Raw genomic sequence first — 226,953 nt, 5'->3', positions numbered from 1 at the left:
CGAAGTCGCTGCCCGTGGACGAGGTTCTCGCGATCCTCGACGCCGCGGGTGCCGACGACCACCCACGTGGTCTGCGCGACCGCGCGCTGTTGGAGTTCCTCTACAGCTGCGGGGCGCGGATCTCCGAGGCCACCTCGCTGGACGTCGACGATCTCGATCTCGACGACATGCGCGCGGTTCGCCTTCGGGGCAAGGGTGGGAAGGAGCGCCTGGTCCCGCTCGGCGGACCCGCCGTCGACGCTCTCGAGGCGTATCTCGTTCGTGGGCGGCCCGCGCTGGTGTCCCGGGCGACGCCCGCACTGTTCCTCAACGCGCGCGGCGGACGGCTGTCCCGGCAGAGCGCCTGGCAGGTGCTCGTCACCGCGGCCGAACGCGCCGGACTCGACAAGGCGGTCTCGCCGCACACGCTGCGGCACAGCTTCGCGACCCACCTCCTCGACGGTGGTGCCGACGTCCGCGTCGTGCAAGAACTCCTGGGACACGCCTCGGTCACCACCACGCAGGTGTACACGCTGGTGACGGTGAACACGATGCGCGAGGTCTATGCCGTCGCACATCCGAGAGCACGCTGAGCCCTCGGATGGCCTCGGGCGCGCCGACGCCGGAATGACCGGGCGGGTGTCCTAGGCTGATACGAGGTTCGGCCGCCGACGGGCGGACCGGCCGCACCACCGAACAGTGGCGACATCGGCAAGACAGCAGCGGCATCGAACAGAAGCGGCATCGAACAGCGAAGGGAGCGGCGGACACGTGACCACTCCGAGCGCACCGCGGTCTGGCGCCCGTCCGGGAGATCAGTACAGCATCCAGGTGTCGCCCGGTAACGACACCGAGGAAGCCGAGCACGACGCCGATGAGATCGGCCCCACCGGTCGGCCGTATCGCGACGTCCCCGAGCCGGCTCTGCTCGACCGTCACGGACCCGCCACGGTGATCGCGGTCTGCAACCAGAAGGGCGGCGTGGGCAAGACGACGTCGACCATCAATCTCGGTGCAGCCCTTGCCGAATATGGTCGTCGGGTGCTGCTCGTCGACCTCGATCCGCAGGGAGCCCTGTCCGCGGGTCTCGGTGTGCCGCATCACGAACTGGAGCAGACCGTCTACAACCTGCTCGTGCCGCCGCAGGTGGCGACCGACGAGGTCCTCATGCGGACCCGCGTCGACGGCCTCGACCTGCTGCCCAGCAACATCGACCTGTCCGCCGCGGAGATCCAGCTGGTCACCGAGGTGGGTCGCGAGCAATCGCTCGGCCGGGCGCTGCATCCCGTGCTCGATCGCTACGACGTGGTCCTCATCGATTGCCAGCCGTCGCTCGGTCTGCTCACCGTCAACGCGTTGGCCTGCGCCGACACCGTGCTCATCCCGATGGAATGTGAGTACTTCAGCCTCCGCGGTCTGGCGCTGCTCACCGACACGATCAACAAGGTGCGCGACCGTCTCAACCCGCGCCTCGACCTCGGCGGCATCCTGGTCACCATGTTCGACGCCCGTACGCTGCACTCGCGCGAGGTGATGGCCCGCGTCGTCGAGGTGTTCGGCGACGCGGTCTACGACACCGTCATCGCTCGAACCGTTCGTTTTCCGGAGACCAGCGTGGCCGGCGAGCCGATCACCTCCTGGGCGCCGAGGTCGGCCGGCGCGAAGGCTTATCGGGCGCTCGCGCGCGAGGTCATCGCCCGCAACGTCAAAGGCGCATGACGCTCGGCACGGATCAGGCGCCGCCCGACGCCGTGACCCCCGACCTCGACGCACCGGCGGGCGAGGACTCGACCGAGGTCGCCCAGGAGGCCGGCTTCCGGGTCAAACTGCGCAACTTCGAGGGTCCGTTCGACCTCTTGCTGAACCTGATCTCGCAACACCGTCTCGATGTGACCGAGGTGGCGCTGCACGAGGTCACCGACGACTTCATCGCCTACACGCGCGAACTCGGTCCGGAGATGGGTCTGGACCAGACGACCGAGTTCCTCGTCGTCGCCGCGACGCTCCTGGATCTCAAGGCGGCCCGCCTGCTGCCGTCCGGAGAGGTCGACGACCCCGAGGATCTGGCTCTGCTCGAGGCGCGGGATCTGTTGTTCGCCCGGCTCCTGCAGTACCGCGCATACAAGCAGGTGGCCGCGCTGTTCGGCGAACTCGAGGCCGCCGCGCTGCAGCGCTACCCACGCGCGGTGTCGCTGGAGAAACGGTTCGAGGATCTGCTGCCCGAGGTGACCCTCGGCGTCGATGCCGACGGCTTCGCCCAGGTCGCCGCGGCGGGGCTGACGCCCCGTCCGGTGCCGACCGTCGGCCTGGACCACCTCCACGACGTGCAGAAGGTGTCCGTCCCGGGCCAGGCGCGTCGGATGGCCTCGCTCCTCAGCGCGGCCTCGGGGACCTGGCTGAGTTTTCGTGAACTGACCGCGGATTGTGCGAACGGGCTGGAGATCGTCGGCAGCTTCCTCGGGCTGCTCGAGCTGTTCCGCGAGCGGGCCGTCGCCTTCGAACAGCCCGTGGCGCTCGAGGAACTCGCGGTGATGTGGACGGGCGAACGCGGCGCCGACGACCTGCGCATCGACAAGTCAGAGGATTACGGATGACAGACCAGGTTCCCGAGGTCGAGGTCCTCGACCCGACCAGGACGGCCGGCGGGGAGGACCCGGGTCCGGACGAGCCCGAGCAGACCGCGCTCCACGGCGACGGGGAGTACCTCGACGACGATCGGTTGCGCTCGGCGCTGGAGGCGGTGCTGCTCGTCGTGGACACCCCGGTGACCACCGACGAACTCGCGAACGCGGTCGACCAGGACCGCACGCGGGTCCGGGAGATGCTCAACGCCATGTCGTCGGAGCTCACCGCGTCGGGGAGCGGTTTCGATCTGCGCTTCGCCGGCGACGGCTGGCGCTACTACACCCGCGCGGAGTACGCCCCCTACGTCGAGCGGTTGCTGCTCGACGGGGCACGGTCGAAGCTCACCCGGGCGGCCCTCGAGACCCTGGCGGTCATCGCCTACCGGCAACCGGTCACCCGAGCCCGCGTGAGCGCCATCCGCGGCGTGAACGTCGACGGCGTGATCCGCACGCTCGTCGCCCGTGGACTGATCAACGAGGTCGGCACCGAACCGACCACGAACGCGACGACCTATGCCACCACCGAGTTGTTCCTGGAACGTCTCGGCCTGGCATCCCTAACCGAACTGCCCGATCTGGCGCCGCTGCTGCCCGACGTCGACCTCATCGACGACCTCGACGAGGAACTGCTGTCGGATCCCCGATTCGCCAAACTGTCCTCTCAACCGTCAGACTCGAAGGAACTGATCATCGACGGTGGCACCACCACCGACTCACAGGACTGAGAGAACATGGCATCCGCTGGCCGAGATGGCTCACCGGGAAAACGCCGCAAGGGCGCGCCCGCACAACAGCCGCGAACCAAGAAGACCCACCGCAAGGGGTCGTCGAAGCCGAACGCCGAAGTGGGCAAGATCCGGCTCAACAATGCACGGCCGGCGCGCCACCAGACGCCCGCCGACGAGAATCAGGGCGCCGGAGCCAACTACGTCGAGGACGGCGTTCGGTTGCAGAAGGTGCTCGCCCAGGCCGGCGTGGCGTCGCGACGCGGTGCCGAAGAGCTGATCGCCGCCGGTCGTGTCGAGGTCGACGGTGAGATCGTCACCGAGCAGGGTCTGCGGATCGATCCGAACACCGCCATCATCCGCGTCGACGGTGCACGCGTGATCATGGACGAGACCCGTCAGTACCTGGCGTTCAACAAGCCCAAGGGCTGGCAGTCGACCATGTCGGACGATCAGGGTCGTCCCTGCGTCGGTGATGTCGTCGCCGAGCGGGTCATGGCGGGGCAGCGACTGTTCCACGTCGGCCGCCTCGACGCCGACACCGAGGGTCTGCTGCTGCTGACCAACGACGGCGAACTCGCGCACCGATTGATGCATCCGTCGTTCGAGGTGCCCAAGACCTATCTGGCGACCCTCAAGGGGGAGGTGCCGCGCGGTATCGCGCGACGCATGCGGGAGGGCGTCGACCTCGAAGACGGTCCGGTCCTGGTAGACAGGTTCACCGTGATCGAGGTCCACGAGGGGCAGTCGCTGGTGCGGATCACGCTGCACGAGGGCCGCAACCGGGTGGTGCGCCGGATGATGGACGAGGTCGGCTACCCCGTCGTCAAACTGGTTCGCACACACGTCGGTTCGGTGGCACTCGGCGAACAGCGCCCGGGCAGTCTGCGTGTTCTGGGCAGCGACGAGGTCGGTGGGTTGTACAAGGCGGTCGGCCTGTGAGCGACGGCACGTCGGGGTCCGCAGGCGGGACCACGCTCGTCGTCGCCATCGACGGCCCGGCGGGCACGGGGAAGTCGTCGGTGTCGAAACTGCTGGCGGCAAAGGTCGGGGCCAGCTACCTCGACACCGGTGCCATGTATCGGGCGGTGACGCTCGCCGTTCTCGATGCCGGTGTGGCGCTGGATGATCCGGCCGGTATCGCCCGTGTGGTGGCCGGCGTCGACATCGAGTTGGTCCCGGACGGAGACGGCGCCAAGGTCTTCCTCGACGGCCGCGACGTGTCCGGTCCGATCCGGACCGACCACGTCACGAGCGCGGTGTCGGCCGTCTCGGCGGTCGCCGAGGTGCGGACGAAACTGGTTGCGCTGCAACAGCAGAATGCACAGGGCCGGTTCGTGGTCGTCGAAGGCCGTGACATCGGCACCGTGGTGTTCCCCGACGCCGACGTCAAGATCTTCTTGACCGCGACGCCCGAGGCGCGCGCCGAGCGGCGGCACAAGCAGAATCTGGCCGGCGGACGCGACAGCGACTACGACGCGGTGCTGGCGAGTGTGAACCGGCGCGACCATCTCGACTCGACGCGCAAGGTCTCGCCGCTGCGCGCGGCCGATGACGCGACCGTCGTCGACACCAGTGACAAGACCCTCGACGAGGTGCTCGAGGAACTGAGCGGCCTCGTGGCGACTCGGATCGGAGCTGTGGAACGGTGAGCGACAACTACTCGGACGATCTCACCGCGCTGCCCGGTGACGGCACGTGGTCGGACGAATCCGACTGGCAGCTGACCGATGTCGGGGGCGCCGACGACGCGTCCGGCGTCGAACACATGCCGGTGGTGGCGATCGTCGGACGACCCAACGTGGGCAAGTCGACGCTCGTCAACCGCATCCTGGGCCGTCGGGAAGCCGTGGTCGAGGACATCCCGGGCGTGACCCGTGACCGTGTGTCCTACGCGGCCTCGTGGTCGGGTCGCCGTTTCACCGTCGTCGACACCGGTGGCTGGGAGCCCGACGCGAAGGGGCTGCAGCAGGCCGTCGCCGCGCAGGCCGAGCTGGCGATGCGGACCGCGGACGCGATCGTCGTCGTGGTCGACGCCACGGTCGGTGCGACCGCGACCGACGAGGCCGTCGCGCGGGTCCTGCGGCGGTCGAAGACCCCGGTCATCCTGTGTGCCAACAAGGTCGACAGCGAACGTCTCGAGTCCGACACCGCGTCCCTGTGGTCGCTCGGGCTCGGCGAGCCGTATCCCGTGTCGGCGGCACACGGCCGCGGGGCCGGCGATCTGCTCGACATCATCCTGGACAAGCTGCCCGAGACCCCGAGGGAGGCACCGACTCTCGGTGGTCCCCGTCGCGTCGCGCTCGTGGGCAAGCCGAACGTCGGCAAGAGTTCGCTGCTGAACAAGCTCACCGGCACCGAGCGGTCGGTGGTCGACAACGTCGCCGGGACGACCGTCGACCCGGTCGACGAGCTCGTCGAACTCGGCGGCAGGACGTGGAACTTCGTCGACACCGCGGGTCTGCGCCGCAAGGTGCGGACCGCGAGCGGACACGAGTACTACGCGTCACTGCGGACGCGGTCGGCGCTCGACGCGGCCGAGGTGGCGATCCTGCTGATCGACGCGTCGGAACCGATCACCGAACAGGACCTGCGGGTGCTGTCGCTCATCATCGAGAGCGGGCGTGCGCTCGTGATCGCGTTCAACAAGTGGGATCTCGTCGACGAGGATCGTCGGTACCAGTTGGACAAGGAGATCGATCGCGAGCTGGCACGCGTGCCGTGGGCGCGCCGGGTCAACATCTCGGCGTCGACCGGCCGGGCCGTCCAGAAGCTGGTGCCCGCGTTGGAATCCGCGCTCGACTCGTGGGACAAGCGCATCTCGACCGGCCCGCTGAACAACTGGCTCAAGGACGTCATCGCCGCCAACCCGCCGCCGCTGCGCGGTGGCCGACAGCCGCGCGTGATGTTCGCGACTCAGGCCTCGGTCCGGCCGCCGACCTTCGTGCTGTTCACCACCGGTTTCCTCGAGGCGGGCTATCGCCGCTTCCTCGAGCGGCGGCTGCGTGAGGAATTCAACTTCGACGGTTCGCCGGTCCGGGTCAACGTCCGTGTCCGCGACAAGCGGGAGCAACGCCGAAAGCGCTGAACTGCTGTCTGTCTGTGGCGCACGACACCCGCTGTGAGATACTGCGTCTCGTGCTCATCCTGGCAATCATCGTATTCGGCATGGTCATCGGCGCCCTCGCGCAGATCCTCCTCGGCGGCAAGAACCTGCGCACCGTCGACTGGGGTCTCGCCCTGGTCGCCGGACTCGTCGGCTCCTTCGTCGGTGGACTGCTCATCAGTCTGCTCTCCGGCGACGGACTCGAACTCCGCCCCAGCGGCATCATCGGCTCCCTCGTGGGCGCGGTCCTGGTGACCGCCGGGTGGATCTGGTTCAAGAAGCGTTCGGCGGTCTAGCAGCCGGTGTCAGATGTAGCGCTTCGTAGCGGTAGAAGCAACGACACACTACATCTGGCCACCGGCCCGAAATGAGGCCTGACCAGGCGATTGGTTCGGGACCGTGCTCGTCGGCTAGGCTTTACCTCGCTCCGCTTCTCCAGGGAGCAACGGGCTGTGGCGCAGTTTGGTAGCGCACTTGACTGGGGGTCAAGTGGTCGCAGGTTCAAATCCTGTCAGCCCGACAACAATAACCGCAGATCAGAGGCCGTTTCCGAAACAACCGGGAGCGGCTTTCTCTGTTGCTGGACCGCACACAGACCGCACAATTCTCAGCGGGGCCGCATTTCGTGCGGTCTGGACCGCACAGACTCACCCCTCGTCCCCGATCGCCACGAGGTCGTCGGGGAACTCGTGCGAGTACACGTCGAGCGTGATTGACGGCTTCGAGTGGCCGAGGATCCGGGACACCTGTACCGGAGTCATGCCCTGGCGGATGGCCGCCGACGCCGCGGAGTGACGGAGGCCGTGCACGGTGATGCCGACCCCTGCGAGCTTCGCGGCCGGACGGAACACCCGCGCCGACCAATTGCGCAACCGCAGCGGCCCGCCGTCGCGCTGAGCGAACACGAACGCCTGGTCGTCGTCGGTGATGCCCTGCGCCACGAGATGCGTGCGCAGGAGCGGCACGAGGGACTTCCGGAACGGCACGCGGCGCACGGACTCGGCTGTCTTCGGTGGGCCGACGTGCATCCGTCCGTCGACTTCGACCGCCGCCTCTGCGATGAACAGCGTTGGCCGCGGGCCGTCGAGATCGAGTCGACCGACGCGGAGTGCTGCTATCTCACCGAACCGCGCTCCCGTGGCGCTCAGGAGCCGAATCAGCAGCCCGTCGGCAGACACCGGGGCCTCGACGCTCTGCCAATCGGCCGCGGGGTCTGACATCTCATCCGCACTGTCCACCAGGTCGGTCCGTCGCCCCGGGGACTTCGGTTGCGCGGCACGATAGTCGGCGGCGCGTGCGATCAGCTCGACTTGCTCAGGACTGGCGAACCTGCGATCACCACTACCGCCGACGGCCGGAGCGGGGGCCACCTTGACGCCGCGCGTCGGGTCCACGGTGATGATCGGGTCCGTCGGGTCCATGGCCACCGAGATGATCTGCCGGAGTAGTTTGAACGTCTGCCGAGCGGTTGCGGTACTGACCGGCGTGCCCTTCTTGGTTGTCAGCCCCCGAAGCCACGTCTCGACGTCGCGCCGAGTGATCGAACGGACCGGGGTGTTCTCCCAGCGGGGGAGTATGTGCCCGTCGACGAGCACTGAGTACGTGGCGATGGTCGACGGTCGGCCGGTGAGCCCGCCGCGCCACCGCGTCGCCACCTGACCAAGCGTCACGCTCTCTTTATCCGGCGCGACGTAACCGCCCGTCGCGATTGCCGCGGTCTGCGCTGTCAGCCATGCGTTCGCGGCCTTCTTGGTGGGGAACGACTTCGACACCGGCTCGCGGTTGGGATTTACGTACGTCGCCTGATAGCGAAGCCCTTTGCCGTAGCGGCTGGTGTGCTCACCGGCTCTCGTCGTCCACCGATCATTGACGGGGTAACGGTGTCCGGGAGTGCGGTTCGGTGCCATGCACTGAAAGATACAGCAAGATGACTACTTAACCTGTGCGGTCTGCCGGTATCGGTTCGGTAACGACCCGCAACGCTCTGACCTGCGTCGTCAGGATTGAACGTCAACTCTTGCAAAATGCCTGACCTGCGCAAACATGGATACATGTTCGGGTTGACGTCGACGAAAACAGTTACTAGGCAACGCATTTCGGGTGCTTCGTGTGCTTTCCTGCATCTATCCATTGCAGAGTCAGGAGTACCGATGAACACCAACACGATCCCGGAACGCTTCACTCCGCGGACACTGGCCGACTACCTCGGCGTCGCGCCACAGACCGTCTATGGCTGGAGCCATCGAGGCCAGGGCCCGATCGGCTACCGCGTCGGCGGCCGAAAGTACTACGACCGCGCCGACGTGGACGCGTGGATCGCTGCGCAGAAGGCCCAGGACATCGCTCGTCGCACGGCCTGACACATCCAAATCCGGGGAGCCCGCCCGCGCGGAACATACACGCGCGCAACGAAATCAGGAGAACATGCCCACCAACGAAAAACGGCACCCGGCCGGGGAGCCGGGTGCCGTCTCCGGTCTCTTCACCAAGATGGAGCAGGAGATTGCCCACCCCGACGATACGTCGGTGATCGGGCAGTTCGCCAGCGCGCCGACCGATCCCGATCAGTTGGCGATTGATCTCGATCCGGAGATCAACGCTCACACTCTGGCCGACCGAGGGTTGCCGGTGTTCCCCGCGGCGGCGAAGAATCAGCCCCTTGTGAAGTGGCGCAGTGCCGCGACGACCGACCATGCCGACATCTCGCGGTGGTGGCGGCATTGGCCCGATGCTCTTGTCGCGGTGGCTCTTCCGCCTGGTCGGCTCGTGATCGACGCCGATATGTATAAACGGGCCGCGCAGGACACCATGACTCGACTCGAATCCAAGTACGGGCCGCTTCCGGCGTGTCCCACAGTCGCGACGCCACGAGGGGGACGGCACTACTACTTCGGCGTGTCGCGCGACATCCGGTTTGCCGATGTCGCGGGTCCGGGGGTCGATTTGCGTGCGGGGGATCGAAATTACGTGTTGGCGCCCCCGAGTCGGGTCGGGGACCGGCGCTATGAGTGGCTGACTGGAGAGTTCGACGACCCACCGGAGTTGCCACTGTCGTGGCTTGCCGGAGTCGAGCATCGGCGCCCGATGTTGCGTACTACCCGTCACCGCATACTGCCCGCGGCGCTGACCAGCATCGGGGACGTGTCGCTGGAGACGGTGACCCTCGACGATCTCGGCGACTACCTCGACGCACTGCCGCGGGGGCGCATGGACCGGCTCATGGCTCGCGCCGTCGATCCGGGCACGCTGGCCGTGTCGATGCGCAAGGCCGCTCACGACACCCTGACACGGGTCTCCTACAGAGTCATCGCCCTCGCGGCCGAGGGCCACCCCGGTGGCCGCGACGCGGTGCAACGCGTCATCGTCGCGTTCGCCGCGGAGATCGAGCGTCGGTTGCATGCCGGTGAGCCCGCGCGCGCCCCCGATGAGATCGCTGGAGAGGTTGTGCGGGCCATCGCCGGAGCCATCGTGAAGGTGAGTGCCGAGTGAGCGGGTTCGATGGTCTCGCCGGTGCTGCTGATATGCCTGCTCGCGCTGGTCACTTCGATCATCGGGGCCGGTGGGTTTCCGCTGACGATGATCGGCCCGTAGTCGACCACATGGAGAGTGCCGACGTGGAGGACGCGGAGGTCACCGAGGACGGCCCGCTGGCCGCTGTCCGCGCGATCCGCGAGCAGTTCGGCCACGACGACGAGGACGACTACGAAGACAGCGACGACGACGAGGACAGCGAGGTCGACGACCATTTCGTCGACGGCGCCGAGTGGCTGTTCGACGAGCCCGACGTCGCGCCCGCGTTGTGGGGCAGCGGGACCCGAGTCCTGTGGTCAGCGGGCGAAGCGCTCACGATCACCGGACCGCCGGGTGTCGGCAAGACTTCGGTTGCCGCGCAGGTGGTTTCGGGGTCTCTGGGATTGCGTGACCGGGTGCTGGGGTTTCCGGTTACCGAGTGTCGCCGCGTGCTGTATCTGGCGATGGACCGCCCCGCGCAGGCCCGTCGCAACATCCGGCGCTTCTTCGAGCCCGAGGACCGCGAGCGGCTGGCCGGACGCCTCGTGATCAAGCAGGGCCCGCCGTGGGTCGACTTCGCGGTCGACTCCGACGCGTTCGTCGAGTTGTGCGAGCGGGCCGGACTTCAGCCGGGAGACCGGGTGATCGTCGATTCGATCAAGGATGCGGCCGTGGGCCTGTCCGAGGACCGCGTTGGCGCTGAGTACAACCGTGCGCGGCAGAAGGTGCTGACGGCGGGGGTTGACGTCCTGGAGCTACACCACATGGTCAAGCGGTCCGGCGACGGCCCGCCCAAGACGTTGGCCGACGTCTACGGGTCGCAGCACATCACTGCCGGTGCCGGGTCGGTAATCCTGCTGCACGGCGTGGCCGGTGATCAGGTGGTGACGCTGTTGCACCTGAAGCAACCCATAGACGACGTCGGCCCGCTGTTCGTCACGCACGACCCGACAGGCCGCAGCAGTGTCGACACCGCGGCCACCGACGTGGTGACGCTCGTGCGGGGCCAAGGCGCCAAAGGTGCGACCGCCACCGACGTCGCAGTTCTGCTGTTCGACACGTCGCGCCCCTCGCGCCCGCAGATCGAGAAGACGCGCAGGCGACTCACCGACGCCGTGAACCGTGGAGCTCTCGTGAAGCGCGACGGCGACCGAGGGGGCAGCGGCGACGACGGCCGGTCGCCAACACGATGGTTTCTGCGCGCGCACGGCGACGAGAACGGTCCCGACAAGTGATCCGAAATGTCAATCACGCGTCAATCACGCCGAAACGCATAACCGCAGGTCAGCCAATCACGGCATCAATCACGCGGAGGTCAATCACGATGCAATCACGCTCAATCACGACGACGCCGTTTGCCCAGGTCAGCCAATCACGCGAGTGCGTGATTGAGGGTCAATCACGGTTTCCGCCCCCCTGGAAGGGGGGCGAAGCCACCGTGACGGCCGGATTTGAGAGAGGAGAAACGCCGAAATGACCGCATCGACAAGCGGCAACGGACCCCGTTCGCACGCCGCCCAACACGCCATCGAGCAACGCCGACAGAGCTTCGCTGACTACTGCGACCGCCAGATGCGAGACCCGACCCCGGGCACGACATGGCACCCGCTCTACCGCTGGCCGTCCGACACCGATGCCGACTACGCCGCGCGAGTCGCCGAGCACGAGCGGACCCAGCACACCATCACCAGGACCACCGGCTGACCGGCCGGAGAGAAGAGGAGACATGACCGAGCAGACCATGAGGCCAACAGTCACCGTCGCACCACACCAGCGGACGCGCGTCGGCGCCACGCAACGGGACGTCGAGCGACTGAACGAGAAGGTGACGCGGGAGGCCGGTGACCGAATCGCCGCGTCGTCGGTCATCCGCCCAGCGCCGACCTCACCCCCAGCACCCCAGCAGCACCCGCCCGCGCCGGGCCTCGATGACGCCGGAGACCTTGGCCAGACGATCACCGATCTCATCCGGTTGTCCAAGCTGGCCGACGCGGGGAGCCGCACCCGCGCCCGCATCCGGGAGGAAGCCGCCACGGTCGCCGAGCAGCAGCGCGACGCCCACCAGCGACACCAGCGCGCTCTGATCGCCGAGGCATGGGAGGCCGCGGCCAAGCGCCAACGGGTGCCCGACGTCGTCGAGCGAGCCATGCGTTTCTACGAACACGAGCGGATCACTGCGTCAGTCGATTACGCGCGCGACGAGATGCTGGCCGCGGTTGATGCCCGCCACGCCGAGCTCGCCCGGGCCGCCGTCGCGGACGTGGCAGACGAGATCGACGCCGAGGTCCTGGACGCTGCGAACGGTGCGCTTCGCGACGCCCTTCAGGCTCACGAGCGGCTGAGGCTGGCCGGGGTGTCGGTGGACGTCACGCTGGATGAGGCTGTGGACGCGGGGGACGCGGGAGTGATCGACGCGTTGCGGCTGTGGCGGGAGTCGTGCACGCGGTGGGGGCACGTCCAGAACGTCCGGCAGTGGGTCGCCGCTGTGCTCGACCGGGGGTTCGTCGTGAAGCGGGGCCAGGTCAGCGTCACACCACCGCCGCGGATTCCGTCGGGTGCGTTCGCCGACACGGCCGCGGTCGCCGCCGCGCACGGCACCGCCGAGCGTAGGACCCAGGGGTCGCAATGGGAGGGGTCCACGGCGCCGAGGTGGCTGGCAGACAAGGGGTCCCACGAGGTGCTGCGTTGGTGGGTTGGCCTGGACGAGGGGTCCCGGCTGAATCCGTCGGGGGTCCGGGTTGGTATCTCATCTGTCGTGCCAATGGACCAGGGGTCTCACAAGGGGGCCGAGCAGCACACACCCGACACCGATCAGGTGCTCAACGAGGACGAGGCGGTGGAGGCGTGGTGAATGACGAACAGGGACATGCACGAGGGTTCGGCCGGTACCTCGACGAGGACATGAAAGGTCGACCGCACACCGCCGACGAGGCCGAGCAGGAGCACGACGAGAGAGGTCAACACGAGGTCGACGAGCATGGCCAACCGACGACGCGGCTCAGCGACCGTCTGAATCGGTCCGGAAGCGACCGCGGGTTCGGCCGCTACCTCCAATAGTTCGGCGCGCTGCGTCGATCTGAGACCCCGATTCCACCTGTGTGGGTCGGGGTCTCGTCGTGTCTAGGGGGCGTGGCCCCTCCAGCACGGGGGTGCTGACCGCCGCCGCGTACTGGCCAACCGGACGGCCGCGCATAGAACGTAGCCGCAGACCCCGGGGGTGGGACCCCTCCCCGGGTCGATCTCGCAGGGGGTCGCCCCGTACTGCGGACGACCATGAGTACGGGTCTGGGTCAAAACGGCCATACCGCCCTGACCAGGGCAAATACGCCCAAGATGGGGCCAGGATCGACTAGAACATTCGCTCTGAGCCGTAAATTATGTTGGCGCGCAGTCGAATTGCTATTGGTGGTCAGTCGAAAGTGACTAAAGGCCCTTCGTCCGCTTTGGGACGTAGTAGCGCGGATCGAGGAACCCTCGAAATTCGGCAAGGCGTTCTGCGTGCCACGCGTCGCTAGCGAGCTTCCCTGGGCTAGGGCTTCCATCCGGCAACGGATCACCGATCTTCGGGGCAGGTGTCACTCTCTGTTGGTCCAGGTGGTGGGCGATGCTGGGTATCTCTCCCGCGCCATTCCAAGTGTCGAGTGTCCACGCGATTTCCGAGAGGATGACCTTATCTGTGCCTATGGCGGTGTGCATGGCGACTAGCACCCGGTCGATCGTGTAGCCCTCGGCTAGACACATCTGCCCGCATAGACCGGCGGCCGTCCAGCGCGAACTCATCGCGGGGAGAAAGTCCGAAATCTGTTCGAGCGCCGTCGAGTTCCCGACGACGTTTCGGGTTGCCGCGATCGCACGTTGAAGCTCGAACCGTATGAAGTGATGACCGCCTACCCAACGGATCGTCTCGTGATTGATGTCCGTCTCGACCGCGGCAGGAGTGAAGAAAAGGTCCATCTCTTCGGTCGCGGCACGGATTCGTTCGGCGAGCTTGGTTGCCGCTGACCGCTTGCGATCCTCCGCAGCCAGCGCGCGTTCCTGATTCAACTGTGACCGAAGTGCGAAGAAAGCAAATGCGAGGGCTGTGAGAGTGGCCGAGACGGGCACCCCGACGTTCGCCACCCAATCCGCAGTACTGACTTCAGTCCAGAAGCTCCCGATCGGGTTGGCCATTCGTCAACACTATGCCCGGCAAGCGCCGTGACTGTGGATCTGTCCGCTGCTGCCGTGTCTGGACCGCACTGGACCGCACACAGACCGCACAGTTTTGAGAAGTTGACGACAGACGCCGAACGGCCCTGAAAGACGAACCTCCCATCAGGGCAGTTCAGAGGCTATAAACTGGAAACCAATGATAAAGGGTAAGAGCCCAGGATAAAGCCATACACATAACTGGGGGTCAAGTGGTCGCAGGTTCAAATCCTGTCAGCCCGACAGAAAACCCTGATGAGCATTGCTCATCAGGGTTTTGTTCTGTTCGCCGACTGCACTGCGATTGCACTCGTCACGGTCAGGCCCGAGTCGGCGGGAGCGGTTGGATGTCGACGACGTCGTCAGCGAGCGCGCCGGCGCGGCTGCGCAGACCGTCGAGAACCTCGGTCAGATTCGTCCCGCGTCGATGCATCGTGTCCATGTGCACGGATTCCCAGACCGGGAACTCGCCGTGAGCGTCGCGCGCCGTGGTGTCCCAGAGAAGTGCGTCGCCGTTCTCGCTCCAGCCGAAGGCTGTCAGCGACGCGACGAGTTCCCAGCTGCCGTCGGGCTCGATCATCCAATCGAAATTCTCATCCTGCCCGTCTCGGTACGCGGCCCGGAAGGCGCGGGTGAGTTGCCCTCCGCGCCCGACGAATCCGTCTGCGTAACCGGGCAGGACCGGCGGGTACACGAGCCACAGACCGAACGTGCGCGCCCATCCCGAGTGGCGGATGAAGTCGCGATAGGACGGCGGGAACCCGCCACCGTCGTCGAAGGAGAAGCCATCGAGTGCGGCGAAGTCGATGTGCATCCGAGTGGGTTCGCCGCCTACACGGAGGACGTCGAGGTTCGCCATGACGATGAGACTAGGACACGCCGTGAACGAGGGGGGCGACCCAATTAGGCTCGTGGCGTGGACGCAGCCGAGTACCGACGCAGCCTGACACGCATCCTTGCGGCGCGATCCGCGGTTGTCGCAGCAACGTTGGAACGCCTCGGCGGCGCGGCGTCCGACGTCGCCGGGGTGATCGACGGGGTGACGATCGACGTGTTCGTCGACCAGGACGCCGAGGGTCCGTTCGATGTGTGGGCGCGATTCGAGGGTGCGGACGCGTTCGAACTGGACCGCCGGTTCGATGACGAGAGACGACTGTTCGGTGTCGAATGGGGCGAACTCGGCTGGGAACCGGCGGTGCCGTCGCGACCGCGGGGGTGGTCGCGCCACGACCTGGAGGAAACGATCGTCGATGTCGTGGCGACGTGGCTCGACACGCTGATCCCCAGTGGGCCACTGGCCTGGGAAATCGGTTCGGGTGCAGGCACACTCGACCCACGGCCGGTGGGGCCGAGCGTCGACGGGAACGGAATCGGCTCCACAATCTGACGCCCGGCGCCCGTGTCACCTCAGATGCCGGACGAAGAATCCGGCGGCGTTCTCACCCGCGTACGCCGGGACGCCGGTGTGTCCGCCCATGTTCGCGTGCAGACTCTTCTCCGCCGAACCGAAGGCGTCGAAGAGATCCAGTGCAGCCTGCCGGTCGTTGTGTTCGTCGTCCCACTGCAGCAACACGTGCAGGGGGATCGTGACGCGCTGGGCCTCGTCGAGAATCGTTCGCGGGATGAAGCTCCCCGCGAACAGCACGGCGGCCGCGATCCGGGGTTCGGTCACGGCCAGTCGGACGCCGACGGAGATGACGCCCCCGGAATAGCCCACCGGCCCATGGATGCCGGGCAACTCGAGGAGCCGGTCCATCGCCGTCCGCCATTCCGGGACCGACTGCTCCACCAGGGGCAGGACGAGCCGGTCGATGATGTCGGCGCTGACCTGATGGCCGGCCTGCAGCGTCCGACGCAGGTCGGCACGGGCGTGCTCGGCGTCCATCGATGTCGGTCGGTCGCCACCGCCGGGCGTCTCGATGGTCGCCGCGGCGAAGCCGTCGGTCACGGCCCGACGCGCCCGGGCTGCAAGTCGTGGATACATCTGTGGAAGGCCGCCGGGGTGTCCGAGCAGGATCAGCGGAACGGGTGACGAGGTCGTCGCGGGAGTCCACAGGATGCCCGGGATGCCGCCGAGGACGAAGTTCCGTTCGACGGCGCCGTCGGCGAGGTGGGTCTCAGAGATGAAATGCATGGTCGTGCCTCTCGGGAGTGCGCTTCTACGGCGCGCCCCGGACGACCTATCGCCCGACCGTGACTCCGTAAGGGAGCGCCCACATCGAATCGTTCATGGGTATCGCCTCCTCGGTCTGTCGCACGGACGGTGAACACAGTAGCAGTGGTCGACCATCTGCCACGCGGGAATCGTCGTCGACGCTAGACGGTCAGCGGCACCGCGACGTCGACGCCGCCCTCTTCGGTGATCCGGGCGCCCATCTGGGTATAGGTCGGGGCCGCGATGAAACCGCCTGCGAAGAGCGCCTCGCCCTGGCGGAATCCGGGGGACTCCGCGAGAAGGTGTTCGGGCACGAAGCCGAAGGTGTCGGCGAGTTCGGCGAGATCTCGCGGCGCGTTCATCCGCATCAGACACAGGTTGTCGCACTGGGACAGGACGTTGGGATGGATCTTGGTCGGTCGTTGCGTCGACAGCAGGAGCCAGAGGCCGAATTTGCGACCCTCGGCGGCGATCTGCACGACGCGATCGATCAGGGTCTGCTCCACCGCATTCGTGGCGAGGGGCGGACAGATGTTGTGGGCCTCGTCGATGACGATGAGGACGGGGCGCCGCTCGTCGCGATGCGCCCACAGGTGTTCGAGCACACTGAGCGCCGCCACCTTCGGTTCTGCCGGGTGGGCGAACCCGCCGAGGTCGAGCACGGTCGCCTGCGGACGGTCGTCGATGATGTCGGTGGCCGCGACGTCGCCCCGCGCCCACAGCGCCCAGTCGAGGACCTGCAGATTCTCGATCCGCTTGGCCAACCGCTGGTGTCCTGGATCCGCCGAACTGCGAAGCGCGTCGAGGTAGGTGGTCTGATCCGACGTCTCGGTGAGGGTGGCGTCGGCGTGCAGCAGAACGTTGTACTCGTCGGCGTCGGCGATCGGATCCAGTTGCAGCACCGCAGCCTTCGCGGTGAGCGGCAGCGAGAGGAACCGCGCCCGCAGTTGCTGTCCGTCGCGCCGCGTGGAGTGGAGTACCCGGATGTCGGTGGCCGCGATCGCATCGGCCGTCGCCGGGTCGGTGGTGCCACGTGTTTCCGGCAACCGAGTGAAGTCCGCGTTCGGATCAAGGATCAGCAGCGGGAGCCGGGTGCGCAGCAGCAGTTGCTCGAGCACCACTCCGAGCGCGTAGGTCTTGCCGGAACCGCTCTGGCCGCACCAGAAGGTGTGGCGGTTGAACTTCTCGGCGGCGAGGAGGACGTCGGTCGTCGCGTTGTCGCGATGGTTTCCCACTGTCAGCTGAACCACGTCCGTACCTTACTGGCACGGGCGGCTTTCCATCGGACTTACGAGCCGGTCAACTCCTTGCGCAACACGAAAGCACGGTCGCCGGTGGCGGGGTCGCGGACCGGGAACCCGTGCCTGCCATAGAAACGATGCGCGTCGACGTCGGGTTCGTCGACCTCGATCTCGAACTCGCCGGCGCCTCGCCGTGCCGCCTCGGCGACGGCCGCGGTGAGGACCGCGCCACCGAGTCCGCGGCTCCGTTCGGCGGGGGTCGTGTACATCTCGTCGAGTAGTGCGATGCCGCCGTCGACCCACACGTTGGTCCGGATGGTGACCAACCCGACCGAGATGACCGGGTCGCCGGCGACGATGGCGAAAGTCGTGGTGCCCGAGAGCAGCTCGCGGAGTCGACGAGCCAGCACCGACGGACCGGGCGACGGCTCGTCGTACTCGCGATTGAACGCATCGAGGAGGTCGGCCATCACCGGCGCATCTGCCGGCGTCGCCAACCGGGCACTGTTGTGGACGTTCGCGGGTCCCACGGTAGCGGTGCCTCCGTAGGTGGGCAGTCGTTCCGGTGGTCGGTCAGCCGTCCCCGCCGAACCGGGTGAGCAGGCGGTCGACCGCGCTGCAGTCCTGCAGGATTCGCCGGCGACCGGGGTCCGCGGCGACATCGCAGAGCATCGCGTCGCCGCCCGGGATCCGCTCGATACCGACGATCGCCGACCACACGGCCCCGTCGGTGGCCGTGAACGCGTCGACACCGTCACGCAGGGCCCGCGCCAAAACAACCCGGTCGTCGGGGTCCAGCCGGTCGTGGACCAGGGCGATCATCTCGCCGGCGACCGAGCCGTGTGCGCGCTCGTCACGGCGGTGCAGGGCGACGGTCGCCTGATGGACCGGCTGCATCGACCGGTCGTCGGCGATCAGGGTCAGATAGTCCCCGATGGACGTCTCGGCGACCGTGGCGAACGCGAGAGTCGTCAGCGCGGCGTCTCGTGTCGACTCCGCCCGCGCGAGCGCTTCCCGATGCCGCCGCACCGTCGTCGACTCCGGCAGTGCGGCGTCCGGCAGCGCCCAGCCGCGCCGTCGCCGGGTCAGTGCAGACGCGTTCAGGTGCATCAGCGTGTGGTACTCCTCGTCGACCATCGACTGCACCACGGCCGCTCGACCAGCATCCGAGAATCCGGTGCCGAACGCGTCTCGGAACAGCAGTCCGAAACCGGGTGTCACCACATCTTGTTCGATGTCGATGACGGTCTTGTTGTACGCGATCCAACTCCAGGCCAGAACTCTCGACCGGACGTCGTCGTCGAGACGATCCCAGCTCGGATGCCCCGCGAACGGGAGCATCGTCTCGGGGAAGTCGGATCGGGTGTCGTCGTAGAGATCGTCCATCGTCGGGCCGTCGAGTTCGGCCTCGGTGCGCCGCACCGTCGCTCGCCGCGGCCAGCTGCGGACGAGCCCGCGGATCACCGCCGACTCCACCGGGTCGGAGGCGTCGTGGTCGGGCAGCCCGCCGGTCACGGCACCAGTCCGTCGAACAACCGGGCACACAGCGCGGCATATCCGTTCGCGCGGGTGCCCAGGGGGGCGCCGGCCCGGGCCAGCAGTGCCGCGAACTCGCCGGCGTCGCCGTGAGTGCCTGTGCCGGTGCCGTCGGCGCAGGCGGCCGACACCCGGGAGACGGCCCGCAACAAGGCCTCTCGAGCCGCCGGCGCACACGGATTCGATTCCTGGATGTCCCGGTACACCTCCGGCGTCCCGCCGGTGATCCGGGCCAGCATCGCCGACATGGCCGTGAACGGGGGAGTGGCCAGCAGCGCGGTGTCGTCGGCGTCGACTCCCAGGTCGGCGAGCGCTGTTCCGAACGACAGGATCGTCGCATGGGTGAGCGCCTGGATCGACGCGCACAGCCGGTCGTGACGCTCCGCGGTGGTGACCTCCGTCCGGGCACCCCACCGGGCCAGGTCGTCTAGCAGACGGTCCGCGCCGGGTCCGTGGTGATGGACGACGACCGCGACCACCCGCCCGGGCAGACCGAGGGACGGCGCGAACATCGGATTCACCCCGACTGTCGGCCCGCCGCGCTCGACGTCGGCCAGCGCCGCCGAGAACCGCGTCTTCACCGACAGCGTCTCCACCAGCAATGCCGTCGGGCGCAGCACGGACCGCACCGTTCCCACCGCGGCGAGCGCCACGTCCTCCGGTACCGCGAGAACCAGGACATCGGCGTCGCGCATCCGCGCGGTCGCCTCCGGACCCGGGGAGCGGATGTCATCGCCTGTGGTGGCGTCCAGGACGTGGACCGTGTCGCCGTCACCGCGCCACCGATCGGCCAACATGGTCCCCACCGCCCCCGCTCCGCCGGCCACGACCACCGACCGCACACCGGGGGCGGTCGACGCGGTCACGGACTGCTCTCGGCGGCGACGGACAGGCAGCGACGCATGGTCAGGGCCTTGACCATCGTCTCCTCGTATTCCTCGTCCGGATCCGACAGCGCGACGATGGCCCCGCCGACCCCGAACGTCACCTCCGACTCGGTCGCGACCATCGTGCGGATCACGATCGACAGGTCGGCGGTACCCGTCAGCGAGAAGTAGCCGATGGCGCCCGAGTAGACACCACGCGGACCCGCCTCGAGTTTGTCGATGATCTCCATCGTGCGGATCTTCGGCGCGCCGGTCATCGAACCGCCGGGGAACGCCGCCCGCACGCAGTCGACCGCCGACAACCCCTCGCGCAACGTCCCGCGCACTGTCGACACCATCTGATGGACCGGCGCGAAGGTCTCGATGTCGAACAGGGACGGCACATGCACCGAGCCCGGCTCGCAGACCCGCGACAGGTCGTTGCGGACGAGGTCGACGATCATCAGGTTCTCCGACCGGTCCTTCTCGCTCGTTCGCAGATCGCACCGCAAGTGCTCGTCCTCCACGGGATCCGCCGACCGGGGCCGGGTGCCCTTGATCGGTTTCGATTCCACCGTGCGGTCCGCGGCCACCTTCAGGAACCGTTCGGGGGACGCGCTGAGCACCGACAACCCCGAGAACTGCAGCAGCGCGCTGTAGGGCATCGGGCTGATCTCGCGCAGACACGAATACCCGGACACGGGGTCGAGCCTGCGATGCACCGTCGCCGAGTTGGTCAGGCACACCTCGTAGGACTCCCCGGACCGGATCTCCGCCAGACAGTCCTCGACGAGTCCCAGATACGTCTGATGGTCGTGCCGGAACACGATCGGCGCCTCCTGCGCCACCGGGACCAGCGGCGGGGTCGACGCCGGGTCGGCCAGTGGCACCGGTGACTCCCGGATGGTCGACGCCGTCGCATGCAACCATGCCGCGGTATCGGGGCCTGACGTGCCGGTTTCCGAGCGGTCGACCGGTTCCAGTGCGAGAACGTACGCGCAGTCGCGCCCGTGGTCGATCACGACCGCGCGGTCGGCGAAGACCAGTGCCGCGTCGGCCTGCTCGGATGCGTGCGCCAACTGTCCACCGGTGTCCGCCTTGAGCTCGTAGCCGAGATAGCCGACGTAGCCGAGACCGAACCCGCCCGGCAGGTCCGACCGCGGTGCCACCGAGCGCTCCCGCAGTCGCGCGCCGAGATAGTCGAAGAATGTGCTGCGGACCACCTCGCCGGAGCCATCCGAATGTTCGACTCGTACGGTCATTTCCGGCACGCGGTAGGTCACGTACTCGGCGAGCGGGCCCGAGCAGTCGCCCATGACCGAGAACCTGCCGTCCTCGTCGTCGGACGCCGAACCGTCGAGCCAGTAACTGTTCGGACCGTCGGCGAACAACCTCTCGTACACCGCTTGCGCGTCCACCGCCCGGTCGACCCGCACCGACCGCACGCGGTAGCGGTGTCCCGGCATGCGTTCTGCCGAGACGCTTGTCGTCGCCGGCGACGTCCTCGATGCTGCCCGTCCCCGCCGGTGCGCCCGCACCGGGGTTGCCGCGGCGAAGTTCGCCAGCAGTTCCCGGCCGTATTCGCTGCAGATCGACTCCGGATGGAACTGCACCCCCCACAACGGCAGATCCCGGTGGCGCACCGCCATCAGGACGCCGTCGTCGGACCAGGCCTGCTCCTCCAAGTCGTCGGGGACGTCCATCACGGCCAGTGAGTGGTATCGCACCGCGTGGAACGGGGACGGCAGCCCCGCGAAGAGGCCCCGGCCGTCGTGGTGCACGGCGCTGACCCGCCCGTGCCGCGGCTCCGGGGCCGCCACCACCGGACTGCCGAACACGTGGCACAGACCTTGGTGCCCCAGACACACCCCGAGCGCGGGTAGCCCACTGTCGGTCAGAGCCCGCGCGCTGATCCCGAAGTCGCGGACATAGTCCGGTCGGCCCGGGCCGGGGGAGACCACCACATTGTCGAAAGCCGTCAGATCCACCGACGCCCACGGCACGTCGTTGGCGACGACAACCGGCTCCCGGCCGTTGACGTCGGTCAGCAGTGCGAACAGGTTGTAGGTGAACGAGTCGTAGTTGTCGATCAGCAGGGTGCGCACCGCGGCCACCTCAGTCCGTGCTCGACCCGGCGGCCGCGCGCCGGACAGGGTGACGATCCGGCTCTGCGTCGGGCACCGGATCGCTGATCGCCCGCCGCGGATCGGTTGCCACGATCAGGTCCTCGACGCGGCATGTCTCGGCGATCAACAGGTCGTAGAGGGCGTGCAGGAAGTCGGGGGAGAGGTCGTGTTCGACGGCGAACCGGTGGGCGTGTTCGTGCACGACCCCGACACGACCCGGCTGCATCACCGCGATGGCATGCCGGCGTTTGAGTCGCGCGATGCGGGTGCACACCTCGATCCGGGCACGAACGGTGTCGAGCAGTCGATCGTCGATCCCGTCCAATTCCGTTCGCAATGCTTCGAGTCCGCGTGCACCGAGGTCGTTCTCACCCAGCGCTCGCCCGTCGATGTTCGTCGTCTGGTTCACGGCGCGACCACCTAGAAGTGTCCGAATGTGCGGCCCGCCGGCTTGAACCGCCCCGAGATGCGGCGCCGCCCCGTGGGTCCTGCGCCCGGGCTCGCGTCGACGAACCCACACCCCGACTCGGTCCATGGTCGCACCGACTGCGAGATCTCGAAGGCGTTGACGTCACCAGCTGATCACGATTCATCATCGACCGGGACGTCACCGTGGCGAGATGCGTTGTCCGGGCGGCAGTTCGATTGCGGCAAGTCCGACCTTCCGGGCGGTGCTCCCGCCGAATCCTTTGCCGCCCTCATTTTCCCGCGTGCCGCAGGTGTCCGTACAGTGCGGCGCGATAACCGCGGGTGTAACTGGGTTCCTCGTCATCGGGGTGGGGTGGACAGGCGAGCGTCGACGACGCGAGTTGTCGAGCCCACGGCGCCGGCAGGGCGTCGAGATCGGCGGCGGCGTCGAGGAAACCCTGCTGGAACAGATCCGGGTCGAGATGTTCGTCGAGTTCGGCGTCGAAGATCGGGAACGACGTCGGCAGTCGCGTGACGACGCCGTGCTCGGTGACGATGTCGAGCTCGGGAAGATCGGGGTCGGGAGTTTTCAACGGACCGAACGCCTTTCGGCCAGCGTGCGGTACAGGGTCGCCCGACTGACACCGAGTTCCTGCGCGATCTTCGGTACGGCGACACCTCGTGCGCGCATCTGCTCGGCTCGGGCCACCTGCTCGGCGTCGAGCGCTCGTGGTCGACCGATGGTCGAGGTCGATCCGCGCAGCGTTCTCGGTGTCGAGCGGTCAGTCGGTGTGCGCGTGTCCTCGAGTTCGGCCAGCGACGCCAAGACCCCGATGATCATCGCTCCGGCCGGGTCGGCGGTGTCGATGCCCTCGCGTAACGAGCGCAGTCCGATGCGGCGTCCGGTCATCTGGTTCGCGATCTCCATGATCTCGGGCACGGTGCGGCCGAGGCGATCGATACCGACCACCACGGTGACGTCTCCCGCACGCGCGTAGTCGAGGAGCGCGGTGATGCCTGGGCGGTGGCCGGCGGGGATGGACCGGTCTGTTGCGTCGGTGTAGATGCGTGCGGGATCGACACCCGCCTCGGTCAAGGCATCGATCTGCGGCGCGAGTGGATGGGTGCCGACCGTTTCGCGGGCGTAACCGAGGGCCATTCCCGACGGTTGTGTTGGATCTGCTGTCACCGTGGCAGCGTATCTCAAAAGTGTTTCGACATGATTTCGCGACACGCCGAGATTCGAGACTGCTCGTCGCTTGCAACCAGCCATTGGTCGGTCGTGCTGTCGCAAAATAAGAAAGCTCGTCCCGAAACAAATGAGACAATTTGAGACCCCGAGCCCGGCGCGCCGGGTGGTCCACCCCACTTCGGGGGTAGCGCCGAGCGCATCGTCGTCCGTTACATGTGATCTGAACAACTCACCGCCGAGAGAAAGAGGTTCCGCCCAGGTCAGAGTTCGGCGATATCGACGTTCGGATCGAAGACGGTGTTTTCACGATCGAGATAGGACGACTCGATGCGGCGACACACAACGGGCTGTCCCGGGTGTTTCGCGCAGCGCACGAGTCCGATGCCCAGGTCGTGGTGGTGACGGCAAAGACCACACCTTCTTCAGCCCGGACAAGTACGACCCCGACTACATCGTCGCGGCGGGAGCCCGAGACGCGATGCTCACCATGTACAAGGAGGGTGAGGCGATCATTCGTGACTCGATCTCCTGTGAGAAGCCGATGGTGGCGAAGGTCTGGGCGCCGGGCGCGCACAGCCTGGGTGCATCCCTCGCCTTGGCCTGCGATTTCGTCTATGCCGCCGACGATGCGACGTTCAGCGATCCGCACCTCTCCGGCTTCGCGGTCCCGCCCGGCGACGGTGGCGCGCTGCTGTGGCCGGCACGAATCGGACTGACTCGGGCACGTGAGTTCCTGCTCACCGACCGGGTGGCAACTGCCGACGAGGCCGTCGAGATCGGCCTGATCAACAAGTCGGTACCGGCGGAGTCGACGCCGAGGTGGACGCCCTGGTGGCGAAACTCAAGTCCTACGACACGTTCGCCCTGAAGATGAGCAAGAAGTGGCTCAATCAGTATGTGCTGCAGGATCTGAACACCGTCGGACTCGGCATGCTGACCGCCGAGGGGATGCTGTTGGCCGGTGGCGCACTCAGCTCCGCCGGCGACTTCCTCGACACCCAGAAGTAGGCGTCGCAAGGACGACTCGATGGCACCGGCACACCGTGCCGGTGCCATCGGTGGTCGAGGGGCCGTCCGAGACCCGGGGCGGCCTACGGGAGTAGGCCGAGCCTGCGGGCCTGCACCACGGCTTCATGACGACTGTGCACCTCGAGTTTGGCCATGAGGTTGCGCATGTAGGACTTCACGGTCTCCGGGCTCAGGGACATCCGCTCGGCGATCTCCGCGTTGCGGCAGCCGAGCGAGGCGTGAGCGAGTACGTCGGATTCACGCCGGGACAACCGGACCGTCGGTGCCGGATCCGGATCGGCCAGGCGGCGAAGCCGATCCTCGACGGCGTGGATCTCCGCGCTGAGTGAATCGTCACCCAGGCGATCGGCGATGTCGCGGAGCGCCAGGTAACTCTCGGTGATCGCCTCGGACACCCGCAGCTCACGTGTCGGATCGTTGCCGGCTGTCCGTGGTGTTGCTGACAGGATTCGAACGCGGCGGTCGACCTCGTCGCGCATCGCGAACTCGCGCGCGAGCGCGGTCGCCCCGGCGACGACGGGTTCGACCGCTCGATCGCCCAGATCGGAGTCCAGGCGGAGCCCGCCGTAGAGCACGCCGCGGGTTTCTCGCCGGACGACGACGGGCACCGCGAGCAGGGTCTGGATACCCTCCGTGCCGACGTGATGGTCGTACTCGTGTGTGATCGTTCGTGAGTGCGCGTAGTTTCGGACACCGACCGGACGCTGTTCGGCGATCGCCCGCCCGCCCGCGCCGCACTCGGCGTGGATGACCAACCCGCGCAAGATCTGGCTGCGGGTGCCGACCAGTCCGGACAGCTTCAGATCGCCCCGGTGAACCATGCCGCCGAACATGACCGGGAAAGCGGTCCGGCGACCGAGGTCGCGCAACTCGGCATGGATGGCGTCCTGGTCGGAGGGCCGCAGGGCGTCGTTCACGACTGTTCGTCTCCTACTTCTCGGCTGCAATAGTCGAGTGTCCCCCGTCACATCCGATGGGGTCAGCGTAGCAAAGTGTCCACGAACGGATCAGTTCTGCTCTCGCAGAGCGTATTTCACGATCTTGCCGGTCGACGTGCGTGGGAGCTCATCGATGAACACGATGTCATCGGGGACCTTGAACCGGGCGAGGTGGCGGCGTACGTGATCGCGCAGTTCATCCGCGGTCACCGTGGCCGACGGCGCGACGATCACGAAGGCCTTGGGCCGTTCACCCCATTTCTCGTCGGGGACACCGATGACGGCCACATCGAGCACCTCCTCGTGGCTGACGAGAACCTGCTCGATCTCGACGGTCGAGATGTTCTCGCCCCCGGAGATGACGATGTCCTTGGCTCGATCCTTGAGCTGGATGTATCCGTCGGCATGCATCACACCGAGATCGCCGGTGTGAAACCACCCGCCCGCGAAGGCAGCTGCGGTGGCCTCGGGGTCGCGGAAGTACCCGATCATGACATTGTTCCCGCGAAGCACGATCTCGCCCATGGTCTTTCCGTCCGCCGGTACATCGACCATGTCCTCGTCGACCACCCTGGCGGTCTCCGCCTGCACCATGCCGACGCCCTGGCGGGCGAGCAGCGCGGCCCGCTGGTCTGCGGGCAGGTCCGACCACGAATCCTGATGCTCGCAGATCGTGTACGGGCCGTAGACCTCCGTGAGTCCGTAGACGTGCACGATGGTGAACCCGAGCGCTTCGAGCTGACCGATCACGGTCGGAGACGGCGGCGCTCCGGCGGTGGTGATGCGCAGTTCGTCGACACGATGAGCCCCTGGCGCCTGCGCGATGATGGAGCAGACCGCCGGCGCACCGCACAGATGTGTGATGCCGAGGTCGTCGATCGCCTTCCAGATGTCCGCACCCCGCACAGCGCGGAGACACACATGAGTGCCCGCGGCCTGCGTGACCGCCCACGTGGTGCACCATCCGTTGCAATGGAACATCGGCAGCGTCCACAGGTATCGGGTGTGGCCGTCGAACCCGTTGTGAAAAGTCTCGCCGAGGGAGTTGAGGTAGGCGCCGCGGTGGGAGTACAGAACACCCTTCGGGTTACCCGTCGTCCCCGAGGTGTAGTTGATCGAGATCGGCTGGTTCTCGTCGTCGACTCCCCAGTGGATGGGGGCGGTGTCGTCGGCCGCGGCGGAGAGGAAGTCCGCGAAGTCCTCGGTGCCGCGGGTGCCGGCGTGATCGTCAGGAACGGTCGGATCGACGACTCGCACGACGCTGTCGAGGGACGCCACCGAACTCCCGAAACCGTCGACCACCGAGGACAACTCGGCATCGACGAACAACAGGACGGCCCCGGAGTGGTCGAGTATGTACTCGAGTTCCCTCCCGGCCAGTCGAGAGTTCAGTGCGACCAGGACACCGCCGGCCAACGGCACCGCGTAGTGGGCGAACAGCAACTCCGGCGTGTTCGGTGACAGGAACGCCACCCGGTCACCTGGCCGGATGCGAGTCCGGATGGCTCGTGCGAACTGTTCCACGCGGTGCCCGAACTCGCGGTAGGTGAGCTGCCGGTCGCCGTGGATCACCGCGAGGCGGTCCGGGAACACTCGCGCGGAGCGCTCGAGAAACGACAGCGGGCTCAGCGGGGTGTCGTTGGCCGGCAGAGCGTTGTCGGGAGACATGCTGAACCTCCGAATCGTCGGGTACGAGACGTAATCGGTGCCATCGTGCGCGGTCGCCGTGACCCTTCGCTACCCCCGAAAGTGGGTCTGCCCTGCCCCCGGGGCGCGACAGGGGCTTCGCTGTTGGGGGCGAGCGTCATCTCTTTGTTCGGGTTCGTGCGCTTTCGCCGCGAGAGCCCGGATCCGGCGTTACCGTCGCACCACCTGTCGTCGGCGGTGGAGGCATGTTGATGGGACTGGCAGACTCGGGCGCCCACGCGTCCGGACCGCACCTTGTCGATACACCGTTGGGACCGGTCGAATCCGTCGATGTCGGGTCGGGCCCGCCCGTGCTCTTTCTGCACGGGTCGCCGGGCGGTTACGACCAGGGCGTCCTGATGACGCGCTTCTCGCCGGGTCGCATCGGGTCATCGCGATCTCGCGGCCGGGGTACCTGGGCACGCCGCTCACGCACGAGACGAGTGCTCCGGCGGCGCAGGCGGAGCTGGCCGTGGCCGTGTTGGATGCGCTGGAGATCGAGCGGTGTGCACTGATGTGTTGGTCCGGGGGCGGACCCGCCGCCTACTCGCTCGCCGCTGCGGTGCCGGACCGCGTCGCATCGATGGTCGCGGTCGCCGCGGTCAGCACGCGGTTCGACCCGCGGAGCAGTCTGCGCGGCCGACTCGAACTATCCGAGGAGAGGCTTCTGTTCAGCCGCTTCGGCCAGTGGCTCGCGACGACGCTCGCCGCCAAGGCCCCGTCCACGGCCATCTCGACTCTGCTGTCGGGGGAGGGCGATCTGTCGCGCGCCCAGATCCGGGAGCTCACGGCGGGCATCGTCGCCGACGACGACCAGCGCGCGCTGGCGACCGATTTGTTCGCCACCGTGTCGGGGGGCCGAAAAGCAGGTTTCGACAACGACTTCGACCAGTTTCGCGAGCTCGACCTACCACTCGCGGCCATCACCGCGCCGGTGCTGGCGATCCACGCGCGCACCGACGCCGACGTCCCCTTCGACCAGAGTGTCCATGCCGTGGACACCCTGGTCGATGCTCGCCTCGAGGCGATCGACGAAGGCACCCACCTGTCGATGTGGCTCGGCTCCGACGCGTCGCGACTCCAGGCGTTGGTCGGTGAGCACCTGGCCGCGGTGGAGTGAAGGGCTTTCCACTCTCGGTTGCCGGACCCTTCGTGACGCGCCCTCCGCAAGCTCCGGGCGCTCCTCAGGGGGCAGGGCAGGCGCCCTCCGCAAGCTCCGGGCGCTCCTCAGGGGGCAGGGCAGTCGCCCTCCGCAAGCTCCGGGCGCTCCTCAGGGGGCAGAGGGGCGGTCGCGCGTGGTCGCCTGTCGGGCGGCCGTCAGAACAGCGTCGGCGGGAGGGCGCCTTCGAACTCGAGCAACCAGCGCTTGGTCGACAGTCCCTGGCCGGTCACGCCTCCCGAGTAGCCGCCGAGACCGTCACCGGCGACGACGCGGTGGCAGGGGATCAGCAGCGGCACGGGATTGATGCCCATGATGGTCCCGACGCCGCGCGCGGAGACCCGGGTGCCTGTCATCGCGGCGAGTTCTCCGTAGGTGACGGTGTCGCCATGGCCGACCTCCCGGCGCAGCGTGGTCAGAACCGCACGGGCGGCATCCGACATCCCGCCGAGGTCGACCGGGAGGTCGAATTGGGTGAGCTCGCCGGCAAAATAGGCGCGGAGTTGCCGGACGGCTTCGGGGAGAACGGGATCGACGGAGTCGATGCCGGCCGGTGCCTCGATGTCCGCTCGCCAGGCCACGCGCACGATGGCCGAGCCGTCGCTGTCGACGGCCAGGGTGCCGACAGGCGTCGGCACGAGAACACTGTGTGCTGGGGGCATCGCGGGGTCTCACGGTCGGGGTCGGGGTGCGGTCACAGTAGCGCCAGAGTCGCGCCCTTCGATGGAGACAGCTCCGGGAGTATCTGGGAATATTCGGCTGGGCCGTCGTGTTCCGCCCACCATGAGTGCTAATGCAGAGTTGAGTCCTGAAGGCTGGGTCCGCGAGCAGACCGAGAAGATCCTCGAGCAGGGCACCACCGACGGTGTGACCGTGATGGACCGTCCGATCGTGCTGTTCACCACCACCGGCGCGAAGTCGGGCAAGAAGCGCTACGTGCCGCTGATGCGGGTCGAGGAGAACGGCAAGTACCTCATGGTGGCCTCGAAGGGTGGCGCACCGGAGCATCCGGCGTGGTACCACAACGTGAAGGCGAACCCGCAGGTGACCGCGCAGGACGGCGCCGAGGTCAAAGAACTGACCGCTCGCGAGCTGAGCGATGGCGAGGAGCGCGACCACTGGTGGGAGCTCGCCGTCGCCGCTTTCCCGCCGTATGCGGAGTATCAGACGAAGACCGATCGGCAGATCCCGGTGTTCGTGCTCGAGTGAGGGGCGCGCTTCACCGTTGGAGCCCCCGGCCGCGGCCGGGGGCTTTACGCTGTCTCAGGCAGTGAGGCGGAAGGAGCGTCATGGGGAACGTCGTCGATTTCAAGGATGTCTCCACCACGGGACTCGACAGTTCACCGGTCGCCGAGGCGTTGGCCGGCCTCCGGGCCAACGAGGCCCGGTATTTCAAGACGAAGTACGGGCACGATTTCGTCGTCGTCCCGGCATCGGAAGCACCCGACATCCTCGACCGGGTGACCACGATCCTGGCGAACGAGCGCGACATCACCATCGCGTCGCCGGCTCTCGAGGTCAGCGACTTCGAGGTGGGCCCGGACGACGGCAGACTCCACATGTCGTACGTGTTCTACGAGTCGGGCCTGGCCGTCAACGTCATGTACAGCATCGACCCCGCCGGGAAACGTGCTGTCGGGTTCAAGCTGTCCGAGGGTATGGACGTCCCGGCCGAGTTGGAGGCGAAGTTCAAGTTCGCCCGCCAGAAATCGAAACTCGCCGGCGTCATCCGCGGGTCCTACTTCGTCATCAAAGGGGAGTACTGACCCCGACGGTCACTTGAAGCGGATGTTCAGGGTGGCGAGACCGAAGATCTTGCGGCCACCCGACTTCGCCACCACGATGACGACGCCCGTTCGGGTCGCCGGATCGAGCGACTTGATCCGCCCGCTGTACTCGATCTCCCCGCCCTCGGCGCGGGACACGACGGCGGGCTGGGACAGGCGCACCGCGTAACGGGTCACGGCACCCGGATCGCCCGACCACGAGGACACGTACGCCGCCCCAAGGCCCATGGTCAGCATCCCGTGGGCGATCACATCGGGGAGGCCCGCGAGCTTCGCACTCGTCTCGTCCCAGTGGATCGGATTGGCGTCGCCGGCGACACCGCCGTAGTTGACCAGGTCGCCGCGGGACAGTCGGATGGTGTGCGGCGGCAGCTCGTCGCCGACGCTCAGGTCGTCGAAGCTCCGGGCCCCGGAGGTGCGACCCGTGTCATCGGCGGCCGGGACATCGCGCTCGGGACGAACCGATTTCACGTAGCGTTGGGCAGCCTCGTCGTGGCTGAAGATGTTGACGTCGTGCATCATCACCTTGCGAACCGCACTGCTCAGTTCGGGATCGACCTCGTCCGCGGTCACGCCGACGACCGTGGTGTGCATGGTGTGCACTCGTTCGCCCGCGGCGTCGGTCATGGTGTTGGTCACGGTGATCAGGTCTTTGCCCGCGATCCGACGAACGCTGCTCAGCTCGACGTCGGTGGTCAGTTCGTCTCCGGCGACGATCGGCCGGTGCTGTTCGAAGACCTGCTCGGTCTGCACGTAGGTGTCATATCCGACGATGACCTTCTCGAAGAGTTCCCGGTTGGCCGCCATCGCCGGGATCGAGGTGAAGGTGAGCGGCGTGACGAGTCCTGAATAGCCCAGTGCGGCTGCGGCTTCGGGTTCCCAGTGCGCGCCGTGGTAGTCCTGAACCGCGCGGGCGTACTCGCGCACCTTCTCGCGTCCGACCTGATACGAGCCGTCGAGGACGTAGTAGTGCCCGACTCGGGATTCGATCCCGGCGGGATCATCGGCGGTCGTGGCGGTGGTCGTCGGAGTGTGCGTCACCCCGAACACGCTAACGGTGTACCGATCCGAGTCCAACTCCGGAGTAAGTTTGCGGCCGTCGCGCGTCAGCGTCGGAGCCCCTTGCCGTGAGCGTACTCCGCCGGCCGCCCCGAGGTCTGCCAGTCGTGCCAGTTCTCCCGGTGGCGGCACATCCACCGCTCGTGCAGACGGCGGAATCCGGGTGAGATCCGACGGGCGGTCTCGATGGCGATCACGGCGGGGAGACGGAGTGCGATGACGAGTATCCCCGGAACCGGGCTCGGCATCCGGTAGCGCACCCGTGTCATGGGCAGCATGTAGATGCTCGAATATGCCGCGTACATGGCCGCGTTGAATCTGCCGCGCAGTCGCTGCAGTCCGGTCGAGCCGCTCTTCGCGAACGCCGCCGGAAACGACTCGATGAGCTCGGCACCATCGTCCCCGGCGTCGTACGTGCGGGTGGAGGTGACGAAGGCCAGCAGCCGTAAGGAGTCGGCGATCGTCTCGGGGTACCACTGCGTGCGCACACCGAGCAGGTGGCCGAGGTAACGCTGGTAGTGGAGCAGGACGCGGATCTCGCGGGGTGTCGTCTGTACTCCGGTGAGCCACAGCGCCATCGCCGGCACCACGCTGCCGCCCAGCAGAGTCAGCAGTTGATACGACTGACTGATCGGATCCCCCCAGCGTTGCCGATCCCATTCCGGATGCTCGGCGACGGTGCGACGAACCCATACGTGCATGACCCGAACGCGCATCGCCGTCGCACGACCCTGCGACCCCGGTGTGAGCAGCGCCCCAGGCTGTGAGACGTCGATCCAGAAGCGCGAGGTCTCCAGGAACCGGCGCAGCGCGTTGTCGCCTGCATAACCGCCGGCCAGTGAGAGCGGTTTCGCGACAGCGGCCTCGGTGTACATCTCCAGGGTGATCCCGCCGGCGACACTGAACAGGCCGGTGCCCCACCGGCGCCAGATGGCCTCGCCCTCCGCGATCAGTTCGGGGTCGACCCAGTCCGGGACGGTCTCGAACTCCTCGAACAGGTCGACCAGAGCAGGTGGGGGATCGCTGATGCTGTCGAGACCGTCGGTGAGTGCCTGATCGAGGAGCGCCCGCGCGGTCTCACCGCCCAGCGTGCCGTACACCTCGTCGACGAAACGTTCGGCGACCGGGTCGGTGCGGAACATGTCCTCGGCGAAGGTGCGCAGGTGCTCCGGCTCCGGGAAGAGATCCTTGCGGGTCGCTCGCCGGACCAGGGTACGGACACGTCGCAGACGGCGGTTCGACATCGCGGACTCATAGGCGACCGCCGCGGGAAAGGCCGGAGCGTCGGGTGGCGGCGAGAGGGACACAGGAACTCCAGACGTGAGACGGATTCCCTAATGTGTATCACCCGTGCCGACTGTCGTGCACCTGGCACTCATGGACGTTGACTTCAAGCCAACCTGAAGTTGCAGCGTGGAGTGGACATTCCGCACAACCGAAGGAGACACCGATGCGCCGCGTTCTCACCGACTTGTGGGAGACCAGCTCCGACAACCCGTTCCCCGGACTCACCACGCACGCCTACTTGTGGACCTCGAGCCGGAACGTGCTCTTCTACTCGGTCGCCTCCGATTCCGAGTTCGACAGCTTCGCCCGGCTCGGGGGGATCGATGAGCAGTACCTGTCCCACCAGGACGAGGCCGGACCCATGCTCGCCACGATCCAGGCACGCTTCGGTGCGAACCTGCACGCGCCGGCCACCGAAGCGGATCGGATCAGCGGTCACGCGCGGATCGGTGTCGCTCTCGCGGACCGGCACGTCGACGACAACGGGGTCGAGGTGATCCCGTCGCCGGGTCACACTCCGGGCAGCACGAGCTACCTGGTGCACGGCGCCGACGGTGACCGCTATCTGTTCACCGGGGACACCCTCTATCTCAGCGCCTCGGGGCGGTGGACCGCCGGTTACCTCCCCGGCATGAGCGACGCGGATCAGCTCGCCGCGAGCCTGGAACTGTTGGCCACCGTGGCCCCGGACGTTGTCATATCCAGCGCCTATGCCGGGGACTCCGCCGTTCACCGCGTCGACACCTCGGCCTGGCCGGCTCACGTGACCGAGGCGATCGCAGGTCTGTCGACAGCCGCCGGCCCGAGCCGCTAGTCGAACAGACGCCGGAACAGGTTGGTCTCGGCGAGGTCGATGAGTTCGTCGCCGCGCCCGGACAACACGGTGCGCAGGGCGTAGAGGGTGAAACCCTTGGCCTGGGCAGCGGTGATCGCCGGCGGGATGGACAGCTCCTGCCGGGCGGTGACGACGTCGAGCAGCGCCGGACCGTCGTGGGCGAGAAAGTCGTCGACCGCGCCGGCGAGGTCGTCGGGCTGCTCGACGCGCCGGCCCCGGATGCCGAGCGACTCCGCGAGCGCGGCGAAGTCCGGGTTGTCGAGATCGGTTGCGTAGTTCACGAATCCGGCAGCCTTCATCTCGACCTCGACGAAGTTCAGGGACGCGTTGTCGAAGACGACGATCTTCACCGGCAGCTTGTTCTGCGTGATGGTGAGCAGCTCGCCGAGCAACATCGCGAGCCCGCCGTCGCCGGCCAGCGCGATGATCTGGCGGTCGGGGAAGGCGGTTTGTGCGCCGATCGCCTGGGACACGGCGTTGGCCATCGAGCCGTGGGTGAACGAACCGATCAGTCGCCGGGTGCCGTTCATCTCGAGATAACGCGCCGCCCACACCACCGGTGAGCCGACGTCGGGGATGAACACCGCGTCGGCACTGGCCTTCTCGCTGATCAGGCGGGTGAGGTACTGCGGGTGGATCGGTGCCCGGTTGCGGTCGTTGTCGGCGAGATCGTCGAGGCGGCGTCGTGCCGTGGCGTAGTGGGCCAGCGAGGTCGACAGGTGCTCGCTGTCGCGGCCTGCGGTGATCGACGGCAGCAGGGCCCGGACGGTGTCGCCGACATCGCCGACGAGAGGCAGGTCGACGGGACAGCGTCGACCGATCTGTTCACCGCGGATGTCGACCTGGATGATGGTCGCCTTCGACGGGTAGAACTGCTCGTAGGGGAAGTCGGTGCCGAGCATGAGCAGGGTGTCGCATTTCTCGATTGCGCGATACCCGGATGAGAAGCCCAGAAGGCCGGTCATTCCCACGTCATAGGGGTTGTCGTATTCGATGAACTCCTTGCCACGCAAGGCGTGGACGACGGGTGCCTGCAGCGCCCGCGCGAGCTCGACGACCTCGTCATGCGAGCCCTGCACGCCCGCGCCGGCGAGTATGGTCACCCGCTCGGCGGCGTTGAGAGTGTCTGCGGCACGGGCGATCTCGGCATCGGTGGGACGGGTGACGCGTGGGATGTGCCGGATGGGGGCGCCGGCTCGTCGCTTGGGGCAGGGCGCGAGAAACGTCTCGCCCGGGATGACGAGCACCGCGACGTCCCGCTTCTCGACGGCGGTGCGCAGCGCGATGTCGAGCAGGCGCGGCATCTGGTCGGGGGTGCTGACCATTTCGCAGTAGGCGCTGCATTCCCGGAACAGCTGCTCGGGGTGCGTCTCCTGGAAGTAACCGGTGCCGATCTCGGTGGCCGGGATGTGCGCGGCGATCGCGAGGACGGGGACACGGCTGCGGTGGGCGTCGAACAGGCCGTTGATCAGGTGCAGGTTTCCGGGGCCGCAACTTCCGACACACACCGCGAGCTCGCCGGTGAGAGCGGCTTCGGCGGATGCGGCGAACGCTGCCGACTCCTCGTGCCGGACGTGCCGCCACGAGATGGCGTCGTTTCTGCGCAGGGCATCGGTGAAACCGTTGAGCGAATCACCGGGAAGCCCGTGGACGCGCCGGACTCCGGCACGTTCGAGTTCCTCGACGATTCTCTCCGCGACTGTGGTGGACATGGCGATCCGTTCGGTCGGGGTCGGTGTGTCCCGACTATAGACGCGAGCCGGGGGACACCGGCCCCGCCGGACTTCGGCCCACACTGATTTTCCGGCGTCGTCCGGCCGCCCGCGGTGTGAGAATCGACGGCATGCCACGACGCGGTGAACCCCTCCGAAAGCTCGGATTCCTGACCATCGGCCGCTTCGACGGCGACGATCCCCGCCCCGGCCATCTCGAAACCCTGCGGATGATCGAGCTGGCCGAGGAACTCGGCTTCGACAGCGTGTGGGTGCGCAACCGCCATCTCCAGTACGGCATCTCCTCGCCGGTGGCCGTGCTGGCCGCTGCCGCGGTGCGTACCAGCCGCATCGAGCTGGGCACAGCGGTGATCCCGCTCGGCCTGGAGAACCCGCTTCGGCTGGCCGAGGACCTGGCGACCGTCGACATCCTCAGCGCGGGCCGGCTCAATCCGGGTGTCTCCGTGGGCGTACCGATGCGCTACGACGACGTCAAGACCGCCCTGTACCCCGAAACACATGCGCTGGAGAACTTCTCGAAGGATCGGGTGGCGCGGCTCCTGGACAACCTGCGCGGTGAGCCGGTCAGCGACTTCGAGGGGACCGTCGGGATCGAGACGTTCTCCCGCCGTGTACAGCCGCATTCGCCCGGACTGGCCGACCGGGTCTGGTACGGAGGCGGGCTGAGCTCCGCGGTCTGGGCGGGTCGGCAGGGGATCAACTACCTGACCTCGTCGGTGGTGACCGTCGAGGGGACGCGGTCGCGGGACTTCGCGACCGTCCAGGCCGAACACATCGACGCCTACCGCGCCAGTCACGTCGATCCCGACCGAGCGCGGGTGTCTCAGGGGCTGGTGGTGATCCCCACCGACTCGGCGACCCCGGATCAGGTACGGAAGTACCGGGCGTACGCCGAGAGCCGATCGGAACGCACGCGCACCCCGCAGGGGCCCCGCGGCCTGCTGTTCTCGCCCGACTACGTCGGTCCGTCCGCCGAACTCGCCGAAACGCTCTACGAGCACGCGGGATTCCAGCGCGCCACCGAGGTGGCCTTCGCGTTGCCGTTCTCCTTCGACGAACCGGACTATCTGCAGATCGTGGGTGATCTCGCCGAACGGCTCGGGCCTGCGCTCGGTTGGACACCGGCCGGGGCACAGACTGCGGATTCGTAGCGGAAGTGCGTGCCATGTGGCGTCTTTCGTCACACCGTCCCGGTGGTCGTCGCGGATCCGACCGGTTGACGCAGGAGGGTGCGGAGCTTGTCCGGCGCGACCCGACGGAAGTCACTGAAGTAGATCTCGTGGTGCCGGCCGCGCATACGCAGGCCGCTGTCCGGGATGAATCGATCGTGCATCTCGGCCAGCACCGGGCCCTCGTCGTCGAAGGAACCGTGGTGAAGCGTCTGTACGCACAGGCCCTCGTCCAGGGAGGCGATGCGGAGGTCGTCGAGCCGCGGCGGCGACTTCTTCGTGCCCGCCTGCACGACCGCGGCGTCGAGCATGCCAGCGTCGATCCAGTCGGGGACCATCAGCATGAGAGTCCAATTCCAGCGGCCTTTGTCGCGAGACCCGGTGAACGCGCTCATGTCCTCCGCCCACCAGAGACCCTCGAGCGGCGGCACGACGTAGTCGCGGCCGAGTTCGCGGCTGCTCGCGAACTTCAGCGCATAGGCGACCGGGTACAGCGTCTCGATCGTCGCGGCGAACTGCGGCGTGGTGTTCGGGTCGCCCGACCCGTCGATCATGAGGTAGCGCATCACGGGTATTTCGAGAACACGTATCCGGCCGCGGCGGGCCTTGTACGCGTCGAGCGTCTTCTTGAAGTCGACCTTCTCGGGCACGTCGACGACCTTATCCGGGAACACGCCGCCGCTCGTAGGTTCGGAGGGCGAGGGCATACGACGCCCCGCCGATGACGACGCTCCACACGAGTGCCGCGGCAACGCTCCCCACCGGGACCAGGGCGTCGGTGAGGGTTCCGCGCAGCACCTCGATGACGGGGGTGAACGGCTGGTACTCGGCGAACTGCCGAAGTCCGGCGGGCAGGGACTCGGCCGGCACGAACCCCGTGCTGAGAAACGGCAGGATCGTGAGGAACATCGGTGTGTTGCTTGCGGTCTCGACGCTCTTGGCCGCCAGCCCGAGATAGACCGACAGCCAGATCAGCGCGATCGAGAACACGGTGGTCACGCCGAGCGCGCCCAGCCAGTCGAGCAGTCCCGCCGACGGACGGAAACCGATCGCGATGGCGACGGCCAGGACCACGACGATGCTGAACAGCGCCTGCAGAAGGCTGGCGAGCACGTGGCCGGTGAGGACCGCCGAGCGGGCGATGTCCATGGTACGAAAGCGGTTGATGATCCCCGATGTCATGTCCATCGCGACGACGATCGCGGTGCCCTGGACCGCCGAGGCGACGGTGACCAGCACGATCCCGGGCACCACGTAGTCGAGGTAGGCGGTCCGACCGGTGTCGCCGGACTGGGTGGTCATCCCGGCGCCGAGCTGACCGCCGAACACATAGACGAACAGGAGCAGGAAGACGACCGGAATCCCGACCAGCATCACGGTGAGGACGGGGAACTTGATGAGCCGCCGAACGTTGCGGCGGACCATGACCCGCGCGTCCGACACCGTGTGCGCCAGGGCCGTCATGACGTTCCGCCGAACTCATCGGGGTCGGTGATCGCGGGAGAGGGGTTGCCCGTGAGGGCGAAGAACACGTCGTCGAGGGTCGGGGCATGGACTCCGACGTCGGCGACCCGGATCCCGGCGGCGTCGAGTCGGTTCAGCGTGTTCCGGACAGTGGCGACGGTGTCGTCGGTCGCGACGTCGAGGCGACGTGCTTCGAGAACAGGACGCGCATCCGGCAGGAGCGAGGTCGCCGCGTCGAACGAGTCGCGGTCGGGGAAGGTCAGGCGCACCTCGGAATCGTGGACCCGGCTCTTCAACTCGGCGGCGGTACCCTCGGCCACGATGTGCCCATGGTCCAGGACGGCGATCCGGTCGGCGATCCGGTCGGCCTCCTCGAGGTACTGGGTGGTGAGGAAGATGGTGACACCGTCGGCGGCCAGGCGAGAGATGGTGTCCCACAGCATTCGTCGGCTTCTGGGGTCGAGTCCCGTGGTCGGCTCGTCGAGGAAGATGACCCGCGGGATCGACACGAGCGTCATCGCGAGGTCGAGCCGGCGCCGCATTCCGCCCGAATACGTCGACACCGGCCGGTCTGCGGCGTCGACGAGGTCGAACTGCTCGATCAACTCCTGCGCACGTGCGCGTCCACCGCGTCGGCCCAGCCGGCGCAGGTCGGCCATGAGAACGAGATTGTCTCGTCCGCTGAACAACTCGTCGACCGCGACCGACTGACCGGTGACGCCGATGATCGCCCGGACCTCGCGCGCCCGTGCGACCGTGTCGTATCCGCCGATGGTCACCGTCCCCGAGTCGGCGGGGAACAGGGTCGACGCGATGCCGACGGTCGTGGTCGTGCCGGACCCGTTCGGCCCCAACAGGGCGGTCACGCTTCCCGCGGGTACGTGCAGGTCGATGCCGTCGAGAACACGATGCTCACCATAGGTTTTCGTGAGCGCGCTGATCTCGATGTCGGCGGCGGTGGTCAACCGATCGGGCCCGTCGCGCCGCGGGGGTCGATCATCGATCCTGTGCGTCGAGCCGCGCCGCGACGTCGGCGGGGAACCCGCCGGTGGCGATCGGACCCCAACTGGTCGGGGTGATGCGGATCAGCGACTTGCCCTGGGTCCGCATGGCGGCGCGGTATTCGTCCCAGTCCGGATGTTCTCCGGAGATGCTGCGAAAATAGTCGACCAGCGCGTCTTCGGCCTCGGGCATGTCGAGGACCTCGGCATCGCCGTCGACCTGGACCCAGGCACCGTTGAACTCGTCGGACAGGACCACGACCCCGGCGACGGGGGTGCGGCGGAGGTTCGCGGCCTTGGCGCGTCCGGGGTAGGTCGAGATGACGATCCGCCCCTGCTCGTCGACGCCGCCGGTGACCGGCGACATCTGCGGACTGCCATTGGATCGGACGGTGCTGAGGATCATGTGGTGACGCGGCCGGATGAACTCGAGCAGTCCGGCACGGTCGACACCATCGGCTTTCGCGACTGTTCTGGCCATGCGCCGACCTTACGCCCGGACGGGGTGATTCAGGGCAGTGCGGCGATGAGCGCGGACTGCACCGCGGAGACCGGGGGCGTGGACTTGCCGTCGACGGTGACGGCGTCGTCGGTGTTGATCACGATGATGATGGTCGTGTCCGAGTCGTACTCGTGGAACAGCGAGGTGTTGTATCCGGGGAAATCGCCGTCGTGGCCCCACCATCCGTCGCGGTTGCCGATTCCGATGCCGTATCCCGAGGTGGCGGTGTTGGGCGGTGGCGAGGTGAGGATCGAATCCCGTCGCAGCTGCTGGGTGGCCGGATCGAGCACCCCGCGTCCGGTGAACAGCGCCTCGCCCCAGGTCTGCAGGTCGTCGATCGTCGAGATGACGGCGCCCGCGGTGGAGGCGAACGAGGGGTTCCAGCGCGTGGAGTTCACCGTCTGCCCGTCGGGCTGACCCTGGTCGGTCAGTCCGTCCAGGTGCGGATCGGGGATCTCGACCGACCCGCCGGGCCAGGAGGATTCGTCCATCCCCAGGGGTGTGAAGATCCCGTCGGTGAAGACCTCGCCGATGGGCTTCGCGAGCACCTTCTCGATCACTTGTCCGAGCAGGACGTAGTTGGTGTTGGAGTACTCCCAGCCCTGCCCCGGTGGGAAGCTCGGCGGCAGCGCCTTCGCGGTGTCGACCAGTTCGGCGGGCGTCCAGACGGTTTCGGGGTCGGCGAAGAACTTCCGGTCGAAGGCCTCGGACGCGGTGTACGACGGGATGCCGCTGGTCATGTCGGCGACCTGCCGTAACGTCGCGGAGCCGTTGGGTGCGCCCGCGACATACTTGTCGATCGGATCGTCGAGGGAGACCCGACCCTCCTGCACGAGTTGCAACAGGAGTGTCGCGGTCATCGTCTTGGTGAGAGAACCGATACGCGTGTGGTCTCCGGACTCGATGGGTTCGTCCCCGCCTGCCGCCCGCACACCGGATGTTCCCGTCCAGGTTCCGGCCGGCGAGATGACCCGGGCGATGACCCCGGGGAAGTCGCCGGCGGCCCGCGTGTCGTCGATCGCCTTCTGAAACGCCGCCGCGGCGTCGGCGGGCACCGATGTCGGCTGCCCCGTGACCGATGCCGTCGACGATCCCGCACCCGAAGCCGTCTCCGCTGGCGAGCACGCGACCAGGCCGAGTGCGGCTGCCGCGCCGAGCGTCGTCATGCGGAGGAGGAGCGTGGCGCGCACAGGCTTTCGGCTCATCCGCTCACTGTATCGGCAGACCGGCGCGACGAGGCGGTTTGCCGCGAAAGCCGAGTGGCCATGGGGGAGCTCAGATACGGTGTGCCAGCACCGGCGGGACCGGGTAGATGTCGACCGCCGTGGCGAGCTTGGCCGAGACCGCTCGGTCGCGCGCGATCGCGTCGAAGCCGTGACCGTTCGGCCGGTCCGGGACGGTCGTACCGGAATCGACGACGGTCCAGTCGGAGCCGGCATCGATCAGAGACCGGTGCTTGGTGGAGTAGTACCCCGGCATCGCCACGACCGCGACCCCGGGATCGCCCGCGGCCGCGGCCATCAGGTGCGGATGGAACCGAGTGCTGATCCACGTGCTGCGGTGCCCGGCGGGCAACCCGCCGAGCCAGACATCGCGGAAGTTGAGAATGGTCGCCCCGTCCAGGCGCGAGCCGAGCAGGAACGGGACCTCGTTGTCGTGTCCGGGGATTCCCTCGACGACGGTCACCGCCGAACCGGGCACGTCCCACGCGTCGAGCGTCGTACGCACGAAATCGGCCAGCGCCTCGACGCCGGTCGATCGCGGCCCGGCGAATCTCTCGGTGAGATCGGATTGCAGGCAGAGCACGACGCCGTGCTCGGCCGGCGGATCGGTCTCTCGGTACAGCGGAGGCCGGGGCCGGGGCCGGTGCAGAGCCAGCCACGCGTCGTCGCCGGAATGCCGTGCGCCGCCGATGTCGGCGATCTCGTCGTACGACGCGGTGTCACGCACGTCCACGATGTCGAACGCGGCAAAGGCCTCGGTCAGCGCCGCCCAGGCCCGGCCCTGCAGTGTGGGCACGAGTCCTTGACCGGTCGCGGCGAGTCGGGCGCCCGATGACCGAGCCACTGCGGCCGCGGCGACGAACAGCGAGACATGGTGCGGCCATACGGTGTTGAGGTAACCGCCACCGAGTAGATGAATGGAAGTCGCCGAGTGCAGCAGATCGATGCCCGCGGTCAGACGCGGCGCCAGGCCGGCGTCGATGACGGCAGAAGCGACCCAACTCCACGGCGACTGCGATTCGGCCTCCGCCGCGTAGGTGGTCATCTGCCACAGGGTGTCGACGACGAGCAGGTCGGGGTGGGCATCGCGCAACAGCGTCGTAGCCGTGCCGGGGCTGTGGCAGTCGAGCACGACCGTGGCGTTGGGCCGCACCCGTGCCAGGTGCCGCAGCCACGTCCTGGCGATGAGTTCGTCGCCGTAGTTGGGATGACCGGCCGGCGCCACCAGATAGATGACCTCGTCAGCCCCCATCTCGCGGGCGAGACGGGAATCGGCGGTGCGGTGCCGGACCGCGGTGCCGATCCGATCGGCCAGGATGCCCGCGGTCCGGAACAGCGGGCGGGCGGTCGCCGGTCGTCTGGTCACGGTCCCCAAGGTTACGGCGTGCGCGCGAACCCGGTGCCGCCCGCACGGTGGTCGGGCAGGTGGTCTGCGAGAGCTACCGGAACGTGCCCTCGAGGTAGGCGAGCGCGCCCTTGGTGTCGGTGACGGGTCCGCGGTATCCGACGTAGCCGTCGGGGCGGATGACGAACACCGTCGAACCGTCGGGGAGGTAGCCGTCGGCGAACCGGCCGTCGGTGTCGCGCAGCAGCGGCAACTCGGTGCTGCCGACCTGCGCCGTCGGTGCCGCGACCACGTGGATGTCGATGTGGCCGTGGGCGTTCGCGGAGACCTCGTCGGCGAGCGACTCGAGAACGGCGACATCGCCGGTACCGGCGGCGGCGTCCGCATAGAGGATGAGGGAGTGGTCGACGCCACCCAGCACGTCGAACAGACGAAGCGCGTGGTTGACCGACTCGCGACTGAGGCCCGCGGCGTCCGGTGCGCGTTCACCTGCCCGCGGCGCGGCGGGGGCCGACGGAACCGTCGACCCCGCGACGGCGGGACTGTCGGCGTAGGAGATCAGCAACTGCGCCTCGCGCCGCATGACGAAGTCGATGTCGGTGGAATCGGTACCGATGCCCTCGCGGGCGTCCCGGACGGTGCGGCCCACGACCTCTTCGCCGACGGGCCGGCGCTCGAGGTCGTAGCTGTCGAGGAGTGCTGCGGAGGCGTCCCCGGCCACGGCGAGCGCGAGCTTCCACGCGAGGTTGTGTGCGTCCTGCACTCCGGTGTTCATGCCCTGCGCACCCGTCGGCGGATGAATGTGTGCGGCATCGCCGGCGACGAACACGCGTCCGCGGCCGTAGGAGTCGACGATGCGATGACTGATCCGGAACACCGAGGACCATCGCAGGTCCGAGACCGTCGCAGGTTCCGGTGCGAGTCGATCGACCACGGCCTGGATGTGGGACAACTCCGGTGCACGGGTTCCCTCGAACCCGTGCGCCACACCGTCTCCGCCGGTGGTGGGCGCGACGGCCAGCTCGTCGGGGACCAGCATCGACATCCGGTAGCGGCCACGGCCGGGCAGCGGGATGCACACCAGCTGGTCGTCGGTGGTGCCGTCCGCGGTCTGATGCATCGACCGGATGGCGTATCCGCGCGGCATCGACCAGTCCACCACGACGTCACCGAGCATGTACTGCTCGGTGAAGGCAGCACCCTCGAAGGTCAGCCCCAATCCCTTGCGCACCACACTGTGCGCACCGTCGGCGCCGATCAGATAATCCGCTCGGACGGTGGTCTCGCCGTCCGGACCCGTGAGGGTGACGGTCACCCCGTCGGCGTCCTGCTCGAACGCCGATACCGCTGAGCCCCGGTCGATCTCGGTGCCCAGATCGGAAAGGCGCTCGCGCAGGATGCGTTCGGTGGCGTACTGGGGGAGCAGGTGGAAACGGTAGGGGACATCGGGCGGTGTCGTGAGATCGACTCGCGAGACCTGGTTGCCGTTGACGTAGACGAGCTGACCACGCATCTCCAGGCCCGCGTCGAGCACCGATCCCACGATGCCCATGCTCTCGAACACCTCGAGGGTGCGGGGTTGGATGCCCACGGCCTTGGCGTACTGCGGGGGCTCGAGAAGCGGGTCGACGACACGTACTCGCACTCCGCGTCTGCGCAGTTCGACTGCAGCGGTCAAGCCGATGGGTCCGGCACCGGCGATCAGGACATCGACTTCGGTCATGGATTCCTCCCGTTGTCGGCACTCGCCGACGCTGTGAGGATTATCGACCGACCGGACGCCGACGTGGTGCGAGATCGGAGAAATCGGACGCCCGAACAGTCCTCGTCACAGCGGCGGACTACCTCGGGATGGCCCCGGGACCGATTGCCCGGGCGCCCAGTCGCGCGACCCTGGCCCGCAACTCGCGGTCGGCGGTGACCACGATCCGGTCCCGGTGCGGGTCCGCCTCGGCGACGACGTCGACGATCGTGTCGTCGCCCACGGCGGATGCGTCGACGACCCGGACGTGTTCGCTCGCCTCGACACCGCGCGCCCGTCCCTCGACGACGAGCACCACCTCGAGCGGTCCCGGCAGTCCTTCGAGGCCGCCGGCCGCGACGGACTCGAGTCGCGAACGCAACCTCTCGGCGGCTCCGCGACGGTCGCGCCACCACCCGTCGGGCACCGAACCGACGACGTTGGCGCCGTCCACGATCAGCAGGGGTGGGTGTGCCGCGCGGGGGGATCGGTCACCGGACGGGTCGGACATGGAACCATCAGCCCACACCCGCGCGTCGAGGGCAAGCGCGTTCCGGTTGCGACCGTCAGATGTCGCCGTGACAGAAGCGGTTCGCGGGGTCCAGGGCAGCCTTGATCGCGTCGAGCCGTTGCCGGTGGTCGGCGCTGAACGCCTGGGCGGCGCGGGCCACCCGTTCGGTACCCGAGGTGAAGTTCGGATAGGCGGCGCCGGTGACGTACGGCGCCAGCTCGGTGCGGGTCACCCGCAGCGTCGATTCGACCGCCAGCGCGATGTGGGGGTCGGGCACCGCAGCGACGAGTTCGAGGAGGAATCGTCCCGCCCGGCCCCGGTCATTGGGTGCTTGCCGCGCCCCGCGCGCGATCGCCCCACCCGCGTGGCGGATCTCGCCGCACACGATGAGCGGCGCGGATGCGGGGGCCGGCCGGACCCGGCCGGCGACGATGTCGATGGCGGCGTCCGGGAGATCGTCGAACCACTCGGTGGTGACCATCACCGGCATCGGATCGGTCGGGTCCATGCTGACGGCGTCGATCGCGGCGAACGGCAGCACATCCCACGCGTCGACGATCGGCGCGCGCCACGCACGCCACTCGTCGAGGACCGCGCGACCGGCGTCGAGATCCCCGGACCAGCATCCGCGCACGACCGCGAAGCTCCGGCCGCGCAACGGTGCCGGGACGTCGTCGGTGGGTGGCAGGTTGACGATCGCGACGGCGGACGTCAGCTCGTCGGACTGCGCAGGTGCCCAGTCCCGGAAGCGGCGGATGATCTCCTCGGCGTCGGCGACCGGGTAGAACAGGTTGCCCGCGTACACGGTCGACACGTCGACGAGCCCGATCTCCATGGACGTCACGATTCCGAAGCCGCCTGCGCCGGCACCCTTCAGCGCCCAGAAGATGTCCGGGTGGCTGGTGTCGGTGACCCGGATCGGTGTGCCGTCCGGGGTGACCAGGTCGACCGAGCGCACGGTGTCCGACGCGAGACCGAAGCGTCGGCCGAGCCAGCCGAAACCGCCGCCCAGCGTGTAACCGACCGCGCCGACACCGCTCGCCGAACCCATCAGCGGCGCCAATCCGAACGGGGCGGCGGCGTCGACAACGGTCCGCCACGTGGCGCCGGCGCCCACGCGCGCGGTCCGGGTGATCGGGTCGACGCTCACCGAGGACAGTCGGGAGGTGTTGATCAGCAACCCGCCGTCGGCGACCCGCCCGGTGCCGTGGCCGGTGGCCTGCACCGCGACGCGCAGGTCCTCCTCGGTGGCGAACCGGACGGCTTCCACGACGTCGAAGTGATTGGCGGGAACGGCGATCACGGCGGGCCGATGCACGTCGAGCCGGTTGAATCCGGACCGTGCGTCGAGGTAGCCCGCGTCACCGGGACCGTAGACGTCGCCGGCGATCCGGTCGCGGAGTTGTGCGAGCACAGAGGTGCGGGTGCGGACGGTCAGTCGCTCGGTGTGCTCGGGCGAGGAGGCGGGGGTTGCGGTCATCGGCAGGTCCTCGGTTGCGGCCGGAACGGTCCGGCGGGTTCGACGGTCTCCGGGCGGAGCCGGATTCCCGACCAGGGTCGCCGAGGGTCCTTGACAGCGACTTGAGACGGACTTGGTGCGCCTCAGGCGGGCGGGGTGAGTCCCCAGGTCGTCGACAGTGCGTCGATCCTGCGGACCAGCCCCGCCGCCTCCTGCGCGAGTGCGGTGTCGCGCGCGGCGGCCAGGGTAGCGGCCACCACCGAGGCCGGACGGCCGTTGGCGTACTCGTAGCGTGCGCGGACGACGAGGCGGTGGGCGTCGGCGTACCGTTCGCCGGTCCGGTCGGCGACGTTCGCGGCCCGATCGAGGAGTGTCGCGGCGTCGGTGAGCTTGCCGGCGACCACGAGCACCTCGGCATGCAGACCCAGCCAGTAACTCTCACCGGTACGCGGATGGTCCTCCATGGCGGGGTCCTCGGTCCCCAGCCGGTCGATGTGTGCGAGGGCGTCGTCGAGGTCGCCGGTCATGGCCCGCGCCCACCAGTACATGCGTTCGCCGCCGCGGCGGAGGTAGGCGAGCGCGGCGGCGCCGTCGGAGGTGATGGCCGGGCCGGCTTCCAGAACCCACTCCGCGTCACCGAGCATGGACGCCGCCCCGACCGCGAAGATCGCCATGCCGAGCTGCGACCGCGGATCCGGGTGCGCGTCGGTCATCCTCGCGAACACCGCTCGGCCGGCAGCGCTGCCGAGATGCACGGCCGCCGCCCAGGCGCGGAAGCCGCGGGCCATCGCGAGCTGGTCGTCGCGGAGGCCCTCGACATCCACGTCGATCGGCGCGTAGGTCTCCAGGATGCGATGCGCCGCACCGAAGTTCCCCCGGTGGAACTCGTCGATGGCCGCGGCGTGCATGCCCAGGTGGGTGACGACCGGGTCGTCGGACCGTTCGGCGCGACGACGCAGATCGAGCGCGAGGCGGTGCCCGGTGTGCGTGTCCGCGATCTGGATGTGGGCCGCGCAGCGTGCGTAGTCGAGTGTCGCGAGCAGGCGCGTGTCGCCCAGAGTGGATGCGAGCGTCCGGGCACGGTCCTGGAGATCGGGGTCGGCGGCGAAGTAGCCGTGCGCCGCGACCTCGCCGGCCAGCTGTGTGGTGATCGCGACGAGCTCCGCCTGCTGGTCGCCGGTCGCCCGGGCCAGCGTCGCCGCATCTCCGAGATGCCGGCGCGCACCGTCGAAGTCGTAGGTGCGCAAGGCGATGTCGCCTGCGGTGAGAAGGGCGGTGGTGGTGCGTTTCCGGTCGGCCAGCGGACCGGCGGACCACAGATGCCGGGCGACCCTGGTCACCGCATGGGGTGAGGAGTTGCCGGCGAGCGCATCCGCGATCGCGAGATGCAGTCGCCGGGCGCGCATCGCGGCGATACCGTCGGCGATCGCCTCCCGGATGATGTCGTGGCTGAACCCGAAACCGAACGGGTCGTCGGGTCCGAGATCGATGACGCCCGCCTCGCCCGCGGGTTCGAGCAGGTCGAGCGCCTCGTCCACCGGCCGACTCGCGGCGGCCGCCACCAGAACGAGGTCCACGCGGGTGCCGATGAGCGACGCCAGTTCGAGGAGTTCCGTCGTCTCCGATGACAAACCGACCAACCGCTGGCGGATGACGTCACGGACACCGGAGGGGACCGCGCTGCCCGCGATGGACCCGCGATCGGCCAGGATGCGGGCGAGTTCCCGGACGAAGAACGCGTTGCCCCCGGTACGTCGCTCGATCGAGGCGACGGTGGCGACCTCCGGCCACTGGCGGGTCTCGCGCCGGATGAGTTCGGAGATGTCGTCGCCGTCGAGCGGGCCGACGCGGAGGCGCCGGTGCTCCGGAAGCCGGGCGAGCGTGGCCAGCGTGCCGGCGACGACCGGTCGGGTGGACGGCGCGCGCAGCGACGCGAAGAAGGTCACCCCGGCGGTCCGGCGCGCGGCCATGTGTGCGAACAGTTCCAGCGATGCACCATCGGCCCACTGCAGGTCGTCGAGCACGATGATGAGCTTCGACGTCGCGGCCACGCCGTCGAGGAGATCGGCTGCCTGGTCGTAGAACTGGAATCGTGCGGCGGCGTCGGGCATCTGCCGCGGCGGCGGGATCACGTTGACGCCTTCGGTCACCATCCGGCCGAGCGAGCTGTCGAGGAGTCGCTCCCGATCGGCCGGATCGAGTCGGGGCAGCACGGCACCGAGGATCTGGACCCACGGCCACATCGACGGGGCCGCCGGGTCGTCGACACAACGGCCCCACAGCACTCGGAGATCGGCGGCACCCGCGGCACGGCGGCCGGCTTCGTCGATCAGCGCGGTCTTACCCGCGCCCGGCTCACCCTCGACCACGACGACGCCGCCGTGCCCCGACATCGAGGCGAGCACCGCTCGATGCAATGCGGCCAGTTCCTCGGTTCGACCCACGATCGACGGCGCCTCGTCGGGTTCGGGGTCGCGGACGTCAGGGTCGTGAGCGGCGCCCGCCGGGGTCGTCAGGCCGAATTCGGCGACGTCCGACACGGTCGTCGTGATGTCCCGACGGGCGGCGGTGGGGAGATCGAGATGCGGGGCGTGGTCGAGGATGTCGCTTTCGAGGGTCCGCAACCGAGGCCCGGGGTCGACGCCGATCTCGTCGGCCAGGACCCGGCGGGCGGTCGCGATCGCGCCGAGCGCGTCGGATTGGCGACCGAGACGATAGAGCGCGGTCGCGAACAGGACCCACAGTCCCTCGTCGAGAGGTGAACGCTCGACCTCGCTCTCGAGTTCGGTGACGAGCAGACGGTGGTCGCCGTCGGCCATCCGTGCCTCGAACGACAACTCCCGGGCGGCCTGCAGCATGCGGTCGAGTTGGTCGGCGGCCTCGTCCCGGAAGGCCAGGCCCTCGAACTCCGGCAGCAGCGGGCGATAGTCGTCGAGCACCTGCGCCAGCAGCGGGGCGGCCGCCGCGGCCTCGCCCTGCTGCATCAGAGCGCGCGCGGTGACGACGCGGGTCGTCAACCGGCGCACGTCGACCTGCTCGCCGGTCACGGGGAGGCTGTATCCGGTGCCGTGGGTGAGGAGGACCGTGGAGGGAGTCCGTGGCCTGCGGTGTGGTTCGAGGGCCTTGCGCAGACCCGAGATGTAGGACTGGAGTGACACGTCCGCGCGCTCCGGTGGCGAATCGCCCCAGATGCCCTCGATCAGACTGTCGGCACGCACCGGCGCGCCCTCGGCAAGGATCAGCTGGGCGAGCGTCGCCCGCTGCTTGCGCGTGCCGAGTTCGACGGCATCGGAACCGATCTGGGCGCCGAGACCGCCCATGATCGTGTAAGAGAGTTCGGGCATCAGCGTGAGTCTAGGTGCTGCCGGCGACCTTCCGGGCGAGTAGTGGCGAACGTGCCCGGCGATCCGGCCCCCGATCGCTCGGGAGATGTCGGCGGTCGGGAGTAGCTTGACAGCCATGACTCTCGCACTGGGCATGATCACCGTCGACGCGCTTGCACCGGCGCCGCTGGCGAACTGGTGGGCCGACCGGCTCGGCGGCCGCGTCGTCGAGGACAACGACGGGTACTTCGTCGTCGTCGCGGTCGGGGAGGGCGTGCCGCTGTTCGCGTTCCAGAAGGTCGAGGACCCCACACCCGGGAAGAACCGCATCCACCTCGACCTGACGACCGACGATCTCGAGTCGGAGGTGGACCGACTCGTGGCCGCCGGCGCGACCCGGATCGCCGATCGTGAGATGCCCGGGTTCGCGTGGGTGACGCTCGCCGACCCCGACGGCAACCAGTTCTGTGTGTCGGCCAGGCACGACGCGGAGGCGGCATCCTGACACGTCGCAGCCTGCGCCGGGCGTACGCCGGACGGCGCTGATGGGTTTCACCCGAGCCGAACTGCTCGCCTTCCAGGACCGCACCGTCGACGACCTCGTGGGTGCGGACTGCAAGCTGCTGTTCGTCGGGATCAACCCGGGGCTGTGGACGGCGGCCACCGGAGCGCATTTCGCCCGTCCGGGCAATCGGTTCTACCCCGCGCTCGCCCGGGCCGGCATCGTCGACCACGTGATCGACGCCTCCCGGGGGATGTCCGACGCCGATCGGACCCTGCTGCTCGACCGCGGCGTGGGAATCACCAACGTCGTATCGCGGGCCACCGCGACCGCCGCCGAACTGACCGTCGACGAGTTCCGCGACGGCGGACGCCGCCTGCGTGAGCGGGTCCGCGTGATCGGCCCCCGCGTCGTCGCGGTCGCCGGTATCACCTCCTATCGCAGTGCGTTCGGCCGCCGCGACGCCGTGGCGGGACGGCAGGACGAGACGTGGGACGGCGCGCAGTTGTGGGTGGTCCCGAACCCGAGCGGGCTGAACGCCCACGAGACGGTGGACACCCTGGCCGCCGCCTACCGTCGAGCCGCGGTCGCCGCCGGGGTCGTCGACGACCTCAGAAGTCCTCCGAGCTGACGACCCGGCGCCGCACCGACAGCAGTTCCACCTCGGGATGACCCGCCGCCGACCGCTCGACGGCGTCGAGCACGTCGACGACATGTCCGCGGTCGGCGGCCACCGCACTGACCCCGATGACGGTCCGACGATGCACGTCCAGGTGACCGACTTCGGCGGCCGAGACCGTGTACCGCTTACGGAGATCGGCGACGATCGGCCGTACCACCGACCGCTTCTGCTTGAGCGAGTGCACATCGCCGAGCAGATAGTCGAACTCGCAGAACCCGATCCACATCAGTGATCGGTGCGGATCAGCGTCGCCACGTGGTCGGGTACGTACTTGGACAACGAACGCGGTGGGCGGTGATAGTTGCCCGACTCGATCGGATGCTTGGGGAGGGTCACCTTGGGACGCGGGACCTCCGTGTAGTCGATGGTCGACAACAGGTGCGAGATCATGTTCAGCCGCGCATGCTTCTTCACATCGGATTCGACGACGTACCACGGACTCAGGGCGGTGTCGGTGTGGACCATCATCTCGTCCTTGGCGCGCGAGTACTCCTCCCACCGGTACACCGACTCGAGATCCATCGGACTCAGTTTCCATTGCCGCACAGGGTCGTTCATACGGGACCGGAATCGCTTGAGTTGCTCGTCGTCGGATACCGAGAACCAGTACTTGCGCAGCAGGATGCCGTCGTCGATGAGCATCTGCTCGAAGATCGGCGTCTGTCGCAGGAACCGTGAGTGCTCCTCGGGCGTGCAGAAGCCCATCACCTTCTCGACGCCCGCCCGGTTGTACCAGGACCGGTCGAACAGCACGATCTCCCCGGGAGCCGGCAGGTGCGCGACATACCGCTGGTAATACCACTGCCCGCGTTCACGATCCGTCGGGGCGGGCAATGCGGCGACCCGCGCGATCCGTGGGCTGAGGTACTCGGTGATCCGTTTGATCGTTCCGCCCTTGCCCGCGGCGTCGCGCCCCTCGAAGATGACCACGACGCGAGTGCCGCTCTCGCGGACCCACTCCTGGAGCTTCACGAGCTCGGTCTGCAACCGGAACAGTTCCGCCTCGTAGACCTCGTTCCCGACCTTGGGCTGCTTCGCCTTGTCCTTCTTCGACATGAGCAGAAACACTACGGGGTGCGGACGGCCTCGCGCTCGGATTGCAGTTCGGCGACCGACGCGTCGATGCGGGCCCGGGAGAAGTCGTTGATCTCGAGACCCTCCACGATCTGCCACCGGCCGTCGACCGAACGCACCGGGAACGAGCAGACGAGTCCCTCGGGGATTCCGTAGACGCCGGGCGACGGCAACGCCACCGACGTCCAGTCGTCCGGACGGGTGCCGAGAACCCAGTCGTGGACGTGGTCGATCGCGGCGTTCGCCGCCGATGCGGCCGACGACGATCCGCGGGCCTCGATGATCGCGGTGCCGCGCCGGGCGACGGTGGGGATGAAGTCGTCGACCAGCCAGTCACGGTCGGCAGCGATGTCCGAGCCGCTCCGATGGCCGACCCGAGCATGTAAGATGTCCGGGTACTGAGTCGCGGAGTGGTTGCCCCACACGGTGACCCGGCTGATCTCGGCGACGCCGGCGCCGGTGCGTCGGGCGAGCTGCGCGATCGCGCGGTTGTGATCCAGACGGGTCAGGGCCGTGAACCGTTCGGCCGGTACCTCGGGGGCGTGGGCGGCGGCCACCGCGGCGTTCGTGTTGGCGGGGTTGCCCACGACGATCACCCGGATGTCATCCGCGGCAACCTCGTTGATCACCGAGCCCTGGGTGGCGAAGATGTCGGAGTTGGCCGTCAGCAGATCGGCGCGCTCCATGCCCTTGGTGCGCGGTCGGGCCCCGATGAGCAGTCCGAAACTCGCGCCGTCGAACGCCTTGCGCGGATCATCGAGGACGTCCACCGACGTCAGGAGGGGAAAGGCCCCGTCGTCGAGTTCCATGGCGGTGCCCACCGCACCGGAGATCGCCTGCGGCAACTCCAGGAGCCGCAGTGCGACCGGCTGGTCGTGACCGAGCATCGCGCCGGCGGCGATGCGGAACACACTCGCGTATCCGATGCTGCCGGCCGCGCCCGTCACGGTCACCGTCACCGGCATCCGCCGGGTCACGCGGGCTTCTCCGTGAGGAGGACCTGCGCAGCGGGCCCGACGAGGACGAGGGCGTGGCCCACCGAATACCAGGTGAGCGGTTCCTTCGTGAACTCGGTGACCCAGGCGTCGGCGTCGGCGCGCGGGCCGGGGCAGGCCATCATCGTCGAGGCGAGGGAGCCCAGGCGCAGCAGCGAGTTGTCGACGCGGAGGTCGCCGATGTGCCGGTTGCAGCCGGCCGACAGGGCGATCCGATTGGCGGCGGGGAAACTGACCTCCAGCGGCCCGCCACCGGGGATCTGCTCTCCGGTCACCGCCGTCGAGGTGTAGGTCTTGCCGACGAAGCCGGGAACCGGGGGAGCGGCGGATGCGGAGCCGGTGCCGACGATCGTCGTACCGAGGGCGACGATCACCGCGCTGAGCAGCAGCGCCATGCGTAAGCTGATGCGGTGTTCGCGGGCTGGGTGACGGTCGTGTGCGGATCGACGTCCCGATACGGGTTGACGTCTCTGCGCCGGTTGACGGCGTTCGCCGGAACTCACGTGCACAACGGTAGCCGACCGGACAGGGGTATGGATATGACGAATGTGGGTGCTCCATGGTCCCGGTGACCTGCCGGACCGAGTTCCTGACCGGTCGCCACCATCGTTCGGCGACCGCCGCCTGGCTCCTCATGGTCGCCGGCATGGTCGCGCTCGTGGCGCTCAACGTCGCCGGCGTCGACGGCCTGGTCACCTCGGCGGTGGTCGGCGGGGCGCTCGTGGCGTCGCTGCTCGGCGCGGCCTACGGCCGACTCGGCGAACGAGGTGCTGTCCTGCTGACCGTCGACGAGGACGCGGTCTACTTCGGCAACGAGGACCGCACGCTCGTCAGCTATCCGCTCGATTCGCTGGTCACGGTCGCGGTGGGCGGGCCGGCCGATGCCACCTCGGACATGACGGGCGAACGCGCCCGGCACCTGACGGTGTTCGGGCAGAAGTACCTCAAGCTGACCTTCGCGACACAGGACGGGAAGCCGATCCCCGCCGAGGCGACCCGACGTGACCGCGAGAACGCCGCCGACTCCGCGTCGGAGACGGACTTCTGGCGGGTGGCAGTGGTCGAGGGGGACCCCGCGGTGGCGGAGATCCTGGCCCGCCTTCGGCGGCACGCTCCCGAACGGGTCGCCACCAAGAAGAAGGCTGCGACGCCGTCCGGGCCGAAGCCGGGCCCGGAGGCGAGTGGTGCGGCGGACGACCCGGTCGACCTGACGCGGCCGCCGTCGGGCGGTCCACGGATCGCCGACGCGGGATCCGACGAAGCGGCGCAACGGTTGTGGGAGGAAGCGGCGCGTCGCCACGACGAGGTCCTCGGCGCCTACGGCACCTACGAACTCGATCCCGCCATGCTGCTGCGGTACCCGGCCGTCACCGACGTGACCGTCGACCAGACGCAGACCTTCCATCTCGCGCTCGACGAGGCGATGGCCCTGCGCACCGACGAGTACCCGGGGAACCGCTCGCGCGCGGACGCCTATCAGCAATCGGTCGCCAGGCTGCGGCGGGCCTGGATCGCCTGTGAGAAGAACGGCCGGCGGGTGGGCGCGAGCTACCTGGAGCAGAACGATCAGGACGACCTCGATCGCGCGCTCAAGCTGTACAACCACGCCGCCGCCAGCAGCACGCCTGCCGAACAGGCGACCTACTACGGTCGGGTCCGCGACATCGTCAGCACCATGACCGATCGCGGGGTGCTCCACCCACCCGAGGCGGCGGTCGCCGAGCTGCAAGCGGTCACGAGAAGGGCGCTCGAAGCGGGTACGCCGAAGGTGTGAGGGCGCCGACCGTCGTGCCGCGGGGAGAGGTCAGTACAACCCGGGCTTGATGTAGGTGTCGTCCAGCGTGTAGAGGCCCTTGGCGTCTTCGGTGTGTGCGATCTGCATCGCGATGACAAACCGCTGCTCGTCGCTCACTCGACTGCGTTCGACCTTGACACCCACGGCGTCACGGTCGTATTCGGGCACCGACGCCCGCCGCATCAGGTCGGCGCGGACCCGGTCGAACACCTCGGCGGAAGTGCTGTCGAACCGGAAGCCGCCGGCCCCCCGGTACCGGCTGGGGGAGATGCTCGTGACCGGGAAATGTCCGGGCGCGACGGAGATCTCCCCGCCACGGTCGCCGATCCGGTACCGGACCAGGACGCCGCCCGAGTTCTGGATGTCGCTCGCGGTGACCGGTGAGACGCCGTCGGCGATTCCCTGGATGATGAACTGCTCGATCACGGGCGCGTTCAATGGGACTCGAACCGCCGCGAGCTGGTCGCGTGCGAGCTGGAAGGACTTCTGGAAGTCCGCGGGGTCGAAGAACTCGGCGACGGTGCCGTCGGGTCGGGCCTGCACCTCGAAGTCGCGCGACGACGTGTCCTCGCCGCCATCGACGGTGCCGGTGATCATGACGGGTTCGTTCGGGCCGGAACGCTCGACACGCACGGCTGTGAGTTCTGCGTCCGCTGCGTGAGTGCGCACCGCCGACTCCATGGGCGCCTCGATAGAACCCAGGACATCGGCGTCGATCACTGCGGCGTCGAACGATATCTGTCGATCGAAGGCCGACGTTCTGGTCTCGTTCGAGTCCCCATCCCACGCGCTGATGCTGGTCGTTCGGCCGGTGGCCGGGTCGACGACGATCGCCTGGTCAGAGGACGAGCCGACGTTGTACCTGAGACTCACCACATTCCGCTGAGACTGTGGGCCCTCGTGCTCGACGATCGCGTCCATCAACCGCCGGTGTCGTTCGGCGAGGGTCGGACCGGCCTCGTCCTCTTCGTGGACGTCGGAGTCGGCCGCCGAGTCGAAGCCGGACAGCGAGGGCCCCTCCACGTGCCACCCGCCGGCGACGCCGAACAGCAGTGCGCCGGCCACGAGCAGGGTCACCGCCGGGTACGCGAGCGCCCAGCGCCCGGGCTGATCGTCGAACTCGGGGGTGTCGGTCTGATCCCGCGGCGGAAGTGCGTCCGGCGGCAGGGTCGTGAACGGGGTGTCGGTCAGCGACTGGAAGTTGCCCTTGGTCATCGAGGTGATCCAGCGGGCCCGATACGCGGTGTCGTCCGGCGGGTTGATGGTCGCGGTGACCATCGTCGGCTGCACGTCGTCGGCCGTGAGGCTGCTGCGTGTGAGTGCCTCCACCTCGACCTGCGGGGCGTCGGGTGAGGAGGCTCGCCTGAATTCCGGCAGCTCCGACACCCGCGACGCGCGCGGACTGATCGCGATACCGGCGAACACCAGCGGGATCCCGAAGAACAGCGCCACCCACCAGTCGTTGAACGCACCGAGGCCCACACCTACCGCGATCAGTGAGCCGGCGACCACCGCCCGGACGAGGCGGCGTCGAACCCTGTTCCGGCGAGTCCTGGTCATGGGCCGTCCTTAGTCCTCGAGCCGAATCGGTGGACTGATCATAATGTCGGCGTCCTCGGTCGACCAGCGGCCGCGTACCGTTGTTGCTGACCTGGCCGCCGAGAGTGGGCGGGTCGCGACGCAAACCGGGAACGATCAGGAGAAATGTTTCGGTGGGAAAGCTGAGCAACAGCATGTGGCGACTTCTGGGCGCCCAGTCGACTCGCAATCAGTCGAAGTCGTTGGGAGTGATCAAGGACGCCGAAGCCCACACCGACTGGGCCGCCGACCTCGCCGACGACGCGTTCGGCGCGGAGGCCGAGAAACTCGACATCACCGAGAAGCCGGCCGACCGCGCGAAGTTCCTCGCCCTGGTCCGGGAGGCCGCCGACCGCGCCCTCGACCTGCGACCCTTCGACGTCCAGTTGCAGGGTGCCCTGCGCCTTCTCGAGGGCGACATCGTCGAGATGGCCACCGGTGAGGGCAAGACGCTCGCCGGCGCGATCGCCGCGATCGGTCATGTGCTGCAGGGACATCAGGTCCACGTGATCTCGGTCAACGACTACCTGGCGACCCGCGACGCGGAGTGGATGAAGCCGCTCTTCGAGGTCTTCGGCATCACCGTGCACGCGGTGTCGGAGAACTCCGACCGGGAGGAACGTCGCCGCGCGTACGACGCCGACGTCACCTACGGGTCGGTCAACGAGATCGGCTTCGACGTCCTGCGAGATCAGCTCGCGCTGTCCGAATCGGACCTCGTGTCGCCCACACCCGACGTCGCGATCATCGACGAGGCGGACTCGGTTCTGGTCGACGAGGCGCTGGTGCCGCTGGTCCTCGCCGGGTCGACCGAGACCGAGGTGCCCGACGAGGCGATCCACGACGTCGTGTCGCGGATGAAGAACAAGCACTACGAGGTCGACGCGGAGGGTCGCAACGTCACCCTCACCGACGAGGGTGCGGCGTTCGTCGAGGAAGAACTGGGCGGTATCAACCTCTACAGCGAGGAGCACGTCGGCACGACCCTCGTGCACGTCAGCATCGCGATGCACGCGCACTACCTCCTCGAGCGCGACATCCACTACATCGTGCGCGACGGCGGGGTGCACCTCATCAACGCCTCACGCGGCCGGGTCGCACAGCTGCAGCGCTGGCCCGACGGCGTGCAGGCCGCGGTCGAGCTCAAGGAGGGTCTCACCCAAACCGATTCGGGCGAGGTCATCGACACCATCACCGTCCAGGCGCTCGTCGGCCGCTACCCGAAGGTGTGCGGCATGACCGGCACCGCGCTCGCCGCGGGCGAGCAGTTCCGGCAGTTCTACGAACTGCGCGTCTCCCAGATCCCGCCGAACACCCCCAACGTCCGGACCGACCTGCCCGACCGGGTCTACGACACCAAGGCCAACAAGGTCGAGGCGATCGTGGCCTACGTCAAGGAGATCCACGAGACCGGACAGCCGGTCCTCATCGGCACCCACGACGTGGCCGAGTCCGAAGAACTCGCGTACTTCCTCGACAAGGCGGGGGTGCCGTCGGTCGTGCTGAACGCGAAGAACGACGCGGAAGAGGCCAAGATCATCGCCGAGGCCGGTGCGCGGGGGGCCGTGACCGTGTCGACCCAGATGGCCGGCCGCGGCACCGACATCCGCCTGGGCGGCTCCAAGGACGATGCGGACGCCCACGACGAGGTCATCGAACTCGGCGGGCTGTGCGTGGTCGGAACGGGCCGGCACGACACCGAGCGACTCGACAGCCAGCTGCGCGGTCGCGCCGGCCGTCAGGGTGATCCGGGTACGTCGGTGTTCTTCTCGAGTCTCGAGGACCCGGTCGTCACCAAGAACCTCGCGTTCAAACGAGACCCGGTGTCGCCCAACGAAGACGGTTCGATGGGCAGCAAGGGCATCGATCTCATCGAGCAGGCCCAGCGGATCGCCGAGGGCGTGATGCTCGAACTCCACGCGAACACCTGGCGCTACAACAAGCTGGTCAACCAGCAGCGCGACATCATCGTCGAACGCCGGATGCAGATCCTCACCACCGACGTCGCACTCGACGAGCTCGCGGATCTGGAACCGGAACGCTATGCGCAGCTGACCGGCGAGACGACGACCGACACGGCCGACAGCGACAAGTCCGACAGCGACAAGTCCGACGCCGACCCCGGCACGACGGAGCCCGACACGACCGAGCCCGACCCGACGAAGGCCGACCCGACGATGGCCGGCACCGCCCGGGCGGTGTCACCGGTCTCCCGGGAGGTGCTGTCGCAGGTCGCTCGCGAGATCGTGCTCTACCATCTGGACCGCGCCTGGGCCGACCATCTCGCGTTCGTCTCCGACGTGCGCGCGAGCATCCACCTGCGGTCGCTGGGCAAGGAGAGCCCGCTCGACGAGTTCCATCGGCTGATCCTCGCCGAGTTCGCCGACCTCCCCGGCGCGGCGCTCACGAAGGCGCGTGAGACGTTCCGGGAGGCCGACATCACCCCCGACGGCGTCGACCTCGGCTCCGCCGATCTGCACCGCTCGACGACCACGTGGACCTACATGGTCCACGACAATCTGTTCTCCTCGGGCGGAGCGAAAACACTGCAGGGCATCATCGGGATCTTCCGGTGACCGAGCCGGAGGCGGCGACCACGCCGGCTCCGGACCGGATCGTCACGGTCCCGAACGCGCTGAGTGTGCTTCGGCTCGCACTCATCCCGGTGTTCGTGTGGCTGCTGCTCGTCGAGAAGGCGGACGGGTGGGCCTTCGCCGTGCTGATGTTCTCCGGCTTCTCCGACTGGGCCGACGGGAAGATCGCGCGTCTGCTCGATCAGTCGTCGCGGATCGGCGCGCTGCTGGATCCGGCCGCCGACCGGCTCTACATCGTGATCATCCCGATCGCGTTCGGCATCCGGGAGTTCTTGCCGTGGTGGCTGATCGGTGTGATCATCGCGCGGGACGTCCTGCTGTTCGCGTCGGCGCCGCTGTTGCGGTCGCGCGGGGTGCTGGCGCTCCCGGTGCTCTACATCGGCAAGGCCGGGACGTTCGCGCTCATGAGTGCCTTCCCGTGGCTTCTTGCCGGACAACTCGATTCGATCGTGGGAACCATCGCTTACCCGATCGGTTGGGCTTTCATGATCTGGGGTGTCGGACTGTATCTGTGGTCCTTCGTCCTGTACTGGTATCAGACGATCCTGGTGGTGCGGCGCATGCCGCCGCGTCACCCGGCAGGCGCCTCGGCAGACAGCAGGGTCTGACCGAGAACGAAAGGGGTTCGCGTGACCGACAGCAAAGTGCCAGAGACCTTGCGCTACACCGCGGAGCACGAGTGGATCGAGCGACTCGGGCCGACCACGGTGCGCGTCGGGATCACCGACTACGCGCAGGACGCCCTCGGCGACGTGGTGTTCGTGCAGTTGCCGGAGAGCGGCGCCGAGGTGACGGTCGGGGAGTCGTTCGCCGAGGTCGAGTCGACCAAGAGCGTGTCGGACATCTTCGGTCCCCTCGCGGGCACGGTGTCGGCGGTCAACGACGCGCTCGACGCATCGCCGGAACTGGTCAACTCCGACCCGTACGGGGAGGGCTGGCTGGTCGAGATCGAAGCCGCCGACGAGGCGATCCTCGACGAACACCTGGGTGAGGTACTCGACGCCGCGGGGTACCGCGCCGTCATCGAGGGGTGAGTTCCCGGCGGCCGCGAGCGGCCGGTGACCCGATCGACCCGGCTGACGGCTCTCGGAACGATATGATCGTCGTTGCCGGAGTCGACTCGCCCGCCGGTGCGATCGGCATGACCGGTACGGTTACGGCAGTGGGAACGAGGCGCGGCGTGACACCGATGCTCACGATCTCGTGCCGAGAACTACCCGGCCGCACAAGTCATGTAGATTCGACCGGCCGTCGCGGTGACATCGGGCGGGCATCGTCCCGGGCTGTTCCGACGGTTCCGAGGACGCGGTTGACGACTATGCGGTTGGCACTGACGACGACGAAGGAGAAGTGGTGAGCGAAAACGACAGGGACTTCGAGGCGCCGGTGGAGACCACATCGGTGTTCCGGGAGGAGTTCATCAACGAACTCGACGCCGGGACCAGCACCTCGAGTGAGCCGGCCGACACGGGGGTCGAGCGACTCGCTCCCGGGACCGCGCTGCTTGTCGTGAAGCGAGGACCCAACGCCGGGTCGCGGTTCCTCCTCGATCAGCCGACCACCTCGGCCGGTCGACACCCCGACAGCGACATCTTCCTCGACGACGTGACCGTCAGTCGTCGTCACGCCGAGTTCCGTCTCGGCGACAACGAGTTTCAGGTCGTCGACGTGGGCAGCCTGAACGGCACCTATGTCAACCGGGAACCGGTCGACACCGCGTCCCTGAGCAACGGCGACGAGGTCCAGATCGGCAAGTTCCGCCTGGTCTTCCTCAGCGGTCCCCGCGACGAAGCAGACGCCTGACACCCGTGACGGCGTCCACGGCCCCCCGCGGCGAAGGATCGATGTCGATCGGCACGGTCCTCGCCCAGTTGCGTGATGACTTCCCCGACATCACGATCTCGAAGATCCGATTCCTGGAGTCGGAGGGTCTGGTGACCCCGGAACGGGCACCGTCGGGGTATCGGCGGTTCAGCCAGGCCGACTGCGATCGGTTGCGGTTCGTGCTGACCGCCCAGCGGGATCGCTATCTCCCGCTCAAGGTGATCAAGGAACAACTCGACGCGATCGACAACGGGAACGGCGGCTTCGGTCCCGGCGGGACGCGGGTGCTCTCCGCGGCCCGGGGGACCGTGGCGCCGGCCACCGATTTCGGTGCTCGAGCCGGGCGTGTGTCGCGCGAGACGCTGATCGAACGCACCGGCGTCGACTCGGCGTTCGTCACCGAGTTGCAGCGCAACGGTCTGCTGATCGCCGGCCCGGCCGGCTTCTTCGACGAGGACGCGGTGCGGCTCGTCGAGGCGGCGGCCGCATTGGCCAGCTACGGCCTCGAGACCCGCCATCTGCGGGCCTTCAAGGTCTCCGCGGATCGGGAGGCGGGTCTGGTCGCCCAGATCGCCGGCCCGATCGCGAAGGGCAAGGGCACGGGTGCGCGGGATCGCGCCGAGGAACTCGTACGCGAGATCGCCGCGCTGTCGGTGACGCTGCACACGCAGTTGGTCAAGGCTGCGGTCAAGGGCGCGCTGGACTGAATTCCCGGCGCGTCGTCGGCCTCCGGTGCGCGTCGTCGCACCGGACTGAACAGCAACGACCGTCGGAAGACCGCCGCGAGTCGGCCGCCGCTGTTCACTCAGTCGGTGTAGCGTCGAGGTCACTGAATCGAGCGCCGTACAAGGCGTCTGGGAGGTGCGAGATGAGCGAGATGCGTGTGGTGGGCATCAGGGTCGAACCCCCGCAGAGCCAGCCGGTGTTGTTGCTGCGTGAGGTCGACGGCGAACGCTACCTGCCGATCTGGATCGGCCAGAGCGAAGCGGCGTCGATTGCATTGCGACAGAAGGGGATCGAGCCTCCCCGCCCTCTCACACATGACCTGATCGTCAACCTGATCAAAGAGTTCGGGCAGACCCTGCTCGAGGTCCGGATCGTGGACATGCAAGAGGGCACCTTCTATGCCGAGATGATCTTCACCGGCGATCTGCGTGTGTCGGCGCGGCCCTCGGATTCGATCGCGGTCGCCATGCGCGCCGAGGTCCCGATCATCGCCGACGAAGAGGTGCTCGCCGAGGCCGGCCTGCTCATCCCGGACGAGGACTCGGACGAGGCGCCCGAGGCGCAGGCCGACGAGGTCAAAGAGGACGAGGTCGAGAAGTTCAAGGAGTTCCTCGACAACGTCTCGCCCGACGACTTCAAGGCGAGCGGGGCCTGAGCGGTTCGTTCCATAGGTCGGAGCAGACTTGCCGGCTGTGCAGCCGAAAGCCAGATCACAGAATCGACACCGGCCGGTCACCGATTGTCTCGATCTCAAGTTGAGGTTCAGTGTCGTGGCGAGTCGCGTTGATCCCCGGTCATCCGCCGCATAGCGTCATCAGCGACATCGAGCACCGGACACGGGCCGATGAAGATGATCGGCCGACCGGAAACAGCCTGGACCGCGTACTGTGGACGTGGACGTCAGGCACCGTGGTGCGGCGTCCGATCCGAGCTTTGCGAGGGAGTCAGAAGTGGGCGATCGTCCGGTCGACAACGAAACGACGTCGAGCGACCAGTCACCCGATCGTCCGGTGACCGAGCGTGTAGACGCCGTCCCGACCCAGGGCAGTCTCGGAGACATCGCCCCGGGCCTGTTCCCGGACGACACCGTGCCCGACGAGCTCGTCGGCTACCGCGTGCCGAGCGCGTGCCAGATCGCCGGGATCACCTACCGTCAGCTCGACTACTGGGCCCGTACGTCGTTGGTCGTCCCGTCGATCCGCGGAGCCGCGGGATCCGGCAGCCAGCGCCTGTACTCGTTCAAGGACATCCTCGTCCTCAAGATCGTCAAGCGTCTGCTGGACACCGGCATCTCGCTGCAGAACATCAGAGTCGCCGTCGACCACCTGCGCCAGCGCGGTGTCGAGGACCTCGCCAAGATCACCCTCTTCTCGGACGGCACGACGGTGTACGAGTGCACGTCGGCCGAAGAGGTCGTCGACCTGCTCCAAGGCGGGCAGGGCGTGTTCGGGATCGCGGTCAGCGGCGCCATGCGTGAGCTGACCGGCACCATCGCGGATTTCCCCGGCGAACGGGCCGACGGCGGTGTCAGCGAGACCGCGCCCGAGGACGAACTCGCGGCGCGCCGCAAGAACCGCGCCCGTCGCACCGGCTAGTCCGCGTTCCGCGTAGACTGGCCCCGCGTCGCTACGCTGCGGGAGAGCGCCGACGGCAGAGATGCCGGCGGCCGCCGAAGGAGCAACACCTCTCCGTCAAACTCTCAGGCACCCAGGACCGCGGTGGTGACGACGTCTCTGGAAAGTGACGATCCGTCGTCCGCCCACGGTGAAAGGTCGTCGCGCAGCGCTGCGGGGCACCGAATCTCTCAGGCGTCACATCGGCTGCCGCCGACGACATGACAGAGGGGGAGGGCCAGCAGCCGGTGCGCGCACCGGCGCCTGCGAGAGGTGCCCTCCACCCGTGTCCACCACCGATGCGACCCCGTCCGACACCCCGGACCCGTCCACAGCCCCCGCCCCCGGGGTCTCGGCCGCCTTCGTCGACCGCCATGTAGGCCCGGACGCCGACGAGACCCGGCGCATGCTCGAAGCGATCGGCGCCACCTCACTCGACGACCTCGCCCACCGCGTCATCCCGGCGGTCATCGCCGACGAACTCGACTCCGACGTACTCGGCGCACTACCCGAGCCCCTCAGCGAGAGTGCGGTTCTCGCTCAGCTCGGCGACCTGGCCGCACGCAACACCGTCGCTCGGTCGATGATCGGGCTCGGCTACTACGGCACCCACACGCCCGGCGTCATCCTCCGCAACGTGCTCGAGAATCCGGCCTGGTACACCGCGTACACGCCCTATCAGCCCGAGATCAGCCAGGGACGTCTCGAGGCGCTGCTCAACTTCCAGACCATGGTCGCCGACCTCACCGGGATGGAAGTGGCCAACGCCTCGATGCTCGACGAGGCCACCGCGGCCGCCGAGGCGATGACGCTGATGCGCCGTGCGGGCAAGTCCAAGTCTCCGCGCGTGGTCGTCGACGCCGACCTCTTTCCGCAGACGCGTGCGGTGCTCGACACGCGCGCCGAGCCGCTGGGCATCGAGATCGTCGAGGCCTCACTGCATCCCGAGCTCCCCGGATGCGGACTTCCCGACTGCGAGTTCTACGGCGTGATCCTCCAGGTACCGGGTGCGTCGGGTCGCATCGTCGACGCCACCGCGATCATCGACGCGGCGCACGACCGCGGCGCACTCGTCGCGGCCGGTGCCGACCTCCTGGCGATGACCCTGCTGACACCGCCCGGCGAGCAGGGCGCCGACGTCTGTTTCGGCACGACGCAGCGCTTCGGCGTGCCGATGGGCTTCGGCGGGCCGCACGCCGGATACCTCGCCGTGGGCTCGAAGCACGCCCGGCAACTCCCGGGCCGTCTGGTCGGGATCTCCAAGGACGCCGACGGCAACCTGGCCTACCGGCTCGCGCTGCAGACCCGCGAACAGCACATCCGCCGCGAGAAGGCCACGAGCAACATCTGCACCGCGCAGGTACTCCTGGCGGTGATGGCCGCCATGTTCGCCTCCTACCACGGCGCCGAGGGGCTGCGCGCCATCGCGCGCCGCACCCATGCCGCGGCGGCCCGGCTGGCCGACTCGCTCGCGGCCGGCGGATTCTCGGTCGCGCACGCGAACTTCTTCGACACCATCGAGGTGCACGCCCCGGGTCAGGCCGATACCGTCGTTGCCCGGGCTCGCCAGGAGGGTGTCAACCTGCGCCGGGTCGACGCCGACACCATCGGCATCGCCTGCGATGAGACCACGGTCGATGCCGACCTCGATGCGGTGTTGCGTGCCTTCGACGTCGCCGGCGTCACGCCGCGTGCGTTCACGCAGCCGATCGAGAACCGCACCAGCGAGTTCCTCACCCACCCGGCGTTCAACCGGTACCGCACCGAGACCGCGATGCTGCGGTACCTGCGAGCCCTGTCGGACAAGGACATCGCGCTCGACCGCAGCATGATCCCGCTCGGGTCGTGCACGATGAAGCTCAACGCCACCACCGAGATGGAACCCATCACCTGGCCCGGCTTCGCGCAGCTGCACCCGTTCGCTCCGGCCGACGACACCGCGGGGATCCGAGAGCTCATCGCCACCCTCGAGAACTGGCTCGTGGCGGTCACCGGATACGACCGCGTCAGCCTGCAACCGAACGCGGGGTCGCAGGGAGAGTTCGCCGGCCTGCTGGCGATCCGGGGATACCACCTCAGCCGCGGCGACGGCGACCGCGATGTCTGCCTGATCCCGTCGAGCGCCCACGGCACCAATGCCGCCTCGGCGGTCATGGCGGGAATGCGCGTCGTGGTGGTCGGGTGCCGAGACAACGGCGACGTCGACCTCGACGATCTGCGCGCGAAGATCGACGCCAACGAGGGTCGCATCGCGGCGATCATGATCACGTACCCGTCGACGCACGGGGTCTTCGAGCACGACGTGCGTGAGGTCTGCGGCGCCGTCCACGACGCCGGCGGACAGGTCTACGTCGACGGCGCCAACCTCAATGCGCTGGTCGGCGTGGCACGACCGGGTCATTTCGGTGGCGACGTCAGTCACCTGAACCTGCACAAGACCTTCTGCATCCCGCACGGCGGCGGCGGACCGGGCGTCGGACCGGTCGCGGTCCGGGAGCACCTCGCCCCGTTCCTGCCGGGACACCCGCTCGCCGACGAGCTGCCCGGCTCGGCGACCATCGCCGCCGCACCGTACGGCTCGGCGGCGATCCTGCCGATCACCTACGCCTACATCGCGATGATGGGGGCAGACGGGTTGCGCCGGGCGACGCTGACGGCCATCACCGCTGCCAACTACGTCGCCAAGCGGCTCGGTGAGCACTACCCGGTGCTCTACACCGGCGAGGAGGGCTTCGTCGCCCACGAGTGCATCCTGGATCTGCGGGCCATCACCAAGGCGACCGGCGTCACCGTCGACGACGTCGCAAAACGGCTCGCCGACTACGGTTTCCACGCCCCGACCATGAGCTTCCCGGTTGCGGGCACCCTGATGGTCGAGCCGACCGAGAGCGAGAACCTCGACGAGATCGACGCCTTCTGCGACGCGATGATCGCGATCCGCGGCGAGATCGAACTCGTCGGACGAGGGGAGTGGCCCGCCGAGGACAACCCGCTCCGCGGTGCCCCGCACACCGCCGAGTCGCTGGTCGGTGAGTGGGATCATCCGTACTCGCGGGAACTCGCCGTCTACCCGCAGGGGCTGCCATCCGCGGGTGGCCGGGCGAAGGTGTGGCCGGCCGTCCGGCGGATCGACGGGGTGTACGGCGACCGCAACCTGGTGTGCAGCTGCCCGCCCATCGAGGCTTACAGCAGCTGACCCGACGCTCGGGAAGCTCCTCGCCTGCTCGTTGAGTAGGTGAGGAGCGTAGCGACGAGCCGCTTACTGCTCGTTGAGTAGGTGAGGAGCGTAGCGACGAGCCGTATCGAAACGACCCCGGCCGTCGCTTCTAACCGCCCGCGGTTCCCGCCGGCACCGACGCTGCCGTCGAGCTCGCCGGGACGCTGGCCGGCCCGTAGACCAGCCGGTTGATCGCGACGATCGCGCCGTCCTCGGGCGTGGGCATCGGGTTCGGCGTCCGGGGGAAGGTCACCGTCGGCGTGGCCGCGGGCATCGGGGCGTCGCCCCGGAAACCGAGCTCGGTGAGCAACCGGAGCTGCTCGGGTTCCGAGGCGAACTGGATGAACTCGGCGACGGCATCGGTCGCCGATTCGGTCACCTCCGGTCCCGACAGACGGATCACCGGATAGTCGGCGATCGGTGTCGGACCGGACGGGATCAGTTCGGCCAGCCGCGCACGGTCGTCGTCGCGGGTCATCTGGAACAGGCGCTGCTCGGTGATGGGTACGACGTGGATCGGCGCCCGAGCGGCATCGGGGGCGTCGGCGATCGTCGTCGCGGCGCCCTGGGGTGTCCCGTCCGGGGAGAGCGGGGCGCCCTCGAGCATGGCGCGGATGCTGGAGCTCACCCGCGGGGACTCGGCGTCGGTTGTCGTCAGCGGACCGGTGGTCCGGGTGACGCGGGTGGCGACCGCCTGGGCGGCGAGTGCGCTCGCGTCGGACTGTGCCCCGATCGGCATCGCCATCCGCAGCGACCCCCAGCCCTGGAGGCCGAAGTCGGTGAGCGAGTTGTCCCGACGTTGCAGCGTGGGGATCTGGGACCAGTCGAGACGTCCGTCGAGGGCGGTGTCGAGTTCGGGCGATACGGCCAGAACGACCGGTGTCGAGACCAGGGAGCGTGTGTTGCCCTCGATCGCATCGGGTTTCGCCGCCGCGAGATCTGCCGACCACACCGACGACTGGGGGACCCAGGCGGCGGGATGGGCGCCCATCGACTCGGTGTCCCACGACCCCGACAGACTGTCGAGGGTGATCTTGGCGTCGCCCGGGCGGACGTCGACGGTGACGCACTTGTCGCGTACGACCGGATTGGTCGCACCGAAGTTGCGGGCGACCGCGGCGAGCCCCGGCGCGATGTCGGGGTCGGCGATGATCGGGACCGACTCACGGCCTTCGACGCATTGCGCGGCGGCCTGTTCGGCCTGGCGATCGATCCGATCGCCGAGGTCTCGCCAGGTGACGACGACTGCGGCGATGAGCAGGATCGACAAGAGGGCGGCGACGACACCTCGGCTCACGCCGCGGCTACGGATGCTCTCCCCGCCGCTACTCCGATGATGTGCCAACGCCGATGCCCTCCCTGCTCGGTGCGTCCCTCGCCCGGTCGGCCGTGGCGACCCGGTGCGCAGTGCAGGGTACGACGATACGCCGTGCCGATCCTGGGCGGTTCGGCACGGTCGTATCGCCTACGTCGAGGCCGGCGCGATCAGCCCGCCGGGTTCGCCGCCTTGTACTCGCGGCGACGGCGGTGCAGGATCGGCTCGGTGTAGCCGCTGGGCTGTGTGGTGCCCTCCAGGATGAGCTCCTTCGCTGCCTGGAAGGCGATGTTGGAGTCGAAGTCCGGCGCCAGTGGACGGTAGGTCGGGTCGCCGGCGTTCTGACGGTCGACGACCGGGGCCATCCGCTCCAGCGATGCGACGACGTCGGCCTCGGTCACGATGCCGTGCCGCAGCCAGTTGGCGAGCAACTGACTCGAGATACGCAGTGTCGCACGGTCTTCCATCAACGCGACGTCATGGATGTCGGGCACCTTCGAGCAACCGACGCCCTGGTCGATCCAGCGGACGACGTAACCCAGGATCGACTGACAGTTGTTGTCGAGTTCCTGCTGCTTCTCCTCGTCGGACCAATCGGTCTTGGGGGCGAGGGGAATCGTGAGGACGTCGTCGACGGAGGCGGGGTCGCGCTTGGCGATCTCGTCCTGGCGCTCGAACACGTCCACCTGGTGGTAGTGGAGCGCGTGCAGGGTGGCGGCGGTCGGCGACGGAACCCATGCGGTCGTGGCGCCGGCCTTCGGGTGCCCGATCTTCTGCTCGAGCATGTCGGCCATCAGGTCGGGCATGGCCCACATGCCCTTGCCGATCTGCGCCTTGTGCTGCAGACCCGCGTGCAGACCGGTGTCGACGTTGAAGTTCTCGTAGGCACCGATCCAGGTCTGCTGCTTCATCTCGCCCTTGCGCACCATCGCGCCGGCTTCCATCGACGTGTGGATCTCGTCGCCGGTGCGGTCGAGGAACCCGGTGTTGATGAAGACGACGCGCTCGGAAGCCGCGTTGATGCATGCCTTCAGGTTCACCGTGGTGCGGCGCTCCTCATCCATGATCCCGACCTTGAGCGTGTTCTCGGGCAGGCCGAGAACCTTCTCCACGCGGCCGAACAGTTCGACGGTGAAGGCGACCTCGTCGGGCCCGTGCATCTTCGGCTTCACGATGTAGACCGAACCCGTTCGCGAGTTCTGCAGTCCGTCATCGGACATGCCGTGGATGCCGATCAGCGACGTGATCAGGCCGTCGAGGATTCCTTCCGGGACCTCGTTGCCGTCGGCGTCGAGGATGGCGTCGTTGGTCATCAGGTGTCCGACGTTGCGGACGAAGAGCAGCGAGCGGCCGTGTAGGTCGAAGGCGGTGCCGTCGGGCGCGGTGTACTCGCGGTTGCCGTTGAGCACTCGGGTGAAGGTCTTGCCGCCCTTGCTGACCTCTTCGGCGAGATCGCCCTTGTTGAGGCCGAGCCAGTTGCGGTAGCCGATGACCTTGTCCTCGGCGTCGACGGCGGCGACGGAGTCCTCGAAGTCCATGATCGTGGTGATCGCGGACTCGACGACGACGTCCTTGATGCCTGCCGGGTCGGTGGAACCGATCGGCGACGACGGGTCGATCTCGATGTCGAGGTGCAGTCCGTTGTTGCGCAGCAGGATCGACGTCGGCGAGGCGGCGTCGCCCCGGTACCCGACGAAGGCGGTCGGGTCGGCGAGAGTCGACGTCTTGTCGCCGTCGAGCTTGACCTGGAGCGCGTTGTCGACGACGGCGAAGGACCGCACATCGGTGTAGCTGCACTGTTCGAGCGGCACGGCCTTGTCGAGGAAGTTCTTGGCGTAGGCGATGACCTTGTCGCCGCGGACCTTGTTGTACGACTTGCCCTTCTCGGCTCCGTCGGTCTCGGGGATCGCGTCGGTGCCGTAGAGCGCGTCGTAGAGCGAACCCCAGCGTGCGTTGGAGGCGTTGAGCGCGAAGCGCGCGTTGAGGACCGGGACGACGAGCTGCGGCCCGGCGGTGTCGGCGATCTCGCGGTCGACGCCGGCGGTCGTGATCTGGAAGTCCGCGGGCACCTCGACGAGGTAACCGATCTCGGTCAGGTACGACTTGTACGCGTCGAAGTCGGCGGACCCGGGGGTGAGGTCGGCGTCCTTGTGATCCCGATGCCAGGCGTCGAGCTTGCTCTGCAGGTCGTCGCGGACGGCGAGGAGTTCGCGGTTGCGCGGGGCGAGATCGGTGATCACCGATGCCGCACCGGCCCAGAAGGCGTCCGCATCTACACCGGTACCGGGCAACGCCTCGTTGTTGATGAAGTCGTGCAGGACGGTAGCGACCTGCAACCCGTTGACGGTGATCCGGTCAGACATGGCAGCCTTTCTCGAGCGAAATGACAACGCATACATGCTACTCGTCGGTAACGGTGGGCGGCAGGCGCCTCCCGTCACGTGTGGTGAGCGCGCTCCGCGAACTCGGTGCAGAGGGTGAGCAACCGAGACCGCAGAGTCGTCCCGAGCTCGGCGATCGCCGACTGTTCGCGGACGTATTCGGCCCGGCCCGCAGGGGTCTCGATGCGAACCGGCTCGTACCCGAGGCCGCCGAGGTCGTACGGACTGGCTCGCATGTCGAGGTCGCGCGCGCGGAGGGCCAGCGCGAAGCAGTCGAGAGTCAGGTCCGATGGCACGAGCGGCGACAGGGTGAAGCAGTACCGGTAGAGATCCATCGTCGCGTGCAGGCAGCCGGGTTGTTCGTGCTCGATCTGGGACGCCCGGGTGAGCGTGGCGTCGTTGCGCGGCCGCGCCGGGTCGGTGAAGAACCGGAAGGCGTCGAAGTGCGTGCACCGCAGTGGCATGGATTCGACGACGGCATCCGTGCCCGCACCCCCCAAACGCAGCGGGAGATCGTGCCGGGTGTCGTCGGTGCGGTAGACCATCGCCCACTCGTGCAGGCCGAAACAGCCGAGCCGGACGGGCCGCCGGGCGGTGGCACCGAGCATGTCCACGGCCGCGACGAGAGCGTCGGCCCGGTGCCGGAGGTGCGCTGTTCCGACGCGCACCCCGGCGTCGGTCTGTTCGTAGCCGCGCAGGCCGAGGAATTCGTCTGCGTCTTCCAGGACCACGCCGTAGCCGGGATGCCAGCGCAGCACGTGCGCGGGTCGCGAGGAGTAGTAGGTGAACAGGAAGTCGATCACCGGATGTCGGGCACCGCGGCGGCGCGCGTCGAGGTAGGGACCGATCAGTTCGTCGACGGCCCGGCGATGCGCCGCACGCCGCGATCGCCACTGGTCGGCCGTCAGGACGGAGGCGCCGCGAACCGGGGCCGTGGACGGCAGTCGTGAACTCGCCACCGTCGTCACACCCGATGGGTCTCGTCGCGGACGTTGCCGACGAACTCCTCCACCAGATCGGCGAGGGGGACGATGCCGATGGTCCGGCCGCTGTCGTCGACCACGGCGCCGAGATGCGAACTGGACCGACGCAGCACCCCGGTGGCCTCGTCGAGCGGGGTGGTCGAGTCGATGACCGGCAATGGCCGGATCTTGTCGACGCCGATGATGGTGTCCGATCCGATGTGCTCGTCGAGGATCTCGTCCAGCACGTCTTTCAGATGCAGGTAGCCGGTGAACGTGCCGTCGGGCCCGCGCACCGGGAATCGGGAGAATCCGGTCTCGGTGACCGCCTTCTCCACGGCGCCCAGCGTCGGCCCGATGCCACCGGTGCCGGACACCTGCACGCCGACGCTGCGCATCTGTTCGAGCGGGATCATCACCTCCGACACCGTCCGGCCGATGGACTGCAGGGCCCGGGTCAGACGTTCGTGCTCCTCGGCGTCGAGCAGACCCTCCTGCTTGGACTCGCCGACCATCTCGGCCAGTTCGCCGAGCGACACCGTGGATTCGAGTTCGTCCTTCGGCTCCACGCGGAGGAGTCGCAGCGAGATGTTCGCCAGCCAGTTGTAGAAGGCGATCAACGGCCGGACCAGCCGGATGAACAGCAGGTGCGCCGGCACGAGCAGCATCGCCGACGACTCCGGTCCGGCGAGTGCGATGTTCTTCGGCACCATCTCGCCCAACAGGATGTGCAACACGACGACGAGCGACAGTGCGATGGCGAACGAGATCGGGTGCAGCAGGGCGTCGGGAACGTGTGCGAGGTGCAAGGGTGCCTCGATGAGGTGCGCGACCGCGGGCTCGCCGACCCGGCCGAGCAGGATCGAGCAGATCGTGATGCCGAGTTGTGCCCCGGCCAGCATCAACGACAACCGCTCGCCGGCGTGGATCACGGTGCGCGCACGGGACTTCCCGCTCTCGGCGAGCGCTTCGAGGCGGTCGCGACGTGCCGAGATCAGGGAGAACTCGGCGCCCACGAAGAACGCGTTGCCGGCGAGGAGGACGACGGTCAGCCCGACCGCCCAGAGATCACCCATGGGAGTTCCCCTCGTCCCTCGGCACGTCGATGCCCTGGTGGGCGGGCACCGGGAGATCCTGTCCCTCCGGCGCGGGCCGGATGGCGACGACGTCGACCCGGCGTCCGTCCATCTGGGCGACCGTCGCCCGCCAGGTGATGTCCGGCCCGCGGTCCGGCGACTGTGAGGTGTCGTCGTCGGTCTCGCCGACGGGCGACCGGCGCGGGAGGTCCACCGCGTCGTCGACGGCGGGGATGCGCCCGAGGCAGTACATGATGAGCCCACCCAGCGTGTCGTACGGCCCGTCGGGCGCGTGGTAGCCGGTGGCGTCGTACAGCTCGTCGATCCGCAACAACCCGGCGCACAGGTAGCCGTTGCCGTCGACAGCCACGTCGGCTCGTTCGTCGTCGTGTTCGTCGGTCACGTCGCCGAGGATCTCCTCGATGAGGTCCTCGGTGGTGACGATGCCCGCGGTGCCGCCGTATTCGTCGATCACCACGCACAGCTCCATGCCGTCGGCGCGGATCCGCTCCATGAGCGCATCGCCGTCGAGGCTCGCAGGCACCCGCGGGACCGGCCGGGCGATCGAGGTGACCGACGTGGTGGCCTGTCGCTCCGGTGCGACGGTGAAGGCCTGCTTGATGTGGACGACGCCGACGAGATCGTCCAGGTCGCCGTCGATCACGACCGGAAACCGGGAGTGGCCGGTGCGCGACGACGCCATGACGAGGTCGCGGACGGTGTCGGCGCGATCGAGGCAGTCGATCGTGACGCGGGGGGTCATCAGATCCTCGGCGGTGAGCTCGCCGAAACGCAGCGACCGGTCGACGAGGGTCGCGGTCTGCTGATCCAGGGCGCCGCGGCGGGCCGAATTGCGGACGAGCGAGACGAGTTCCTGAGGCGACCGCGCCGAGGCCAGCTCGTCGGTCGGTTCGATGCCGAGACGGCGCACGATCCAGTTCGCGGTGCCGTTGAGTCCGTTGATCGCCCAGCGGAACACCGCCGAGAACACGGTCATCGGACCCGCGGTGGCCCGTGCGACCGCGAGCGGCTTGGCGATCGCCAGGTTCTTCGGGATCAGCTCGCCGAGGACCATCGACAGCGACGTCGCGATCACCAGCGCGAGGATCAGCGACGTCGCCGACGCGACGGAGTCGCCGACCCCCAGCGCGGTCAGTGGTGGTCGCAGTATCCGGGCGAGGACCGGTTCGGCGATGTAACCGGTGATCAGCGTCGTGATGGTGATGCCCAACTGGGCGCCGGAGAGCTGGAACGACAGGGTGGAGTGTGCGCGCTGGACCATCCGCGCTCGCCGGTCCCCGCGATCGGCGACATCGGCGGTGATGGTCGAGCGTTCCAGCGCGGTCAGCGAGAACTCGGCCGCCACGAACAGGGCGGTCCCCAGCGTCAGGGCGATGAATCCGACGAGACTCGCGACCAGGAGGAGGATCTCCACGTCACCACCCGCCCGGCAGGGGTCGTCCTTCGGCGAAGCCGGCGGGCGACTGGATCCCCAGCACCACCTTGTCGTGCAGTTCGCGTAGGTTTCGCGCACCGGTGTAGGTAGCGGTGCTGCGGACACCCGAGCAGATGTGGTCGATCAGGTCCTCGACGCCGGGACGCTCCGGGTCCAGACGGATCCGCGAACTCGAGATGCCCTCTTCGAACAAGCTCTTGCGTGCCCGGTCGTAGGTGCTGTCGCCGCTCGACCGCGCCGCGACCGCCCGCTTCGAGGCCATGCCGAAGCTGACCTTGTACGGGCCCTGCGCATCGACGAGCAGGTCGCCCGGCGACTCGTGGGTGCCGGCGAACCACGAGCCGACCATGACGTTCGACGCCCCCGCGGCCAGGGCCAGGGCCACGTCGCGTGGGTGCCGGACACCGCCGTCGGCCCACACCGACGCACCGTGTCCGGCCGCGACGGCGGCACACTCGGCGACGGCCGAGAACTGGGGGCGTCCGACGCCGGTCATCATCCGGGTCGTGCACATCGCGCCCGGTCCGACACCGACCTTGACGATCGACGCCCCCGCATCGATGAGATCGAGGGTGCCCTCGGCCGAGACCACGTTGCCCGCGGCGATCGGAACGCCCAGGTCCGCGCCGGCGACCGCCGACAGCGCCGTGAGCATCTTCTCCTGGTGACCGTGCGCGGTGTCCATGACAAGCAGGTCGGCGCCCGCGGCGACCAGCGCTCGAGCCTTGCCCACGACATCGCCGTTGATGCCGACGGCCGCCGCGATGCGCAGCGAGCCACCCGCGTCGACATTCGGGGTGTAGATCGCGTGGCGCAGGGCGCCGACCCGATTGAGGACCCCGGCGAGCCGACCGTCGGGTTCGACGAGCACCGCGAGGCCGAGGTGCAGATCGCCGAGCGCGTCGAAGACCTCACGGGGCGGGGTGTCGACGGGCAGCGTCACGATGTCGGGGTCGACGACGTCACGCACTCGCGCGAACCGGTCGACGTCGCGACAGCGCTTCTCGGTGACGACCCCCACCGGGCGGCCGTCCTCGACCACGACGGCCACCCCGTGTGACCGCTTCGGGATCAACGCGACCGCGTCGGTCACCGACGCCCCCGGATCGAGGGTGACCGGGGTGTCGGCGATCAGATGCCGCGACTTCACGTACGCGATGGATGCGGCGGCCGCCTCGATGGGCAGGTCCTGGGGGAGAACCACGAGCCCTCCGCGGCGGGCCACCGTCTCGGCCATCCGCTTGCCCGCGACCGCCGTCATGTTCGCCACGACCAGCGGGATCGTGGTCCCGCTGCCGTCGGACGTCGACAAGTCGACGTCGAAGCGCGAACTGACGTCCGACCTGCCCGGGACGATGAACAGATCGTCGTACGTCAGATCGTGTGTCGGCCGGTGGCCTTCGATGAATCGCACTGGAGTTCGCAGGCTCCTATTCGGTCACTTCCGAGCGGTCACCGCTCCACAGGGTGTGGAACGTGCCCTCCTTGTCGATGCGCTGGTAGGTGTGCGCGCCGAAGTAGTCGCGCAGGCCCTGGGTCAGCGCGGCCGGGAGGCGGTCGGCACGCAGACCGTCGTAGTACGACAGCGACGATGCGAATGCCGGCACCGGGATACCGAGGAGGGTCGCGGTCGAAACCACCCGGCGCCAGCTGTCGATGCCGACCTCGACGGCTTCGCGGAAATACGGGGCGAGCAGCAGGCTCGGGAGGGCGGGGTCGTCGTGGTAGGCCTCGCGGATGCGGTTGAGGAACTGCGCCCGGATGATGCAACCGCCACGCCAGATGGTGGCCAGCGCGCCGCGGTCGACATCCCAGCCGTATTCGGCGCTGCCGGCGGCGATCTGATCGAAGCCCTGCGCGTAGGCGACGACCTTCGAGGCGTAGAGGGCGGTCTTGATGTCGTTGACGAACGTCTCGCGATCGGCGGGGGCCGAGCCGAGGTTGCCCGACGACAGCCCGCGGGCCGCGACGCGCTGATCGGTGGCGCTCGACAGCGCGCGGGCGAAGACGGCCTCGGCGATCCCGGTCGTCGGGATACCGAGATCGAGGGCGGACTTCACGGTCCAGCGACCGGTGCCCTTCTGGCCCGCGGCGTCGACGATGACGTCGACCAGCGGCTTGCCGGTCTCGTCGTCGACCTGGCTGAGGACCTCGGCGGTGATCTCGATCAGGTAGCTCTCGAGTTCGGTGGTGTTCCAGTCGCGGAAGACGTCGGCGATCTCCGAGACCGGCATGTCCAAGGCCTTGCGCATGAGGTCGTAGGCCTCGCCGATGAGCTGCATGTCGGCGTATTCGATGCCGTTGTGCACCATCTTGACGAAGTGGCCGCTGCCGTCGGGGCCGATGTGGGTACAGCACGGCTCGCCGTCGACCTGTGCGGCGATGGATTCGAGGAGCGGTCCGAGCGATTCGTACGACTCGACGGGGCCGCCCGGCATGATCGACGGGCCGTTCAGCGCCCCCTCTTCGCCGCCGGAGATGCCGGCGCCGACGAAGTTGAGTCCTCGAGCCGACATCGCGGCCTCGCGACGGATGGTGTCGGTGTAGAGGGCGTTGCCACCGTCGATGATGATGTCGCCCGGCTCCATCGCGTCGGCGAGTTCTTCGATCACGGCGTCGGTCGGGTCGCCGGCCTTGACCATGATGAGCACCCGGCGCGGACGCTCGAGGGCCGCCACGAACTCGGCCACGGTCTCGGTGCGGATGAATTCACCGTCGCTGCCGTGGTTCTCGAGCAGTGCATCGGTCTTGGCGATGCTCCGGTTGTGCAGCGCGACCGTGTACCCGTGACGGGCGAAGTTGCGTGCGATGTTCGAACCCATGACGGCCAGGCCGGTGACACCGATCTGGGCCTTCGCGGAGGAGGACGAGGAGTCGACGTTGTTCATGCGGACAGCCTATTGCCTCTGTGTCCGAACCGGCGATCTGCCTCCGCGTGTGATGCCGGTCCGACGCAGCCGGGTGCGACGGGCGGTCAGAATGCCGACATGAGGCGGTTGAGCTCGGTGAGCCACGGGATGGCGACCGCGAGGGTCGGGAGCACCAGGATCGCGGCGGCCGCGACGTAGGCGCCGGCGGCGACGACCCGGGCGGGGCGGTCGTCGCGCAGACGGTGGACGCGCGTCAGGGTGGTCGGTCCGCCGACCGCCATCGCACCGCGCGGGGCCACCGCGTCGGCGCAGGCGACCAGGGCTCGGCCCAGCGTGGTCGGTGTGGTCGCGCGAACGGCCTGATCATCGGCCAGCGCCTCGACGAGGAGTTCGGTCGCGCCGAGGGCGGAGCTGCTGCGCACGAATCGGGGGAACGCCTCGTGCAGGGCGATGAAGGCCTCGAGCACGAGGTCGTGCCGGGCACGCAGGTGGGCGCGTTCGTGGGCGATGACGGCGACGAGTTCGTCTCGGGTCAGGCGATGGACGACGCCTTCGCTGACCACGACGCGCTGGCGCAGGCCCGGCAGGCAGTAGGCGAGGGGTTGCTCGACGTCGATCATCCGGACGTCACGAGCGTAGAGCGGGTCGTCGGCGTCGTCGGTCCGATCGCAGCGGTCGAGGATGTCGATGAGCTGGCGGTGTGCCTTGCGTCGGGCGCGGGTGCGCACACCGACGCGGATCACCGTGTAGAACAGGCGCGCGCCGACCAGGAGGGTCAGGACGAAGACGCCGACGCAGAGGAGCCACAGCGGCCAGCCGAGCCGCTCGATCTCGCGGACCGGGTGGGTGGTCGGCGTGCCGTCCGGACCGATCACGAGGATGTTCGCCGCGATCGCCAGGCCACAGCTGAACGCCGACAACACGGCGGCCAGGGCAATGGCCTGCCACAGCGTCATCGCCGCACGTGGCGCTCGGATCGGCCATCGTGCCCGCGACAGTGCCTCGGGTACGGGTCCGGCGAGCACCAGGCTGACGATGCCGAAGAGCAAGGCGGTCATCTGGTGATTCCTAAAAGTGGGCTGCGAGTGGTGGTGTCGCGAATCTAACCGGTGTCGCTCGTTCCGCGTGCGGCTTCGAGCTCATCGAGTGCGGAACGGAGGGCGGCCGCCTCGTCGGCGCCGACGCGGCCGACGAACGACACGAGCGCCGCGTGACGCGACCCGGGTGCATCGGCCTCGCTCAGCGCGTCGACCATCAGACTCGCCACGAGGTCTTCGCGAGGGTGGGTCGGTACGTACTTGTGCGCCCGGTCGTCGCGGATCTGCGTCACGAGATTCTTCTTCGCCAGCCGCTGCAACACGGTCATGACGGTGGTGTAGGCGAGGGAACGGTCACGCGACAGGTCGGCATGCACCTGCCGCACCGTCTGCGGGGCAGAACTCTCCCACAACGAGTCCATCACAGCGCGTTCGAGGTCGCCCAGGCCATTCATCTTTCGCATTTTACTGCTCTGCCTCCGATAGTGGGTCCGCTGGATACCCAGTTGTTGCTCACATGCGTGCCGTGCACGTGTCCGAGGAGCGATCACGCCTCTGACGTGGACATTCCCGCGGCGCTTGACACATTGGTAAGGCTAGCCTACATTAAGTGTCACGTCGGACCGCGTGAGAGTCCTGAGGGCTGCAGAGACCCCCGGTCCACGGCACGGAAGGCCCCGCATCTCCCAGAGGTGCGGGGCCTTTCGGTATCCACAGATGGACAACGGCCCGCCCCCTCCTCGTGTTCCCGCAGGGGCACCGTTCGCGAGCCGGACTGGTGTCGCGACGTCCGAAGGCTCATGCGACTGTTGTTGTCATGACTGCGAACAGTGCGGACGAGGTTCTCCGGGATTCATTCGGCAAGGGACTCGACGGCGTCCTCGGACTCGGGGTCGTCGAGGCGGGGCCCGACCGGATCGTGGCGACGATGGAGATCACCGAGAGTCACCATCAGCCGTTCGGGATCGTGCACGGCGGGGTCTACTGCGCGGTCGGCGAGAGTGTCGCCAGCATGAGCGGCTTCCTGTGGCTGCAGGACTCCGGTATCGGCGGCACCGCCGTCGGGGTGAACAACAACACCGACTTCCTGAGGTCGGTGCGGGCGGGCACGGTCACCGCGACGTCCACCCCGATCCACCGGGGCCGCCGCCAGCAACTCTGGGCCGTCGACATGGTCGACCAGGACGGCGCGCTGCTGGCCCGGTCGCAGGTGCGACTGCAGAACATCGAGGTCAAGTAGGCCGCTGAGGCCCGCGTCACGCCGGCGTCGCTCGGCGCGCCGACCCTGTCCCGGCATGGCAGGATGTCTCCTACTGCCCGGCCGGACCACACCGATCGACCGCCGGCCGAACACCCCCGAGGAGCGCTCCCGGTGCGATTGTCGCCCCATGAACAAGAACGGCTGCTGATCTCGTATGCGGCCGAACTGGCCCGCAGGCGGCAGGCGCGCGGTCTGAAGCTCAACCACCCGGAGTCGGTTGCGCTGATCACCGATCACGTCCTCGAAGGCGCCCGTGACGGCCGCTCGGTGGCCGAGCTGATGACCTCGGGACGCGAGGTCCTGCGGCGCGACGACGTGATGGACGGCGTACCGGAGATGCTGCACGACGTCCAGGTCGAGGCGACCTTCCCCGACGGCACCAAGCTGGTGACCGTGCACGACCCGATCGCCTGAGCCCCGACCGAACGAGACAGGTGGTGGACGGTCCGTTCGCGACCCGTCCCGTCCGCCGAACCGCAGCACTCCAGGAAGGACCGAGATGTCGGGTACGCACTCCACCGGCCCGCGATCGACGATCGTGCCGGGCGAGGTCATCGCCGCCGACGGGACCATCGAACTCAACGCGGGCCTCGACGCCGTCGAGCTCCGCGTCGTGAACTCCGGTGATCGCCCGGTGCAGGTCGGCAGTCATGTGCACTTTCCGCAGTCGAACGAGGCGCTTGTCTTCGACCGTGCGCGGGCCCACGGCCGCAGGCTCGACATCCCCGCCGGCACCGCGGTGCGCTTCGAGCCGGGAATCGAGATGACCGTCGGCCTCGTCCCGCTCGGCGGCACCCGCGAGGTGTACGGGATATCCATCGATCCTCCCGGCGCCTGCGGCCCGGTCGGCGCCGTCCCCAGTGACGAGAGTGAGTGACGCATGGCCATCCTGGGACGCGACCGCTATGCCCAACTGTTCGGCCCGACGACGGGCGACCTGATCCGGCTCGCCGACACCGACCTGCTCATCGAGGTGACCGACGATCTGTCGGGTGGGCCGGGACGCGCCGGCGACGAGGCGGTCTTCGGCGGCGGCAAGGTGATCCGCGAGTCGATGGGCCAGAGCCGGGCCACCCGCGCCGACGGCGCTCCCGACACGATCATCACCGGTGTCGTCGTCCTCGATCACTGGGGAATCATCAAGGCGGATCTGGGTATTCGCGACGGCCGCATCGTCGCGATGGGCAAGGCGGGCAACCCCGACACCATGGACGGGGTGCATCCGGACCTCGTCATCGGACCGTCGACCGAGATCATCGCGGGCAACGGCAAGATCGTCACCGCCGGCGCGATCGACTGCCACGTCCATTTCATCTGTCCGCAGATCATGGACGAGGCGCTGGGCAACGGGATCACCACCGTGGTCGGCGGCGGGACGGGACCGGCCGAGGGCAGCAAGGCGACCACCGTGACGCCCGGCGCGTGGCACCTGGCGTCGATTCTCGCCGCCACCGATCACTGGCCGATGAACATCGCACTCCTCGGCAAGGGCAACACGGTCAGCGCCGAGTCGATGCACGAGCAGATCCGCGCGGGCGCTTCGGGTTTCAAGCTGCATGAGGACTGGGGCAGTACACCCGCGGCCATCGACGCCTGCCTGCGGGTCGCCGACGAGACCGGCGTTCAGGTCGCGTTGCACTCCGACACCCTGAACGAGGCCGGGTTCGTGGAGACCACTCTCGGCGCGATCGCGGGCCGGGGCATCCACGCCTATCACACCGAAGGCGCCGGCGGTGGTCACGCGCCGGACATCATCACGGTCGCGGCATACCCGAATGTGCTTCCGTCGTCGACGAATCCGACTCGTCCGCACACGGTCAACACACTCGACGAACACCTCGACATGCTGATGGTCTGTCACCACCTCAATCCCACGGTCCCCGAGGATCTGGCCTTCGCCGAGAGCCGGATCCGCCCGTCCACGATCGCCGCCGAAGACCTGTTGCACGACCTGGGTGCCATCTCGATGATCGGGTCGGACTCGCAGGCGATGGGCCGGATCGGCGAAGTCGTGCTGCGCACGTGGCAGACCGCCCACGTGATGAAGCGCAAGCGAGGGTCCCTTCCCGGCGACGGGCGTGCCGACAACACGCGCGCACGGCGCTACGTCGCGAAGTACACGATCTGCCCGGCGCGCGCGCACGGCTTCGACGACGAGATCGGCTCGGTCGAGGTCGGCAAGCTCGCCGACCTGGTGCTGTGGGATCCCGCGTTCTTCGGGATCCGGCCGGATCTGGTCATCAAGGGCGGCGCCATCGCCTGGGCGGCGATGGGCGACGCGAACGCCTCGATACCCACGCCGCAACCGGTCTTCCCGCGCCCGATGTTCGGCGCCGCACCGAAACTCGCGGCCGCCACGTCGGTCAGCTTCGTGGCCCCGGGTGCCGACGCCGACCTCGCCGGCCGGATCGGCGTCGACCGCAGGCTCGTTCCCGTCAAGAACACCCGCGGCGTCGGCAAGGCCGACATGATCAACAACGACGCGTGCCCGACGATCGGGGTCGATCCCGACACGTTCACGGTGAGGGTCGACGGTGAGGTGTGGGAATCCGAACCGGTCGCCGAACTCCCGATGGCGCAACGGTATTTCCTGTTCTGATGCGATCCGGCGATACCACCTCCGCGCCCCTGGCGATGATGCTCGCGCTGGCGGATTCGCGACTGCCGGTGGGCGGGCACGTGCACTCCGGCGGGGTCGAACAGGCCATCGCCGACGGATTCATCCGCACTGCAGGCGATCTCGCGTCCTTCCTGTACCGCCGGGTGACCACGAGTGGTCTGGTCGCGGCGTCGGTGGCGGCGGCGGTCGCCGACGGTGCACTCGACGTGTCCCGCGCCCAGCGCGAGACCGACGCGCGCACACCGTCATCCGCAGCGCGGAAGGCGTCGCTCGCGCAGGGCCGTGGCATGGCGCGCCTCGCACGCCGGATGTGGCCGGACACCGACTGGTCGGCTCATCGGCCGGCGACGCATCTCCCGGTCATCAGCGGGTCGATCGGCGCCGTGTCGGCGCTCTCGGGATTCCACACCGCGCTGATCCTCGTGTACACCACGATGAGCGGGTCGGCGACCGCCGGTCAGCGTCTGCTCGCACTCGACCCCGCCGACGTGTCGATCATGATCGCCGAACTCGGCGCCGAGTGCGAACGGGTCGCCGCCGAGGCCGCGGTCGGTCTGGCGGACCTGTCCGACCCGGTCCTCGACATCTTCGCCGAACGTCATGAGCGGCAACCGATGCCGCTCTTCATGTCCTGACCCCGCCCGACCTGACCAGACGATGTCGCGCAACCGGACATCGCCGACCGAGAGGAGTTCCCATGCCCCCGCATCTCATCGACGGGCAGCCGCACACCCACGATCACGACCGGCCGCGCCGTAAGCGGGAACCCGGCGAGGCCCTGCGGATCGGCATCGGTGGCCCCGTCGGGTCCGGCAAGACCGCGCTGGTGGCCGCGCTGTGCCGGCAGCTCCGGGACGAGTTGTCGGTGGCGGTGCTGACCAACGACATCTACACGACCGAGGATGCCGACTTCCTCCGTCGCAACGCCGTTCTGCCCGATGAGCGGATCACCGCGGTCCAGACCGGCGGATGCCCGCACACCGCCATCCGCGACGACATCACCGCCAATCTCGACGCCATCGACGATCTCGTCGAGGCGAACCCGCCGCTCGACCTCATCCTGGTGGAGTCCGGCGGCGACAACCTCACCGCCACCTTCTCGACAGGTCTGATCGATGTGCAGATCTTCGTGATCGACGTGGCCGGCGGGGACAAGGTGCCGCGCAAGGGCGGACCCGGCGTCACGTTCTCGGATCTGTTGGTGATCAACAAGATCGATCTGGCCGAACGTGTCAACGCCGACCTCGACGTCATGCGCCGGGACGCGGCGAAGGTCCGTGACGGCCGGCAGACCGCCATGATCTCGCTGACCGAGGATCCCGCCGCGACCGACGTGCTGGCGTGGGTCCGGACCCAGCTGGATGCCCCGGTCGTCGCCGGGTGACCATGCGCACCGAGGTCGACATCGTCGCCACCGTCGACCGCGGTGTGCGCCACCGGGCGGTCGGGGGCCTCGGCGTACGGGTCACCGCTCCCGGCCATGTGCAGCTCATCGGTACGGCCGCGACACCGTTGGGCGGCGACGAGATCGTGGTCCGTATCGAGGTCGAACCCGGCGCGCACCTACGGGTGAGCAGCGTCGCCGCGACCATCGCACTGCCCGCCCGTGACCGCGCCGACTCGTCGGCCCGGTGGGAGATGGAGGTCGGTGACGGTGGCCGGTTGCGCTTCGACCCGCAACCCACCGTCGTCGCGGGCGGTGCCCGGCATCGGTCCGACGTCACGGTGCGCCTGGCGTCCGGCGCCACCCTCGACCTGCACGAGCACGTGCAGATAGGCCGGGCCGCCACGATGACGGACTCGACGCTGGCCGACCGCGATCGGGCGGGTGCCTGGACCGGGGGACTGCGGGTGGACGTGGACGGCGAGGTGGTGCTGGCGCATCGCCTCACGCTGGGGCACGGCACCCCAGCCGGCGCGGCCGGCCACCGTGCGGCCAGCAGCGTCTTTCGCTACCCGGACGACCGGTCGGGCGAGGTGCATGCGACGGAGTTCGCCGCTCGGCTCCAGCTGGCCGGCGGAGCCAGCCTGACGACGGCGCTCGCACCATCGGTCAGCGATGCGCAGCGGCTGGCCGACGACCTCGAGATCAGATCACTGGTCCCGGTGCAGTAGCGGCCGGTGCCGAAGCGCCTCAGCTCGCCTCGGCCTCGGATTCCTTGCCGTCGGCGTCCTTGCCCTCGGTGGGCACCGAACCCGTGGTCTCGGGGCCGGTCGACGCCGAGTCCACGGTCCCGGAATCGGTCTTGGCCGACTCCGACTCCGAGGAGGTCCCGGCCTTCTCCAGAGCCGACAGCTGACCGATGGCGGTACGCGCATACACCTGCTGCTCGGTCACCGCGAGCTGCGAGCGACCACGCGTGGTGAACGCGAAGAACCAGTTGATCAGCGTGTTCAACCGGTTGCGGAACCCGACCAGATAGACGAGGTGCAGTGCCAGCCAGCCGAGCCACGCGAAGTAACCCTCGGTCTCGAACGTCTTCTTGATGCCCGGGATCGGGACCTGCATCACCGCGGAGTACCGCGAGATGGTCGCCATCGACCCCTTGTCGTAGTAGCTGAACGGCTTGCGCTGGTCGGGAGTCTGCCCCTTGAGCTCGGCCTTGATGGCATCCGCCGCATACCGGCCGCCCTGGATCGCACCCTGCGCGACACCCGGCACCCCGTCGACGGCCATCATGTCGCCCACGACGAACACCTCGGGGTGACCGGGGATGGTGAGGTCGGGGAGCACCTTGACGCGGCCGGCGCGGTCGAGTTCGACACCGGACTGCTCGGCGAGCTGCTGGCCGAGCGGGCTGGCCTGGACACCGGCCGACCACACCTTGCACTGCGATTCGATGCGGCGGGTGGTGCCGTCCTTCTCCTTGACGACCAGGCCGTCGTAGTCGACGTCGACGACCATCGCGTTCAGCTGGATCTCGACACCCATGCGCTCGAGGCGGGCCGCGGCCTTGCCGCCCAGCTTCGGACCGAACGGCGGCAGGACGGCCGGCGCGGCGTCGAGCAGGATCACCCGTGCCTCGGTCGGGTCGATGTTGCGGAACGCGCCCTTGAGCGTCTTGTCGCTCATCTCGGCGATCTGCCCGGCCAACTCGACGCCGGTGGGGCCCGCGCCGACGACCACGAAGGTCAACAGCTTGGCCCGCTCGGCGGGGTCGTGCGACAGCTCGGCCTGCTCGAAGGCGCCGAGGATGCGGCCGCGCAGTTCGAGGGCGTGGTCGATGGTCTTCATACCGGGTGCGTATTCGGCGAAGTGGTCGTTTCCGAAGTACGACTGGTCGGCGCCCGCGGCCACGATCAGATCGTCGTACGGGGTGACCGTGATCCGCTCGAGAAGCCGGGAGGTCACGGTCTTGGCCTCCAGGTTGATGTCGAACACGTCGCCCATGAGGACGGCGGTGTTCTTCTGCTTGCGCAGGACCACGCGGGTGGCCGGCGCGATCTCGCCCTCGGCGACGATGCCGGTCGCGACCTGATAGAGCATCGGCTGGAACAGATGATGCGTGGTCTTCGCGATCAGGGTGACGTCGACGTCGGCCTTGGCCAGTCGCTGGGCGGCGAACAATCCGCCGAAGCCCGAACCGATGATGACCACTTTCCGGCGGGTCGTGGCTGCTCCAGCGGGGGCCTGGACGGCGGGGCTGCTCATCTCCAGACATCTCCTTCTAGGTCGTTGGGCGACGGTCGTGCGGACTTCGGCGGACCCGGTGGGGGCGCTACCCGGGGGAGCCGCGTAGCGCCGGGGCCGGAGTACGACCGTGCATGTTCTCAACGGTAGTCAATGATGATCCGATGGGCGCGGCCAGAGGGGTGTTGAGTTCACGCGGTGAGACCACCGGCCGCCGACCAGCGCTGGGACCGCTCCTGCCAGTCGGCGCGCAACAGCTCGTATTCGACCTCGGACCGGTCCCGGTCCGGGTGGATGGTGAGCAGTTCGGCCGAGTCGGCCGCGTCGTCGCACAGGTGGATCGCGCAGAGGGTCATGCCCAGCTTCTCCATCACACGACGCGAGGAAGCGTTGCGCGCGACGGTGCTCGCGAACACCCGGTCGGTCCCGAGGTGATCGAAGGCGAAGGCGACGAGGGCGAACGCCGCCTCGGTGGCCAGTCCACGACCCCACACCGTGCGGCGGAGGCGATAACTCAGTTCCAGTTCCGCGCGACAACTGTGGCGGGGTGTGCGCAGCGAGATCCAGCCGAGGAAAGCGGTGGTGGCGGGGTCGCACAGCACCCAGGTGCCGGTGCCGTATCTCCGGTGCTCGGTCTCGGCGCGGGGCACCACCCACTCCTCGATGACGGCGCGCGGTGTCGCGGCGCCGCCGCTGACAAAGCGCATGACCTCGGGATCGCTGTCGAGATGGACGAGCTCGTCGACGTCGACCGCGGACACCGGGCGCAGACGAGCCCGTGCCGTGTCGATGTTCACCCGAGCCCCTCACCGCGCGCGGGGGTGCGCGCACCGATTCGCTTGTCGTCCTGCCCCGGCGAGTGAGTCTACGGTCTGGATGACGGTGACTCCTGCAGTTCGTCCCACGCGTGTCCCGCACTAAGATCTGCGCCGTGGCCCTCGACCCAGACGCCCTCGATACCGACGCCCTCGATCCGAACGCGCGCGCAGCCGGTTCCGACTATCACCTCGACATCCCGGTCGCGCTGCGCTGGGGCGACATGGACATCAACAACCACATCAACAACGTGCAGATCTCGCGCATCTTCGAGGAGAGCCGCGTGCGATCGTTCTTCGAGTGGATGCCCGACCGGCCGCGGAAGTTCTCGTTCCTCGTCGCACGCCAGGACATCGAGTTCTCCGCGCCCGTCCACTACTCGCTCGACCCCGTCCACGTCCGCACCTGCATCGGACGCGTCGGCCGGTCGTCGTTCGTCATGGCCCTGCGCCTGTTCGACCAGTCCGGGACGTTGTGCGCCACCGCCGAGACCACGATGGTCGTCGTCGACCCGGACACCGGCAGGCCGACCCCCATCCCCGACGACGCGCGGGGTCTGCTGTCCGCGCGGCTCGGGGAACCGGTGCGGTTCCACACACCTCGGACGAACGCAGCGGGCTGACCGGCCCGCGCCCGACCGGCACACCCACCCGATGCTGATCCTGCACCGCGCCGAACGCACCGACACCCTGGCCGATGCGCTGGCCGAGGTGCTGGCGCGTCCGCTCGGCGATCCCATGCGGCCCGAGATCGTCTCGGTTCCCGCTGCCGGGGTCGAGCGATGGCTCGCCCAGCATCTGGCGCGACGGCTGGGAACCGGGACCGGCGAGGACGGTATCGCCGCGAACATCGACTTCACCGGGCCGTCCCGGCTTGCGGATGCGATCGGCGCCGCGGTGCTCGGCGATACCCGTCTGCACACCGCCGCCTCGCTCACCGCGCCGGACGACCCGTGGCGCGCGGCCGAGCTGACATGGCCGGTCCTGCGTGTCCTCGACGACCGCATCGACGATCCCGCTCTCGACGTCATCGCGCGGCACATCGGTGCCGGCGACGCCTCCTCGCCCCGGATCGGACGCCGCTACGCCACCGCACGGCATCTGGCCGAGCTGTTCGACCGCTACGGGCGGTCGCGACCGTCCCTGATCGCCGACTGGGCCGCCGGTCACGACCTCGACGGCGCCGGTCGACCCCTGCGGGACGATCTCGCCTGGCAACCCGCATTCTGGCGCGCGGTCCGCGACGAGATCGGCCGCCCGCATCCCGCGGAGAATCTCCCCGCCGTCTGCGATCGCCTGCGCACCGACCCCGAAGCCGGGGGACTGCCGGAACGGTTGTCGGTGTTCGGGCCCACCCGGATCACCGAGTCGTTCCGTCGGATCGCCGCCGCCGCGGCCGTCCACCACGATGTCCACCTGTTCGTGCCGCACCCGAGTCCCCGGTTGTGGGAGGAACTCGGCGCCCTCGTCGATGCCGATGCCGGCGAGGGGGTCCCGCCGCGGCGCGGGGAGCGCGAGCTCCCCGAACTAGGAAACCCGTTGCTGGCCGGCCTCTCCCGGGATCTCCAGGAACTGCAGCTGCGTCTGGCCCCGATCGTGGACCGGGATCTGCACCATGCCCCGCGGCAATCGGTTGTGGCGGACACGGCACTGCACGCCGTGCAGTCGGGGATCCGCGACGACCTGGCCCCCGCGGCTGACCTCACCGCCGCCTCGGCGAGCTCGAACACCCCGGATATCACGGGCCCGTCGGTCGAGGTGCATGCCTGTCACGGACCCGAGCGCCAGATCGAGGTGTTGCGGGACCGATTGCTGCATCTGTTCGCGGCCGATCCGGAGCTGCAGCCGCGGGACGTCCTCGTCATGTGCCCGGATGTCGAGACGTTCGCGCCGCTGATCCGTGGCGCGTTCGGCCAGGCGGGTCTGCCGCACCCCGCCTTCGATCTACGGGTTCGCCTGGCCGACCGCGGAATCCGTCACGTCAACCCGATCCTCGACGTCATCGTCGGGGTCGTGGAGCTGGCCGCGGGTCGCGTGACCGCCGGCGAAGTCGTCGACCTCCTCGGCGCCCCGCCGGTACGCACCCGGTTCGCGATGACCGACGACGACCTCGACCTGATCCGGGAATGGTTGGCGCACAGCAACGTCCGCTGGGGCCTGGGTGTCGCCGAACGGGCCCGGTACGGCCTCGAACGATTCCGGCAGGGAACCTTCGATGCCGGTCTGGATCGGATCGCCCTCGGTGTCGTCGCCGAGGAGGCCGACGACGAGTGGCTCGGCACCGCACTGCCGCTGGCCGGCGTCGAGAGCACCGGGATCGACCTCGTCGGCCGGTTCGACGAGTTCCTCGACCGCTTGGGTCGGGTGCTGGCCGAACTGCGGGAAGCAGCTCCCGCGCACCGCTGGGCCGAGACGCTCATCGACGCCGTGTCGTCGCTCACGGCGACCGAGCCCGCCGACGATTGGCAACGCGCCCAGGCCATCCGGATGCTGAGCGAGGCCTTCGGAGACACCCGGCCGGTCGAACCGGAGGAGGTGCTGCGGCTGGCGGACGTGCGAGACCTGTTGGCGGCACTGGTCGCCGGCAGACCGACACGCTCGAACTTCCGCACCGGAGAACTCACCGTCTGCACGATGGTGCCCATGCGCTCGGTGCCGCACCGCGTGATCGTGCTGCTCGGGGTGGACGCGGAGGTCTTCCCACGCGTCCAGCGCATCGACGGCGACGACGTCCTCGGAGTGGATCCGCTGGTGGGCGAACGTAATCCGCGGGACGAGGACAGGCAGTGTTTCCTCGACGCGATCTGCGCCGCACAGGATTCACTTCTCGTCTTCTACAGCGGTGCCGACCCGGTCTCCGGTCGGCGGATCCCGCCCGCCGTCGTCGTCAGCGAGCTCGTCGACACACTGACCGGCCTGACCGGCGCCGACCCGGTCCGTCGACACTCTCTCCACGGATTCGACGCGCGGAACTTCACTCCCGGTGGCGTCCGGGGGATCTCGGGACCCTTCAGCCACGATTCGTCGATGCTCGCCGGCGCCGAGGCGCTGCACGAGCCGCCGCGACGCCCGGTGGTGGCCGCGCGCGAGGTCCTCCCGGCGCCGGAACGCACCCTCGACACCGACGACATCGACCTCGCCACCCTCATCGACTTCCACGTCGATCCGATCGTCGCCTTCATCCGGCAACGGCTCGGTGCCCGCATTCCCGACGACGACCGGCCGCACGACGATCAGCTCGACGTCGAACTCGAACCGCTGGACAAGTGGGGGATCGGCGACCGATTCCTCTCGCGGATGCTGACCGGGGTGCCCATCTCGGACTGCGAGGCCGCCGAGCTCCGGCGCGGCACCCTGCCCCCGTTCGCCTTCGGCACCCGCGAGCTCCGCGCCATCTCCCGGGCGGTGACACGCCTGCACGGTGTCGTCGAGCCGTTGCGGTCGGGAACTCCCCGGACCCTGGACATCCTGGTCCGTCTGCCCGACGGGCGGCGGGTACACGGGACGGTTGGCGAGGTGTTCGGCGACACCGGGCCGGCGGCGGTGGTGCGGGCGACCTATTCCAAGCTCAAGGCCAAACAGCAACTCAGCGGGTGGATCACGCTGCTCGCGGTCGCCGCCGCGGCGACCCAGGGCAACGACGCGGCCGGGTCTGTCGAGTCGGCGGTGCTGGTCGGGCGCGCCGCCCGCGGCGGTGGGACCAGCACCGTGCGATTCCGGCGCCCCGAGGACCCGGTCCCGCTGTTGTACGACCTCGTCCGACTCCGCGACGAGGGTCTTCGTCGTCCGCTGCCGTTGCCCCTCGAACCCGCGTGCACCTTCGTCGAGAACGACGGCCCCGGTCGGCGCAGTACCTTCTCGTTGGCCAACGCGCGCAGGAACTTCGAGGACAGATTCGGTCCCGCGCACGACCCCCATGTGCGGTTGGCGTTCGGCGGAGACGTGCTGGCCGACGTCGAATTCGACGACCTCCTCGCCTGCCCGACACCCGAGGACCGGACGGTCGGCGGTGTGGATTCCGGGCCTCGCACGCTCGGCGGGGTCGAACTGCCGATGGCCGACGGCGAACCGCTGTTCGCCGGCCTCGCGCGCACTGTGTGGGTGCCGCTCAACCAGCACCGGGAGGGCACATGAGACGCCCGGCCACGTTCGACATCACCGCCGACCTGCCGGACCACACCACGGTCCTGGAGGCCAGCGCGGGTACCGGGAAGACCTATGCCATCGTCGGTCTCGCCGCCCGGCACATCGCCGAAGGTGTACCCATCTCGGAGATGCTGCTCGTGACATTCAGTCGGGCCGCGACCGCCGAGCTGCGGGAACGCATGCGAGACCGCGTGCGGGAGTTGCTCGACGGGATGGCTTGCCCGGGCGCGGACACCGGTCACGACGCGCTGCTGCAGATGCTGGCGCAGGGCACACCGGACGAGGTCGCCGCGCGGCGTCGCAATCTGGCCCGGGCCCTGAGTGACTTCGACGCGTCGACGATCGCGACCACCCACACGTTCTGCAATCGCATGCTGGAGGCGCTCGGGTTCCTCGGTGAACGCGAACTGGTCTACTCGATCGTCGAGGAGGTCGACGAGCTCACCGAAGAAGTGGCCCTGGACCTCTACCTGCGGGGTTTCTGGGCAAGCGACACACCCGAGTTCGACTTCTCCGAGGCCCGCGCCATCGCCCGCGACGCGGTGCGTCAGGCGTCGGTCGCGTTGGCGCCGGACGAGTCCGAGGCGGCCGACGGGCCCGCCGCCGACGCGGTCGCCGCCCGCCGGGTGAGTTTCGCCTCCGCGGTCCGCCGCATCGTCGAGACCCGGAAACGCGATGCGCGGGTGCGGACCTATGACGACCTGCAGGCCATCCTGCACCGGATCGTGACCGACCCGGTGGTCGGCGAGCGCGCGTGCCGGCGGATCCGCGACACCTTCACCGTCGTCCTGGTCGACGAGTTCCAGGACACCGACCCGTTGCAGTGGGAGATCGTGCGGCGCTGCTTCCACGGTCACCGTCGCCTCATCCTCGTCGGCGACCCCAAGCAGTCGATCTACGGGTTCCGCGGTGCGGAGGTCCTCAGCTATCTCGCCGCGGTGTCCTCCGCCGACACCCTCCAGGCGCTCGACGTGAACCGCCGGTCCGACGGCGCCCTGGTCGACGCGCTCGGTCACCTGTATGGCGAAGCAGCGCTGGGACATCCGGGCATCGTGGTGCATTCGGTCTCGGCCGCCCATCCGGGGAGCCGTCTGGACGGCCGCCCGCCGTTGCGTATCCGCGCGTTCCTGCGCAACGACTTCTCGTCGCGCAACTCCTACAACCTGCCCTCGGTGAAGGACGTCCGGACCCGGATCGCGATCGATGTCGCCGACGACATCGCACACACACTCGCCCAGGGGACCAGGATCGAGGTCGACGGCGCCCCCCGCCCGGTCGACCCCGGTGACATCGCGATCCTGGTGCGGCTCAACAGCACCATCGAGCCACTCCAACGGGAACTCGCCGAGCGCGGCATCAACTCCGTCATCGGGTCGGGGGTCAACGTGTTCTCCACGACCGCGGCCCAGCACTGGCTGTGGGTGATGCGCGCCGTCGAGCAGCCGTCGCGTGCCGAGCGGGTGCGGCTGGCCGCACTCACGACGCTCCTCGGCTGGTCGACGGAGCGGGTGGCGACCGCGGGCGAACCCGAGATCGCCGAGCTCGGGGCCGAGATGTCGTCGTTGGCTCGGGTGTTCGGGCAGGGCGGGTTCGCGGCCATGGCACAGCGGCTCCTCGATTCGCACGGGGTCGCCGCCCGGGTGCTGGCCACCGAGAACGGCGAACGCGTCCTCACCGATCTCCTGCAGGTGTCCGCGCTGTGCAACAAGCACGTCGTCGAGACCTCGGCCGGACTCAGCGGCCTCGTGGAGTGGCTGGCGGAGCGGATCACGGACACGTCCGCCCGACAGCGGTACGAGGACCAGAGCCGGCGACTCGACCGTGACACCCAGGCGGTCCAGATCATGACCGTGCATGCCAGCAAGGGTCTGCAGTTCCCGATCGTCTATGTGCCCTATGGCTGGGACGGGACGTGGATCGGCGACCGCGGCAACATCACCTACCACGACGAGTCGGGTACGCGGCGGCTCGACGTCGGCGGTGGGCAGGCCCCCGGGCGTGCGGCCCGACGCAAACGGTACGCCGAGGAGACCGCCGGCGAGGATCTCCGACTCCTCTACGTGGCGCTGACGCGGGCGCAGTCGCAGGTCGTGGCGTGGTGGGCGCCGTCGATGAACACCACGAGTGGACCGTTGCACCGGCTGATCTTCGGGCGTGACACCGCGACACGGATCCCGTCCGAGACCGGAGAGTCGGTCTGGGCGGTCGCTTCCGACGTGCCCATCCCGGACGACGACCCCACCTGCGTGAGCGTGCTCCGCACCCTGACCGAACGCGACGCGGCGATCTCGGTCGAGCCCGCCGGCCGCATCGAGGCCGTCGGGGTGACGACGCCGGCGCAGGCCGTCGACGAGGCAGCGTCGCTCGGGGTGGCGCGGTTCCGGCGCGCCATCGATCAGGAATGGCGTCGGACGTCGTACTCGGCCATCGTCGCCGACGTCGCGCACGGCGCGCCGGGAGCGCCCGGTGGCCCGGTCGTCACCACCGGAAGCGAACCCACCGAGGACATCCTGAACGACGAGCCGGCCGTCGACCCGGCCGACATCGACGAGGCCCCGGATGGTGAACGGACCGGTACGCCGTCGCTGATGAACGGGCTGCCCTACGGTGCGGCGTTCGGAACCCTGGTGCACGAGGTCCTGGAGTACGTCGACACCTCGGCACCCGACATCGACGCGCATGTGCGCGAGTTGTGTTCGCGCGCACTCGGGGTCCTGCCGGCCGACATCGACGCCGACACCCTGGTCACCGCGCTCGTCGGCGTTCTCACCACGCCACTCGGGTTCGGGGACCTGTGGGGTGTGGAACCGGGTGATCGCCTCGCCGAACTCGACTTCGAGCTCCCGCTGGGACCGTCGGACCGCACACCCGGCGGTACCGGGGCGACGCCGGGTGGGTTCGCCGAGCTCCTGGACCGACATCTGCCCGACGACGATCCGCTGCGGGACTACGCCGAACACCTCCGCGAACTGCCCGCCCGGGAGCTGCGCGGGTTCCTCACGGGCAGCATCGACTCGGTGCTGCGGACCCCGGATGGGCGTTATGTCATCGTCGACTACAAGACGAACCGGATCCGTCCGGGCGACCTCCTCGTCGAGGACTTCGACACCACGGCGATGGCGGGCGAGATGACCGCCGCGCACTACCCACTGCAGGCGATGCTGTATTCCGTTGCGTTGCATCGCTATCTGCGATGGCGTGTACCGGGTTACGATCCGGTCCGGCACCTCGGTCCGGTGCAGTACCACTTCGTGCGGGGAATGGCCGGTCCGGACACGCCGCCCGGTTGCGGCGTGTTCGAGTGGGCGCTGCCCGCGGAGCTGGTCGTCGACCTGTCCGACGCGCTGGCAGGGGTTTCGCGATGAGCATTTCCGATGTCCAGGTGACGGAATGGGCCACCGGTGTGCTCGCCGAGTGGAACGAGGCCGGGGTGCTGGCGGCCGCGGACGTGCACATCACCGATCGTCTCGTCGCCATGTGCGCCGAGCCGGTGTCCGAGACCGCGCGACTCGGCGCCGCGCTCGCCGTACGTGCCGTGCGCCTGGGTTCGACGTGCCTGGCGCTGGATCGGCTGGATGAGCTCGCCGGCGAGACCATCCCGGATCTCACGGTCCCGTCGTCGGAAGCGGTCCTCGACGCCTTGCTCGAGAGCCCGCTGGTGGCCGGCAGCGAGGCGGGTCCGTTGCGTCCGTTGGTCGTACGGCGCTCCGTCGACGGCCCCCTGGTCTACCTCCAGAAGTACTTCCGGCAGGAGCAGACGATCCGGGACACCCTGGCCCGGCGTGCGCAGACCTCGCCCGTGGTCGACGCGGGCGCGCTGCGCGCCGCGATCGCCGCGGTGTACACCTCGCCCGAGGACGGGTACCTGCAGAAGCTCGCCGCCGCGGTGGCCGCGACCCGCTGGACCACCGTCCTGGCGGGCGGCCCGGGCACGGGCAAGACCTACACCGTCGCACGCATTCTCGCCGTCCTGGACGCGCTGCAGGGACCCGGCCTGCGGATCGGGTTGTGTGCGCCCACCGGCCGCGCGGCGGCTCAGCTGCAGGCCTCGGTGGAGGCGGAGTCGACGGTCCCGGTCACGGCACACGCCGTCACGTTGCATTCGCTGCTCGGATGGCGCCCGGGAGCCAACCCGAGATACGGCCGCGGACGTACGCTCCCACACGACGTGATCGTCGTCGACGAGACCTCGATGCTGTCGATGACGGCGATGAGCCGCCTGCTCGACGCGGTCCGACCCGACGCGCGAGTGCTCTTCGTCGGTGACCCGCATCAGCTCGCCTCGGTGGAGGCGGGGGCGGTGCTCGCCGATCTCGTCGAACGAACCGATGTGACCGGGGCGCAGGAGGATTCGGAAACCGCCATGGCGGTGTCGTGGACCGCGCTCGAGGCGGTGGGCGCGGATGCCGACGACGAACCGGACCCGGCGGACAGGGATCAGCTCGCCGACGGCGTCATCACCCTGCGTCGGCAGTTCCGTTTCGGCGGCGGTATCTCACGAGTGGCCGCCGCCGTGAATTCCGGTGACGCCGACGAGGTCCTGAGGCTCGTGGCGGCAGCGGACGTCCCGAATGTCGAGCTCGTGGCTCCCGACGAGCTCGACGATGTACGCGCCGATCTCGTCGAGTGGGGGAGGACGCTGCGTGTTGCCGCCCGCCGTGCCGATGCCGCAGCTGCGCTCGATGCACTGGACGCCCACCGCGTGCTGTGCGCGCATCGGGAGGGATCGTCCGGAGTCCGAGGGTGGTCGGCCAGGATCACCGAGTGGCTCGGTACCACGGGTGCCGAACTCGCCGGATGGTATCCGGGACAGCCGATCCTGGTCACCGCCAACGACCGGCAGACCTCGACCTTCAACGGCGACACGGGAGTCGTGATCGCCGACCCCGAGGGACGGATGTCCGGAGTCGACGCCGTCCGGGTCGCCTTCCGGCGTGGCGGGACGGTGCGACTGTTGCATCCGACGCAGCTCGCCGACGTCGTGTCGGTCCACGCGATGACCATCCACCGCAGTCAGGGGAGTCAGTTCCGACAGGTGACGGTGATCCTCCCGCCCACGGGTTCGGAGCTGCTCACCCGCGAGTTGCTGTACACCGCGATCACCCGTGCCCGCGAACACGTGCGGATCGTCGGCACGCCGGAGGTGCTCGCCGCAGCGGTCGACCGTCGCGTGCAGCGAGCCAGTGGTCTGCGATCGACGGTCACGCCGTTCGACGACCGGGATGATCGGGTTCGTCGACGTCCTAGATGAGGTCGCAACCACCGGGGACGAGGTCCCGCCGCTGGTAGCACTCGACGCCGAGCAACTTCTCCTGGATGTCGTCGGGCAGCGACATGAACCCCGAGATGGCCCGGCTGCGATCGATCTCGGAACGATGCGCGGTGACCGCGGCTCGCTTGCGGGCCGCCAGGTCGGACACGTCGACGACCACGTCGATCTCGGACTCCGGCGTCCCGGGCAGCTGCGCCCGGGGGATGTCTGCGAAGAGGCTCTCCGCGAGGATGTCCATCATCCATTCCGGAATCGTGGCGAAGTACAGCGAGCGGACTCGCCAAGCAGGCCCGGCGCGGTGGTACAGCTTCGTCGACGCTGCGGCGTCGGCGGCTGCGCATGCGAGTCGATGAGCATGAACGTGGTCGGGGTGACCGTAGATGCCCAGCGGGTCGTAGGTGATCACGATGTCGGGCTGGAGGGCACGGATGTGGTGGGTGAGTGCCCGGACCTGTTCGTCGAACGACGCGGCGCACAGTCGTTGCGCGTCGGGGGCCGATTCGGGTCGCCGGTCGTCGGCGTAGCCGAGCATGATCGGTGGCCGGGGCATGCCGAGGATGGTCGCGGCATCGGTGAGTTCGCGGTGCCGGACCGTGCCGTCGGTCCAGGTGCACATCACGAGGTCCACCTCGCCGCCGGCGTCGGTGTGACGCGCGATGAGGCCGCCGGTCCACAGGGATTCGTCGTCGGGGTGCGCGTGCACCAACAGCAGTCGCGGTGTGCCCATCCACCTGGCTTCCTGATCGTTGCCGCACGGCACGGATGTCGTCCGGGTTAGTCGGTCCCCGACCCAGGGTAGCCACACCACCTCTCGGTAAAGTCGGTGTCCGTCCCCACGTGTCGCACCGGGGCGGGGATCCTCGCCGCACGGTGCACGAGAACAGAACATGGAGGTCTGCGATGAGCGCTCAGCCCGAAGTCCACGAGTTCCAGGCCGAGACCCGGCAGCTGCTGGATCTCATGGTGCACTCGATCTACTCCAACAAGGACAGCTTCCTGCGCGAGTTGATCTCGAACGCATCCGACGCGCTGGACAAGCTGCGGCTCGAGTCCCTGCTCGACAAGGATCTCGACGTCGACACCTCCGACCTCCACATCACGCTCGACCCGGACCCGGAGGCCCGAACGCTGGTCGTCGCCGACAACGGGATCGGCATGACCCGGGACGAGGTCGTCGGACTGATCGGCACGCTGGCCCGGTCGGGCACGGCCGAGCTGCGCCGGTCGCTCGCGGAAGCACGCGCGAACGGGGTGTCCGACGCGGCCGCCGAGGAGCTGATCGGCCAGTTCGGCATCGGCTTCTACTCGACGTTCATGGTCGCCGAGAAGGTCACCCTGGTGACCCGCAAGGCGGGGGAGAGCACCGGTACCCGATGGGAGTCGACCGGCGACGGCACGTACACGATCGACGATGTTCCCGACGCCCCGCAGGGAACCTCGGTCACGTTGGCGCTCAAGCCCGTCGACACCGAGGATCACCTCTACGACTACTCGGATCAGTCAAAACTGCGTCAGCTCGTGAAGCGGTACTCGGACTTCATCGCGTGGCCGATCCGGATGGACGTCGAGAAGACGGTCCCGGTCGAGACCCCCGCCGCCGAGACCGAGACCGACGAGTCGGACGAGTCGAAGACGCCCGAGACCAAGACGGTCGTCGAGTCGGAGACGATCAACTCGATGAAGGCGCTCTGGGCGAAGTCGCGCTCGGAGGTGGCCGACGAGGAGTACCAGGAGTTCTACCGGCATGTCTCCCACGCCTGGGATGCGCCGCTGGAGACCATCACGCTGCAGGCCGAGGGCACCTTCGAGTACCAGGCGCTGCTGTTCATCCCGACGCAGCCGCCGTTCGATCTGTTCATGCGGGACAGCAAGGTCGGCATCCATCTCTACGTCAAGCGCGTGTTCATCATGGACGACTGCGCCGAACTGATGCCGGAGTACCTGCGGTTCGTCAAGGGCGTCGTCGACGCGGCCGACCTGTCGTTGAACGTGTCCCGCGAGATCCTGCAGCAGGACCGGCAGATCCGTGCGATCCGTCGGCGTCTCACCAAGAAGGTGATCTCGACGGTCACCGAGATGCGCGCCGGTCGTCCGGACGACTACCGCACCTTCTGGGATGCCTTCGGCCGGGTGTTCAAGGAAGGTCTCGTCAACGATCCGGACAACCGCGATGCGCTCCTGAAGGCGTCGTCGTTCGCGTCCACCCACTCCGAGGACGAACTCACCACGCTCGCGGACTACATCGGCCGGATGAAGAGCGGTCAGGAGACGATCTACTACATGACGGGCGAGTCCCGTCAGCAGATCGTGAACTCGCCGCACATGGAGGCTTTCCGCGCCAAGGGAATCGAGGTCCTCGTCCTGTCCGATCCGGTCGACGAGATGTGGGTCTCGGCGGGTGCCGAATTCGACGGCAAGACCTTCCAGTCGATCGCCAAGGGCGCGGTCGATCTCGAGGGTGACGACGAGGACACCGACGATTCGGCCAAGGAAGAACAGAACAAGACCTACGCCGATCTGCTGGGCTGGCTCACGACCACCCTGTCCGACGATGTCAGCGAGACGCGGCTGTCCTCTCGGCTCACCGAGTCGCCCGCCTGTCTGGTCGGGGACACGTTCTCGATGTCGCCGCAGTTGGAGAAGCTGTACCGGGCGTCCGGGCAGGAGTTCCCCAAGTCGAAGCGGGCCCTCGAGCTCAACCCCGATCACCCGCTGGTCGCCGCCCTGAACAAGGCCTACGGCGACGGTGATCACGAGCAGTTGGTGCCGACTGCGAAGCTGCTGTACGGCATGGCCGTCATCGCCGAGGGCGGCGAGCTCGACGACCCGGCCGAGTTCGCGAAGATCCTCGCCGGCCGCCTCACCGACTCGTTTGCCGGGAGCGGGTCGTCGGCCGGCTCGGAGTCCTGATCCCGTCCTCCCGACAACGGACGTCACGCCGGTGAGCCGCCGGAGACGAGTGATCGTCTTCGGCGGTTCGGCGGCTGTGCTCACAGTGGTGCTGGTCGCCGCGCTCGTCGTGGGTCTGGCCCGAGAGGACGACCACGCGGCCACACCCGTGGACGCGGTGCGGACCTACCTTCACGCACTTGCCGACGCCGACGCCGACGCCGCCCTGGGGGTCATCGCCCCCCGCCCTGACACTCGGTTCCTGACCGACAATGTCCTGCGCGCACAACGTGCAGCCGCGCAGCTCACCGACATCGAGGTCCGGCCTGCGGCTGAGGGCGAACCGGAATCCGCTGTCCCAGAAATCGATGGCCAAGAAACCGATGTCCCGGTGCGCTACCGGATGGGGACGCGGGTGATCGACACCGAGATCCGGACGACGCAGGTCGCCGACGGATGGGCGGTCGTCGACGGCGCGGTCGCGGTGCGGATCGCATCACTGCATGTCGCGCAACCGACGCTCTTCGGTGCCGAGGTCGAGGAGGGCGACACGGTCCATCTGTTCCCCGGGCCGCAGCGATGGGGTTCGCGCGACACCGATTTCACCGCGCGGGCATCGGACGACGATCATCCGACCGCGCCCCGGGGACCCATGGCGGTGCGGGTCGTCGGCGAACTGAGTGCCACCGGAGCCGGGGCCGTCAGCGATGCGGTGTCGGCCCACCTGGCCGTCTGTGCGGCGTCGACCGATGCCGAGGCGGGGCGGCAGGTCGAGGGCTGCACCCAACGGCTGTACCGCTCCGCGGTCGATGGCAGTGTCCGGTGGACGGCCCCGCGGAATCTGTCCGGGCTGCGCTATCTGCTTCGTGATCCGGAGCCGGGTGCACCCGCGAGCCAGGGCACTGCGGGCGGTCCGGACCCGGGCGTCGTCGACGTCGTCGGGCCCGTACGCTGGCGCGTTTCCTACACCCCGGACTACGACGCCGACGGTCCGCGGGTCGAGACGACCGACGAGCAGTATCTCGTGGGCCATGTCGACCTGACCGAGAGCCGGCCCGAGTTCGTCACCGACGGCTGACCGGCATCAGGTCAGCGAGGCCGCAGACGGAACACCGGGATACGGCGGTCGGTGCGCTGCTCGTACAGATCGAAGTTGGGCCACACCGAGCGCAACGTCTGCCAGGCCGCGTCCCGCTCGGCATCGAACAGCTCCGTGGCCACGGCCACGGACACCTCACCGTGCACGATGATCTCGATCTCGTCGGCAGCACGGACATTGAACACCCACGCCGGCATCGTCGGCCCGCCGAAATAGGAGCCGGCGATCAACCAGTCCGAGCCGTCCGGGACGGCGAGCAGTTGCGTGGTCCGAATCGCGCCACTCTTTCGTCCCGGCACGCGGATCGTGATGTTCGGCAGGTCGCCGATGTCGAGCAGGCTGAGCCGATGGCCCGACACGGATTGGATGACGCTGTCGCACTTCACGATCTGCGGGAGAAAGCGGGGCATCCAGGTGATCGAACCGATCTTCACCGCGAGTCCGCGCCGCACCTTCATCCGCCCAGTGTGCCATGACGTTCCGGCCCCGGCATCGACTCCCCGGACCTCGTGACGGCGTGTCGACGTGCCCGCAGACGGCTCGACCGGTGCCGCCGGACCGACGTGATGCCCTCCGGGCCGGCGGACACCCGGGTAGCGTTGCGCACCGTGACGACCGGTGACAGCGCGACGCGGATCCTGATCGACGGTGGCCAGACCGGGACCCGTGTCCGGGTCGAGTCGGCCGTCGACGCCGCGGACCACGACGCGTCGCCGATCCGTACGGACCGACCGGTCGTGGAACAGATAGCCGCGACCGTGCGGGACATCATCGAGGCGGGGACCGAAGCGCCGGGACACGACGATCCGTCGGGCCGGTGGAGGGTCGCGGCCGGCGTATCCGGACTCACCCCCGGCGCCTCACGCCCAGTCGACCTTCTCGAGGCGCTCGCCGGGGTGGGTGTCGTTTCCGTTGCGCTGGCGCACGATTCGGTGACCGCGTACCTGGCTGCGAATCGGCATGAGTTCGGCGCGGTCACCGCGGTCGGGACCGGCGTGGTCACGCTCGGCGTCGGCCGGGGCGGTGTCTGCCGCGTGGACGGTTGGGGTCACCTGTTCGGTGACGCGGGCAGCGCGTATTGGATCGGACGCGCGGGCATCGCGGCGGCCCTGCGCGCATTCGACGGCCGGGGACCCGACACGGCACTCCGCGCGGCCACCGAGGAGGCATTCGGTCCGCTGCCCGAGTTGTACATGTCGGTGCAGGCCGATCCCGATCGGGTCGCCCGCGTCGCCGGTTTCGCACGGACCGTCGACGCCGCGTCTGAGGACGGGGATGCGGTGGCGCAGCGGATCATCGACGACGCCGCCGACGAGTTGGCCACGTCTGCGGTCACCGCATTGGACCGCAGCGGACGCGAAGCGGGTGATCCCGCACGCGTGAGCTGGGTGGGCGGCGTGCTGTCGGCCAGTGACCGACTCCGAAACCGGTTCGTCGACAACGTGTCTCGTCGTGCCCCCGGGGTGTCCGTGGCGCCGCCGCACGGCCGGCCCTTCGACGGCGTCCGACTCCTGGCCGACCTCGACGCCACGCACCCGCTGTCCGGGGAGGTGTACCGCGCGGGGTGACCTGTCGGCTCAGCGACCCTTGAACTCGGGCTTGCGTTTCTCGAAGACGGCGGTGATTGCCTCGGAGAGGTCTTCGCTGGGCAGGAACGCGGAGTTCCACGCGGCGACGTAGCGGAGGCTGTCGTGGACGGCAGCGCTGCGCGAATGGTCGAGGACGGATTTGATGCCGTGGACGACCAGCGGCGGATTGTCGGCGATCTCGCGGGCGGTCGACCGGGCGAGTTCGAGGGCGGCGTCCTGATCGTCGGCGACGTCGTTGACGAGACCGATCTTCTCGGCGCGGGCCGCGTCGATGTCCTTACCGGTCAGCGCCAGCTCACGCAGGTGGCCGTCGCCGATGATGAACGGAAGACGAGCGAGCGTCCCCACATCGGCGACCATGCCGACCTTGACCTCGCGCACACTGAACTTGGCGTCGGCGCTCGCGTAGCGCACGTCCGCCGCGCAGATCAAGTCGACGCCGCCACCGATGCACCAGCCGGACACGGCCGCGACGACCGGTTTGCGGCAGTCGGCAACCGCGGTGATCCCGGCCTGCAGCTTCCGGAGCGAGTCGAGGAACTCGGTGCGCGGCGCTGCCTTCGCGTCACCGGCGATGACGCCCGACAGCGTTCCGCCCATCGCGACGAGGTCGAGGCCGTAGGAGAAATTCTTGCCCGACCCGGTCAGCACCACCGCGCGCACTCCGGGGTCGGTGTCGAGGTGTCCGAACAGCTCGGGCAGTTCCTGCCAGAAGTCCGGCCCCATGGCATTGCCCTTGCCCGGGCCGATCAGGGTGATCTCGGCGATGTGATCGGAGACGGTGACATCGAATGCGGTCCAGGCGCGGTCGTTCCAGGCGTGGTCTGTCATGCGAGGGAGCCTACTCGGCGGTCAGAACCGCTCGTGGCCGGATCCGACCCGCAGCGCCCCGGTTCGGGCCAGGTCGTCACCGGGCACCGACGGTCACACCGCGCCAACCCTGTTAGATGTGGACATGAGCGGATACATCCAGGAAGACATCGACCCGGAGGAGCTCGCGCACCGGACCGAACTCGCGTCCGCGATCGCGGGCAGCGTCCGAGAACTGATCGATGCGACGGTGCGCACCGAGGTCGGCGAAGCCGATATCGCGGAGGCGAGGCGCCTCATCGCCGCCGCCACCGACATCCTTCGGAAAGATCAGCTGCCGGGGCCGTTCGGCATCCGGTTCAACGCGGACGGGACCAAGCGGTCCTGGGGCAACGCCGTCCTCGGCCGGCGTAACCCGATCGCACCGCCGGTCGAGATCCGTCACGAGACCGACCACAGCTGGCTCGAGGTCGACCTCGGTCCCCAGTACGAGGGGCCGGCCGGACTCGTTCACGGCGGTGTGCTCGCGCTCGTCTTCGACCAGTTGCTGGGTTCGGCCGCGGAGTTCCAGGGTGTGCCCGGTATGACCGGGACCCTCACCGTGCGGTACCGGCGCGGCACGCCGCTCGGCCCGATCCGCGGCGAGGCGAGGGTCGATCGGGTGGAGGGTGTGAAGACCTTCGTCACCGGGACGATCTCGGTCGACGAAGAGGTGACCGCCGAATCCGAGGGCATCTTCATCCTTCCCCGATGGGCCCGCGGCGAGGTGCCCGAGGCCATGCGAAAGTCGGTCGGCGAGGGCTGAACTCGTCGGTCGAGGACCAAGAGCCGCTCGGATCTGTATCCGGTCGGATCCCCGATGCTCAGACCTGGGCGGGTGCCGATCGTGGACCGACGGGCGAGTAGCGCGCGCACAGGAAGGCGCCGTTGCGGGCGAATTCCCGGAGCTCGAAGTCGTACCGCCGCGGGAAGAGTGGCCGTCCCGATCCGAGGGTGACCGGTGCGATCGAGACCACGACGTCGTCGAGCATGCCGGACTCGGCGAACTGCGCGGCCAGGTCGCCACCGCCCACGATCCAGATGTCACGACCGCCCGCGGCGTCGGTGAGACGGTCACGAAGGTCCGCGGGGTCCCCGCCCACCACCGTGATGGTGTCCGACACCGGCGTGAGGGGCCGATGAGTGAAGACGAACGTGGGGATCTCATATGGCCAGGGTTTCCCGTCCGAGACCTCGTGGTCGAGGATCCACTGGTAGGTGGTCGCACCCATGACGGCCACCCCGACATGCCGGAAGAAGTCGTCGTAGTTCATCGGGCCGCCCTCTTCCTGCGGTTGACTCAACAGCCAGTCGAGGCTGTCGTGGTCGTCGGCGAGGAAGCCGTCGAGGGTGGTCGCCGTGTAGTAGCGGAATGCCATCAGAATCCTCCGGAGTGTCTGCGATGCCACATGATCGGGTCGGGGTCGAGGGTCGGCGCGGACACGTCGACGCCGGACTCCCGCAACATCCACCGGGCGATGAGCCGACGGTGTGCGGAGAACGTCAGGACGTGCGCGACGATCTGCGAGAGCAGGAACGATTCGGGTGGATCGCACAACGCATCGATGACCCGGTCCTGCCATGCGCCGCGGCGATCGATGTCGCGGACCAGAGCCAGCCAGCGCGGTGCGATGTCGCGATGGAGGTCGACGAGGTCGGTCAACTCGGTCGGCGCAGCCGGCGGGAGGTCGGCTCCCTCGATCGTCGACAACCAGGGGAGCTTGTCCGCGACCAGATGCGAGATCACTTGAGCGAGATTCTCTTCCGGCCCACTCCAGGACAGCAGCTGGTTCCCGGCCAGGCGCGGTGCGGTCCATGATGCGACGTCGACATTCTTCGCGGCGTCCAGGAGCGCCTCGATGTCGTCGAGATCGTGGCGAACCATGAGCATCACCACGTTGCCGGCGTCCTCGGTCGTGGGTGAGCCGCTGTCGACGTAGAGCGCAGTGGGCGAGTGGAAGTGGATGCCGTTCGGCGCAGGCAGCCAGTGGCTGTGCTCGCCCACCGCGCCCATCCGGCCGGGACTGTGCCCGAAGGCGCGGCTGAACGCGCGTGCGAAGCCGTCCACCGACGAGTACCCGGACTCGAAGGCCACATCGGTCACCGACTGCCCGCGCTGCAGTAACCACGCGGCACGTTCGAGGAGCACCCGGCGGCGCAGGGCCACCGGTGCCTCGCCTGCGCCGCGCCGCACCTGCCGGGTGAAGTGGAACGGCGACGCATAGGCGCCCGCGGCCATGTCGTCGAGCGACGTGTTGTCGTCGGACAGCACCGCATCGAGTAGTTGCCGGAGGCGGTCACGGTCGGCCGGGGTGGAGGTCACCATCTGAGTATGGAACCGCAGGACCCCCGCCCGCCCGACCGAAATTGCTCCACCGGCCTCGGCGGCGGATCAGTCTCTGGTCAGCAGCGGGATCAATCGTTCGGTCTTGGCCTCGGTCCAACCCGGTGGCTGCAGGATCTTGGCCCAGGCGGCGGGGATCGCGGACAGGTAGTTGTGGCCGTGCCCGTCGGGGACACCGACCGAGACGGCCATGTCCGCGCTGACCTGGAGGAACGTCACGAACGGAATCCAGCGCATCGCCGACAGCACGTCGCGGCCGGGATCCTCCTCGAGCCAGTCCGGTTCGCGCAGGATCAACCGCGGATTCCACCAGGAGATCGGATCGGAGGCGTGTTGCAGATACACCGCGCGACCCGACGGTGACACCCATTCGGCGGTCGGCTCGTCGAGGTCCGGGGCGTCGGCGATGAATCGGACCTGCCGGCCGTCGTCGTAGGTGGGCAACACCTCCGGGGTCCCGTCGTCTCGTGCCCCGGTCGTGTCCACCCACAGTTTGTTGTTGAAGGTCGGGCCGCTGAACAGGGCGCCGTCGGTACGCGCGCTCAACGCCGGGATGGTCCCGAACGCGGACTCGGCCGCAAAGGATCCGAGGCTCTCGCCGAAGACGACGAGCTTCGGGCGCTGGGCCTCGGGCACCTCGCTCACCCGTTCCGAGACCGCTTCGAAGAGCGCCTGTCCTGCCTGCCGGGCACGTTCCTTGTCGACGAGGAACGACAGCCAGCTCGGTAGGTACGAATACTGCATGCTGACCGTCGCGGTGTCGCCGTTGTACATGTACTCGAGGGAGTCCACGGTGGCCTGGTTGATCCAGCCCGTTCCGGTGGTGGAGGCGACGGCGATGAGTTTGCGTTGCAACCCACCGGCGCGAACGAGTTCGTCCGCGGCCAGTTCGGCATTGGCTCGCAGGTCGCTGCCCGACCCGAGTCCGACGTAGGCGCGGATCGGTTCCATCGCAGGCGTTCCGTTGAACTCGCTCAGCTCGGCCACCGTCGGCGACACGGATACGAAGATGCGACCTTGACGCCCGAGCGAATCCCAGGTCACCAGCGAGCCCGGTCCGCCCGAACGCAGCGGGGTCGTCGGCGGGTTGGAGTCGGCGGTGGTCTCGTCGTTGACCGCGGCGAACGACGAGTTCAGGGCCTGCATCCCGTAGTTGGCAACCACGCCATTGAGCACCAGGACCGTGACGATGATGGCGATCGTGGCCGCTGCGAATGCCGAGATGCGCGGAGGCGCAACACGGTTGAGCTTCCGGACGAGCCACACGACACCGTCGCCCCACGCCTGTCCGATGGTCATCAGCAGGGCGAAGACCACGACGGCGATGAGTAGGATCTGCGGGTAGGCGGTCCACGACAGGAGATCGACGCCCATCATGGTCCGGACCTGGTCCTGCCATCGCTGGAATGCGACGAGCATGACCACCGTCCCGGCGATCGCCGCCAGGCCCAGCGCCACCCAGAGGCGGCGCATCGGTGCGGGCCACGGATCGTCCCGGGAGATCATGTAGCGGATCAGCCACGAGACGCCGACGCCGAGGCCGTACCCGACGGCCGCCGAGGCCCCGCTCACGATGCCTTGGAACAGCGGACCGCGGGGCAGGAGCGACGGTGTCACCGCCAACCAGAAGAAGAGGAGCGCGACCGTCAGCCCGACACACGAATACCGGTGGAGTCGGCGTCGCCACCAGGACGGCTTCGACTCGTCGGCCGGACCGGTGACGCCGACGCGCTCCGGGACCGGCGATTCATCCGGTTCCGGAGCGGCGGGTGGCTGCGCGGTGGGTGTTGTCGACGACACGGGTTCCTCTTTTCTCGAGAACCCGAAAACCGTAGCACCGGTCGCGGTGTGGCAGCGGCGCTTACGGCGACCGTGACCGTCGTGCCACCGGTCGGCGTCCGTTACTTGACCTCGGACCTCAGGATTCGCAGGACACCGACACCGAGGGGCAATCCGATCCAGATCACGGCGGAGACCAGCATCCTCGCCCATTCGCCCCCGGTTGCCCAGTCGGCTTCCTGGAAGGGCACGTTGGTCAGTCCGGTGTCGACCCACTGCCCCAGGTTGTCGTTGAACCAGGGAACCAGCTGACTCACCACGGTCAGTGCGGTGGGCAACGCGAAGTAGGCGACGATGGCGCCCGGGGTGTTCAGGACAAGAGCGGCGAATCCGAACCCGAGCAGCAAGCCGAAGGTCTGCGACACAAACGAATTGACGAACCCGGCGAGGGTGAGGTCCCAGGCGCCCGCGGGATCGGCGAACGCCAGACCCGCGATTCCGTTGCCGATGACGCCGAGGATGAGCGCGACCGCGACCGCCGCGACCGCGGTGAGGAGCGCCGCCACCAGTTTGGCCCCGATGACGCGCTGGCGTCGCGGCTCGAGTGTGAACGTCGTCAGGGCGGTGCGCTGACTCCACTCGCCGGTCACGAGCAGGATCGCCAGGATCGGCAGGACGATGCCGGTCGGGATGTTCATCATCCCGAAGAACTGTCCGAGGTTGAGGTTCTCGGGGCTGTTGCGGTTCGCGATGAGTATCGCGACCACCACGACGGCCGCGATGACCCCGATGGAGCCGGTCAGCCAGAACCCGGCACGGGTGTCGACGAGCTTGCGGAGTTCGACCCGGACGAGCCGGGAGAACGGGATCCCGGGACGGTTGACGTCGATCGCGTCGGCCGCCGGTACGGGCGTACCGAAATCGGCGAGGGTCATCGGTTTGCTCCTTCGAGAGTGGTGTGTTCGCGCTGGGTCTCGGCGGTCAACTGCAGGAACATGGCCTCGAGTTGGGCGCCGTCGGCCGGACGCAGTTCGGTGAGGACGACCCCGACAGCGGCCGCCGCGCGGCCGACGTCGACCGGATCGGCATCGACGTCGAGTCCACCGGAGGTGTTGCGTTGCACGGTGATACCGGCGGCCACGAGCGCCTCACCGAGAGCGGCGTCGTCGAGCGACCGGACGCGTGTGCCGGCGCCGGCGAGCAACTCGTCCTTGGTGCCCTGCGCCACGATCCGGCCCTGGCCGATCACGACGATGTCGTCGGCGACGATCTCGATCTCGTGGAGGAGATGCGACGACAGCAGCACCGTCCCGCCGCGGTCGGCATAGCCGCGCAGCAGGGTTCGCATCCAGTGGATACCGGCCGGGTCGAGTCCGTTGGCCGGTTCGTCGAGGATGAGGATCTTCGGATCGCCGAGCAGTGCCGCGGCGATGCCGAGCCGCTGACGCATACCGAGGGAGTAGTTGCGCACTCGTCGTCCGGCTTCCTCCGGGGTGAGGCTGACCAGTTCGAGCATCTCGTCGACGCGGTCGCGGCCGATGCCCATCGTCATCGCCGACAAACGCAGCACCTCTGCGCCGGTTCGGCCGGCGTGCTGTGCCGAGGCGTCCAGGAGGATGCCGACCTGCGTCGCCGGATTCGGGATCGTCCGATAGTCGACGCCGTACAGCTGGGCCACTCCGGAGGTCGGTGGCGTCAGTCCGGCGATGATCCGCATCGTCGTCGACTTCCCGGCGCCGTTGGGGCCGAGGAATCCGGTCACCTGCCCGGGGCGGCAGGTGAAGGACACGTCATCGACCGCGACGTAGTCGCCGTAGCGCTTCGTCAGATTCTTCACAGTGATCATGTCGTCCATCGTGTCGTTCCCGCGTGGAGCGCACATCGGGCGTCCGGACACCGTCGTATCGGCCGAAAGTCGTAGGGGTGGGCACCCATCGGTCGGACGCAGACCACGTCGGAGTACGACTACGGTGACGGTGTGCGTCCCGAGCAGTATCAACCCCCGATGACGTGGACCGGCCGACTGTGGCGGCTCGCGGTCATGCTCGTCGTGTCCGGGGTCGCCTTCGGGACCCGTGCCGCCTACTTGTGGGACAACGCACGCTGGTGGTTTGTGATCGATCTCGCGTTCGGGGTGTTGTCCTACATCGTGATCTGGTGGCGGCGTACGCATCCCGTACCGGTGACCACGTTCACCAACATCGTCGGCATGGTGTCGTCGACGACGCTCGGACCGGGCCTTCTCGCGATGGTGTCCCTGTCCTCTCGACGGCGGTGGGTCGAGATCATCCCGCAGGCTGCCCTGTCCTTCGGAGCCGGGATGATCGCACTCACCTTCTTCGCGACCCCAGCCGAACAAAACGGCCCGATCATCGTCCAGTACGCGGTGACGGCGGTCGCGACAGCGGCGATGGTCGCCTGGGGCCTCTACATCGGTTCGCGCCGTGAGCTTCTCGCCAGCTGGCAGGCGCGCGCTCTCGCGTCCGAGGCGGAACAGCAGGCGAAGGTCATGCAGGCGCGTTCGCTGGAGCGGGCGCGGATCGCCCGGGAGATGCACGACATCCTCGCGCATCGCATCTCGGCCATGAGTATGTCGGCAGGTGCGTTGGCCTACCGCTCGGATCTGTCCGGCGAGCAGATCCGCGAGACGGCGCAGACCATCCAGGAGACCTCACATCTGGCGCTGACCGAGCTCCGGGAGGTGCTCGGGGTTCTGCGCGAAGGGCCCGGTGACGCCACTCCGGAAGAACCGCAGGGGGTGCCCGACCTGTCGGCGCTGATCGAGGAGGCCCGCCGGTTGGGCATGCGTCTGGAGAGCCGTTGCGACATCGACGTGAGTTCGTTGAGCCCGGGGATCTCGCGGACGTTGTACCGGTGCGTGCAGGAGGCCCTGACCAACGCGCGCCGCCACTCGCCGAGTGCGCCGGTGACCCTGCACATCCGCGGCGGACCGGAGCACGGGGTGGACCTGCTCGTCGAGAACCCACTACCGCTGTCGATGGGTTCGAATGCTTCCTCACCGGGATTCGGCCTCGTCGGCCTCGCCGAGCGGGTGCAGCTGCACGGCGGCCGGCAGTCGGCGACGGTCAGTGAGGACAAACGCTTCCTGCTGCACGTCTGGCTACCGTGGCAGTCATGACCGCCCGCATCATGATCGTCGACGACGACCCGCTCGTCCGTTCCGGACTCCGGCTTCTCCTCGGGGGCGATCCAGGTCTCGACATCGTCGCCGAGGCCGGCAACGGTCAGGAGGCCCTCGACATCCACGGCGCCGCGCCCGTGGACCTCGTGCTCATGGATCTGCGGATGCCCGTCCTCGACGGGATCGCGGCGACCGGCCGATTCAAGGAGCTGACCTCACCGCCGGCGGTCATCGTCCTGACGACCTTCGACGCCGACGACTATGTGGTCCGCGCACTCGCGATGGGCGCCGACGGCTTTCTCCTCAAAGACACACCGCCCGACGACATCGTCGCCGCCATCCACGAGGTTCTCGACGGTCGGCCCGCGCTCAGTCCCTCGGTGACCGCCGCATTGATCAAGCAGGTCGTGAGCACCGGTGGCAGTCGTGCGTCGTCCGCGTCCGGGCGGGTCGACCAGCTCACGGCACGTGAACGCGACGTGGCCGTCGAACTGGCCCGCGGCGCGTCGAACGCCGAGATCGCCCAACGCCTCTACATGAGTCTCGCGACCGTCAAGGCGCACATCTCGCACATCTTCACCAAGCTCGATGCGACCAACCGAGTCCAGGTCGCGATCCTCATGCACGATGCCGGGATGGTGTGAGCGCGTGGGTCTGCCGAGATCTACCGTCGCTGGCGCTCACCTGCCGGTCGAGCTCCTATCTGCCGGTTGAGCCCTCACCTGCCGGTTGAGCCCCCTATCTGCCGGTTGAGCCGCTTACCTGCCGGTTGAGCCTGTCGAAACCCCTGGTCCCGTCACCAGCGGGAGGTCGAGTGTCGTGCGAAGTCCCGGGGGGCCGTCGACGACCGCGGGGATGGCGTTCACGATCCGGCCCGCGGCGGCGACGATGGCGGCGTGGTTGTGGTCGCCTTTCCGGCTCGTCGGGCAGATGTCGACGGTGTACGACGGTTCACCGGTGATCTCGACCCGATAGCACCCACCCGGCTGGGCGGGTTGGGCCCAGTCCGGCCGGAGGTCGCCCCGGAGCCGCGTCACGTGCTCGATGACGATCACCGGTTCGCCGGCCACCTTGCCGATGATCTCGAAACGGACGGCAGCCCGGGTGCCCGCGGCGATATGACCGGCCGCGATGTCGAAATCCTCTGGGGCGGGCTCGCTTTCGGAGACCTCCTCGATGTCGTCGACGACGACGCCGAGACCGGCGGCCAATTGCCGGATCGTCGTCCCCCACGCAAGTCCGAGCACACCCGGCAGGAACAGCATCGGCGTCTCGTCGATCGGTTTGCCGAAGCCCATGACGTCGAACATCACCGTGGCCCCGTCATACGTGGCGTAGTCCGCGATCTCCATGCAGCGCACCTGCTCGACCCGCTGGCAGGTGCCCGCGAAGACGAGCGGGATGAGGTCATTGGCGAAGCCGGGGTCGACGCCGGTCACGAACAGGCCGGCTCCGCTGGCGGCGGTGGTCTCCTCGATCTTGGCGATTGCCTTCGCGGGCATCACGTCCCAGGGGTACTGCAGGGTGTTGGGGGAGGACCCGACGACATGGACACCGGCGGCGAGGATGCGCACCACATCGTCGAATGCCTCGACGGGACGGGTGTCGCCCATGGCGCAGTAGACGACGCAGTCAGGTTTCGTGGCGATCGCCTCGTCGACGTCGCCCACCGCCAGGACTCCGGTGGGCGTGTCGACTCCGGCCAGCGTCGCGGCGTCGACTCCGACCTTCTCCGGTGTGGACACGGACACCGCCGCGAGTTCGAACCGCGGGTCCTCGATCAGCTGGGTGAGACACAACCGGCCGACGTTGCCGGTTCCGACGAGAGCTACCCGGATGGTCATGGCGTGGGACTCCTTGCACTCGGTTGTCGCCGGTAGGCGCGGTGTACACCTGTCCGGACGTTTGTCTGTTCAGTAGACCATTTCTCGGTGGAACCTGTTCTATTTTCGTTCCGGTCGCGGTAGCGTTGCCGCCCATGGGACGCGTAGACGACAAGGTTGCAGTGATCACCGGCGGTTCACGGGGCATGGGTGCCGAGCACGCCCGCGCCCTCGTCGCCGAGGGCGCGAAGGTGGTGATCGGCGACATCCTCGACGACGAGGGCAAGACCCTGGCCGCCGAACTCGGGGATGCGGCACGTTACGTCCACCTCGACGTCACCTCGCCCGAGGACTGGCAGACCGTGGTCTCGACCGCGGTCGACGAGTTCGGGAAGCTCAACGTCCTGGTGAACAACGCGGGCATCGTGAACGGGTCGACGATCCAGAAGTTCCGGCTCGACAAGTGGAAGCAGATCCTGGACGTGAACCTGACCGGCACGTTCCTCGGCATCCAGGCGGTCGCCGACCTGATGATCGACGCGGGCGGGGGGTCGATCATCAACGTGTCCTCGGTGGAGGGCCTGCGCGGAAGTCCCTGGGCGCACGGTTACGTCGCGAGCAAGTGGGGTGTCCGCGGTCTGGCGAAATCGGTTGCGCTGGAACTCGCCCCGCACAACGTGCGGGTCAACTCGATCCACCCGGGTCTCATCCGCACCCCGATGACCGAGGGGATTCCCGACGACATGGTGACCGTCCCCATGGGCCGGGCCGCGGAGTCACGCGAGGTGTCGACTTTCGTGGTGTTCCTGGCGAGCGATGAGTCGTCGTATGCGACCGGTGCCGAGTTCGTGATGGACGGCGGCCTCAGCGCCGACGTGCCGCACAAGTGAAGGCCCACACCAGGACGACCATCCCGATCAGTTCGACGAGCGTCTGCGTGATGACCGTCGCCGCGGCGAGTTCCGCGCCGACCGGCACGGCCAGTGCCAGCGGGAGGACGACGAGCGAGTTCCGCGTGGCACCGGAGAAGACGACCGCGGTCGCCGGTTCCGGCGCCAGTCGGAACAGACGCGTCACCGCGAATCCGATCGCCACCATGATGACCAGGAATGCGGCGTAGACCGGGATGACGCCGGCGATGTCGGCGAACCGCGAACCGACCAGGGGTACCTGAGAACTCACGGCGACGAACAGCACGGCCACCATCAGAGGAACCATGGATGCGTCAGCCCCGGCCGACATCCGACGGCCGGTTGCAGACCGGTTCGCCCACGCCTGGGTGGTCCACGCCAAGGCCAACGGGCACACGATGAGGAACAGAAACGCCCACAGGAAGGGTTCCGGCTCGATCACCGATCGCCCGTCGCCGAGGAGCACCAGCAGGTAGAGCGGTGTCAACAGCATCTGGGCGAGGAGCAGCAGCGGCGTGGCCGCGAGGAGCCGGCGGGCGTCGCCGCCGCCGAGACCGGCGAACACCACGACGTAGTCGACACACGGGCACAAGAGGACCAGCAGGGCGCCGAGCCGTATCGCATCGTCGGCGGGTAGTCCGAGGGACAGCACGGCGACCACGAGTGGGGCGACGACGAAGTTCACCAGCAGCACGGCGAGCATGAACCTGCGGTCGCGCCACGAAGCGAGCAGGTCGGACAGGCGGATCTGCAAGAAGGTGACGTAGAGCAGAGCGGCGAGCAGCGGCGTGATCGCCGCCTCGAGACCTTCGGCGGCGCCCGGTGCGAGCAGTCCGGCACCCAGTCCGGCGAGGATGGCGGCGAGATACAGCGCGACCTGATGGCGTTCGAGACGATCGACGACGGTCGCAGGATCGGGCACCGCATCATTCTGCGACACCGCACACTCGTTCATCGACACCGCGGTGGCGCGGTACGGCAGACTCGACGGGTGACCACCCCGTCCCGGCGTACCGACGCCGCGCTCCTGGTCGTCGTGGTCGCGCTCCTCGTCGCGGTGAACATCGGCGCGCATGTCGCCGACGGCGTGTTGTCGGTGGCGATCATCCCGGCTGCAGCCGTCGTGGCCGTGGTCATCGCCCGCCTGGCCGGCCTCGGCTGGCGCGACCTCGGCCTGAGCCGCGCCGAACTACGCGCCGGCATCCCGGTCGCGGTTGCTGCGGTCCTGGTGGTCGCCGCCGTGGTCTCGACGGCGGTGGCCATCCCGGCGACGCGCGAGTTCTTCCTGTCCGACCGATACGACGACACCTCCGAGGCACTCCTCGCGGCGTTCGTCATCATTCCGCTGCAGACCGTTCTGCCCGAAGAAGTCCTGTTCCGCGGTGTGCTGCAGGGTGTTCTGGGCCGGTTGTTCGCCCCGTTGACGACGCTGGTCGTCGGCGCGGTCGCGTTCGGCCTGTGGCACATCCTCTCCTCGACGGGCCTCACCGCGGGCAACGAGGGCCTGAGCGGCATCCTCGGCTCCGGGATGCCTGCGCAGATCGCCGGGATCGCGGGTGCCGTCGTGGCGACGGGGGCCGCGGGTTTCGTACTCGGCTGGCTGCGCCGGCGCACCACGAGTCTCCTCGCGCCGATCGCGCTGCACTGGGCCTTGAACGCGACCGGGGCCATCGGCGCCGCGGTGGCGTGGCAGGCGTCCTAGACCGGCAAGCCTCCGCTCCGTCTTCCGGCAGAACCGCAAAACCTCAGGGACCGGCGACCGCCTCACTCGCGTTCGGCACGATCAAGCGGTTCCGAAGATGCGGTCTCCCGCATCACCGAGTCCTGGACGGATGAAGCCGTTGTCGTCGAGTTCCCGATCGACCGCGGCCGTGTAGATGGGCACGTCGGGGTGCGCGCGGTGGAGCACCCCGATGCCCTCCGGGCAGGCGAGCAGACAGACGAACTTGATGGACTTCGGACCGTACTCCTTGATGCGGTCGATCGCGGCGACCGCTGAATGTCCGGTCGCCAGAAGCGGATCGACGATCACGACGTCACGTTCGGACAGCTCCGACGGCATCTTGAAGTAGTACTCGACGACCACCATGGTCTTGGGATCCCGGTAGAGGCCGATGTGTCCGACTCGCGCGCCGGGAACCACGGTCAGCATGCCGTCGGCGATGCCCGCACCGGCACGAAGCACCGCGGCGAACACCAGCTTCTTGCCGTCGATGACCCGCGCGGTGGTGGTCTCGAGCGGTGTGTCGATGGTGATCTCGTGCATCGGGATGTCGCGCAGGACGTCGTAGGCCATGAGGATGGAGATCTCGTCGAGGAGGCGACGGAAGTCGTTGGTCGACGTCTCCTTACGACGCATCAGCGTCAGCTTGTGTTGCACGAGCGGATGGTCGATGACGGCGACGCTGCTCATGGAAACCTCTCGGTCGTCGGTAGATGAGGTGTGCGGATCCGGCCGTGTGCCGATGCTGCGCTCAGAACACGGTGCCGGTACTTCGAATCGACAACGGCGGCAGTCCGTGTCGAAGCCGGCCCGCCAGGATCCGGCCGGCCGACCAGGTTCCGCCCTCGAGCACGCAGGCAAGGGGCATGGTGGTCGTATCCGCGCCGAAACGCGCGCGCACGCGGTCGGCGACCTCGTCGATGAGCGCGACGGTGAGCGCGCGCCATTCGACGACGAGTTCGTCGCCGACCTCCCACTCATGGTCCGCCCAGCTCGCGTCGCGGAGCTCGAGCACACCGGAGTCGAGCAGCAGGCCACCGTTGCGGTACTCGGGGAGACCGGTCAGCTCGTCGAGTCCGGTCACCTGGACACCGGACCACCGAAACGGCTCGAGCAGCGAATACGTCAGCCACTGCGACAGTTTGTGGAACGGCACCCAGCCGGCGGTGAGGCCCGGACCGACGACCGCGTCGTGGTGCCAGCAGTCGCCCAGTGGATGGGCGTCGATCGCGTTGTCCGACGGCCAGATCGCGCCGAGGTGGTCGAGGACCGCGTTCAGGATGTCCACCGCGGACACCTCTGCGCGCCCACCGCGGGTGAGGTGATCGAACAGGCCGCCGGGTCGTGCGTCCGGACCGAATATCTCGGGCCGGCCGGCCAGGACCTCGCCCAGGCGACGCAGGAGGTCGGCCCGTCCGGACAGTCCGGTGAGGGAGTTGTCGGGACCCACCTGGAAGGCGGCGCCGAGAGCATCGGCGCTGATCCGGTTCAGGCCCGCGGCATCGACCCGGAGCGGATCCGCCGGGTCGCTCGAGAACAGTCCGTCACAGAACGCCGCCCAGCTCGCGACCCCGAGTCCTTCCGAACGCGTCAGGACGAGCCCGGTCGACTGTTCGCGAAACGACCACTCGGGTCCGGCTCCGGCATCCAGCAGAACGCTGACGAGCACGACGTCGATGAGGGCCCGGGTCCGCTCGGCCGAACCGGCCGTCGGCAACGCGGCGTCGAGCGCGCCGAGACGGTCGACACCACCGGCCTCGAAGTGTCGCCATCGACTGTGAAAAGGTATGTCCCCATCCGGATACCGTGACCTGGTCGTCTCCGCGACGAGGTCGGCCGCCGCGTCCAGTCCCTTGTCGTGGACCACGAACCACGGGGAGTCACCGGCCCGCGCCCGTTCGAGAAGTTGTCGCGACCGGCTCCGGACGGTGGCGGTCGACCGCAGCAACCGGGCCGCCTGCGACGCCGACAACTCCACCTGTGGCGCGCCGGTCATCACAACCCCCGGCCCTTGACCTGCCGCAACTGCTCGGCGTCGGGGACCGGTCCGGGGGTGAAGTAGCCGGCGGCCATCTTCGCGTCGATCTCGACCCGGGCATCGGCGGGGACCAGTTCGTCGGGGATGTTGACGCGCTCGCCGACCTCGATACCCGAGCCGGTGATGGCGTCGTACTTCATGTTCGACATCGACACCAGGTGATGGATTCTGGTGATGCCGAACCAGTGCAGGACGTCGGGCATGAGCTCCTGGAACCGCATGTCCTGTACGCCCGCAACGCATTCGGTGCGTGCGAAGTACTGGTCTGCGGTGTCACCACCGAGCTGCCGTTTACGTGCGTTGTAGACGAGGAACTTGGTGACCTCGCCGAGGGCACGCCCCTCCTTGCGGGAGTAGGCGACCAGGCCGACGCCACCGCGCTGGGTGCCGCGGATGCACTCCTCGATCGCGTGTGTCAGATAGGGACGGCACGTACAGATGTCCGAGCCGAAGACGTCGGAGCCGTTGCATTCGTCGTGCACCCGTGCGGTCAGTTCCACCGAGGGATCGGCGAGGTCGCGGGCGTCGCCGAAGATGTAGACCGTCTGTCCGCCGATCGGTGGCAGGAAAACCTCCAGGTCCGAGCGCGTGACGAGTTCGGGGTACATGCCCCCGGTCTCCTCGAACAACACCCGACGCAGCTCGGCTTCGGAGCAACCGAAACGATCGGCCACCCCGGGGAGGTGCCACACCGGTTCCACCGCCGCCTTGGTGACCAGGGCGGCGCCGTTGGGCAGCAGGACCTCGCCGTCGGGGACGAGACGGCCCTTCTCGATGGCCTCGGCGATCTCGGGGAGGATGACGTGGGCCTTGGTCACCGCGATGGTCGGCCGGATGTCGTACCCACGGCGGATCTCGTCGGGGAAACTCTCTGCGACCGTTGCTCCCCAGGGATCCAGCGAGACGATGGCGCGCGGGTCACCCCATTGCGGATACGGCCCGATGTGGTCGGTGGGTGAGGTGTTGGTGAGATCGGCCCGGTGTTCTCGTGCGAGGGCCCCGGCGGCGACGGCCAGTGCGCGATAGACGCTGTAGGAGCCGCTGTGGGTGCCGATGACGTTGCGATGCGCTCGCGTGCCCGTCGTCCCGATGACGGGACCGCGTTCGGCCGCGGTGCCGGCCCCCCAGCGGATGGGCGGCGCGTCGATCCCGCCGCTGTGCGAGGTCAGTCGGATGTGGCCCAGGGACCTGTGCTCGCCGGACATCGTCGTCGTCCTCACCTTCTGTCGAGACGGTCACCCGCCACTTCAGGGAAAGCGCCAGCATAGTTCCGGATGCCCGTGTCCGCCGGGTGATGCCGAACGCCGCGGCGGCGGCACCCACCGAGGGTGCCGCCGCCGCGTCCCGGACGTCTCGACCAGATGAGTCGGCTCCCGTCAGACGTCGAACCGGTCGAGGTTCATCACCTTGTCCCAGGCCGCGACGAAGTCGTTCACGAACTTCTCGGCAGCATCGTCGGTTGCGTACACCTCGGCGAGGGCACGCAACTGGGAGTTCGACGAGAACGCCAGATCGGCGCGGGTGCCGGTCCAGATCTGCTGACCGGTGGCGCGATCGCGACCGATGTACACGTTCTCTTGATCCGACGCCGACCAGGCCGTCGACATGTCCAGCAGGTTGACGAAGAAGTCGTTCGTCAGGACGCCGGGGCGATCGGTCAGGACACCGGCGGTCGACCCGCCGAAGTTGTTGCCCAGCACGCGGAGTCCACCCACCAGCACGGTCATCTCGGGAGCGCTGAGGGTCAGCAGCGCCGCCTTGTCGACGAGGGCGAACTCGGCCGGGAGGACGCCGGCCTTGCCGACGTAGTTGCGGAACCCATCTGCCTTCGGTTCGAGGTGCGCCAGGGAATCGACGTCTGTTTCCTCCTGCGAGGCGTCGGTACGCCCCGGTGTGAACGGCACGGTGATGTCGATGCCGGCGTCTCGCGCGGCCTTCTCCACGGCCGCCGCGCCGCCGAGGACCACCAGGTCGGCGAAGGAGATCGTCGCTCCGGACTCCCCGGTGAACGAGTCCCGGATGCCCTCGAGCGTGCGGACCACGGGTGCCAGCTCGTCGGGTTCGTTGACCTCCCACGAGGACTGCGGCTGCAAGCGGATGCGGCCGCCGTTGGCACCACCGCGCTTGTCGCTACCGCGAAAACTCGACGCCGCCGCCCAGGCGGTCTTGACGAGTTGCGCGACAGTCAATCCCGACTCCAGCAGCGTCGCCTTCAGGTTCGCGACGTCGGTCGCGGACACGACCGGTCCCTCATGCGCCGGGACATTGTCCTGCCAGAGGTAGGTCTCGGTCGGGACCAGCGGACCGCGATAGCGGACGGCGGGCCCCATGTCGCGGTGCAGCAGTTTGAACCAGGCCTTGGCGAATTCGTCGGCCAGTTCCTCGGGACGGTCCAACCAGCGGCGGGTGATCCGCTCGAAACCCGGGTCGTACCGCATCGCCAGGTCGGTGGTCAGCATCGACGGGTGGGTGGTGTCCTCGCCGAACGCCTTCGGGACGGTGCCCGCCCCGGCCCCGTCCTTCGGACGCCACTGGTTGGCACCGGCCGGGCTCTTGTAGAGCTCCCACTCGTAACCGTAGAGGGTCTCGAGAAAGGCGTTGTCCCAGGTGGTGGGGGTGGGATTCCAGATCACCTCGAGGCCACTGGTGATCGCGTCGGCGCCCTTGCCCGTCCCGTGTGAGCTGGTCCACCCGAGGCCGGCGTCCGCGACGTCTGCTGCCTCGGGCTCGGGACCCACCAGTCCGGCGTCACCTGCGCCGTGGGTCTTGCCGAAGGTGTGGCCGCCGACGATCAGGGCGGCGGTCTCGACATCGTTCATCGCCATGCGCGCGAACGTCTCCCGGATGTCCACCGCAGACGCGAGAATGTCCGGATTGCCGTTCGGCCCTTCCGGATTGACATAGATGAGACCCATCTGCACCGCGGCAAGCGGATTCTCGAGGTCACGGTTGCCCGAGTACCGCTGGTCGGCGAGCCACTCGAGTTCGGGTCCCCAGTAGACCTCGTCGGGCTCCCACTCGTCCACGCGCCCGAAGGCAAAGCCGGCGGTGGTGAATCCCATCGACTCCAGAGCGACGTTCCCGGCGAAGACCAGCAGGTCGGCCCAGGACAACGCCGTGCCGTACTTCTTCTTGATCGGCCACAGCAGGCGGCGCGCCTTGTCCAGGTTGGCGTTGTCCGGCCAGCTGTTGAGCGGGGCGAATCGCTGCATGCCGGCACCGGCGCCGCCGCGGCCGTCCTCCACCCGGTAGGTGCCCGCGGCGTGCCAGGACATGCGGACGAACAGGCCGCCGTAGTGGCCGAAGTCGGCGGGCCACCAGTCCTGGGAATCGGTCATGAGCGCGGTCAGATCGGCACGCAGGGCCTCGACGTCGAGGTTCTCCAGCGCTGTGTCGTAGTCGAACTCGGCGTCCATCGGATTCGCGACGTCGGGATTGTGCTGCAACACCTTGAGATTCAACTGGTTCGGCCACCAGTCCCGGTTGCCACCGCCCTGGGTGGGGGGCTTGAGCCGACCGTGCGCGACCGGGCATGTGCCCCCGCCGGCGGGCTCGGTGTTCGCCTCGGCGATCGGTGGATGCTCCCGGGCTTCCGGGGAAGGCGGAGCAGAGACGGACGAGGGGTCGTGCGGTGCCATCTGGGTTTCCTTTCGGGCACGATGAGAACTGCGATCGCCGGGGCGGTGATCACAGACCGGGAGCGGAGTGTGTTGTCGGGCTATCGGCCGGAGCCGGGGGTGCAGTCGGGGCAGTAGCCCCAGTAGATGACCTCGGCTTCGTCGATGACGAAACCCCGGTCGTCGGACGGGGTCAGGCACGGGGCTTCGCCGGTTGCGCAGTCGACGTCGCCGATGAATCCGCATGTACGGCATATCACGTGGTGATGGTTGTCCCCGACGCGTGACTCATATCGAGACGCGTGGCCCGATGGTTGGATACGCCGGATCAGCCCGGCTGAGGTCAGCACGCCCAGAACGTCGTACACCGTCTGTTGCGAGACCGCGGGCAGCCGTTCGCGAGCGGCACGGAGTACCTCGTCGGTGTCGGCATGGGGGTGGGCACGTACGGACTGCATCACCACGATGCGTGGACGGGTCACCCGCAAACCCGCCGCCCGGAGATGCCGGGTGCAGTCGTCGTCGGTGAGCATGTCGTTCATCGTGCCCATTTTTCTGGAATCATTCAAGTTTATGGCGAAAGTGAGGTGCCGATCACTGACGCTCGGCGTCGTAAGATCGGGCCATGCCGACTGCGACGCCGACTCGTGCGCGGGTGACCCGGTGAGCCGATTCGACGAGGTCGTCGACGAGCTCTACGGTCTCGCGCCCGACGCGTTCGTGAAGCGCCGGAACGAACTCGCTCGCGAGGCCAAGGCGGACGGTGATCGTGAACTAGCCGGGCGGATCGACAAGCTCCGTCGACCGACGCAAGCGGCTTGGGCCATCAATCAATGGGTGCGCGCGCATCCCGACGACAGTGCGCTCATCGCCGAGTTGGCGTCAGAACTGACCGTGGCACAGCGTCGCTCGGCGGTCGACAAGATGCGCGCGTTGTCCCGACGCCGCCAGGAACTGATCAACTCGTCGGTGACCGCGGTTGCGAGGGCCGCGGCCGACCGTCGGGTGCGGCTGGCAGACAGCGCCATTCGCGAGGTCACGCAGACATTGCGCGCCGCAGTGGCCGACCGCGACGTGCTCGAGCAGGTGTTGCGGGGCAACCTCACCGCATCCGCCGAGTACAGCGGCTTCGGACCCGCCGGGGTGTTCGTGGTTCCGGAGCCGTCGCCGGAACCCGATCGGAGCGAGGCCGAGACGCGCGACGCGTCAAGTGCTGCCGACGATTCGGAACCCTCGTCGTCCGATGACACCGACCGCGAATCCGACCGCGAACGTCGGGAGCTCGAAGCCCGGTTGACCGACGCGGAGGCGGGCGAGCGGGCAGCGCGATCTCACCTCGAGGATGCGTCGGACACGGTGGACGGCGTGTCGTCGGAGGTCGACGAGATCGTCGGCCGAGCCCAGGAACTGCGGGCGGAGCTGGCGCGGTGCGAGGAATCGTTGCGCTTTGCGCGGCAACGTCTCTCGACCGCCGAGCAGGGGCGGTCCGAGGCGCGGATCGCTCTCCGTGAGGCGGTCGCGGCCACCAACGAGATCCGCGCGGCGCTCGCCGAGCTCTGAGGTCGCCGCGGTGCCTCCGCGTCGCCGTCGCCGTAGGTCAGCGCGTCAGATGGAAGCGCAGCAACTCGGTGCTGCCGTTGAGCGCGCGACCCCAGTACCCGCCCCGGCCGTCGGCCCGGAGTTCGTCGCGCACGAATCCGACGGTGGTCCCCGAATAGTCCACGACGATGACGGGCGCGCCGTCCTGCACCGAGCGGCCGCGGTAGACCGCACCGGGGAAGGCCCAGCCGACCGCGGTGTTGTTGACGACACGCGAGCCGGTGAAGTTCTTGCCGAACCACACGGTGTCGGCGATGGGTGCGCTGGTGACGTTGCCGCGGTAGTACCCGCTCGGCATCGGAGGGGCGGCCAGTGCTGTCCCGGGGGCGACCAGGGTGAGTACTCCGGCGATCGCAACCGCGGCCGCCGGTGCGGCGCAGTGCCTGTATCGAGAGTCGAGTGTGGTGCTCATCTGTCCAGTGAACGCCCGTGCCATCTCGATGACCTGGCATCGGCCATGCCGATGCGAAATCGAAAGCGACGGTCAGTGGCCGAGGAGGCGGAGCGAGTCGTCGCGTCGGAGCACGAAGAAGTACGGCTTCGGCGAACCCTTCAGATCCATGGCGCCCAAGACGGCGTCGTCGGAGATCCGGTGGAAGACGTCGTTGATCGGCAACTGGTCATACGACATCGTCGCGGTGTCGGTGCCGCGGTACCGGGTGGTGCGCAACCGGGCGCGTGACCGCCGGGTCTGGCTCAGCAGACGGGTTGCCGCGATCGGAGTCGCGAAGGACATCGAAGTGACCCCCGGTGCCTTCTCGGCGACGCCGAGTCCGCCGAAGGCGATCGCGGGGTTCATCGCCCACAGCGCCGAACCGTCGCGGGTTGGGAAGAGCAGGGGGTGCACGGTCTCGGCATCCACGAACTGTTTTCCCCACCAGCCGCTTGCGGCCAGGAACCCGTCCAGCGGGTGATCGGTCGGGAGCTCGGCACCGCGCCAGGTGCCGATCATGAAGTCGGGTTCGACCGCGGGGGAGGAGTCGAACAGGTCGAGCGCCTCGGCGGTCGTGGTCGGTGTGGTGGGCAGGATCTCGCGCACATGCATGTCGACGATCGTACGTGCAAAGACACAGGATCTGAAGAATGTCGCAACGATGGCCCGGCTGGGCGATCGCGGCATGACGCCCGACGTCCCGGAATAGCCGTTCCGCTCACCGGGTTGCCGCAGGCATGACCCACTCCACGTATGACCCCCGTGATCTCCTCGCCGAAGGTGGTCTCGGTGTCCTCGCCACGATCAAGGCATCGGGACTTCCGCAGCTGTCCCCGGTGACCCCTTTCTACGACCGCGACGCCGAGACCATCTATGTCTCGATGACCGAGGGCCGGGCCAAGACCGCGAATCTCAGGCGCGATCCGCGCGCGGCCCTGGAGATCACCGGGCCCGACCGCTACACCTGGGCGACCGCGGAGGGCACCGTCACGCTGATCGGCCCGGGCACCGAACCGGACGGACCCGAGGTCGAGGCGCTCGTGGACTATTACCGCAAGGCCGCAGGCGAACACCCGGACTGGGACGAATACCGCAGCGTGATGGTCGCCGACCGTCGCGTTCTCATGGTCATGTCGGTGGACCGGGTGTACGGCGAACGTCTTCGCTGAGGTGGCGGCGCCGGAGTCGACGAGATTGCGATGACGAATTAGGACACGGGCTGTCCTCGCGATGTCGCAGAGTGGGTCCCATGGCGACAGACTTTCAGGTGACGTTCGATTGTGGTGACCCGGCTTCGTTGTCGGGGTTCTGGGCCGAGGTGCTCGGCTACCGGCTCCAGGACCCACCGCCCGGCTTCGACAGCTGGGATGCCGCGCTCGAGGCCTTCGGTGTCCCGCCGGAACGCCGGAACGACGCGTCGGGCGTGATCGATCCCGACGGACGCGGGCCCCGGTTGTTCTTCCAGCGCGTCCCCGAGGGGAAGGCGGCGAAAAACCGGGTACACCTCGATGTTCGTGCGGCGCCCGGTCTGCGCGGCGATGATCGGATGGCCGCCTTGGAAGCCGAGGCAGACCGGCTCGTCGCGTTGGGCGCGACCAGGGTCGAACGGCACGACCCCGCACCACCGCTCGGCGAGGGGCACATCGTTCTGCAGGACCCCGAGGGCAACGAGTTCTGCCTGGACTAGGGTTCTCGACGCGACCGAGCGCGCTATGTCCGCTCTGTCGCCACGGAATCCGGTGTCAGGGAGATGTTTCCGGCCCTGCCCAGCGTCCCGTCGAGGTCTGGTTGTTCGAAGGTGACCTCGGCGGAACGCCCCTCCACCGAGAGCGTGGCAATGGTGTTGCCGAACAGTGGGCCGAGAGTGTTGCGCCAGGCGACCGGTAGTTCGGGCGATCCGCCGCGACGGGCCCACCGACGCACAACGGAGGCGAGCCGAGTGGACCACCCCACCCGGAACACCACCTTGATATAGGGCGGGATCGCGTTGTGCACCGGCGAACACACCAACTGGTGCACGTCCGCACTGGTCGCATCCGAAAACGCGGCACGCGCCGCATAGCTGTGGTGGACATCGCCGGACAGCACGCTGATCGTCGCCGGTCCCGGGTCGCGGCTCGCGACCCGGCGGATCATCTCGCTGAGCCGGACGAAGGAGTCGAAGAAGGCCGGCCAGTGCTCGAGGTCGGCCCCCTGCCGGATCGTCTCGGCCAGTCGTCCTCGACGCCCCGACTGCCGGGCGCCGATCTCGTTGAGGGTCTCCGCATCACCGATGACCGGCGGCAGCAACCACGGCAGCGACGAACCGAGCACGAGGTGGTCGAGCCGTTCGAGATCATCCTCGACCTGGTTCTCGACCCACTCGAATTCGACGTCGCTCAACATCTTCCGCGTTCCGCCGGAGAGGATGCGCCCGTTGCGGGAGTCGATCATGATCAGCCGGGTGTTGCCCAGATCCCAGCGGAAACTGAACCGGATGCCCTTCGTCCCGTCGGTCTCGCGATCGGCGCGATCCGCAACGTCGACGAGGTGGGGCCAACAGTCGCCGTCGATGTCGCGGACGCGGCGGTAGTCCTCGGACTCGCGGAGTTCGGCCGGGGAGAGGTTGCCGAGATGCTGATACACCCAGTACGAGGCCAGGCCCGCACGAATCCGGTCCTGCCACCAGGGCTTCTCACTCATCTGTCGACGCCAGGTGTCGGAGGTGTTCCAATCGTCGCGGATGTCGTGATCGTCGAAGATCATGGCCGTCGCCACGGTCGAGAGGATCCACCGGATCTCGGGGTCTCCCCAGGTGTGTCGATACAGGCCTTCGTACTCCTCGAAGTCGACGACCTCGTCCGCCGGTCCGGCGGTCGACGTCCGACTCGATTCGAGCGACTCCTTCACCTGCGGGGTCAGCTCGTCGGCGTACACCTGGTCGCCGAGCAGGATGAGCGTGTCCGGCCATTCTTCGACGGGGAGATGGCGCATGCGGATGGCATAGCAGTCCAGCGCGTCGAGTCCGAGTTTCTCGTCGAGCTTCGGATCCTCGGCCCGGGGGTACCGGCAGGATCCGAACACGAAGCGGTGCCGGTCGGCGGTCTCGGGGCCACGGGTCCGGATGACGCTGGGCGGGAACTCCGTGTCGGGGAGCGGCCACTCGAGGGCACCGTTGACGCGGACCTGGTACTCGGTGGTGGTGTCGGGTACCAGGCCGGTGACCTCGACCAACGCGTAATGGTGACCGGATACCTCGAAGGTCCGGGTGCCGCACCCGAGGACCTCCACCTCGCCCGGTTCGTCGGTCTGCACCCAGACCAGCGCGGAGGTCTCGTCGACGTGCCGGAGGATCGGACCCAGAACCAAAGCCATTCGATCAGAGTAGGCCGTCGCGTCGGCTCGTGCGGCCACGTCGATCGGTGCGATGACTTCGCCCGGGTCGACGAGTCTGTACTCCTGGTGCGTCTGCCTGCAGGGATGCAAGCCGACGCTGGCAGGGCAGATGTATGGCGAATCGAAGGAGGAACAAATGGTGATCGTTGCCGGCTGTCTTCGGGTCGACCCGGGCGGGCGCGCGGACTACCTCGCAGGATGCGAGGGCGTCGTCGCAGCGGCCCGCCGGGCACCGGGATGTCGAGACTTCGCGATCAGCGCGGACTCGACGGACCCGGGCCGGATCAACATCTTCGAGCGGTGGGACTCGCAGTCGGCTGTCGAGGCCTTCCGGGGTGCCGGGGTCGGCGACGACCAGGCGCGGGCCATCCTCTCGGCGACGGTGGCCGAGTACGACGTCGCCGACATGCGGGTCCTGGCGGGTGCGCCGGACTGACGGCCGGCTCAGTCGCCGATCGCCGTCGTAGGCTGTGCACGCGCCACACAAGGGAGGGGCCATGACCAGGAGCACCGACATCGAGCCGACGCTCACCGAGGTTCTCGGCGAGCTGCGAGCACTCGACGATCCGAGAATCCGGGCGGTCAACGAGCGGCACGGTGATGATCACGGCGTCAACCTCACCAAACTGAGGGCGACGGCGAAGCGGCTTCGGACGCAACCCGAGCTCGCGGCGGCGCTCTGGGCGACCGGGGACACCGCGGCGCGGCTGCTCGCGCTGCTGATCTGCCGGCCGAAGGCCTTCGACGCCGTGGCGCTCGACACGATGGTCCGCGAGGCCGATCGGCCGAAGGTGCACGATTGGTTCGTCAACTACGTCGTCAAGAAGAGCGCGCACGTCGAGGAGTTGCGGACGTCGTGGATGAACGACCCCGATCCCGTTGTCGCAGCGGCGGGTTGGGCCCTGACCTCCGATCGGGTGGCCAAACGTCCGGATGATCTCGACCTCACCGCCCTCCTCGACACCATCGAGTCCCAGATGGCGGAAGCTCCGCCACGTCTGCAGTGGGCGATGAACACGTGCCTGGCGACCATCGGCATCGAGAGTCCTGACTCTCGCTCCCGCGCGGTCGACATCGGAAAGCGGTTGCGGGTGCTGGAGGACTATCCGACCTCGCCGGGTTGTACATCACCGTACGCGCCGGTGTGGATCGCCGAGATGGTTCGACGCCGAGCCGTGTGACCCGCGCGCTCGTCATCGAAAGATGTTCGCGTCGTCAGCATGGCGGACCTGTCACCCGGCTCTGCCTTCGGAACCGGACATCCCCGGATGTGATTGTCTGGCAGTCGTGTCCCGGCGCTCGACCGCGGCGTCGATGTCCTTGATCAGCCCTCGAATCATTCTGCCGTACGGACCTTCTGGCAAGTCAGCCGTCGCTCGGGCCGCCGCGGCCAGATGCCGGCGGGCCGAGTCGAAGGACCCCAACCGCCGATGATCATCGGCGAGGTTGAGGTGGAGAGAGGGAAGGAAACCTGCCACGGAGAGTTCGGCGTGGTGAGACCGCACCCGCCCATCGGTCAGTGCGTGCGCCGCGTCGAGCGCGCGCACATCCCACGCGAGCGAGTCCGCCGGGTTCTTGTACAGGTCAGCCAGATGGTGCGCGAGGGTGCACCGATGGAGCGCGTCACCGTCGACACCGATCGTCTCCCACAGGGCGAGGAGTCTCTCTCGAGCCCTTGCCGTCTCGCCTTCCCGTCCGAGGGCCACCGCATCGGTCAGTTCTTGCATCATGGAGTCTGCGTCGGCTTCGGACATCTCACCGGCTTTCGTCGGGGCGAGCGATCGGTGCGGTCGGGTGCCAGACCGGCATGACGATCGTTGTGAGATCGCCGCCGTCGGCGGAACGAATCGTCATCGGCAGGTCGGCGGCCCGCACATCGAGCAACAGCTCGGCGCCGATGGACACACCGACCGCGGGGAAGAGGGTCGAGACCTCGAACCACATCTCGACCGGCGGCCCGTGGATGTCGGCGGGCAGGGTGGTGACCCCCACCGACGCTGCGTCGCTCAACACCAGTGCTGTCGACGTGAAGTCCAGGTGTACTCGCTCGTCGACGCAGCCCTCCAAATACTGCAGCACACCGGATGTGGCGACGCTCGCGCGCGTGGTCACCGGTGGCAGTGCGTCGACCATGGGGTGGTGAGAGGGGAAGGGGTCGTCGAGCAAGCGGCACCACAGATCGTCCCGACCGGTGAGTCGGAACCGTACCGCGCGGGTCCCGGCCTCGATTCCGATAGCGCCACCTCGGGCCAGGTCGGACAGACCATCGCGGAGGTCCCCGGCACACAGCGTTCCCGACCACCGGGTGTCACTCGGTTCGCCGGTCGGCAGTGACCGCGAGGAGATTCGGTAGCGATCGGTCGACGTGAGGGTCACCGCCCCGTCCTTGAAGCGGGAACTCGACGGCATCGAGAACAGGGTGCTCGGCGTCGCGTGCCGTGGCGGTGAGCACCTGGCCGATCGCGGCTGCGAGTACGGGCCCGCGCACGGACGTGAGCACTGTCGTTGCGTCTGCGGCGATGGCCGTCGTGATGGCCGCGGCCTCGCGCCGGGTCCGGGCGGCGTCCGTCATGACCGTTCGCACATGGTCGTCGATGAGTTCGCGGGCGGCGGTCGGCTCGGCGTCGAGGACCGTGCGGATGTCGGCGAGGGACATCCCGATCTCGCGGAGTCGGCGGAGTGTGATGGCCCGGGTTTCCTGCCCCGTGCTGTACAGCCGGTATCCCGTCGACGCGTCGATGCTGGCCGGGGTGAGCACCGCCGAGTCGGCGTAGAACCGCAACGCGGAGGCGGTCAGCCCGGTGCGTTGCGCAAACGCGCCGATCGGGACGAGCTCGCCGTGCTCGGTGTCGGAAGAAGGCATATCGGAGATCATCCGGCTTCGACCTACCTGAAGGTCAAGTGTCGACTGATGTCCGAACCCCGCTGATGTCCGAACTCCGGTGTCGGGTCAGATGAGACCCAGTGCGAGCATCGCGTCGGCGACCTGGGTGAAGGCCGCGATGTTGGCTCCGGCCGCATAATTGCCGGGCGCCCCGTACTCGTCCGCCGTGTGGAGGCAGTGATCGTGGATCGACGTCATGATCTCCGACAGCCGCTCCTCGGTGTGGCTGAACGTCCACGAATCTCGGGAGGCGTTCTGCTGCATCTCGAGTGCGCTCGTGGCCACCCCGCCCGCATTCGCGGCCTTGCCCGGCGCGAAGCTGACGCCCGCCTCGGAGAAGATGCGCACCGCCTCGGGGGTGCTGGGCATGTTCGCGCCCTCGGCCACGATGCGGCAACCGTTCTTCGCCAGTTCGGCGGCGTCGACCCCGTTCAGCTCGTTCTGTGTCGCGCAGGGGATGGCGATGTCGGTGGGCACGTTCCACAACGAGCCGGATGCGATGTGGCGGGCAGTATCGGGGCGGGCGTCGGCATAGTCCGAGATACGTCCGCGCCGAACGTTTTTGATGTCCTTGAGCAGATCCAGGTCGATCCCGGCCTCGTCGACGACGTAACCCCCGGAGTCCGAGCAGGCGATCACACGGCCACCGAGCTGCTGCACCTTCTCGATGGCGTAGATCGCGACATTGCCCGAGCCGGAGACGACCACGGTCTTGCCGTCGAGATCGTCACCGGCTGCGGCGAGCATGTCGCGGACGAAGAACACGACGCCGTACCCGGTCGCCTCGGTACGCACCTGCGACCCACCCCACGCCAGCCCTTTGCCGGTGAGGACGCCGGATTCGTAGCGGTTGGTGATGCGCTTGTATTGACCGAACAGATAACCGATTTCGCGGCCGCCCACGCCGGTGTCGCCGGCGGGTACGTCGGTGTACTCGCCGATGTGGCGGTAGAGCTCGGTCATGAAGGACTGGCAGAAGCGCATCACCTCGCCGTCGGAGCGTCCCTTGGGATCGAAGTCGGCGCCACCCTTGCCGCCGCCGATCGGGAGTCCGGTCAGGGCGTTCTTGAAGATCTGTTCGAATCCGAGGAACTTGACCACGCCCAGGTAGACGCTCGGGTGGAAGCGTAACCCGCCCTTGTACGGGCCGAGAGCGGAGTTGAACTCCACCCGGAACCCGCGGTTGATCTGTACCTGACCCTGGTCGTCGACCCACGGCACCCGGAAGATGATCTGGCGCTCGGGCTCGGTCAGTCTCTTGATGATCCCGGCGTCCGCGTAGTGGGGGTGTTTCGCCAAGACCGGACCCAGACTGTCGAAGACCTCCCGGACGGCCTGATGGAATTCGGCCTCCCCGGGGTTTCGCGCAACAACCTGCGCGTACAGATCGCTGATCTTCTCGTCGAGCACGGCCACGATGGCGACCACTTCCTTCTCCGATACGTGTGGGACGGCGACGTACCCGGATGGGCACGTCGCCACCCGCACCCTATCGAGTGACAGGAATTCGACCGCAGACCGGTCCAACAGACGGTGACAACGGGTGTGTCTGCGGTGACCTGATCGGGGTGAGGTGGTCGGGGGCCGCTCGTTTCCGACACGCAGTCAGGTCGCACCGTGGTGCGCCATCACGAAGGCGCGAGAACAGGTCGTCGCACCTCGAGCGACGGATGGCGGGTCACGATCTCACGTCTGGACCTCGGATCGGCACCGGTGGTGAGAGTCAGAATCCACGGCACGGACTCGGTGTCGTCGGACACCCACGGATCCACTTCGAGGTGGCTCAGGATGTCGCGTGACAGACTCTCGAGTCTCGCGACGGTCAACCGTCCGGACGAGTCCGCGAAACCGAAGCACACATCCCGCCCCTCCGGCACTCCGAACACGTCCACGTCGTTCTCGCGGTGCCATTGGCGTCGCAGGAGCAACGAGTCCGACCCTTCGACGACAATTGAACACCTCGCGGGGTGGGGAAAGGCGTCCCGAGCGCGAATCGACGCTCGATCCACGAATTCCTTCACCCGACCGGGGGAACCGCACACGCGTATCCGACACTCCATCACAACCGCTTTCACGGCCACGCTTCCTTTCGCTGTTTCCGGCCATCTGCGACCGGTGCCATGGACTCTAGCCCAGAAAAAAATAAAAGCCAGTCCGGCGCTTGTCGCGAACCTGTCGGTTACGAAACATGATGTGCGACAACGAATTAGAGCGGATTGGATCGTAGGAATGTGGGTGGGCTGGACTTCTCTGGTTTCTGGGCTATGGTCACGAAGGTGAGCGGGACCGACCCGTTGTAGAAGACAACCCATCGAGGAAAAGTGGCAGAAAAGAATTCGAGTTAGAAAAAGCGTCGACAAGAACTCAAGGAACGCCGGGAGCGAAAGCGGGCACGCGACGATGTCTCGTTGATTCGGAAGAGAAAAAGTGCGCGTTGACGATGACTCGTGTCAGCCCGCGCTGTTCAGCGCCCGGGCGATCGTGGGCCAGGCTCGATGCAGATCCTGATTCCAGTAACCCCACGAGTGGAGACCGGCACGGAAGTCGTAGGTGATGTCGACCCCGGCACGGTCCGCGCGACGCTTGAAGCTCTCGGTGCATCGGGCGACGATGCCTTCGAGGACGCCGCCGACGGGTGACGCCAGCCCGGCCAGTCCGAGTGCCGGGTCGGGCAGGCCGTTGCCGACCGCGACGTATACGGGCTTACCCCGCAGCGCGGACACATGGTCGGCAGGATTGTGGGCATCCCAGGTGTCGTGATCGAGCGGTCCCCACATGTTCTCCGGGTTCCCACCTCTCGTGCTGACCGATGTGGCGGTCGCCTGCCGGAACTCCGGCGAACCCTGATCGAGACACCCGCTGAAGGCGACGACGCCCCGGTAGAGATCCGGATTGCGCACGGCGATGGACATCGCACCCAGCGCCCCCATCGACAGCCCGCCGATCACGTTCCGCCCGTTGCCTCGGAAGCGTCGGTCGACCAGTGGAGGGAGTTCCTCGGTCAGGAAGGTCTCCCACATGTTCCGGCCCAGGACGGGGTCGAGTCGGCGCCAGTCGGTGTAGTACGAACCCGTACCCCCGATGGGCAGGACCACGTTGACCTTCTTGTCGGCGACGAAGCGCGCGAGGTCGGTCTGGAACGTCCACCCACTCTGCGTGTAGTTGGTGTAGACCCCACCATCGATCCCGTCGAGCAGGTAAACGGTGGGCCGGGGCCGGGGCCCGGTCCGGTCGCGGGGGACGAGCACACTCACCCGAACAGGCCGCTTCATGGCCGCGGAGTACACGGTCATCGTCGTCCGCGTCGCGGTCTCCGGGGACACCGCGAGAATCCGCGCCGTGTCGGCGAGCCTCGGTGGAGTCGCCCCCGCCGGTTGCCCCGTCGACAGGCTCGCGACGACCGCGATCAGAAATGCACAACCGAGCCCTACGGCCCGCTGCCAGCGTGACACTCTTCGTTCCCCCTCGGGCACTGCCCGTCACGAGCCGGCGACCCACCCCCAGGTCGACGTCCGGCGTTCATCGTGTGTCGGTCGATCACCGGTCCGAACACGGACCGCGGACCCATTAGAACAGGTCGGCGGCGCTTGTGGGCCCGGAGCGCGCCGACGGCCGGGTTTTGGTCCATGCGATCCGGGTACCCGAACGATTCCGGGCTGTCGACAGTCGGGATTCTCAACGACAGAGGAAGGTAGGTGCTCTGTGAGCACATATGTCACCGCGAATCCGACCACCGGTGTCACCGACCGGGAGTTCTCCGGGCTCGAGGACGCCGAGGTGGCCACGGTTGCCGAACGATCCCTGGCCGCGTATCAGGACTGGCGTTCGACCGAAGCGTCCGAACGTGCCGCGGTGCTCGCGCGGGCTGCTGATCTGTACGAGAAGCGAGCCGGCGAGCTCGCGTCCGTGATCACGACCGAGATGGGAAAGCCCGCCAAGGAGGCGGCCGGGGAGGTGCAGCTCGCCGCCGACATCTACCGCTGGTACGCCGAGCACGGGCCCGATCTCCTCGAAACCGAGGCGCTCGATCCGCAGGGTGCGGAGTCGTCGATCGTGCAGGTCGCTCCGATCGGTCCGCTCGTCGGCGTCATGCCGTGGAACTACCCGTACTATCAGGTCGCGCGATTCGCCGCGCCGAACCTGTTGGCGGGCAACACCGTCATCCTCAAGCACGCGTCGATCTGCGCGGCCTCGTCGGCCCTGATGGCCGAGATCCTGCACGACGCGGGCGTGCCTGGAGACGCGTACATCAACGTGTACGCGAGCAGTGATCAGATCGCAGACCTGCTCGCGCACAATGCGATACGCGGTGTGTCGCTCACCGGAAGCGAGAAAGCCGGTGCAGCCGTGGCCAAGGTGGCGGCGGCGAACCTGAAGAAGTCCGTGCTCGAGCTCGGGGGATCCGACCCGTTCATCCTCCTCGATTCCGCCGACATGGAACGCACGACGAAGATCGCGGCCCGGGCGCGATTGTCGAACGCCGGGCAGGCCTGCAACTCACCGAAGCGGTTCATCGTGCTCGATGCCCTGTACGACGATTTCGTCGACGGGGTCGTGAAACAGTTCGAGTCGATCGCCGTCGGTGATCCGGCAGACGAGTCCACTCAGATGGGACCGCTGTCGTCGCTCTCGGCACGCGACACCGTCGCCGAGCAGGTCGACACGGCCGTGAATCAGGGTGCGACGTTGCGGACGGGTGGCAAGCCGGTGCAGCGCGACGGCGCGTTCTTCGAACCCACCGTTTTGACGGACATCACCCCGGAGATGGACGCATACTCCGAGGAGATCTTCGGTCCCGTCGCGATGATCTACAAGGTCGCCTCCGCGGAGGACGCCGTGGCGCTCGCCAACGACGTCGAGTTCGGCCTGAGCGGGTCGGTGTGGAGCGACGACATCGACAGCGCCGAGAAGGTCGCCGACCGGCTCGAGGTCGGGATGGCCTACGTCAACGAGCACGGCACCACGTTGCCGGGCCTCCCGTTCGGCGGGGTCAAGCGATCCGGTTACGGTCGTGAACTCGGGCGCTGGGGTATGGGCGAGTTCGTCAACACCAAGCTGCGTCGGACAGCCTCGGCATAGACCGAGCCACGCCGGCGATCATCGGTGGGGACGCCACCAAGCCGTGAGGGCGGGGCGACGCGACACGCGTCGGCCCGCCCTCACGTCTGTCTGCGGGGTCAGCCGCTGGTCTCGCGCGCCCGGGCCACCGCGACGTCCACTCCGTGATGCCACGGCACCCCATGACCGGGAAGGAGGGACTTCGCCTCCGTCGCTGCCAGGGCATCGAGCGACGTTCGGTTGCGACCGAGGTCGGCGGTCGCGGACCCGGCGATCATGCGGGGGCCGGTAGCCGCGGTGTAGGGATCGAGAGTCACCAGGGCATCGCCGGCGATCACCGCATCACGTAGCGGGAAGTGAAGTGACACATGGCCGTACGTGTGGCCCGGGGTGGGTATCACCTGCGCGCCGCCGGGGAGTACCGCGGCGTCGCCGAAGCTCGTCACGTCCATGTGATCGACGCCGCGGACTGTGAACGCGCCCGCCACCGCCATCCGCCCGAGTAGGGACAGAGACCGCGGATGACGAAGGGGCACTCCGAATCTGGTGGCGTTCTGATGTGCATAACGGTAGGGGTGCGATGCCAGCCAGGCATCGTCACGGTGAACGTGGACCGGTATCCGCCATTCGCGCGCCAGACGGCGCGCCGTGCCCACGTGGTCGAAGTGGCCATGGGTGATGATCAGATCGGAGACGGCGTCGGTGTCCCGGCCTAGTTCGCGGATGGCCCGGACGAGGGGTTGATACGACCGGGGGAGTCCGCAGTCGACGAGGACCAGCCGGTCTCGGTCCTCGACGATGTACTGATTCGTGTGCGCGTGTTCCAGCCAGTGAATGCCTGGTACGACGTCGCGATGGAAGGTCATGCTCGGGCGCATACCCGCTGGGGGCAGCCGCAAACCGTGGCACGACCGTGGAAGTTTGGACAAGACCGGGGGTTTCTGTAATCACCCCGGCCTCTGGCTCGACATGCGGGTTACAGCACCGCGTGAGCGTGATAACGACACTATCAGTGTTGCCGCACAGAAAGCCAATCGCGGACATCGGTACCGGTGTCAGTCGACGGAGAAGGCCAACCAGCACAGGTCATTCCGGGCACGCTGGTCGTCGAGTACCGGCTCGCGCAGCCGGTCCGGGAGTTGTTCACGCTGCCAAGCGCATTCGAGCTTGCCCGCATCGGTCCCGTGCTCCGCTCGCACCGCCTTGATCGCGTAGGCCGCGGCGCCCAGATCGTGCGATGCGACGTGGGCCGTCACCGCCGCCTGCCCGGCGGCGTATGCGGCGAAGCGCGGTGCGCCACGCAGGTCGCGTGCGGCACCCATGGCATGTCCGCCGGCGGCCCGCGACGCCATCATCGCCAGCTCGCCCCGGGTCCACGCGCGGACGGCGGCAATGGCTTCGCGGGGTCGCGCGTCCTCGGGACGGGCCGACTCGAACAGGGGGAGGACGTGCTCGGCGCATGTCGCTGCCCAGAGCGCAAGGGAGTGATGATCGGCGTCGGTCAGCGTCCCGCCACGACGGATGGTGACCAGGCGAGGATCGAAGATCGTGGGCAGGATCATTCCGACCGCTCCGGTCGGCGCGGGACCGGGCGGGTGCGCCGGGCGACACGCACCTCGACGTCCTCGGGTGAGAGCAGGGCAGTGTGTTCGGGGACGACCCCGACCCGAACGGGGGCCTGCTCCGTGTCGGTCACGGTGAGTGGCGCACCGCCGGGTTGGAGATGGTCGTTACCCCACTGCATCAACGACATCACCACCGGAAAGAGGTCGCGGCCCTTGTCGGTGAGCTGATACTCGAACCGTTCCCGCTGACCGGCTTCGCGGTAGGGCACCTTGGTGAAGATCCCGGCCTCGGTGAGTTCTCGGAGGCGGCTCGACGCGACCGCGTCGGTGATCCCGACACGGCGACTGAACTGATCGAACCGGGTTGCGCCGTAGAAGGCCTCGCGCAAGATGAGGATCGCGGACCGGGTCCCCACCAGGTCGATCGCCTTGGCGATCGAGCAGCCGCTCGCCTCCCAGCTGTCGCGCTCGGCGAGCGGTCCCTTCAGGTGCATCATGACCCCACTCTACCCTGACTTGACAGAACCATAGTCAGAGCGTAGTCCTGACTATGGCAGACAAAAGTCAGCCGGTATCCGGGCCGGCGCCTGTTCCGGCCCGCGCACTGATGGAGGATCAGTCATGAGATCAGCGGTCATCGTCGACGCCGTTCGTACGCCCATCGGGAAGGGCAAGCCCACCGGCGCCTTGCACGACGTCCACCCTGTCGACCTCCTCGCGCACAGCCTGCGCGCGATCGTGGACCGCTCGGGTGTTGAGCCCGGACGCGTGGACGATGTGATCACCGGAGTCGTCAGCCAAGTGGGGGAGCAGAGCTTCAACCTCGCGCGGCGGGCGCTCCTCGCCGCGGGCTATCCCGAATCGGTGCCGGGGGTGTCTGTCGACCGCCAGTGCGGGAGTGGTCAACAGGCCATCGCTTTCGCCGCGCAGGGCATCATCGCGGGCACCTACGACGTCGCGGTCGCGGCGGGGGTCGAATCCATGTCCCGGATACCGATGGGCTCGGCCGCGGCCGGCACCGCCGATCTGAACGGGCGGGCGTTCGAGGAGCGTTACCCGGAGGGGCTCGTCGGGCAGGGCATCTCGGCCGAACTGATCGCAGCCCGATGGAACATCTCGCGACGAGAGATCGACGAATTCTCGCTGCGGTCACACGATCTGGCCGCCACCGCGACCAAAAACGGACTCTTCGACGACGAGCTGGCTGTTCTTGCGGGCCTGACGTCGGACGAGGGAATCCGTCTCGGAGGCAGTCTCGATGATCTGGCGCGGTTGAAGCCCGCCTATTTCGACGAGACGATCGCACGCCGATACCCCGAGATCGGCTGGGAGATCACCGCCGCGAGCGCGAGCCAGATCAGCGACGGATCCTCGGCGGTGCTGCTCATGAGCGACGAGAAGGCCGCCGAACTCGGTGTGCGCCCGCGCGCCCGGGTACACACCATCGCAGTCGCCGGCGACGATCCGCTGCTGATGCTCACCGGTATCATCCCGGCGACCCGAAAGGCGCTGTCGCGCAGTGGACTGCGTTTCGAGGACATAGACCTGTTCGAGGTGAACGAGGCCTTCGCGCCGGTGGTGCTGGCGTGGTCTCGGGAGTTCGGTGTGGACGTCGACAAGGTCAACGTCAACGGTGGTGCGATCGCGCTCGGTCATCCGCTGGGTGCCAGTGGTGCCCGCCTCGCGACCACCGGACTCAACGCCCTCGAACAACGCGGGGGTCGCTACCTCCTGCAGACCATGTGTGAGGCAGGTGGACTCGCCAACGCGACCATCTACGAACGATTGGGCTGACAAGGACTGATGACCCGAACGGGCGTGGCGCGGCGGGCGGCAGTCCGGCGTATCCGGCAGCATCCGCCGCGCCCGTTCGACACCGTTCCCTCGTGCCCGCTGCCCGGAGCGGGCACGAGGACAGCAGGGATGTCATGAATACAGCCACTTCCGACGTCGAAGGGAGGACCCGCGTGGCTGCGCCCACCTCGAATTTCGCCGGTCGTAGGGCCGTCAAGTGTGAGTTCGCACAGAGCAACCGCGACCGTCGCTTTCGGAACGAGCACTACGACCTGGCCGGTGGCTGTCTCCAGACGATCCCGTCCGACGACTCGAAGGTGCCGCTCGAGTTCTTCGTCGAGTACAGCAACGCATGTTGGTTCGAGATCGTCACCGCGGTCGGCCGAGATCAGATACCCAGCCTGCGTTTTGCGGCGTCGATGTCGAAGGCCGTCGGGTCGAACGCAGAACCGGGAGACATTCCCGCCCAGTCGCGCAGTTCGTGATGCCGTGGGTCAGCCTTGTTGTTGACGGCTTCGATGAATTCGCTCCACCCGTGGACTCCGCCGACGTCTTCGAACGGGGCGGTTCCGCTGCCGGCGACAACCGACACCGGTGGTTCGTCGTCACGTGGCGGCTCGAACTGTTCTACGACGACGTTCACTTTCCAGCCATCACCGAAGTCGTACTCGTAGAGCAACTGTTCACCGGCGTCATCCAGGAGATCGTCGAGCGTGACGTCGAGGTCGTGCGTCGTGTAGCTGTCCGCGAGGGGGCCGCTCATCGCGACTTGGGGCATGAATCGGTGGTCACGCTCTTCTCCGAGGAGGGTGAACGCGAAGAGGTGGGCGTTGTTCCAGCCGAAAACCACTTGGAGTATCTCGTGCAGTTCAGCGAGGGACACTTGGGACAGCACCCGGATGCGCCTCCAGACCAGGGGCGTCACATCGGCGAGTTCGACCTTCATGGTGATCATGGTCGCCAAGCGACTCGACTCCGGGTTGTAGACATCCGGAAATCCGTCCCACACCGCGGGTCGCAACCCCTCGGGGACGACGTAGTCGCCGTCATCGTTCACGACGAGCCACCCGTCGTCGATGATGTGCTGGATGCGAGAACGGGCTCCGGGCATCCCAGGTGAGATCACCCCGTCGTCGCGCGGGGAGGCTAAGCGATCGGCGGCAAACGGCATGATCGTCAGGCCGTGGTACACGACGCGAGCGACGATTCCGTCGACTAACTGTGCCATTGCACCGGATTCGGAGCTCAACGCCCTGCTGACGGCCGCAGCCAGCGTGCTGCGTCGCGTCGTCAACGCCTCTGGCCCACGCCAGAACGCGGCCGTCGGGCCCGGGTAGACATGGGATGGAGTGATTGCGATCAGCTGAACGTCCCGGGCCAGTTCCCAGGTCTCGGCGAGAATGCGATGATGCCTCATCGCCTTGAGTGCGACCGTCGGTTGCTCGATCTGGAGGGCACTCAAAAGATTCGGAAGCAGTGCTGGCTTGAGCCATCCACTCGGCGTCACCGGCCGCTTGTGACCGATCCAGTCCATCAACAGATCGAGCCGCTGCAATACCCGAACTGCTGCCAGTGCATCGTGCTCGGCGGGAGTGTCAATCTCGTCGACATCGACCGTCAGCCCGCCCATGGCGTCCAGGAGGTATCGCTGGCAGGCCCCCATCACGACGTCGGCGCTGATGTCTCCTGTCCACCTCGAAGTGGTGACGAGGAAATCGATGAACAGTCGCAGCGCGAAGACCGTGATGGTCGCCGATGGACCGTCTTCGTCTTCGTCCTCTGCATACTCGGCAAAGTCGAAGGCAGCCTCGACGTCCTCCAGTGACCAGCCTGTCGGTCGGTGGTTCGGGAAGGCGAGGCCGATGGCGACGCTCAGACCCGTCATGGCGTCGACGATCGCAGCCAGTTTGTCCGGATCGCTCTCGAAATCCGCGCTCGGCAGCCATCGTTCGAACTCACGCATCAGCACGTCGATCTCCGACGTACCGCGACCGCGGATCGGGACAACGCTACTGTGGCGGCGCGCAGCCCTCTTCTTCGTCTTCTCGGTCCGCTTCGCACCGCGGGATTGCTTCTTCTTCCGGCTCATCGAGTTCGATCGTAGGTGGGAGTGCAGTCGATGGCGAGGGTCTCGATGGGTTCCGATGGTGTCGAACGACCCCGGCTTCGCGAGAAACCGGGGCCGTTCGATCTATCGACATGGGTGTACGTTCACTGCCGGTCTGGTGCCGCCTCGGCGAGCTCGTCGTCGGCCGGCACGTCCTCCTTCTTGGCCAGTGCGCTGGGCCACCACACCGGGCGGCCGATGTCGTAGATGAGTGCCGGCACGAGCAATGTCCGGACGATCAGCGCATCGAGGAGGACGCCGAAGGCGACGATGAAGGCGATCTGCGCCAGGAAGATCAGCGGAATGACCGCCAGCGCGGAGAACGTCGCGGCGAGGACCACGCCGGCGGAGGTGATGACTCCGCCGGTCACGGTCAGTCCGCGGAGAACGCCTCGGCGCGTGCCGATCTGGAGTGCCTCCTCACGAACACGCGTCATCAGGAAGATGTTGTAGTCGATGCCCAGCGCCACGAGGAACACGAACGCGAACAGCGGTACGACCGGATCGGCACCGGGGAACCCGAGGATGTGGTTGAACACGATCGACGAGATTCCCAGTGTCGCCGCGAAACTCAAGATGACGGTGGCCATCAGGAGGATCGGCGCGACGATCGCGCGGAGCAGTGCGCACAGGATGAGCAACACCACGATGCTGACAATCGGGATGATCAGATTCCGGTCGTGGATGGCGGTCGTCTTCGTGTCGAGGTCGACGGCTGTCGGTCCGCCGACGAGTGCCTCGGCGCCGTTCACATTCCCGACCGCGTCGCGAAGGCGCTCGATGGTCTCCTCGGCGGCCAGCGAATCCGCCGGGTCGGTCAGGGTTGCCTGCAGCGCGACCCGTCCGTCGACCGTCTTCGGTGCGCCACCTGGTTCGGTGACCGGGACGACCTCGGCGACGCCGTCGACGCCTGTCGCCGTGCTCTGAACCTGCTGGAGCGATGCGCCGTTGGCGATGATGACCGCGGGCGAACCATCTCCGGCGTCGAAGTGGGCGGAGAGAACCTCCTGGCCCTCCTGTGATTCCACCGGCAGAAGGAAGGTGTCGGACTGTGCGACCCCGTCGGCCTTGAACTGGGGGAGGAACAGCGCGAACAAGACGAGCAACAACGTCGTGGCGACCCAGAAGCGGCGGGGGTGTCGCCCGATGCGGTTTGCCAGGGCTCCCCAGAACCGGTGGTTGCTGCTGTCGTCACGCCGCGCGGCCTCGGGTTCGATGACCGGCCGCTTCGGCCAGAAGGCGCTGCGTCCCAACAGGGTCAGAGCTGCGGGGAGGAAGGTCATCGAGGCCAGGAAGGAGGCCGCGATACCGATCGCCGCAACCGGACCGAGTCCGCGGTTCGAGTTCAGGTCCGACAGCAACAGACACAGCACGCCGGCGATCACCGTACCGGCGGAGGCCGCGACCGGTTCGAGGGTCGCGCGCCACGCCGCCCTCATCGCGTCGTACTTGTCGGCCGTGAGTCGTAATTCTTCTCGGTACCGGGACACCAGTAGAAGCGCGTAGTCCGTTGCCGCGCCGAAGACCAAGATGAAGAGGATGCCCTGGCTCTGGCCGTTCAGCGTCAGCACGTCGTTGGATGCGAGCACGTAGACCAGGAGGCTCGCGAGCCCGAGCGCGAAGACGGCGGAGACGATCACGACGAACGGAAGGATCGGACTGCGATACACCACGATGAGGATGAGGATGACGACCGCGCCGGCAACCAGCAGCAGCAGTCCGTCGATGCCGCCGAACGCGGTGGTGAGGTCACCCGCGGTACCCGCCGGTCCGGTCACGTACACCGACAACCCCTCGGGCGGGCCGTTCGCGAGTTCGGTGCGCAGGGCCTCGACGCTCTCCGAGACCTCGCCCGAGGAGTCGACGGGCACGATCATCTGGATCGCCTGGCCGTCCTGAGAGCGGATCGGTGGCGACGTGCGCTCGGAGATGCCGTCGGTGCCGGCCACCTTGCTCACGGCGTCGGACACGTAGGCGAGGTCGGCGTCGGTGATGCCGCTGGTGCGTTCGGCGACGACCACGGCGGGGATCTCGGACGAGTCGACGAAGTCGGCTTCGAGGCGGGAGACCTCGGTGGCCTCCGCAGAGGCGGGCAAGAACGAGGTGTTGTCGTTCGCCTGCACGTCGCCGAGTTTTCCGGCGAACGGCCCGCCGACGGAGCCCAGGGCCAGCCATCCGATGACCAACAGGGCTGGCAGAATCCATCGCAAACGACTGACTCGTCGAGCAGGAGTGGGTGGGTTCACGGAGCTTCCGTTCGTTGGTTGCGGCTGACTCGGGACAGCACCATGATGTTCAGCAGGCTGAACAATTGCAAGTCTGTGGAGTGTGACGTAGAGAATCGGCAGGACGCGGTGAACAACGGGAACGACGGGATGGACGGCTGGCCGACGGGTCGGCTGCTGTCGGCGGCGGCGAGAATGGTCGAACACGCGTGGGAGGCGGTACTGCGGGAGTACGACATCTCCAGCGCCGGACTCGTCGTTCTGCATGTGGTGAGTACGGGGCCTGCCACTCAGCGGGAGATCGCCAGGAAGGCGCGGGTGACGGATCAGACGGCGAGCCGCACCATCGAACGACTCGAACGCATGGGTTATGTACGCAGGCAGGTCGACCCCGACGACGAGCGGCGTAAACACGTGAGCTCGACTCCGGCCGGGACCGAGGTCTATCACGCACTCCTCGAGCGAGAGCGAACCGATCCGGCGCTGATCGCGTCCATCGGTGAGTCGGAATCACAACTTCGTCGGTTGCTGCTCGAACTGATTCGAGCGCAACAGGATCGGACCGCAGGACCACCATGACGGGCGCGGCCGGACTCAGCCCGCGTCGCGTGCGGCTTCGAGGCCGGCCACGAGAGCGTCGACCTTCGCCCGGTTCTCCGCCGATGTCATCAGCCCGACGAACGGCGGACGCGAGAAGGTGAGGGTCACCTGGAGGAGTTGTTCCCGTTCGCCGCCGAACAACTTTTTCCGCCGATCGGTCTCCGTGACCTCGGCAGATACGAACGACGCCGCCGGCAACCGTGTCGTGGAGGTGCCGCCCCGGAGCTTCTCGAACCACTCCCCGTCGAGCACGACCGTTTCATTCGACAGACCATGGATCTCGAGCACGTGATACCCCTTGTCCCTGCGGATGTGTCGTGATCACGATATCCGCCGGGGACGTCGACGCCGGGGTTTGTGCGAGATCGAAATACCCTTGTCCATCGGGACCCGTGCCTACTACTGTGCCGGGCGTGCATTCACCGACCCGTGGACCGAGATCCCCCTTGATGACGTATGGCTGAGGTGAGGCTCCGACAGGCCGACGGCGCGGACACGGACCGACTGGTGGCCGTGTGGCGCTCTGCGGTCGAGGCAACGCACCACTTTCTGACTCCCGCTGACATCGACGGCTTTGCCAGTCGACTCGCGCGGGATTTCTTCCCCGCGGTGGAATTGGTCGTCGCTGAGGTCGGTGGAGTCATCGTCGGCTTCAGCGGGACAGCCGACAACCGGCTCGAGATGCTGTTCGTCGATTCTGCCGCCCACGGCCGGGGCATCGGCACGGTGCTGCTCGATCATGCGGTGGAACGCGTGGGCATCGACGAACTCGACGTCAACGAGCAGAATCCGGGTGCCGTGGAATTCTATCGGCGCAGAGGTTTCGACCAGGTGGGGCGTTCGCCGGTCGACTCGGATGGCCGGCCGTTCCCGCTTCTACACCTGCGCCGCCGCGCGGTTCCATAGCGACACTGCGCGCTGTTTCCGATGTGTTCGACCATCTGGTCGAGACTGCGTCCGTCCGCGGGCACATGGGTCGCGAATCGGTCCTCGCTGAGCGCTGCCACGGGCCGGGCCGACGTTTGCCGCCGGGGTCAGGAGTCGTGTCGGCGGTCCTTCTTGGTCTGGCGGCGTGCGCCGGCCGCGATGGTCGACGCCTCGTACTTCTTGCGGCCTGGCGAGTCGCGGGTGTCGTCGGTACGGATTCGTCCCGACGAGGCGACCTTGCCCTTGCTGTCGTTCTTGTTCTTGCGGGGCTTGCCGCCGTCCGTGGATGGTGCCGGGTTCTCGGTCCGTGCGCGTGCCAATCGCTCGGCCTTCAGCTCGAGGGCCGCGTCGCGGGAAACCCGGGCCAATCGCCTACTCACCCGGCTCAGGGCGTCCTCGAACACCTCCGCTTTGGCGGCGTTCCGGACATTCGCTGCCTTGGCGCTCCCGCGCCCGCCTTTGGCCTTGACCTTCTCGGCCCCAGCTCGTCGGTACAAGGTGACGTGTTTGTTCCGAGCGCGCCGGATGCGGGAGTGGAGGTCGATCAAACCGTCCTCGTCGAGCCCGGCCATCTGCGACTTCTTGGTCTCCCGGACGAGGAGATATTCGCTCTCTGACAGAGAATTCAGAGTCTTTTTCATGCCGGTCCTCTTTCACCACATCGTCCGGTTGGTGCACCTGATGGTAGATGTCGGCGTCCGTTTCGAGCTCGGTTTCCGCCTGATTCTCGCGACACGAGGAGCGGTTCAGGTACCCGAGGTTGCCGGTGGCGCCCCCATCGGCCGGTCGTAGGCCTTCTCGACCTCTGGGCGGAGCCGGGCGTCCTCGGTCGCCTTGCGGGCTGCAGTGGTCCACATCTGGGTGACCATCGGCAGATAGTAGGTGGCCGGAGACCCGAGGATGTACGTGGCATTGCCCTCGACGAAGGTCTTGTTGGCCGGATCGTGGAGTCCGATCATGCTGTAGTCGTTGTGCACGGGACGGCCTTCACCCTGTCCGCCAACAGAATTCGACGCGCTGTGGTTTCGACGAGCGGCGTCGGTCATCAGATCGCGGTTGGGTGCGTCGGCCCAGTAGTCGTACTGCCTCGCAACGATCTTGACGGTGTATCGGGTGTTGTCGGGAAAGTTGTTTCCGCCATAGTCTGCTCGGCAGCCGCCTTGATTGGCGCATCCGTTGTATTTGGATTCGAGATCACCGGTGAGTACGAACATCACTGTCGCGGGGTCGATGTCGCTCGTGGGCCCATAGGTGCGCAGCCAATCGTCTTGAACCTGCGCACCCTGACTGTGACCCACTACGATCTTCCGGCCCGGGATCTCGTGCAGCATCTCGTTGAGCTTGTCCCGCCCGCGGTGGGTGTTCGTCGCGCCGGGGAAGTTGTTGTAGGGCACCTTCACGACGCGATTCGGTGATGCGAACAACTCGCCGCGCAGCCAATTCATCGGCAGGGAACGGAACGCAGGGTCGAGCGTCAGGACGGTCGCGCCGCCCGGATCCGGGACTGCACCGGCGACCGGTGACCATTGTCCGATCCCGGCCGCCAGAATGAGCACTAGAATGGTCCGCAGATATCGCCTCGTCATCGATTCGCCGCCTCACGGTCTCGACACTGTCTATCACATGGATAAATGGCCGCAGGACGATCAGAAATAGGGACGGCGGTCCGTATGTGAACGAATCTCCGATACGTGGAGCACCCGTGAACCGTTGACGACGGGCCGTCAGGTGAGCGATGCAATCGCCCTGTCGGCGGCCGTCGGTGCGAGATAGTCGATGACAGGCAGCAGCGTGCGTACAGCTGCCGGCGCCACCGAGGTCGGACGATGGGTGATCGCGCGGACGATCCACCGCCCGGCTTCCTCGACGGTGAGTGCCGGGGTGTTGTCGTAAGCGGCTGTGGGAGCGATCATCTCGGTTCGCACGAGGGGGAAGTAGACGTTCGTGGCCCGAATCTGTGGATGGGGATTCTCTGCGTTGAGGCTACGGCCGAAGATGGCCAGCGCACTCTTCGACGCGGCGTATGCAGAGAACCTGGGAAAGGTGTTCGCCATGATGCCCCACGTGCACACGTTGACGATATGTCCTGACCGACGGTCGACCATGTCCGGCAACAGGCCGAGCGACAGTTGAACGGGGGCGAGGTAGTTGAGACGCATGGTGCGCTGGTAGTCGTGGAGCCGGTCGGTGGAGTCGAGGATCGTCCGACGGATCGAATGGCCTGCGTTGTTGACCAGCACGTCGATCGGTTCACTGCGAAGTTCGTCGATCAACGCCGCGGTCGACACCTCGTCGGAGAGGTCGCAGAGTGTGTGGTCACAACCTGTCTCCTCGGACAGTTCGATCAGTTCCTGCCGGCGTCGTGCGACGGCTATCACGTGCGCACCGCGGGCGGTGAGCTGCCGCACCGATTCCCGCCCGATCCCTGCCGATGCGCCGGTCACCACCACCGTCAGCCCCTCGACATCGCGCCCGTCACCGGCGATCGCCTCGGAGACCACGCGGGGCAGCAGCGTGCGACGTTGTAGCGCCATCCCGACGCTCCGGCCGAGAACTGCTTGCAGCTCGGTGCCGATCCTGCTCATCGGATCTCCTTCTCTGTTCACGGTGCCGAGTCGACCATCGCGCACCCGTGCCGACGACGTGACAGCGGCGTTGACTCTACGGTAATTTACTCTCAAGTCAACGAGGGTGCGGCAGCTCATCGTCACGTCGCGGGAGGAGAAGCGATTGACGCTCGCGGGAACAAAAGGCGTGCCCCGTGCGGTGCGCGAGCAACAGATCATCGATGTCGCGACGGCGGAGTTCGCCGAACGCGGTTACGCAAACGCCTCCCTGGTCGACATAGCGGCGACGGCAGGTATCTCGAAGCCGTTGATCTACACCTACTTCGGGTCGCGCGATGGTCTGCACGCGGCGTGCGTTCAGCGGGCGGGGGAGCAACTCGTCGAGGCGGTGACCGCTGCGCAACAGGTGCAGGGGGCCCACCTGCGCGCTCTGGCGACATTGACAGCGATCGTCGAGGCGCTCGACGGCGGTACCGAGAAATGGCGGGTGCTCTACGATTTCACCCCGCCCAAGCCGAGTGCCGCACATGACCGAACGCGCCACTACCAGCAGGCGCTCAACGCCCTGGGTTCACAAGGGGTGGCCGAGGTCCTGTCGGTGCGGGCTGGTCCGATGTCGTCAGAGACACATTCGCTGTTGCTCGCATGCTGGTTCAGCGTCGTGTCCGCGGTGATCGACTGGTGGACAGAGCATCATGACGTGACCGCCGCCGAGGTCACCCGTCACTGCCGGCAGTTGGTCGAGGCGATCCAGCACCCTCGCTGAAGTACTTCGGTCCCCGACACCTCACCGGCCATCAGCGAACTCGACGTCGTGCTGAATCTGACTCACCGTCAGTCACTCGCCGCCACTCGAGCTGCCGCCCGCTGAGTCGGAACCGCCGTCACCCGACCACCCGCCGTCGAAGCCGAACCAACTCGAGGACGAATCGGAACCCTGGACACTCCGGCGTTGGTGCGCCGGAGTCGGACGGGGACTCTCGGAATCCTCGAAATCTGGCCGGTCGGCAGCGCGCTGCGGATCCGGCCTGAATTCTCGGATCGCCGTGGGAAGCACAAGGGCGGACACGCAGAGTCCGGTGAGTACGACGACGATCAACCAGTCGGGTGCCCCGAGCAGGGCGACGATCATCGTGCTTCCGATCGCGACCAGAACGAGAATCGCACCAAGGGTTATGCGCGGCACCTTGTCCTCCTCACGGTGTAGCGCACCGAGTTGACGGGCGCTTCGATGTCGACAGGGTATGGGGTTTGACGATCGACACGCGCCGGGTCTCCACAGGCATGAGGCGACGTCGGCGGACCGAGGAGGACGATCACCGATCCCGCCGCGTCTTGCGGAGCGCTCGTCGAGTTGACGCGTTCGGGATCATGGAGTCATGGAAACCCAATACGAGGCCTGGCCCGCGCTACCGGTTGATTCGTGGAGCGACACCAGGGACACGGTGCAGTTGTGGACCCAGATCGTCGGTAAGACGCGTCTCGCTCTCGGTCCCGAGATCAATCACTGGTGGGGCGTACCGCTGTATGTCGACGGGCGTGGACTCACCACCTCGCTGATGGCCGTCGGAACTCGCGGGCTCGAGATCCGCTTCGATTTCGTGGACCACGAGTTGGTCTTCCTGGTCACCGACGGATCCACTCGTCGGATGAAGCTCGAACCGCAGACGGTGGCCGACTTCTACGCCGAATACACCGGCCACCTGACCGACCTCGGTTTCGACATCGACATCGTCGGGACCCCCGTCGAACTGCCTGACGCCACCCCGTTCGCAGAGGACACAGTCCACTCGTCCTACGACCCGCAAGCCATGACGAGGTTCTGGTGGTCGCTCGTCAGCGCTCAGCGGGTGTTGTCGACGTTCCGTGGTGAGTTCAGAGGTAAGTCGTCGCCTGTGCATTTCTTCTGGGGCGCTTTCGATCTGGCGGTCACTCGTTTCTCGGGGCGGAGCGCGCCGCAGCATCCCGGCGGGGTTCCGAACTGTCCTGACTGGGTCATGCACGAGGCCTACAGCGACGAGGTGTCGAGCGCGGGATACTGGCCGGGAGGCGCCGAGGAAGGTGCCTTCTACGCCTACGCGTATCCGCATCCCGAGGGATACGACACCCACCCCGCGGTGGAGGCCCCGGCCCACTGGGATGCCGCGCTGGGGGAGTACGTCCTGCCGTATCACCTCGTTCGCCAAGCGCCGGATCCGGACGCCGTGGTGCTGAAATTCCTTCGCCAAACCCACCAGGCGGCGGCCGAGACCGCCGGCTGGGAGTGAGCGCGACCGGTCGCGGAGGAGCTAGGACCTCGGCGTCGCCGACCGAGTCCTGACGGCGCCCGGTTACTCGCCCAGCAATGCGTCCAGCGTCTCGAACGCCGCGCGCCATCCGGCGGCGGCGTACTCGTACTGCTCGTCCGTGAGGTTCCCGCCCGTCTGACCGAATCGGACCTCGGTGCCGGCGTCGACGGCGAGAAAGTCGGCGGTGAGGCGTTCACGCGCGTCCCCGGGTTCGTCGGTCATCGTCAGGACGAGCCTGGTCGGTCGATGAACCTCGATGTACTCGCCGCGCCAGTGGAATTCGGGCATGTCGTCGCTGACGATCATCGTTGCCGTCCAGGTGCCTCCGGGGCGGGCGTCGAGCGTGACCGAGTCGACGGGCACCTCGTTCGCTTGCCTCCGAACCAGGTCGCAAAGAGCTGGGGTGTCGTCCACGCGTCGAAGACGGCGTCGGGTGAAGCGGCGAAAGTGTAGGTGAGGGTAGCCCCGGTGGTGTCGGTCATCGTGAACCTTCCTTCTGGTCGTCGACGTCCGCGGACATCGGTGCCTCGGTGCGGACGACATTGTCCGCACCGAGGCAGACCCTCGGGATGGTCAGAACTCATCGGCACCCGCCGCCGCGGAGGTGCGCAAGCGGTCACACCGAGACCGTTGCAGGCCGTAGCTGTCGGGTCCGCGTCTCAGTGCTGAGCCATGGATGGCTCGGGTTCCTGTGGAACAGTTTCCGAGCCAGTCGTGTTCGCGGGTGTCGCTCGACCGCGTAGACGATCGAGCACAGGCTGCACAGCCAGCTTTCCGGGCCCGATCACGACCAGGATCAGGAGCGCCCAGCAGAAGAGCGCCGAGGACTCGCCGTCGTTTTGAACCGGCAGCAGGCCATCGCCCTGGTGCTTCCAGAAATATGCGACTGCCATGCTTCCCGCGCTGACGAAGGCGGCAACCCGGGTTCCCACGCCGAACATGATCAGCAAACCGCCGACCACTTGGATCGCGGCGGCCCACCAGGATGGCCAAGCGCCGAATTCCGCAGTCGCGCCACCGTACGGTTCGATCGGCCACGCCCACAGCGTTGTCGTCCCATGACAGAAGAAGAGGAACCCGATGACCATGCGATAGGCGCCGATCAACCACGGACCGGCACTCTCAGTTAAGGCAAGCATTGCCTAACTATTGCACGGGCGTGCCGCTTTACGATCTGGGTAGCGACTCACATCACAGGGGCTGCAGTCGTGGTCCGGTGGGATGACCGGGCGAACCGTCGATTCACCGGGGAGCTCGCTCCGACGGAGGGGAGTGATGGACAATCGACTCGCTGACGATCGAACTGAGAGTGGTTGCCGTGAACGACAACAAGCGCGCCCGAGGCGCAGCGCCGACGATGAGTCCGTCGGCGGTACCGATCGGGGAAGCACTCGACCGGGCGGTTGGTCCGCGTCGAGGTGAGGCCGACGAACTGCTCTCGTTGTTGTCGCAGGTCACCGGGAGGGAGCCCGTGGTGTGGGCCGGCCGGATGGTCGGCTTCGGCGAATACGAGTACCGGTACGCCAAAGCGGACACTGCGGCCGGGCACCCGAACTCGCCTTCGCAGCAGGGCCCAAGAATCACACCATCTACCTGGTGAGCGATTTCGCGACCCGGTGGCCAGATCTCGTCGAGACGCTCGGAAGGAACCGAGTAGGAAAGTCGTGCCTGCATCTGACCCGCCTCGACGACGTGGATCGTGCGGTGTTGCGAACGCTTCTCGAGCGATCTCTGGCGGAGACGCGTGCAACCCACGAGGGTTGAGGCGTACACCGACTTGCGGGTGAGCAGATGACACGGTGCCGAAATACGTTCGTCGATACCTTTCGTCGGCTTCGTGCTGACGAACGGGTTCACGATCTGGCTGCTGTGGCGGACCTGGGCGCGGGGCCGCACGGTTTTCGCGGGCCGATGACGTGGTGGTCGAACGTCGGTGCGCCGAAGTCGAACTCGTGTCGAACGAAGCTCGTCGGTGATCAGTGGCCGGGGCGATGGCCTTGTTCGATGGTCATGCGAGGCCAAGGCGGTTGCCGCAGGACCGCGGCTGATCCCAGTGCTGCTGCGACGAGGCCGGTGATCACCCCGATGAGGGCTACCCGGCCGCCGTCGACTGCCGGGGTCCAGGTCGTCGCGCCATCGGTCACCGTATAGGCGCCGATCGCAACCGGTCGACCGCGGAACCCGCTGCGCGACACGGGGATCATCGTGGTGCGCTCATCGATCGATATCGGGTCGCCGAAGAATGTACCGCGGCCAGCCGCGGGCTCGCTGATCGACATCGGTTCTCCTCGCGTTCGGTGAAGGTGATCTGGACGGGATCAGTATCGGTCGGCCGGGACCCACGGTGGGCGTGATCTGGTCGGCATGGGACACATGGGCACAGAATCGCAGCATCTCGACGCCACCACGGCGGACGTTTCCGGATCGATCGTCGGCTCCTGAGAGTTGCCGATACACTCACCGCCAACCGGCGCCTGATCCGCGGCCGCCGAACGACGACGATCGTGGAGGCTGGCGGATGGCGCAAGCCGGTGAGCACAAGGCGTGGGTCAAGGGTCTGGCGATCGTTGTCGGTCTGTTGATTCTGTACGTCGCCGTTCTGGCGGTCTATGCCGCCGGCGATTCCGGCGATGATTCGGACACACGGAAACCCGCGGCGAACGGGGTGCTCGTGTACGTCGACGTCGACGCCGTGAACGGTGGCGCCTTCGAAATCGGCGGTCACATCACGGTCTATGCCGGGGACGATCTGCTCGATGCGCGTGGTGACCTCGACGAGGATGTGACGATCGACGTCTCACCGCTGACCTCGTCGACCGAACTCAAGTTCTCTGCGGGTACGCGGCCGGGCACCCTCCCGGTGACGATGTACAGCGATGGTGACATCCGACTGTGGCCATTCGACAGCTACGTGTCGGATTCGGTCACCGTCCAGGCGTACGGCCCGGGTGACGTGGAATTGCCGACGGAGGTCGCTGTCACCGACTCACTGATCGGCTGGTACGTCGGAGCGGCCGACAGCGACTACGCCGGTGGGCAGGCGTTCACGATCACGTCGTCGAGGACGGCCGGATCCCTGACGTTCGATCTCGCGTTGTGCGTGATGCTGGTCGTCTTACCGATCTGCACTCTCTTCGTCTCCATTCAAACCGTGCGGCGTCGCAAGGCATTTCAACCCCCGATGGTCACCTGGTTCGCGGTGATGCTGTTCGCCGTGCTCCCGCTGCGCAACATCTTTCCCGGATCGCCTCCGTTCGGGTCGTGGGTCGACTACTCGGTGGTGCTCTGGGTCCTCGGCGGTCTCGTCGCATCGCTCGCGCTGTATGTCATCGCATGGTGGAAGCAGGCTCCGTGAGCAGGAACCACCCGAATCATCGGGCCGATGTCGTCCGGATTCCGGCGGCTCGGGCTAGCCCCTGGTAGGTCCTGCACCGACGGGAGGCTGGCCGCCGCCGGGACCGCCCGAACCCATTCCGGTGGCGGCCTGCTGGGTGACGCTGCCGGCGTAGTCGCCAATCGGGTCACGGTAGATCGTGTGGACGTGTCCCCAGCCCGACGTCGTGACACCGTCGACATCGGCGCCGGCCGAACCTTGCTGCGCGGCGAACTCGATGTATACATCGGGGCCGGAGATCTGGAAGTAGATTCCGTCACCCTGGGTCATGTCGTAGGTGGTGGCTCCGGACCAATTGACGTAGGTCTCGTCGAGAGATGCCGCGATCTGTTGAACCTCGGTGCCGTCGCCGGCGGTGTACTCGTCGCCGCCCATGATTCCGGTGACTGTGGCGTACCCCTCGTCGCTGAGCAGTGCATCGAGAACTCTCAGTGCGGCGGTCCGCTGTTCATCGCTCAGATCGGCGAGATTCGTCGCCCGCGTGGTCGACGAAGGTGACCGGAATTTCGACCATGACGTCGTCTTGGTTTCGTCGTCGTAGTCGTAGGTGACCTGCTCACGCTATTCGTCGGTCAGGGTGGTCAGGAACGCCTGAGCCGCTTGAACGGACGACGTGATCGTCGCAGCGGTCGTGGCCGCGTCCTGGGTGGTGGCCGCAGACGACGCAGAGGTCGATGTCGCGGTCGACGGCTGTCACATTCCCGATGCCGTCGGTGTCTTGAGGGTGAGAGCACTTCGAACATCGACGAAAGGCAGGATCATGAACACCACCGGCATCACACGGATCGACGACGAGCGGGTCGACGCGCAACGGCCACGCGTGGTCGTCCTCGGCGCGGGCTACGCCGGCGCGATGGCGGCCAACAGGCTTCGGCGCAACCCCTCCGTTGACGTCACGATCGTGAACCCGCAGCCGTTCTTCGTGCAGCGCATCCGGCTTCACCAGTTCGCATCGGGGACCGGCGATCCCCAGGTCGGACTCGACGACATGCTGGCCGACGACATTCGCGTTGTCGTCGACACCGCCACGCTCATCGACACCGGCGGGCGTCGGGTTCATCTGGCGTCGGGCGCACACCTCGACTACGACTACCTGATCTACGCGATCGGGAGCCGCCACCGCACCCCGGACATCGCAGGTGCAGCGGAACATGCTCTGTTCATCGCCGATTGGGCGAGTGCACAACGCATCCGGGAACGCGTCGGGAGTCTGGGGGCGCACGAGACGGTCACTGTCATCGGTGGGGGGCTCACCGGGATCGAAGTCGCAGCAGAACTCGCCGAGAGCGGACACGACGTCCGGCTGGTCGGCGGCGGAGGGATCGCGACCTCGGTGGGCGGCCGGGCCCGGCGCGCCACGGAGAAGCAGCTGCACCGACTCGGTGTCGATGTCGTGGATCAGGGACGCGTGGTCGAGATAGGGGAGCGGACCGTCACCGTCGATCTCGACGGCGAACACACCGTACTTCCCAGCACAGCAACGATTCTCGCCACCGGCTTCGAGGCTTCGGAACTCGCAGCCGCCAGCGGCCTGGCGACCGACGAGATCGGCCGTCTCCGCGCCGACGTAACGCTGGGCAGCATCGACGACGATCGGGTGGTCGGCGCCGGTGATGCGGTTGCGGTCGAGGGGATCCCGTTGCGGATGAGCTGCCAGGCCGCCGAGCCGCTGGGCGCTCAGGCTGCTGACGCGGTGCTTGCGAGGATCGACGGTGAGCAGCCGAACGTCGTCGACCAGGGCTTCGTCGCGCAGTGTGCCAGCATCGGCCGACACGCGGCCACCCTGCAGTTCACGCGCCGTGACGATGCGCCGACGCGTGCCGTGGTGACAGGTCGCCTCGCGGCCTGGACCAAGGAGTTGGTCTGCCGCCAGACCGTGGCGAACATCCGGCGTGAGGCCGCGCGACCCGGTAAGTTCAGCTGGTTCAGCGGCGCGAAGGCAACGGCCGTCGAGCCTGAACCGGCAGGGCGATGACCAGCGAACGGACGGAGAAGGGGGTGTCCATGGCACACGGCGAATCCGACCGTCGCGCAGCTCGGTTCGCCGACCTCCGGCCGCTGCTGTTCACCGTCGCGTACGAGATCGTCGGGTCCGCGGCCGACGCGGACGACGTCCTGCAGGAGAGCTACCTGAGGTGGGCGGAGGTCAATTACGCTGATGTGGTCGATCCGAAGGCCTACCTCGCGAAGATCGTCACACGCCAGGCGCTCAATGCGCTGCGGTCTCGCTCGCGGCGTCGCGAGGAGTACGTCGGCCCGTGGCTTCCGGAGCCGATCCTGCTCGACGATCGTGACCTCGCCGACGACGTCGTACTCGCCGAGTCGGTGTCCACGGCGATGCTGGTGGTGCTGGAGTCGCTGAGTCCCGACGAGCGTGCGGTGTTCGTGCTGCGCGAGGTCTTCGGCTTCTCCTACATCGAGATCGGGTCGATGGTCTCGAAACCTCCGGCCACGGTGCGCCAGATCGCGCACCGCGCCCGGTCGCATGTCGAGTCACGGCGGCCCCGTTTCGACCCGGTCGACGCGCAACGGGCCAGAGCGGTTGTCGAGGAGTTCCTCGACGCCGCGCAGTCGGGGCAGATCGAGTCGCTCATCGCGCTGCTCTCACCCGACGTCGTGTTCACCGCCGACAGCGACGGAAAGGCGACGGCGGTGAAGCGGCCCATCCAGGGCTCGTTGCCGGTGGCACGCCTGCTCGCCGGCTTCGCGCGGTTGGGGACGACGATTGACGACTATCGTGCCGAGGTGGCCCTGTTCAATCACGAACCGGGCATGATCGTGTACTTCGACGGAAAGCTGCAGGGCGTCTTCACGTTTCACATTGTCGACGGCGTGATCGAACAGATCTACGCAATGCGCAATCCGGACAAGCTCGTTGGGGTCGAGGAGCCGCGAACCATCGCACGGTGAGTTCCGGCCGGGGCATGTCCATTCTCACCTGCACGGTTCGACACAGCTGGACCACGGCGGGCTCGACTGCTGTATCCACCGATGGTGTGCTGTCGCGGGATCAGGTCCATGGGTGCCGGGCCGGGATCCTTCTGCGACGATGGGTCGATGATGCGAAACGCGTTCGGCCACGGTATTCCGGATCAACCGGGATGGGTGGGAATGCCACGAGCTGATGAGCGGACCTGGGAGTGCCTCTCCGAGGGGTCGGACGTTCGGTGACTCACACCCCGCTGCGGTCGGCGCTGAGAGTTCGAGCTGGGTTGCGGCGTGGCATGCCCACCACCGACTTGCGGACGAACCTGCCCCCGGAGGCGGTGTGGGCCACGATGACCGATGTGCAGGCCTGGCCGTCATGGGGGCCCACGGTCGTCGGCGCACGTGTGGATGGTGACGTCGAGTTGGCGTCGGGGACACGCGGCACGATCACGACCATCGCGGGGGTGCCCCTGCCCTTTGAGATCACCGAGTTCGTCGATGGACGGTCGTGGGCCTGGAAGGTGGCCGGCGTGAACGCGACACGGCATGAGGTGATCCCGGTGGCGGGTGGCTGCGTTCTCAGCTTCGGCGCGCCAGCCTGGGCGGTGGCCTATCTGCCGGTACTGGCAATCGCATTGCCACGGATCGAACGGATCGCTTCAGGACTGGGGGACTGACGTTTCCGGTCGGTGATCACTGCTCTTCCCGGCACTGTTGGTCGCCGCGCTCTGACCACGCGCAGACGGGGCGGGTTCGTCGACCCGATAGTGTTAGTATCATAAGCACCATCAGTAACTTGAGTAACTCGAGCACCATGATCCGGAGCTATCGAATGCCTTTGTCGTACGGCCGCAGCCATCGCCGACGCCTCGGCATCCGAACCGTGCTGGCCGCGGTGGCCACCGCCGTCGCCCTCGTCGGCGGACTCGCTCAGGCCGGCGGGGCTCATGCAGCGGACGGGTACCCGTACGTGAATCTCGGTGACAGCTACAGCGCGGGCGCAGCAGTGTTCCCTCAGGCGACGCGGGCGGCAACCTTCTGCTCGAACTCGTTGGTCAACTACTCCAGCCTGGTCGCCAAGCGGCGCGGGACCCCGGTCGCCGACGTCAGTTGCGCGGGTGCGACGACCGAGCACCTGACCCAATCGCAGTACCGATGGCAGGGACCGCAGATCAACGCGGTGGGACCGGCCACCCGTTTGGTCACTCTGACGATCGGTGCGAACAACAACGGTCTGTTCAACGACTCGACTTCGGCCTGCCAGCAGGCCTGGATGTCCGCGCCGCTGTCGGCCGCCCCGTGCCGCGATGAGTTCGGTACCTCGTTGGTGGACAAGATCAATCAGTCGACCTACCCCGCCCTGGTGAACGTTTTGCGTGACATCGACCGCGCCGCGCCGCGCGCCCGCGTCATGCTCGTCGGGTATCCGCAGATCTTCCCGGCCGCCGGGAGTGTGCTCTGCTCGGCGTCGCTGCTCACGGCACCCGGAGACACCGCATATCTACACCGGGCCTTTGCCGCCCTCAACGAGGCCATGCGCCGAGCTGCCGCGACCACTCACGCGACTTTTGTCGACATGACCAAGGTCTCCGCCGGTCACGATGCCTGCGCGGGCGATCGGCGGTGGGTGGAGCCGACGTTGGGAGCTGTCAGCTTCCCGGCGATGCACGCCAACGTTCGTGGCCAGCAGGCGATGGCCGATCAGGTCGTGGCCGCGCTGCGCTGAGGACCTGACCGCTGCGAGTCAAGGTGATCATCGCTGCATTCAACACCGACCGTTTCTGCGGTGGACGCTGCTCATTGACCAGCCCGCACCGGATGACCGCCAACTGCGTCACCTCTGCCAACGTATCGGCACCCTGATCAACGCCAACCTGCGATACACCTACGGCCAGTAGTGCCAGCCGGGTCAGTTGTCGATGTCTGACAGCGCGTCGGCGTAGGAGCGGTAGTCACGGCAGGGGATATTCATCCGAGACCAAACCGGTAGGGGAGACACAACACCTGAGTAACCGGCCCAGATCGCGGAATTGCACTTCTCGGAGCTGTCGGTCGCCCAGGGGCCTTGAAAGATTGTGACGCGATCGGTTCGCCGCTGCGGCTCACGCCCGCTGGTTCCGACGACTCATCCTCAGATCGCTGCAAGGGCTGCGATTACCGAGTCCCGGTCAACCAAGCTCGCACCGGCGAGAGTACGTCCCCATCCGAATCGACCTCTGTCACCAGATCGGCAATGGTGATCTCACGCAGCGATGCACGCCAGGCGCTGTCGGCCGCGTACATCGCCCGCGCGATCGGGCAGGGGCGGGTGCAGTCGCTCGGCGAGGCTGCCAACGGGCCGCGCTGTCGGATCTCTGTGCATGTGAATGAGGACTGGGAACCGTCGATCGCCTCAACGACATCAAGAAGCGTGATCTCCGCCGGCGCCCGGGTCAGCACGTAACCGCCGGCTTTACCCTGCACCGACTGCACGAGCCCGGCGCGAGAGAGGCTCTGAAGTTGTTTGGCTAAGTAGGTTCCCGACACATCATGAAACTCAGCCAGTCGCGCAGCGGGCACCGGGGCGGTGACGCCGGAGAGCACCACGCAGCAGTGCACCGCCCATTCGATGCCTCCAGACAACTTCATGTCTCTACGCTACTTGACCCAGACAGGTGGTATCCGAGTATCCTGATCTCGGACACAAACTGTCCGAGATAACCACAGTGAGCCGTCGGCTCGCTTGAGCCACGCCCGAGGTGGGCTAGGAAGGGAACTTCGCATGTTGCCGCACGTGAATATCAGTAAGCAGTTCAGTGCCCCGTACGAAGCTTTTCTGGCGTTCGACAAGAGCGCCGAAGAGGCAGGAGAGGCGGCAGGACTCTCAGCCACGCTGGTCGAGCTGATCAAGATTCGAGTGTCTCAGCTCAATGGATGCGGTTTCTGTCTACGGATGCACACCAGAGACGCGATCCAGAAGGGGGAGACCGCCGATAGGCTCGCGGTCTTGCCTGCATGGTGGGAGTCTCAGTACTTCACCAGCGAAGAGCAGGCGGCTCTCACGCTGGCAGAGCAAGTCACCCGCATTGGTGACGAGCACGCTGCCGCCCCGCCGGCAATAGACGTCGAGCAAGCGTTGTCGGCACAGCAGGTGGCTGCCGTCACATGGCTTGCCGTGGCGATCAACGGGTGGAACCGGATAGCCATCGCGAGCCACTATCCCGTGGCGCCCTAGGTGGCATGGGAACCGTCCAACGGCCCAGCTCCTCGCGGGCTGGTTTCTGAACACAGGCCGATGCGCGTCTGACGTACTGGCCGCGGGCGACGCGATCGTGTTTACGGTTGCGATCGAGGCAGGGCAGCTATGAGGTCACCTCGTAGCGTCGGCCGGGCTCAGACGGTCGTCGAGCTGACAGAACCGTCGCCGCGCCATAGTCGAATCAGCCATCGCGACCGGCTCAACCGCCACGTGGCCGCGCCGACGATCGGAACGATCCACACGACGCCAAGCCATGTCACGCTGCGTCGCAGGCCGAGATGACGACTGATGACGTCGACTGTCGCAAACATCGCCAGAGTGCTCCAGACGGAAAACAGGACGAGCATCGCGAAGGCGAAGTAGAACGGCCGGTTGAAGTCCGCGCTGCACGCAGCATCGCGCGCACATTCGGACAGTCCGGCCTCAGCTAGCAGCACAGCCCACAATCTATCCGTCGCCAGCGACTGGGCGGAAGTATTGACCGTCCCGGCCGTCGCGAACAGGCCGTGGTGGGGTGACCTCGTACCGCTGGCGGGCTCCCTCTAACGGTAGTTGGCATGAGGGGATGATTGGCACCTCGATGAGGCTGGGGGAGAACGGTTCTCGGCGATGTCTGACGTAAGGCTTGTTGGTCGCGATCCAAGGATTCGACTGTCGGACCTTCATGAGTCGGGGATCGATCAGTCGGAGTAGCGGGGCACGACGGCGAACACCTCGATGTCGCGCGGTACCCCCTTGGCGCGGAATCGCCGGCGACGAGTGGCATACCGATCGGCGCCGGCGGCCTCCACGGTCGCTCCGCTGGCCAACAGCTCACCGGCTCCCGCGGCTGCCGCGACCCGAGCGGCGACGTTCACATCGACACCGAGGAAATCGTCACCGACCGCCCGCGGTTCGCCGGTGTGGAGACCGGCTCGCAGCTGTGGCCGGTAGCCCCCGACCGTCAGGGCACTCACGGCGACGATCACCTCGTGACCGGCCTCGATCGCCTCGACACCGTCGACGAACACGGCCATCGTCCCGTCGCCGAGATGTTTGACGATGCGTCCGCCGCGGCTGCGCACGATGTTCTCGGTGACGTCGTTGACGTCGCGCAGGAGTCGGAGGACCTGGTCGTCTCCGGCATGCAGGGCCCACGTCGAGAATCCGACGAGATCGGTGAACAAGATGGTGGCGGGGACTGGGGTGCGATCGGATCGACGACGTCGTGTGGTCACCAACGCCTGCCACACCTGGACCGATGCGAGGCCGAGCTCTCGGATGGCACTGGGTTTCTCGGGCCGGGACTCGCTGATGAGGCGTGCCACGCGGTCGGATGCACGCGGCCCGGTGATCGGGTTCTCGTTGTGCGGGATCAGATCTCGTGCGGCGCGAGCCGCCTTGACGACCCCGGCGCTGGAGTCGGTGCGGGCCAGCAGGTCGGCCATCCGGCGCCCGGGTCCGGGACGGTCGGGATCGTCGCGTCGGGCGGGAAGCCGGTCGCCCCGACGACGGGTCGACCCACCGGTCCTATCGTTCGCTGCGGAGGGTTCGTCCGGGCCGTCCGCGGCGGATGTCGCATCGTCGTCGGTCGGGCCGGGATCATCCGGGAGACCGTCGCGGTCGCGGCCGCGGTCACGTGTCGAGTCGTCGGCTCCGGTCACGCCTTGAGTCTAGTGGCCCCGCTCATCGCGAGACCGACACCGCCGCGTCATTGGTGACACCGGCTGGCCTGATGCATCTGATGCAACGTGCACCCCGGTTGACTTGACATAATGTATCTTATCGGCACAGAAGGAAGCTGGGTCGAAGCAGGCACGAGACTCGGCTCTGCGCCGCGGGTAACGATGCAGGCTCATCGCCAGCGGTTCCGTCGCCATGGCAGCCCAGCGTTCGGCTCCCGTCACTTCTCCGGGGTCGGCGTTAGGCGGCGGCGACAGCGACGAACCTGTCACCATCACCATCGGCACCCGTTGCGCGTGGCTGCCTCCCAGGCAGCACACTGTGGAACCCATCCCGCCTCGAGGCGTCCCCGTTGCCAATGCGCAATGGCGTCAGTACATTTCGTCACCCGTGACGAAATGTAGGGAACGGAGTCGCGCGGTTGGGCTACGCCCCGGTCGCCTCATCGAATCGTGTAGACCAGTCCCAGGCCATCGTCCGCGAGGGCGACCATGAAGTCTTGTGCCTCGCGGAGAAACGAGTTGGCGTAGTCGGCGTTCGAGTACGGCACTGCCTCGATGATGTCGGTCTCCACGATCGGCTCAACCATGACGATGTCTTCCGCAACCTCTTTGACCACATCGGGAGACAACACGTGCACGAACCCGACATGACCGCCGTACGGCCCCACCGGGGTCACGTTTCCTTTGACGAGCTCCAAGGAGATCCGCGGTTGCAACCGGCCGTCGGTCACGGCGAAGACGTGCTGGAGCTCTCGCCACGCCTTGTCGAGATACAGCATCCGGGGGCGGTCTTCCTCAGGTCCCCATGCATCGATGAGCGGGTCCGGCGAGAGGAACGGATACGGATTGCGTCGAGCCTCGTTCACATCGCCTGGCTGCAACGGGTAGGCGTAGTAGCGAATTCCCATGTGCGGAATACTGACAGGGGAACCGGCTCGTGCCCGGAGGTCGGACGCCTGTGTGGAGAACTCCCGTTGTGGCCGGTGCCCTGTGGAGTGTCACCTGGGGTGACCGTCCTCGTACATTTCCGGGCTATTTGCCACCGGACACACAGGAAGAGTAGTTCCCATGCCTCACAACGAATCACACTCCGACCGGTCGCCGATAGCGGACAGGGTCACGCAGGCCACCGATCACGCCCTCCATGCTGCGCGCGCCCACGAGTCGGAAGCGTTCGGTGCCGCGGCTGATTCTCTTGCGCTGCAGCCCGAGTCGCGTGAGGTCCATTCGCTCATGCTGCGTGAGTTACTCGAGACCGTCTTCCCGGATGGGCTGACCGGCGACGATGTGTCCGAGGTGATCACCTCCACGAGCCGTGCTGCCGCCTCGTGGAACCCTGCTGTCAGTCCCGCAGGCATAGCGCTGGTGCTGACCGGTGCCCTGGGGGTGGGCGACACCGCCGACTCCGATGCGATCTCGTCCGACGGCCCACTGGACACCGAGACCACCGCTGCTGCACTGGTGGTCATCACCGACCTCGCCGCACGTGCCGGGGTCGACCCGACGGCGTACTTGACCCGAGCTGTGCAGGAGATCCGTCGCGCCCAGACGATGGAGATGCCCTGATCGGTGGTCACCAGGGGTCACCCGCCTGTCAGTCGGTCGCGACGCGTACGACGATTTTGCCGCGTACGTGACCGGACTCGCTGCGTTCGTGGGCGCCGGCGGCGTCGGCCAGTTCGAACACCTCGGCGATCTCGGGCGTGAGGCTGCCGGCCTCGCCGAGCCGGGCCAGCTCGGCGAGATCCGCTGAATCGGGCCGTACCCATACATAGGTGGCCACCGAACTCGTCTCGGGCCCGTGCGTCGGTGATGGAGGCGACGGTGCCGCCGTCGCGCAGCACTTCGCCGACCGAGTCGAGCGCGTCACCACCGACGTAGTCGAGGACCACGTCGACCCCCTCGGGTTCGAGTGCGCGGACACGGTCGGCCAGACCGTCGCCGTAGGTGATGGGTTCGGCGCCCAGCGTTCGAAGGAACTCGTGGTTGGACTCGGAGGCGGTGCCGATCACCCGTGCGCCGAGCGACCGTGCGATCTGCACCGCGAACGATCCGACGCCGCCGGATGCGGCATGTACCAAGACGGTATGGCCTGATTGCACGCCCGCGCGGCGGATCGTCTGGTAGGCGGTCAGGCCGGCGAGCGGAACCGCCGCGGCCTCCTCGAACGACCAGCCAGACGGCTTGTGCGCGAGCGTCCGTACCGGAGCGGCGACCAGCTCGGCGAACGTACCACCCGCCACTTCCCCACCGACGACGTCTTTGCGCACATAACCGAACACCTCGTCGCCGACCTCGAACTCGGGCGTGTCCAAGCCGACCTGCTCTACCACACCGGCGACATCCCAGCCCGGGACGACCGGGAACACGGTATCCATGATCTCGGCGAGGTAGCCTTCGCGCACCTTCCAGTCCACCGGGTTCACGCTCGAGGCGCGCACGCGCACCAGCACGGAGTCGGGACCGACCTTGGGTGTGGGGAGATCGGTCAGTTCCAGGACATCGGGACCGCCGAAGCGGTCGTAAGTGATTGCTCGCATGCTGGCACCAACGGGTGGCTCGACGGAATGATTCCGACAACCCTCCGGCGTCTGCCGACGCCACACATCGTGGCGATCGGCCCGCGCGACCGAACGTGCCCGCCTTCGGCGGGAGTGAAAATGTGGTCCGACGTGGGAACTACCAGTGCAAGCCCGATCCGGAGCCGTGGGACGAAGCCCGGTTTCAGTGTGAAAGACATTGTGCCGTAGTGTATTCACCCGTGAATCTCGCTGCTGCTGACGCCCTCGTGACCGATCCCACTGTCCGTGCCTGTGAGTGGTGCTCATCCAGCGACGACATCGCAGAACTCCGCGGCGAACCGCGGTGCGGGCGCTGTCGCGAAGCAGAACAGACCATCGCGGCGGCTCGCGAGTTCGTCGGCTTCTATGGTCTGCGACCCCTGGGCGCGTCCCTGACGTCCGACGACGACGAAGAACGCGACCACCGGGTGGCCGCCCGTGATGCCTGGGCAGTGCTGAATGGGACCCGCACACAGCCCCCACGGCGCGCCCGGTCCGGGCAGCGGGGCGTCGCACGACCTGCATCCACCACCACGAAGGCGAGCGGAAACCCGACGTCGTCCAGCGCCAAGAACGTCGGGGCCGGAAGCGCCCGGACGGCGGGGGTCTCCCGACCCGACCGTGAGGAGCTGATGAGCCGCGCCCAGTCCTTGCTGGTGCAGCTCACCGAGATCGAGGAACGGCTGGCCGTCGCCCAGGCGGACTCCGGCCTGAGCGGGAAGGCCAAGGTGTCCGACTTGACCGCCAAGCGCGATTCGGTGTTGCGTACGCTCGCCGCACTGGAGAAGGCCAAGCGGGCCTTGGAGCCGGCCTGAGGGTCTACGTGCCCGGACCGTTGCGATCCGAAAAGCGGTGAGCAGTAGGTGAATCCCCCGATTCGCGCCCTCACCGCCACAGCGACACGATCACGACGAGAATGAGCAGCTTGATGGCCCAGTCCCCCAGGTGTACCGCCGCCGCCGACACCGCTGTTCCCTCGTGGAAAACGGCACCCGCGAGCAGCACGAGCGGGACGAGGAACAGTCCCGCGGCGAGCAGCAGTGCGCCGGTGAAACCCGGATCGAGGCGCGAGACCAGGCCGGCGACGAGCACGACGAGCAACGCGTTACGCGCCAACTCCACAATCGGTGTCGCCCAAGCCGGTCGCCGAACCTCCGTGGCAGCAGGTGCGCCGAGAATGCCGTAGTACACGGCGCTCGCCGCGAATGCCGCGACAACTGCCACCGCACAAGCCCATACGTTCACGTTGCTCATGTCTCATCCGATCGTGTGTCTGTGCGAAGTGTGACCACACCACGGGACGAAAGTCATCGCCGACGCCGACTCCCCGAGGGGTGACGAACAGGCAGACACCGGACGAAATCAGTCGGCAGAGACTCCGGAGAAGAACGTCCGGATGGCGACATCGGCGGCGCGACGCCGTGACATCCCCTCGGTCGCGATCGAGACCGCACCCACGAAGCACAGCGAATAGAACACCCCGACCAACCATCGCGTCTCGAAGTCGTCGGCAATGGCTCCCTCCTTCTGTGCCCGGGTGAGGATCTCGGGGAGCATCTGGTCCTCTTCCTCAGACCATTCCGGGTTGCCCTCGAATCGGTTCGGGTCGGAGAACAGGAACATGATGATGTCGCCGATGCCGAGGATGACGCGCATCAACGACTCCAGTTCTGCGCGAGCTGATTCGCAGCCGTCCACTGCTTCCTTCGACTGTCGATCGAGGATGGTGCTCGCTTCCACCAGGGCGGCATCGACCAATGACTGGCGGTCGGGAAAATGCCGGTGCAGAGTGCTCCGGCTGACATCGGCCCGGTCGGCGATGTCGCCGAGCGACGTCGAGAAATCACTTGCCCATGCCGCGACGGCGGCTGACACTATGGCCTGTCGGGTGCGCAGGCGCACGCCCGAGACGGCGGCCGGCTCCGGCGCATCGTTCACATGGCCGAGACTATCCACCGCGCGGTGACCACAGCAACATCATGCGTTGAAAATGAGACATTGATGTGTCATTATAGATCTTGAATGTTCCGCTCGGGAGGGCTGACTCGATGACGACTTCGGTATCCACGGCCGACCCCGGGCAGACCCCGGACATGCCGATGCGCACCAAATTGGCGATTCTGTGGGGGTACATGCGCCCGTACCGGGGACTCCTCGCCCTGGGTGTCTTCCTCGGTTTACTCGGCACCGCCGCCGAACTCGCCACTCCTCTGGTCACGAAGTGGGTACTCGACGGTCTCGCGGTGTCCGAGTCCCTCACGGCGCCGATCACGGTTCTGGCCGTGCTGCTCGTCGCCGGATCCGTGATCGGTCTGATCCAGACGATCATGTTGGGCACGCTGGCCGAACGCATCATCCTGGCCACCCGAACCGGGCTGATCGGCCACCTGCTCCGCGTCGAGGTCCCCGAACTCGCTCGCAGACCGAGCGGCGAGATGGTCGCCCGCGTCACCTCCGACACCCTGCTGATCCGGGAAGCGACGACATCGAGCATCGTCAACGGTGTCAACGGCTTCGTGGGGATGGCCGGCGCGCTGGTACTCATGGCGGTTCTGGACCTCCCGCTCTTCGCGACCACGATGGTCGTCATCATCATGGTCGGTGTCGCCGCGGCAGTCCTGATGCCCGGTCTCGCCAAGGCACAGCAAGACGCGCAGGCCGAGATCGGTTACCTGGGTGGACGATTGGAAGGGATTCTCCGATCGATCCGCACCGTCAAGGCGAGTCGCGCCGAGGCACGTGAGTCCGACCGGATCGGCGAGTTCGCGCATCGGTCGGCGAGGAAAGGCATCCGGGCCGTCCGCATCGAGGCGTGGGCCTGGACGATCACCGGTGCGGGGATCAACCTCGCGGTGATGATCGTGCTGGCGTTCGGGGCCTGGCGCGTCGCGGACGGCTCGATGACCGTCAGTACCCTGATCGCCTTCCTGCTCTACGGGTTCCAGCTGATGATGCCGGTCTCGCTGCTCACCATGAGTGTCACCGCACTGCAGTCCGGACTTGCCGCTGCCGCTCGGATCAACGAGATCTCGGATCTCAGGACGGAATCGGACGACGCGGTGACCGAGCCCGCGCCGGCCCGTGTCGACCGGAAGGCTGCCGCGCTCGAACTTCGCGATGTGGTGTACCGCTACGCGCCCGATGCTCCCGCCGCGCTCGACGGAATCGACCTGACGATTCCACGCCGAGGGCACACCGCCATCGTCGGACCGTCGGGTGCCGGGAAGACGACGATCTTCTCCCTCTTCCTGAAGTTCCTGCGGCCGGATCGCGGCGAGATCGTGCTCGACGGCCGACCGTTGGATCAGTGGACACTCCACGATCTACGAGCCCGGATCGCCTACGTCGAACAGGACACCCCGCTCGTTCCCGGAACCGTGCGCGACAACCTCGTCTATGCGGCACCCGATGCCTCGGACGACGAGGTCTGGCGCGCACTCGCGGCTGTTCGGATGGATGACCGGGTCCGTGCGATGCCGGACGGTCTCCTCACCGACGTCACCACGTCCACCCTGTCCGGCGGGGAACGGCAGCGGATCGCACTCGCCCGGGCGCTGGTCGTGGACCCGGAACTCCTCCTGCTCGACGAGGTGACCGCCCAGCTCGACGGGCTCACCGAGGCCTCGGTGGCCGAGGGGATCCGACGACAGGCGACCCGCGGAGCCGTCGTCACGATCGCCCACCGGCTCTCGACCATCATGGACGCCGACCAGATCGTCGTCCTCGAGGCCGGTCGGGTGCGCGCTGTCGGCAACCATCGAAGCCTGCTCGCCACCGACGAGCTCTATCGCGAGCTGGTGGCCGCCATGCGTATCGACACCGATCTCGAACCCGCAGATCGCACGTAGTCCGGCACTCGCCCACCCGGTCGAGCCCGGGTGGGCGCTGTCGGGTGGGCGCTGTCGGGTCAGAACCTGCCGACCACCACGTTGGTGGTCTGGACGCGCGCCCGGCAGTCACCGTCGGTGAACCGGACCCGTACGAACACCTCGTCGGCACCGTCCCGGTCCTCATCGAGCACCGAACTGGGAACCACAAATTGGCGAAGATATTCGAGTCCACGGTCCGATGCACGCAGGAATCCGTCGGTGCCCACCGAGGTGCCCGGGAAGTTGCGATCGTAGAGGTACTGCTCCTTCCCGTCGTCTCCCAGCACGATGTAGTGCATGCCACCACAGCCCCGATCGTTGATGTGGGTGACGAACCCGACGGCGTCCGCACGGGTCATCGGATACAGACCCTGGATGATGATGCGGTTCTTGCCGGCGCCGGTGATGTTCTGATCGACGATCGTCAGAGTCGCGCCCGGCGTGCGGGCGGGCGCTGCCGATGCCGTCGTCGCCAGCGGTGCCGCCACCCCGACGGCAGAGGCGATCGCCACCGCCGAAGCCAGGCGGGTGATGACCTTGCGGTGTCTGCGAGAAGCGTTCACGACCGCACCGCCTCGACCACGCTGTACTCCCAGTCGATCGAGATCCCGCCGGGGACCGGCTGCTCGTGGGACTCTGCGAGTGCGATGAGATCGGCTCGCAGTGCCTGCTCACCGTCGTCGTCGAGCTTCGACGCGGCGGTGAACGTCGGCCCGTAATGGCGCAGGAACAAGTCCGCGAACGCGGACGCGTCGACGAACCTCACGGTCAGCGCGGCAGTGTGCGAGTCCAGCGACTGCACACGGTCACCGAGCAGCGAGGCCACGTACTCCTGGTCGCCCCAACGAGTGGCGGGACGAGCTCCGGGAGGCGGCGTCACGTGGCGGCCGACGGCGGCGAGCATCCCGCCGACGAAACCGTCCGCAGTCCAGCTCGTGACGACGATCCGCCCACCCGGTCGGACGACGCGGGTCAGCTCGCGGGCCGCCTGTTCGTGATCGGCGGCGAACATGATGCCGATCGTCGAGATGCCGGTGTCGAAGGCCCCGTTGCCGAACGGCAGAACCTCGGCGGGGGCCTCGATGAAGTCGACGTCGAGATGCTCTGCGGCTGCACGACTGCGGGCGATGTCGAGAAGCGCGGGCACATAGTCGATCGCGGTGACGTCGCCGCCCTGCCGGGCTGCGGCGAGTGCCGAGTGGCCGGTGCCGGTCGCGACGTCGAGAACACGGTCGCCGGGGATGACCGACGCCGCGGCGACGGTCGCTTCGTTGACCGGCACGGTCAGCGCGGCGATACGGTTGTAATCGCCGCTGCTCCAGACCTTCTGCTGCTTGTCGCGCAACGAGACGAGGTCCGGAGAGAGGGATGTCGTCATTGGATTGTCCATTCTGTGTGGTGGGACGACTGGCCGTCGGTGACCGATGTCGGTACCGGCGCACCACAACGGTCGGTCACCGGGCATGCGGGCCACATCGGTGAGGACCTCCCATCTTTCGTCGAGCGTCCTGCCCTTGAATGGGTAGACCCACCTATTCGGCCGTCTCGCGGCCTACACTCGGACGGTGCGTCTGTTGGAGAGAACCGAGCAGTTGTCGCAGATCAGCGCGGCATTTGCCCGGTTCCCGACCGGCTCGGCGTTCTCGATCACGGGCGAGAGCGGCGCGGGCAAGACGACGCTGGTCGCGCAGATCTGTGCGACCGCTGCAGATGTGCGCGTCCTGCGGGTGGCCTGCGATCCGCTCGACACCCCGCGACCACTGGGACCGGTGAAGGATCTCGGGATCGGCCGCGAGCCGATGATGCTGGCCGACGTCTGCGAGGCCGCCTTCGCCCATCTCGGCGCCGAGCCGACGCTGCTGGTGGTGGAAGATCTGCACTGGGTCGACGCCGCCTCGACCGATGTGCTGCGGTTCCTGTGTCGCCGGATCGAGTCGGTGCCGCTGCTCTTGCTGCTGACTCATCGAGATCTCGAACCGCAGGCGGCGGCGCGTGCACTTCTGGCCGAAGACATCTGTCGGATCGAACTGCCGCCGCTCAGCGTCGCGGCGATCGCAGAGCTGGTCGAGGGCACAGGTCTCGATCCCGCGCGTGTGCATGCCGCGACCGGCGGCAACCCCTATTTCGCGACCGAGGTCTCTCGTGAACCCGATCTGCCGATCCCGTCGTCGGTGCGTGACGCGGTGCTGGCACGGACGACGAAGGTCAGTGCGACAGATTTCGAGGCGCTCCAGCTGATAGCTGCTTCGCCGGAACGCGTCGCCGACAGCGCGTTGCCCGCCTTGCGCATCGACTACCCCACACTCCAGCGGCTCGCCGACACCGGGCTGCTGGAGTGGCGACCCGATGGCATCGTCTTTCGACATGAGTTGGCCCGGCGGGCAATCGAATCCACGATCCCACCGGGTGGGGTCGCACATCTGCACGCGCAGCTCCTGGACGCGCTGGAACAGTTGGACACCGTGCACCCGTCGGTGCTGACCCATCACGCCGTCGCGGCCCGAGACTCCGGCCGAGCCATCCGTCATGCGTTCGCGGCGGCCGAGGACGCCATCCGCGGTGGCGCACACACGGAGGCCGTCGCCTACTACGAGATCGCGAAGCAGCATCAGCGCAACGCTTCTGCGCGCGAGCGTGCGGAGTTGCTGCTTGCACTGGCCAACGAGCAGTACATGGTCAGCCGACTGCGCGATGCGATAGCCAGCGTCGACGAGACGTTCCCGTTGTGGGCCGAGCTCGGCGACGACGCCGGTTTGGCGACAGCGCATGTGGCCGTCGGGGTCTACGAGTACTACAGCGCCAACCGGCAGCGTGCCGAGTCGCACCTGACCCGTGCGGCGGAGATCGCGTATGGCACGGGCGCCACAACGGTGTACAGCCAGGCCCAGATCCAGCGCGCGTTCCTGGCGTTCATGCGCGGCGACGTGACGGGTACCGCATCCCTACTGGCCGACACCGCCTCGGCTCCCGATGAGGAACTCCAGCTGTGGACTCGGGTCGTCTCGGAATCGGCCGCGCTGTCCGGTGGTGAGGAGGATTCGCGCCGCAAACTTCTCGCGCACATGGAGACCGCGCGCGCACGCGGCTTCGACGAACTGGCGTCGACCGTCTATTCACAAGTGGCCAGCCTCGACGTCGAACAGGGCAGATACCGTGCTGCCGACCGGATTCTCGACGTCGGACTCCCGTTCACGGTCGAACGGGACATCCAGATCTGTCGCCACTGGCAGACGGCGGTCCGGAGTCGGCTGCAGTTGACGCGTGGCCACTGGAACGGTGCCCTCGAGGACGCCGGTGCGGTCATCGAGGCCGACGGGATGCCGATCGCCACGCTGTGGCCGCTCCTGGTCACGGTGTTGGTGCCACTTCGCCGTGGTGCCCCGTTCGATGCCGCCGAGATCGAGAACGCGTGGACGCTGGCCAGCCAGATCGACGAACCCCTACGGCGACTCGCGGTTCTGACCGCGCTCGCGGAGATCAGCTGGATGACCGGCGCCGAGGATGCGCGGGTCGCCGCGTCGGACACCCTCGACGACGACGGAACCGAGTGGGGGTCGGGAAGTCTCGCCGTCTGGCGGTCCCGGTTGGGTCTGCCGACGCAGACCGGCCGGATCGCGGAACCGTATCGGCTGTCGCTCGACGGCCGGCACGCCGACGCCGCGCGATGGTGGTCGGACGCGGGTGATCCGTTCTCATCTGCGCTGTGTTGGTTGGACTCTGACGATCCCGGACGCGGTGTGACGATGCTCGACGGACTCAGCGCCGTGGGTACCGCGGATCGAGCACGCGCGATGCTGCGCGAACGGGGTTGCGCCTCTGTCCCCCAGCGACCCAGGCCGGCGACGCGGGTGAATCCCGGCGGCCTGACGAACCGGCAATTGGAAGTCGCACGTCTGGTGGCCGAGGGGTTGTCGAACACCGAGATCGCCGGGCGCCTGTACATCTCGTCGAAGACCGCGGACCACCACGTCTCGGCGGTGCTGTCCAAGCTGGGGATGACCTCGCGTCGTGAGATCCTGGCGCAGGGCGTCGAGTTGGGGCTGAGATAGTGCCGGGTGCGCGTGCCTCGTCGGAAAAAGAAGTGGCGGGCCCTTTCGGCCGGTGCTAGCGTGAGCCGCGCTGTTCGATGATGGACAGCGCGAGACCTGGAGGTGAGTCGATGGTTGCCGTCGAGATCGCTGTCGCCCACAGCATCCGAACCATCCCCATTCCTCCAGCCCGTCTCTGACCCTCGAAAGCTGTTCCCGTGCATGCGACTGAGTCGCGGATCGGCTGCGCTTCCGGGGCGGCGGGCACATCCGAAGGTCTCAACAGTGAATTCTCCAGATCATTCGTCCTGCCGTATCGAGCTGACCACGCTCGGCTGGGACGACTATTTTTCGACTCTGTTCGCCGATCACGCCCGTGACGGCGACGTGCCCGCGCGCGTCGCGCGGGTGGATCGCGGCGGGTGCGACACCCTGACCGCAACGGGTCCGGTTCGCGCGGTCCGCGGCTCCGGACTCGGCACCGACCGCGAGCGGACGGTCTGCACCGGCGACTGGGTCGTGCTGCGCCGCGACGACGAGCCGGCCCACATCGTGGACGTGTTGCCGCGCCGGACGGCGATCACGCGGGCGAGTTCGGATCGGACGTCCGAACGGCAGGTGCTCGCTGCCAACGTCGACACCGTGATCATCGCGGTGTCGGTGGCGAACCGGGTGAACCTCGGCCGGATCGAACGCCTGCTGACGCTGGCCTACGACGCCGGCACGCGACCGGTGATCGCGTTGACCAAGTCGGACCTGGTCGACGACATCGTCGCCGGCGAAGGCGCGGTCACCGCGGTGGCCCCGGGCGCCGAGATGGTGGTGACGAGCACGGTCAGCGGTGTCGGTGTCGACGCGCTCGCGGCCACCATGACCGGCACCGCCGTTCTGCTGGGCTCGTCTGGTGCCGGCAAGTCGAGCCTGGCCAACGCGCTGCTGGGACGTGATCACATGGCGGCCAACGAGATCCGTTCCGTCGACGGCAAGGGACGACACACCACGGCGCACCGTGAGCTGTTGATTCTTCCCGGAGGCAAGGCTCTCATCGACACTCCTGGTCTGCGCGGGATCGGGGTCCAGGATGTTGCGGACGCGGCCGGTCAGACCTTCGCCGAGATCGAGGAGCTGGCACACGACTGCGCATTCCGCGACTGTGAGCACCGTAGCGAGCCCAGATGTGCGGTGCAGGAAGCGATTCGAGACGGTCGGATTGATGAGGGTCGATTGGAGCGCTACCGCAAACTGCTTCGCGAAAGCGAATGGTCGGCGGCCCGGGGCGATGCCCGCCAGGCGAGCAAGCGAAGCAAGCGGGACAAGGCCATCACGCGGGACATACGCGCGATGTATCGGTTTCGGGACCGACAGGGCTGAGCGGACTCAGCCCACTGGTCAGTCGTCGCCGACGGGACCGTCCAGGTGCGCCAGGGCGGCCCGCGCGGCTTCGAGCTCCTGACTGAGTTCCTCGATGCGACGCTGAGCGGCCGAGCGTGCCGACTCGATGACGGTGTCGACCGCGGTGATCGCGGTCTCGTCGCCCAGTTCGCGCATGGCCCTGGCCACTCGGTCGGCGGTCACCTCGGTGGGTCTCCCTTGCTTCCTGGTGCCGTGTGACACTGCCACCGTCCAGGTGCTCTCTCCGGCCGCGGTGATGGTCACGGTCGTCGGAGCGGTCGGCGCCTTCGTCTTTCGCGGCGGTTTGCTCGTGGCGGGCGAGGGCGCCGGCTCCCCGGCTCTGGACTGAGTGTCGGCGACGGGTTGCGCCCTCTTGGGTGTCTGGCGCGGACTCGATTCGGTGGTGGCGGGCTTGGCGACCGGGACGGGAACGTCCTGCGCGGGCTGGCGTTTCGAGGTTCGTCCGCCGGCGGACGACGCGGGCGCCGGCGCCGTTCGATTCCGCCGCAACTCGTCGGCCTCGAACGGCAACTGATCGTCGACGCCCCTCGGGCTCACTGTCACTGTCGAACCATCGATCGACACGACCCGTGCCGAGGCGCCGGCCTCCAGATTCAACGACGGCATCGCGTCTCGCAGGTACACGGTGACCCGCTTTCCGGAAGCGAGTGCAGCGGACAGCGACTCGAGGTCGCCGGGAGTCAGTCCGGCCTTTGTCTGTGAACTCACGGCGCCATTGTCGCACATGCGTGCGAACCGTCATCCGCAGCGCGGCAGAGCCCGGAATGGGGGTGAGGCGCTTCGACGCGGTTCAAACCCTTGAGAAACCGACCGTTACTTTTTCGTGACCTAAAGCATCGGACTGGCCTCGATGGTGAATGGCGGGACGATCGAGACCGTTCGCGGCCCTAATGTTCTGAGCGACGGTAACGGGCCTTCGGAGGGAAAACCAGTGACTCAGGCGAACACCCCGGCACACACGTCGACCGCCGCGCGTGAGGTGCCGATCGCCGACCACGCGTACGCCGGGATGACGATCGCCGCGCTGCTGTGCGTGACCTCGGCCGCCACATTCCTCACACTCTTCCCCTGACCCATGCGCCGCCAGACTTCGAGTGGAAAGCACCACAAGTGCTCCTTGCCGGTGTGTCACCTGCGTCGACTTCGGTCCGCAGGTGGCACACACCACTGAATCGGCCGGCTCGGCAGCCGATGTCTGACGGTCAGCCCGCTCGCACCCCGGTCAGCTGCTCGGACACATCCCAGAGACGTTCTGCCGCTTCGCGGTCGCGGAACGGTCTCCACGGTGTCTGCGCGCCGGGCGGTCCGCCCGCATTGCCAGGCCACTGAGGCCCATAGAACGCGCCGTCGACCGCACCCGGCGTCGTGGCAGCCATCAGTGCGGGGAGAGACGCCGTCTCGACGGTGCCCACACCGACACCATGTCTCGACAACCACTCGATCACCCGGCGGCCACCGGTCGGCACCGTCCTGCCGACCTCCGGTCGCGCCGCAAGGAGATTCGTCGGAGCGACGCCAGGGTGCGAGATCGTACTCGTCACCTCCCAGCCGGCCGCGCGACTTCGGCGTCCCAGCTCGAGCCCGAACAGGGCGCAAGCGATCTTCGACTGGCGGTATGCGCTCATCCCGTCGTAGTCGCGCTCCCAGTTGAGGTCGTTCCACCGCACTGCGCCGCGTCTCGCCGCGATGCTGGTCTGCGAGGTGACCCGCGCCTTCCCTGCCCGGAGCAGTGGGAGGACGGCGATGGTGAGAGCGAAATGCCCAAGGTGATTGGTGCCGAACTGGAGCTCGAATCCGTCGGCAGTGGTCATGCGCTCCGGCGGGGTCATGACGCCGGCGTTGTTGACGAGGATGCTGATCGGTGTGCCGTCGGTCCGGAGCCGCGCGCCCAATGCCTCCACGGAAGACAAGACAGCCAGGTCGACTTCTTCGACAGCGAGCGTGGCCGCGGGATGACGTTCCCGGATACGCTCGGCAGCCGCCGCACCTTTGCCGGGATTGCGCACCGGCATGACCACTTCCGCGCCGGCGCCGGCCAGAGCTGCCGCGATCTCCCACCCGACACCGTCGCTCGCGCCGGTCACCACCGTTCGTCGACCGGTGAGATCTGGGATGGTCAGGTCATACCTGCTGCTTCGTGACATCGGAGCTCCTCGTCGGGTCGGGTTCGTTCCCACGTGTTCCGAGTGTCGCGTGGTGTCGCACCTTTAACCACGACCTGTCGATCCGTGGCTGCGCGCCACCCGTCCACGGAAGAATGACCCGCATGATCGATCGTGCCGGCCTCGCCGACTTCCTCCGGGTGCGGCGTGGCGCCCTGCAGCCAGAGGACGTGGGGCTGCCGCGCGGGCAACGCCGTCGCACGGGCGGACTCCGGCGCGAGGAGGTCGCCGCGTTGAGCCACATGTCCACCGACTACTACTCCCGGTTGGAGCGCGAGCGCGGCCCGCAGCCGTCGCCGCAGATGATCGCGGCCATCGCGCAAGGACTGCACCTCTCGCGCGAGGAGCGAGATCATCTGTTCCTTCTCGCCGGCCACCAGCCGCCGGTGCGGGGAGCCGAGGGTGAGCACGTCTCTCCGGGCATGATGCGCATCTTCGACCGTCTCACCGACACTCCTGCCGAGATAGTCACCGAACTCGGTGAGACGTTGCGCCAGAACAGACTCGGTGTCGCCCTTGTCGGCGACCTCATGCGCTTCGACGGTCCCGCGCGAAGTATCGGGTACCGGTGGTTCACCGATTCCGGTTCTCGCCGGTTGCATCCTGTCGAGGACCACGAGTTCTACTCGCGCATGTACGTTTCGGGCCTGAGAGGTGTGCTGGCGCTCCGTGGCCCGGAATCCCACGCGGCCTCGCTGGCGGAACGACTTCGCGGGGAGAGTCCGGAATTCCGCGACATCTGGGCCCGGCACGAGGTGGGAATCGCCCCGCGAGACCTCAAGAGGTACGTGCATCCGGAAGTCGGGTTCTTGGAGTTGAATTGCCAGATCCTGGTCGACCCGCGGTGTTCGCACTCGCTGCTCGTCTACACCGCGACCCCGGGCAGCGCGAGTTCGGAGAAACTCCGACTGCTTTCTGTCGTCGCAGCGCCGTCGGCGCTCTGATCGAGTCCGTGGGCTGCACGGGGTGAGTTCGGGGAACGGTCAGAAGTCGAACCCGCCGCCGAAATCGCCGCCACCGCCGAAATCGCCGCCACCGCCGAAGTCTCCCGAATCGCCGCCGCCGAAGTCCCCGGAGTCCCCGCCGTCGAGCGCGCCGGTGTCGGAGCCGTCACCGGCGCCGCTCTCGAATCCCTGCGCGTCGTAGGGCACGCCTGCCATGCCGGAGAACATCGCCGAGAACAGGAACATCGAACCGAGTCCCCACGCGCCGGCGACCAATGCCGGCTTCCACCACGGCTCCGAGTACCAGCCCGCCGGCACCGGTCGCCCTGCGACACGACCGCCCGGGTAGTAGTTCGGGGTCTGCTCGGACGGGTTCGGCGAGGCTGCGACCTGCCGTCCTTCGAACTCCACGGTGCGGTCTTCGGTGACCGCGCCGGCGCTCTTCTGTCCATCGAGTTCGGGAATCGCCGGTCCGGGGTCGAGGTTCATCGCGGCGCGGGCCGCCCGGATGTAGTACAGACCTTCGATGGCGGTCTGCTTCGCCAGTCGGGCCTGCGTCGGGGAGTTGGCCTGCTCGATCTGCGAGCCGGCCGCGGTGTACCGCTCCCCCGCGTCGGCCAGCGCCTGCTTCGACGCCGGTCCGTCGCCGACCAGCATGAACACCTGTCCCCCGAGTCGTTCGATGGCTTGTCGCGCATCGGCCTTCGCGTCGTCGAGGGTGCGGGCCGCGTTGGCGCCGGAACGCTGCTGGGCAAAGACCACCACCCCGACGACGACCACGACGATGACGGCGATCAAGATCAGTGCTTCCATGCTTCCCTCCGGTTTCGCGTGTCCGCGGCATGCCGGTCGTCACCAACCGACATTTCGGACACCACCGAGCGTACCGATGACGATCGGTCCGCTGCCCGGTCGACGAGCGGCGCCGACGCGCTGACCATTCTCGTCGAGGACCTGGATCCGCGTTGCGTGTTCGACCCGGTGACGAATGCGGGTGACCATCACGAACGATGCCGCGCTGCACGGCCGACGCAGCCATCGGTCACCCTTGTGAGGTGACCGATGGCAGCGGAATCCGGGTACTGGGCAGTCACAGCGGGACGCGCGTGGCCGAGCTCCGCTGCGAATGGGCGCGTGAGGCCGATCCCGGCGTCGGGCCGTGGCGGGCCGATGGTGCGTTCATCGCAGCGGTCACGGCCTGGCTCGACGACGATCGCCGAACGGTCTGGACCGCCGGTGCCGGTGATCTCGCTGTCGGAATGGTGTGCTTGACCGAACACGTCCGGATGCCCAGTCCTCGCCGCGCCGCCGGTGGCCGTTGGGGCTATCTCGGCCACCTCTACGTGCGCCCCGCGTTCCGCGGGTCCGGAATCGGACGGGACCTGATCCGGCACGCCACCGGGACCGCCGACGATCGCGGATACGCCAAGACGGTCCTTTCACCAACCGAACGGTCAGTGGGCCTTTACGAGCGATGCGGTTTCGTTATGAACAACGACCTCATGATCCGACGCCGGTGACCGCGACGCACGTTGCCGGGCGGTCCGCCGTGCCGGGATCTCTACCATGGCGGCGTGTTCTTCTTGTTCGGTTATGGCCGTAGGCAGAAGCATCTCGGGGCGGGTCAGACCCGCGCGTGTCCCCGCTGCCACAACACCACCCAGTGGGCGCGGATGCGCGAGTACTCGCAGTTCTCCGTCTTCTTCATCCCGATCGCGCGGTGGAACCGGCGCAACTTCGAGGCCTGCGGGATCTGCGGCGCGGCAGTGGCTGTCTGAGCGGCGTCCGGGGTGACTCGGGGAGGCTCGGTCTCATGCCGGACGCGGACCCGGTTTGCCGAGTGCGAAACTGGTTACCCTCGGAAGGGTGTCCGCCTCCCCCGATTCCCCCGCACGCACCAGTGCCGCGATCACCGGCTTCGAACGCACCTTCGTCGATGCGCTGACGGCCCTGACGGTGCCGTGGCAGGGGGCCGACGCGCCCGCCCCGCGGCTGCTCGTCGTCAACGGGTCACTCGCCGCCGACCTGCAGCTCGACGTCGAGGCGCTCCGAACCGACGACGGCGTCGCGCTCCTGTCGGGTGCGGCCGCCCCGGCCGACGCGGTTCCCGTCGCAACCGCCTACTCCGGTCATCAGTTCGGCGGCTACTCCCCACTTCTCGGCGATGGCCGGGCATTGTTGCTCGGCGAGCTCATCGACCGCGATGGCGGGCGAGTCGATCTGCAACTCAAGGGATCCGGGCGCACGCCGTTCTCCCGGGGCGGCGACGGGTTCGCAGTCGTCGGGCCGATGTTGCGTGAGTATCTGGTCAGCGAGGCCATGCACGCGCTCGGGATTCCGACGACGCGTTCGCTGTCGGTCGTGGCGACCGGCCGTGACATCCAGCGGACCGGTGCCGAGCCGGGCGCGGTGCTCGCCCGGATAGCCGCGAGCCATCTCCGCGTCGGAACCTTCGAGTACGCGGTGCGCAACACCGATCTGACCCAGCAGCTCGCCGATTATGCGATCGATCGTCACTATCCGGAGCTCGCGCGGGACTCGGAGTCCGGTCGCAACCGCTACCTCGAGTTCTTCGAAGCCGTCCTCGAACGTCAGGCCGCTCTGGTGGCCCAGTGGATGCTGGTTGGCTTCGTGCACGGGGTGATGAACACCGACAACACCACGATCTCGGGTGAGACCATCGACTACGGGCCCTGCGCCTTCCTCGACGCGTTCGACCCGTCGGCAGTGTTCAGTTCGATCGACCACGCGGGTCGGTACGCCTACGGAAATCAGCCGGCCGTCCTCAAGTGGAATCTGGCCCGGTTCGCCGAGACCCTCCTCAGGTTCATGGCCGAGACGCCCGATGAGGCGATCACTGCGGCGACCGAGGCGCTGGACTCCTACGAGGCGCGGTACGAGCGCCACTTCGCGACCGGCATGGCGTCGAAGATCGGTCTGGAAGATGCGTCCGCCGACCCCGACCTGATCGCCGACCTCCTGACCCTGATGCGCGAGCATCGCGCCGACTGGACGGGTACCTTCCGCGCGCTCGCGGATGAGCTCCGCGGGGATCAGGTCCCGATCACCAGTCTCCTACCGCGCGAGTACATCGGTCCGTGGCTCGACCGGTGGCGAGCCGCGCTGGCCGCAGCCGGCCGCGAACCCGCGGCGGTCGCCTCGACGATGGATCGGGTCAATCCCGTGTACATCCCGCGCAATCACCAGGTCGACGCAGCCCTGCGCGCCGCGACCGAGGGAGATCTGGAACCCTTCGGTCGGCTGCTGGCGGCCGTCACGCATCCGTTCGAACGTCGCATCCAGTGGGCGCACTACGCGGCGCCGGCCCCGCAGGCCTTCAGCGATTCCTTCCAGACCTTCTGCGGCACCTAGCGAGACCGTCGGATGAGGACTCGTGAACCCCGGTGAGGACGTCGACTCCCGCGAGGCACTGCTCGCCGAGAGGGAACGCACCGCCGCACTGATCGAGTCCTTGTCGAGCCGCCTGGCCGCTGTCGTCGAGGCGACGAGTGACGCCGCGGCCGACGACGAGCACGACCCGGAGGGGTCGACTCTGGCGGTCGAACGCGGACATCTGGTCGCCCAGCTGGAACGCTCACGGGTCCGGCTCGACGAGATCGGTGCCGCCCTGGATCGAGTCGGTTCCGGCTCGTACGGCCGGTGCGAAACCTGCGGTGCGCCAATCGGTGCGGAGCGACTCGAAGTGCTACCGGCCGCCCGGCAGTGCGTGCGATGCGCGGCGCGGAGTCCGTCGAGACGGTGGTGAGGAGGGACCAGGAATTCGTGTCCGGTTCGCCTCCGACATATGCGCGTGTGGCCATACGCGGGTAGACCGGAGGGCGGTAGAGCACGCAACGACTCGAACCGAGAGGTGTCCGGCATGAAAGCCATCCAGATCGTCAAGCCAGGAAATCCGCCCGAACTCCGCGAGGTCGACAAGCCGACACCCGGACCGGGGCAGGTGCTGCTGAAGGTGACCGCCGCCGGTGCGTGCCACTCCGACGATTTCGTGCTCAACATGCCCGCCGAAGGCTTTCCCTATCCGCTGCCGATGACGCTCGGGCACGAGGGCGCAGGCGTGGTCGCCGAGATCGGTAGCGGCGTCACATCACTCACCGAGGGAACCGCGGTCGCGGTCTACGGCCCGTGGGGCTGTGGCGTCTGCCATTTCTGCTCGCGTGGCCTCGAGAACTACTGCACCCGCGCCGCCGAACTCGGCATCGCCCCGCCCGGACTCGGCAACGAGGGCGCGATGGCCGAGTACATGATCGTCGACGATGCTCGGCATCTCGTGCCGCTCGGTGATCTCGACCCGGTTGCGGCAGTACCGCTCACCGATGCCGGCCTCACTCCTTACCATGCGATCAAACCGTCGCTGCCGAAGCTCGTCGGCGGCACCACCGCGGTCGTGATCGGCGCGGGTGGTCTCGGGCACATCGGGATTCAGCTGCTGAGGCACCTGACCCCGGCGCGGATCATCGCCCTCGATGTCAGCGAGGACAAGCTCGCGTTCGCGCGCGAAGTGGGCGCCCACGAGACTGTCCTCAGCGATGCCGACGCCGTCGCGAATGTTCGGAAGATCACCGGAAATGACGGGGCCACAGCCGTATTCGACTTCGTCGGACTGCAGCCGACGATCGACACCGCGATGGGAGTCGTCGGCACCATGGGCGATGTCGTGATCGTCGGCATCGGTGACGGGGTCGCGGCCGCCAAGGTCGGGTTCTTCTCGCAGCCGTACGAGGTGTCGGTACGCGCACCGTACTGGGGTGCCCGGGACGAACTCATCGAGGTCCTCGACCTCGCCCGCGACGGCGTCCTGGAGGTCGCCGTCGAGAAGTTCTCCCTCGACGACGGGCTCGAAGCGTATCGCCGGCTCGCTGCGAACGAGCTGCGCGGACGGGCGGTCGTGATTCCCGACTGACGTCCGCAGGACACACATCGAGCCGGCGGCGAGAATTCCCCAACCGTCCCGCGCCCACCTAACCTACGGTACCGTAACTTAGGTGAAGGTCGACCTGTCCGAATCCCAGGCTGTGTACGAGCACTACCTGACGCATCAGCAGGATCGAACCCGGGCGCGGCTGATGTACGGAGTGCTCGCCGCCCGGATTCGACCGGTCGTGCGCTTCCGTTCCCGGGACCGTCTCACGCGCGTTGTTCGCAGCGGTGCACCGTTGCTGATCGCGGCCAACCACGTCTCCGAACGGGATCCGCTGGTGCTCGCCGCGGCCGGATTCCGGTCGCCGCTCCGGAGGCGGATCGGCAATCTGCGGGTCCTCGCGAAGGACGAGCTGTTTGCCGATGCCGAGCAACGCAGGAAGATCGACACCCTCGGGGGGATCCCGGTCTTCCGCGGGAAAGACCACGGGGTGCGCGCCGCCGCGGATGCGGGTCGTCAGATGATCGGCGTGTGCGTCGAACGGATGGCACGCGGTGACAGCATCGCCGTGTTTCCGGAAGGCACGTGCAACGAGGGCGACCCCACGCAGGTGCAACGACTCGGCACCGGAATCGGCCACATCGCCCATCGGGCGCTGCGCGACGACGTCGGGGTGTGGTTGATCTCGGCGGGGATCGCCTACCCGGACGGAGGCGGGCGCCCCGTCGTCGCGTTGGGTGATCCGGTAGACCTCGCTGCGCGGCGGGACGACACGCCTGCGGCGGTCACCCGATGGATCCAGCGAGATCTGCAAGGGGTGGTCGACGACGCGTGCAGCCAGGTCCGTTGACTCAGGGTCCGCCCGGGTGACGACGCCGATCGGGTTTGGCTTGCGCGCCCCAGGGTTAAGCGCAGGAGATGCAACGAGATGACGCCGCCGATCCAGATGAACGAGACACGGCCGTATCTGACCGGGACGTCCGCGACGATCCGGATTCCGCCGATCCCGACGACCCGAGGAAGCCGGACTCGCCGACGGATCTGACCAAGCCGTCGATCGTCTTCGTCCTGAAGAAGACGGCGCGCGAGTTCTCGCGGGACCAGTGCACGGACCTGGCTGCCGCGTTGACCTATTACTCGGTGCTGTCGCTGTTCCCGGCCCTCCTCGCGCTGGTGTCGCTGCTCGGCGTGTTCGGCCAGGGCGAGAAGACGACCGACGCCGTCCTGCAAATGGTCGACGACCTCGGACCGTCCTCGGCAGTGGACACCCTGCGGGGCCCCGTCGAACAGCTGGTGTCCGCCCCCAGCGCCGGTTTCGCGCTCGTCCTCGGTCTGGTCGGCGCCCTGTGGTCGGCGTCCGGTTACGTCGGAGCATTCGGCCGTGCGATGAACCGGATGTATGAGATCGACGAGGGCCGACCCATCTGGAAGCTCCGACCCATCATGCTGCTGGTGACACTGGTCGCTCTCGTCCTCGCGGCGGCAGTGGCACTGATGCTCGCGATCAGTGGGCCGATCGCGAAGTCCATCGGTGACGTCGTCGGATTCGGTGACACCGCACTCACCGTGTGGAACATCGTCCGCTGGCCGATCCTGCTGCTGTTCGTCGTCCTGATCGTCGCGATCCTGTACTGGGCAACGCCGAACGTGCAGCAGCCGAAGTTCCGCTGGATCAGCGCCGGTGCGGTCCTCGCCATCATCACCTGGATCGTCGCGTCGGCAGCGTTTGCGTTGTACGTCTCGAACTTCGGCAGTTACAACAAGACCTACGGAGCCCTCGCCGGGGTCATCGTCTTCCTGCTCTGGCTGTGGCTGACCAACCTCGCACTGCTCTTCGGCGCCGAATTCGATTCGGAACTCGAACGCGGCCGGCAACTCCAGGCGGGCATGCCCGCCGAGGAGCACCTGCAGCTGCCGCCGCGGGACACCACCGCGTCGGACAAGAACGACGAGAAGGATCAGAGGTTCATCGAACAGGCGCGCGCGCTTCGCGAGTCGCAAGGGAACTGAGCTGCGGGGCGGTACCCCGTAACGTCAGTACAACCGACCTGGCACGAGCTCGGTCGATCGGCGGAAGGAACGTGGCACGATGAGCCGCAATCAAGTGACCGGCGCGGTGGACCGCGCCACCGACAGCCCATGGTTCGAGCGTCTTGCGCGTGCCGGACACGGGGTCAGCGGTCTGCTCCATCTGCTGATCGCCTATATCATTCTGCGCCTCGCGTTCGGCGGGGGTGGAAACGCCGATCAATCGGGGGCGCTGGGTATCTTCGCCGACTCAGCAGGCGGCCGGTTCGTGCTGTGGGTCGCCGCGGTCGCGTTCGCCGCTCTCGCACTGTGGCGACTCGCCGAGGCCATCGTGGGCCCTCATGCCACCGAGCCGGGTGAGGACAGTGACGGCGCCGAGCAGTGGTTCGACCGCGGAAAAGCGCTGTCGCTGGCCGTCGTCTACGTCGGTTTCGCGTGGTCGGCAATCCGTTTCGCCACCGGCCAGGGAAAGTCGAGTGGTCAGGAGAACGCGGGTCTGACGGCGCGGCTTCTGCAGTCCGGTGGCGGCAAGTTCGTTCTCGTGGCAGCCGGTCTGATCATCATCGGAGTCGGGATCTATCACGTGTACAAGGGCGCCAGCCGTTCGTTCCTCGACGATCTCAAGATCTCCGACGACAAGGCTGCGACAATCGCGGGTGTGATCGGTTATTGCGGCAAGGGTGTCGTCCTGGCCGGCACCGGCATCCTGGTCATCATTGCGGTCGCGACTGCCGATCCGTCGAAGGCCACGGGGATCGACGGCGCGGTCAAGACACTCGCCGGCCTTCCCGCCGGGCAGGTGCTGATGATCCTGGCCGCGGTGGGTATCGCCGCCTACGGCGTGTACTGCTACTGGCTGGTGCGGTTCGCACGAATGTGAGTCCCCGCGAACCGCGCCGCCGATCACTCACGCGCCGAACGCGTTTAGTCCCTCGATCGCCGAGTTCACTAGGTTGTCCCGGTCCAGCCCGGTGCCGGAGGTGATGGCCTCGATCCACGCCTCGGTCGTGGCCACCGCGGCGGAATTCGAGTTCAGCAGTGCCATGAGGGTGTTGTGGACGTCTTCGGCAGATGCCTTCCCGGCAGCGTTCGCGAGGTGGATGGCACCGGTGGCGTCGGAGATGATCTCCACGCCGAAGCCGAGTTCGTCCGCGCCGGGGGTGCGACGATCGTCGGGTTGTGCCTGGGCGCGGTCGCCGTCGCGGACTCCGGTCTGCTCGCCGGACGGCCCGCGGTGACGCATTGTGTGGCCATGGACGCCGTCAGGGCGCGGCACGCCGACATCGAGGTCGACTCGCTGGTTCTCTACGTGGATCACGGTGACGTGATGATGTCGGCCGGCACGGTCTCCGCAGTCGATGCCTGTTTGCATCTGGTGCGGAACCGGCTGGGCGCCGACATCGCCAACGACGTCGCGCGGCGCCTGGTCGTCGCCCCGCACCGCGACGGTGGCCAGGCCCAGTACACGCGCCGTCCCGTTCCGGAGACGCACACGGGCAACCCGATCGCGATGTGATCGATTGGGCGCTGGAGCATCTCGACGAGACGCTGACCGTCGACCGACTCGCGGCGCAGGCCTGTATGAGTACGCGCGGCTTCGTCCGCAAGTTCAAGGTCGCAACCGGAACGACCCCCGCGCAGTGGGTGCTGTCCCAACGCCTCGATGCGGCCCGTGTCCTCCTGGAGACGACTGATCTCGCGGTCGACACGGTCGCTCGCCGTTGCGGTTTCGGCAGCGCGGTCACGATGCGCCAGAACTTCGCCGCCGCGTTCGCGACGTCACCGGCCAACTATCGGCGGCAGTTCCGGGGTGTGTGACTCGTGGTGCGTCCGGCCGACTCCTCGATTCCCGGCCTCGCCCGATCTCCGGCCCGTGCGAAACGCAGTCTGTCGTCGTCGACCTCGCCCCGGAACAACCGGCGGTCGGCGTAGTAACTCATCGACATGACCCACGGTTCCTCGGGGCCCTGCTTGGGCAGGGTGTCCAACGCCCGTTGCACATATCCGGCCCCGAAGTCGAGCAGCGGCCGCGTCGGCATCTCCGGGTCGGCCACCGCCCACACGCTGTCGTATCCCTGGGAGTCCATGTGTGCGAGCAGCTTGCAGAAGTACTCGCACAGCAGGCCGATCTTGAGGGTCCACGACGCATTGGTGTAGCCGATCGCCAGCGCGAAGTTCGGGACCCCGGACAGCATCATCCCGCGATAGACGACGGTGTCGGGAATCGACACCGGTTGACCGTCGACCGTCAGCTCGATGCCGCCGATGATCTTGATGTTCAATCCTGTTGCGGTGACGACGATGTCGGCCTCGAGTTCTTCGCCGCCGGCGGTCCGGATGCCGGCCTCGGTGAAGGTGTCGACCCGATCGGTGACGATCGAGGCCCTCCCCGCACGGATGGTCCGGAAGAGGTCGGCGTCGGGCACCACACACAACCGCTGATCCCATGGGTTGTAGGGCGGATTGAAATGGGTGTCCACCGGATAACCGTCGGGCAGTTGTGATTCGTTGATCTTGCGGATCATCCGGCGGGCGACAGTTGGGAATCGTTGGCACAGTTCGAACAACACCCGTTGCTGCGCGACATTCTTGTGCCGGGTCAGTGCGTAACCGCGTTCGGTGCCGAAGACCTTCTTCAGGGCGTTGGCGATCGCGTCTTCGCGCGGCAGCGGGATGATGTAGGTCGGGGTTCGCTGCAGCATGGTGACGTGTGCCGCCTGATCGGCCATCGCGGGCAGCAGCGTGACCGCCGTGGCGCCGCTGCCGATGACCACGACTCTCTTGTCCGTGTAGTCGAGATCCTCGGGCCAGTGCTGCGGATGAACGATTTCGCCGCGAAACCGCTCGGTCCCGGCGAACTCCGGCGAGAATCCCTCGTCATAGTCGTAATAGCCCGAGCCGCAGAAGATCCACCGGGCACTGATCTGCACCCGTTCGGCGGTGCCGGCGCGTTCGATGTCGACGAGCCACCGAGCCGCATCGGACGACCACGCGGCGGACACGACTCGATGTCCGTACCGGACCAGAGATCCCAGATCGTTCTCGTCGATCGTCTCGTGGAGGTAGTCGAGAATGCGCGGTGCGTCGGCGATGGCCTGTCGATCAGTCCAGGGCTTGAAGTCGTAACCGAAGGTGTGCAAGTCCGAGTCAGACCGAATACCCGGATAGCGGAACAGGTCCCACGTGCCGCCGGCCGTTTCCCGGGCCTCCAGGACGACGATCGACTTGCCGGGATGCTCGGTCCGCACCCAGCGCGCCGCGCCGATGCCCGAGATTCCGGCCCCGACGATGAGGACATCGACTTCGTCTGGGATCTGTGTCATCCGGCACTCCTTCGGTCGGTCTCGTGGTGATCGGCATCCAGGATGCCTCGCCGGTCGTTGCCGGCGCCACAGCGGGTGGCGACGCTACCCGTCGACGCGTCGCCCGGTGCTCTCGGTTTCCGGTCGCGCAGCTGCTGCGTCGTTCGCGACCGCTGCACCGAGCAGTTGTCCACCGCTGGTCAGCAGCGCACGGCGCCACGGCGCCACGCCCTCGATCTCGATCTGGATGGACATCGACAGCACGGTTCGGATGAGGACGATGAGCCCGAGGATGAGCGCATCCTCGATCGACGGTTTGGAGGTGATGGTGCGGATGAGATCCGCCGCGACCAAGACTTCCAGCCCGAGGAGAATGGCCGCCCCGAGTGTGTTGCGCAGTACCGAGAAGGCGGTACCGCCACCCTCTCCGCGGCGGAGCGAGCGTGCGCCGAGCACACACGCGATGACCGCTCCCACGATCATCGCGAAGGCGCCGACCGCCTCGAATCCGACCGCTACCGCTGTGAAGAGTTCCTCACCGCTCATGCGGTGGAGAGTACGGGAACCGGGGCGCAGCCGGTGTCCCGTGTAGGTCAGTTGTCTTCGGATTGCCGCCCGGGTAGGAACTGGCGGATTCCCTGTTTGGCTGCGTTCTTGGCGACGGCCCATGCATCGTCGTCACCCTTGACCAGCGCCTCGCCGAGGGCGAGGACCTGCTCGCGGGTCGCGTGCGGCGGGACGGGAGGAACCGTCGGGTCGCAACGCACGTCGAGCAGTGCCGGCCGATCGGCGGCCAGGGCGGTGTCCCATGCGGCACCGAGATCGTCCGGGTCGTCGACGTTGATCCCGACGAGTCCGATCCCCCGCGCGAAAGCCGCATAGTCGACATCGGGGAGTTCTTGTGAGGCAGCGAATTTCGGTGACCCCGACATCGCGCGCTGTTCCCACGTGACCTGGTTCAGGTCGTTGTTGTGCACCACCACGACCACGAGCCGAGGATCCGTCCACTGCTGCCAGTAGTGCGCCACGGTGATCATCTCGGCCAGGCCGTTCATCTGCATCGCACCGTCGCCCTCGAAAGCGACCGCGGGCCGGTCCGGGTGCGCCCACTTGGCGCCGATCGCATAGGGCACCGCCGGCCCCATCGTGGCCAGCGTCCCGGACAGCGATCCCCTCATCTCGTCGCGAAAGACGATGTGCCGTGCGTACCAGTTGGCGGCACTGCCCGAATCCGCGGTGATGATGCAATTCGACGGGGCGCGTGGCGAGAACTCGTGGAAGATGCGCATCGGATTGACCGGATCCGCGTCGGTCATCGCCTGGGCGGCCGCGTTCGTCCACCAGCGCTCGACGTCGGCTTCGACCTTGTCGCGCCACGAGCGGTCGGTCTTGGGTTCGAGCAGTGGGATGAGAGCTTGCAGCGTGGCGCGCGCATCGCCGACGACATTGAGCTCATTCGGGTAGCGCATGCCGATCATCTCGGGTGCATGGTCGATCTGCACTCCCCTGGCCTGTCCGAACGACGGGAGAAACTGGGAGTACGGGAAATTCGATCCGACGGTCAGGAAGGTGTCACAACCGGTCATCAGCCGATGGCTGGCCGTCGTGCCGAGCAGGCCGATGGAACCGGTGACCCACGGCAGCGTGTCGGGGAGGACATCCCGCCCGAGAAGTGCCTTCGCGCAGCCGGCGCCGAGGACGTCGGCGACCGTGATGAGCTCGGACGCACAACCACGAGCGCCCTGGCCGACCAGCATCGCGACCCGCTCCCCGGAGTTGAGGATCTCGGCTGCTCGCGCGACCGCATCTGGGTCCGGCGCGGGGGTCGCCAAGGTGACCCCGAGGCTGGACGGGACCTGCTTGAAGGCCTGCTGTGGTGGCTCGTAGGTCAGGTCGAGAACATCCGAGGGAAAGATCAGAGCGGTCGGCGCGCGTTCGGCGAGCGCGATCCGTATCGCCCGGTCGATGAGATTCGGAAGCTGTTCGGGCACCATGCACACCTGCACGAAGTCGCTGCAGACATCTTTGTACAGCGCCAACATGTCGATCTCCTGCTGGTACGCACCACCCATCGCGGATCGCTCGGTCTGTCCGACCAGCGCGACGACGGGCACGTGGTCGAGTTTGGCGTCGTACAGCCCGTTGAGCAGATGGATGCCGCCCGGGCCGCTCGTCGCGGCGCACACCCCGACCTCACCGGAGAACTTCGCGTACCCGACGGCCTGGAAGGCGCTCATCTCCTCGTGTCGCGATTGAACGAATTGCGGATCGTTCTCCGCGCGAACCCACGCCGACAGCAGGCCGTTGATGCCGTCGCCGGGGTAGCCGAACACCTGCCGGACCCCCCACTCCCGAAGGCGTTGCAGCACGATGTCGGCGACGGTCTCGGACATGGAATCTCCTCGGGACGACGTCCCGGACGGTGACGGTGACCGCCGGGCTGTCGCTCGACTACCCGGGGAGAAGCCCGCTGACACCCGTCGGGCTGCGCCGACCCAGCACTCGCCCGCGGGTCACCTCGAGCCGTGCCACACGGCGTCGAACGGCGCGCGCGAGGCGAGACGACCGACGATGCCGTCGTGGGTGAACTGCTTGGCGGTCCGGATCGCGTCGAGAACCTCGACGCCCTTGGTGAGTTCGGCGGTCGTGGCGGCGGCGAACACGCAACCGGCACCGGAGACGCGCTCGTTGCCCACCTTTGGGGCGCGGAGGACGGTTACCTCGGTGCCGTCGAAGACGACATCGACCGCCTCGTCCCCGGGCAGCCCGACCCCGCCCTTGACGACGACCACCCGAGGCCCGAGGTCGTGGATCCGACGCGCCGCTTCGGCGAGGTCATCGATCGACGCCAGCTCGTCCATGCCGGCCAGGGTTGCTGCCTCGAACAGATTGGGGGTCACCACGGTGGCCAACGGCAGGATCTCCGAACGCAGCGCGTTGTCGGTGTCGAGGGCCGCCCCGGGCTCCTGGCCTTTGCAGATCAGCACCGGGTCGACGACGACGTCACGCCACTCACGCGAGGCCAAGGCCTTCGCGACGGTCGAGATGGTGGTCGGCGTGCCCAGCATGCCGATCTTCACGACGTCGGGTTCCTGCGCGACGGTGGCCACCTCGATCTGATCGGCGATCACCGCGGACTCGACGGGTACGAATCGATGTGCCCAGCCGTTGTCCGGGTCGAAGGACACGATGCAGGTGATGGTCCCCACCCCGTAGGTGCCGAGCTGCGCGAACGTGCGCAGGTCGGCTTGGATGCCCGCTCCCCCGCTGGCCTCCGACCCGGCGATCACATAAGACACCACTGACATCGACGATCTCCTCCCGCGGCCTGTCTCGGATTCGGGTTTCTTTTCTACACCCCCACGCGTGACCCCAGTCTGCGCGCACCGCGCCGCCGCCGCGGTTAGTACGGCAATCGTGGGGTATCCGGTCGGGCATGAGTCCAGACACGATGCGTGCGATGGTCTACCGCGGTCCCTACAAAGTCCGTGTGGAATCCAGACCCGTCCCCGCCCTCGAACATCCCAACGATGCCATCGTCCGGGTGACGCACGCGGCGATTTGCGGGTCGGATCTGCACCTGTACCACGGGATGATGCCCGACACCCGGCCCGGGATGACCTTCGGTCACGAGTTCATCGGGGTCGTCGAGGCGGTCGGCGGCTCGGTTCAGAACTTGTCTGTCGGCGACCGGGTCATGGTCCCCTTCAACGTCTACTGCGGGACGTGTTACTTCTGCGCGCGGGGCCTGTACTCCAACTGCCACAACGTGAATCCGAACGCCACCGCCGTCGGCGGAATCTACGGCTATTCGCACACCTGCGGCGGATACGACGGCGGCCAGGCCGAATTCGTGCGCGTCCCGTTCGCCGACGTCGGCCCCAGCGTCATCCCCGACTGGATGGACCCGGAGGACGCACTCCTGCTGACCGACGCCCTCTCGACCGGCTATTTCGGAGCCCAGCTGGCCGACATCCGTCAGGGCGAGACCGTCATCGTGTTCGGCGCAGGACCGGTCGGACTGTACGCCGCGCGATCGGCCTGGTTCATGGGCGCCGGTCGCGTCATCGTCATCGATCACCTGCAGTATCGCCTGGACAAGGCGGCGCAGTTCGCTCACGCCGAGACCTACAACTTCGCCGAGTACGACGACATCATCGTTCACTTGAAGAACATCACCGACAACATCGGTGCGGATCGCGTGATCGACGCCGTCGGCGCGGAAGCAGACGGTAATTTTCTCCAGCACGTGACCGCGGCCAAGTTCAAGCTGCAGGGTGGGTCGCCGATCGCCCTCAACTGGGCGATCGATGCGGTCCGCAAAGGCGGCACCGTGTCGGTCATGGGCGCGTACGGGCCCATGTTCAGCGCGGTGAAGTTCGGTGACGCCATGAACAAGGGACTCACGCTGAACATGAACCAGTGTCCGGTGAAACGGCAGTGGCCCAGGTTGTTCGATCACATTCGCAACGGTTACTTCAAGCCGAACGACATTGTCACGCATCGCATACCGCTCGAGCACATCGCGGAGGGATATCACATCTTCTCGGCGAAACTCGACGACTGCATCAAACCCATCATCGTCGCCGACGCCGGCTGAGGAGGATCCATGCCCGCTTACCCCGCTGACCGTCCGAACGACCCCGACACCTCTGCCCTCGTCGACCGGATACCCGGCTGGGGCGTCGATGTGGACACCGCGAATCGTCCCGCGGTTCCCCGCGAACTCCCCGTCGCACCGGCCCCGGGCGTGCACTGGACCGTCCTGGACGACCAACCCGAGCGCCGACCCCGCGAACGGTCGAACGAACATGCCTTCCTCACACCGGTTTTCGGTACGTCGACGCCGCCGCGCGGTCTCTCCGGCGCGATTCGGCGTTCTGCCTACCGCTACAGCGAAGGCCGCGCGGCGCACTGGCTGATCCTCCTCGGTGCCGACCGCGTGGCGTCGATCGAAGCGCACCTCGCGTCGTTCGCGACCGCGCGACCGGACAATCCGCTGACGGAAACCGGCGTCACCTCCGAGTTCAGCCACCACGGCTGGTCGTCCCGTCGTGGCCGTAGACGCGTCGACGGCAACCACGCCTGGATCGACCCGTTGCTCGTGGGCGGTCCGTGGGTGATCACCGGCGCCGTGGCCGGAGTCGCCGTGCGGCGGGCGGTCCGGTCGGCTCGACGATCTCGTCGATGACAAGGACTGGGGGGCATCGTGACTCCCGGGGCTGAGACCGGGCATGCGGGGGCGGCAGCGTTCGTTCCCGACTCGCGCGATCTCGACGATCTGTCCTCGGCGGCGCGAGACTGCCGGGGATGTGACCTCTACCGCGACGCCGATCAGACCGTCTTCGGCGCGGGTAGGCCCGGATCGGCGATCATGTTCGTCGGCGAGCAACCCGGTGACCAGGAAGATCGCGCCGGCGAACCGTTCGTCGGTCCGGCCGGCCGGCTCTTCGACCGCGCTCTCGAGGCCGCCGGCATCGACCGCGAGACCACCTACGTCACCAACGCGGTGAAACACTTCAAATTCACTCGAGCGGCGGGTCAGAAGAGGCGGATTCACGAGAAGCCGAACCGCGGCGAGGTAGTGGCGTGCCGGCCGTGGCTTCTGGCCGAGCTCGACGTGGTCTCACCCAGCATCGTCGTGTGTCTGGGAGCGACAGCCGCGCAGGCATTGTTGGGCACCAGCTTTCGGCTTACCAGGCACCGTGGCGAACGCTTCGGTCTCGGCGCCGACGGGGACGTCGGTCCCGACCACGCCGAGTCCGTCGTGGCCACCGTTCATCCCTCGTCGATCCTGCGCGGACCCGCAGAACGGCGCGAACAGGCCTTCGACGCCTTCGTCGCTGACCTTCGCGTCGTTCGGGACCTCGCCAGCGCGACCTGACATCGCGCAGTCCCGAAATCCCTGACACTCGTCTGGACCGGTGTCTATAGTCGGCGACGAGGCGGATCGCGGCCATGGGACGCTGCGTCACGGCCGCCCCGGACCGCAGATCGACGGACTGGAGAACGATGGACCTGCAGGAGATCAGCGACCGGTTCGGCATCGCGGACACGCTGTACCGGTACTCACGCGCCGTCGACACCAAGGACTGGGAATTGTGGCGCTCGGTGTTCACCCCGGAGGCGGTGGTCGACTACTCGTCGACGCCGTTCGGTCAGGCGGGCACGCGCGACGAGATCGCGGCCTGGCTCGAGGAGAGTTTCGCATTCGTGTCGGTGAGCCAGCACTTCATCACCAACATCGAGTGCACCTTCGACCACGACGGCACGGGTGACCGTGCCGACGTGCGGGCGATGTTCTACAACCCGATGCGTTTCGTGGGGATGCCCGAACTCAGCACCTGCGGTGGCAACTACCACCACACGATGGTCCGAACACCCGACGGCTGGAAGAGCTCCGGGCTCGTGGAAGAGTGCCTGTGGTTCGAGAACTCCCCCGCGGGCACAGAAGGCAGCTGACGCGCGGCCGAGTCGCGGTGCCGAGGGCGTTGGGTCGCCGATCTCCGGGACTTAAAACCTGCAGAGGTTTTTCTTTCGCGGGCCTTGACGATGTCGGCAACGGGCCTCCGGCCGCGTGTCACATGCGTGCCTCACTTGTGTTGTCCCAGTTCACTGATCAGTCGATCGGTGCGCCCTCATCCCGCGCGCGGGTTCTCGTCCTCGGTTCGGAGGGAGACCGTCGTCACCCGCATCGCGCAACGATCTGGGCATGTCTCGCGCTGGGTAACTTGTGCCGACGACCCCCATCGGCACAGTGCCACATCTCGACAAGGATCTTCGATGACCCAGACTTCTCGAGCGATTCCGCTCGGCGCCTTCGGACCCGACGCCCGTAGCGTCGACACCCCGGTCCTGGATTCCCACATCCACCATGTCGAGCACGGTGACGGCGACCCCATCGTGTTCCTCCACGGCAGCCCGACGAGCTCGTACCTGTGGCGTCACGTCTTCACCCGCCTCACCGGACGCGGACGTCTGATCGCCGCCGACCTCATCGGCTTCGGTGATTCCGGCCGACCGGACATCGCCTACGAGCTCGACGACCACGTTCGATACCTCGACGCCTGGTTCGAGGCCCTGGACCTGAGCCGGGTGACGCTCGTTCTGCAGGACTACGGCGCCGCATTCGGGATCAATTGGGCGGCAAGGCATCCTGCTCGTGTGAAGGCGGTGCTTCTCGCCGAGCCGGTGCTTCGTGACATCGCTTCGGCCGATCTGCCCCAGCCCTTCGTGCAGGCGCAGCAACTCATCCGGACCCCGGGTGACGGGGAGAAGTTCGTGGTCGAGGACAACCAGTTCCTCACCCAGGTCTTCCCCGGCGCGTTCCTGGAACGGCCTGCCCAGGAAGATCTCGACGTGTACCTCGCTCCGTTCCCCACCGTGGAGGGCCGCGCGCACCTCATCCGCTTCCCCCGGAATCTGCCGATCGACGGGAACCCTGTCGGGACCGTCGAGTTCCTCGACCGCAGTGTCGAATGGCTGGAGAGCAGCTCCGGAGTTCCCAAGCTGTTGTTGACCTTCGAGCCGGGATTCCTTCTGACGCCGGACATCCTGTCCTGGGCGACCGCACATATCGCCGATCTCGAGGTCCGGGCCGCCGGCCAGGGTGTGCACTTCGTCCAGGAGGAACAGCCACAGGCCATCGCGGACGGCGTGGTCGACCTCCTGGCGCGGGCGGGAGACGTCCGATGACCATCTCCGCGGATCCCACCCAGGTCCCGGTCCGCCCGGGCTCGATCGAACTCGACGCCCTGCTGGACCGGATCGCGGACGGCAGTTTCGAGCGCGAGCACACCGGGACCGCACCCCACGAACAGGTGCGGTGGCTGAAGGCAGCAAGACTGGGCGCCTATCGGCTCACGCCCGCCGACGGCGGCGGGGGTGCCACCGTCCGCGAACTCTTCGATCTCGTCATCCGGCTAAGCCGCGCGGACTCCAACCTCGGCCATCTGCTCCGGGCGCACTACGGCACCGTCGAGGACATCTTGCTGTGGCCGCATTCTCCGCGCCGTGAGCTGTGGTTACAGCGGGTCGCGACCGGCGAGCTGATCGGCAACGGGAACAACGAACTGAGCAGCAGGCATGCCGGGGATTTCGCCAAGTCGACCACGTTCACGCCCGACGGCGACGGCTATCGGCTGGACGGCGTCAAGTACTACTCGACGGGCACGCTGTACTCCGAGCACACCTTCGTCACCGGTGTCACCCCGGGCGGCGTGCCCGTGCAGGCACTGATACCGCTCGATCGGCCCGGGATCATCGTCGAGGACGATTGGGACGGCTTCGGCCAGTCCCTGACCGGTACCGGCACAACCCGTTTCGAGGGAGTCAGCGTTCTCGCCGACGAGGTGACCCTCCCTCCGGAGGACCTGAGCACGATCCCACGCTGGCACCTCGGTCCCTTCTACCAGCACTACCTCAACGCCGTCGTCGCCGGGAACGCCCTTGCGGTCGTTGATGACGCGGTGAACCTCCTCAGAGGTCGCACACGCAGCTTCACCCACGGGTCCGCAGATGTACCGAGAGAGGATCCGGTGCTGCTCGAGGTCGTCGGTGAGATCTCGTCGCTGGCACAGGCCACGCGTTCGGTTGTCCTCGACGTCGCCGATGATCTCGCTCGGATCCCCGGCACGGTTGTCGACGGTCGAACCGACGATGCCGTGGTGCACGAAGCAGCGCTGCGCGCCTCACAGGCCCAGGTCGTCGTCGACGACCTGGCCCTTCGCGCCGCGACGTTGCTGTTCGACGTGGGCGGTGCGTCGGCCGTCAAACGATCGGTCAATCTCGACCGCCACTGGCGCAACATCCGGACAGTCGCGTCGCACAACCCCACTCGATTCAAGAACCGCGCGATCGGTGACCTGCTGGTCAACGACACGACCCTGCCCGACAACACGTACTTCTGACCAAGTCATCACTTCCGAAAAGGAACACCGCGTCCCCCATGGCTGATCGTCGCCAACTCCATCTCAATCTGTTCATCCTGTCCTCCGGGCATCACGAGGCGGCCTGGCGTCACCCCAGTTCGACGCCGGAGCGGATGTTCGACCCCGCTTTCTACACCGAGTTGGCTCGATCGGCCGAGGCAGCAGCCTTCGACGCGGTGTTCCTCGCCGACATCCCGAAACTCGACGCGAACATCGAGTTCAACGCTGCCGGCCGACTCGACCCGTTGCTGACGTTGGCCACGATCGCCGGTGCCACCGAGCGCATCGGCCTCATCGCCACCGCGTCGACCACGTACTCCTACGCGTGGCACCTCGCCCGCGCGCTCTCGAGCCTCGACCACCTGTCCCGGGGGCGCGCGGCGTGGAACATCGTCACCACCGACTCCCCGGACGCGGCCCGCAATTTCGGACTACCCGGTAATCCGGATGCCGGCACGCGGTACGAACGAGCGGATGCGTTCGTCGAAGCAGTTCTCGCGCTGTGGGATTCGTGGGACGACGATGCAGTCCGGATCGATCGGGAGGCAGGACAGTACGCCGATCCCACCCGCATCACGGCGCCTCGCATCAGCGGTCCACACGTCAACGTGGCCGGGCCGTTGACCACTCCGCGTCCGCCGCAGGGACACCCGGTGTTGGTGCAAGCCGGCTCCTCCGATCACGGCCGGGAGTTCGCGGCGCGTCATGCCGAGGCGATCTTCACCGCCCAGCAGCGCATCGACGACGCGCAGGCGTTCTACGCCGACGTCAAGGGCAAGGCGGCCGCGCTCGGTCGCGACCCCGAGCACATCAAGATCCTGCCCGGTCTCAGTCCGTTCATCGGCGGAACCGAAGCCGAAGCACGCAGACTCGAGACCGAATTCAACGAGCTGACCATCCCGGCCTTCGGACTGATGCAGCTGAAGGACTTCGCCTACGTCGACCTCGATGACCTCGAACTCGACGCACCGGTGCCGATCGAGGCCTTCGGCGATGCGGGGGACGTCACGAACAACAAGAAATCGCGCACCCAGGTCTACGCCGACATCGTCCGCCGTGAACGCCCCACCTTGCGGCAGTTGTTGCACCGCCTCGCCGGGGCGCGCGGACACCGGGTCGTGGCGGGCACGCCCGAACAGATCGCCGACACGATGGTCGAGTGGCTCGATGCCGGTGCCGCGGACGGCTTCAACGTCATGCCTCCATACCTCCCCGGTGGGTTCGACACGTTCGCCGAGACCGTGGTGCCGATCCTGCGCACACGGGGCCTGTTCCGCGAGGGCTACGAAGGAACCACCTTGCGCGACCATCTCGGTCTGCCTCGTCCGAACCGGGTTCGGGAGTCGACGAGCAGCGCCGATCGAGCGCGGTGAGCTGCGCCGGTCCGGCTTGTCGTTACTGAATCGTGGCCGCAGAGAACGATCGTGCACCGACCGCTCCGACCGGACGACATGACACGAACGCGCTCCTAGCCTGGGGGACACACCCCGAGCAGAGGAGTCAGGTGGACGAGTCGCGAACCTGTCTGGTCACCGGAGCAACCGGCTACGTCGGAGGTCGGTTGGCGCCGCGGTTGCTGGCACGCGGACACAACGTCCGCGCCCTGGCGCGGACGCCGGAGAAGCTGTCCGGTGCACCGTGGCTGTCCGATCCGGGTGCCGAGGTGGTCGAAGGCGACCTCTCCGACCGTGACTCACTGGTGAAGGCGTTCGCCGGAGTCGACGTCGTCTACCACCTGGTGCATTCGATGAGCACCGACGCCGACTTCGCCGCGGAGGAGCGGCGCGCTGCGGAGAACGTGGTCGCGGCGGCACAGCAGAACGGGGTCGCCCGGATCGTGTACCTGGGTGGCCTGCACCCCACCGGCACCGATCTCTCCGAACATCTCGCGTCGCGAGCCGAGGTCGGTGACATCCTGATCGACTCGCCGATCGAGACCGTCGCATTGCAGGCAGGCACGCTGATCGGCTCGGGATCGGCGTCGTTCGAACTCATCCGGCACCTCACCGAGCGCTTGCCCGCGATGACCACTCCTCGATGGGTCCACAACAAGATCCAGCCGATCGCGGTCGACGATGCGCTGCACTACCTCGTCGAGGCGGCCACCGCGATGGTCCCGTCGTCACGAACGTGGGACATCGGTGGACCCGACGTCCTGGAGTACGGCGACATGATGCAGGTGTACGCCGAGGTCGCCGGCCTCCGTCCCCGCATCATGGTGGTGCTTCCCTATCTCACTCCGGCACTGGCCAGTCGATGGGTCCGGTTCGTCACCCCCATTCGCGGCAAGATCGCTCGGCCGCTGATCGAATCTCTCGAATGCGACGCCGTGTGTCGCGACCGGGCGGTCGACGCGATCATCGATCGGCCGGAGGGCGGCCTGACCCCCTACTCGGAGGCGGTGGCCCGCACCCTCGAGCGGTCTGCACGCGGTGACGGCCGGGCCTCGTGGGCCAATGCCTCTGCCGACGTGTCTCCGGCCGAACCCCTTCCCACCGACCCGGACTGGGCCGGTGAGGAGATCTTCGAGCGGGTCACCCGCACCAGCGAGCGCGCGAGCATCACGACGGTCTGGGATCGGCTCGAACGGGAGGCGCGGCACGGAGGCGAGATCGCGCTCGCCCGACGTCCCGATCTCCTTCGAGTACGACTGCGCGACAATCGATTCGGCAGATCGTATCGGGAGCATCAGATCGATGATGCGGCTGGGACGGCCGGCGTCGTGGAGATCGCGACCACGGAGCGGTTCTTTCCGCGCGGTCTCGCCGGCCTCGCGTTCTGGCGTCTCGGCCGACCTTTCCGGGCACTCGGCATCCCCGGCGCTGATCCACTTCGGTGAACCGCCGATCCGATGACGTATCGATGGATTCGTCAGCCCCCGGGTTAGAGTCGGCAGCACCGTGGTAATCCCCGGTGAGTGACTCGTTCGACGGAGCGGGTGACGAATGATGATCCGTCGAGGAAGGGGATGATCGGGTGTCGTTGACCGAGCGGGTCGACCGGTTCCAGCGGCGTCATCCCGCGACGGGCTTTCCGCTCGCGGTCATCTACAAGTTCGTCGATGATCAGGGTGCGTATCTCGCTGCGCTGTGCGCCTATTACGCGTTCATCTCGCTGTTTCCGCTACTCCTGCTGTTCGCGACCGTGCTGGGGATCGTCCTGGCCGACAACCCCGACCTGCAGGAACGAATCCTGGACTCGGCGATGAGTCAGATCCCGGTCATCGGCGGGCAACTCGAGGAACCCGAGAAGCTCAGTGGCGGGGTCACTGCGATCGTCATCGGGATCGTGGTGTCGCTGTACGGCGGCCTCGGTGTCGCCGTCGCCGCCCAGAACGCGATGAACACGATCTGGGCGGTCCCGCGCAATGAGCGCCCTGATCCGATCTTCGCCCGTCTGCGTGGGCTGTTGTTGCTGTCCACCATCGGCGTCGCGGTGATCGGCCTGACCATCGTCAACGGCGTATCGGCGGCATTCGAGCTGGGGATCGTGGGGCGTTGGCTTGCCATCCTGGCGTCGGTGGCGCTGAGTACGTTGGTGTTCACGATCGCGTTCCGGATCGGCACCGCCCGTGACGTGTCGGTACGGGACGTTCTGCCAGGAGCTTTCGGCGCAGCGGTCTGCTGGCAGATCATCCAGACTTTCGGCGCGGTCTACGTGCAGCACGTCATCGGGAACGCGAGTTCGACCAACGGGGTCTTCGCGATCGTGCTCGGTCTGCTGGCATTTCTGTACGTGTCGTCGATCGTGATCGTGTTCTGTCTCGAGACCAATGCGGTCCGTGTCGATCGCCTCTACCCGCGGTCGCTGCTGACCCCCTTCACCGACAACGTCAGCTTGACGAAGGGTGATGAGGCGGCATACGCGGCACAGGTTCTCGCGCAGCGCAACAAGGGCTTCCAGGAGATCGATGTCTCCTTCGACAATCCGCGCGACGTCGACTCCGACGCCGAATCGGAGGACCCGCGGACGCGTGAGTGAGACGACCGCTCACGCGTCACGTGCGCGCCCACCCGCTGATCGAGCCGACACCGAGCGCAGCCGCCGGGCCGAGCGAGCGACGAAGGAGCGTGTCGAGGTCGAGGCGTCGAGTCGAAGCCACTCGGTGACCTGGCCTCGTGAGCGAAGCCCGGATGTCAGTGCAGCGCACCCAACTCGATGAGAAGCACACCCACGATGATCACGCCGATTCCGGTGACCATCCGGCGGTTGAGGCGTTCGCGGAACAGGAAGTGTGCGGCGACCGCCGTGGCCGCGACCCCGGCGGCCGCCCAGATGCCATAGGCGACACCAAGGGGCACACCGTGTCTCAGTCCGAGTGTCAATGCGACGAACGCGGTCAGGTACCCGGCCACGACCAGTCCGTAGAAACGCCGACTCCCGGTGGCTGCGGCGCGTAGTGCGAGAGTGCCGGTGACCTCGGCGATGATGGCCGCCACGATGAAGAGATAGCCCACGGTCAGGCCTCCGGTGCGCCGGCGTCGACAGGTCGCCGGTGACCGGTCTCGACCAGCACCACCCCGACCATGATGCACACGATGCCGATCCCCATCACGATCCCGAAGGGTTCGTCGAAGATCCAGGTCGCCAGAATCGCGGTGAGGGCCACCCCCGACGCCGACCAGATCCCGTAGGCGACGCCGATCCCCATGCCGCGCTTGAGGACTCCGGCGAGGAGTGCAAACGCGATCGTGTAGCCCAGGGCGACGACCGCATACAGCGCCGGTTCGGTCTCTGAACCCTTCAGCGACAACGTCGCCGCCACCTCCGAGGCGATCGCCGCGATCAGCATCAGCCAGGTCATGTCTCTCGTTCCGCTCGGGGTCTATGGCGACTCTAGGCGAACGACGCCACGCCCTGGCCGATGGACCAGGGCGTGGCGTCATGCGGGCGTCAGCGAGAGGTGCCGGCGAGCTCAGACGAGCGGGAATCGTCGGTGGCGAGCCAACTCACCTTCGAGCTCAGCGCGGCGTCGACGCTGAACCGTCCGGCGCCGACGACCGCCAGCAGCAGCGAACCGGCCGCGAGTGCGAGGACGAACTCGTATCCGCCGTCGGAGACCCAGATCCCGCTGTCGACGTGGGCGATGAACAGCGCGCCGACCATGTCGATGACGAACAGCGCGGCGATGATCGGGGTCAGCACGCCGACGATCAGGGCGATGCCGCCGAGGACCTCGAGCCACGTGACCACGAACGCCGAGAACGACGCGGCCGGCACACCCATCATGTCGAACCCGGTCTGCGGTCCCGTCCAGCCGTTCTGCTGGAACTTCTGCAGGCCGTGAGCCAGGAAGATCACGCCGAGAGCGACGCGTCCGATGAGGATGCCCGCGCTGCGGACGATGGGGTTGGTCATGACTGAGCCGCCTTACTAGGTGGGTTTGACTTGAAGTATCAAGTGAAGGCTAGGTGGTCACACTTGATGCGTCAACCTGATCGCGGGCGTGTTCACTTCGTATACACTGCGCAGATGTCCACTGCCCCCGAGCCGAACTGGCTCGACGACGAGGAGATGGACGCCTGGATTCAGGTGGCAACGGCGCTCGCCCACCTGCCCCACGCGCTCGACGCCCAGCTCCTCCGCGACGCCCAGATCACCCATTTCGAGTACGAGGTGATGTCTGCGCTGTCCGAAGCTCCCGAGCGCACTCTGCGGATGAGCCAGCTCGCGGAGCTGTCCTATGGCTCGTTGTCGCGGCTGTCACACGTGGTTTCCAGGCTCGAGAAGCGGGGTTGGGTTCGACGTCACCCGTGCCCGGAGAACGGACGGTTCACGAATGCCGTTCTCACCGAGTCGGGTTGGGAGAAGGTGGTCGCCACCGCTCCCGGATATCTCGCCAATGTGCGCGAACTCGTCGTCGATCGGCTGACGCGTGCGCAGCTCCGGCAGGTGTCGGCGATCGGGCGTCGGATCAACACCCGGCCCGCCGGGACGGCGTAGTCCGGGTCTGCCGGACTGTCAGCGCGGGCCGAGTCCGAGCTGCTGTGTTCCGAGCACGTTGAGCAACTCGATCTTGCCGGCCGCATCGGTCCGTGGTGCCGCCGTCAGCACGAGCAGCACCTGGGTCTCGTCCTCGGTGAACAAGGCCTGACAATCGACCTCGATCGCGCCGACCTCGGGGTGGAGCAGGATCTTGTGGTCCTCGAAGCGTCGACTCACCATGTGGGTGTCCCAGAGCACGGCGAATTCGCTGCTCCGGCGGAGGAGTTCGGCGACCATCGCCCCGGCACGCGATTGTGCGCCCATCACGCCGTATGCGGCCCGCAGTGAGGCGACCTGTGCCCGACTCTGCCGCTCGTGGTCGTCGGCCGGATAGCGGCTGCGCTCGTCGTCGGGGTGCACGAACCACCGGTAGATGGCGCTGCGATCCATTCCGGTGAGATGGCCGCTGTCGCCGAACAGCGCTCGCGCGCAGTCGTTCTGGATCAAAGTCTCGCCGAGGGCGGAGAGGATGAGGGCAGGCGTCCCGGCCAAGCGGTCCAGAACGCGCAGAAGCCCGGGAGCGATGTGGTCCGACGCAACCATCCGATCCGGTGCGCTGTGCCCGGCGACGCGGAACAGGTAGTCGCGCTCATCGGCGGTGAGCCGCAGGGCGCGGGCCAGCGACGCGAGCATCTGGGTACTGGGCTGGGGTCCACGCCGCTGCTCGAGCCGGGTGTAGTAATCGGTCGACATCATTGCGAGCTGTGCCACCTCTTCGCGACGAAGACCGGTTGTGCGCCGGCGGGCGCCTGCCGGGATACCCACATCCGACGGTTGCAGCCCGTTGCGTCGGCTCACGAGGAAACCGGCCAGCGCATCACGATCCATCTGGCCAGTATCGCGGCACGGAAACCGCGTTGCCAGGGATCGGCGATCCCCCGATGACCGCACTCTGGATCGGCTGGCCAACAGATCGGAGACTCGAAGACATGAACCTCACCGGAAACACCATTTTCATCCCCGGCGCGACCAGCGGGATCGGCCTGGCGCTCGCCACCCGCCTGCACGACAAGGGCAACACCGTCATCGTCGGCGGACGGCGCACCGAACTCCTCGACCGGATTCGAGAGGACCACCCCGGTCTGCACACCGTCGCGATCGACATCGCCGACCCGGCCGGTGTCGACGCGGCGGCCCGACAGGTCATCGCCGAGCATCCGGACCTCGACGTCCTCATCGCGATGGCGGGGATCATGCGCGTCGAGGACTGGTCGTCCCCGGCAGGGTTTCTCGACACCGCCGAAGCGACCATCACGACCAACCTTCTCGGTCCCATCCGTCTCATCGCCGCATTCATCGACCATCTGCAGACGCGACCAGCCGCCACGATCATGACCGTGTCCTCGGGCCTGGCGTTCGCCCCGCTGCGCGTGACACCGACCTACAACGCCACCAAGGCCGCCATCCACATGCTGAGCGAGTCATTGCGCCTGCAGTTCGCCGGTACCTCGGTCGAGGTCATCGAACTCGTGCCGCCGGCGGTACGCACCGATCTGATGCCGGGACAGCGCGACAGCGACTTCGCCATGCCGCTCGACGAATTCGCCGACGAGGTGATCGACCTCATCGGCACGCAACCCGACGCCACCGAGCTACTCGTCGAGCGGGTGAAGTTCCTGCGCTGGGGCGAGGCGCGCGGCGACTACGCCGGCGTCGTGGCCACGCTGAACGACCATGACCCGCACTGAGGTGCGAGGAGCGCGACCACTCTGCTCCCTGAGGTGCGAGGAGCGTGACCCCTCTGCTCCCTAATCCGAAAGAAGCGCCCCCCTATGCTTCCTGAGGTGCGAGGAGCGCTAGCGACGAGCCACGAAGGGTGCCGTCAACCGAGCCTGTGGATGGTCTCCACCGCGGATTCTTCCACCGCGTCGCCGTATCCGCTTCCGGCCCAGAGATTGATGCCGTCGGGATCGTTGGCGGCGGCGCGTCGGATGCCGCCCGTCAGCGTGTTGACGGCGGGGTACTCGGCCACCGCCGCTGCGGAGAACCTGTCGGTGAACAGATTGCGCAGCGCTCGTGCCGGCCGCCCGCTGAATGCCCGCGTGACCACTGTCTCGGTTCGGTCCGGATCGGCGAGAGCCGCCGCGTGCGCGGGTTTGGTACCGGCCTCGTCGGTCCGCAGGAGCACGGTACCCACTTGCACTGCAACGGGTCCCAGCGAGCGGACCTCCTCGGCACGGGCCGGGGTCGAGATCCCGCCCGCGGCGACGACCGGCAGCGGCACCCGCTCGACGACCTCGCCGATCAGCTCGTCGAGCGGAAGCGTGGGAGGGCTGGTCCGGCGGTCGAAGACGGAGCGGTGTCCGCCGGCGTCCGGGCCCTGCACGCAGAGCCAGTCGGCGCCGGCCTGCTGTGCGATGTCGGCGTCGGCGGCAGTGGTCACCGTGACCCCGACACTGCACCCGTGCCGGTGCAGCTCGTCGAAGACATCGGCCGCCGGACACCCGAAGGCGAAGGAGACGAGCGGGATTCGCTCGTCGCACATCAGCCGTATCTTGGCGTCGAAGTGGTCGTCGTCCTCCCCCAGGTCGTCCACTTCCGGGAGGGTCACCCCGAGACCACGGGCGTACGGCACGAGTTCGGCGCGGTAGCGGGCGACGGCGTCTCGATCGATCGGCTCGGACTCCGGGACGAAGATGTTGACGCCGAAGGCCTCGGTGCCCGACGCCCGCACGGCCGCGATGTCGGCGCGCACCTTGTCGGGCGTCAGGTACCCGGCGGCGAGCTGGCCGACACCGCCGGCCGACGCCGCCGCCACCACGAGTTCCGGGGTGGTCGGACCACCGGCCATGGGAGCGGCGACGACGCGGCGGGACAGTTCACGGAGATCGAACATTCAGGCCTTGTCCTTCGCCGCGCGGACCGCGGTGAACTGCGAAAGTCTCGCCTCTGCCACCGAGTCCATCTGCTCGAGCTCCATTCCCTTCGTCTCCTCCACCTTGCGGAGCACGTAGAAGAACGACGCCGCGGCGCAGAAGGCGAAGAAGCCGTAGATGATCCCCAGTCCCACGGCCTCCGTCATCGGCGGGAACAGCATCGAGATGGTGAAATTGGCGACCCAGTTCACCGCGGTACAGACGCCCAGCGCGACACCGCGGATTCGGTTGGGGAACATCTCACCGAGCATCACCCACATCACCGGGCCCCAGGTCGCGGCGAACGCGACCACGAACAGGTTGGCGCCGATCAGCGCCACCACGCCCCAGGGGTCGGGAAGCGTGATGTTCTCGCCCTCACCGATCTGCTGGGTGAACGCGATACACGCCATGAGCAGGCCGATGAACATGCCCACCGATCCGCCGAGCAACAGCTTCCGGCGTCCGATGCGGTCGACGAACAGGATGGCCACGAAGGTCATCGCGACGTTGATGACGGCGGTGATCACCGACGTCTTGAAGGAGTCGGCCTCGGAGAAACCGACCGACTGCCAGAGCGTCGTCGAATAGTAGAAGATCGCGTTGATGCCGACGAATTGCTGGAAGATGGCCAGCCAGATACCCACCCAGACGAGCGGGTGGAGGCCGAACGAGGGCCCGGTGATGTCCTTGATCGACGACTTCGCCTCACGCTTGACCGTCAGCTTGATCTCTTTGACCCGTTCGAGCGGGTTCTCCTCGCCGGTGACCTCCTGCAGGATCCGCGCCGCCTCGGCGTCGCGGTTGCGGCCCACCAGGTATCGCGGCGACTCAGGGATCAGCAGGGCCAGCACGCCGTAGACGATCGCGGGCACGACGCCGACGAGGAACATCCACCGCCACGCCTCCAGTCCCCACCAGAAGTCGCTCGAGGCGCTGCCGGCACTGTCGGCGAGCAGGGCGTCGGAGAGCAGTGCCGCGAAGATGCCGAGTGTGATGGCCAGCTGCTGCATCGAGGCGAGCGCCCCGCGGTACCGGGCCGGGGCGATCTCGGAGATGTAGGCGGGTGCGATGACGGACGCGATGCCGATGCCGATGCCGCCGAGGACGCGCCACAGGAGCAAGTCGGGGATCGTCTGGGTGAAGCCGGTCCCGATCGCGGAGATGATGAAAAGCGCCGAGCCGAGCAACATCACGCGCTTGCGGCCCCAGACGTCGGCCAACCGGCCGGCAAACCACGCGCCGAGCGCGCAGCCCAGCAACGCGATCGCGACGGCGAAGCCGGTCATGAGCTTGCCGAGTCCGAAGTCCGCCTCGATCGAGTCGACCGCGCCGTTGACGACCGAACTGTCGAAACCGAACAGGAATCCGCCGACCGCGGCGGCGACCGTGACCCCGATGACCTTTGCCGTGTGCTGTTCGGCGACTTCGCGCTGCGCGTCGGTCATGGCGTCGTCCTGACCGTCGGAGGAGTCCACCGCAGAATGTGTGTCATGTCCGTGACCTCGCTGTCCGGTTGCATGGACGCCGGGTAATCGACGTGGCGCTCAATCTACTCGCGTGAGCCGCCGAGCCTGACGCTATCGGACACAGCCGAGCTGGGATCGCAGGCACGCGCCGGGAGGCGTCGTGTCGGGTGGCCGCGGCGGTCGACGGATCCGGGCACCGGTCAGGCGGTCTCCCAGACACCGGGATTCGCCTGGATCCGGACTCCGGACGCGATCACCTCCGCCAGCGGGGCGGGGCGGCCGTAGTGATACCCCTGCGCGAGGTCGCACCCCACCTCGGCGACGATGGCGGCCTGCGACTCGGTCTCGACTCCCTCGGCGACCACCCGCATCCCGGCGGCGTGGGCCATCGTCACGATGCCGGCGAGGATCGACTTCGCACTGGGGTGTTCCTCGAGGGCGTCGACGAAGGATTTGGCGGTCTTCAGCACGCTCACCGGAAGGCGGTAGAACTCACTGAGAGACGACGCACCGGTGCCGAAATCGTCGAGTGACACCTGTGTTCCGAGCTCGCGCACGTTGCCCAAGAGGGTCAGCAGGTCCCCGTCGAGCGGGTCGAGCGCGCTTTCGGTGATCTCCAGGCAGAACGCGGCGGGGTCCATCCCGGACCGGGTCATCGTGTCCCGGAGCCGTTCGGGGAACTGACCGTTGGTGAGTTCTCGCCGGGAGACGTTGATGCACAACATCACCCGACGCAGTTCGGGAATGGCGGCCACCTCGGCGGTGGCGGTCTCCAGGACGTGGTTTCCCACCCGGTCGATGAGATTGGATCCTTCCGCGAGCGGGATGAACTCGGTCGGTGAGATGGATCCCAACTCCGGGTGACGCCAGCGCAACAGGCTCTCCAGGCCCACAAGCGTGCCGTCGCCGGTCGACACGATGGGTTGGTAGTGGATCTCCAGCTGCTCGGTGTCGGTGTCGAGGACGCGTCGGAGCTCTTCCTCGATGCGTTGGCGGCGCTGGAGTTCTTCGCGGTGCTGCGTCTGGAACCGGACGTAGCGTGCGCGAGAAGCCTTGCGGGCCTGGTAGAGGGCGATGTCGGCGTCGCGCAGCAGGTCGGTGGCGGTGTACTCGTCACCGGCTTTCACCGTGGCGACACCGATACTCGCCTCGACCTTGAGCGGTTCGCTGCGGGTGCTGACCGTGATCGGCTCGTAGACCGTGCCGCGGATACCGTCGATCTGCTGCTCGATCTCCTCGGCCGAACAGGCGATACCGAGGGTCGCGACGAGGACGAACTCGTCGCCGCCGATCCGGCCCACCGCCGCCTCGTCGGGCGTCGCCGCGGCCAATCGTTGTGCGACGGCGTGCAACACCTCGTCACCCACGGCATGGCCGAGCGAGTCGTTGACGAGCTTGAAGTTGTCGAGGTCGATGTAGAAGATCGCGACGCAGCAGGCGTCGTGCTCCGCCTCGAGCCGGGCCATGTGGGATTCGAGCTCGCGGATGATGCCGGATCGGTTGTACAGACCGGTCAACGGGTCGTGCACGGCCTCCCACGCGAGCTGGGTGCGCTCTCGGTATCGGTCGGTGATGTCGACGAAGGACACCAGGACGACCACGTCGGTGCCGTCGTCGTCGATCGGGCGGCAACTGCACGACAGCCAGCGTTCGCCGGTCGGCGTGGTGATCGTCGCGGTCGTGTCGGTGACCGCTTCACGGGTGCGCAGACAGCGCGCGATCGGTGATTCGTCACCGACGAAGTCGAGCGGCAGCTGGTGGACACTGGCGCCGGGGATCGCCTCGGGACCGAGCATGGTTCCGGCTGCCGGGTTGGCGAGTTCGATGTCGCCGTCCTCCCGAACGACGATCACCGCCTGATGGAGTGCAGCGAGGATCGTTCCCAGCCGTTCGATCAGGGGGCGACGGGTCGGCTCGGCGACGACGAGAAAGCCGTCGTCCATGGTCGTCACCGACGTGTGCGCCAGAAATGATCGTCCGTTGTCGGAACGGCGGTGGAGCTGATCGACGGTGCCGCCCAGCGAGACCGCCGCATGCGGGTCGACGTGCGCTCCGACGACCTCGTCGAGATTCCGTCCGATCGCGTCGGCCGCTCCCCTGCCGTACATCTGTTCCGCGGCCGGATTCCACGAGCGCACCGTCATCTGGTCGTCGACCGCGATCACCGCGTTGCTCACGTGATCCAACAGCGCCGCCTGTCGACGCAGAGCGGATTCGACGGCTTTCTGTGCGGTGATGTCGCGCAGGATCACCTGATAAGCGGGCAGGTCGTGCCAGACCGTGCGGACCGAGGTCACCTCCATGGGGCGGGCGACGCCCTGCGCGTCGACCATCACGACCTCTTCGGGTGTGGTCGAGGCACCGGCCTCGTCGCCCATCCCGATGATCCGCTCGATCATCTGCGGCAGTTCGTCGGGATGGACGAATTCGGCGATCGAACGACCGAGCATCGCGTTGCGGTCCTCGACGCGCGCGAATGCGAGCGCGGCGGAGTTCACATAGACGATCAGACCGTCCTGGTGGACCGCGATGGCGTCCGGGCTCAGCTCGAGGAGAAGGCGATAGCGTTCGGCGACCGCGGCGTCGCTGGGACGGGCCATCGGCTCGGCGTCCGGTGCCACGAGTCCGGGGCGGTCGTCGCCGTCGTCCTTCGGTCGTCCCACTGCGTCACCCCCTCGAACCGTCATCCCCCACCGTTCATCCTCCCCTACGAGTCATCGAAAAGGGCGCGCTGCGAGATGCAAGAGTGCGCCAAAACGGATATTGCACCCGACGAATACCCGCGTGAACTGGCCGAATGTCGGGTTTGCGCGGGATCCTGAGGACGGACCACCCACCTGGGTGGCCGCGATGACCCCTCTGTCATCGCATATCCCACAGAAAGTTCACGATCATGACTATTCAGCGTTCGACCATCTCCGGCCTGGGAGCTGTCACCGGTTACGGCTGGGGCCGAGAGGCCTTGTGGAACGGTCTGGCGTCCGGCAAGTCCGCAGCCGCGCTGCACCACGGCTTCGGCTTCGGCGGCGGCCGGCCGTCGGTCGGCCAGGATGCCGCCGGGGCCGGACAGCCCGCGTCGGACGGACCCGGGTGGATCGTGCGGGTACCCGAGGGCGGCGAACAGTCCGACGGACGCACACGCTTCTCGCGGGCGATGCGTGCCGCGGCACGGGAGGCCATCGAAGACGCGATGGCACGGGGCTGGACACCGGGCGCACGGGTGGGCCTCGTACACGCCTGCGTCCTCGGTGACCTCGACATGTATCCGATGGTGACGTCGGGGGTCGGACGGTACAGCGGACGGCAGTACCTCTCGGTGACCCCGTCGACCCCGGTGTCGCTGCTCATGCAGGAATACGGATTCCACGGGCCCGCGATCAACGTGTCGGCGATGTGCACCTCGGGATCGGCGGCCATCGTCACCGCGAAATCGTGGCTCGACTCCGACCTCGTCGACGACGTCGTGGTGGTGGCGACAGATCTCTCGGCGAAACCGGAAGTGGTCACGATGTTCGTTCAACTCGGAGTCGCCATCACCGACACCGATGCGCTCAATGCGTGCAGACCGTTCCAGGAGGGCAGCCGCGGATTCACCTTCGGCGAGGCGGCGATCGCGTTCACGATGACCAACCGTCGCGCCGACGGGTACGCGGATGTGCTGGGCGGGGCGATGTCTCATGACGCCTTTCACGTCACGTCGATCGATCCGGAACTGACAAGCGTGCGGTCGTGTGTGGAGCAGGCGCTCACGATGTCCGGCGTCAGCGGCGAGCGCATCCGGTATCTCAACGCGCACGGCCCGGGAACCCGGCAGTGCGACCGCGCCGAGGCGGCGATCGCCGACACCATGCTGCCCAATGCCGAGGTGTTCTCGGTGAAGCCGCTCGCCGGGCACTGCCAGGGCGCTGCCGGGGCCGTGGAACTCGCGGCGTCGCTGCTCGGTTACGAACGCGGCGAGGTCACCGCGACACCGCGGGTCGCCGACGCGGTCATCCCACAATTGCTCGACGGGCGCACCCATCTCGAGCACGGGCTGACGTTGAAGACCTCACTGGGAATGGGCGGACACAACGCGGCGGTCGTTCTCGCGCCCCATGCGTGAGGGTCTTGACGACCTGGTGAGGCGATGCGGCCTCGGCCGACCCGCCGGGGCCGCATCGCGCCGGGTACGCACCTGCCGACCATCTCCGGCACGCACCGCCCGGTTGCCCGAGATCGTCCGGATTGGCGCAGTCCGCTGCGGAATGCCGCCGCGCGCCTCACAATTCAGCCATGAGCGATGACCCGAATCCGCCGGTGGCCGACTCGACGCGGACCGACCCACCACCGACGTCGGGCGCACGGCACGCACTGACGCTGTTCCTCAACTCTCCGTTCGCGGGCATGTCCCCGTGGATCCTGATGGCGCTCCTCGCGGGGCCCGGCAGATTCGAAGAGGCCGCGGCGTCGGCGTTCGCGCTGTCACTCCTGCTGGTGATCGGCGGTCACAAGCGGGGCACGAGCGTCAAACTCCTCGAAGTCTTCGACGTCACCTACTTCGGCACGATGGCGATCATCGCCCTGTTCGCCTCCGACGGCGTCATCGACTGGCTGGAGCGCTGGGGCGGGGAGATGACCAACATCGCGCTGGTCGCCTTCGCGCTCGGGTCGATCCTCGTGCGCCAGCCGTTCACCCTCCAGTACGCGCGGGAGACCACCGAGAAGGAATTCTGGGACAGCCCGCTGTTCATCCACATCAACTACGTCATCACCTGGGCGTGGGTCGCCGGATTCGGCGTCGCCGCGATCTCCGGCGCGTTCGGCGATCTGGTGCTCGACGACCCGAACAACTTCTGGACCGGATGGATCATCCAGATCGGCGGCACGATCTTCGCGATCGCGTTCACCGAGTTCTATCCCGACTACGCCACCTATCGGGCTGCGGTTCGAGAGGGCTGGGCCACCGACGAGAAGCCCGAGAGCATCCTGCACCTGTTCGGGTGGGTGCCGATCTACGTTCTCGCGATCGGCATCTCCGGACTGGTCACCGACTCCCTCGGTTCGGTCGCCGGAGTCGCTTTGATCGTCGCGGGCGTGGTCGCGATCACTGTGTTCAAGCGCATGACGGCCGCCATGGACGCGCGGTTGGAGGCCCAGTCGGGCCGACCGGCAAACGACTGAGCGGACCCGGCAGTCGGCGCGGCCCGATCGCTCGATCGGTAGTGTCGACGACATGAAACTCGATGGCGTAGGAATCTGGAGTTCACCGCTACGGTACGGAGACACCGGGGAGGCCGCCGAAGCCGCGGCCGAGCTGGACGAATTGGGTTACACGGCACTGTGGATCCCCGACGTGGGTGGTCCGGTCCTCGACTCGGTCGAGAACCTGCTCGGCGCGACTCAGAACGCCGTCGTCGCCACCGGGATTCTCAACATGTGGATGCACGAGCCGCACGACGTCGCGGCGGCACACGCCCGCCTCACCGAGCAGCACGGTGCACGTTTCCTCCTCGGCCTCGGCATCAGCCACGCGCCGCTGATCGACGCCCAGGAAGCGGGACGCTACAAGAAGCCGCTGGCGACCACCAAGGCGTTCCTCGACGGACTGGACGACGCCCCGCAACCGGTGCCGAGCGATGCTCGAGTGCTGGCCGCGCTGGGACCGAAGATGCTCCAGTTGTCGGCCGACCGGACCGCAGGCGCCCATCCCTACCTGGTGACCCCGGACCACACCAAGATCGCGCGCGAAACCCTCGGCGATGGGCCGCTCCTCGCGCCCGAGCAGACCGCGATCATCGCCGCCGACCGCGACGAAGCACGGGCGGTCGGCACGAAGTGGCTCACGGGCTACCTCGCAATGCCCAACTACGCCAACAATCTCCGCCGCCTCGGGTTTTCCGAGGACGACCTGACGTCGGTGAGCGATCGACTCTTCGACGCCCTGATCGTCTGGGGTGACGAGACCGCGATCCTGAAGCGGATCGACGAGCATCGAGCCGCCGGCGCCAACCATGTGTGCGTGCAGGTCCTGCAGGCGGACCACCGGGGCTTCCCGCGCGAGCAGTGGCGCCGCCTCGCGGCAGCCCTGGGCTGAGTTTCTGCTCCCTGGGGTGCGGCCCACCCTCCTGCTCTCAGATCCGAAAGAACCACGTACCCACTGTTCCCTGAGGTGCGAGGAGCGATAGCGACGAGCCACGAAGGGCCTGGTGAGACACGTTTCGAGGCCCTTCGTGGCTCGCTTCGCTCGCACCTCAGGGAGCAGGAAAGGGCTCGCTTCGCTCGCACCTCAGGGAGCAGGAAAGGGCTCGCTTCGCTCGCACCTCAGGGAGCAGGAAAGGGCTCGCTTCTCAGGGAGCGGGGGGTCGGGCTCGCAAGCTCACTTCTCCGGGCGCGATGTGCCTACGGGATGTCTCGTCTGCGGAACCCGGCGAATCCGAGTGCGATGAGCACCACCACGACCACCCCCACTCCGCCGAGTCCCCACCAATCGGGCTGCGCGGCAGACACATCGGGCACGTGGTGGAACGGACTGAATCCCAGCGCCCACTCCGGGAGTTTGAAGCTGGGGCCGAGGATCGTCAGCACGAACGACACGAGGACACCCAGCCAGATCGCGGGCCGCACGCGGGGTCGGGCGCCGATGACGGCGACGGCGATCCCGACGACGGCCCACACCGCGGGGATGGTGGCGATCGACTGGAGGACGACGTCGCCGAAGCCGAGGCCGAGATCGGCCGTCGTGGCGAAAATGCCGATGACCAGCCCGGCAACGGCGACGAGCGCCGCAGGGACGACGAGGGCGACTGCGGTGACGGCACCGAAATAACTCGGACGGCTGACCGCGGTGGCGAGCACCGCTTCCGCGCGATCCTCCAGTTCCTCGGTGCGGATACGGTTGACGATCTGCACCCCGGCGACAGACGCGATGATCCCCACCAGGCCGAGGATCGTCGTGACGAAGGCCGACACCAGGTCTGCAGGTGACGCCGCACCGGAGGCGAAGATCTGGGCCATCGCCGGATTCGCGGTCAGCAGGCCGCGAACCGACCTGGTGAAGTAGCCGAAGATGATGCCGAGTCCGACGAACGCGAGTACCCACGAGCCGATCGGAGCCCGGTTGAGGCGGATGGCCAGGGCCAGCGGCGAGCCGATGCCACCCCGTGCCGGCCCCGGACGTGCCGGCACGAGACCCTGACCGAAGTCCCGCGCGCGCTGCAACACGAAGGCGGCCGCTCCGACGACGACCGTGAAGGTGAGCCCGAGAAGCAGAGGCCACCAGTGATCGCCGGTTGCCGGTCTGGTCTCCTGAACCCACCCGAGTGGGTTGATCCACGTGGTCCACGCGGGCGCCTCCACCGAGAACAGGAAGCCGCGCAACACGAACAGCACACCGAGAAGCGACACGGCCATCGTCGTGGCGGCCCGTGCGTCGGAACCCACCTGGGCACTCACCGCCGCGACGGCGCCGAACATCCAGCCGGTGACCGTGAACCCGGCTCCCAGCAGAAACGACGATTCCCACTCCCCACCGCACAGGGATGTCGCCAGGCCCGCCACGAGTCCGATCGCGATCGCGCACAGTCCGGCCATGATCAGCGCGGTCGACAACCGTGCGGCGCGTCCGAGTACCCCGGCGGCGAGGAGTTCGGCCTGGCCGGAATCCTCCTGACCACGAGCGGCTTTGACCACGATGAAGATCGCGCCGAGGGCAGCGATGAATCCACCGAGCGCAAGGCTGCGCCAGGCGACGAACCCGTCGACGGTGGACAGGTCGTAGGCGGGTCCGAAGATCAACCCGAGCGCCGGGTTCGAGCCGATCGTCGCGGCGAAGGCGGCGCGCTCCGCGGCGTCGGGGAACAGGAGCGGATAGGCGATGACCGACGACACGGTGAGCGCGGTCGGCAATACGATCCACGGGGCGAAGCCGCGACCTTCGTGGCGGAGGGAGGCCCGTACCAGCGGGGCGGTGCCGATCGTCGACGCCGTCATGACCTCACCGTTCTCCCGCGGGCTGGTCGGCCCCCTCGTACAGCGAGAGAAAGAGACTCTCCAGCGATGGTGGTTCGACCGTGAGTGAGCGTAGGCCACAGGAGGACAGCACCGACATCACCGGACCGATCCGAGCCGAATCGACCGTCGCGCTCAGGCGATGACCACCGGAACCGGTGTCGTGCACGTCGAGGCCCTGGACGTCGACGTCGTGCAACTGCGCCAGCAGATCCGAACCCGGCAGCGAATCCAGTTCGGCGCGAACAGAAGTGCGGGTGTGGCCGCGCAGTTCCGCCAACGTCCCGGTCGCCACGACGGCCCCGTCGCGGATGATGCTGAGCCGGTTGGCGAGGGTCTCGGCCTCGGCGAGGATGTGACTCGACAACAGCACGGTGGTACCGCGGGCGGTCGCCTCGCCCACGACCTCTTGGAAGACGTTCTCCATCAACGGGTCCAGGCCCGACGTCGGCTCGTCGAGGATGAGCAACTCGACATCCGATGCCAGGGCTGCCACGATCGCGACCTTCTGCCGGTTGCCCTTGGAGTACTGCCGGCCACGCTTGGTGGTGTCGAGTTCGAATCGGGCCACGAGATCGGCGCGTCTCGCGTCGTCGAGTCCGCCCCGCATCGAGCCGAGCAGGTCGATCATCTCGCCGCCGGTCATCGTCGGCCACAGCGCCACGTCACCGGGCACATACGCCAGTCGACGGTGCAGTTCCACGACATCACGCCAGGGATCGCCGCCCAGGAGCCGGACCTCTCCCCCGTCCGCCTTCAGTAGACCCAGGAGGACCCGGATCGTCGTCGACTTGCCCGCGCCGTTGGGTCCGAGGAAGCCGTGGACCTCGCCGCGGGCGACCTCGAGGTCGAGTCCGCGGAGTGCTTCGAACTTGCCGAAGGACTTTCGCAGGCCCCGGACATCGATGGCCGGATCGGCCCCCCGACGACTGTCGGAACGTTCGACGCTCATGACGTACCTCCGGCTCGACACGACGTGCTGATCGTTCCACAGCGACCGATGGGGCGGAGGAGGTTTGACCGTCGACATCGGCGGGGCACACTGCCGACATGGCGATCAAGAAGAACGACACCGTGCGCTGGAACACCTCTCAGGGCGAGACCGAAGGGACCGCTGAGGAGAAGCGGACGAAGGAATTCACCTTCGAGGGGCAGAAGTTCAAGGCGAGTGAGGACGAGCCGTATTGGATCGTCAAGTCGTCGAAGACGGGCTCGAAGGCCGCCCACAAGGAGTCGTCCCTCTCGAAGAAGTAGCTCTCCCCTGGCTCGACCACCTCTATACCTAGAACTGCTATGCTACTAGCAGCTCTAGGTATAGGGGTTCTATGTATATCGAGAAAGACCTGGTGGCCGCTTCTGCCACCCCGCTGGTGCTCGGGATTCTCGCCGAGGGCGAGTCGTACGGCTACGCGATCCTGAAGCGCGTCCGGGAGATGTCCGGCGGTCGGATGGAGTGGACCGACGGGATGCTCTATCCACTTCTTCATCGTCTCGAACGCGCCGGCCACGTCGAGGCGTCGTGGGGCAGGGCCGACACCGGACGGCGTCGCAAGCACTACACGATCACCGCCGCGGGGCTGGCCGCGCTCGCCGAGCGGAGGTCGCAGTGGGAGGTCGTGGCCGACGCGCTCGATCAGGTGTGGCGGACGGTCGCCCTGCCGCCGGCTGCGGAGGGCCTGACGTGAACGCGGGCACCGAACTCGAGAACCAGATCGACCGGTGGCGCGGTTATGTGCTGCGCCATCAGGCCATCGCCACCACCGATGCCGACGAGATGGAAGATCACCTGCGCGGTCAGATCGCGGACCTCGCCGCCGGCGGTCTCGACGACGACGAGGCGTTCCTGGTCGCCGTCAAGCGGATGGGACGGGTCGATGCGCTCTCGCGCGAGTTCGCCCGCGAGCATTCCGACAGGTTGTGGAAACAGCTGGTCCTGACCGCGGAGCCGGCCGACGGCCTGGGCCGGCGGCGTCACGAACTCGGTGTGGTGATCGGTCTCGTCGTCGCAGCGGCCGCGACGGTCCGCATCGCGCTGGAGGTCATGCCCGAATGGGTCCTCGTCCGCAACGCGACGATTCTCGTGTTGCCGTTCCTGGCGGTGTATTTCGGATGGAAGCGTGGGATCACGCCACGCATCGCGGTCGCGGTGGCCACCGCGTTCGTCGGGACCGCAGTGATCGTCAACATCTACCCGTTCGTCGCCGACGGGCCCACCCAGGCCATCGTCGCGATCCACGCGCCGATCGTGCTGTGGTTCCTGGTGGGCGTGACGTACGTCGGCGGTCGGTGGCGGTCGGGACCCAGACGCATGGACTTCATCCGTTTCACCGGTGAGTGGGTCGTGTACGCAACGCTTCTCGGTCTCGGCGCGGCGGTGCTCACGGGGCTGACCGCCGGCGCCTTCAGTGCCCTCGACATCAACGTGGACACCGTGATCAGTCAGTGGCTGGCGCCGATCGCAGCGACCGGCATCGTGCTGCTCGCCGCGTGGCTGGTCGAGGCGAAGCAGAGCGTGGTCGAGAACATCGCGCCGGTGCTGACCAAGGTGTTCACCCCGGTCACCGCGGTGATGCTCGTCGTGTTGCTGGTCGCCATGGTGACCAGTGGCGACGTCGTGGACGTCGATCGTGAGCTGTTGATCCTGATCGACCTGATCCTTGTCGTCGTCCTCGGCCTGCTGTTGTACGCGATCTCGGCGCGCGATCCGCATCTGCGACCGGAACTCTTCGACCGGCTGCAGCTGGTGCTGGTGGTCACCGCGCTCGCGGTCGACGCGGTCATGCTGACGATCATGGCCTCGCGGATCGCCGAGTTCGGATTCACCGCCAACAAGACAGTGGCCCTGGGTCTCAACCTCGTTCTGCTGGTGAACTTGTCGTGGGCTGCGTATCTGCTCTTCGGCTTCGTGCGTCGGCGCCGCGGGTTCGACGCAACGGAGCGTTGGCAGACGGATTACCTGCCGGTGTTCGGACTCTGGGCGGCCGCGGTCGTCGTCGCGGTGCCGCCGCTGTTCGACTTCGCCTGACCGGCGCCGGGAGCGGAGCGAGCGGGCCGAATAGTGTGCTGCCGCGTAGACTCCGCGATCATGGCGATCGTCAACCGAGGGTTCGTGGGACGCCGCGATCGGGACGCCCGGCGTCTCCCGCCCGGGCAGTACACGACCCTCGATTTCCCCGTACTCTCGTCGGAGCCGACGCCCGCGGTCGCCCCGGCCGGTTGGATGCTGGCCGTGCAGTCGGCAGACCACAAGGCGGCCACGTTCACGTGGGAGCAGTTCCAGGACCTCCCTCACGAGGACGTCACCACCGACATCCATTGCGTCACACGGTGGTCGAAGTTCGACACCCGGTGGCGTGGGGTCTCCTTCGACACGCTGCTGCGTGCGTTGCCGTGGGAGCCGGCGCCGTTCGTGATGGCGCACTGCCACGGCGGGTACACCGCCAATGTGCCGCTCGCCGATCTCGTCGACGGCCGCGGCTGGATCGCCGACACCTACGACGGCGAGCCGCTCGCCGCCGAGCACGGCGGCCCCGCCCGACTCCTGGTGCCGCACCTGTACTTCTGGAAGAGCGCGAAATGGGTTCGGCGACTGCGCTTCATGACCGAGGACGCGCCTGGGTTCTGGGAGGAACGCGGATACCACATGTACGGCGATCCCTGGCGCGAGCAGCGCTACTCGTGACGACCTGGCATCTCACGACGGTCACCTCGGTCGTCGACATCACCCCGACCGCGCGTACGTTGCGTCTCGCTCTCCCCGAGGCCGTCCACGCGCTACCCGGTCAGCACGTCGACATCCGGCTGACCGCGGAGGACGGGTACTCCACCGCACGCGCCTACTCGCTGTCCGATGTCCGCGAGACGCGTTCGGTCGAGGTCACCGTCGAACGCCTGGAGGACGGTGAGGTGTCGCCGTACCTCGTCGACGTCGTCGAGGTGGGCGACCCGCTGGAGATCAGCGATCCGCACGGATACTGGTTCACCTGGCCGTCCGGAGACGACCGGCCCGTGCAGCTGATCGGCGGCGGCTCCGGCATCGCGCCGCTCATGTCGATGATCCGCGGCCGCGAGGTCGAGGCCCCGCAGACGCCGTTCTCCCTCGTGTACTCGGTCCGGAGCCCCGACCGCGTCTACTACCGGGACGAGCTGCGGCAGTTGATCGAACACCGGCGCATGGACGTCCACCTGATCCACACCCGAGTGGCGCCCGATGATGCGACACGACCTGCGGGACGTCTCACCGCCGAGGAGCTCGCCGGATTGACACTCGATCCCGCGACGTCGCCGACCGTGTTCATCTGCGGTCCCAATCGGTTCGTCGAGAGCTGCGCTCAATGGATGGTCGACGCCGGACACGATCGCACCCGCATCCGGACGGAGCGGTTCGGGGAGTGATCGGCGGATCCTTCGCCGATTCTCCCGAGCAAGTGCTTGATTGGGAAGTAGCGTAGCGGCATGACCTCCGCGTACGACTTCACCGCCACCGGCATCGACGGCACACCCGTCGAACTCTCGGACTTCCAGGGCAGTCCCCTGCTCATCGTGAACACCGCCTCGCAGTGCGGATTCACCCCGCAGTACCGCGGTCTGGAAGCCCTGCACCGGGACTACGCCGACAAGGGGCTGCGTGTACTCGGCTTCCCGTGCGATCAGTTCGGACATCAGGAACCGGGCGACGAGGAGGAGATCAAGAACTTCTGTTCGCTGACCTACGACGTGACGTTCCCGATGTTCGCGAAGGTCGACGTGAACGGACCCGAGGCGCACCCGCTGTTCGCCTGGTTGCGGGACCAGAAATCCGGCGTGCTGGGCGGCCGCATCAAGTGGAACTTCACCAAGTTCCTGATCGGGCGGGACGGTTCGGTGGTCGCGCGGTATGCGCCGACCACGAAGCCGGAGAAGCTCGCCGGGTCCATCGAAGAACAGCTGTGACGAGATGGGTGACCCTGTGAACACCGAGCGCACCTACAGTCGGACCGGTTCATTCGCCCGGATCACGATCGCCTACCTGGTGGCCTTCGCAGTCGCTGCCGCCTGGCTGATCTGGGGTCCGACCACCGCGTACCTGTGGTTGGACACCCTCATCGCCGACCTGCTGGCCACGTTGGTCATCTTCGGGTTCAGCCGGTACTACGGCAATTCCAGCTTCTACGACGCCTATTGGAGTGTGGTACCGCCGGCACTCTTCCTCTACTGGTGGGCGGCCGGTGACGTCGGCATCGACGCGGTGCACTGTTGGGTCATCGCCGTCGTCATCGGCGCCTGGGCGATCCGACTCACCGCGAACTGGGCGATCGGCTGGCCGGGACTGCAGCACGAGGACTGGCGCTACCCGATGCTGAAGTCCGGTGCCGGGCGCGCCGAACTGCCCGTCGATCTGATGGCCATCCACGTCTTCCCCACCTTCCAGGTGTTCCTCGGCATGATCCCGATCTACGTCGCCGTCACCCACACCGGCGCGGTGGCATGGTTGACGGCGGTCGCTGCTGTTGTGGGACTGGCCGCCACGGCGCTCGAGTACATCGCCGACGGACAGTTGCGTCGGTTCGCCGCACACCGAACGCCGGGCGCCGTGCTCGACACCGGCGTCTGGGCGTGGTCGCGTCACCCCAACTACTTCGGCGAGGTCATGTTCTGGGTGTCGATGGCCCTGTTCGGCCTCGCCGCCTCGCCCGGTGACTGGTGGTGGTTGTTCGTGGGCGCGGTGCTGATGCTCGCCATGTTCCTCGGCGCCAGCATCCCCATGATGGAGAAGCGAAGCCTCGAGCGACGTCCCGGCTACCAGGACGTCATCGACCGGGTGCCGCGGTTCATCCCCCGGCCGCCGCGTTCGGCCGCCCATCCACCGGATCAGGTCACTGCGTGAGCCGACCCCGCGTCGTCGTCGCCGGTCTCGGTGATTCCGGATTGCTGACCGCGATCCACCTCGCTCCGCATGCCGATGTCGTCGGCATCTCGTCGAAGCCGGGACTCGTCAGCGGTCAGGAGCTCGGCCTCCGGATCAGCCGGCCCGATGAGTGGGCCCGGGACTATCGGATCCCGTTCGGGCGCTTCCGCAAACTCGACGGCATCCGGACCGTCCACGGCACGCTGACGGCCGCCGATCTCGACAACCGCACCGTCTCCGTTGTCGATGCCGCCGGCGCCGCGACCGTCGAGGGCTTCGACGCGCTGGTCATCTCCACCGGGGTACGGAACGGCTTCTGGCGACAACCCGGGTTACAGTCCGCGGCCGACATCGACGCCGACTTACGTTCTGCGCATCGGCGATTCGCCGACGCCGACTCCATTGCCGTGATCGGTGGCGGTGCGGCGGCGGTGAGCGCCGCCGCCAACCTGGCCGCCACCTGGCGGGACAAGCAGATCGACCTCTACCACCCGGGCGATCGCGCCCTGCCGCAGCATCATCCGCGTACCTGGGCCACGGTCCGCGCCCGACTGCGTCGGCTCGGGGTCGGTGTCCACGGCGGCCATCGCGCTGTCGTGCCCGACGGATTCAGCTGCGACGAGATCACGCCCGGTCCGGTGAGTTTCTCGACCGGCCAGTCGGCGGTCGGGGCGGACGCCGTGCTGTGGGCCATCGGCCGGGTCGCGCCGAACACGGACTGGCTGCCTGCGGACGTGCTCGACGCGTCGGGTTTCGTCCGTGTGTCTGCTGAACTACGGGTGCCCGGGGTCGATTCCGTGTACGCCATCGGCGACGTCGCGGCGACCGACGATCTGCGCAGTTCGGCTCGCAATCGTGCCGATCGTCTGCTCGCACACAACATCCGCGCCGACCTCGGCGGGCGGCCCGACCGGGCGCGACGCTACGTTCCCCCACGGCGTCGGTGGGGTTCGGTGCTCGGGGTGCAGGCCGACGGACTCCAGGTCTTCGCGCCCAACGGTCGTCCGTTCCGCTTTCCGGCGTGGTCGGTCGACACGATCCTGCAACCGTGGATCGTCCGGCGCGGGATCTACGGCGGCATCCGTAAGCCCCGGTGACCGTGTCGCTCATCCCGGCGGACAGGGTGGCGACCGCGCATAGACTCGGCGCATGAGCAACGAACCGTTCTCTGCGAATCCCTCCGGCCACCCGACGCCGGGCGGGCCGGGACAGACTCCGTCAGGCGCGTTCCCGCCGGGACATACGTCACCCGGGACCACTCCGCCGGCCACCTCGTATCCCGTCGAGACCCCGGGTGCGGTGCCACCCGATGGATCGACGACGGACGCGCCGCCGGCCAGACCGACGGCCGGCGAGCGTGCGAACGCCGTCGTGAAGAAGGTGGTGATCGGTCTCGTCATCGCCGCCCTGCTCGTGGTCACCTACTTCATCCTCGAGGCGTTCCTCCCGCGCTGGTGGGCCGGTCAGATCGGACAGCGCGTCGAGGGATCGTTCAGCCGCGGCATCGGCACCGGGCTGGTGCTGGGGATCGTCTGCACCTTCCTGCCCGTGCTGTTCTTCACCCTGGCGTTCGTCAATCGCAGCCGGATGAAGAACGTCCCGACGATCATGTTCGCCGTACTCGGCGTGATCATCGCGATCCCCAATCTGCTCACCCTCACCGTGGTCGCCGGCGGCGGAAACGGCGCACACGCCGGTGAACGGATCTTCGACGTCGACGCGCCCGGCTTTCGAGCCGCCACCGCGTGGGGCGTGGTCATCGGAATCGTTCTGGCGATCGGGGTCGGCTACTTCATCTGGCGCTACCGACGCCGCGGTCGTCAACTCGACCAGATCAAACACCCTGCAACAGATGGGAAATGACCTCATGACCGAGCAGCGGATCATCGTGAACATCGACGATGCGGGCGTCGCCACCGCGACACTCAACCGGGCCGACAAACACAACGCCCTCGACCCGGCGATGTTCGAAGCCCTCATCGACGTGACGGGCACGCTGGCCGCCGACAAGCGCGTCCGGGCCGTGGTCGTGCACGGTTCGGGCAAGAGCTTCTGCTCCGGACTCGACGTGTCGAGCCTGGGTCAAGGTGGCGGCGTGAACTCGCTGCTGGACCGCGAACCGGGTGTGCTCGGCAACCACGCGCAGCGGGTGTCGCTGGACTGGGGCCGGATCCCCGCGCCGGTGATCGCGGCCATCACCGGAAACTGTTTCGGCGGTGGCCTGCAGATCGCGCTGGGCGCCGACATCCGCTACTCGACCCCGGATGCGCGCCTGTCCATCATGGAGGTCAAGTGGGGTCTGGTGCCCGACATGGGCATCACGCAGACTCTGCCTCGGCTCGTGTCCGCTGATGTGGCAAAGGAACTCACGTTCACCGGCCGCATCATCGACGGCGCGGAGGCCCAGCGCCTCGGCCTGGTCACGCGCGTCGTCGACGATCCGCTCACCGCTGCGCTCGAGCTGGCCCACGAGATCGCGTCGAAGTCGCCGCACGCGGTCCGCGCCGCCAAACGTCTCTACGACGAGTCGTGGGCGGGCACGGAACCGGCTGCGGCGCTGATGCTGGAGAGCGAACTCCAGGTCGGCCTGATGGGCTCGCCCAATCAGATGGAGGCGGTCCACGCCGGGATGGCGCGGCGCGAGCCGAGCTTCGCCGACCCGGAGTGACCGGACCCCGGCCCTGTGTCAATCTAAGCTCCCCAATTCGAAGAAACCGCAAAAGCACTGGTCCCTGATCCGAAGGAACCGTATGACCCCTGGTCCCTGAGGTGCGAGGAGCGCAAGCGACGAGCCACGAAGGGTCGGCGACGCATCTCGCCACGCCCCTTCGTGACGCGCCCTCCGCAAGCTCCGGGCGCTCCTCAGGGAGCAGGGGGGACGCTTCTTTCGGATTCGGGTGCGGAGTCTTTTGTAGCCCGCCCGGGCCGGCATCGGATCAGTTGGACAGGCCGGCGTCCTTGCTGCCGTAGGCTTCTCGAAGTCTCGGCTTCACGACCTTGCCGCCAGCATTGCGGGGCAATTCGTCGATGATCACCAGGTCCTTCGGGTGCTTGAACCGGGCGAGGTTCTCGTTGAGGTGCGGTTCGAGTTCGGCGAGGGTGAGATCATCGACGCCGTCGGCGAGCACCACCACCGCGACCGGTACCTCGCCCCACTTCTCGTCGGCCCGACCGATGATGGCGGCCTCGGCGATGCTCGGGTGTCCGTAGAGCGCATTCTCGACCTCGGCGCAGTAGATGTTCTCGCCACCCGAGATGATCATGTCCTTGGCACGGTCGACGACGTAGAGGAAACCCTCCTCGTCTTGGCGAACGAGGTCGCCCGAGTGAAACCACCCGCCGCGGAAGGCTTCTGCGGTCGCCTCGGGCTTGTTCCAGTAGCCGATCATCATGTTGGGTCCGCGGTAGACGATCTCCCCGACCTCACCGGGCTTGACGTCGTTCATGAGCGGATCGACGATCCGCGCGGTGACCGCCGGCACGACCTTGCCGATGGAACCCAGCTTGCGCAGCGCATCCTTGCCCTCCAGGATCGTCGTCACCGGAGACATCTCGGTCTGCCCGAACGCGGTCATGTTCGCGGCTCCCGGGAAGGACTCGTTCATCGCATTGAGCACGGTGTCCGAGGCCGGCGCCGCGCCCCAGCTCATGGTGCGCAGCTTGAGGTCCCGGGGCCGCGCCTTCTGTGCCGCAGATACCGCCTGCCACTGCGCAGGCACCATGAACACCGAGGTGACGCCTTCGCGTTCGAGGGTGTCGAGCATGGTGTCGGGATCGAAGGCGCCGAGCGGGTGCAGTACCGCGCGCACCCCGCGGTAGAAGATCGGTGCGAAGCCGCCGATCCCCGCGATGTGGAACAGCGGCGGCACGATCGACGCGACGTCATCGGAACCGGACTGTGCCCCGGCCGTGGCGATCGTCGTCACGGCCTGCGCCTGGATGTTCTGGTGGGTGAGCATGGCGCCCTTGGGCTTTCCCGTGGTGCCCGACGTATACATGATGGCGGCGACGGTGTCCTCCGGCACGTCGACCTCCGGCAGGTCCGATGCATCCTCGGCGAGGAGGGTCTCGAAGTCGAGGTGGGCGTCGTTGTCGCTGCCGTCGACGACGATGATGGTGTCGATCTGGCCGGTCGATCCGGCGACTGCGTCGGCTATCGGCGCGAGCAGCGTTTCGGTGACGACGACCTTCGCCCCGCTGTCGGTGACGAGGTACGCGACTTCGGCCGGACTCATGCGGATGTTCACCGGCACCGGGATGGCACCGATGAGGGTGGCCCCGAGGATCGCCTCGATGTACTCGGTGCGATTGAGCAAGGCCATCAGGATCCGATCCCCGAACTGGACGCCACGCCGATGGAGGGCCGCGCCGAAGGCGTGCGACCGGTCGTCGAGTTCTTTCCAGCTGGTGTTCTTGTCGAGGTAGGTGATCGCTGTCTTGTCCGGGGTCATCATGGCGTGCCGGCGCACCTGGTTGTTCCAGTGATTGCGGCGCGAGCGGTACGGCTCCGTCGTCAGATTGCTGGTGACGTCGGCACTTGCAGTCATGACTGCCTCCCATTCGTCGAGCGGACTCGACCCGTTGTGAACTCCCTCGTCGAGGGGTCGGCACTGTTGTGTCTCGCGTCACACATTAGGTCGTCCGTGTTGCCAGATTCAGGCATTCCCGCGGTTTGGGTGAGACCCGCCGGCGACCCGTCGACTGGGGCCCGAGCTCAGCGAGCGGAGAATTCTCCCCTGGTCGGTCGTGACTCCCTCTGCGTCGCCCGACAGCACCCTGCGGCTCACTCGCGACAGTCCTGCGACACCTCGCCCGCACGGCGTCGAAGGTAGTCCTGTGCGCGCTCGTCGCCGGTGAGCACCGCCGCCCGTTCGAAGTGCTCACGCGCCGCGTCGCAGTGCCCGGCCCGTACCAGAAGATCCGCTCTCGCAGCGTGGAACGGTCCGAAATCCGCTGCATCACCGCTCAATTCGTCGAGCAGGGACAGTCCGTCCAGAGCAGAACTCGCACGCCCGACGATCCCGGCGTGAGCAACCCGTGCACCGAGCGTCGGCGACACGGACACCAGCGCGGACGACAGCGACCGCAACGCAGCCCAGTCGACGACACCGGTGCGTGCGCGGTCGGCGTGAACGGACTGCATGGCCGCTTCGAGCTGGAATCGGCCGTGTGGTCGGCCGAACGACGAGGCGCGTCGAAGCATCACCTCGCCATCGCGGATCAGCTCTGCATCCCAGGTCGACGGATTCTGCTCCTCGAGCGGAACGAAAGGCCCGATTCGCGCCGGAGCCCGCGACAACGACAGCGCGATGAGCGCGGCGAGACCCCAGGCCTCCGGGTCGTCGAGCAGCGAGGCCAGCGTGACGGCCAGGTACAGCGACTCCCCCGCCATCGATTCGACGGTGTCGGGGTCGGCGCCGTCCGCATCGTTCCATGTGATCGCGAAACATCCGTAGACGGCCTCGAGGACTGCGGGTAGGCGTCCGGGCATCGACGCGCGGTCGGGAACGACGAACGGTATGCGTGCATCGCGGATACGACGCTTCGCACGAACCAGACGTTGCGACATCGCCGACGGCGCGACTGCGAACGCACCAGCGATGTCGGTCGCTTCGAAGCCGAGCACCGACTGCATCATGAGCGGGGTTCGGGCTGCTGCGTCGATGGCCGGATGCGCACAGGTGAACAGGAGCTCGAGTCGCTTGTCGGGGATGGCGTCCGGGTCCACATCGTCGAAGGGGGTCACGGCCCTGGCTCCTGGAGAAAGAGTGTCGTCGAGAACGGTCGACGTGCGGTGCGCCGCCGACTTCCAGACGTCGCGCTGCTCATTGCGCGCGACCGTGAGTAGCCATCCCTCCGGGTTCGCGGGCACCCCGTCGGCGGACCAGGTGACGAGCGCCCGTTCGAAGGCGGTTGCCAGAGTGTCTTCGGCCAGAGCGAGGTCGCCCGAGGAAGCTGCGAGAAGCGCCACCAACCGCGAATATGACGCTCGGGCGGCATGTTCGGCGGCGGTGTGCGCTTCTCGTCGGATCATGCGTTGGGAGTCCAGGCACCGTCGACGGTGTAGGTGGCGCCGGGCCTGATCTCGACGACTCCCCACTCGATAGGCGGTGCCTGACGCGCCCACTCGATGGCGGAGTCGAGGTTGTCGACATCGATGACGACGGTTCCGCCGAGTTGCTCTTTGGTGTCGGCGAAGGGACCGTCCTGGACCACGAGTTGACCGTCGACCTTGCGCAGTGTCGTGGTGACGTCCGAGTGTTGCAGCACTTCGGCGCTCACGAGCACGCCTGCCTTCTGGAGGGCAGTGGTGTAGGCCGCGAACGCAGCTTCTCCCTGTGCGATGGCCTCGTCACCGAGGGTCGACGCGTCCATCTCCGGGTAGTGCAGGAGCAGTGAGTAATGCATGGTCTGACCTCTCGTTCGTCGGGCCGCTCATCGGTCCGTGTGCAGTGATGACGACCTCGCGGGGCGCCATTCGACATCTCCGGCAGAGATCTTTTCGGTCGTTCTCGCCTGAGGAGGCCCGGAGCTTGCGGGGGGCGGTTGTACTGCTCCCTGAGGAGGCCCGGAGCTTGCGGAGGGCGGTTGTACTGCTCCCTGAGGAGGCCCGGAGCTTGCGGAGGGCCGTCACGAAGGGTCGCCGCCGCGGTCGGCCCGGACAGCGGCGTCGGGCCACATCGCCGGACACGGCAGGCCGGGCACGGTCGCGATCTCGAAGTGCCACCACTCGTTCGCGAACGTCCGGCACAGTCCCCATCGGTACCCGGTGCGTTCCAGCCAGGCGGCCCCTTCCCGCGGTCCGACGTCGATGGCCCGACCGTGCACGTGGCTCGACTGCTCCGGTGGCAGGACCCACCGTCGGGCGGCTTCGGGGCTTCCGTAGGTCGCGATCGCATCCCGCCACATCTGACGTTGCTCGGCGTGAGTTCTCTTGCCGGAGGTGATCCACAACGGAACCCCCTGTGCACGAGCAGCATTCGACGCCTGTTGATAGGCCGTCGCCAGGACCGGGTCGAGGCCCGTTGTCGGCGGTGCGGCGCCGGCCGGCGCGGCGCCGAACGCTGCGACGAGCAGGACGCCGAGGACGGTGGCACAAACGATCGCGACTCGGCTCGGTAGAACGTCCAGAAAGCTCATGACCGCAGTAAACCGTACGACCGACAACTGCTGCACCCGTCTGCGCGAAGCGACTATCGTCATCGTCGGGTGGGCCGCGTGCGAGCCTGTGGAGGGTCGGAAAAATGAAGAAGCGTCTGGTGGTCTGCTGCGACGGTACGTGGAAGTCGTCGAAGGACCCGAGAATTTCGAATGTGGAGAAGATCGCCCGGGCCGTCACCACTGATGCCGACGACGGGACGGTCCAACTCGTTCACTATGTCAACGGAGTCGGAACCGGATCCGGCTGGTCGGACCGGATCATCGGCGGGGCGTTCGGTCGCGGCCTCGATGCCAACCTGGTCGATGCCTACCGATTCCTCGCTCTGAACTACGAGCCCGGCGATGAGATCTTCGTCTTCGGGTTCAGTCGCGGCGCGTACACCGCACGGAGTCTTGGGGGCATGATCTGGCAGGTCGGGCTGGTTTCACCGCTGGAACTCGCGCAGCATCCGACCGAGAACCTCTTCGAAACCGTCCTGCGGTACTACCGGATGAAGCGGGAAGATCGTCCGGCGAAGACCCCAGGCGCCCCGGTGCCGGTCAAGTTCATCGGTGTGTTCGACACCGTCGGTGCCCTCGGCGTTCCCGGCATCACCCGCGTCAAGCACAAGTTCCACGACGTGAAGCTCGGCAAGAACGTCGCAGTGGCCAGACAGGCGCTCGCCATCGACGAACGTCGGCTGACGTTCGATCCCTGCGTCTGGGAAGTCGACAAGGCAGACGAGGGCAAGATCGACGTCAAACAGGTGTGGTTCGAGGGGGTCCACTCCGACATCGGCGGTGGTCTGGCGGTCACTGAACCCTCGGAACTGAGTCTGTCCTGGATGGTGCGCGAGGCGGAGCTTGCCGGCCTGCAGTTCTGCTACAAGCGATTCACGCCCATCAGCTTCCCCATCGACCCGTCGAACGAGAGGTACACGACCAACAAGTCGATGAACGCCGCGTACCGCATCGTCAACATCGTCAAGCTCGCCTTCGGCCCGCTGCGGATGCGCGGAGAAACCGTGCGTCACAAGGGTCAGTCGCGATTGCTCGAGGCGGACAAGAATGATCCTGCAAGGCCGCTGTATATAGCCGCGCCTGCGCTCACTCGGTGGAATGACGATGTCGGGTCCCGCAAGAAGCAGGCGAAGAACATCGGCGCGTGGAAGAAGCTGATCAATGACCTGTCGGTGCGGGCTGTCGAGATACCGCCGTTGGCTGCGCCGGCCACCACGACACCGCCGAACCCGATCCCCCAGCCGGTGGCTACCCCGCGATAGTCACTGCGGGGCCGCGTCTTTCGCAGCGGCGATCTGGATCAGGTTGCCGCACGTGTCGTCGAACACCGCGACGACCGCGGGGCCTATGTCGGTGGGTTCCTGGGTGAACTCGACGCCGAGTCCGCGCAGCCTCTCGTACTCGGCCTGCACATCGTCGACAGCGAACTGCGCCAGCGGGATTCCGTCTTCGATGAGCGCATCCCGGTAGGGTTTCACCGCGGGGTGGCCGGACGGTTCGAGGAGGAGTTCCATCCCCTCTGGGTCTTGAGGGGAGACGACCGTCAGCCACCACGTGTCCTCCCCCATCGGAATGTCGTGCCGCGTGGTGAATCCCAGTATCTCGGTGTAGAACTCGTGCGCCTTGCGCTGGTCGTCGACGAAGACGGACATCAATGTGAGTCTCATGGGAGGTCCTTTCGATGGGCGGGCCACCGGTCGGCGATCTCGTCGAGCGGTGCGGGGTCGAAGTAGTGGAATTTGGAGCGTCCACGTTTCTCGGTGTGGACGAGTCCGGCCGTCTCCAGCACACCCAGATGCTGCGAGATCGCCTGCCGGCTCAGGTTCAACCCACGCCGAGATGTGAGACGTCCGCAGATCTCGAACAGCGTCTGACCGTCACGCTCGACGAGTTCGTCGAGGATTGCCCGCCTCGTCGAGTCATCGAGCGCATGGAACACGTCAGCCACACCTGACGATAGGCAAGTGGCTGCTTGCATGTCAACGATCGGGAGCCTGCCGACTTGACGCGTCGCCAGAAAGCCGAGACAAGGATCGAACGACCTCTTGTCCCTCGATGATCAAAAGCTATACAATTTAGCCATGGCTACGGGTTATAGCTCATCTCGACGGACCCACCGTCGACAGACCACCATCGACGAGGCCATCGGTCACGCCCGCGATATCGTCGCGGAGCAGGGCGCCGGTGCCGTGTCGATATCGGAGATCGCGCGGCGCATGCGAATGCGACCACCATCGCTGTACAAGTACTTCCCGTCGCTGAATGCCCTGTACGACCGTCTATTCGAGACGGGGAATTTGGAACTGATCCGGTATGTGGACGCCGCCCGCGTCGACCGCGACCCCGGCCTCGACCGCCTCCTCGAGCAATCGAGGGCAATCGTCCGCTGGTCGGTGCAGGAACCGGGGCTGGCGGCGCTGCTGTTCTGGCGTCCCATACCGGGATTCGAGCCGAGCGAGGCAGCTTTCGCTCCCGCTCGGGCCATCGTCGACCAAGCCCGTGCGGATTTGGCGACCGCGGTCTCGGCCGGCGAATTGGGCCCGACCGCCGACTCCGAGGACGCCTTCCGCCTCCTCACCGCAGTCGTGTCGGGCATCGGTTCGCAGCAGATGTCGAATGAACCCGACGCGACCTTCGAGTCGGGTGTTTTCTCCCGACTACTCGACGACGCCCTACGAATGTGGGTGCGTCACCACTCGCCCTGAGCCGGCCTCGGGCACCAGGAAAGGAACTGTCATGCGGCAAGAACTCACGAGTGATTCGGTGTCGCGTCACATCGACGCGACACCGGAAGAGCTCTACGACATCGTCGCTGACGTCACGCGGACACCCGAGCTGTCGGCGGAGATCGCGCATGTGGAGTGGCTTGACGGAGCCACGGGTCCAGCAGTGGGAGCGCGGTTCCGTGCCCGGAACTCCGCGGGCCGTGGACCGGACTGGCACAACGAACCCGTTGTCACGGTGGCGGACCGAGGGCGCGAATTCACCTTCGAACGTACGGAGAAGATCGCCGGCACGCTTCGATGGAGGTATCGGTTCGAGCCCGAAGCGGGCGGCACAAGAGTCACCGAATCGTATGAGGTGACCCGGCCGCTGAGCTTGCTCGGATGGTTCGTGATTGGCCCGCTGTATGGGTTGCCGGATCGGAAGTCCGATCTCCGGGCGGGCATGATCGACACCCTCGAACGACTCGCGACCGTGGTCCATCGTCAACGGGTGTGATCGACTGAGGAGCCACTTATGCACGGGCCGACCCGAGGTACGCCTCCTCGATCCGTCCGATGTCTCCCGCGAGGGTCGCCGCAGAATCCGCGAGTGCGATCTCGCCGTGAACGAGGACGACCGCGCGGTCGGCGACATCCAGCGCCAGCCGAACGTGCTGTTCAACCAAAACGACTGCGGCGCCGTCGGTGTCGGCGACCTGACGCAGGACGGGCAGGATCGATTCGACGATGATGGGCGCCAGACCCATGCTCAGTTCGTCGATCAGCAGCACCTTGGGTTGCTGTAACAGGGCGCGCCCGATGGCGAGCATCTGCTGCTCTCCCCCGGACAGTTCCCCGGCTGCGACCTTCCATCGCGCACGCAGGGCGGGGAAATGCTCGAGCACCCGGTCGATGGCTTCGGTCCGAGCCGCCCCGCGTCGTCGAATGGCCAGTTGCAGATTCTGTCGTGTCGTCAGCTGCTTGAACAGCGACCGGTCGTCGGGCACCAGGACGAGACCGGCGCGAACCGCTGCGCGTGCCTCTCCCGCACGAACGGACTGGTCGGCGACGCTGACCTCGCCACCGAGGCGCGGAAGCAGACCGGCGAGCGTCGTGAGCAGTGTCGTCTTTCCGGCACCGTTCGGACCGAGTAACGCGACGATCTCCCCCGCCTCGACGGACAGATCGAGACCGTGGACGCAGGCCTTGCCGCGCGCATACCCGGCGTCGAGCCCGCGACACTCGAGCACAGTCACGGCGTCATCTCCTTGGTCGTCGAATGAGGTTCGGAGCCAGCGCCGTTCGATGGCGAGAGCTCATCGGGCTCGCCGGTTCCCGCAGCCGCCGATGACGGCGTGCCCAGGTAGGCGTTGACGACCGCCGGTGATCGTCGGATCTCGTCGGGGGTGCCTTCGGCGATGACGGCACCGAGGTCGAGGACGATGACCCGATCACAGAGGCTGAGTACGAGATCCATGTCGTGATCGACGAGGACCATCGAGACACCGTGCGCCCGGGCAGCGCGCAACCTGTCCCCCAGCCACCGACTCTCGGTGCTATCGAGCCCGGCGGCCGGCTCGTCGAGCAACGCGACCTCGGGTTGGCCGGCGAGCACCCGCGCGACTGCGACGAGTTGACGCTGTCCCTGCGAGAGGTCAGCCGCGGCAACCTCACTGAGGCGACCGACCTCCAGCATCGCCAGGACGTCGCGGACGTTCTCCGCGGTGTCGCCCGGTGCGCGACGTGCGGCGATCGCCAGATTCTCGGCGACCGACAGCTCGCCGTAGAGCTCGATGTCCTGGAAAGTCCGACCGAGCCCCGCCCGGCTGCGACGATGCGGTGCAAGGCCGTTGAGGGTTGTGCCGCCGAGGGTCACTGTTCCGTCCGCGGTCGCGAAACCGCTGATGGCGTCGATCAGGGTCGTCTTGCCGGCGCCATTCGGGCCGATGAGGCCGACGATCTCGCCGGAACGCAGATCGAAGCTGACG

General features: G+C 67.5%; 223 protein-coding genes, 1 tRNA gene, 4 pseudogenes and 1 riboswitch (2 of these 229 running past the window's edge). Of the genes and pseudogenes, 113 read left to right on the top strand and 115 right to left on the bottom strand.

What is annotated here, in order from left to right; translation table 11 throughout:
• The 9 genes from xerD to MHN80_RS02285 all read left to right on the top strand — a co-directional run.
• A protein-coding gene (gene xerD, locus MHN80_RS02325) for a site-specific tyrosine recombinase XerD (protein ID WP_004022215.1) crosses the window boundary here: on the top strand, positions 1–572 show its 3' portion. The gene continues 349 nt to the left of window position 1, outside the view; the window shows 572 of its 921 coding nt (coding positions 350–921); its start codon lies beyond the left edge, outside the window; it ends in the stop codon at positions 570–572.
• Positions 573–750: 178 nt separating this feature from the next.
• Positions 751–1,698, top strand: a complete 948-nt coding sequence (locus MHN80_RS02320) for a ParA family protein (protein ID WP_101821374.1) — start codon at positions 751–753, stop codon at positions 1,696–1,698.
• Entirely contained in the window at positions 1,695–2,573 is an 879-nt protein-coding gene (locus MHN80_RS02315; protein ID WP_239399236.1) for a ScpA family protein, read from the top strand. The genes MHN80_RS02320 and MHN80_RS02315 overlap by 4 nt, the downstream gene beginning before the upstream one ends.
• Positions 2,570–3,328 carry an SMC-Scp complex subunit ScpB gene (gene scpB / locus MHN80_RS02310; protein ID WP_239399234.1) on the top strand — a complete coding sequence of 253 codons (759 nt, stop codon included), beginning with the start codon at positions 2,570–2,572 and terminating at the stop codon, positions 3,326–3,328. The genes MHN80_RS02315 and scpB overlap by 4 nt, the downstream gene beginning before the upstream one ends.
• Before the next feature lie 6 nt (positions 3,329–3,334).
• Positions 3,335–4,270, top strand: a complete 936-nt coding sequence (locus MHN80_RS02305) for a pseudouridine synthase (protein ID WP_064572061.1) — start codon at positions 3,335–3,337, stop codon at positions 4,268–4,270.
• Complete coding sequence (cmk, locus tag MHN80_RS02300; protein ID WP_239399232.1) at positions 4,267–4,980, top strand: (d)CMP kinase; 714 nt, start codon at positions 4,267–4,269, stop codon at positions 4,978–4,980. Before MHN80_RS02305 ends, cmk begins: the two co-directional genes overlap by 4 nt.
• Positions 4,977–6,416, top strand: coding sequence for a ribosome biogenesis GTPase Der (gene der, locus MHN80_RS02295; RefSeq protein ID WP_004022209.1), 1,440 nt, complete (start codon positions 4,977–4,979; stop codon positions 6,414–6,416). The genes cmk and der overlap by 4 nt, the downstream gene beginning before the upstream one ends.
• Before the next feature lie 50 nt (positions 6,417–6,466).
• On the top strand, positions 6,467–6,730 hold the full coding sequence (locus MHN80_RS02290; RefSeq protein ID WP_033204961.1) for a GlsB/YeaQ/YmgE family stress response membrane protein: 264 nt from the start codon (positions 6,467–6,469) through the stop codon (positions 6,728–6,730).
• A gap of 150 nt (positions 6,731–6,880) precedes the next feature.
• Positions 6,881–6,954: transfer RNA gene (locus MHN80_RS02285), tRNA-Pro, on the top strand.
• 127 nt (positions 6,955–7,081) lie between these two features.
• Here MHN80_RS02285 and MHN80_RS02280 read toward each other — a convergent pair.
• Positions 7,082–8,341 carry a site-specific integrase gene (locus MHN80_RS02280; RefSeq protein WP_239399230.1) on the bottom strand — a complete coding sequence of 420 codons (1,260 nt, stop codon included), beginning with the start codon at positions 8,339–8,341 and terminating at the stop codon, positions 7,082–7,084.
• Positions 8,342–8,584: 243 nt separating this feature from the next.
• Between MHN80_RS02280 and MHN80_RS02275 the strand changes: the two genes are divergently transcribed.
• The 5 genes from MHN80_RS02275 to MHN80_RS02255 all read left to right on the top strand — a co-directional run bounded on the left by MHN80_RS02275 (position 8,585) and on the right by MHN80_RS02255 (position 12,795).
• Positions 8,585–8,794 carry an AlpA family transcriptional regulator gene (locus MHN80_RS02275; protein ID WP_239399228.1) on the top strand — a complete coding sequence of 70 codons (210 nt, stop codon included), beginning with the start codon at positions 8,585–8,587 and terminating at the stop codon, positions 8,792–8,794.
• Between the two features lie 64 nt (positions 8,795–8,858).
• A complete protein-coding gene (locus tag MHN80_RS02270; RefSeq protein WP_239399226.1) occupies positions 8,859–9,923 on the top strand; it encodes a bifunctional DNA primase/polymerase in 1,065 nt (354 codons plus the stop codon).
• Between the two features lie 110 nt (positions 9,924–10,033).
• A complete protein-coding gene (locus MHN80_RS02265; protein ID WP_239399224.1) occupies positions 10,034–11,179 on the top strand; it encodes an AAA family ATPase in 1,146 nt (381 codons plus the stop codon).
• Positions 11,180–11,417: 238 nt separating this feature from the next.
• On the top strand, positions 11,418–11,648 hold the full coding sequence (locus tag MHN80_RS02260) for a hypothetical protein (RefSeq protein ID WP_239399222.1): 231 nt from the start codon (positions 11,418–11,420) through the stop codon (positions 11,646–11,648).
• 22 nt (positions 11,649–11,670) lie between these two features.
• A complete protein-coding gene (locus tag MHN80_RS02255; RefSeq protein ID WP_239399220.1) occupies positions 11,671–12,795 on the top strand; it encodes a hypothetical protein in 1,125 nt (374 codons plus the stop codon).
• Positions 12,796–13,367: 572 nt separating this feature from the next.
• On the opposite strand, the gene MHN80_RS02250 is transcribed toward MHN80_RS02255, so the two are convergent.
• Positions 13,368–14,114, bottom strand: coding sequence for a hypothetical protein (locus MHN80_RS02250; protein ID WP_239399218.1), 747 nt, complete (start codon positions 14,112–14,114; stop codon positions 13,368–13,370).
• 337 nt (positions 14,115–14,451) lie between these two features.
• A complete protein-coding gene (locus MHN80_RS02245; protein ID WP_239399216.1) occupies positions 14,452–14,991 on the bottom strand; it encodes a hypothetical protein in 540 nt (179 codons plus the stop codon).
• 57 nt (positions 14,992–15,048) lie between these two features.
• Here MHN80_RS02245 and MHN80_RS02240 point away from each other — a divergent pair, with 57 nt between their 5' ends.
• Positions 15,049–15,519 (top strand): DUF6389 family protein, encoded by a 471-nt coding sequence (locus tag MHN80_RS02240; RefSeq protein WP_239399214.1) that lies wholly within the window; start codon positions 15,049–15,051, stop codon positions 15,517–15,519.
• Between the two features lie 15 nt (positions 15,520–15,534).
• Here the strand turns inward: MHN80_RS02240 and MHN80_RS02235 are convergent, their stop codons facing one another.
• The 9 genes from MHN80_RS02235 to MHN80_RS02195 form a co-directional block, all read right to left on the bottom strand.
• A complete protein-coding gene (locus tag MHN80_RS02235) occupies positions 15,535–16,266 on the bottom strand; it encodes an alpha/beta hydrolase (RefSeq protein ID WP_239399212.1) in 732 nt (243 codons plus the stop codon).
• Positions 16,267–16,448: 182 nt separating this feature from the next.
• Positions 16,449–17,537 (bottom strand): ATP-binding protein, encoded by a 1,089-nt coding sequence (locus MHN80_RS02230; RefSeq protein ID WP_239399209.1) that lies wholly within the window; start codon positions 17,535–17,537, stop codon positions 16,449–16,451.
• A 38-nt stretch (positions 17,538–17,575) separates the two neighbouring features.
• On the bottom strand, positions 17,576–18,058 hold the full coding sequence (locus MHN80_RS02225) for a GNAT family N-acetyltransferase (protein WP_239399207.1): 483 nt from the start codon (positions 18,056–18,058) through the stop codon (positions 17,576–17,578).
• A 43-nt stretch (positions 18,059–18,101) separates the two neighbouring features.
• Positions 18,102–19,043, bottom strand: coding sequence for a diiron oxygenase (locus MHN80_RS02220; RefSeq protein WP_239399205.1), 942 nt, complete (start codon positions 19,041–19,043; stop codon positions 18,102–18,104).
• Positions 19,040–19,930 (bottom strand): prephenate dehydrogenase dimerization domain-containing protein, encoded by an 891-nt coding sequence (locus tag MHN80_RS02215; RefSeq protein WP_239399203.1) that lies wholly within the window; start codon positions 19,928–19,930, stop codon positions 19,040–19,042. The genes MHN80_RS02220 and MHN80_RS02215 overlap by 4 nt, the downstream gene beginning before the upstream one ends.
• A complete protein-coding gene (pabB, locus tag MHN80_RS02210) occupies positions 19,927–22,044 on the bottom strand; it encodes an aminodeoxychorismate synthase component I (RefSeq protein WP_239399201.1) in 2,118 nt (705 codons plus the stop codon). Before pabB ends, MHN80_RS02215 begins: the two co-directional genes overlap by 4 nt.
• 1 nt (position 22,045) lies before the next feature.
• Entirely contained in the window at positions 22,046–22,465 is a 420-nt protein-coding gene (locus MHN80_RS02205; RefSeq protein ID WP_239399199.1) for a chorismate mutase family protein, read from the bottom strand.
• 289 nt (positions 22,466–22,754) lie between these two features.
• On the bottom strand, positions 22,755–23,057 hold the full coding sequence (locus MHN80_RS02200) for a hypothetical protein (protein WP_239399196.1): 303 nt from the start codon (positions 23,055–23,057) through the stop codon (positions 22,755–22,757).
• Complete coding sequence (locus MHN80_RS02195; protein WP_239399288.1) at positions 23,054–23,623, bottom strand: recombinase family protein; 570 nt, start codon at positions 23,621–23,623, stop codon at positions 23,054–23,056. The genes MHN80_RS02200 and MHN80_RS02195 overlap by 4 nt, the downstream gene beginning before the upstream one ends.
• A 511-nt stretch (positions 23,624–24,134) precedes the next feature.
• Here MHN80_RS02195 and MHN80_RS02190 point away from each other — a divergent pair.
• Both MHN80_RS02190 and MHN80_RS02185 read left to right on the top strand, forming a co-directional pair.
• Positions 24,135–24,524, top strand: coding sequence for an enoyl-CoA hydratase/isomerase family protein (locus MHN80_RS02190; RefSeq protein WP_239399193.1), 390 nt, complete (start codon positions 24,135–24,137; stop codon positions 24,522–24,524).
• The gene (locus tag MHN80_RS02185) at positions 24,488–24,664 is read left to right on the top strand and encodes a hypothetical protein (protein ID WP_239399190.1); all 177 of its coding nucleotides are present in this window, start codon (positions 24,488–24,490) and stop codon (positions 24,662–24,664) included. The genes MHN80_RS02190 and MHN80_RS02185 overlap by 37 nt, the downstream gene beginning before the upstream one ends.
• An 83-nt stretch (positions 24,665–24,747) precedes the next feature.
• On the opposite strand, the gene MHN80_RS02180 is transcribed toward MHN80_RS02185, so the two are convergent.
• Positions 24,748–25,602 carry a response regulator transcription factor gene (locus MHN80_RS02180; protein WP_239399186.1) on the bottom strand — a complete coding sequence of 285 codons (855 nt, stop codon included), beginning with the start codon at positions 25,600–25,602 and terminating at the stop codon, positions 24,748–24,750.
• A 90-nt stretch (positions 25,603–25,692) separates the two neighbouring features.
• A complete protein-coding gene (locus tag MHN80_RS02175; protein ID WP_239399184.1) occupies positions 25,693–27,291 on the bottom strand; it encodes an AMP-binding protein in 1,599 nt (532 codons plus the stop codon).
• Positions 27,292–27,328: 37 nt separating this feature from the next.
• Between MHN80_RS02175 and MHN80_RS25785 the strand changes: the two genes are divergently transcribed.
• The gene (locus MHN80_RS25785; protein WP_308219745.1) at positions 27,329–28,429 is read left to right on the top strand and encodes an alpha/beta hydrolase; all 1,101 of its coding nucleotides are present in this window, start codon (positions 27,329–27,331) and stop codon (positions 28,427–28,429) included.
• A 197-nt stretch (positions 28,430–28,626) separates the two neighbouring features.
• On the opposite strand, the gene MHN80_RS02165 is transcribed toward MHN80_RS25785, so the two are convergent.
• A complete protein-coding gene (locus tag MHN80_RS02165) occupies positions 28,627–29,106 on the bottom strand; it encodes a methylated-DNA--[protein]-cysteine S-methyltransferase (RefSeq protein WP_239399180.1) in 480 nt (159 codons plus the stop codon).
• Between the two features lie 145 nt (positions 29,107–29,251).
• On the opposite strand from MHN80_RS02165, the gene MHN80_RS02160 reads away from it, so the two are divergent.
• Both MHN80_RS02160 and MHN80_RS02155 read left to right on the top strand, forming a co-directional pair.
• Positions 29,252–29,677, top strand: a complete 426-nt coding sequence (locus tag MHN80_RS02160) for a nitroreductase family deazaflavin-dependent oxidoreductase (protein ID WP_004022194.1) — start codon at positions 29,252–29,254, stop codon at positions 29,675–29,677.
• 80 nt (positions 29,678–29,757) lie between these two features.
• Positions 29,758–30,234, top strand: coding sequence for a phage tail protein (locus MHN80_RS02155; RefSeq protein ID WP_239399178.1), 477 nt, complete (start codon positions 29,758–29,760; stop codon positions 30,232–30,234).
• Between the two features lie 9 nt (positions 30,235–30,243).
• Here the strand turns inward: MHN80_RS02155 and MHN80_RS02150 are convergent, their stop codons facing one another.
• Together MHN80_RS02150 and MHN80_RS02145 are read right to left on the bottom strand one after the other, a co-directional pair.
• Positions 30,244–31,296 (bottom strand): fused (3R)-hydroxyacyl-ACP dehydratase subunits HadA/HadB, encoded by a 1,053-nt coding sequence (locus tag MHN80_RS02150; RefSeq protein ID WP_239399176.1) that lies wholly within the window; start codon positions 31,294–31,296, stop codon positions 30,244–30,246.
• 65 nt (positions 31,297–31,361) lie between these two features.
• A complete protein-coding gene (locus MHN80_RS02145) occupies positions 31,362–32,558 on the bottom strand; it encodes an oxygenase MpaB family protein (RefSeq protein WP_275447335.1) in 1,197 nt (398 codons plus the stop codon).
• Between the two features lie 206 nt (positions 32,559–32,764).
• On the opposite strand from MHN80_RS02145, the gene MHN80_RS02140 reads away from it, so the two are divergent.
• Positions 32,765–33,415, top strand: a complete 651-nt coding sequence (locus MHN80_RS02140) for an MBL fold metallo-hydrolase (RefSeq protein ID WP_239399170.1) — start codon at positions 32,765–32,767, stop codon at positions 33,413–33,415.
• Here the strand turns inward: MHN80_RS02140 and poxB are convergent.
• Complete coding sequence (gene poxB, locus MHN80_RS02135) at positions 33,412–35,148, bottom strand: ubiquinone-dependent pyruvate dehydrogenase (protein ID WP_239399166.1); 1,737 nt, start codon at positions 35,146–35,148, stop codon at positions 33,412–33,414. The genes MHN80_RS02140 and poxB overlap by 4 nt on opposite strands.
• Before the next feature lie 131 nt (positions 35,149–35,279).
• Between poxB and MHN80_RS02130 the strand changes: the two genes are divergently transcribed.
• The gene (locus MHN80_RS02130; RefSeq protein ID WP_101821411.1) at positions 35,280–36,320 is read left to right on the top strand and encodes an LLM class flavin-dependent oxidoreductase; all 1,041 of its coding nucleotides are present in this window, start codon (positions 35,280–35,282) and stop codon (positions 36,318–36,320) included.
• Positions 36,321–36,349: 29 nt separating this feature from the next.
• Here MHN80_RS02130 and MHN80_RS02125 read toward each other — a convergent pair whose 3' ends face one another.
• The 10 genes from MHN80_RS02125 to MHN80_RS02080 all read right to left on the bottom strand — a co-directional run bounded on the left by MHN80_RS02125 (position 36,350) and on the right by MHN80_RS02080 (position 48,928).
• A complete protein-coding gene (locus MHN80_RS02125; RefSeq protein ID WP_239399286.1) occupies positions 36,350–36,988 on the bottom strand; it encodes a GyrI-like domain-containing protein in 639 nt (212 codons plus the stop codon).
• A gap of 10 nt (positions 36,989–36,998) precedes the next feature.
• Positions 36,999–37,802 (bottom strand): ABC transporter permease, encoded by an 804-nt coding sequence (locus tag MHN80_RS02120; protein WP_239399163.1) that lies wholly within the window; start codon positions 37,800–37,802, stop codon positions 36,999–37,001.
• Positions 37,799–38,767 carry an ATP-binding cassette domain-containing protein gene (locus MHN80_RS02115; RefSeq protein WP_239399161.1) on the bottom strand — a complete coding sequence of 323 codons (969 nt, stop codon included), beginning with the start codon at positions 38,765–38,767 and terminating at the stop codon, positions 37,799–37,801. Before MHN80_RS02115 ends, MHN80_RS02120 begins: the two co-directional genes overlap by 4 nt.
• A 31-nt stretch (positions 38,768–38,798) precedes the next feature.
• Positions 38,799–39,284 (bottom strand): PPOX class F420-dependent oxidoreductase, encoded by a 486-nt coding sequence (locus MHN80_RS02110; protein WP_064570092.1) that lies wholly within the window; start codon positions 39,282–39,284, stop codon positions 38,799–38,801.
• Between the two features lie 29 nt (positions 39,285–39,313).
• Positions 39,314–40,510: a serine hydrolase gene (locus tag MHN80_RS02105; RefSeq protein WP_239399159.1), complete on the bottom strand. Its 1,197-nt coding sequence runs from the start codon at positions 40,508–40,510 to the stop codon at positions 39,314–39,316.
• A 70-nt stretch (positions 40,511–40,580) separates the two neighbouring features.
• Positions 40,581–41,894, bottom strand: a complete 1,314-nt coding sequence (locus MHN80_RS02100; RefSeq protein ID WP_239399157.1) for a polysaccharide pyruvyl transferase family protein — start codon at positions 41,892–41,894, stop codon at positions 40,581–40,583.
• Between the two features lie 73 nt (positions 41,895–41,967).
• A complete protein-coding gene (locus MHN80_RS02095; RefSeq protein WP_165629989.1) occupies positions 41,968–43,596 on the bottom strand; it encodes an FAD-dependent monooxygenase in 1,629 nt (542 codons plus the stop codon).
• Positions 43,597–43,714: 118 nt separating this feature from the next.
• On the bottom strand, positions 43,715–44,125 hold the full coding sequence (locus tag MHN80_RS02090) for a hypothetical protein (protein WP_101821422.1): 411 nt from the start codon (positions 44,123–44,125) through the stop codon (positions 43,715–43,717).
• A 55-nt stretch (positions 44,126–44,180) separates the two neighbouring features.
• Positions 44,181–45,605, bottom strand: coding sequence for an FAD-binding oxidoreductase (locus tag MHN80_RS02085; protein WP_239399155.1), 1,425 nt, complete (start codon positions 45,603–45,605; stop codon positions 44,181–44,183).
• A 122-nt stretch (positions 45,606–45,727) separates the two neighbouring features.
• Positions 45,728–48,928: an AAA family ATPase gene (locus MHN80_RS02080; protein WP_239399153.1), complete on the bottom strand. Its 3,201-nt coding sequence runs from the start codon at positions 48,926–48,928 to the stop codon at positions 45,728–45,730.
• A gap of 115 nt (positions 48,929–49,043) precedes the next feature.
• On the opposite strand from MHN80_RS02080, the gene MHN80_RS02075 reads away from it, so the two are divergent.
• Positions 49,044–49,412, top strand: coding sequence for a VOC family protein (locus MHN80_RS02075; protein WP_239399150.1), 369 nt, complete (start codon positions 49,044–49,046; stop codon positions 49,410–49,412).
• A 40-nt stretch (positions 49,413–49,452) separates the two neighbouring features.
• Positions 49,453–50,040 (top strand): mismatch-specific DNA-glycosylase, encoded by a 588-nt coding sequence (locus MHN80_RS02070; protein WP_239399147.1) that lies wholly within the window; start codon positions 49,453–49,455, stop codon positions 50,038–50,040.
• On the opposite strand, the gene MHN80_RS02065 is transcribed toward MHN80_RS02070, so the two are convergent.
• Genes MHN80_RS02065 through MHN80_RS02050 form a run of 4 tightly spaced genes read right to left on the bottom strand, consistent with a single transcriptional unit; the run spans position 50,021 to position 52,555 of the window.
• The gene (locus tag MHN80_RS02065; RefSeq protein WP_004022174.1) at positions 50,021–50,317 is read right to left on the bottom strand and encodes a DUF503 domain-containing protein; all 297 of its coding nucleotides are present in this window, start codon (positions 50,315–50,317) and stop codon (positions 50,021–50,023) included. The two genes, MHN80_RS02070 and MHN80_RS02065, sit on opposite strands and share 20 nt — an antisense overlap.
• Positions 50,317–51,147 (bottom strand): polyphosphate kinase 2, encoded by an 831-nt coding sequence (gene ppk2 / locus MHN80_RS02060; protein WP_239399146.1) that lies wholly within the window; start codon positions 51,145–51,147, stop codon positions 50,317–50,319. The genes MHN80_RS02065 and ppk2 overlap by 1 nt, the downstream gene beginning before the upstream one ends.
• A gap of 11 nt (positions 51,148–51,158) precedes the next feature.
• Positions 51,159–52,142 carry a malate dehydrogenase gene (locus tag MHN80_RS02055; protein WP_239399143.1) on the bottom strand — a complete coding sequence of 328 codons (984 nt, stop codon included), beginning with the start codon at positions 52,140–52,142 and terminating at the stop codon, positions 51,159–51,161.
• The gene (locus MHN80_RS02050) at positions 52,139–52,555 is read right to left on the bottom strand and encodes an META domain-containing protein (protein WP_004022171.1); all 417 of its coding nucleotides are present in this window, start codon (positions 52,553–52,555) and stop codon (positions 52,139–52,141) included. Before MHN80_RS02050 ends, MHN80_RS02055 begins: the two co-directional genes overlap by 4 nt.
• A gap of 164 nt (positions 52,556–52,719) precedes the next feature.
• Here MHN80_RS02050 and MHN80_RS02045 point away from each other — a divergent pair, with 164 nt between their 5' ends.
• A complete protein-coding gene (locus MHN80_RS02045) occupies positions 52,720–53,934 on the top strand; it encodes a hypothetical protein (protein WP_239399141.1) in 1,215 nt (404 codons plus the stop codon).
• Positions 53,935–53,964: 30 nt separating this feature from the next.
• On the opposite strand, the gene MHN80_RS02040 is transcribed toward MHN80_RS02045, so the two are convergent.
• On the bottom strand, positions 53,965–55,515 hold the full coding sequence (locus tag MHN80_RS02040) for a hypothetical protein (RefSeq protein ID WP_239399139.1): 1,551 nt from the start codon (positions 55,513–55,515) through the stop codon (positions 53,965–53,967).
• 152 nt (positions 55,516–55,667) lie between these two features.
• Here MHN80_RS02040 and secA2 point away from each other — a divergent pair, with 152 nt between their 5' ends.
• The 8 genes from secA2 (at position 55,668) to gcvP (ending at position 65,486) form a co-directional block, all read left to right on the top strand.
• Positions 55,668–58,109: an accessory Sec system translocase SecA2 gene (gene secA2, locus MHN80_RS02035; protein WP_239399137.1), complete on the top strand. Its 2,442-nt coding sequence runs from the start codon at positions 55,668–55,670 to the stop codon at positions 58,107–58,109.
• The gene (locus MHN80_RS02030) at positions 58,106–58,735 is read left to right on the top strand and encodes a CDP-alcohol phosphatidyltransferase family protein (protein WP_239399135.1); all 630 of its coding nucleotides are present in this window, start codon (positions 58,106–58,108) and stop codon (positions 58,733–58,735) included. Before secA2 ends, MHN80_RS02030 begins: the two co-directional genes overlap by 4 nt.
• A gap of 21 nt (positions 58,736–58,756) precedes the next feature.
• A complete protein-coding gene (gcvH, locus tag MHN80_RS02025) occupies positions 58,757–59,161 on the top strand; it encodes a glycine cleavage system protein GcvH (RefSeq protein WP_004022166.1) in 405 nt (134 codons plus the stop codon).
• A gap of 316 nt (positions 59,162–59,477) precedes the next feature.
• Positions 59,478–59,930: a glycogen accumulation regulator GarA gene (gene garA / locus MHN80_RS02020; protein ID WP_086536550.1), complete on the top strand. Its 453-nt coding sequence runs from the start codon at positions 59,478–59,480 to the stop codon at positions 59,928–59,930.
• 41 nt (positions 59,931–59,971) lie between these two features.
• A complete protein-coding gene (locus MHN80_RS02015; protein WP_004022164.1) occupies positions 59,972–60,658 on the top strand; it encodes a MerR family transcriptional regulator in 687 nt (228 codons plus the stop codon).
• A gap of 161 nt (positions 60,659–60,819) precedes the next feature.
• Positions 60,820–61,332 (top strand): bifunctional nuclease family protein, encoded by a 513-nt coding sequence (locus tag MHN80_RS02010; protein ID WP_004022163.1) that lies wholly within the window; start codon positions 60,820–60,822, stop codon positions 61,330–61,332.
• Between the two features lie 295 nt (positions 61,333–61,627).
• Positions 61,628–62,272, top strand: a complete 645-nt coding sequence (locus MHN80_RS02005; RefSeq protein ID WP_064570103.1) for a MerR family transcriptional regulator — start codon at positions 61,628–61,630, stop codon at positions 62,270–62,272.
• Positions 62,273–62,301: 29 nt separating this feature from the next.
• Positions 62,302–62,403, top strand: a riboswitch (glycine riboswitch).
• 173 nt (positions 62,404–62,576) lie between these two features.
• Complete coding sequence (gene gcvP / locus MHN80_RS02000) at positions 62,577–65,486, top strand: aminomethyl-transferring glycine dehydrogenase (protein WP_239399133.1); 2,910 nt, start codon at positions 62,577–62,579, stop codon at positions 65,484–65,486.
• Positions 65,487–65,616: 130 nt separating this feature from the next.
• Here the strand turns inward: gcvP and MHN80_RS01995 are convergent, their stop codons facing one another.
• From MHN80_RS01995 to MHN80_RS01955, 9 genes are all read right to left on the bottom strand, one after another.
• Complete coding sequence (locus MHN80_RS01995) at positions 65,617–66,852, bottom strand: substrate-binding domain-containing protein (protein ID WP_239399130.1); 1,236 nt, start codon at positions 66,850–66,852, stop codon at positions 65,617–65,619.
• A 140-nt stretch (positions 66,853–66,992) separates the two neighbouring features.
• On the bottom strand, positions 66,993–69,185 hold the full coding sequence (locus MHN80_RS01990) for a malate synthase G (RefSeq protein WP_239399127.1): 2,193 nt from the start codon (positions 69,183–69,185) through the stop codon (positions 66,993–66,995).
• 74 nt (positions 69,186–69,259) lie between these two features.
• Positions 69,260–70,162 (bottom strand): 3-methyladenine DNA glycosylase, encoded by a 903-nt coding sequence (locus MHN80_RS01985; protein WP_374206297.1) that lies wholly within the window; start codon positions 70,160–70,162, stop codon positions 69,260–69,262.
• A gap of 5 nt (positions 70,163–70,167) precedes the next feature.
• Complete coding sequence (locus MHN80_RS01980) at positions 70,168–71,241, bottom strand: hemolysin family protein (RefSeq protein WP_004022157.1); 1,074 nt, start codon at positions 71,239–71,241, stop codon at positions 70,168–70,170.
• The gene (locus MHN80_RS01975) at positions 71,234–72,676 is read right to left on the bottom strand and encodes a hemolysin family protein (RefSeq protein ID WP_239399121.1); all 1,443 of its coding nucleotides are present in this window, start codon (positions 72,674–72,676) and stop codon (positions 71,234–71,236) included. The genes MHN80_RS01980 and MHN80_RS01975 overlap by 8 nt, the downstream gene beginning before the upstream one ends.
• Position 72,677: 1 nt before the next feature.
• Complete coding sequence (locus MHN80_RS01970) at positions 72,678–74,111, bottom strand: GuaB1 family IMP dehydrogenase-related protein (protein WP_239399119.1); 1,434 nt, start codon at positions 74,109–74,111, stop codon at positions 72,678–72,680.
• 16 nt (positions 74,112–74,127) lie between these two features.
• Positions 74,128–75,585, bottom strand: a complete 1,458-nt coding sequence (gene gndA / locus MHN80_RS01965; RefSeq protein WP_004022153.1) for an NADP-dependent phosphogluconate dehydrogenase — start codon at positions 75,583–75,585, stop codon at positions 74,128–74,130.
• 86 nt (positions 75,586–75,671) lie between these two features.
• Positions 75,672–76,625 (bottom strand): M56 family metallopeptidase, encoded by a 954-nt coding sequence (locus tag MHN80_RS01960; RefSeq protein ID WP_004022152.1) that lies wholly within the window; start codon positions 76,623–76,625, stop codon positions 75,672–75,674.
• Between the two features lie 44 nt (positions 76,626–76,669).
• Entirely contained in the window at positions 76,670–77,068 is a 399-nt protein-coding gene (locus MHN80_RS01955; protein ID WP_004022151.1) for a BlaI/MecI/CopY family transcriptional regulator, read from the bottom strand.
• 353 nt (positions 77,069–77,421) lie between these two features.
• Here MHN80_RS01955 and MHN80_RS01950 point away from each other — a divergent pair, with 353 nt between their 5' ends.
• The 7 genes from MHN80_RS01950 (at position 77,422) to MHN80_RS01920 (ending at position 82,600) form a co-directional block, all read left to right on the top strand.
• Entirely contained in the window at positions 77,422–77,844 is a 423-nt protein-coding gene (locus MHN80_RS01950; protein WP_004022150.1) for a PaaI family thioesterase, read from the top strand.
• A gap of 132 nt (positions 77,845–77,976) precedes the next feature.
• Positions 77,977–78,279, top strand: coding sequence for an urease subunit gamma (locus MHN80_RS01945; RefSeq protein WP_004022149.1), 303 nt, complete (start codon positions 77,977–77,979; stop codon positions 78,277–78,279).
• A gap of 85 nt (positions 78,280–78,364) precedes the next feature.
• Positions 78,365–78,742 (top strand): urease subunit beta, encoded by a 378-nt coding sequence (locus tag MHN80_RS01940; protein ID WP_239399117.1) that lies wholly within the window; start codon positions 78,365–78,367, stop codon positions 78,740–78,742.
• Between the two features lie 3 nt (positions 78,743–78,745).
• Positions 78,746–80,464, top strand: coding sequence for an urease subunit alpha (locus tag MHN80_RS01935; RefSeq protein ID WP_239399115.1), 1,719 nt, complete (start codon positions 78,746–78,748; stop codon positions 80,462–80,464).
• On the top strand, positions 80,464–81,120 hold the full coding sequence (locus MHN80_RS01930; RefSeq protein ID WP_239399113.1) for an urease accessory protein UreF: 657 nt from the start codon (positions 80,464–80,466) through the stop codon (positions 81,118–81,120). The genes MHN80_RS01935 and MHN80_RS01930 overlap by 1 nt, the downstream gene beginning before the upstream one ends.
• Positions 81,121–81,182: 62 nt before the next feature.
• Positions 81,183–81,869, top strand: coding sequence for an urease accessory protein UreG (gene ureG / locus MHN80_RS01925; protein WP_239399111.1), 687 nt, complete (start codon positions 81,183–81,185; stop codon positions 81,867–81,869).
• Positions 81,870–81,871: 2 nt separating this feature from the next.
• Complete coding sequence (locus MHN80_RS01920; protein ID WP_239399284.1) at positions 81,872–82,600, top strand: urease accessory protein UreD; 729 nt, start codon at positions 81,872–81,874, stop codon at positions 82,598–82,600.
• A 19-nt stretch (positions 82,601–82,619) separates the two neighbouring features.
• On the opposite strand, the gene MHN80_RS01915 is transcribed toward MHN80_RS01920, so the two are convergent.
• Together MHN80_RS01915 and MHN80_RS01910 are read right to left on the bottom strand one after the other, a co-directional pair.
• Positions 82,620–84,137, bottom strand: a complete 1,518-nt coding sequence (locus MHN80_RS01915) for an NAD(P)/FAD-dependent oxidoreductase (RefSeq protein WP_239399109.1) — start codon at positions 84,135–84,137, stop codon at positions 82,620–82,622.
• A 170-nt stretch (positions 84,138–84,307) separates the two neighbouring features.
• A complete protein-coding gene (locus MHN80_RS01910; protein ID WP_004022142.1) occupies positions 84,308–84,913 on the bottom strand; it encodes a GNAT family N-acetyltransferase in 606 nt (201 codons plus the stop codon).
• Positions 84,914–85,047: 134 nt separating this feature from the next.
• Between MHN80_RS01910 and MHN80_RS01905 the strand changes: the two genes are divergently transcribed.
• The 4 genes from MHN80_RS01905 to recD are packed head-to-tail and all read left to right on the top strand — an operon-like array spanning position 85,048 to position 94,328.
• Entirely contained in the window at positions 85,048–85,554 is a 507-nt protein-coding gene (locus tag MHN80_RS01905; protein WP_239399107.1) for a thioesterase family protein, read from the top strand.
• 31 nt (positions 85,555–85,585) lie between these two features.
• Entirely contained in the window at positions 85,586–89,065 is a 3,480-nt protein-coding gene (gene recC, locus MHN80_RS01900; RefSeq protein WP_239399105.1) for an exodeoxyribonuclease V subunit gamma, read from the top strand.
• Entirely contained in the window at positions 89,062–92,442 is a 3,381-nt protein-coding gene (locus MHN80_RS01895; protein WP_239399103.1) for a UvrD-helicase domain-containing protein, read from the top strand. Before recC ends, MHN80_RS01895 begins: the two co-directional genes overlap by 4 nt.
• Entirely contained in the window at positions 92,439–94,328 is a 1,890-nt protein-coding gene (gene recD, locus MHN80_RS01890) for an exodeoxyribonuclease V subunit alpha (RefSeq protein WP_239399101.1), read from the top strand. Before MHN80_RS01895 ends, recD begins: the two co-directional genes overlap by 4 nt.
• On the opposite strand, the gene MHN80_RS01885 is transcribed toward recD, so the two are convergent.
• A complete protein-coding gene (locus MHN80_RS01885) occupies positions 94,321–95,076 on the bottom strand; it encodes a PIG-L family deacetylase (protein ID WP_004018721.1) in 756 nt (251 codons plus the stop codon). The genes recD and MHN80_RS01885 overlap by 8 nt on opposite strands.
• A 173-nt stretch (positions 95,077–95,249) precedes the next feature.
• On the opposite strand from MHN80_RS01885, the gene htpG reads away from it, so the two are divergent.
• Positions 95,250–97,259, top strand: a complete 2,010-nt coding sequence (gene htpG, locus MHN80_RS01880) for a molecular chaperone HtpG (RefSeq protein WP_239399099.1) — start codon at positions 95,250–95,252, stop codon at positions 97,257–97,259.
• A gap of 31 nt (positions 97,260–97,290) precedes the next feature.
• Positions 97,291–98,316 (top strand): hypothetical protein, encoded by a 1,026-nt coding sequence (locus tag MHN80_RS01875; protein ID WP_239399097.1) that lies wholly within the window; start codon positions 97,291–97,293, stop codon positions 98,314–98,316.
• Between the two features lie 11 nt (positions 98,317–98,327).
• On the opposite strand, the gene MHN80_RS01870 is transcribed toward MHN80_RS01875, so the two are convergent.
• Positions 98,328–98,795, bottom strand: a complete 468-nt coding sequence (locus MHN80_RS01870) for a nitroreductase family deazaflavin-dependent oxidoreductase (RefSeq protein ID WP_101821475.1) — start codon at positions 98,793–98,795, stop codon at positions 98,328–98,330.
• A 108-nt stretch (positions 98,796–98,903) separates the two neighbouring features.
• Between MHN80_RS01870 and MHN80_RS01865 the strand changes: the two genes are divergently transcribed.
• A complete protein-coding gene (locus MHN80_RS01865) occupies positions 98,904–99,905 on the top strand; it encodes an N-acetylglucosamine kinase (RefSeq protein ID WP_374206296.1) in 1,002 nt (333 codons plus the stop codon).
• 9 nt (positions 99,906–99,914) lie between these two features.
• On the opposite strand, the gene MHN80_RS01860 is transcribed toward MHN80_RS01865, so the two are convergent.
• The gene (locus MHN80_RS01860; protein ID WP_239399093.1) at positions 99,915–100,757 is read right to left on the bottom strand and encodes a crotonase/enoyl-CoA hydratase family protein; all 843 of its coding nucleotides are present in this window, start codon (positions 100,755–100,757) and stop codon (positions 99,915–99,917) included.
• Between the two features lie 124 nt (positions 100,758–100,881).
• Here MHN80_RS01860 and MHN80_RS01855 point away from each other — a divergent pair, with 124 nt between their 5' ends.
• Positions 100,882–101,541 carry a PaaI family thioesterase gene (locus MHN80_RS01855; protein ID WP_239399091.1) on the top strand — a complete coding sequence of 220 codons (660 nt, stop codon included), beginning with the start codon at positions 100,882–100,884 and terminating at the stop codon, positions 101,539–101,541.
• A 58-nt stretch (positions 101,542–101,599) separates the two neighbouring features.
• Here MHN80_RS01855 and MHN80_RS01850 read toward each other — a convergent pair whose 3' ends face one another.
• The 5 genes from MHN80_RS01850 to MHN80_RS01830 form a co-directional block, all read right to left on the bottom strand.
• Positions 101,600–102,154: a dihydrofolate reductase family protein gene (locus MHN80_RS01850; RefSeq protein WP_239399089.1), complete on the bottom strand. Its 555-nt coding sequence runs from the start codon at positions 102,152–102,154 to the stop codon at positions 101,600–101,602.
• Positions 102,154–103,101, bottom strand: a complete 948-nt coding sequence (locus tag MHN80_RS01845) for a helix-turn-helix transcriptional regulator (RefSeq protein ID WP_239399087.1) — start codon at positions 103,099–103,101, stop codon at positions 102,154–102,156. The genes MHN80_RS01850 and MHN80_RS01845 overlap by 1 nt, the downstream gene beginning before the upstream one ends.
• 66 nt (positions 103,102–103,167) lie before the next feature.
• Entirely contained in the window at positions 103,168–104,919 is a 1,752-nt protein-coding gene (locus MHN80_RS01840; RefSeq protein WP_239399085.1) for an alpha/beta-hydrolase family protein, read from the bottom strand.
• Between the two features lie 101 nt (positions 104,920–105,020).
• On the bottom strand, positions 105,021–105,833 hold the full coding sequence (locus tag MHN80_RS01835; protein WP_239399083.1) for an ABC transporter permease subunit: 813 nt from the start codon (positions 105,831–105,833) through the stop codon (positions 105,021–105,023).
• Positions 105,830–106,744, bottom strand: a complete 915-nt coding sequence (locus MHN80_RS01830; RefSeq protein ID WP_239399081.1) for an ABC transporter ATP-binding protein — start codon at positions 106,742–106,744, stop codon at positions 105,830–105,832. Before MHN80_RS01830 ends, MHN80_RS01835 begins: the two co-directional genes overlap by 4 nt.
• 159 nt (positions 106,745–106,903) lie before the next feature.
• Between MHN80_RS01830 and MHN80_RS01825 the strand changes: the two genes are divergently transcribed.
• Positions 106,904–108,037, top strand: a complete 1,134-nt coding sequence (locus MHN80_RS01825; protein WP_239399079.1) for a sensor histidine kinase — start codon at positions 106,904–106,906, stop codon at positions 108,035–108,037.
• Positions 108,034–108,684, top strand: coding sequence for a response regulator transcription factor (locus MHN80_RS01820; protein WP_101822661.1), 651 nt, complete (start codon positions 108,034–108,036; stop codon positions 108,682–108,684). The genes MHN80_RS01825 and MHN80_RS01820 overlap by 4 nt, the downstream gene beginning before the upstream one ends.
• Positions 108,685–108,798: 114 nt before the next feature.
• On the opposite strand, the gene MHN80_RS01815 is transcribed toward MHN80_RS01820, so the two are convergent.
• A complete protein-coding gene (locus MHN80_RS01815; protein WP_101822662.1) occupies positions 108,799–109,884 on the bottom strand; it encodes a diacylglycerol kinase in 1,086 nt (361 codons plus the stop codon).
• A 134-nt stretch (positions 109,885–110,018) separates the two neighbouring features.
• Between MHN80_RS01815 and MHN80_RS01810 the strand changes: the two genes are divergently transcribed.
• On the top strand, positions 110,019–110,753 hold the full coding sequence (locus MHN80_RS01810; protein WP_004018701.1) for a glucose 1-dehydrogenase: 735 nt from the start codon (positions 110,019–110,021) through the stop codon (positions 110,751–110,753).
• Here the strand turns inward: MHN80_RS01810 and MHN80_RS01805 are convergent.
• Entirely contained in the window at positions 110,728–111,696 is a 969-nt protein-coding gene (locus MHN80_RS01805; protein WP_374206295.1) for an arsenic resistance protein, read from the bottom strand. The two genes, MHN80_RS01810 and MHN80_RS01805, sit on opposite strands and share 26 nt — an antisense overlap.
• Before the next feature lie 69 nt (positions 111,697–111,765).
• On the opposite strand from MHN80_RS01805, the gene MHN80_RS01800 reads away from it, so the two are divergent.
• Entirely contained in the window at positions 111,766–112,476 is a 711-nt protein-coding gene (locus MHN80_RS01800) for a CPBP family intramembrane glutamic endopeptidase (protein WP_239399075.1), read from the top strand.
• An 81-nt stretch (positions 112,477–112,557) separates the two neighbouring features.
• Here MHN80_RS01800 and upp read toward each other — a convergent pair whose 3' ends face one another.
• The 5 genes from upp to MHN80_RS01775 all read right to left on the bottom strand — a co-directional run bounded on the left by upp (position 112,558) and on the right by MHN80_RS01775 (position 118,685).
• The gene (upp, locus tag MHN80_RS01795; protein ID WP_004018698.1) at positions 112,558–113,187 is read right to left on the bottom strand and encodes a uracil phosphoribosyltransferase; all 630 of its coding nucleotides are present in this window, start codon (positions 113,185–113,187) and stop codon (positions 112,558–112,560) included.
• Between the two features lie 61 nt (positions 113,188–113,248).
• On the bottom strand, positions 113,249–114,493 hold the full coding sequence (locus MHN80_RS01790; protein WP_239399074.1) for a URC4/urg3 family protein: 1,245 nt from the start codon (positions 114,491–114,493) through the stop codon (positions 113,249–113,251).
• Positions 114,493–115,740 (bottom strand): GTP cyclohydrolase II, encoded by a 1,248-nt coding sequence (locus tag MHN80_RS01785; RefSeq protein ID WP_004018696.1) that lies wholly within the window; start codon positions 115,738–115,740, stop codon positions 114,493–114,495. Before MHN80_RS01785 ends, MHN80_RS01790 begins: the two co-directional genes overlap by 1 nt.
• A gap of 171 nt (positions 115,741–115,911) precedes the next feature.
• Positions 115,912–118,173, bottom strand: a complete 2,262-nt coding sequence (gene katG, locus MHN80_RS01780; RefSeq protein WP_239399072.1) for a catalase/peroxidase HPI — start codon at positions 118,171–118,173, stop codon at positions 115,912–115,914.
• Between the two features lie 80 nt (positions 118,174–118,253).
• Positions 118,254–118,685 (bottom strand): Fur family transcriptional regulator, encoded by a 432-nt coding sequence (locus MHN80_RS01775; protein ID WP_239399282.1) that lies wholly within the window; start codon positions 118,683–118,685, stop codon positions 118,254–118,256.
• A 130-nt stretch (positions 118,686–118,815) separates the two neighbouring features.
• On the opposite strand from MHN80_RS01775, the gene MHN80_RS01770 reads away from it, so the two are divergent.
• The gene (locus tag MHN80_RS01770; protein WP_239399070.1) at positions 118,816–119,712 is read left to right on the top strand and encodes a hypothetical protein; all 897 of its coding nucleotides are present in this window, start codon (positions 118,816–118,818) and stop codon (positions 119,710–119,712) included.
• A gap of 37 nt (positions 119,713–119,749) precedes the next feature.
• Here MHN80_RS01770 and MHN80_RS01765 read toward each other — a convergent pair whose 3' ends face one another.
• Complete coding sequence (locus MHN80_RS01765; protein ID WP_239399068.1) at positions 119,750–120,163, bottom strand: hypothetical protein; 414 nt, start codon at positions 120,161–120,163, stop codon at positions 119,750–119,752.
• 72 nt (positions 120,164–120,235) lie between these two features.
• Complete coding sequence (locus MHN80_RS01760; RefSeq protein ID WP_004018690.1) at positions 120,236–120,796, bottom strand: DUF4334 domain-containing protein; 561 nt, start codon at positions 120,794–120,796, stop codon at positions 120,236–120,238.
• A gap of 125 nt (positions 120,797–120,921) precedes the next feature.
• On the opposite strand from MHN80_RS01760, the gene MHN80_RS01755 reads away from it, so the two are divergent.
• Entirely contained in the window at positions 120,922–121,353 is a 432-nt protein-coding gene (locus tag MHN80_RS01755) for a PPOX class F420-dependent oxidoreductase (protein ID WP_064570131.1), read from the top strand.
• 80 nt (positions 121,354–121,433) lie between these two features.
• Positions 121,434–121,871 carry a VOC family protein gene (locus MHN80_RS01750; protein WP_033204893.1) on the top strand — a complete coding sequence of 146 codons (438 nt, stop codon included), beginning with the start codon at positions 121,434–121,436 and terminating at the stop codon, positions 121,869–121,871.
• Positions 121,872–121,894: 23 nt separating this feature from the next.
• On the opposite strand, the gene MHN80_RS01745 is transcribed toward MHN80_RS01750, so the two are convergent.
• Positions 121,895–123,538, bottom strand: coding sequence for an alkaline phosphatase D family protein (locus tag MHN80_RS01745; protein WP_239399066.1), 1,644 nt, complete (start codon positions 123,536–123,538; stop codon positions 121,895–121,897).
• 157 nt (positions 123,539–123,695) lie between these two features.
• Here MHN80_RS01745 and MHN80_RS01740 point away from each other — a divergent pair, with 157 nt between their 5' ends.
• Together MHN80_RS01740 and MHN80_RS01735 are read left to right on the top strand one after the other, a co-directional pair.
• Positions 123,696–123,995: a putative quinol monooxygenase gene (locus MHN80_RS01740; RefSeq protein ID WP_101822672.1), complete on the top strand. Its 300-nt coding sequence runs from the start codon at positions 123,696–123,698 to the stop codon at positions 123,993–123,995.
• 61 nt (positions 123,996–124,056) lie between these two features.
• Positions 124,057–124,740: a DNA alkylation repair protein gene (locus MHN80_RS01735; protein ID WP_239399064.1), complete on the top strand. Its 684-nt coding sequence runs from the start codon at positions 124,057–124,059 to the stop codon at positions 124,738–124,740.
• A gap of 51 nt (positions 124,741–124,791) precedes the next feature.
• On the opposite strand, the gene MHN80_RS01730 is transcribed toward MHN80_RS01735, so the two are convergent.
• From MHN80_RS01730 to MHN80_RS01710, 5 genes are all read right to left on the bottom strand, one after another.
• Positions 124,792–125,289: a hypothetical protein gene (locus tag MHN80_RS01730; protein WP_239399062.1), complete on the bottom strand. Its 498-nt coding sequence runs from the start codon at positions 125,287–125,289 to the stop codon at positions 124,792–124,794.
• Between the two features lie 25 nt (positions 125,290–125,314).
• On the bottom strand, positions 125,315–125,935 hold the full coding sequence (locus MHN80_RS01725) for a hypothetical protein (RefSeq protein WP_239399060.1): 621 nt from the start codon (positions 125,933–125,935) through the stop codon (positions 125,315–125,317).
• Positions 125,868–126,422, bottom strand: a complete 555-nt coding sequence (locus tag MHN80_RS01720; protein ID WP_239399059.1) for a MerR family transcriptional regulator — start codon at positions 126,420–126,422, stop codon at positions 125,868–125,870. The genes MHN80_RS01725 and MHN80_RS01720 overlap by 68 nt, the downstream gene beginning before the upstream one ends.
• A gap of 87 nt (positions 126,423–126,509) precedes the next feature.
• Positions 126,510–127,871: an NADP-specific glutamate dehydrogenase gene (gene gdhA, locus MHN80_RS01715; protein ID WP_082932020.1), complete on the bottom strand. Its 1,362-nt coding sequence runs from the start codon at positions 127,869–127,871 to the stop codon at positions 126,510–126,512.
• Positions 127,872–128,893: 1,022 nt separating this feature from the next.
• A complete protein-coding gene (locus MHN80_RS01710) occupies positions 128,894–129,895 on the bottom strand; it encodes an alpha/beta hydrolase family protein (protein WP_239399057.1) in 1,002 nt (333 codons plus the stop codon).
• 250 nt (positions 129,896–130,145) lie between these two features.
• Between MHN80_RS01710 and MHN80_RS01705 the strand changes: the two genes are divergently transcribed.
• Positions 130,146–131,522 (top strand): NAD-dependent succinate-semialdehyde dehydrogenase, encoded by a 1,377-nt coding sequence (locus MHN80_RS01705; protein WP_239399055.1) that lies wholly within the window; start codon positions 130,146–130,148, stop codon positions 131,520–131,522.
• Positions 131,523–131,620: 98 nt separating this feature from the next.
• Here MHN80_RS01705 and MHN80_RS01700 read toward each other — a convergent pair whose 3' ends face one another.
• From MHN80_RS01700 to MHN80_RS01690, 3 genes are all read right to left on the bottom strand, one after another.
• Positions 131,621–132,367: an MBL fold metallo-hydrolase gene (locus MHN80_RS01700; RefSeq protein WP_004018673.1), complete on the bottom strand. Its 747-nt coding sequence runs from the start codon at positions 132,365–132,367 to the stop codon at positions 131,621–131,623.
• Between the two features lie 189 nt (positions 132,368–132,556).
• Complete coding sequence (locus MHN80_RS01695) at positions 132,557–133,063, bottom strand: putative immunity protein (RefSeq protein ID WP_239399053.1); 507 nt, start codon at positions 133,061–133,063, stop codon at positions 132,557–132,559.
• A complete protein-coding gene (locus tag MHN80_RS01690; protein ID WP_101822682.1) occupies positions 133,060–133,563 on the bottom strand; it encodes a helix-turn-helix domain-containing protein in 504 nt (167 codons plus the stop codon). The genes MHN80_RS01695 and MHN80_RS01690 overlap by 4 nt, the downstream gene beginning before the upstream one ends.
• Positions 133,564–133,687: 124 nt before the next feature.
• Here MHN80_RS01690 and MHN80_RS01685 point away from each other — a divergent pair, with 124 nt between their 5' ends.
• Positions 133,688–134,860 (top strand): acetyl-CoA C-acyltransferase, encoded by a 1,173-nt coding sequence (locus tag MHN80_RS01685; RefSeq protein ID WP_239399051.1) that lies wholly within the window; start codon positions 133,688–133,690, stop codon positions 134,858–134,860.
• Between the two features lie 388 nt (positions 134,861–135,248).
• Here the strand turns inward: MHN80_RS01685 and MHN80_RS01680 are convergent, their stop codons facing one another.
• Both MHN80_RS01680 and MHN80_RS01675 read right to left on the bottom strand, forming a co-directional pair.
• Positions 135,249–136,949 (bottom strand): plasmid pRiA4b ORF-3 family protein, encoded by a 1,701-nt coding sequence (locus MHN80_RS01680; RefSeq protein ID WP_239399049.1) that lies wholly within the window; start codon positions 136,947–136,949, stop codon positions 135,249–135,251.
• A gap of 122 nt (positions 136,950–137,071) precedes the next feature.
• The gene (locus MHN80_RS01675) at positions 137,072–139,213 is read right to left on the bottom strand and encodes an MMPL family transporter (RefSeq protein ID WP_374206294.1); all 2,142 of its coding nucleotides are present in this window, start codon (positions 139,211–139,213) and stop codon (positions 137,072–137,074) included.
• A gap of 42 nt (positions 139,214–139,255) precedes the next feature.
• Here MHN80_RS01675 and MHN80_RS01670 point away from each other — a divergent pair, with 42 nt between their 5' ends.
• Positions 139,256–139,771 carry a MarR family winged helix-turn-helix transcriptional regulator gene (locus tag MHN80_RS01670; protein WP_239399045.1) on the top strand — a complete coding sequence of 172 codons (516 nt, stop codon included), beginning with the start codon at positions 139,256–139,258 and terminating at the stop codon, positions 139,769–139,771.
• A gap of 15 nt (positions 139,772–139,786) precedes the next feature.
• Here MHN80_RS01670 and MHN80_RS01665 read toward each other — a convergent pair whose 3' ends face one another.
• Positions 139,787–140,080 carry a hypothetical protein gene (locus MHN80_RS01665; protein ID WP_239399044.1) on the bottom strand — a complete coding sequence of 98 codons (294 nt, stop codon included), beginning with the start codon at positions 140,078–140,080 and terminating at the stop codon, positions 139,787–139,789.
• Positions 140,081–140,248: 168 nt separating this feature from the next.
• Here MHN80_RS01665 and MHN80_RS01660 point away from each other — a divergent pair, with 168 nt between their 5' ends.
• Positions 140,249–140,698: a GNAT family N-acetyltransferase gene (locus tag MHN80_RS01660; protein WP_239399042.1), complete on the top strand. Its 450-nt coding sequence runs from the start codon at positions 140,249–140,251 to the stop codon at positions 140,696–140,698.
• 128 nt (positions 140,699–140,826) lie between these two features.
• Here MHN80_RS01660 and MHN80_RS01655 read toward each other — a convergent pair whose 3' ends face one another.
• The 3 genes from MHN80_RS01655 to MHN80_RS01645 form a co-directional block, all read right to left on the bottom strand.
• Positions 140,827–141,360, bottom strand: coding sequence for a hypothetical protein (locus MHN80_RS01655; RefSeq protein ID WP_004018664.1), 534 nt, complete (start codon positions 141,358–141,360; stop codon positions 140,827–140,829).
• A 105-nt stretch (positions 141,361–141,465) separates the two neighbouring features.
• Entirely contained in the window at positions 141,466–142,305 is an 840-nt protein-coding gene (locus tag MHN80_RS01650) for a PE-PPE domain-containing protein (protein ID WP_239399040.1), read from the bottom strand.
• 138 nt (positions 142,306–142,443) lie between these two features.
• Entirely contained in the window at positions 142,444–143,304 is an 861-nt protein-coding gene (locus MHN80_RS01645) for an SDR family NAD(P)-dependent oxidoreductase (protein ID WP_239399038.1), read from the bottom strand.
• A 106-nt stretch (positions 143,305–143,410) separates the two neighbouring features.
• Here MHN80_RS01645 and MHN80_RS01640 point away from each other — a divergent pair, with 106 nt between their 5' ends.
• Positions 143,411–144,052 carry a TetR/AcrR family transcriptional regulator gene (locus MHN80_RS01640; protein ID WP_239399036.1) on the top strand — a complete coding sequence of 214 codons (642 nt, stop codon included), beginning with the start codon at positions 143,411–143,413 and terminating at the stop codon, positions 144,050–144,052.
• A gap of 72 nt (positions 144,053–144,124) precedes the next feature.
• On the opposite strand, the gene MHN80_RS01635 is transcribed toward MHN80_RS01640, so the two are convergent.
• Positions 144,125–144,472: a hypothetical protein gene (locus MHN80_RS01635; protein ID WP_143708041.1), complete on the bottom strand. Its 348-nt coding sequence runs from the start codon at positions 144,470–144,472 to the stop codon at positions 144,125–144,127.
• A 193-nt stretch (positions 144,473–144,665) separates the two neighbouring features.
• Between MHN80_RS01635 and MHN80_RS01630 the strand changes: the two genes are divergently transcribed.
• Complete coding sequence (locus MHN80_RS01630; RefSeq protein WP_239399034.1) at positions 144,666–145,553, top strand: DUF5996 family protein; 888 nt, start codon at positions 144,666–144,668, stop codon at positions 145,551–145,553.
• A gap of 63 nt (positions 145,554–145,616) precedes the next feature.
• Here the strand turns inward: MHN80_RS01630 and MHN80_RS01625 are convergent, their stop codons facing one another.
• Positions 145,617–145,937, bottom strand: coding sequence for an SRPBCC domain-containing protein (locus MHN80_RS01625; protein ID WP_239399032.1), 321 nt, complete (start codon positions 145,935–145,937; stop codon positions 145,617–145,619).
• 296 nt (positions 145,938–146,233) lie between these two features.
• Complete coding sequence (locus tag MHN80_RS01620; protein ID WP_239399030.1) at positions 146,234–146,713, bottom strand: DoxX family protein; 480 nt, start codon at positions 146,711–146,713, stop codon at positions 146,234–146,236.
• 179 nt (positions 146,714–146,892) lie between these two features.
• Here MHN80_RS01620 and MHN80_RS01615 point away from each other — a divergent pair, with 179 nt between their 5' ends.
• Positions 146,893–147,174 (top strand): hypothetical protein, encoded by a 282-nt coding sequence (locus tag MHN80_RS01615; protein ID WP_239399028.1) that lies wholly within the window; start codon positions 146,893–146,895, stop codon positions 147,172–147,174.
• Between the two features lie 376 nt (positions 147,175–147,550).
• Here MHN80_RS01615 and MHN80_RS01610 read toward each other — a convergent pair whose 3' ends face one another.
• Positions 147,551–147,853, bottom strand: coding sequence for a hypothetical protein (locus MHN80_RS01610; RefSeq protein ID WP_239399026.1), 303 nt, complete (start codon positions 147,851–147,853; stop codon positions 147,551–147,553).
• A 239-nt stretch (positions 147,854–148,092) separates the two neighbouring features.
• Here MHN80_RS01610 and MHN80_RS01605 point away from each other — a divergent pair, with 239 nt between their 5' ends.
• Positions 148,093–148,929, top strand: coding sequence for a DUF4436 family protein (locus MHN80_RS01605; protein WP_239399024.1), 837 nt, complete (start codon positions 148,093–148,095; stop codon positions 148,927–148,929).
• A 54-nt stretch (positions 148,930–148,983) separates the two neighbouring features.
• On the opposite strand, the pseudogene MHN80_RS01600 reads toward MHN80_RS01605, so the two are convergent.
• A pseudogene (locus tag MHN80_RS01600) lies at positions 148,984–149,517 on the bottom strand (DUF3500 domain-containing protein); the annotation flags it as partial.
• 211 nt (positions 149,518–149,728) lie between these two features.
• Between MHN80_RS01600 and MHN80_RS01590 the strand changes: the two are divergent.
• The 4 genes from MHN80_RS01590 (at position 149,729) to MHN80_RS01575 (ending at position 153,622) form a co-directional block, all read left to right on the top strand.
• On the top strand, positions 149,729–150,943 hold the full coding sequence (locus MHN80_RS01590; RefSeq protein WP_239399021.1) for an NAD(P)/FAD-dependent oxidoreductase: 1,215 nt from the start codon (positions 149,729–149,731) through the stop codon (positions 150,941–150,943).
• Positions 150,944–150,972: 29 nt separating this feature from the next.
• A complete protein-coding gene (gene sigJ, locus MHN80_RS01585; RefSeq protein ID WP_239399019.1) occupies positions 150,973–151,878 on the top strand; it encodes an RNA polymerase sigma factor SigJ in 906 nt (301 codons plus the stop codon).
• Between the two features lie 314 nt (positions 151,879–152,192).
• Positions 152,193–152,573: an SRPBCC family protein gene (locus MHN80_RS01580; protein ID WP_239399017.1), complete on the top strand. Its 381-nt coding sequence runs from the start codon at positions 152,193–152,195 to the stop codon at positions 152,571–152,573.
• 155 nt (positions 152,574–152,728) lie between these two features.
• On the top strand, positions 152,729–153,622 hold the full coding sequence (locus MHN80_RS01575) for an SGNH/GDSL hydrolase family protein (RefSeq protein ID WP_239399015.1): 894 nt from the start codon (positions 152,729–152,731) through the stop codon (positions 153,620–153,622).
• Positions 153,623–154,050: 428 nt separating this feature from the next.
• Here the strand turns inward: MHN80_RS01575 and MHN80_RS01570 are convergent, their stop codons facing one another.
• The gene (locus MHN80_RS01570) at positions 154,051–154,524 is read right to left on the bottom strand and encodes an Rrf2 family transcriptional regulator (RefSeq protein WP_239399013.1); all 474 of its coding nucleotides are present in this window, start codon (positions 154,522–154,524) and stop codon (positions 154,051–154,053) included.
• Between the two features lie 136 nt (positions 154,525–154,660).
• Between MHN80_RS01570 and MHN80_RS01565 the strand changes: the two genes are divergently transcribed.
• Positions 154,661–155,110, top strand: a complete 450-nt coding sequence (locus tag MHN80_RS01565) for a carboxymuconolactone decarboxylase family protein (RefSeq protein WP_374206299.1) — start codon at positions 154,661–154,663, stop codon at positions 155,108–155,110.
• 158 nt (positions 155,111–155,268) lie between these two features.
• Here the strand turns inward: MHN80_RS01565 and MHN80_RS01560 are convergent, their stop codons facing one another.
• The 3 genes from MHN80_RS01560 to MHN80_RS01550 all read right to left on the bottom strand — a co-directional run bounded on the left by MHN80_RS01560 (position 155,269) and on the right by MHN80_RS01550 (position 157,706).
• Positions 155,269–155,580, bottom strand: a complete 312-nt coding sequence (locus MHN80_RS01560; RefSeq protein ID WP_239399009.1) for a hypothetical protein — start codon at positions 155,578–155,580, stop codon at positions 155,269–155,271.
• Between the two features lie 234 nt (positions 155,581–155,814).
• On the bottom strand, positions 155,815–156,777 hold the full coding sequence (locus MHN80_RS01555; RefSeq protein ID WP_239399007.1) for an adenylate/guanylate cyclase domain-containing protein: 963 nt from the start codon (positions 156,775–156,777) through the stop codon (positions 155,815–155,817).
• A gap of 461 nt (positions 156,778–157,238) precedes the next feature.
• Complete coding sequence (locus tag MHN80_RS01550; protein WP_064570179.1) at positions 157,239–157,706, bottom strand: hypothetical protein; 468 nt, start codon at positions 157,704–157,706, stop codon at positions 157,239–157,241.
• 160 nt (positions 157,707–157,866) lie between these two features.
• Between MHN80_RS01550 and MHN80_RS01545 the strand changes: the two genes are divergently transcribed.
• A complete protein-coding gene (locus tag MHN80_RS01545) occupies positions 157,867–158,364 on the top strand; it encodes a hypothetical protein (protein WP_239399005.1) in 498 nt (165 codons plus the stop codon).
• A 28-nt stretch (positions 158,365–158,392) separates the two neighbouring features.
• Here the strand turns inward: MHN80_RS01545 and MHN80_RS01540 are convergent.
• Positions 158,393–159,338, bottom strand: a pseudogene (locus MHN80_RS01540) (NADP-dependent oxidoreductase).
• A 221-nt stretch (positions 159,339–159,559) separates the two neighbouring features.
• Here MHN80_RS01540 and MHN80_RS01535 point away from each other — a divergent pair.
• Positions 159,560–160,174, top strand: coding sequence for a hypothetical protein (locus MHN80_RS01535; RefSeq protein WP_239399003.1), 615 nt, complete (start codon positions 159,560–159,562; stop codon positions 160,172–160,174).
• 70 nt (positions 160,175–160,244) lie between these two features.
• Here MHN80_RS01535 and MHN80_RS01530 read toward each other — a convergent pair whose 3' ends face one another.
• The gene (locus MHN80_RS01530) at positions 160,245–160,613 is read right to left on the bottom strand and encodes a DUF1761 family protein (protein WP_239399001.1); all 369 of its coding nucleotides are present in this window, start codon (positions 160,611–160,613) and stop codon (positions 160,245–160,247) included.
• 108 nt (positions 160,614–160,721) lie between these two features.
• A complete protein-coding gene (locus MHN80_RS01525) occupies positions 160,722–161,297 on the bottom strand; it encodes a TetR/AcrR family transcriptional regulator (protein WP_239398999.1) in 576 nt (191 codons plus the stop codon).
• 110 nt (positions 161,298–161,407) lie between these two features.
• Between MHN80_RS01525 and MHN80_RS01520 the strand changes: the two genes are divergently transcribed.
• A complete protein-coding gene (locus tag MHN80_RS01520; RefSeq protein WP_239398997.1) occupies positions 161,408–163,207 on the top strand; it encodes an ABC transporter ATP-binding protein in 1,800 nt (599 codons plus the stop codon).
• 59 nt (positions 163,208–163,266) lie between these two features.
• On the opposite strand, the gene MHN80_RS01515 is transcribed toward MHN80_RS01520, so the two are convergent.
• Both MHN80_RS01515 and MHN80_RS01510 read right to left on the bottom strand, forming a co-directional pair.
• Positions 163,267–163,791, bottom strand: a complete 525-nt coding sequence (locus MHN80_RS01515) for a hypothetical protein (RefSeq protein WP_239398996.1) — start codon at positions 163,789–163,791, stop codon at positions 163,267–163,269.
• Positions 163,788–164,606, bottom strand: a complete 819-nt coding sequence (locus MHN80_RS01510) for a class I SAM-dependent methyltransferase (RefSeq protein ID WP_239398994.1) — start codon at positions 164,604–164,606, stop codon at positions 163,788–163,790. Before MHN80_RS01510 ends, MHN80_RS01515 begins: the two co-directional genes overlap by 4 nt.
• A gap of 187 nt (positions 164,607–164,793) precedes the next feature.
• Here MHN80_RS01510 and MHN80_RS01505 point away from each other — a divergent pair, with 187 nt between their 5' ends.
• Complete coding sequence (locus MHN80_RS01505) at positions 164,794–167,277, top strand: LuxR family transcriptional regulator (protein ID WP_239398992.1); 2,484 nt, start codon at positions 164,794–164,796, stop codon at positions 167,275–167,277.
• Between the two features lie 264 nt (positions 167,278–167,541).
• Positions 167,542–168,627, top strand: a complete 1,086-nt coding sequence (gene rsgA / locus MHN80_RS01500) for a ribosome small subunit-dependent GTPase A (protein WP_239398990.1) — start codon at positions 167,542–167,544, stop codon at positions 168,625–168,627.
• A gap of 18 nt (positions 168,628–168,645) precedes the next feature.
• Here rsgA and MHN80_RS01495 read toward each other — a convergent pair whose 3' ends face one another.
• The gene (locus tag MHN80_RS01495; RefSeq protein WP_239398988.1) at positions 168,646–169,395 is read right to left on the bottom strand and encodes a DUF6319 family protein; all 750 of its coding nucleotides are present in this window, start codon (positions 169,393–169,395) and stop codon (positions 168,646–168,648) included.
• Positions 169,396–169,600: 205 nt separating this feature from the next.
• Here MHN80_RS01495 and MHN80_RS01490 point away from each other — a divergent pair, with 205 nt between their 5' ends.
• Positions 169,601–169,741 (top strand): hypothetical protein, encoded by a 141-nt coding sequence (locus tag MHN80_RS01490; RefSeq protein ID WP_239398987.1) that lies wholly within the window; start codon positions 169,601–169,603, stop codon positions 169,739–169,741.
• Between the two features lie 130 nt (positions 169,742–169,871).
• Here the strand turns inward: MHN80_RS01490 and MHN80_RS01485 are convergent, their stop codons facing one another.
• Positions 169,872–170,813 carry an SDR family oxidoreductase gene (locus tag MHN80_RS01485; RefSeq protein ID WP_239398985.1) on the bottom strand — a complete coding sequence of 314 codons (942 nt, stop codon included), beginning with the start codon at positions 170,811–170,813 and terminating at the stop codon, positions 169,872–169,874.
• A gap of 122 nt (positions 170,814–170,935) precedes the next feature.
• Here MHN80_RS01485 and MHN80_RS01480 point away from each other — a divergent pair, with 122 nt between their 5' ends.
• Positions 170,936–171,775 (top strand): helix-turn-helix transcriptional regulator, encoded by an 840-nt coding sequence (locus MHN80_RS01480; protein WP_239398983.1) that lies wholly within the window; start codon positions 170,936–170,938, stop codon positions 171,773–171,775.
• A gap of 39 nt (positions 171,776–171,814) precedes the next feature.
• On the opposite strand, the gene MHN80_RS01475 is transcribed toward MHN80_RS01480, so the two are convergent.
• Positions 171,815–172,588, bottom strand: coding sequence for a DUF1542 domain-containing protein (locus MHN80_RS01475; protein WP_239398982.1), 774 nt, complete (start codon positions 172,586–172,588; stop codon positions 171,815–171,817).
• 242 nt (positions 172,589–172,830) lie between these two features.
• Between MHN80_RS01475 and MHN80_RS01470 the strand changes: the two genes are divergently transcribed.
• The 8 genes from MHN80_RS01470 (at position 172,831) to MHN80_RS01435 (ending at position 179,565) form a co-directional block, all read left to right on the top strand.
• Positions 172,831–173,295 carry a GNAT family N-acetyltransferase gene (locus MHN80_RS01470; protein WP_308219742.1) on the top strand — a complete coding sequence of 155 codons (465 nt, stop codon included), beginning with the start codon at positions 172,831–172,833 and terminating at the stop codon, positions 173,293–173,295.
• A 54-nt stretch (positions 173,296–173,349) separates the two neighbouring features.
• Positions 173,350–173,553 carry a zinc-ribbon domain-containing protein gene (locus MHN80_RS01465; RefSeq protein ID WP_033205967.1) on the top strand — a complete coding sequence of 68 codons (204 nt, stop codon included), beginning with the start codon at positions 173,350–173,352 and terminating at the stop codon, positions 173,551–173,553.
• Between the two features lie 88 nt (positions 173,554–173,641).
• Positions 173,642–175,147 carry a YdiU family protein gene (locus MHN80_RS01460; RefSeq protein ID WP_239398978.1) on the top strand — a complete coding sequence of 502 codons (1,506 nt, stop codon included), beginning with the start codon at positions 173,642–173,644 and terminating at the stop codon, positions 175,145–175,147.
• 22 nt (positions 175,148–175,169) lie between these two features.
• Positions 175,170–175,541: a TraR/DksA C4-type zinc finger protein gene (locus tag MHN80_RS01455; RefSeq protein ID WP_239398977.1), complete on the top strand. Its 372-nt coding sequence runs from the start codon at positions 175,170–175,172 to the stop codon at positions 175,539–175,541.
• Between the two features lie 114 nt (positions 175,542–175,655).
• Entirely contained in the window at positions 175,656–176,699 is a 1,044-nt protein-coding gene (locus MHN80_RS01450) for an NAD(P)-dependent alcohol dehydrogenase (RefSeq protein ID WP_101822444.1), read from the top strand.
• An 82-nt stretch (positions 176,700–176,781) separates the two neighbouring features.
• Entirely contained in the window at positions 176,782–177,507 is a 726-nt protein-coding gene (locus tag MHN80_RS01445) for a 1-acyl-sn-glycerol-3-phosphate acyltransferase (protein WP_239398975.1), read from the top strand.
• A 68-nt stretch (positions 177,508–177,575) separates the two neighbouring features.
• Positions 177,576–178,667, top strand: a complete 1,092-nt coding sequence (locus MHN80_RS01440) for a YihY/virulence factor BrkB family protein (protein WP_239398973.1) — start codon at positions 177,576–177,578, stop codon at positions 178,665–178,667.
• A gap of 79 nt (positions 178,668–178,746) precedes the next feature.
• Entirely contained in the window at positions 178,747–179,565 is an 819-nt protein-coding gene (locus MHN80_RS01435; protein WP_239398972.1) for a DUF1206 domain-containing protein, read from the top strand.
• Between the two features lie 27 nt (positions 179,566–179,592).
• On the opposite strand, the pseudogene MHN80_RS01430 reads toward MHN80_RS01435, so the two are convergent.
• A pseudogene (locus MHN80_RS01430) lies at positions 179,593–179,841 on the bottom strand (cysteine hydrolase); the annotation flags it as partial.
• Between MHN80_RS01430 and MHN80_RS01425 the strand changes: the two are divergent.
• Positions 179,839–180,503 (top strand): annotated as a pseudogene (locus tag MHN80_RS01425) (GlxA family transcriptional regulator); the annotation flags it as partial. The pseudogenes MHN80_RS01430 and MHN80_RS01425 sit on opposite strands and share 3 nt — an antisense overlap.
• Here the strand turns inward: MHN80_RS01425 and MHN80_RS01420 are convergent.
• From MHN80_RS01420 to MHN80_RS01405, 4 genes are all read right to left on the bottom strand, one after another.
• The gene (locus tag MHN80_RS01420; protein ID WP_239398970.1) at positions 180,476–182,008 is read right to left on the bottom strand and encodes an NAD(P)/FAD-dependent oxidoreductase; all 1,533 of its coding nucleotides are present in this window, start codon (positions 182,006–182,008) and stop codon (positions 180,476–180,478) included. The pseudogene MHN80_RS01425 and the gene MHN80_RS01420 sit on opposite strands and share 28 nt — an antisense overlap.
• Positions 182,009–182,092: 84 nt before the next feature.
• A complete protein-coding gene (locus MHN80_RS01415; protein ID WP_239398968.1) occupies positions 182,093–182,533 on the bottom strand; it encodes a DUF1622 domain-containing protein in 441 nt (146 codons plus the stop codon).
• 47 nt (positions 182,534–182,580) lie between these two features.
• A complete protein-coding gene (locus tag MHN80_RS01410) occupies positions 182,581–184,380 on the bottom strand; it encodes a thiamine pyrophosphate-requiring protein (protein WP_239398966.1) in 1,800 nt (599 codons plus the stop codon).
• Between the two features lie 120 nt (positions 184,381–184,500).
• Positions 184,501–185,295, bottom strand: a complete 795-nt coding sequence (locus tag MHN80_RS01405) for a PfkB family carbohydrate kinase (RefSeq protein WP_239398964.1) — start codon at positions 185,293–185,295, stop codon at positions 184,501–184,503.
• A 143-nt stretch (positions 185,296–185,438) separates the two neighbouring features.
• Here MHN80_RS01405 and MHN80_RS01400 point away from each other — a divergent pair, with 143 nt between their 5' ends.
• The 9 genes from MHN80_RS01400 to MHN80_RS01360 all read left to right on the top strand — a co-directional run bounded on the left by MHN80_RS01400 (position 185,439) and on the right by MHN80_RS01360 (position 194,898).
• A complete protein-coding gene (locus MHN80_RS01400) occupies positions 185,439–186,587 on the top strand; it encodes a zinc-dependent alcohol dehydrogenase (RefSeq protein ID WP_239399280.1) in 1,149 nt (382 codons plus the stop codon).
• A gap of 9 nt (positions 186,588–186,596) precedes the next feature.
• Entirely contained in the window at positions 186,597–187,178 is a 582-nt protein-coding gene (locus tag MHN80_RS01395; RefSeq protein WP_239398962.1) for a hypothetical protein, read from the top strand.
• Between the two features lie 18 nt (positions 187,179–187,196).
• Positions 187,197–187,871: a UdgX family uracil-DNA binding protein gene (locus MHN80_RS01390; RefSeq protein ID WP_239398960.1), complete on the top strand. Its 675-nt coding sequence runs from the start codon at positions 187,197–187,199 to the stop codon at positions 187,869–187,871.
• Between the two features lie 128 nt (positions 187,872–187,999).
• The gene (locus MHN80_RS01385) at positions 188,000–188,449 is read left to right on the top strand and encodes a nuclear transport factor 2 family protein (protein ID WP_239398959.1); all 450 of its coding nucleotides are present in this window, start codon (positions 188,000–188,002) and stop codon (positions 188,447–188,449) included.
• 321 nt (positions 188,450–188,770) lie between these two features.
• A complete protein-coding gene (locus MHN80_RS01380) occupies positions 188,771–189,682 on the top strand; it encodes a haloalkane dehalogenase (RefSeq protein ID WP_239398957.1) in 912 nt (303 codons plus the stop codon).
• The gene (locus MHN80_RS01375) at positions 189,679–190,896 is read left to right on the top strand and encodes an oxidoreductase (protein WP_239398955.1); all 1,218 of its coding nucleotides are present in this window, start codon (positions 189,679–189,681) and stop codon (positions 190,894–190,896) included. The genes MHN80_RS01380 and MHN80_RS01375 overlap by 4 nt, the downstream gene beginning before the upstream one ends.
• A 38-nt stretch (positions 190,897–190,934) precedes the next feature.
• Entirely contained in the window at positions 190,935–192,290 is a 1,356-nt protein-coding gene (locus MHN80_RS01370) for an LLM class flavin-dependent oxidoreductase (RefSeq protein WP_239398954.1), read from the top strand.
• Between the two features lie 131 nt (positions 192,291–192,421).
• Entirely contained in the window at positions 192,422–193,756 is a 1,335-nt protein-coding gene (locus tag MHN80_RS01365; RefSeq protein ID WP_239398952.1) for an NAD(P)H-binding protein, read from the top strand.
• A gap of 137 nt (positions 193,757–193,893) precedes the next feature.
• Complete coding sequence (locus MHN80_RS01360) at positions 193,894–194,898, top strand: YihY/virulence factor BrkB family protein (RefSeq protein ID WP_101822464.1); 1,005 nt, start codon at positions 193,894–193,896, stop codon at positions 194,896–194,898.
• Between the two features lie 155 nt (positions 194,899–195,053).
• On the opposite strand, the gene MHN80_RS01355 is transcribed toward MHN80_RS01360, so the two are convergent.
• The 3 genes from MHN80_RS01355 to MHN80_RS01345 all read right to left on the bottom strand — a co-directional run bounded on the left by MHN80_RS01355 (position 195,054) and on the right by MHN80_RS01345 (position 196,275).
• On the bottom strand, positions 195,054–195,374 hold the full coding sequence (locus tag MHN80_RS01355; RefSeq protein ID WP_004018584.1) for a multidrug efflux SMR transporter: 321 nt from the start codon (positions 195,372–195,374) through the stop codon (positions 195,054–195,056).
• A gap of 2 nt (positions 195,375–195,376) precedes the next feature.
• Entirely contained in the window at positions 195,377–195,721 is a 345-nt protein-coding gene (locus MHN80_RS01350) for a multidrug efflux SMR transporter (protein WP_064570197.1), read from the bottom strand.
• An 89-nt stretch (positions 195,722–195,810) separates the two neighbouring features.
• Positions 195,811–196,275, bottom strand: a complete 465-nt coding sequence (locus MHN80_RS01345; RefSeq protein WP_239398950.1) for a DoxX family protein — start codon at positions 196,273–196,275, stop codon at positions 195,811–195,813.
• A gap of 114 nt (positions 196,276–196,389) precedes the next feature.
• Here MHN80_RS01345 and MHN80_RS01340 point away from each other — a divergent pair, with 114 nt between their 5' ends.
• The gene (locus MHN80_RS01340; RefSeq protein WP_004018581.1) at positions 196,390–196,860 is read left to right on the top strand and encodes a MarR family winged helix-turn-helix transcriptional regulator; all 471 of its coding nucleotides are present in this window, start codon (positions 196,390–196,392) and stop codon (positions 196,858–196,860) included.
• 18 nt (positions 196,861–196,878) lie between these two features.
• Here MHN80_RS01340 and MHN80_RS01335 read toward each other — a convergent pair whose 3' ends face one another.
• Positions 196,879–197,730, bottom strand: a complete 852-nt coding sequence (locus tag MHN80_RS01335) for a helix-turn-helix transcriptional regulator (RefSeq protein WP_239398948.1) — start codon at positions 197,728–197,730, stop codon at positions 196,879–196,881.
• A gap of 101 nt (positions 197,731–197,831) precedes the next feature.
• On the opposite strand from MHN80_RS01335, the gene MHN80_RS01330 reads away from it, so the two are divergent.
• The gene (locus tag MHN80_RS01330; RefSeq protein ID WP_239398946.1) at positions 197,832–198,590 is read left to right on the top strand and encodes an SDR family oxidoreductase; all 759 of its coding nucleotides are present in this window, start codon (positions 197,832–197,834) and stop codon (positions 198,588–198,590) included.
• Positions 198,591–198,724: 134 nt separating this feature from the next.
• Here the strand turns inward: MHN80_RS01330 and MHN80_RS01325 are convergent, their stop codons facing one another.
• The 3 genes from MHN80_RS01325 to MHN80_RS01315 form a co-directional block, all read right to left on the bottom strand.
• Positions 198,725–199,738 (bottom strand): nitronate monooxygenase family protein, encoded by a 1,014-nt coding sequence (locus tag MHN80_RS01325; RefSeq protein WP_239398944.1) that lies wholly within the window; start codon positions 199,736–199,738, stop codon positions 198,725–198,727.
• The gene (locus tag MHN80_RS01320) at positions 199,739–201,205 is read right to left on the bottom strand and encodes a sugar porter family MFS transporter (protein ID WP_064570301.1); all 1,467 of its coding nucleotides are present in this window, start codon (positions 201,203–201,205) and stop codon (positions 199,739–199,741) included.
• 221 nt (positions 201,206–201,426) lie between these two features.
• Positions 201,427–203,826: an EAL domain-containing protein gene (locus MHN80_RS01315; RefSeq protein WP_239399278.1), complete on the bottom strand. Its 2,400-nt coding sequence runs from the start codon at positions 203,824–203,826 to the stop codon at positions 201,427–201,429.
• A gap of 293 nt (positions 203,827–204,119) precedes the next feature.
• Here MHN80_RS01315 and MHN80_RS01310 point away from each other — a divergent pair, with 293 nt between their 5' ends.
• From MHN80_RS01310 to MHN80_RS01300, 3 genes are all read left to right on the top strand, one after another.
• Positions 204,120–205,328 (top strand): beta-ketoacyl synthase N-terminal-like domain-containing protein, encoded by a 1,209-nt coding sequence (locus MHN80_RS01310; protein ID WP_239398934.1) that lies wholly within the window; start codon positions 204,120–204,122, stop codon positions 205,326–205,328.
• A 170-nt stretch (positions 205,329–205,498) separates the two neighbouring features.
• On the top strand, positions 205,499–206,386 hold the full coding sequence (locus MHN80_RS01305; RefSeq protein WP_239398933.1) for a hypothetical protein: 888 nt from the start codon (positions 205,499–205,501) through the stop codon (positions 206,384–206,386).
• Between the two features lie 52 nt (positions 206,387–206,438).
• Complete coding sequence (locus tag MHN80_RS01300) at positions 206,439–207,299, top strand: LLM class F420-dependent oxidoreductase (protein WP_239398931.1); 861 nt, start codon at positions 206,439–206,441, stop codon at positions 207,297–207,299.
• 305 nt (positions 207,300–207,604) lie between these two features.
• Here the strand turns inward: MHN80_RS01300 and MHN80_RS01295 are convergent, their stop codons facing one another.
• Both MHN80_RS01295 and MHN80_RS01290 read right to left on the bottom strand, forming a co-directional pair.
• Positions 207,605–209,194 carry an ABC transporter permease gene (locus MHN80_RS01295; RefSeq protein ID WP_239398929.1) on the bottom strand — a complete coding sequence of 530 codons (1,590 nt, stop codon included), beginning with the start codon at positions 209,192–209,194 and terminating at the stop codon, positions 207,605–207,607.
• A gap of 4 nt (positions 209,195–209,198) precedes the next feature.
• A complete protein-coding gene (locus tag MHN80_RS01290) occupies positions 209,199–210,164 on the bottom strand; it encodes an ABC transporter ATP-binding protein (protein WP_239398927.1) in 966 nt (321 codons plus the stop codon).
• A gap of 98 nt (positions 210,165–210,262) precedes the next feature.
• On the opposite strand from MHN80_RS01290, the gene MHN80_RS01285 reads away from it, so the two are divergent.
• The 10 genes from MHN80_RS01285 to MHN80_RS01240 all read left to right on the top strand — a co-directional run bounded on the left by MHN80_RS01285 (position 210,263) and on the right by MHN80_RS01240 (position 217,767).
• Entirely contained in the window at positions 210,263–210,466 is a 204-nt protein-coding gene (locus MHN80_RS01285) for a DUF2945 domain-containing protein (protein ID WP_004018570.1), read from the top strand.
• A gap of 71 nt (positions 210,467–210,537) precedes the next feature.
• Entirely contained in the window at positions 210,538–210,897 is a 360-nt protein-coding gene (locus MHN80_RS01280) for a PadR family transcriptional regulator (RefSeq protein ID WP_101823231.1), read from the top strand.
• Positions 210,894–212,237 (top strand): permease prefix domain 1-containing protein, encoded by a 1,344-nt coding sequence (locus MHN80_RS01275; protein ID WP_239398925.1) that lies wholly within the window; start codon positions 210,894–210,896, stop codon positions 212,235–212,237. Before MHN80_RS01280 ends, MHN80_RS01275 begins: the two co-directional genes overlap by 4 nt.
• A gap of 60 nt (positions 212,238–212,297) precedes the next feature.
• Positions 212,298–212,894 carry a sulfite oxidase-like oxidoreductase gene (locus tag MHN80_RS01270; protein WP_239398923.1) on the top strand — a complete coding sequence of 199 codons (597 nt, stop codon included), beginning with the start codon at positions 212,298–212,300 and terminating at the stop codon, positions 212,892–212,894.
• Positions 212,891–213,607 carry a ferredoxin reductase gene (locus tag MHN80_RS01265; RefSeq protein ID WP_239398921.1) on the top strand — a complete coding sequence of 239 codons (717 nt, stop codon included), beginning with the start codon at positions 212,891–212,893 and terminating at the stop codon, positions 213,605–213,607. Before MHN80_RS01270 ends, MHN80_RS01265 begins: the two co-directional genes overlap by 4 nt.
• A gap of 60 nt (positions 213,608–213,667) precedes the next feature.
• Entirely contained in the window at positions 213,668–214,144 is a 477-nt protein-coding gene (locus tag MHN80_RS01260; RefSeq protein ID WP_004018565.1) for a glutathione peroxidase, read from the top strand.
• A gap of 4 nt (positions 214,145–214,148) precedes the next feature.
• Positions 214,149–215,078: a DUF1295 domain-containing protein gene (locus MHN80_RS01255; protein WP_004018564.1), complete on the top strand. Its 930-nt coding sequence runs from the start codon at positions 214,149–214,151 to the stop codon at positions 215,076–215,078.
• Complete coding sequence (locus tag MHN80_RS01250) at positions 215,075–216,196, top strand: FAD-dependent oxidoreductase (RefSeq protein WP_239398911.1); 1,122 nt, start codon at positions 215,075–215,077, stop codon at positions 216,194–216,196. Before MHN80_RS01255 ends, MHN80_RS01250 begins: the two co-directional genes overlap by 4 nt.
• Positions 216,197–216,248: 52 nt before the next feature.
• Positions 216,249–216,962, top strand: coding sequence for a hypothetical protein (locus MHN80_RS01245; protein ID WP_239398909.1), 714 nt, complete (start codon positions 216,249–216,251; stop codon positions 216,960–216,962).
• A 4-nt stretch (positions 216,963–216,966) separates the two neighbouring features.
• A complete protein-coding gene (locus MHN80_RS01240) occupies positions 216,967–217,767 on the top strand; it encodes a crotonase/enoyl-CoA hydratase family protein (RefSeq protein WP_239399276.1) in 801 nt (266 codons plus the stop codon).
• A 268-nt stretch (positions 217,768–218,035) separates the two neighbouring features.
• Here the strand turns inward: MHN80_RS01240 and fadD5 are convergent, their stop codons facing one another.
• From fadD5 to MHN80_RS01220, 4 genes are all read right to left on the bottom strand, one after another.
• A complete protein-coding gene (gene fadD5 / locus MHN80_RS01235; protein WP_239398907.1) occupies positions 218,036–219,646 on the bottom strand; it encodes a fatty-acid--CoA ligase FadD5 in 1,611 nt (536 codons plus the stop codon).
• Positions 219,647–219,882: 236 nt separating this feature from the next.
• Positions 219,883–221,133: an RNA polymerase sigma factor gene (locus MHN80_RS01230; protein ID WP_239398905.1), complete on the bottom strand. Its 1,251-nt coding sequence runs from the start codon at positions 221,131–221,133 to the stop codon at positions 219,883–219,885.
• Complete coding sequence (locus MHN80_RS01225) at positions 221,130–221,507, bottom strand: YciI family protein (protein ID WP_239398903.1); 378 nt, start codon at positions 221,505–221,507, stop codon at positions 221,130–221,132. Before MHN80_RS01225 ends, MHN80_RS01230 begins: the two co-directional genes overlap by 4 nt.
• Positions 221,508–221,729: 222 nt before the next feature.
• The gene (locus tag MHN80_RS01220; protein ID WP_239398901.1) at positions 221,730–222,239 is read right to left on the bottom strand and encodes a M15 family metallopeptidase; all 510 of its coding nucleotides are present in this window, start codon (positions 222,237–222,239) and stop codon (positions 221,730–221,732) included.
• A 104-nt stretch (positions 222,240–222,343) separates the two neighbouring features.
• Here MHN80_RS01220 and MHN80_RS01215 point away from each other — a divergent pair, with 104 nt between their 5' ends.
• Entirely contained in the window at positions 222,344–223,522 is a 1,179-nt protein-coding gene (locus MHN80_RS01215; RefSeq protein ID WP_239398899.1) for a DUF2235 domain-containing protein, read from the top strand.
• Here the strand turns inward: MHN80_RS01215 and MHN80_RS01210 are convergent, their stop codons facing one another.
• Together MHN80_RS01210 and MHN80_RS01205 are read right to left on the bottom strand one after the other, a co-directional pair.
• Complete coding sequence (locus MHN80_RS01210; protein ID WP_239398890.1) at positions 223,523–223,927, bottom strand: VOC family protein; 405 nt, start codon at positions 223,925–223,927, stop codon at positions 223,523–223,525.
• Entirely contained in the window at positions 223,924–224,238 is a 315-nt protein-coding gene (locus MHN80_RS01205; RefSeq protein WP_180819527.1) for a metalloregulator ArsR/SmtB family transcription factor, read from the bottom strand. Before MHN80_RS01205 ends, MHN80_RS01210 begins: the two co-directional genes overlap by 4 nt.
• 103 nt (positions 224,239–224,341) lie before the next feature.
• On the opposite strand from MHN80_RS01205, the gene MHN80_RS01200 reads away from it, so the two are divergent.
• Positions 224,342–224,965 (top strand): TetR/AcrR family transcriptional regulator, encoded by a 624-nt coding sequence (locus MHN80_RS01200; RefSeq protein ID WP_239398888.1) that lies wholly within the window; start codon positions 224,342–224,344, stop codon positions 224,963–224,965.
• A 31-nt stretch (positions 224,966–224,996) separates the two neighbouring features.
• Positions 224,997–225,482 (top strand): SRPBCC family protein, encoded by a 486-nt coding sequence (locus tag MHN80_RS01195; RefSeq protein ID WP_239398886.1) that lies wholly within the window; start codon positions 224,997–224,999, stop codon positions 225,480–225,482.
• A gap of 16 nt (positions 225,483–225,498) precedes the next feature.
• Here the strand turns inward: MHN80_RS01195 and MHN80_RS01190 are convergent, their stop codons facing one another.
• Together MHN80_RS01190 and MHN80_RS01185 are read right to left on the bottom strand one after the other, a co-directional pair.
• Complete coding sequence (locus MHN80_RS01190) at positions 225,499–226,221, bottom strand: ABC transporter ATP-binding protein (protein ID WP_239398884.1); 723 nt, start codon at positions 226,219–226,221, stop codon at positions 225,499–225,501.
• A protein-coding gene (locus tag MHN80_RS01185) for a branched-chain amino acid ABC transporter permease/ATP-binding protein (protein WP_239398882.1) crosses the window boundary here: on the bottom strand, positions 226,218–226,953 show its 3' end. 2,057 nt of this gene lie beyond the right edge of the window; the window shows 736 of its 2,793 coding nt (coding positions 2,058–2,793); the start codon falls outside the window, past its right edge; the stop codon is at positions 226,218–226,220. The genes MHN80_RS01190 and MHN80_RS01185 overlap by 4 nt, the downstream gene beginning before the upstream one ends.

The sequence above is a fragment of the Gordonia sp. McavH-238-E genome (assembly GCF_022348225.1).
Lineage (GTDB): Bacteria > Actinomycetota > Actinomycetes > Mycobacteriales > Mycobacteriaceae > Gordonia > Gordonia terrae.
The sequence above is the reverse complement of the archived record's forward strand: the minus strand, read 5'-3'. Positions and strand labels throughout refer to the sequence as shown.

What these genes read in the sequence shown, in the direction of transcription:
- MHN80_RS01435 (WP_239398972.1), top strand. Translation starts at nt 178,747, where the DNA reads ATGAGCCGCAATCAAGTGACCGGCGCGGTGGACCGCGCCACCGACAGC.
- MHN80_RS01885 (WP_004018721.1), bottom strand. Translation starts at nt 95,076, where the DNA reads ATGGGCACACCGCGACTGCTGTTGGTGCACGCGCACCCCGACGACGAA.
- MHN80_RS01260 (WP_004018565.1), top strand. Translation starts at nt 213,668, where the DNA reads ATGACCTCCGCGTACGACTTCACCGCCACCGGCATCGACGGCACACCC.
- MHN80_RS02280 (WP_239399230.1), bottom strand. Translation starts at nt 8,341, where the DNA reads ATGGCACCGAACCGCACTCCCGGACACCGTTACCCCGTCAATGATCGG.
- MHN80_RS01375 (WP_239398955.1), top strand. Translation starts at nt 189,679, where the DNA reads ATGACCATCTCCGCGGATCCCACCCAGGTCCCGGTCCGCCCGGGCTCG.
- MHN80_RS01295 (WP_239398929.1), bottom strand. Translation starts at nt 209,194, where the DNA reads ATGACGGCGTCGACGATCGGCACCGCCCCGCTGGTACGGGCCTCCCTC.
- MHN80_RS01845 (WP_239399087.1), bottom strand. Translation starts at nt 103,101, where the DNA reads ATGGTGACCTCCACCCCGGCCGACCGTGACCGCCTCCGGCAACTACTC.
- MHN80_RS01820 (WP_101822661.1), top strand. Translation starts at nt 108,034, where the DNA reads ATGACCGCCCGCATCATGATCGTCGACGACGACCCGCTCGTCCGTTCC.
- MHN80_RS01745 (WP_239399066.1), bottom strand. Translation starts at nt 123,538, where the DNA reads ATGGCTTTGGTTCTGGGTCCGATCCTCCGGCACGTCGACGAGACCTCC.
- MHN80_RS02120 (WP_239399163.1), bottom strand. Translation starts at nt 37,802, where the DNA reads ATGACGGCCCTGGCGCACACGGTGTCGGACGCGCGGGTCATGGTCCGC.
- MHN80_RS01755 (WP_064570131.1), top strand. Translation starts at nt 120,922, where the DNA reads ATGACCCACTCCACGTATGACCCCCGTGATCTCCTCGCCGAAGGTGGT.
- MHN80_RS01385 (WP_239398959.1), top strand. Translation starts at nt 188,000, where the DNA reads ATGGACCTGCAGGAGATCAGCGACCGGTTCGGCATCGCGGACACGCTG.
- sigJ (WP_239399019.1), top strand. Translation starts at nt 150,973, where the DNA reads ATGGCACACGGCGAATCCGACCGTCGCGCAGCTCGGTTCGCCGACCTC.
- MHN80_RS01580 (WP_239399017.1), top strand. Translation starts at nt 152,193, where the DNA reads ATGCCCACCACCGACTTGCGGACGAACCTGCCCCCGGAGGCGGTGTGG.
- MHN80_RS01785 (WP_004018696.1), bottom strand. Translation starts at nt 115,740, where the DNA reads ATGTCCGGCGAGCACAGGTCCCTGGGCCACATCCGACTGACCTCGCAC.
- MHN80_RS02275 (WP_239399228.1), top strand. Translation starts at nt 8,585, where the DNA reads ATGAACACCAACACGATCCCGGAACGCTTCACTCCGCGGACACTGGCC.
- MHN80_RS02080 (WP_239399153.1), bottom strand. Translation starts at nt 48,928, where the DNA reads ATGCCCGAACTCTCTTACACGATCATGGGCGGTCTCGGCGCCCAGATC.
- MHN80_RS01420 (WP_239398970.1), bottom strand. Translation starts at nt 182,008, where the DNA reads ATGACACAGATCCCAGACGAAGTCGATGTCCTCATCGTCGGGGCCGGA.
- MHN80_RS01230 (WP_239398905.1), bottom strand. Translation starts at nt 221,133, where the DNA reads ATGATCCGACGAGAAGCGCACACCGCCGCCGAACATGCCGCCCGAGCG.
- MHN80_RS02245 (WP_239399216.1), bottom strand. Translation starts at nt 14,991, where the DNA reads ATGGCGAACCTCGACGTCCTCCGTGTAGGCGGCGAACCCACTCGGATG.
- MHN80_RS01380 (WP_239398957.1), top strand. Translation starts at nt 188,771, where the DNA reads ATGACCCAGACTTCTCGAGCGATTCCGCTCGGCGCCTTCGGACCCGAC.
- MHN80_RS02270 (WP_239399226.1), top strand. Translation starts at nt 8,859, where the DNA reads ATGCCCACCAACGAAAAACGGCACCCGGCCGGGGAGCCGGGTGCCGTC.
- MHN80_RS02110 (WP_064570092.1), bottom strand. Translation starts at nt 39,284, where the DNA reads ATGGCCAGAACAGTCGCGAAAGCCGATGGTGTCGACCGTGCCGGACTG.
- MHN80_RS01935 (WP_239399115.1), top strand. Translation starts at nt 78,746, where the DNA reads ATGGCCATCCTGGGACGCGACCGCTATGCCCAACTGTTCGGCCCGACG.
- recD (WP_239399101.1), top strand. Translation starts at nt 92,439, where the DNA reads ATGAGCATTTCCGATGTCCAGGTGACGGAATGGGCCACCGGTGTGCTC.
- MHN80_RS01740 (WP_101822672.1), top strand. Translation starts at nt 123,696, where the DNA reads ATGGTGATCGTTGCCGGCTGTCTTCGGGTCGACCCGGGCGGGCGCGCG.
- poxB (WP_239399166.1), bottom strand. Translation starts at nt 35,148, where the DNA reads ATGTCCACCACAGTCGCGGAGAGAATCGTCGAGGAACTCGAACGTGCC.
- MHN80_RS01340 (WP_004018581.1), top strand. Translation starts at nt 196,390, where the DNA reads ATGTCCACTGCCCCCGAGCCGAACTGGCTCGACGACGAGGAGATGGAC.
- MHN80_RS02155 (WP_239399178.1), top strand. Translation starts at nt 29,758, where the DNA reads ATGGGGAACGTCGTCGATTTCAAGGATGTCTCCACCACGGGACTCGAC.
- MHN80_RS01815 (WP_101822662.1), bottom strand. Translation starts at nt 109,884, where the DNA reads ATGACCATCCGGGTAGCTCTCGTCGGAACCGGCAACGTCGGCCGGTTG.
- MHN80_RS01300 (WP_239398931.1), top strand. Translation starts at nt 206,439, where the DNA reads ATGAAACTCGATGGCGTAGGAATCTGGAGTTCACCGCTACGGTACGGA.
- MHN80_RS01290 (WP_239398927.1), bottom strand. Translation starts at nt 210,164, where the DNA reads ATGAGCGTCGAACGTTCCGACAGTCGTCGGGGGGCCGATCCGGCCATC.
- MHN80_RS01860 (WP_239399093.1), bottom strand. Translation starts at nt 100,757, where the DNA reads ATGACAGACCACGCCTGGAACGACCGCGCCTGGACCGCATTCGATGTC.
- MHN80_RS01690 (WP_101822682.1), bottom strand. Translation starts at nt 133,563, where the DNA reads ATGATGCACCTGAAGGGACCGCTCGCCGAGCGCGACAGCTGGGAGGCG.
- MHN80_RS01480 (WP_239398983.1), top strand. Translation starts at nt 170,936, where the DNA reads ATGATCGATCGTGCCGGCCTCGCCGACTTCCTCCGGGTGCGGCGTGGC.
- MHN80_RS01810 (WP_004018701.1), top strand. Translation starts at nt 110,019, where the DNA reads ATGGGACGCGTAGACGACAAGGTTGCAGTGATCACCGGCGGTTCACGG.
- MHN80_RS02015 (WP_004022164.1), top strand. Translation starts at nt 59,972, where the DNA reads ATGTCGATCGGCACGGTCCTCGCCCAGTTGCGTGATGACTTCCCCGAC.
- MHN80_RS01370 (WP_239398954.1), top strand. Translation starts at nt 190,935, where the DNA reads ATGGCTGATCGTCGCCAACTCCATCTCAATCTGTTCATCCTGTCCTCC.
- MHN80_RS01825 (WP_239399079.1), top strand. Translation starts at nt 106,904, where the DNA reads ATGACGTGGACCGGCCGACTGTGGCGGCTCGCGGTCATGCTCGTCGTG.
- MHN80_RS02160 (WP_004022194.1), top strand. Translation starts at nt 29,252, where the DNA reads ATGAGTGCTAATGCAGAGTTGAGTCCTGAAGGCTGGGTCCGCGAGCAG.
- MHN80_RS01485 (WP_239398985.1), bottom strand. Translation starts at nt 170,813, where the DNA reads ATGTCACGAAGCAGCAGGTATGACCTGACCATCCCAGATCTCACCGGT.
- MHN80_RS01830 (WP_239399081.1), bottom strand. Translation starts at nt 106,744, where the DNA reads ATGATCACTGTGAAGAATCTGACGAAGCGCTACGGCGACTACGTCGCG.
- htpG (WP_239399099.1), top strand. Translation starts at nt 95,250, where the DNA reads ATGAGCGCTCAGCCCGAAGTCCACGAGTTCCAGGCCGAGACCCGGCAG.
- MHN80_RS01760 (WP_004018690.1), bottom strand. Translation starts at nt 120,796, where the DNA reads ATGCATGTGCGCGAGATCCTGCCCACCACACCGACCACGACCGCCGAG.
- MHN80_RS02090 (WP_101821422.1), bottom strand. Translation starts at nt 44,125, where the DNA reads ATGTCCGACCCGTCCGGTGACCGATCCCCCCGCGCGGCACACCCACCC.
- MHN80_RS01630 (WP_239399034.1), top strand. Translation starts at nt 144,666, where the DNA reads ATGGAAACCCAATACGAGGCCTGGCCCGCGCTACCGGTTGATTCGTGG.
- MHN80_RS01720 (WP_239399059.1), bottom strand. Translation starts at nt 126,422, where the DNA reads ATGCCTTCTTCCGACACCGAGCACGGCGAGCTCGTCCCGATCGGCGCG.
- MHN80_RS01570 (WP_239399013.1), bottom strand. Translation starts at nt 154,524, where the DNA reads ATGAAGTTGTCTGGAGGCATCGAATGGGCGGTGCACTGCTGCGTGGTG.
- MHN80_RS01895 (WP_239399103.1), top strand. Translation starts at nt 89,062, where the DNA reads ATGAGACGCCCGGCCACGTTCGACATCACCGCCGACCTGCCGGACCAC.
- MHN80_RS01330 (WP_239398946.1), top strand. Translation starts at nt 197,832, where the DNA reads ATGAACCTCACCGGAAACACCATTTTCATCCCCGGCGCGACCAGCGGG.
- MHN80_RS01270 (WP_239398923.1), top strand. Translation starts at nt 212,298, where the DNA reads ATGGCGATCGTCAACCGAGGGTTCGTGGGACGCCGCGATCGGGACGCC.
- MHN80_RS01520 (WP_239398997.1), top strand. Translation starts at nt 161,408, where the DNA reads ATGACGACTTCGGTATCCACGGCCGACCCCGGGCAGACCCCGGACATG.
- MHN80_RS01730 (WP_239399062.1), bottom strand. Translation starts at nt 125,289, where the DNA reads ATGATGCAAGAACTGACCGATGCGGTGGCCCTCGGACGGGAAGGCGAG.
- MHN80_RS02250 (WP_239399218.1), bottom strand. Translation starts at nt 14,114, where the DNA reads ATGGCCAACCCGATCGGGAGCTTCTGGACTGAAGTCAGTACTGCGGAT.
- MHN80_RS01685 (WP_239399051.1), top strand. Translation starts at nt 133,688, where the DNA reads ATGAGATCAGCGGTCATCGTCGACGCCGTTCGTACGCCCATCGGGAAG.
- MHN80_RS02140 (WP_239399170.1), top strand. Translation starts at nt 32,765, where the DNA reads ATGCGCCGCGTTCTCACCGACTTGTGGGAGACCAGCTCCGACAACCCG.
- MHN80_RS02175 (WP_239399184.1), bottom strand. Translation starts at nt 27,291, where the DNA reads ATGTCTCCCGACAACGCTCTGCCGGCCAACGACACCCCGCTGAGCCCG.
- MHN80_RS02260 (WP_239399222.1), top strand. Translation starts at nt 11,418, where the DNA reads ATGACCGCATCGACAAGCGGCAACGGACCCCGTTCGCACGCCGCCCAA.
- MHN80_RS01655 (WP_004018664.1), bottom strand. Translation starts at nt 141,360, where the DNA reads ATGAAAAAGACTCTGAATTCTCTGTCAGAGAGCGAATATCTCCTCGTC.
- MHN80_RS01240 (WP_239399276.1), top strand. Translation starts at nt 216,967, where the DNA reads ATGACCGAGCAGCGGATCATCGTGAACATCGACGATGCGGGCGTCGCC.
- MHN80_RS02305 (WP_064572061.1), top strand. Translation starts at nt 3,335, where the DNA reads ATGGCATCCGCTGGCCGAGATGGCTCACCGGGAAAACGCCGCAAGGGC.
- MHN80_RS02045 (WP_239399141.1), top strand. Translation starts at nt 52,720, where the DNA reads ATGGTCCCGGTGACCTGCCGGACCGAGTTCCTGACCGGTCGCCACCAT.
- MHN80_RS01835 (WP_239399083.1), bottom strand. Translation starts at nt 105,833, where the DNA reads ATGACCCTCGCCGATTTCGGTACGCCCGTACCGGCGGCCGACGCGATC.
- MHN80_RS01790 (WP_239399074.1), bottom strand. Translation starts at nt 114,493, where the DNA reads ATGACCGGCGCGCCACAGGTGGAGTTGTCGGCGTCGCAGGCGGCCCGG.
- MHN80_RS01955 (WP_004022151.1), bottom strand. Translation starts at nt 77,068, where the DNA reads ATGCGAAAGATGAATGGCCTGGGCGACCTCGAACGCGCTGTGATGGAC.
- MHN80_RS01245 (WP_239398909.1), top strand. Translation starts at nt 216,249, where the DNA reads ATGAGCAACGAACCGTTCTCTGCGAATCCCTCCGGCCACCCGACGCCG.
- MHN80_RS01325 (WP_239398944.1), bottom strand. Translation starts at nt 199,738, where the DNA reads ATGTTCGATCTCCGTGAACTGTCCCGCCGCGTCGTCGCCGCTCCCATG.
- MHN80_RS01620 (WP_239399030.1), bottom strand. Translation starts at nt 146,713, where the DNA reads ATGCTTGCCTTAACTGAGAGTGCCGGTCCGTGGTTGATCGGCGCCTAT.
- MHN80_RS01450 (WP_101822444.1), top strand. Translation starts at nt 175,656, where the DNA reads ATGAAAGCCATCCAGATCGTCAAGCCAGGAAATCCGCCCGAACTCCGC.
- MHN80_RS01700 (WP_004018673.1), bottom strand. Translation starts at nt 132,367, where the DNA reads ATGACCTTCCATCGCGACGTCGTACCAGGCATTCACTGGCTGGAACAC.
- MHN80_RS01550 (WP_064570179.1), bottom strand. Translation starts at nt 157,706, where the DNA reads ATGGGAATTCGCTACTACGCCTACCCGTTGCAGCCAGGCGATGTGAAC.
- MHN80_RS01495 (WP_239398988.1), bottom strand. Translation starts at nt 169,395, where the DNA reads ATGTGCGACAATGGCGCCGTGAGTTCACAGACAAAGGCCGGACTGACT.
- MHN80_RS01210 (WP_239398890.1), bottom strand. Translation starts at nt 223,927, where the DNA reads ATGAGACTCACATTGATGTCCGTCTTCGTCGACGACCAGCGCAAGGCG.
- MHN80_RS02085 (WP_239399155.1), bottom strand. Translation starts at nt 45,605, where the DNA reads ATGACCGCAACCCCCGCCTCCTCGCCCGAGCACACCGAGCGACTGACC.
- MHN80_RS01410 (WP_239398966.1), bottom strand. Translation starts at nt 184,380, where the DNA reads ATGTCCGAGACCGTCGCCGACATCGTGCTGCAACGCCTTCGGGAGTGG.
- MHN80_RS01920 (WP_239399284.1), top strand. Translation starts at nt 81,872, where the DNA reads ATGCGCACCGAGGTCGACATCGTCGCCACCGTCGACCGCGGTGTGCGC.
- MHN80_RS01215 (WP_239398899.1), top strand. Translation starts at nt 222,344, where the DNA reads ATGAAGAAGCGTCTGGTGGTCTGCTGCGACGGTACGTGGAAGTCGTCG.
- MHN80_RS01255 (WP_004018564.1), top strand. Translation starts at nt 214,149, where the DNA reads ATGGGTGACCCTGTGAACACCGAGCGCACCTACAGTCGGACCGGTTCA.
- MHN80_RS02145 (WP_275447335.1), bottom strand. Translation starts at nt 32,558, where the DNA reads ATGTCGAACCGCCGTCTGCGACGTGTCCGTACCCTGGTCCGGCGAGCG.
- MHN80_RS02195 (WP_239399288.1), bottom strand. Translation starts at nt 23,623, where the DNA reads ATGGCCCTCGGTTACGCCCGCGAAACGGTCGGCACCCATCCACTCGCG.
- MHN80_RS02190 (WP_239399193.1), top strand. Translation starts at nt 24,135, where the DNA reads ATGCTCACCATGTACAAGGAGGGTGAGGCGATCATTCGTGACTCGATC.
- MHN80_RS01220 (WP_239398901.1), bottom strand. Translation starts at nt 222,239, where the DNA reads ATGAGCTTTCTGGACGTTCTACCGAGCCGAGTCGCGATCGTTTGTGCC.
- ureG (WP_239399111.1), top strand. Translation starts at nt 81,183, where the DNA reads ATGCCCCCGCATCTCATCGACGGGCAGCCGCACACCCACGATCACGAC.
- MHN80_RS01575 (WP_239399015.1), top strand. Translation starts at nt 152,729, where the DNA reads ATGCCTTTGTCGTACGGCCGCAGCCATCGCCGACGCCTCGGCATCCGA.
- MHN80_RS01545 (WP_239399005.1), top strand. Translation starts at nt 157,867, where the DNA reads ATGCCTCACAACGAATCACACTCCGACCGGTCGCCGATAGCGGACAGG.
- MHN80_RS01750 (WP_033204893.1), top strand. Translation starts at nt 121,434, where the DNA reads ATGGCGACAGACTTTCAGGTGACGTTCGATTGTGGTGACCCGGCTTCG.
- katG (WP_239399072.1), bottom strand. Translation starts at nt 118,173, where the DNA reads ATGGCACCGCACGACCCCTCGTCCGTCTCTGCTCCGCCTTCCCCGGAA.
- MHN80_RS01980 (WP_004022157.1), bottom strand. Translation starts at nt 71,241, where the DNA reads ATGGGTGATCTCTGGGCGGTCGGGCTGACCGTCGTCCTCCTCGCCGGC.
- MHN80_RS01870 (WP_101821475.1), bottom strand. Translation starts at nt 98,795, where the DNA reads ATGAAGGTGCGGCGCGGACTCGCGGTGAAGATCGGTTCGATCACCTGG.
- MHN80_RS01680 (WP_239399049.1), bottom strand. Translation starts at nt 136,949, where the DNA reads ATGAGCCGGAAGAAGAAGCAATCCCGCGGTGCGAAGCGGACCGAGAAG.
- MHN80_RS01405 (WP_239398964.1), bottom strand. Translation starts at nt 185,295, where the DNA reads ATGTCAGTGGTGTCTTATGTGATCGCCGGGTCGGAGGCCAGCGGGGGA.
- MHN80_RS01610 (WP_239399026.1), bottom strand. Translation starts at nt 147,853, where the DNA reads ATGTCGATCAGCGAGCCCGCGGCTGGCCGCGGTACATTCTTCGGCGAC.
- MHN80_RS01395 (WP_239398962.1), top strand. Translation starts at nt 186,597, where the DNA reads ATGCCCGCTTACCCCGCTGACCGTCCGAACGACCCCGACACCTCTGCC.
- MHN80_RS01315 (WP_239399278.1), bottom strand. Translation starts at nt 203,826, where the DNA reads ATGGCCCGTCCCAGCGACGCCGCGGTCGCCGAACGCTATCGCCTTCTC.
- MHN80_RS01605 (WP_239399024.1), top strand. Translation starts at nt 148,093, where the DNA reads ATGGCGCAAGCCGGTGAGCACAAGGCGTGGGTCAAGGGTCTGGCGATC.
- MHN80_RS02315 (WP_239399236.1), top strand. Translation starts at nt 1,695, where the DNA reads ATGACGCTCGGCACGGATCAGGCGCCGCCCGACGCCGTGACCCCCGAC.
- MHN80_RS01915 (WP_239399109.1), bottom strand. Translation starts at nt 84,137, where the DNA reads ATGAGCAGCCCCGCCGTCCAGGCCCCCGCTGGAGCAGCCACGACCCGC.
- MHN80_RS02065 (WP_004022174.1), bottom strand. Translation starts at nt 50,317, where the DNA reads ATGTGGATCGGGTTCTGCGAGTTCGACTATCTGCTCGGCGATGTGCAC.
- MHN80_RS01305 (WP_239398933.1), top strand. Translation starts at nt 205,499, where the DNA reads ATGAGCGATGACCCGAATCCGCCGGTGGCCGACTCGACGCGGACCGAC.
- MHN80_RS01695 (WP_239399053.1), bottom strand. Translation starts at nt 133,063, where the DNA reads ATGATCCTGCCCACGATCTTCGATCCTCGCCTGGTCACCATCCGTCGT.
- MHN80_RS01280 (WP_101823231.1), top strand. Translation starts at nt 210,538, where the DNA reads ATGTATATCGAGAAAGACCTGGTGGCCGCTTCTGCCACCCCGCTGGTG.
- MHN80_RS02235 (WP_239399212.1), bottom strand. Translation starts at nt 16,266, where the DNA reads ATGCATTTCATCTCTGAGACCCACCTCGCCGACGGCGCCGTCGAACGG.
- MHN80_RS02075 (WP_239399150.1), top strand. Translation starts at nt 49,044, where the DNA reads ATGACTCTCGCACTGGGCATGATCACCGTCGACGCGCTTGCACCGGCG.
- MHN80_RS01285 (WP_004018570.1), top strand. Translation starts at nt 210,263, where the DNA reads ATGGCGATCAAGAAGAACGACACCGTGCGCTGGAACACCTCTCAGGGC.
- MHN80_RS02130 (WP_101821411.1), top strand. Translation starts at nt 35,280, where the DNA reads ATGCCACGACGCGGTGAACCCCTCCGAAAGCTCGGATTCCTGACCATC.
- MHN80_RS02010 (WP_004022163.1), top strand. Translation starts at nt 60,820, where the DNA reads ATGAGCGAGATGCGTGTGGTGGGCATCAGGGTCGAACCCCCGCAGAGC.
- MHN80_RS01950 (WP_004022150.1), top strand. Translation starts at nt 77,422, where the DNA reads ATGACTGCGAACAGTGCGGACGAGGTTCTCCGGGATTCATTCGGCAAG.
- MHN80_RS01660 (WP_239399042.1), top strand. Translation starts at nt 140,249, where the DNA reads ATGGCTGAGGTGAGGCTCCGACAGGCCGACGGCGCGGACACGGACCGA.
- MHN80_RS02255 (WP_239399220.1), top strand. Translation starts at nt 11,671, where the DNA reads ATGACCGAGCAGACCATGAGGCCAACAGTCACCGTCGCACCACACCAG.
- MHN80_RS02105 (WP_239399159.1), bottom strand. Translation starts at nt 40,510, where the DNA reads ATGAGCCGAAAGCCTGTGCGCGCCACGCTCCTCCTCCGCATGACGACG.
- MHN80_RS01510 (WP_239398994.1), bottom strand. Translation starts at nt 164,606, where the DNA reads ATGACGACATCCCTCTCTCCGGACCTCGTCTCGTTGCGCGACAAGCAG.
- MHN80_RS01990 (WP_239399127.1), bottom strand. Translation starts at nt 69,185, where the DNA reads ATGTCTGACCGGATCACCGTCAACGGGTTGCAGGTCGCTACCGTCCTG.
- fadD5 (WP_239398907.1), bottom strand. Translation starts at nt 219,646, where the DNA reads ATGACTGCAAGTGCCGACGTCACCAGCAATCTGACGACGGAGCCGTAC.
- MHN80_RS01400 (WP_239399280.1), top strand. Translation starts at nt 185,439, where the DNA reads ATGCGTGCGATGGTCTACCGCGGTCCCTACAAAGTCCGTGTGGAATCC.
- MHN80_RS01310 (WP_239398934.1), top strand. Translation starts at nt 204,120, where the DNA reads ATGACTATTCAGCGTTCGACCATCTCCGGCCTGGGAGCTGTCACCGGT.
- MHN80_RS01475 (WP_239398982.1), bottom strand. Translation starts at nt 172,588, where the DNA reads ATGGAAGCACTGATCTTGATCGCCGTCATCGTCGTGGTCGTCGTCGGG.
- MHN80_RS02070 (WP_239399147.1), top strand. Translation starts at nt 49,453, where the DNA reads ATGGGTTTCACCCGAGCCGAACTGCTCGCCTTCCAGGACCGCACCGTC.
- MHN80_RS01530 (WP_239399001.1), bottom strand. Translation starts at nt 160,613, where the DNA reads ATGAGCAACGTGAACGTATGGGCTTGTGCGGTGGCAGTTGTCGCGGCA.
- MHN80_RS01650 (WP_239399040.1), bottom strand. Translation starts at nt 142,305, where the DNA reads ATGACGAGGCGATATCTGCGGACCATTCTAGTGCTCATTCTGGCGGCC.
- upp (WP_004018698.1), bottom strand. Translation starts at nt 113,187, where the DNA reads ATGAGCAGCGTCGCCGTCATCGACCATCCGCTCGTGCAACACAAGCTG.
- MHN80_RS01345 (WP_239398950.1), bottom strand. Translation starts at nt 196,275, where the DNA reads ATGACCAACCCCATCGTCCGCAGCGCGGGCATCCTCATCGGACGCGTC.
- MHN80_RS01225 (WP_239398903.1), bottom strand. Translation starts at nt 221,507, where the DNA reads ATGCATTACTCACTGCTCCTGCACTACCCGGAGATGGACGCGTCGACC.
- MHN80_RS01765 (WP_239399068.1), bottom strand. Translation starts at nt 120,163, where the DNA reads ATGAGCACCACACTCGACTCTCGATACAGGCACTGCGCCGCACCGGCG.
- MHN80_RS01775 (WP_239399282.1), bottom strand. Translation starts at nt 118,685, where the DNA reads ATGCTCACCGACGACGACTGCACCCGGCATCTCCGGGCGGCGGGTTTG.
- MHN80_RS01735 (WP_239399064.1), top strand. Translation starts at nt 124,057, where the DNA reads ATGACCAGGAGCACCGACATCGAGCCGACGCTCACCGAGGTTCTCGGC.
- MHN80_RS01960 (WP_004022152.1), bottom strand. Translation starts at nt 76,625, where the DNA reads ATGACCGCCTTGCTCTTCGGCATCGTCAGCCTGGTGCTCGCCGGACCC.
- MHN80_RS02040 (WP_239399139.1), bottom strand. Translation starts at nt 55,515, where the DNA reads ATGACCAGGACTCGCCGGAACAGGGTTCGACGCCGCCTCGTCCGGGCG.
- MHN80_RS01320 (WP_064570301.1), bottom strand. Translation starts at nt 201,205, where the DNA reads ATGACCGACGCGCAGCGCGAAGTCGCCGAACAGCACACGGCAAAGGTC.
- gndA (WP_004022153.1), bottom strand. Translation starts at nt 75,585, where the DNA reads ATGAACAACGTCGACTCCTCGTCCTCCTCCGCGAAGGCCCAGATCGGT.
- MHN80_RS02050 (WP_004022171.1), bottom strand. Translation starts at nt 52,555, where the DNA reads ATGGCGCTGCTGCTCAGCGCGGTGATCGTCGCCCTCGGTACGACGATC.
- recC (WP_239399105.1), top strand. Translation starts at nt 85,586, where the DNA reads ATGCTGATCCTGCACCGCGCCGAACGCACCGACACCCTGGCCGATGCG.
- MHN80_RS01205 (WP_180819527.1), bottom strand. Translation starts at nt 224,238, where the DNA reads ATGCAAGCAGCCACTTGCCTATCGTCAGGTGTGGCTGACGTGTTCCAT.
- MHN80_RS01350 (WP_064570197.1), bottom strand. Translation starts at nt 195,721, where the DNA reads ATGACCTGGCTGATGCTGATCGCGGCGATCGCCTCGGAGGTGGCGGCG.
- MHN80_RS02095 (WP_165629989.1), bottom strand. Translation starts at nt 43,596, where the DNA reads ATGACCGAAGTCGATGTCCTGATCGCCGGTGCCGGACCCATCGGCTTG.
- MHN80_RS01670 (WP_239399045.1), top strand. Translation starts at nt 139,256, where the DNA reads ATGATGTTCAGCAGGCTGAACAATTGCAAGTCTGTGGAGTGTGACGTA.
- MHN80_RS01195 (WP_239398886.1), top strand. Translation starts at nt 224,997, where the DNA reads ATGCGGCAAGAACTCACGAGTGATTCGGTGTCGCGTCACATCGACGCG.
- MHN80_RS01855 (WP_239399091.1), top strand. Translation starts at nt 100,882, where the DNA reads ATGAGCGGATACATCCAGGAAGACATCGACCCGGAGGAGCTCGCGCAC.
- MHN80_RS01645 (WP_239399038.1), bottom strand. Translation starts at nt 143,304, where the DNA reads ATGAGCAGGATCGGCACCGAGCTGCAAGCAGTTCTCGGCCGGAGCGTC.
- MHN80_RS01440 (WP_239398973.1), top strand. Translation starts at nt 177,576, where the DNA reads ATGCAACGAGATGACGCCGCCGATCCAGATGAACGAGACACGGCCGTA.
- MHN80_RS01865 (WP_374206296.1), top strand. Translation starts at nt 98,904, where the DNA reads ATGCCCTCCGGGCCGGCGGACACCCGGGTAGCGTTGCGCACCGTGACG.
- MHN80_RS01200 (WP_239398888.1), top strand. Translation starts at nt 224,342, where the DNA reads ATGGCTACGGGTTATAGCTCATCTCGACGGACCCACCGTCGACAGACC.
- scpB (WP_239399234.1), top strand. Translation starts at nt 2,570, where the DNA reads ATGACAGACCAGGTTCCCGAGGTCGAGGTCCTCGACCCGACCAGGACG.
- MHN80_RS01930 (WP_239399113.1), top strand. Translation starts at nt 80,464, where the DNA reads ATGCGATCCGGCGATACCACCTCCGCGCCCCTGGCGATGATGCTCGCG.
- MHN80_RS02265 (WP_239399224.1), top strand. Translation starts at nt 10,034, where the DNA reads ATGGAGAGTGCCGACGTGGAGGACGCGGAGGTCACCGAGGACGGCCCG.
- MHN80_RS01940 (WP_239399117.1), top strand. Translation starts at nt 78,365, where the DNA reads ATGTCGGGTACGCACTCCACCGGCCCGCGATCGACGATCGTGCCGGGC.
- MHN80_RS01590 (WP_239399021.1), top strand. Translation starts at nt 149,729, where the DNA reads ATGAACACCACCGGCATCACACGGATCGACGACGAGCGGGTCGACGCG.
- MHN80_RS01415 (WP_239398968.1), bottom strand. Translation starts at nt 182,533, where the DNA reads ATGAGCGGTGAGGAACTCTTCACAGCGGTAGCGGTCGGATTCGAGGCG.
- MHN80_RS01850 (WP_239399089.1), bottom strand. Translation starts at nt 102,154, where the DNA reads ATGGCATTCCGCTACTACACGGCGACCACCCTCGACGGCTTCCTCGCC.
- ppk2 (WP_239399146.1), bottom strand. Translation starts at nt 51,147, where the DNA reads ATGTCGAAGAAGGACAAGGCGAAGCAGCCCAAGGTCGGGAACGAGGTC.
- MHN80_RS01335 (WP_239398948.1), bottom strand. Translation starts at nt 197,730, where the DNA reads ATGGATCGTGATGCGCTGGCCGGTTTCCTCGTGAGCCGACGCAACGGG.